Raw genomic sequence first — 225,025 nt, forward strand, 5'->3', positions numbered from 1 at the left:
GAAGACGTCGCTGGTGAGCCCCTCTTCCACGACCTGGCCCGAACGCATCACGATGGCGTAGTCGGACAGCGCCTTCACCACGGACAGATCGTGGCTGATGAAGATGAAGGACAGGTTGTGGCTTTCCTGGATACGCCTGAGCAGGGTGATGATCTGCTTCTGCACCGAACGGTCAAGCGCCGAGGTCGGTTCGTCCAGCACGATCACGGTGGGCTTGAGGATCACCGCGCGGGCGATGGCGATGCGCTGGCGCTGACCGCCCGAAAACTCGTGCGGGAAGCGGTTGCGCATGGACGGGTCGAGCCCGACTTCCTCCAGCGCCTGAATGGCCCGTTTGTCGCGCTCGCGCGCGGACAGTTGCGGCTCATGAACGAGCAGCCCCTCGGTGATGATCTCGCCCACCGTCATGCGCGGGCTGAGCGAGCCATAGGGGTCCTGGAACACCATTTGCAGATTGCGCCGGAAGGGCCGCATGGCCGCCCGGTCAAACCCCTGAATGGACGTGCCCTGATAGACCACCCGCCCCTCGGACGGCAGAAGCTGCAGGAGCGCGCGGCCGAGCGTGGACTTGCCCGACCCCGATTCGCCGACAATGCCGATGGTCTGGCCGGCGCGCAGCGTCAGCCCGACATTCTGCACGGCCTTCACCTCGTAGCCCGGACCGGACAGGAAGCCGCCCTTCACGACGAAGGTCACGCAGACATCCTTCGCATCGAGCAGGATGGGCTGGTCGTTGCCGACCGGAGGCTTGTGCCCTTCCGGCTCCGCCGCCAGCAGCATTCTGGTGTAGTCCTCCTGCGGCCGCTCGAAAATGTCTGCAGTCTCGCCCGTCTCCACCACGAGCCCCTTCTGCATCACATAGACCCGGTCGGCAAAAGCTTCGACGATGCCGAGATCATGCGTGATGAAGAGAATGGCCATGCCGAGCTTTTTCTGCAGTTCGGCCAGCAGGCCGAGGATCTCGGCCTGAATGGTCACGTCGAGCGCCGTCGTCGGTTCATCGGCGATCAACAGGTCCGGATCGTTGGCGAGCGCCATGGCGATCATCACGCGCTGACGCTGGCCACCGGACATTTCGTGCGGATAGGATTTCATCCGTCGCTCGGGATCGGGAATGTGGACGAGCTTGAGAAGCTCCAGCGCGCGCTTGCGCGCCGCCCCGGCCGAAAGCCCGCCATGAACCCGGATCGGCTCACAGATCTGCCGCTCGATCGTGTAGAGCGGATCAAGCGAGGTCATCGGCTCCTGGAAGATCATGGTGACCTTCGCGCCGCGGATCTTGTTGAGCTTCGCGCGCGGCAGGCCGATGAGTTCCTGCCCGCGATAGCTGACGGAACCGGAGACGGAGCCGTTGGACGCCAGAAGCCCCATCGACGCCATCATGATCTGGCTCTTGCCGGACCCCGATTCGCCCACGACGGCGACCGTTTCGCCGGCGTTCACATGCATGTCCACACCACGCACCGCCTCGACTGCGCCATCGGGCGTGTCGAAGGTGACGCGAATGTCGCTTATGTCGAAGATGCGTTCCTCGTTCTGCTGCTTCATGTCAGCGGTCCTTCGGATCGAGCGCATCGCGCAGGCCATCGCCCAGGAAGTTGAGCGCAAACAGGAGCGCGGTCAGCGCCAGCGACGGATAGAGCAGCATGTAGGCCGCCCCGCGCATGTTGCGCGCGCCCTCGGAGATCAGCACGCCCAGACTGGTCAGCGGCTCCTGCACGCCCAGGCCGAGGAAGGAGAGGAAGCTCTCCAGAAGAATGACCTTGGGCACCAGCAGCGTCATGTAGATGATCACCGGGCCGAGCGTGTTGGGGATGATGTGCCGCTTCAGGATGCCGCTTGAGCCGACACCCAGCGCCTCGGCCGCCTGCACGAACTCACGCCTTCTCAACGCGATGGTCTGGCCACGCACGATACGCGCCATGTCCAGCCACTCGACCGCGCCGACGGCAATGAACATCAGCACCACGTTTCGCCCGAAGAACACCACCAGAAGGATGGCGAAGAAGGTGAAGGGCAGCGAGTACAGTATGTCGACGATGCGCATCATCACGTTGTCGATGCGCCCGCCCAGGAAGCCGGCGGTGGCTCCGTAGATCACGCCGATCAACAGCGCCACGCCCGTGGCGAGCGCGCCGATCATCAACGAAATGCGGATCGAGATCAGCACGCGTGCAAACAGGTCGCGCCCGTTTGCATCCGTGCCGAATATGAAACGCAGACGCTGGACGTCTGCCTCCATGATGATCGACTTGTTGTCGCCGGCCTGCTCGACCACACGGGCGTTCGAGAACAGATCCGAGCGGTCGAGATAGCGCGTCACGCGCGGATCGATCTCGCGGCTGGATGTTGCTTCGATCCGCACCCTGTCGCCATCAAGCTCGATGGAACTGGTTTCAAGCCGCGCCCGCGACAGGGCGGACTCGGCCAGCGGCACGATTTCTGCCTGACGCGGATAGGGCTCGAGGCTCGCTGGCACCTTCACGAAGTCCGAATAGACGCGCGCATAGGGATGCGGCGCCAGCATCGGCCCGAAGATGCCCGCGAAAACGAACAGGATCAGAACGAACAGGCTGGCCATGGCTGCGCGGTTCTTGCGCAGCCGCATGAAAGCCGTCTCCCAGGCCGAACGGCTCTTGGTGGTCGGCAGCTCGCCCTCTGGCGGCATTGGGCCGGTGGCGATGTCAGTCATAACGCACTCTCGGATCCAGCGCCGCATAGAGGAGGTCGACGATCAGGTTGAAGACCACCACGAAGACGGCGATGATGATGACGGTGCCCATGACCAGCGTGTAATCGCGGTTCAGGGCGCCCTGGACGAAGTAACGGCCGATGCCCGGCAGGCCGAAAATGGTTTCCACCACCACGGACCCTGTCAGCAGCGCGGCAGCCGCAGGCCCGAGATAGGAAATCACCGGCAGACAGGCCGCCCGCAACGCATGCACGACCACGATCATGCGCGTCGGCAGGCCATAGGCCCGCGCCGTGCGCACATGGTCGGAACGCAACGCCTCGATCATGGAGCCGCGTATCAGGCGGGCGATGATCGCCACCTGCGGCAGGGCGAGCGTGATGACGGGCAGCACCATGGATTCAGGACTGCTCCAGCCGCCGGCCGGCAACAGGCTGAGCCAGACACCGAAAATCAGCGACAGAAGCGGGGCGACGACGAAGTTCGGCACGGTGATGCCGAAAGTGGCGACCGCAATAACCGAATAGTCGACCCAGGAATTCTGGCGCAGCGCGGCAATACTGCCGAGCACGCTACCGATCAGCAGCGCAACAAGCAGGGCCATGCCACCGAGCTGGATGGACACGGGCAGACCATTGCCGATCAATTGCTGAACGGAGAAATCCCGATAGATGAAACTCGGACCCAGATCGCCACGGGCGAGGTTGCCGAGATAATAGAAATACTGTTCCCAAAGCGGCTTATCGAGGTGGAAAACGCGGTTGAGGTTTTCCAGGACCTTGGCCTCCAGCGTGCGCTCGCGGTCGAAGGGACCGCCCGGCGCCACCCGCATGAGGAAGAAGGCGAAGGTGACAATGAGGAACAGGGTCGGAATAGCGCCAAGAAGACGGCGCACGGCATAACCGAGCATCGCTACCAACTCTCATATGTGTTCGAAACCGCCCGGCCCACGAAGGGGCCGGGCGGAAAGATCGAACGCTGTTGTTACTCGCTGATGCTCATGAAGCGCGTCCCATGGACGTTCTGGATGTTGTCTTCCCAGCCATTGAGCTTGGGCGACACCAGAGACAGGGACGAGTAGAACAGAAGCGGGATGTAGGGCATGTCTGCCATGAACGTCGCTTCTGCCTCGCGCAGGATCTCGGCGCGCTTGACCAGATCGGTCTCGGCAGCGGCCTTGTCCATCAGTGCGTCATAGTCCGGGTTCTCATACTGGGCGTAGTTGAAGCCGGTGTTGTCGCTCTCGACCAGGAACAGGAAGTTCTGCGGGTCGGAGTAGTCGCCGATCCAGCCGGCGCGCGCCACGTCGAAATCCTTCTGGTCGCGCAGGTTCGCATAGTGAGCGGACAGGTCGCGGACATTGAATTCGACATTGACGCCGAGCGGCTTCCACATGTCGGCAATCGCAGTTGCCGTGTTCTTGTGGTTCTCGGAGTTGTTGTAGGCAAGCTCGACCGTGACCGGATTGTCCGGACCGTAGCCGGCTTCCGTCATCAGCTCGATGGCCTTGTCTTCGCGATCGAGCAGGGACATGTCGGCCCACTCGGCCGGCGAACCGCCGCCTTCATAATTGCCGATGCCGGGCGGAACCAGCGAATAGGCGGGCAGCATCGCGCCGGCCCAGATCTCGTCGCCCAGGAACTCACGGTCGATGACCATGGCGAGCGCCTGCCGCACCTTCGGGTCCGACATGACATCGCGCTTCATGTTAAGCGAGTAATAGTAGGTGCCGAGATAGGGCGAAATGCGAACCTGATCGCCCAGACGCTCCTTCATGGACTTGATCTGCTCGGTCGGAAGATCGGAGCAGCTTTGAACCTCGCCGGCCTCGAAGCGGCGCACGCAGGTCGCGCGGTCTTCGAACGGAATGTACTCGATCGTGTCGATCTGGACATTGTCGGCGTCATGGAAGTTCTCGTTCTTCTCCATGACGATCTTGTCGCCCGGCGTGAAGGAAACGAGCTTGTAGGCGCCGTTGGTGACGATGTTTTCGGGCTGCACGAAATCCGTGCCATGCGCCTCGACGGCCTTCGGGTTCACCGGCAGGCCGGTCTGGTGCGTGAGAAGCTCCAGGAAGAACGGGGTCGGCTGCTCGAGCGTAATCTCAAGCGTGCGATCATCGACGGCTTTCACGCCCATCTGATCGGCTTCCATCTCACCCTTGTTGATCGCCTCGGCGTTCTTGATCGGGTAGAGGATGTTGGCGTATTTCGCGCCCGTGTCGGGCATCATGATACGGCGCAGCGAGAACACAAAATCCTCAGCCACCACCGGGTCGCCATTCGACCATTTTGCATCGTCGCGCAGGTTGAAGGTGTAGACGGTGCCATCATCGGACACGCTCCACTCCTCGGCCACACCCGGAATGATCTTGGCGTTGGCGTCATAGACGACCAGGCCTTCATAGAGATCGCGCATCAGGTGGGCTTCGGCAACAAGCGACGTCTTGTGCTGGTCCAGCGTTTCCGGATCGCCGTCATTGCCGCGTACATAGGTCACGGCGGACGCTGCCATCGCCGTCGAGACCAGAATCGTACCCGCGAGCAGCGGCCGTACCAGGGATTTCAACATTTTCCCTCACTCCCATTTTGCTTTCATATCATCCGACGAACGGATGAGAGACGCGGCATTTGGCAACGAATTTCCGTATACGTCAAACGCTTTCGGGGAGGATTTCCTAAGGTTGCAAGAAATTCGCAGCAAACACCGATGGGATGCATTACCGCTGAGCGGAACACTGCGAGAGGCTCGACGGCTTTCGGGCAGAGGGCAAAAGATGCGTTTGGTGAGCAAGGCGTCTGGGCCTGAACTCACGCTGGGGCCGGGCCTCTGCCTGCGACATTTCATGCAGCCCGACGGACGGCTGTGACGGCCTGTGCGTCCACATCGCTCAAGGCCATATGTCGCAACACGCAACCGGATTGACTGTGCAAAAGCCGCGGAAGAAGAAGAAACTTCGGCTTGACCGGTTCTGTGTGTCTGAGATCAGAGAAAATTTGGTGGAGCCAAGGTCCGCATAACTAGCGTACCGCTACATCCCTATATGAACTTTTACCCAATAAAATCAGATATTTTCTAAGAAGTCTCATGCTTCATCGTCCCGCAGAAGCCCGCGACATCCCTTGACAGCCCCTAAATATTAGGGGCAGATTAGGGGCATTCAGACATACAGGTCCGGCGGTCCGAGGCAATCAGATCGCGGACCCGCAGCAGGATTCACCTTCATGAACAGTTCACGCCCCACCACAATCTCCGCTCCGACATGGAACAACCTCACCGAGATCGTGAGCACGGTCATGGCTAATCTGGGTGAGGGGTTCCGTGCCCGCCATGTGCGATACGGGCATGGTGGGAACGGCTGGCCGACGGTCCAATTCGCTCTCGAACGCATCACCCGGCATTGAGAGCGCGGCCATGGCAGACAAATTGCTCACGCCACTAGAGGTCAAGAATGCCGCCCCCGGAACCACCCTCAAAGATGGAGGTGGCCTCTTCTATCGCGCCACCGCGAAGGGCAATGGACGATGGGCGTTCCGGTTCACGTCCAAGGACCCCGGATATCTGGCCGCGCAGGCCGCGAAGGGCAGCAAGAGCCGCCAACGCGAAATGGGCCTTGGAGGTTTCCCGGACGTCAAGCTCGCCACAGCACGCGAAAAAGCACAGCATGCGAGGGAGTGCGTTACCCGTGGGCTAGACCCGATTGAGGAAGCCGAGCGGGAAGCACGGGCCGCGCGGTTGGCCGCCGAAACCGCTGCTTCTGCCGCGACGTTCGGCACCTATGCCGACGAAACATTCATTCCGTGGAAGATTAAGAGCTTTCACAACCAAAAGCACATCTACCAGTGGAAACACACCTTTACGCATCACGCCAAGGACCTGCGAAGCATGAAGCTGGCGGACATTACACGAGAGGACATTCTGTCCGTTTTGGAGCCGATTTGGGAGGATAAGCACGTCACCGCTGCACGTGTACGCGGGCGGCTGGAAGCGCTGTTTGACCACGCTATCCAGAACAGCAAGTACCGCCAAGACAACCCGGCAAGGTGGGAGTTGTTCAACGCAACACTGAAACCGCCGCAGAAGCTTACCAATGGACATCTATCCGCAATGCCGTGGTCGGAGGTTCCTACCTTTGTTGCCGCACTGCGCCAGCGGGCGGGGAGCGGGGCGCTAGCCTTGGAATTTGCCATCCTGTCAGCGTCGCGGTCCGGCGAGGTCCGGCTTGCCCGTTGGGACGAATTTAATTTCGAGCAGAAGCGTTGGACCATCCCGGCAAGGCGCATGAAAACGCGGCGCGACACGAAGCGCCGCGATCATATCGTGCCTTTGACTGACCGCATGATTGCCATACTAGAGGTGGCGCGAGCGCATTGTATCAACGCACCCACAGGAAACGACTACGTATTTCCGGGCGGGAAGCGGGGCGAGCCAATGAGCGACATGACGCTCCGGGCTGTCATGCGCCGGATGGGGATTAAGGATCATGTTCCCCACGGCTTCCGAAGCTCGTTCCGGGACTGGATCAGCGAGGAAACGGACTATGATCCAGCGCTGGCCGAGGAAGCATTGGCGCACCAACTAAGCGAGGTACAAGCTGCATACAAGCGTGGACAAGCCGTTGAGCGCCGCCGGGTGATGATGGAAGCTTGGGGCGCTTACTGCGACGGGCGCGTTGGGCAAGGCAAGGCTATCAACGTGGTCCCCATGTGGGCAGCGAATGGAGAATAGGCATGGCACGCGAAACGCTCGCTGATATTCTCTCCGGTGCTCCTGCGCCGGTTCCACGAACCGAGTTGGAGAGAGCTTTCAAAGCCCTGCTTGATGAAGCTGATACCCGTGACGGGCAACTAGACCCGGGTCAATTTTGGGAACTCGTGGCAGGTCTCGCACGGGGACGGGGCATTGCCGACGAATTGGAAGAAATCGCCACCAATATGTTGGGCGAGAGTGACACTGGGCCCAACGATCCGCCACGCTATCATTGGTCCGTGCTGTTCCACCTGCTTGAACGCTTGGGGCAGTTCGGTAGCGGTGTGCTCCCCAAAAAATTCTCGCCAACAGCCTTCATGCTAGCTGCCGATGACAGGGTTCGTGGGCGGCGGCAGCACGTTGACATGCTTGGGTTAAACCCGAGTGGCCGAAACCAAAGGGCGCTCGCCCGGGCAGCGCAAGCCCTGCTTGTCCTCGCCGTCCTACACCGTAAAGCGTTCGATGGCATCACAGAAGCGGAAGCACGGAGGCGGGTGTTGCCGCCGGAAGGGCACCCCACCGACGAAGACATCAACAATGTAGGCTTCACACGCACTTGGCTCGACTGGAAACGGCGTACAGCTGAAGTGTTAGGCGTTTCGCTGAACCAATTGCGCGAAGACGCCGAAGCCGCCGCGCGGGGGGAGGGAAACTTTGTAGACTTTTATGCGCCGAGTGCTTCCACTGTTAAGGAGCTCTGGCGCTTGGCCTATGCCCCCCGGTGAGATAATCCAGAAACCACCACCCTCCCGCCACGCACGCTGACGTCCTACAATCGTTGGGTCAATTCACGAACGTTTGAGGAACCAAGATGTCAGTTGAGCCGCAAAGGCCAGAACGTTTCCTGCCCCTCCCTGTCGTCAAAGACCTCACAAGTATGGGGCGGAATACGATCTACGAGCATATCCGGCAGGGGAGGTTCCCCGCACCCGTCAAGGTAGGGCGCAGGTCCGCTTGGCCGGAGAGTGAAATCGCGCGCTGGATCGAAGCGCGCAAGGCTGCGCGGAGCACAGCCTGACCCAATGAAAACGGCCGGCGCATGAACGCCGACCGTGAAAAGATTTCCTGACAATATCACCCCGCGCTCGCCAACGCGGACGCCTGCTCGGGAACAGGCAATAATCTTCAACCCCTTGAAAGATAGAGGGGATTATACCTCCAATGACAAGCGAAAGCCAAGTACACGATAACGTGTGCGCACCCGAATTCTGCCCAAATTCCGGCCCTACCCCCGACCTTGAAACCGAACCCCGTGCACCGTCGGACCACCATTGGCTCGGCATTCTGGAAAGCGCCGTTGAGCACGCCTTGACAGACCCGGACGACGCATCTGCCCTGCAAGTACAAATGGCTGTTGACTTGGTGCCCCCCGGCAAGATGCAAGAGAAAGTCGCTGCGCTCTTGGCTAGCGGAGCGGCCCCAGACGCAGCGCTGGACTGCATTGCACGGGCGTTCAACGACGGTGACGTAATCGAACTGCGGGCGGTATGCCCGAACGGCGGCGGCGCGTGGTCCCTCTGCGGGCGGCTCTCTCTGCCGGAAGAACACGACAGGATGCTTGGTTTCATCCGCAAGCACGTCGGGCGGGACAATCTCTATTTCGGAATCAACCCCCGCAAGCCCGAAATGGCCGGGACTGATCGGTCCGGCAGGGCTAATGACATCGTGGCGCGGCGTATGGCCGTTCTGGACCTGGACCTGAAAGATGCGCCGGACGCGGACCCGAATTGGACCCGGACATGCGAAGCTTTGCGGGCGCTGAACCCGATTCTGGAAATCAACAGCGGCAACGGCTTTCACTTCTGGTTTCTGATTGAGGGCGTGGACAGCGCGAACCTGCCGGCCTCCGTCGGACCTCTGGCGGAAGCCATGGCGCGGCTCGGCGCAGACAACATGTCAGACCTGCCCCGTATCGCCCGTCTTCCGTACACCGTGAACCTTCCCACTAAAACGAAGCGCCAACGCGGGGCAGTAGTCCGGCTGGCTGTGCCTGTTCAGGAGTAAAGATCATGCAGGCAACAAAAGCACAAAGCAAACCCGTGTCCGTGGACGTTCTCTGCGCGAATCTGAACGACATTGTGGGCCGGCTTAACTTGCCCGGCAGGGGCACCCCCTCTCCCACCTCGCTGGCAGCAAACAGCAACAATAACGTGAAAACGCCTTGGGCTGCGCCGTCGCTGGAAGCATATCGGGCGTTCTTCGAGGAACTGCCTAACGATCAGGGGCACTTCGACTGTCGCGATGACTTCACAAAGCTGCTCCATGCCGCGAAAGGTGCAGCCGTGGGCTTCACGGACGAGGGAAAGACCATTGCCCTTGAATGGGCGGCAAAATGGAACGGTGGCGTTGACGCTGCCCACGATGAAGCCTTGTGGAACGGCATCCGCGATCCTCACGTGGGTTGGGGCACCCTCATGCAGACACTGGAACGCATAAACCCGGCAGGAGCCCAGCGGGTCAGGGATGAGGCCGCGAAGCAAGCGTTCGCTCAACAGACGATCCAAACCCAGCAGATGTTCACGGCTGCACAGATCGGCCCCGTCCAACCTTTCAAGCCGAGCCAAATCCCACCCCGCCCGTGGCTCTACGGTCGGGTGATGCTCGCCGGATACATCTCCGGGCTTGTCTCCACAGGCGGCGTCGGCAAATCCCTTATCCTCATGGCGCGTGCGGTGGCGCTTGCAACCGGACGGGAACTGATCGTCGGGGAAAAGCCACTCTGCGCGATGCCAGTCTGGTACCACAACGCGGAAGATGACGATGCCGAGGCGTTGCGCCGGCTCTATGCCGTTTTGGAACACCACGGCATCAAGCATGCCGACCTGCGGGACAACCTCATCCTTACATCCGGGCGGAACTTGCCCTTGCGCTTCGCGCGCATGGGCAGGGACGGACCGGAAGTCGTTCCCGGTATGGTGGACAAGATTGTGGACACGGCCAAGCGGTTCAACGTGAAGGTCATCATGTTCGATCCACAGGGGGCGATGCACGGCCTGCCTGAGAATTCAAATGAGGCCATGAACTTTCTGGCGGGTGTCCTGCGTGAGATCGCAGACAGGACCAATGCCGCCATCGTCATCGCACACCACACTGGCAAGGTTGCAGCGCAGGATATGGACAGCGCCGGTGCGCATGCCTACCGTGGCGCATCCGCCGGTACAGACGCATTTCGGGTGGTCGAACAAGTCCGGGGCATGACTGCCAAGGAAGGTGCCACCTTCGGCGTGGCCGAGAGCGAGCGGCACAATTTCGTTCGGATCGACAATGGCAAGGCCAACTTCGCCCCTGCTAACGGGGCACGCTGGCTCCGCCGCACATCGATCAAGCTGCGCAATGGCAATGCAACATACCCATCCGGCGATGAGGCTCCGACCGTCGAGAGTTGGACCCCACCCACGGCAATGCCCGCCACAGCGTCCGACCTAGCACTGGTCCAGAATGCCATCGCTGCCGCTCCCACTTTGCCCCGGCTGGACACCCGGTCGCCAGAGTATATTGGGTGGCTTGTCGCAGACACCCTTGGACTGGATGCCGGCGGTCCCGACCTTCCCGCCAAGGAGCGCAACCCCGGACAAGCTGCCACCTACGCCCGCATCCGCGCAATGCTGGATGGCTGGTTGAGCGATGGCAGCCTCGTCAGGCGTGAAGAGCGCGACCCACACAGTCGCAGGCCCCGCCCCTGTGTCGGGATCGGAACACCTGCCATCGTCGCAGAGCCTGAACCGAGCGAAGGGCCGGCATGACGCCCCCCGGCACCGACTACTTTTCAGCATCGGGCTGGGGTCTGCGACTGGCGCACTACTGGCGCACTACTGGCGCACACTGGCGCGGCAAAGGTAAATACTGGCAGGGGGCGTCGGGGTGTAAAGGGGCCTCTCAAAAGGCCCTTTACCCCTGCGCCGCTCCAGTCATTTACTTAAGGGGATTTTACTGGCGCACCTTGGAAAACACGGCTTTTCGGGGTGTGCCCTGCCGGCTCCCTAAACTCTCCTGCGCGCACTGGCGCGCCGGTCGGTGCGACGCCGACACTGGCGCATTACTGGCGCAGACGGTGGGGCGCTCTGGTGTGCTTTCAGCGAACCGCCCCCTGCCGGACACAAGCAATCTCTCCGCGATCATTCCCGGTCGCGCGGACCTAACCACAGAACCAACCTCTTTCTTTGGAGCAAACCCAATGTTGGACAGCTGCAACAACAATAAACGCAACCGCCGTCGTGGTCGGCCTCACAAGCTCATCACGATCACCGTTAATGGTGACCCTCTCGCCAGTGGCACTCGGAATCGCACTGCCGAGTTTGACCGCGCATCGGCCTTCTTTGCGGCGAACCCTAGCCGCAATTTCTACTGGGCGAGCGCCACACACGCACAGGTCCGCGCCATGGCTCGCACCGGGGTGGTATTCGCCGCCCACTTCGACTATGGGCGCTATCCGGTCCAGCAGCATGCTGCCGAGGTTCGGGGACCGGGACCGCACGCACTCTTGTTCCGGCATGACTGGCACGCCCGGAGCCTTTTGCAGGGAAACCTGATCGTGCCGCCCGGATGCTTGATCCTGCCCAACTTCGCCCCCGACCACTGGGGGCATACCGATGAAGAACAGGAGTTGTCGGGGCATGCGTTGTGGTTTGGCTGGGAATCGGCAGAGGCCCCGACACCGTGGCCCGAATTCGACCACACCTCGGATAATGAGTGCTCCCCGCGCTCAGAGGCCATAGACGTTGTCCACCTGCGGGGAAACGAGATGTGGCGCTCTAAGATTGGGCATCTCGCAACCGGGTGGTAACAGCGCGGAAAGAAGCCCCCTGCCAAATGCTCGGCAGGGGGCTTACACGGGAATTGCGTAGGCACGGGAACATCAGATGGAAACCGCGAAAACTGGCTCATGGCCTTCCCGATGGCGATTAGGGGCTAGCTAGCCCACGCCTAGGGTGCTCACGATCCGCACCCAGCGTTCACGGGCAGCGCTGTCGTTCGGATCAAGGGTGTAGTCATGAAGCGCCGCCACAATTTCCGCCTGCTCACCCAACCGGCACCGTGCAAACATTGGGCCCAAGACATCCCTGTGCTGATGGATGAATGTACCAAGGTCCAGTTTGTTGGCCCGGTCCCCGCCCATGCCCGCGCTCCCATCATCTCCAGCCCCTATCTCGTTTCGCTTGTCGGGACCGTCAAACAACACATCCAAGTCATTCGGACGCCTTCTCCGTCCTCGCCCCCAAAGCGACCTCGGCTTAACCCTTGGCGGAACTTTTGGCGAACACATCTGCGAACGCTTGGAGAACGGTTCAGGTTTCCCAACACGCCACGGCATTGAAGCTGAACCCCACTCTTGCTCCTGCCGGGCTATAGTGTCAGTCGGCGCGGGGCCGGCAGCACTCAGACGCTTCGGCAGTTCGTCCTGCAAGACACGTAGCCATTCGTCATCCCGCTTCCTGTCGATTTGGAGCCGGCGATAACGCCACCGGAGCCAGTCCATCACTGCCGGAGGCACAGGGGTGGTTGCGTTTCGGGAAAAGAGACCGCTCCTTTGCTGGAACGCCTGCTCATATTCGCCAAGGTCGATTGTACTGCCCGGCTCCCACGGGTCGCGCTTCCACTTCTCGCGCAAACGATTTGCTGCGCGCTTCGCCTCGGCGCGGGTCCAGTCTGTCCACGACAACCTACCGGACAAGAATTGCTCTTTCTGGCGCTCGCGGTATTCATTCGCAGCCTTGGGTCCGGCATGGCGCAGGCAACGACGCGAACCTTTCAAGGGTGCCATTTGGCATACGGAGCCTGTCCGGGTCCGCGCCCCGCAAATCTCTGCGTCTGGTCCGCCACGCCGGACCCGCTGATTAGCTGCCCGAAAGTTTTGTTCGTGTTCTTCTGTGTAGAACCCTGACCTAAGCACGGGTTACTTTCCGGCGGCATAGGGCTGGGGTTGGTTGTTCCGAGCACGGGCCTCGCCCATCCTATATGTGAGGGCAGCAGCCAAGGCTCCGGGGTTGCGTACAGAAAGCGCCATGTCCGGGAGCGAAACAACGCCAGCCTCCGCTACGAACGGTACCGTATTGCGCCACGGGTCTGCCTTCACATCCTGCCATGTGGTGCGGGGCACGTAGCCGAAATCCATATCCGTAAAGACGTCCTTCACCCCCATCGCGGTCCGGTGGAAGTCACTGTTCGCGGCGATACTCTCCGGGGTGTGCGAGACATGGCGAATGCCGTTCGGACCGAACTCAATCTTCCCGAGAGGAAAACTCCGCTCAAGGCTGTCGCCCAGCGCCTCCCCCGCGACGCCAAGGAACCCGGCAGTGTTCCCCACAAGGTCCGTGGCGACCTTGCCTACGCCGCGCGCAGCGTTCAAAGCCCAACTTGGGGGGCTTGAATCTGCCATCTGCATCAAGATTTCATCCGCGGACGCTTGGCGAGCTTCGTTTTCCTGTTCGGCACGCGTGATATACAGCTCAACAAGACGGATTGCCTCCGCTCGGGCAGCCAAGGCAGCCCCTTGCGCATCCGCCTGCCCCCTCGGGCCCCTTGCCGGGGCCATCTCGACCGCTGCGATGTCGGCGTCGATGATTGGGCGCGGCGTGGGCGTCGGGATTTGGGCCGGATAAATCATGCCTGAGTTCATGATGTTGCGCCTCTCTTTTACGGACAGCTTAGCCACTGCCGCGCTATTTTCCATGGGTAGGTATTATAATACCTCCACCAGTGACAACAACGGTAGATGCTGACAGTTGGGGGCAGCAAAGAGTCCTGCATGGCAGGTAGCCAGACACCATCCATGAAAACATGGACTTCAGCGAAAAAGGCCGCGCGCAACCAAACGTTTCGCCGGTCCATCGCAGCCCGGGCCGTAGACACGCTAAACGCGCATGCCAATCTGCGGGGTCTGCGTTACCGCTAGACACTGTGGCTTAGCGCGTCAGATCAAATGCCCGCGAAACCCCCTAAGTCATCGAGGGCGACCAAGCAAATTTTGCATGTCAGTGACGCGATCCGCGCAGCAATCGGCCCAAAGCTGCCGCTCGCAAAGCGATGACGTAATTACCGCTTCGCGCCCCAAGTCGGTCGTTCGACTAACACTTGTGACTTCCCGAAAGCCGACTTTGCTTATGGCGTCGCGAGCGCTAGCCGAGTACCTCTGCATATCCTTCTTGCTCCGCCAGACACCGCCGATTGCCGCACAAATGACCCAGTCATATCTATTGTTGTCAAATAGATATGGCCTTTCTGAGCAGTCGCCCTTCGGACTGGGGTTCGCGCGCGCCTTATCATGTAAGATAGCCCTTCGTCACAACCGCCGGTCATACGCCATAGCCCGCTTCGCTTCTGCTCAGGCATGACCGGATTGGTTCCGCTTGCCATCTTTTGGGCTTCTCCGCTAGAAAAGCTGCCGCTGATCCCTGCTGCCCTACACCGGCGATTGTCTAGGCTAGGTATAACAGTTACACATAGCAGTAAAGTTACACATAGCAGTAAGATGTATTGAGATTCCGGGGGGGGGGAGGGGTAGAATGGCAATTAAAGAGAATGCACTGAACGCGTTCTTTCGGACCCGACACGAGCAGGAGTCACTTGCGGCGGCGCTCGACGAGGTGTTCGACGTAACATACGGCTCGTATCAGTTCGGGCAGGCGTTCTGGCTTTGCCAGCCGAAACCGTTCGCGGCCGAAAGATTCGGCCTTCAGCGCGAGGTTATCGCAGTTTATTCGCCGCATGCGCGGGCTGACGCACGGCTGCTGACGGCGCTTGAGAACATCTCTCGTGCACCGGAGTTTCGACATCGGGTGGAAAACGTAGTCGCACTGGTCATCTACGAGGGCGACAAGGCGTCGATCGAGAGCTTGGCAGCCCAGAGCAAGGACTGGGTGATCGTTCCCCTGTCGGCGACGGAACTGAAAAATAGAGGCGCACAGACCTTCCTCATCCGATTGAGGATGGCGGCAACGATTGGCCGCTTCGATCTCTTCGGGATGTCTTCGCCAATCAAGCACGACAAGTACTTCTATGGGCGGGATGCAATCGTCCAAGAACTGGTGCAGCGAGCGTTAATCCGCAAGGAGCAGTCCGGACTCTTCGGGCTCCGTAAGACTGGCAAGACGTCCGTACTGTTTGCGGTCCAGCGACGGCTTTCCGAGAAGGGTGCCATTGCCGAATACGTAGACTGTCAAAGTCCCGGCATCTACGGTAGCCGTTGGTGGGCGGTACTCGAGGAACTCTGCCGCCGAATGCTGGAGGCTGCGGAGAAGAGCGGGTGTCCTGCTCCTGCGGAATTCTCTTTCGACGCGGGTTGCGCAGCGAACTCGTTTATCCGAACGGTGAAGTGGATACAAAACAAGTCTACGGTGATGCAGATCGCACTCCTCCTAGATGAGGTTGAGTTCATCACTCCGGGTATCGCCAATAATCTCGGCCAGCATTGGGACAGCGACCACCTGCCATTGTGGCAGACGATCCGATCCGCATCGCAAGAGACGAAGGGCTTTCTTACCTTCTGCGTGGCTGGGGTGAACCCATCTAGCGTGGAGCAGTCGCACTTCGATCAGATTCCCAATCCGATCTTCCAGTTGGCGGTGCCGTTCTACCTAGACCCACTGACGCGTCCCAACGTGCGCGAGATGGTTCGGGCTATCGCTAAATATTCCGGTGCCGCGCTCGACGAGGACTGCTTTGATCTACTGAACGCGGAATACGGCGGACATCCCTATTTGATCCGGCTCGCATGCAGCGAGGTTCTGCGTTCGCTTGGCGAACTGCCAGTCGACAAAAAGATAAGAGTTTCGAAGTCCAACTTCGAAACGGCCAGGGATAAGATTGCTGTCCGCATAGCTCAGCCGATTAAGGATATCATGTTGTCCCTAGTGTGGTGGTATCCAGACGAATATGAACTGCTGTGCCTTTTGGCAGACGGCGATACTGCGTTCGTCCAAGATTTTTTGGCTGCCGAGCCCGAGAAGGCGTCTCGCTTCGCGCGCTACGGCTTGCTGGAAGCCGACAATGGCTCATTCGCCATCAAGGAGCTTCGATCCTTCCTCGTCAATTCTGGACTAGAATACAAGAAGGCGATTTCGCCGTTCACTCGTGGCGACCTTCCCTTAGAGTACCTGCCCGAGGAGCCGAATATCGCTGATCTCGCCGCGCTTTTCGAACGTAGGACTGAAGTCGAATATGCACTACGCAAGCTGCTGATAACTGTTTTGGAGTATCGATTCGCATTCGATGAGGCAAAGGTAGCAAACGCGATCAGCGGGGCGTTACCGAAAGGCAACGGCGACAGGGCGCAGCTTTTTGTCGGAAGGTTACCAAAGAACGCCGTCAACGAACTCTATCTGAGCGATTTGAAGCCTGTCTTCGTTAAAAACTGGGACAATTTTTCTGCTTACTTTGGAGCAAAACCCTCCAGATTCGAGATGAACCTCGATACAATTAACCTCGCCCGACGATACGAAGCTCATACCAAGCCAGTTAGCGCAAAGGACTTTGAGGACTTTCAAAATAGCTATTCTTGGATGAAGACACGGCTTCATAAGGTGCCAGGGCTCATTCCGGAGCCAGTGGAATAAAATTCCTAAACATGCGCCACCTTCAATCCAAGCACTTAAGATGAGGTGGCGTTGCTATCATCCGCGCTCCTCTTCCCGCGACGCTAGATAACTGCCTGCATCCGGTTTCAAGGAGCGCTCGATGATCATTTAGGGGCAGGAATGACGCGCGAAGCTGGCATCCCTACTTAGGAGGGGTATAGAGGGCAATGGAGTAGATATAGCTCTCATCGCTATCCCGCATGTCCCGCCAGATGAGATTCGAACCGATATCGAATGTCCGCTTTATCGGTCGTGATCGTCGGAACCGGACTGAAAGCTTCCGCCCCCTCCGATCATTCGTGCCGGCCGCAGCAAACGTCTGCTCTCCGCCCAATGCGGCCATCGCCGCTCGCTCGTTTATGAGCACACTCACCAGCTCACTTCTGTCCGGAGCCGACGGGCTCAGCGGCCAATCATTCGGCTGAACATCGCGCAGGCGAGGGCCATGCCGGGAATTCCCGGCAGGCGGATCAAGGCGTTTTCCGCGAAGAAGAGCAGGGCAGTTTCCACGCCGCAAGTCTCGGATGCGGGCGGGAAAATAGCGCCGTCGTTTCGTTTGTCTATTCTGTCAAAAAGTTGAAAATGCGCGCGTTTATGGCGCGTGGGATAGAAGAGATTTCCGGCGCGCGCCGGGGTAGGCCGGGGGGTGGGGTCCGGCTCCGGTCCGGTCCGGTCCGCCGGGTCCGTGGACCTGCCCACGGCGAGGCATGTTTATTAGTTCAACTGTGGGCAGGTACGCCACTGCTGAAAACGCGCTCATCGTCTCACAGTCTACCGCTGCCAAACGATTCGGGGTATCGGCATACCTGTATCTCCCGTCGTCGCTCAGGAACAAAGCGCAGTTCATGACGCGCCTAGCAAGCCTGTTTTAGGGGCAGATTAGGGGCTAGAAACCCCACTTGGCGAGCAACTTGTTGATTTCACTAGATGAACTGGTGGAGCCAAGGGGAGTCGAACCCCTGACCTCTTGAATGCCATTCAAGCGCTCTCCCAACTGAGCTATGGCCCCACACTCCGGCGATTTGGCCGGTCGCCGTCTCCGGCGAAGAGGTCCGGCCGGCCCGCTGGGCCAACCGTGTGGGCGGCTTCTAAACCCGCCCGGCGGGAAGATCAAGCCCCGTTTTTCGCCTGTGCGTCGATTTTAACGCTGGCTGGGGTTTTTCTTCCCGCAGGTGCTGAAAAATCAGCTTTCGTCTTCGTCGTCGCCAACGCCGATAATGTCTTTCATATCGTCGTCGTCGTCATCATCGTCCTCGTCGAGGAACGTGTCGTCATCATCGTCGCCGAGATCGACATCATCGTCGTCGTCATCGTCGTCGAGATCCGGGATTTCCGACTTCTTGCTGGAGGTCGCCTCATCATCGGCATCCTCGAGCGAAACCACTTCGGGGCCTTCGCCCTCGCCATCCACTTCCTTCTCTTCCACTTCCTCTTCTTCTTCCACGGAAGTGTCGGAGACAGCTTCAAAGAAGCTGCGCGGATAGGTCTGCCCCGTATAGGGCGACACGATCGGATCCTTGTTCAGATCGTAGAATTTACGGCCCGTCTCCGGGCAGATGCGTTTTGTTCCGAGTTCCGGTTTAGCCACCTTGCTGCCTCATCGTCTTGCGGTCGGCCCAGCCTGCGACGGCTCCATCGCGGCCGGCACCGGAAGCGCTTCCTGCCTACTTGAAAATTTTGGTCCCCATAACGGCAAGTCGAGCACCTGTCAAAGCTTAATGCGAACCCTGGATTATGCCTCTCCTGCGAAGGCGCACTCTCTTTACAACCCCGTCAGGGGCCATCCGTCAACCGGGGGATGACCAGCTATCGCCATCATGCTAGAGCCAGCTGTGAAAATCCTCGAATAATCTGCCGCCCGGCAGCATGCATATCGCCAAGGACCACGCAATGCACGATCATGAACCGCGCCCCATGAGCGCCAGCAAATCCGACGCCCTTTCCGGCCGGGCCCGGGTGCCCGGCGACAAGTCGATCTCGCACAGGGCGCTGATGTTTGGCGGCCTGGCTGCGGGCGAGACGCGCATCACCGGCCTTCTGGAAGGCGAAGACGTTCTGCGCACCGGCGAGGCCATGAAGGCCATGGGCGCGAAAATCGAAAAGCGCGGCGATGAATGGATCGCCATCGGCACGGGCAACGGCGCGCTGCTGGAACCCAAAGAGCCGCTCGACTTCGGCAATGCCGGCACCGGCGTGCGCCTGACCATGGGCCTTGTCGGCTCCTACGACATGACCACGCGCTTCATCGGCGACGCCTCGCTTTCCAAGCGCCCAATGGGCCGCGTGCTCGATCCGCTGAAGGAAATGGGTCTGCAGGTCGTTTCCGCCGAGCCGGGCGACCGCCTGCCGATCACGCTGCGCGGCCCCAAGCACGCTGCCCCCATCAGCTACCGGGTGCCGATGCCGTCTGCACAGGTGAAATCCGCCGTGCTTCTGGCCGCGCTGAACACGCCCGGCGTGACCACGGTGATCGAACCCGTTGCGACCCGCGACCACACCGAAAAGATGCTGGCCGGCTTCGGCGCATCACTGGAAGTGGAGACCGACGCCGACGGCGTGCGCCACATCCGCATCGAAGGCCAGCCGACGCTGACGGGCCAGACCATCGCCGTTCCGGGCGACCCGTCCTCGGCCGCTTTCCCGCTGGTGGCGGCGCTGATCGTGCCGGGCTCAGACGTGGTCATCGAAAACATGTTGATGAACCCGACCCGCACCGGCCTCGTGACCACGCTGATCGAGATGGGCGCGAATATCGAGATTCTCGACCGCCGCAATGAGGGCGGCGAAGACGTGGCGGATCTGCGCGTGCGCGGCTCCGAACTGAAGGGCGTGACCGTGCCCGAAGACCGCGCGCCGTCGATGATTGATGAATACCCGGTGCTCGCCGTGGCAGCCTGCTTTGCCGAGGGCGACACGCTGATGCAGGGGCTGGAAGAGCTGCGCGTCAAGGAATCCGACCGGCTTTCCGCCGTTGCCGACGGCCTCAAGGCCAATGGCGTCGACTGCGAAGAAGGCGAAGCAACCCTGCGCGTGACGGGCCGCCCCGGCGGCAAGGGCCTTGGCGGCGGAACGGTCAAGACGCATCTCGACCACCGCATCGCCATGAGCTTCCTCGTGATGGGCCTGGCGAGCGAGAAGCCGGTGACCATCGACGACCAGGCGATGATCGCAACCAGCTTCCCCGACTTCACCGCCCTGATGACGCGACTGGGTGCAAAGCTGGACTGACACGAAAAACCTGCACGGGAGGAAACGGCATGAGCACCGGGAAAACAGCCATGATTGTCGGCGGCGGCAGCGGCATGGGCGCTGCTGCAGCCCGCAAGCTGGCCGAAAACGGCTATCAGGTCGCCGTCATGTCGTCCTCCGGCAAGGGTGAGGCGCTGGGCAGGGAACTGGGCGGGCTGGGCTTCACCGGCTCCAACCTTTCCACGGATGACCTCAAGCGCTTCACCGATGCGACGATGGAGCGCTTCGGCCGCATCGATGCGCTGGTGAATGGCGCTGGCCACGGCCCCAAGGGCGACGTGCTGGCGCTTTCGGACGGGGACTGGCACACGGGCATGGATTTCTACCTGCTCAACGTGGTGCGCGCGACACGGCTCGTCACCCCGATCATGCAGGCGCAGAAATCGGGCTCGATCGTCAACATCTCCACCTACGCCACGTTCGAGCCGGAAGCCGCATTCCCCACATCGGGCGTGTTCCGGGCAGGGCTGGCGGCCTTCACCAAGCTCTTTTGCGACAAATATGCCGAAGACAATCTGCGCATGAACAACGTGCTGCCGGGTTTCATCGACTCGCTGCCCGAGAAGGAAGAACGGCGCTCGCGCATCCCCATGGGCCGCTACGGCTCCGCAGAAGAAGTTGCCGAACTCATCGCCTTCCTGGCCGGCGAGAAGTCGGGATACATCACCGGCCAGAACATACGCATCGACGGAGGCATAACGCGCTCGGTATGACGGGAATGCCAGACAAGTTCACCATCGCCATCGACGGCCCCGCCGCTTCCGGCAAGGGCACGCTCGCACGCCGGCTGGCCAGCCAGTATGGCCTGCACCATCTCGACACCGGCCTCACCTATCGCGGTGTGGCCAAGGCGCTGATCGACGCGGGCGAACCGCTGGACGATATTGCGATTGCCGAACGCGCGGCGCGCGCGCTCGATCTGGGCGCGCTCGATCGGGCGGTGCTTTCCGCCCACGGCATTGGCGAGGCCGCCTCGAAAGTGGCTGTGATGACGCCGGTGCGCACGGCGCTGGTGGACAAGCAGCGCGCCTTCGCCGCAACCCCGCCGGGCGCGGTGCTCGACGGCCGCGATATCGGCACGGTGGTATGCCCTGAAGCCGATGTGAAGCTCTATGTTATCGCGAGCCCCGAGGTGCGCGCGACCCGACGCTGGCGTGAAATCGGGGCCGGCGGTGGCACTGCCGACTATGCCCGGATCCTGGCCGATATCGAGCGGCGGGACGCCCGCGACATGGGTCGCGAGGACAGTCCGCTGAGGCCCGCGAACGATGCGCACTTGCTCGATACGAGCGAAATGGATATAGAGACGGCGTTTCAGGCTGCCTGCAAACTGGTGGATGCCAGGCTGGCGGCTCGAAAAGAAGACTGAGAAAAATCGTCTGCCACGCATTCTTTGCGCCGGATCTGCCGCTCAGGCGGCCATAGAGCGATCCGCTCGGATGCGTGGCTGGACAAACGCAACACGAACCACCGGCGCTTTGCCCCGTTTTGAAAAACAGGGCGTTTCAGGAGCATCAATGTCAGAATTCAATCCGTCTCGCGATGATTTCGCGAGCCTTCTCGAAGAATCCTTCAACGAACGCGACGCCGCTGAAGGCTCCGTCGTAAAGGGCATCGTCACCGCCATCGAAAAAGACATGGCGATCGTCGATGTCGGCCTCAAGGTCGAGGGCCGTGTCCCGCTGAAGGAATTCGGCGCGAAGGGCAAGGAATCGGACCTCAAGGTCGGCGACGAAGTTGAAGTCTATGTCGAGCGCATCGAGAACGCGCTTGGCGAGGCAATGCTGAGCCGCGAGAAAGCACGCCGCGAGGAAAGCTGGGTCAAGCTGGAAGCGAAGTTCAACGCCGGCGAGCGCGTCGAGGGCTTCATCTTCAACCAGGTCAAGGGCGGCTTCACCGTCGATCTGGACGGCGCCGTGGCCTTCCTGCCGCGTTCGCAGGTCGACATTCGTCCGATCCGCGACGTCACCCCGCTGATGCACACCCCGCAGCCCTTCGAAATCCTCAAGATGGACAAGCGCCGCGGCAACATCGTCGTGTCCCGCCGCACGGTTCTCGAAGAGAGCCGCGCAGAGCAGCGCTCCGAGATCGTCCAGAACCTCGAAGAGGGTCAGGTGGTCGAAGGCGTGGTCAAGAACATCACCGACTACGGTGCGTTCGTTGACCTGGGCGGCATCGACGGCCTGCTGCACGTCACCGACATGGCATGGCGTCGTGTCAACCATCCGACCGAGATCCTCAACATCGGTCAGACGGTCAAGGTGCAGATCATCCGCATCAACCAGGAAACCCACCGCATCTCGCTGGGCATGAAGCAGCTCGAAGCCGATCCGTGGGACGGCATCGGCGGCAAGTACCCGCTTGGCAAGAAGGTTCTGGGTCGCGTCACCAACATCACCGACTACGGTGCGTTTGTGGAGCTGGAGCCGGGCATCGAAGGCCTGATCCACGTTTCGGAAATGTCCTGGACGAAGAAGAACGTTCATCCGGGCAAGATCCTTTCCACCACGCAGGAAGTCGAAGTCGTTGTGCTGGAAGTGGATCCGGTGAAGCGCCGCATCTCGCTGGGCCTCAAGCAGACGCTCGAGAACCCGTGGGAGGCATTCGCCCGCAACCACACCGTCGGCTCCGTTGTCGAGGGCGAGGTCAAGAACAAGACCGAGTTCGGTCTGTTCATCGGCCTGGACGGCGACGTGGACGGCATGGTCCACCTTTCCGATCTCGACTGGAACCGTCCGGGCGAGCAGGTGATCGAAGAGTACAACCGCGGCGACGTGGTGAAGGCGCAGGTTCTCGACGTGGACGTCGACAAGGAGCGCATCTCTCTCGGCATCAAGCAGCTTGGTCATGACTCCATCGGCGAAGCCGCTGCTTCCGGCGAACTGCGCAAGGGCGCGGTTGTGACCTGTGAAGTGACCGGCGTGAAAGACGGCGGCCTCGAGGTTCTGCTGGTCGATCACGACGTCGAGAGCTTCATCAAGCGCTCCGACCTGTCGCGTGACCGTGCAGAGCAGCGCCCCGAGCGCTTCTCCGTCGGCCAGAAGGTGGACGCCCGCGTCACCGTCTTCGACAAGAAGACCCGTCGCATCAACGTCTCGATCAAGGCGCTGGAAATCGCCGAAGAGAAGGAAGCTGTCGCACAGTTCGGTTCCACCGACTCCGGCGCTTCGCTCGGCGACATTCTGGGCGCAGCCCTGAAGAAGCAGGGCGGCGACGAGTAATCGTCAGCCGATCAGGCCTGAAAACAAAGACCCCGCCGGAGCGATCCGGCGGGGTTTTTTAATGCCTGTCTTTTTGAGATGAAGCAGGTTTCCTCAAAATCAAATACAGAACATAACGCAATCTATTTATTCGAAATACCAAGTTGACCAAATGGAAATTCGCATTATTTTAAAGAGCGCCGCTAATTGCCTAGTAAAAATTAGAATTTTTCAAATCTATTATGAAAAATATGCTTAGCTTCTTACCTTTGGCATCCGAAACCTCATAACCCCACGACCACAAACGCAAACTACTCCTGCGCCTCAGACGCCGCCGGAGCTGCATTTGATACAGCCTTCGCCATCTGGCGACGCCTTCTTCTATGCAAATCAACGGGATCGCCGACGAATGGCAATATAGTTTTTATTCAAGAGAGAAAATTATGATAAAAGCGATTCAGTTTGCCTTCGCATTGATTACAATTGCCGTTGCAAATTTTATAATCTACGAAGCGCTCCAGGATAAATGCGTTCTGCCCATCGTTCTAGGCGTGTCAAACGCCCTTGTGATAACGCACTTATCCCACCTTCAAGAGAAAATGAAATTCTTTACTTATAAATAGAAGCCGTGAACCGGCCATAATACCAGGAAACGCCCGATAACCTCCCTGCGCCATTCATGCAGGTCCTCGACAGGCTTGCGAGCGGATGGCCGCGGCCCTGAGCACCGCCGAACGCCCTTCCCTGGAATCCGGGCTGCACAGGGCGCCCGGACTGCCCGCCACCTTTGTGGCTACCGCGTAAAAGCGAAAAGCCCTCATCAGTGTGGCGGCTCGCCACAGGCGCGTCGCCGGCCGTTTTCTCATCCAGTTCCATGAATTGTTCCCAGAGGCGTTCAAAGCGTTCGAGCCCATCTAAGGCGCCTCCTTCACGCGCCACTGGCTGGCGTGTCCCGCCGAAGGCTCTTCGACGGGCCTCTCGTTGCCGTCTCTCAGGGCAGCCGCCACGGGACTTCACCATCCCTTCAGGGCTCTTGCAAATTAAGTTACCATAAGTATATAGCGATTGCACAACACGCGGCATGCCGCAAACCGTGGACAGGATCATGCAGTTCGTAAACCAGGCCGCTGACCGGCACACGCGGGCCTCAGCACCCGCCCGCCCCCGCTGCACCCATTGCCCTCCCGCGATGGGATAGATCGCGGGTTGACGGCCAGGCTTACACGCACCGTCTCTCTTCCGGTCTTACACATACGAACCCCAACGCAGGCTCAAGCGCCCGCGCGTTGAACTTCGACCCAATTCCTCCCCATTCCCAAATCCCCCCCCATTCCCGAATCCCCCATGGAGAACCCCATGCTGAAAATGACCCCGGTCACCATCGAAACGGCCGATGAAGCCGCCACCCCGACCCTCGAAGGCTTCAAAGCCCAGTACGGCATGGTGCCGAACTTCTTCGGCGCGCTCGGCATCGATGGCGCGACGCTCAATGGCTATCTGGCCTTTCAGGAAGCCGTGGAGGCAGCCAGCCATCTGTCCGTCCGCGAGCGTGAGATGATCTCGCTCGCCGTGGCCAACAGCAATGGCTGCCATTACTGCGTCAGCGGACACACTTTCTCGGGCAAGAAAGCCGGCATGAGCGCCGAGGAATGCGTCGCCGCACAGCGCGGCGAGGCGGATGACGCCTGCGAACAGGCGGTCATCGACCTGGCGCTCCGCCTGATTGCACAGCGCGGCAATCTGGAAACGCATGATTTCGAACGCGCCGCACAGGCCGGCATTTCGGAGAAAAAGCTGATCCAGATCTGCGCATGGACAGCGATGAACAGCTTCAGCAACTGGGTCAACAACATCGTGCAGCCGAAAATCGACTTCCCGAAAGTGCCGCTCCAGAACCGCGACTGACATGCAGACCGGCGGGCGGTCACCGCGCCGCCCGCTGGCCCGCATGATCGCGATTGTCTATAAGGCAAGCCATGTCAGGCCAGCAAAATCAGGATAGCGCCACCCCGCGCAAGCGCCTCAAACGCGAAGACCGCCGCAACCTCCTTCTCGACCTTGCGGCGGACATTCTGGCCACCAGGGGTTCCGATGCGCTAACGCTCCAGACGCTGGCCGAGGCCGCAGGCGTCACCAAACCTGTCACCTATAGCCAGTTCGGCACCCGCATGGGGCTGCTGCTCGCGCTCTATCGGCGCTATGATCAGCGGCTCTTTGCCGATCTCGAAGCCGGCATGGCCCACCGCCCGCCCACGCCCCGCGATGCTGCAAACATGTTCGCCGACAGCTATATCGCCTGCATCACACGGCACGGGCGGGTTTACGAAGCGACCATCGCCGCCCTGCGTTCCTACCCCGAGCACGGCACGATCGGCACGGAAATCCGCACCGCTTTCTGCGATATGCTGACACGGCTTCTCGCCCCCTGCTTTCCGGCAGGCGACATGCCCGCGCAGGCCCGGATGATCGCGCTGTTCGGGGCCGTGGAAGAACTGGCGCGCGCGCTGCTCGACGGGCAGATATCCGAACACGCCGCCCGCACCGAGATGCGCCGGGCTTTCGAGGCGCTGGTGACACCGGAAGCGTGAGCCCGCGTGGAACAGCCCGTGAAAATGGCAAGGGTGACACCCCTCACCAGTGCGGCGGCTTCGTCACCGGCACGTCGCCCGCCGTCTGCTCTTCCAGTTCCATGAAGCGCTCGGACAGGCGCTGGAGTTTTTTCTTCAGCGCCTCCATCTCGCGCCACTGGCGGGTGAGTTCCGTCGAAAGCTCTTCGATGGTCTTTTCCTGCTCGGCGGCCAGGATTTCGAGCAGGGTGATCCGGTCTTCCGTCATGGCACGCTTCTTTCTGCGGTTTCGGTGCATTCTCGCGCCGGGAAATTGACAAGCAAGGCCCGATTTGTCGAGAGTGCCCCAAGGGACGTTTCGTTGCTGCCGCGCAGCGCGCGGTTGGCAGGTGGCGGAACGCCGTGATACTGCATTTGACCAATTGATAAAAACGGGGAAGTGGGTCGCCGATGGCTGACACGGCAATCGAGCTCAAGGGCATCAGCAAGAGCTTTGGGGCGGTTCACGCAAACCGCAACATCGATCTGAAGATCACCGCCGGAACGATCCATGGCATCATTGGCGAGAATGGGGCCGGCAAATCGACACTGATGTCGATCCTCTACGGCTTCTACCAGGCCGACAGAGGGCGCATCGAGGTGGCCGGCAGGAAGGCGACCATCAACACGCCGAGCGACGCCATCGCGCTGGGCATCGGCATGGTGCATCAGCACTTCATGCTTGTGGAGAATTTCTCCGTTCTGGAAAACGTCATTCTGGGGGCCGAGGGCGAAGCGCTGCTCAACACCTCCATCGCCAAGGCCCGTTCGGAGCTTGAGCGGCTGGAGCGCGACTACGGGCTGGAAGTGGACCCCGATGCGATCATTGAGGATCTGCCGGTGGGCCTGCAGCAGCGCGTGGAGATCCTGAAGGCGCTTTATCGCGGCGCTGACATTCTGATCCTCGACGAGCCGACCGGCGTTCTGACGCCTGCCGAGGCGGACCATCTGTTCCGCATTCTGGAGCAGCTAAAGGATGAGGGAAAGACCATCATCCTCATCACGCACAAGCTGCGCGAGATCATGGCCATCACCGACAATGTGTCGGTCATGCGCCAGGGCACGATGGTGGCCACTCGCAAGACCTCCGAGACCAATGTGGAAGAACTGGCCGAGCTCATGGTGGGCCGGCGCGTTCTGCTGCAGGTGGAAAAGGGCGAGGCGACGCCGGGTGACGTTCTTCTTTCGGTCAAGGGACTGACGGTCAAGGATTCGCGCGGCGTCACCATGGTCGACAACCTGTCGCTGGATGTGCGCGCGGGCGAGATCGTCGGCATTGCGGGCGTGGCCGGCAACGGCCAGTCGCAGCTTCTCGACGCCATCACCGGCGTGCAGAAGGCGGTTTCGGGAACGGTGACGCTGGATGGCGAACCGGTGGACCTGACGGGTGCGGCCGACCCTGCCGACCTGCGCGAACGCGGCATGGCCCATGTGCCGGAAGACCGCCACCATGTCGGTCTCGTGCTGCCTTTCGAGGAAAACGAAAACGCCATGCTGGGCTATCACCGGCAGGCAAAATATCTGAACGGCCCTTTCCTCAACATTGAGGCGATCCGCGCCGATGCGCGCGAGAAGATCGAGAAATACGATATCCGCCCGCCGGACTGCCGGCTGAAGACGGCCAATTTCTCCGGCGGCAACCAGCAGAAGATCGTGCTGGCCCGAGAGATCGAACAGGACCCGAAAGTGCTGATCGTCGGCCAGCCGACGCGCGGCGTGGATGTGGGCGCGATCGAGTTCATCCACAAACGGCTGATCGACATGCGCGACCAGGGCAAGGCCGTTCTTCTGGTCTCTGTGGAGCTGGATGAAATCCGCTCGCTGTCCGACCGCATTCTGGTGATGTTCGCCGGCCGTGTCGTCGGCGAGCGCGGACCCGAAGCAAGCGAAAGCGAACTTGGCCTGCTCATGGCCGGCGTCGAGGAAAAGGAGGCGGCGGAATGAGCGCGCCCTATGCGAAACTGCCCGCCTGGGCCGATTACGGGCTGATCCCGCTGATCAACCTCGCCGTGGCCTTTCTGGTGGCCGGCCTGGTGGTGATGCTGGTTGGCGAAAACCCGATCCGTGCTGCGGTCATCCTGGTGGATGGCGCGCTCGGACGCGGGCAGAACATCGCCTACACGCTCTATTACGCGACGAGCTTCATCTTCACCGGCCTTGCGGTGGCGGTGGCCTTTCACTGCAGCCTTTTCAACATCGGTGGCGAGGGACAGGCCTATGTGGGCGGGCTCGGCGTGGCCCTGGTCTGCCTCGCCTTCGACAGTATTCTGCCCTGGTGGCTCGTGTTTCCGCTGGCCATTGTCGGCGCGGCGCTGTTCGGCGCGGCGTGGGCCTTCATTCCCGCCTATTTCCAGGCAAAGCGCGGCTCGCACATCGTCATCACGACGATCATGTTCAACTTCATCGCCGCCAGCCTGATGGTCTATCTTCTGGTGAACGTGCTGAAGCCGGCCGGCGCGCAGGCCCCGCAGACCCGCAACTTCCTTGAAGGCGGGCAGCTGCCCAAGCTCAACTGGATGCTTGAGGCCATGGGCTTCACCATCCGCTCCGCGCCCTTCAACCTGTCGTTCCTGCTGGCGCTGGCTGCGGCGTTCTTCGTCTGGGTGCTGATCTGGCGCACACGGCTCGGCTATGAGATCCGCATGCGCGGCTACAGCCCCAAGGCGGCCCGCTATGCCGGTGTGAGCGAGACGAAAATCATCATCATCACCATGCTCATCTCCGGCGCGCTCGCCGGCATGATGGCGCTCAACCCGGTGATGGGCGACCAGAACCGGCTGCAGATCGACTTCGTTACCGGGGCCGGTTTCGTCGGCATCGCGGTGGCGTTGATGGGCCGGTCGCATCCGGCCGGCATCGTGCCGGCGGCGATCCTGTTCGGCATGCTCTATCAGGGCGGTGCGGAACTCGCCTTCGAGATGCCCAACATCTCGCGCGACATGATCGTCATCATCCAGGGCCTCGTGATCCTGTTTGCCGGTGCGCTGGAGCATATGTTCAGACCGTCCATTCAGGCCCTTTTCGCAAGCCTTGGCTCGCGTTCGACAGGCCTTGAGGCGCAGCAGGGAGAGGGTAGCTGACATGGACTTCTTTCACGCCCTGATCCTCGTTCTCGATTCGACCGTGCGGCTTTCGGTGCCGCTTTTGCTGGCCGCACTTGCCGGGCTTTATTCGGAGCGCTCCGGCGTCTTCGACATCGGCCTTGAAGGCAAGATGCTGGCGGGCGCATTCGCGGCCGGCGCAGCCGCCGCCGTCACCGGTTCCGCCTGGGCCGGTCTCGGCGCTGCGATGCTGATCTCCATCTTTCTCGCGCTGGTGCATGGCTTTGCCTCCATCACCCATCGCGGCAACCAGATCGTTTCGGGCGTCGCCATCAACTTCATCGCCGCCGGCTCCACCATCATTCTGGGGCAGGCCTGGTTCCGGCAGGGCGGGCGCACGCCATCGCTGCCGGGCGAGGCGCGTTTCGGTGCGATCGAGTTACCTTTTGCCGAAGCCGTGCGCGATGTGCCGATCCTTGGCGACGTCTATTCCGAGCTGATTTCCGGCCACTCGCTTCTGACCTATGCGGCCTTTCTTCTGGTGCCCTTCACCTGGTGGGTTCTGTTCCGCACCCGCTTCGGCCTCCGGCTGCGCGCGGTGGGCGAAAACCCGGCTGCGGTCGACACGGCGGGCATCTCCGTTTCGTGGCTACGCTACCGGGCCGTGATCTGCACCGGCATTCTCACCGGCATGGCCGGCGCCTATCTCTCCATGGCGCAGAATGCCGGCTTCGTGAAAGACATGACGGCAGGACGCGGCTTCATCGCGCTCGCCGCGCTGATCTTCGCCAAGTGGAAGCCTGTGCCGGTGATGTTCGCCTGCCTGCTGTTCGGCTTTCTCGATGCCTTCGCGATCCGCATTCAGGGCACGCCCCTGCCCCTCATCGGCCAGGTGCCGGTGCAGTTCATGCAGGCCCTGCCCTACATTCTGACCGTGGTGCTTCTGGCCGGCTTCATCGGCAAGGCCATTCCCCCGCGCGCCGGCGGCGTGCCCTATGTGAAGGAGCGGTGATGAGCGCCGAAGACCTGTTTGCAGCCGCCAGCGCGGCGATGCAGAACGCCTACGCCCCCTATTCGCGCTTTCCCGTGGGGGCTGCGGTGAAGACCGAGGCCGGCGCAATCCACGCAGGCTGCAACATCGAGAACGCGTCTTACCCGGAAGGCTGGTGCGCCGAGACCACCGCGCTTGGCCATCTCATCATGGCGGGCGGTGGACGTGTGACGGAGATCGCCGTGGTGGCGGAAAAGATGCCGAAGATCATGCCCTGCGGCGGTTGCCGCCAGCGGCTGGCGGAGTTCGTTACCGACGATGCCCGCCTGCATCTCTGCGACACCAACGGGGTGCTTGAAACGGTTCCCTTCTCGGCCGTGTTCCCGCGCGGCTTCAGCTTCGAGGATGGCAAATGAAAGAAGCGGTGGACCTTCTCACCGAACGACTGAACGGCCTCGCCCCGCAGCTTGCGCTGGTGCTTGGCTCCGGGCTCGGCGGTCTTGTGAACGACGTCGAAAACCCGGTGCGGATCTCCTATTCCGAATTACCCGGTTTTCCGCAAAGCGGCGTGACCGGCCATGCGGGCGAGATTGTCGCCGGACGGCTTTCGGGCACGCCCGTGCTGATGCTTGCCGGTCGCGCGCACTATTATGAACATGGCGATGCGGCGGCCATGCGCCCGGCGCTGGAAACCCTGTGGGGCATCGGCATCACCCAGATGATCCTGACCAATGCTGCGGGATCGCTGAGGCAGGACATGCCGCCCGGCTCGGTGATGCTGATCGAGGATCACATCAATTTCTCCGGCATGAACCCGCTGATAGGCGAGGGCAGAGACCGGCGCTTCGTCGGCATGAGCGAGGCCTATGATGCGGGCCTGCGCGCCAGCCTCGAAGCCGCGGCTGAAAAGAGCGGCGTCGCGCTGCACAAGGGCGTCTACATGTGGTTCTCCGGCCCGTCCTTCGAGACGCCGGCGGAAATTCGCATGGCGCGCACGCTGGGCGCGGACGCGGTGGGCATGTCGACCGTGCCGGAAGTGATCCTCGCGCGCTATTTCGGCCTTCGGGTCGCGGCCTGCTCGGTCATCACCAATCTGGGGGCGGGCATGAGCGCGGGCGAGCTGTCGCATCAGGAAACCAAGGACATGGCTCCCATTGGCGGCCAGCGTCTCGCAACGGTTCTCGGCCAGCTCTGCGCCGACGGCCTGCCAACAGGCTGAGGTTACCCATGCTGCCGCAGGAGATCATCCGCAGGAAGCGCGACCGTCAGGCGCTCACCGGTGAAGAGATCGCAGATTTCGCTCACGGGCTCACCCATGGCACGTGGAGCGAAGGGCAGATCGCGGCGCTGGCCATGGCAATTTTCCTGAACGGCATGACGGCTGAGGAAGGCGCTGCGCTGACCATCGCCATGCGCGATTCCGGCAGTGTTCTCGACTGGTCGGACCTGCCCGGCCCGGTGACCGACAAACACTCCACCGGCGGGGTGGGCGACAATGTCTCGCTGATGCTCGCCCCCATCGTGGCGGCCTGCGGTGCTTTTGTGCCGATGATCTCCGGACGCGGGCTTGGCCATACGGGCGGCACGCTCGACAAGATGGATTCCATTCCCGGCTATACGAGCCAGCCGGACGAAAAACTGTTCGCCAGAACCGTGCGCGATGTGGGTTGCGCGATCATCGGCCAGACCGCCGATCTCGCTCCCGCCGACAAGCGTTTTTATGCCGTGCGCGATGTGACCGGCACGGTGGAATCGATCCCGCTCATCACGGCGTCGATCCTTTCCAAGAAACTGGCCGCCGGCCTTTCGTCGCTGGTGCTCGATGTGAAATCGGGCAATGGCGCGTTCATGGATGACGCCCGTGCGGCGCGCAAGCTGGCTGACAATCTGGTGCGCGTGGCGGGCGAAGCCGGGCTTCCGGCCACCGCGCTTGTGACCGACATGAACCAGCCGCTTGCCTCTGCTGCCGGCAATGCCGTGGAAGTCGTCAACGCCGTCGATTTTCTGACGGGCAGGAAACGCGACCGGCGGCTTCTCGACGTGACGCTGGCGCTCGCCGGCGAGATGCTTCTTTCCTCCGGCGTGGCAGCCACCACGCGCGAGGCCTTCGACTGGGCGCATGACGCGCTGGAAAGCGGACGGGCAGCGGAACTGTTCGGCAGGATGGTACACACGCTCGGCGGGCCGGCGGACTTCGTCGAGGCTGCCGACAGGCACCTGCCGAAGGCGAAGGTGATCAAGCCCGTGCTCGCGGAAGAGGACGGTTTTGTCGGCGCAATCGACTCGCGCGCCGTGGGCATCTGCGTGATCGAACTGGGCGGCGGACGACGCACGCCCGAAGACGCCATCGACCACTCGGTCGGCCTGACGGAGCTTCTGCCCGTGGGCGCGGAGTTGAAGCGCGGAGAGCCGGTCTGCATGGTGCATGCCGCATCCGACGACGACGCGGAACGGGCGCGCAGGGCGGTTATGAAAGCCTATTCGGTCGTGGATGCGAAACCGCGCACGAAGAAAACCATCCTGCGCCGGGTGACAGCGGAAGTCTGAGAACTGCCCTACTGCTCCAGAATCAGCGCGCGATCTTCCACCCGATAGCGCGCGAGACGCTCTAGGAAGCTCATGCCAATGAGCACACTGTCGAGCGCGCGATCCTCAAGCACCAGCGCTTCGACATTCTCGATATAGATGCGACCGATCTGAAGGTTTTCGATAACGGCGGCAGCAGCACTGGCCTTGCCATTGGCCGTGCTGACTTCATATTTGAAATCGCTCGCGGTGAGATTCAGGCCGATCCGGCGCGCGGTGCTCCTGTTGATCGCCACATAGGTCGCGCCCGTATCGATCATGGCCTTCGTGTGACGGCCATTGAGCTTGAAGCGTCCGACGAAATGGCCGGACCTGTCGGCCGCGATGCTGACCCGCTTGCCGAGAAGCACGGAGGTCTTGCCGCGCTCCGGCGCGGGCGCGCGAACCATCGCGACCTGCTGAACCTCCTCCACAGGCGTCTCTTCAAGCGCGCTGCCAAGAAGGCTCCGATAGAAATCCGGATTGCTCTGGTAAAGCGCGGGGATTGCCCCCGCAGCTCCGATAACGATACCGAGCATGACCACCTTGCGAACCATATGCGCCTTCCACCCCTTCAATCGGGAAGACCCTATGCCGCAACGGCAACCATTTTTTTAACGGCGCGGACAACCGCGCCGCTTGGTTAAACGAGCGTTATTTCGTTCCGTACATCCGGTCGCCGGCATCGCCCAGACCCGGCACGATGTAGCCCTTCTCGTTCAGGCATTCATCGATGGACGCGGTGAAGACCGGCACGTCAGGGTGCGACTTGCGGAAGTTCTCGACGCCTTCGGGCGCCGCCAGAAGGCAGAGGAAGCGCAGATTGGTCGCGCCGCGCTCCTTGAGCTTGTCGACGGCGGCGATGGCGGAGTTGGCCGTGGCCAGCATCGGGTCAACGACAATCACCAGGCGGTCGCCCAGATTGCTCGGAGCCTTGAAGAAATACTCGACCGCCTCAAGCGTTTCGTGGTCGCGATACATGCCCACATGCGCCACGCGTGCGGCGGGAACGAGATCCAGCATGCCGTCCAGCAGGCCGTTGCCGGCGCGCAGAACCGAGGCGAAGACGAGCTTCTTGCCTTCGAGCGTGGGCGAGTCGATCGGCTGAAGCGGCGTTTCGATGCGCCGTGTCGTCAGCTCCAGATCGCGCGTGACCTCATAGCAGAGCAGCAGCGAAATTTCGCGCAGCAGACGCCTGAAGCTGGCGGTCGAAGTCTCCTTGTCGCGCATGATGGTGAGCTTGTGCTGGACAAGCGGATGGTCGACGACGGTCACGCCCTGCATGTGCTGTTCCCCGAATGCTTGAAATCCTGTCGATATTAACGGCACGTGGCCGCGCAGGATACCATAAGGCTCACTGAGCCACAGTTTTATGGCCCAGCGCTGCAAGCAGGCGCGTGCGGGTGGCCTCATCGACAAACGCGGCTTCGATGGCCGTTTGCGTGATGCCGCGAAGCGCCGTGTCATCGAGCCCGAAATGCGCCTTCGCCACCGCATATTCATGCGCGAGCGACGTGTGGAAATGCGGCGGGTCATCGGAGTTGAGCGTCACGCGACAGCCGGCGGCCATCAATTGCGGCAGAGGATGGCTGGCGTAGTCGGGAAAGACCTTCAGCACGATGTTTGAAACCGGGCAGACCTCCAGCACCACCCCCTCATCCACCAGACGGCGCACCAGATCCGGGTTCTCGATGGCGCGCACGCCATGACCGATGCGTGTGGGGCGAAGATGGTTCAGCGCCGCCTCGACGCTCTCCCAGCCGGCCAGCTCGCCTGCATGAACCGTGATGCCCAGCCCCGCCTCGCGTGCAATGTCGAACGCGGTCTCATAATCGCGCACATTGCCGAAACGCTCTTCGCCCGCCATGCCGAAACCGGTGACAAGCGGATGCTCGCAGGCAACCGCGAAGCGCGCTGCATCTTCCACCGACACTGCCCCGAAATGGCGCACGCCGGTCACGATGATGCGCCCCTCTATGCCGGTTGCGGCGCGCGCGCGCTCGATGCCCTCGCCAAGCGCGTTGGTGTAGGCCATGCGCGAAAGCCCGGCGCGTTCTGCATGATCGGGCGAGATGAATATCTCCGAATAGATCGCGCCGTCTTTCGCCAGGCTGGTCAGATAATCCTCAGCGAGAAGCGCATAGTCTTCTTCGGTTCGAAACAGGCTGGCGGCCTCGTCATAAGCGGCGAGAAAGCTGGTGAAATCATACCAGTGATAGGCCCCGTCGCGCAGGAAGTTCGATGTGTCGACGCCGTATTTGCGCGCCTGGGCAAGGACGAGATCGGGGGAAGCGGCTCCCTCGATATGGCAGTGAAGCTCGGCTTTTGCGACCATGTGTGCTCCATTTTAACCAGTCCGCTGGCGCGGCTGTTCATCGCGGTTTTGACAATAGCGCCGCGAACGGCAATGGGCTATGGTCCCGGCGATTTCGAAAGGGTGAAGATGTCCGATCAGCGCACCACCGCCGAAGGCGGCATGGAGACGGCCTATGGTTTTCGCACGGTAGACGAAACCGAAAAGCAGGGCCTGGTCAACACGGTATTCCACCGCGTCGCCAAACGGTATGACGTGATGAACGACCTTATGTCGGCGGGTCTGCACCGGGTCTGGAAGGACGCCATGATCTCCTGGCTCGCGCCTTCCAAGCGACCGGGCTATCGCGCACTGGACGTGGCCGGCGGCACGGGCGACATCGCGTTCCGCATCGTCGAGGCCTCGCGCCGGATGGCTGACGTCACCGTTCTGGACATCAATGGCTCGATGCTCGAAGTCGGCCGTGAGCGCGCCGAGAAGAAGGGCATCGCCGACAATCTGACCTTCGTTGAGGCGAACGCCGAGGAGCTGCCCTTCGAGGACAACAGTTTCGACGCCTACACGATTGCCTTCGGTATTCGCAACGTGCCGCATATCGACCGCGCGCTTTCCGAAGCCTTCCGCGTGCTCCGGCCCGGCGGGCGTTTTCTCTGCCTCGAATTTTCCGAGGTGGACATGCCGATCCTCGACAAGGTCTATGAGAACTGGTCGTTCCACGCCATTCCGCGCATCGGCCAGGCCGTGACCGGCGATGGCGAGCCCTATCGCTATCTGATCGAATCCATCCGCAAATTCCCCAACCAGCAGAATTTCGGCGCGATGATCACCAATGCGGGCTTCTCCCGCGTGACCTGGCGCAATTACTCCGGCGGCATCGCCACCCTGCACTCCGGCTGGAAGATTTGACGGCGTAAAAATGAGCACTGTCGGCGCATATCTTCGGCTGGCCCGCGCGGGCTGGATTCTTGTTCGTGAGGGCGTTGTGGCGGCCATGCCCGGCGACCAGCTGGAAGGCATGCCGCTGTTCGGCTGGAAGGTGGCCAAAGTCTTGTCGCGGCGTCGCTCCAAGCGGCGCGACCGGCCCGAACGCCTTGCCCAGGCCGTGAACCGGCTCGGGCCGTCCTATGTGAAACTCGGGCAGTTTCTGGCGACGCGGCCGGATGTTGTGGGCCATGAGATGGCGCATGATCTCGCCAGCCTTCAGGATCGCATGAACACGTTTCCCGAGGCGCAGGCGCGCGCGGCCATCGAAGGCTCGCTCGGCCAGCCGGTCGAGGCGCTTTACGCAGAATTCGACGGCCCCGTGGCCGCGGCCTCGATCGCGCAGGTGCATGAGGCGCGCGTCGCCACCGACACGGGTCTCAAGCGCGTTGCGGTGAAGGTGATCCGCCCCGGCGTGCGCCGGCGCTTCCAGAACGATCTGGAAAGCTATTTCCTCGCAGCCCATCTGCAGGAGCGCTTTATCCCGTCCACCCGTCGCCTGAAGCCGGTCAAAGTGGCCGAAACGCTGGCGCAGGTGACCAGGATCGAGATGGATCTGCGCCTTGAGGCGGCGGCCATTTCCGAGATCCACGAGAACACGCTGAACGATCCCGGCTTCCGGGTGCCCAATGTCGACTGGCAGCGCACCGGCCGCGATGTGGTGACGCTGGAATGGGTCGACGGCACCAAGATGTCGAACATCGAGGCCCTGCGCGAAGCGGGTCACGATCTCGAAGCGCTGGCGCAGACGCTCATTCAGTCCTTCCTGCGCCACACGCTGCGCGACGGCTTCTTTCACGCCGACATGCATCCGGGAAACCTGTTCGTTGAAGACGATGGAACCATCGTCGCGGTGGATTTCGGCATTACGGGGCGTATCGGCCGCAAGGAACGGCACTTCCTCGCCGAGATCCTGTACGGTTTCATCACCCGCGATTTCCGCAGGGTGGCGGAAGTGCATTTCGAGGCAGGATATGTGCCGGGGCACCACGATGTGGCGGCCTTCGCACAGGCGCTGCGCGCCATTGGCGAACCGATCCACGGCCAGTCGGCCGAAACCATCTCCATGGCGCGGCTTCTAACGCTTCTCTTTGAAGTGACCGAGCTGTTCGACATGCAGACGCGGCCCGAACTGCTGCTCCTGCAGAAGACCATGGTCGTGGTGGAAGGCGTTGCGCGCACGCTCGATCCGCATTTCAACATGTGGAAAGCGGCCGAACCGGTCGTTTCCGACTGGATTGCCGGCAATCTCGGGCCGCGCGGCATGCTGAACGACGCCCGCGAAGGCGTCGGCGCTCTCGTCTCGCTCGTTCGTCAGGCGCCGGATCTCGCCGCACGCACGGAGCGGCTCTCACGCGAAATCGACACGATGGCGCAGAAGGGACTGCGCTTCGATCCGGAAACGGCGGAAGCCATCGGCAAGGCCGAGGCGCGCCATTCCCGTGGTGGGCGCGTTGCGCTCTGGGTCATCGCCGCAGCCCTCGCGGTCATCGCCTGGCAGATTTCCTGATCCCCGATCCATGCTGATGGCGCATTTGCGCCATCCTTCCTCACATTCGGAACATTGCAGCACGGGTTAGCTGGCTAATCCTGCGACGACGCATTGCGCCTGCAATGACAGCATTGCTAGCAAACATCACCTAAGCCACAGATTCGCCTTGCGTTTCCGCATGCGAAGAAGTGTGAATAATGCATTGCCGGCAATGACATCCCCACAATCTATAGAGTAAGAGAATCATAATACGCTGCACGAGCGAAGGGGGCACCTTCCAGGCAATCGAGACCGCGCGGGGCGCAAACCGGCAAGAATGACAGCAATGCTGTCAAAAACCCGGCAAACGCAGTCAAAGACAAAAATGCAGTCATTGCTTTCAAGTCTGCGTTTTACAAATCTGTCCATTCAGATTTGCCGGCTCATTTTTTGGACTTATCGATGGCGACACTAACGATACGAAATGTCGATGAGAAAGTTCGGCGCGCGCTACGCAGACGCGCAGCCGAAAATGACGTCTCGATGGAAGAAGAGGTCAGACGCATTCTGGCCCGCAGCGTGCAGCTGGCAGACGACCCGGCCCAGCATCAGAGCAAGGCGCGGCGCGCAGAAACGCTCAACACGGTCTCCATGCGCCCGATTGGAGAATTCGACCTCAAGGCAATCAGCGACGAGATCTGGAATGGCCGTACGTTGTGAGCCCAAATTCGTGGTCGATACGTCGGCCCTTATCGCCGTCCTGAACGACGATCCCGACGCGGATACGTTCCGCCAGGCGCTTCAGGATGCAGAGCAGATCCTCATCAGCAGTACCACGACGTTTGAAGCGCAGTATGTGGCCAAGCACATCTCGCTGATCGACGGCACCGAACGGCTCAACACGCTTCTTGGCGCGCTTTCCCCCGAAACCATCGATTTCGATGAGCGGCAGCTGACCATCGCCCGTAAGGCCTATGCGATTTACGGTCAGGCGACCGGCCACCCGGCAGCGCTGAACATCGGCGACTGCTTTGCTTACGCGCTGGCCAGAACCGCTAACCTGCCGCTCCTTTTCAAAGGTTCGGATTTCGTCCATACGGATATAGAGCCCGCAATAAAGCCGTCCTGAGAGAGCCTTCATCCATGACAGCCCCGCAGCAGACGCTTACCAAAGCCCGTATCCTGCTTATCATCGGGGGCGGCATCGCAGCCTATAAATGCCTCGACCTGATCCGCCGCCTGCGCGAACGCGGGGCGAGCGTGCGCTGTGTGATGACGAAAGCCGCACAGGAATTCATCACGCCGCTCTCCGTCGGCGCGCTTTCCGCAGACCATGTGTTCACCGAGCTGTTCGACCGGCAGGACGAGCATGATGTCGGGCATATCCGCCTGTCGCGTGAGGCAGACCTTCTGGTCGTTGCGCCGGGCACGGCCGACCTGATGGCGAAGCTTGCCAATGGCCATGCCAACGACCTCGCGTCCACGGTTCTCATCGCAACCGACAAGCCGGTTCTCATCGCACCCGCCATGAACCCGCGCATGTGGGAGCATCCGGCCACGCAGCGCAACCTTGCGACACTGCGAGAGGACGGCGTGAATTTCGTCGGCCCCAACCGGGGCGAGATGGCTGAAAGCGGGGAAGCCGGCGAGGGCCGCATGGCCGAGCCGATGGAGATTGTCGCCGCGGTTGAAGCGCTGATCGGCAATCACGAAAAGCCGCTCGCCGGGCGCAAGGTGATCGTCACCTCCGGCCCGACGCACGAAATCATCGATCCGGTGCGCTACATCGCCAACCGCTCTTCGGGCAAGCAGGGGCACGCCATCGCCGCCGCGCTCGCCCGGCTGGGCGCATCGGTGCACCTCGTTTCCGGACCGGTCTCCATTCCCGACCCGCACGGCGTGACGACCACCCATGTGGAAACGGCCCGCCAGATGCGCGAGGCCGTGGAGGCTTCGCTGCCGGCGGATGCGGGCGTGTTCGTGGCCGCTGTTGCCGACTGGCGGCCCGCCGTCGAAATCTCGGAAAAGATCAAGAAGAAGCCCGGCGAAGGCGCGCCCACGCTGGAGCTTACCGAAAACCCGGACATTCTGGCCGGCATCGGACATCACAAGAAACGCCCCGCGCTCGTGATCGGCTTTGCCGCCGAAACGCAGGACCTCTTCAAGAACGCCCGCACCAAGCTCAACAAGAAGGGCGCTGACTTCATCGTTGCCAATGACGTCTCGCATGACAGCGGCGTCGGCCCCGGCGGCGTAATGGGCGGCGACCGCAACAGCGTCGTCATCGTCGGCCATGAAGGGCATGACGAGTGGCCCGAAATGAGCAAGGAAGAGGTTGCGGAGCGACTGGCGCAACTCATCGCAGACCGTCTCGGACCCACTCAATGACATCAACGACACCGGTTCTGGAAACAGAACGCCTCACGCTGCGGGCGCACAACTTCAGCGATCTCGACGCTTTCGCGCGCCTCTGGTCGCTGCCCGAGGCGACACGCTTTACCACGGGCCGCGCCCTGTCGCGCGAAGAAGCGTGGCGGCGCATGGCCATGCACCGGGGCATGTGGGACCTGATGGGCTTTGGCTATTTCGCCGTCATCGAGAAGTCCACCGGCGCGTTTCTCGGCGATGCGGGCGTGCAGGAATGCCGGCGCGAACTCTCGCCCTCGATCGAGGGAACGATGGAGGCCGGCTGGGTCTTCCTGCCGGAAGCGCACGGCAAGGGCTATGCGCGCGAAGCGATGGAAGCCGTGTTCAAATGGTGCGCCAGCGCGCAGCCGGACATGGAGATCACCTGCATCATTGATGAGGAAAACACGCCTTCGCAGAAGCTCGCAGCGCGCCTCGGCTTTGCGGAACGCGCGCGCACGGACTTCAACGAACGGCCGGCAATCATCTACTGGCGCGGGTAAAATCCGGAAGCATCATTCCCGAAAGACTGTTCACAATCTGTAGACAGCCCGTTTCCGTGAGCGCCGGTGCCATGCGGGGCTGCACTCTCTATGTTTGGTGCAAGATCGCCGTGCGTCCATCCGGACGCACAAAAGGACGATCCAAGTTACTGACAGGGCATTGGAATGGCCCGAAAACCGGATTCCGTTTTTCGGTCCAATGCTCTGGCAACAGATGGAGAGACGATCATGTCCATTCGTCCCGTAAGGCAGATTTCGCAGGCGCAGCCCACCATTGAGGGCGCTGGCGTTCGTCTGGACCGCGCTTTCGGTTTCACCGATCCGAAGCTGGCCGATCCCTTCCTGCTTCTCGACGATTTCCGCAATGAGCGGCCGGAAGACTATCAGGCCGGGTTCCCCTGGCATCCGCATCGCGGCATCGAGACGATCACCTATGTGCTGGCCGGCAGCGTGGATCACGCCGACAGTCTGGGCAATTCCGGTTCGCTCGGCGCGGGAGACGTGCAGTGGATGACGGCGGGCAGCGGCATTCTCCATCAGGAAATGCCGCATGGCGACAAGACCGGGCGCATGCATGGCTTCCAGCTCTGGGCCAACCTGCCTTCGAGCGAGAGGATGACCACGCCGCGCTATCAGGATGTGAAAGCCGGTGAAATTCCCGAAGTGATCGACGATGACGGCACGCGGGTGCGTGTGGTGGTCGGCGAGTTCTGGGGCAAGCGCGGACCGGTCGACGGCATTGCCGCCGATCCGCAATATCTCGATGTCTGGGTGCCGCCGGGCAAGCGCAAGGTGCTGCCGGTCGACACCTATCGCAGCGCGTTTGCCTATATCTTCGAGGGCTCCGGCACGTTCCGCGATGCGTCGCGCCCGTTCGGTGTTCTGGTGGAGAAGGAAGTCGCCGGCGAGGAAGTGCATCTGCGCGACATGAGCGGCGACCGCACGCTTGTGGTGTTCGACACGGGCGATGAAGTTGTCGTTCAGGCCGGCGAACGCGGCATCCGCTTCCTTCTTGTGTCCGGCAAGCCTATCCAGGAGCCGGTAGCCTGGCACGGACCCATCGTGATGAACACGCGCCAGGAACTCATGCAGGCCTTCAACGAGCTGAATGCCGGCACTTTCATCCGCGAAGGCGCGAAGTCCTGACGAAACCCGCGATGAGGCGGCGCAATACGCGCCGCCTCATCCGGCCTCATAAATCTGGATGAGGTTGCCGCAGCCATCCTCGAAGAGCGCGATGGTCGGTTGCCCCTCTGCCTGTGTTGGCTCCACACGAAATGTCACGCCTTTTCCTGTGAGGCGCGCATGTTCCGCATGCACATCGTCCGAGGCGAAGGTGACGGCGGGCAGCCCCGCGTCGCGCAGAGCCTTTTGATAGGCGCGCGCAAAATCATATCCCATTGGTTCGAGAAGAAGCTCCGTTCCACCCTCCGTACCGGGCGAAACGACGGTCAGCCAGCGCGCCTTGCCAACCGGGAAATCCTGTTTCTTCGTGAAACCCAGCACCTGCGTGTAGAAGGTCTCGGCCTTGTCCTGATCATCGACCAGAACGCTCATCAGCGCGATTTTCAGCATGGCTTCCTCCTGAATGCGGGCTACCAGGCACCGGATTTGTGATCGACCAGATGGATGATCTGGGCCGGGCTCGATATCCAGAAACCGTCGAAGTTTTCGCCCAGTGGTTCGATAGCGTCGCAGCGGGCGATGCCCTCCGCCGCCATCAGCTCCGCAACCGCCTTCGTGTCGTCGGTGACGATCTCCAGCCAGAGCTCGGCCTGGCTCATGCCGGGCGTCTGGTCGAGCCAAAGCTGGTTGGCCCCGAAGCGGAAGCCGATGGCCGGGAGAAGCTCTTCGATCTGCTCCATGCCAAGCACATCGCGGTAAAACCGGACGGTCTCTTCATATTGATGCACTGGCACCTTCATGGCGATGTTGCGCCCGCCGGCCAGATGCGGCCTTGGCGCAGCCTCACCGGGGCCAACGCCTTCCATGCACCGGTCGAGGTGATCGAGGATCAGCGGCCAGAGCGCTTCGTGTTTCGCCGCGCTCTCCTGACTGGGAAACCCTTTATGCACGAGCTTCAGGCGGCTGCCTCGGCTGCGCTTCGAGAACTCCATGGTCACGATGGTCTCCGCCCCTTCGGTGCCGCTTGATCCGGTGACCCAGCTCATCTCGATCAGCCTGCCCGGCTCAAGCCTGAGGAAGCGCCCGTAACAGGGCCTGCGTTCGGCGGGCTTATCCTCATCAAAACCATGCACTGTTTCAAAGAAGAAGGGGGATCCGACGCGCGGCTCCATATGCACCGAGGCGCGGGACGCGAACCAGTGGTCGAGCTGCTCGGTCCAGGCGCGATAGAGCGTGTCGGGATCCGCACTCATCGACCGGGACAGTGCGCATTCATGGGGACGACCGGAAACATCCGGCATGACGGCAATGTTCATGACGTTTCTTCCTTCTCTCGTCGTTGGACGATCAGTGATTTATGTCTTCGAGAAGCGCTGTTCGTATTCGGCTTCCAGCGCGGTGATGCGCGCCCAGAAGGGCGGCACGGGCCTGCCCGAAAGAACCGCGTCGAGCACCGCCAGATGCGCGTGCCAGCCGCCGGACACGTTTACCATCTCGCCACGACCGGCAAGGCGGCTATGCGTCACCACCAGAAGAACCCTGTCGCCTTCCGGATAAAGCTCGAAACGCACTTCGCTGCCTTCACCCTCACCCGGCCAGGTCATGGCGAGAACGCGCGGCCGATCCCATTCGAGTATCCGGCCTTCAGACACGAAGCCGTTTTCGTTCATCTCGCGATATTGGTCAGGCGGCGTTTCGTCGGTGAAATCGGCGTGACGGAACACGAGCTGCGCGGCCCCGCCGACGCGCTCTTCCATCGCGCCGCCGGCAAGCCACTGGCAGCGCTTGTCGGCCTCGGTCAGATAAGACCAGATGCGCTCGGCCGGGCCGGGCAAAAGGCGCTCGAAACGCACCACATTCGGCGCTTCGACAACGCCATAGGCATCCATATCGGCATGTTTCATCGTCTCTCTCCCATTGAGGAAACAGCGTCGGCGCGCGCTCAGCCCTTTTCTGCTGGCGGTTTCTGCCGATCCTCGGCTTCCAGAATGTTCTGAAGCGCATCGAGCCGGTCGCTCCAGAAGCGCTCATAGTAGCGGAACCAGGCCTGTGCTTCGGCGAGGCGCGCAGCCTCCAGCCGGCAATAATGGGTGCGCCCTTCGACATGCCGGCTCACAAGGCCGGCTGCCTCCAGCACCTTCACATGTTTGGATGCGCCGGCAAGCGACATGTCGAACGGCTCCGCCAGTTGCGACACGCTGTGCTTTCCGGCTGAAAGCCTGTGCAGCATGGCCCGCCGGGTCGGGTCCGACAGGGCATGGAAAACGGCATCCAGATGGGGCGACTGATATTCAACCATATGGTTTAGATATCAGTCGCCAGCCCAATGGTCAACCGAATGGTTTAACTTTATGGAGAGAGACCGGGATCAGTCCTTGGCGGTGCAGGAAACCGGGTCTGCGTCCTCGCCCTTCATCAGGTCATAGAGATCCGCATTGTCGCCCTTGGTCCACCAGATGTAGGGGCCGCCTGCGTATTTTGCGCCGGAAGCCGCAAGCACATTGCTCATCACGACGGGGTTGCCATCGATGGTGACGACGGCGAGCGAATTGCCGTCAGCGCTGTAATAGGTGGCGTCGATGTCGCCGTCAGGGCAGGCATAGGTCACTGCGGTGGTTTCCACGCTCTCCACATCGGGCAGATCGATCTCCAGCGTCGCGGCAAAGGCGGACGAACCCAGTGCAAGCGTGGAAACGAGCGCAAGAATGGAACGGCGCATGATGAAACTCCTGAATCATTATCAAACCAGATCATCACACCGTGGCAGCGTGTCGAATTAAAGACAATGGCCGCAGATATTTACCGAAGCAGATACTTGCCGAAAAAGAAAAACCCCGGAAGCAACAGCGCTTCCGGGGCCGATATTCTTGATACCTGTCCTGCGAAGGGATCAGCCGGTCGGCTGCTTGGTCTTGCGCAGATAGGGCAGGATCGTCTCGAACGAACCAAAACGCTTCTCGGCTTCTTCGTTGGAAACGGCCGGCGTGATGATCACATCCTCGCCATTCTGCCAGTTGGCAGGCGTCGCCACCTGATGCCTGGCGGTGAGCTGGATGGAATCGATGGCGCGCAGGATCTCCGCAAAATTGCGGCCCGTCGTCATCGGGTAGGTCAGCACCAGCTTGATCTTCTTGTCGGGACCGACAACGTAGACCGAGCGAACGGTCTGGTTGTCCGCAGCCGTGCGACCGTCGGAGCTGTCGCCCGCATCGGCCGGCAGCATGCCGTAGAGCTTGGCGACCTTCAGGTCGCTGTCGCCGATCATCGGATACTCGACAGCCTGGCCGGTGGCCTTCTTGATGTCTTCCTTCCAGCGCACATGGTCCTCGACCGGATCGACGGAGATGCCGATGATCTTGGTGTTGCGCTTCTTGAACTCATCCTCGAGGCCAGCCATCGTGCCGAGCTCGGTCGTGCAGACGGGCGTGAAATCCTTGGGGTGGCTGAAGAGCACGGCCCAGCCGTCGCCGACCCAGTCATGGAAATTGATCGTGCCGTGGGTGGTCTCGGCGCTGAAATCCGGCGCCGCGTCATTGATGCGAAGGCTCATCGTTCTCTCCTCCTGAGGTGAGATATAGCGTTGGGTGTTCCTGCCGCAGCAGGATAGCAACCCAAACACAGGTTGATGAACCTCATCTAGGTGTAAATTGACGCAGTTGCTTGGAATCTCATTCCCAAAATGAGCACGAGCGGGAAATTTACATCCCCCGCTCGCATTACCCGGCGAATTCCTTCGCTCAGGCGGCCTTTCGGGTCTGGTAATCCTTCACGGCGGTGAAGCGCACAGCCTTCCAGCGGTCGGCCTCGTAGTTCAGACCGAATTCATGCGGCGCGAGGAAAACCGGATCGTCGTCGAGATCACGCGCAATGTCGCCGCGATGGCTGGCAATGAAACGGTCCACTTCGCCCGCCTCGTCGGAGGTGATCCAGCGGCAAACGCTGAAGCGCGCCATCTCGAAATCCACCGGCAGCGAATACTCGATCTTCAGACGCTCTTTCAGAACGTCGAGCTGAAGCGCGCCGACCACGCCGACAATAGCGGGCGAGCCATCTTCGGGCGTGAAGAGCTGCACGACGCCCTCTTCGGCCATCTGCTGCAGGGCTTCCTTCAGCTTCTTGGCCTTCATGGCGTCACCAAGGCGCACGCGGCGCAGGATTTCCGGCGCGAAATTGGGCACGCCGCGGAACAGAAGCTCCTCGCCCTCGGTCAGCGTGTCGCCGATGCGCAGCGTGCCGTGGTTGGGAATGCCCACCACGTCGCCGGCGAACGCTTCGTCAGCGGTGATGCGGCTCTTGGCGAAGAAGAACTGCGGCGCTGACAGGCTGATCGGCTTGCCGGTGCGCACCAGCTTGGCTTTCATGCCGCGCTGCAGCCTGCCCGAGCACACGCGCACAAACGCGATGCGGTCGCGGTGGTTGGGGTCCATGTTGGCCTGGATCTTGAAGACGAAGGAGGTCATTTTCTCCTCATTCGCCTCGACCTTGCGCGCATCCGCTTCCTGTGCGCGCGGTTCGGGACCGAATGCACCAAGCGCCTCGATCAGGTCGCGCACACCGAAATTGCGCAGCGCCGAGCCGAAATAGACCGGCGTGAGATGCCCTTCGCGGAACGCCTGCATGTCGAAGGGACGGCAGGCTTCCTTGCCCAGCATCATCTCCTCGACCAGCATGTCGCGCTCGTTTTCCGGCAGGAGACCGGCCACGGCCTCGGAATCGGGCCCATCGACGGCAATCGGCTCCACATCGTCATCCGAGCGGCGCATCGTGTCGTTGGCGAGATTGTAGGTGCCGACAAAGCTCTTGCCCCGGCCGATGGGCCAGGTGACGGGTGCAGTGTCCAGCGCCAGCTTCTGCTCGATCTCGTCAAGGATTTCGAACGGGTCGCGGCTTTCGCGGTCGAGCTTGTTGACGAAGGTGACGATCGGGATGTCGCGCAGGCGGCACACTTCGAACAGCTTCAGCGTGCGCGGCTCAATGCCCTTGGCCGCGTCGATGACCATGATGGCGCTGTCGACCGCTGTCAGCGTGCGATAGGTGTCGTCAGCGAAGTCTTCGTGGCCCGGCGTATCGAGCAGGTTGAAGACGTGGTCTCCGAATTCGAACGTCATCACGGAGGTGACGACGGAAATGCCGCGCTCGCGCTCGATGTTCATCCAGTCCGAACGGGTCTGGACGCGGTTCTTCTTCGCTTTCACCTCACCGGCGAGCTGGATCGCGCCGCCGAACAGAAGCAGCTTCTCGGTCAGCGTGGTCTTACCGGCGTCCGGGTGCGAAATGATTGCGAAGGTGCGGCGGCGGGCCACCGCATCGGCGATTTTGTCGGTCATCTGTATCTGGTTTTCCTGAAGCCCGGGGCTTTTAACAAGCGGCGCTGCGCCTGTCGAACGGAAAGTGGACGCGCGCAAAAGCCACATAGCGGTGAAGAGATGGCTCTGGCTGACGGCCAGCTGTTGAATTCGCCGGCGAAACGGGCCAGACGGAATGAGTCGTGATCGTCGTCCCCCGGATTGCAGCGCACAGGATAAGCACCATGTCCAACACCGTTTCCTCCATGCCCGTCATTGGCCCCACCGTCGGCATCGTTCGTCTGCCGCACAGCGAGGGGCTGCCGCTGCCCGCCTATGAGAGCGAGGCCGCAGCGGGAATGGATCTGCGCGCCGCAGTGCCCGAAGACCGCCGCATCGTTCTCCTGCCCGGCCGCCGCGCGCTGGTGCCCACCGGCTTCGTCCTGGAACTGCCCGAGGGTTTCGAAGGACAGGTGCGCCCGCGCTCCGGCCTCGCGCTGAAGCACGGCATCACCTGCCTGAACGCGCCCGGCACCATCGACGCCGACTATCGCGGCGAGGTTCAGGTGCTGCTGATCAACCATGGCGAGGATGATTTCGCCATCACCCGCGGCCTGCGCATCGCCCAGCTGGTGATTGCACCGGTCAGCCAGGCGCGGCTTGAAGAACGCACCCATGTGGGCGGCACCGCCCGTGGCGCAGGCGGTTTCGGCTCCACCGGCGTCGCCTGACTATGGGGCAGCCGCTGGGGCTGCCGCAACGACACTATACTTTGGTATAAGACCTCAGGCCGTTATTGCGGCGGCTTGGGGCTTGCGCCGCTTTTTCCCTCCGATTATCGGCTTTGACAGGCCGTTTTTCCCTTTGCCTGCCGCTTTCCGGTTGGCAAGGGCGTGCGGTTGTCTACAGTCAGGCATGGCGCAGGCCGCCATGCCTGCCGAACTGTTAAACAGCGGAGGAGACAAGATGTTATCAGCAAGCAGGAAGTATCTCGCAGCCGGCGCGGTTGCGCTTTCGCTGGGCCTCGCGCCCGCAGGCGCCATGGCCCAGGAATTCATCAACGTGCTGACCGGCGGCACTTCGGGCGTCTACTATCCGCTCGGCTCCCAGCTTTCCAAGATCTACGGCGAAAAGATCGACGGCGTGCGCACTCAGGTGCAGTCGACCAAGGCTTCGGTCGAAAACCTGAACCTGCTGCAGCAGGGCCGTGGCGAGATCGCCTTCGCGCTCGGCGATTCCGTGAAGTCGGCCTGGGAAGGCGACGCGGAAGCCGGCTTCAACCAGAAGCTCGACAAGCTGCGCGCCATCGCCGCGATCTACCCCAACTACATCCAGATCGTTGCTTCGCAGGAATCCGGCATCAAGGAATTCGGCGACCTGAAGGGCAAGGGCCTTTCCGTCGGCGCACCGAAGTCCGGCACCGAGCTCAACGCCCAGCGCATCTTCGGCGCGATGGACATGAGCTATGACGATCTCGGCAAGACCGAGTATCTGCCGTTCGGCGAATCCGTCGAGCTGATCAAGAACCGCCAGCTCGACGCCACGCTGCAGTCGGCCGGTCTGGGCGTTGCCTCCATCAAGGATCTGGCGCTGTCGCTGCCGGTGACCCTCGTATCGGTGCCCAACAGCGTTGCCGAAACGCTGGGCGCGCCGTTCATCGCGGCAACCATTCCCGCCGGCACCTATGAGGGCCAGAGCGAGGATGTGCCGACGCTGGCCATCACCAACATTCTCGTATCGCATTCGGATGTCTCCGACGAGGTTGCTTACGAGATGACCAAGCAGCTCTTCGAGAACCTCGACGACATGGTGGCCGCTCATGCCGCTGCCAAGGCGATCTCCGCCGAGAACGGCCCCAAGGGCCTGCCGCTGCCGCTGCACCCCGGCGCTGAGCGCTACTACAAGGAAAAGGGCCTGCTCTAGAGCATTTCCCGTTCGGATTGATTCAATCCGAACGAAAAGGAATTGCTCGACATACTGAATCTGGAGCCATTTCTTATCGATCAGGTGGTTCCACCTGATCGGAAAAGGCTCTAGGCCAGTGAGGCGAGGCCCCGTCCTGCGACGGGGCCTTCCTGTCACGCTCCGGCGCGGAGTGTGACAGGAAGGCCCGAACAAGAGCATGGGGAAGCGGAGCACCCAATGAGCAAGAGTGAAACCGGCCAGACGACAGGCGCGGACCAGGCAGACCTGCACGATCACGCCCATGGCGAGTTCGGCACCGACCGCATCGGGCGGTTTCTTTTCTGGATCGCTGTGATCTTCTCGCTCTACCAGATCGCCACCGCCGCCCATGTGCTGAACCTGCCGAGCCAGGTGGTGCGCGCGTTCCATGTGGGCTTTCTGACGCTTCTGGTCTTTCCGCTGGTGGTCCAGGCCCGCGGCAGCGCGCCGGCCATCAAGGCGCTGGCCTGGGGACTGGCGCTCGCCGGCGTGGCCGTGGCGCTCTATCAGTATGTCGAATACAAGCCGCTGCTGCTGCGGGCCGGCGATCCGTTACCCATCGACATCGTGTTCGGCGTCATTGCGTTGGTCACTGTTTTCGCCGCCGCCTATGTGCTGATGGGCCCGGCCCTGCCGATCATCTCCGGCGCGTTTCTCGCCTACTGCCTGTTCGGGCAATACCTGCCCTCACCGTTGAACCATCGCGGCTATGATTTCAGCCAGGTCATCGACCACATGGCCTATGGCACGGAAGGCATTTACGGCATCCCGATCTACGTATCGGCCACCTACATCTTCCTGTTCATCCTGTTCGGCTCGTTCCTCGAACGCGCCGGCATGATCAAGCTCTTCACCGATGTGTCGCTCGGCCTTGTGGGCCATGCGCGCGGCGGCGCGGCCAAGGTGTCGGTCATCTCGTCCGGCCTGATGGGCACGATCTCCGGCTCGGGCGTCGCCAATGTGGTGACCACCGGCCAGTTCACCATCCCGCTGATGAAGCGCTTCGGCTACCGCGCGGCCTTTGCCGGCGGTGTCGAATCCACGGCCTCCATGGGCGGGCAGATCATGCCGCCGGTGATGGGCGCCGTGGCCTTTATCATGGCCGAGACACTGGGGATCGAATATTACGAGGTGGTCAAGGCGGCGATCATTCCCGCCGTGCTCTACTTCGCCTCCGCCTTCTGGATGGTGCATCTGGAAGCCGGCAAATATGGCCTGCATGGCCTGCCGCGCTCGGAGCTGCCTTCTCCCCGCAAGGCGCTGCGCAAGGGCTGGTATCTCATCCTGCCGCTGGCCGTGCTCGTCTACCTCCTCTTCTCCGGTTACACGCCGCTCTTCGCCGGCACGATCGGCCTGTCCCTGACGGTTCTGCTGATCCTCGGCGGCTCGGTGGCGCTCGGTCTTCCCGGCCAGGTGCTGCGGGTCATCTTCTGGGTCGGTCTCGGCCTCGTTGCGGCAAGCTTCTTCGGCTACGGCATCACGGCGATCCTGATCGCCGCCCTTGTGCTGATCGTCGCGAACCTGTTCGTCGATGGCGGGCGCAAGACGCTGGCCGTCTGCCGCGACTCGCTTGCCGAGGGCGCGAAGACGGCGCTGCCGGTGGGCGTGGCCTGTGCCGTGGTCGGCATCATCATCGGAACCATGACCCTGACCGGCGTCGCCAACACGTTCGGCCAGTTCATCGTCTCGGTGGGTGAGAAGAGCCTGTTCCTCTCGCTCGTGCTCACCATGATCACCTGCATCATTCTGGGCATGGGCATTCCGACCATCCCCAACTACATCATCACCTCGTCGATTGCCGGCCCGGCGCTTCTGGCGCTCGGCGTGCCGCTGATCGTCAGCCACATGTTCGTGTTCTATTTCGGCATTCTGGCCGATCTGACGCCACCTGTTGCGCTTGCCTGTTTCGCCGCCGGCCCCATTGCCAAGGAAAACGGCCTCAAGATTTCCATGGAAGCGATCAAGGTGGCCGCCGCCGGCTTCGTGATACCCTTTATGGCGGTCTACACACCGGCGCTGATGCTTCAGGATGGCGGTCCGCTGGCCGAGGCCTGGGGTTATTATCCGGCGGTCGCCTACATCGTCTTCAAGGCGCTGCTGGCCATTGCGCTGTGGGGGGCTGCGGTGATCGGCTTCCTGCGCTCGAAACTTGCCATCTGGGAGCGCGTCCTTGCAGCGGTCGCGGCCTTCACCCTGATCGCGGCTCTTCCTGTTACCGATGAACTCGGCTTCGCGCTTGCGGCCCTGTTCCTCGGTCAGCACTGGTATCGCACCCGCATTGCGCACGCGCCTCAGGAAAAGCGGTCCGGCGAATGAGCATATGCGTTCTGGCAGGCGGAAAGGCGCTGACCCTCGGGGCGGCGCTTTTCACCCTGTCATGGACGCATTCGGTCGAGAAGATCCGCTGGGAAGAAGACTGGCGGGCAGGCCCTGCCGGGCTCGAACTTGTCGAGGCGCGCGTTCAGGGATCGGGCGCGGGCATGGAACCGCCGCCCGAAGCGCGCTTTGAAAATGGCTGGTGGACCTACCGCCCGACCCTGCCGCCACAGGGCGAACTTGCCCTTGCGGCGTCGGGCGCAACAGGCTCCGGCTGGCAATTGTGCACGGCAGATGAATGCCACGAACTGGGCGCGGCAGCCGGAAAGCCGGTGATCGTCAGATATTGTGAGTGAGCGCTGCCGTCAGGCTGCCGTGGCCGAACCGCTGCCACGCTTCTGGCAGGCAGGGCCGGGTCCGCGCATATAGTGGCGCTCCGGATGGTAGCGCGGCGCGATGAACTCACGAAGGGCGGCAATACAACGTACAAAAAGTGCCATGGGTCTCGTCCAACCGGTGGCGGCTCCTCCAAAACCGCCTGTTACAACTGTCTCAAGCTTTACATTCACAAGGTGAACGCTCTGTGAATGCCGGTCGGATTTCGCCCCGGTTTGTGCCCGTTTGAAGGCAGAAAACGGCTGCGCGTTCAGCGAGTTTTACGGTGTGGCCGCCGCGCCACAGTTCTGCGCGGCGCGGCGGCGCTTCAGTCTCAGTTTTCGCCCAGATAGGCAACGATGATGTCGAGTGCGGCCTGAAGGTCGTTGCGGTCGATCATCTCGGTCACGGTGTGGATGTAGCGCGTGCCCACCACGATGCCCACGGCGCGCGCACCGGCGGCGGCCTGCTGGGCTGCCGCGCCATCCTGGCCGCCACGGGCCAGAATGGTGCGCTGGTAGGGGATCGCCTTCTTCTTGGCGAGCTGTTCGACTTCACGCACCAGCGCCTGATCGGCAATGAAGGACGAGTCCTTCACGTGCAGGCCAAAGCCCTGCCCCTGTTTCGTCACCGCTTCATGCTCGCCAATGCCCGGCGTGTCGCAGGCAAGCGTGGTGTCGATGCCGAGACCGATATCCGGCTTGACCGCATAGGCAGCCGTGCGCGCGCCGCGCAGGCCAACCTCTTCCTGCGCCGTGAAGGCCACATGGATCTCGCAATCATGCTTCGTGCCGGCTTCCTCCAGCGCGCGGATAACCTCGATGCCAAGCCAGCAGGCGACGCGGTTGTCGAGCGCCTTGGAGACGAACTTGTCCCCCATTTCGAGGAAAGGCTCGTCCATCACCACGAAGTCGCCGACCTGCACCAGATCGCGCGCCTTTTCGCCAAGCCCCATGTCGACGATGAAATCGCCCGGCTCCGGCACCTTCTTGCGCTCTTCCGCACTCTGAATGTGGATCGGCTTGCCGGCGGGGTTCATCACGCCCTTGTAGTCGCCGCTCTCGGTGCAGATCAGCACACGGCGGGAAAACAGGTTGCGCGGATCAAAGCCGCCCACCGGATCGAGATGCAGGAAGCCCTTCTCGGTCACATGGGTCACGAGAAAGGCGATCTCGTCCATGTGGCACAGAAGCATGATCTTGAGTGGATCGCCCTTGGTCTTCTTGCGCGGCTTGCGCACACACAGGAGCGAGCCCATCGGATCGGTCCGCACATCGTCGAACAGTCCCTCGATCTCTTTTTCGATGAGCGCGCGGACGCGCGTTTCATGGCCCGGCGCGCCCGGCGTTTCGCAGAGCCTGCGCAGCAGTTCGGTGTTCATCATTATCCCCGGCAGAGCTTTGTTGGAATCATTGGTGAGGGGCGACCATGGCGCAAAGCCGCGCGGAAGGAAACGGCCACGCCTGCGTTTCGCGCTGGCTCAGGCCTCGCGCAGCAGCTTGTCGAAGGCCGTGCGCCCCGGCGGTGTGAAGCGGATGATGCGGCTGTCCTTCTTCCGCCGCACCCAGTTCAGCGCGATGAAGCGGTCGAGCATGCCCGCGCCGAGACTGCCTGCCAGATGCGAACGCCGCACGCTCCAGTCCAGACAGGAGCGACACATCGGCCGCCGCTTCCTGCGCATCGCCTCAATGTCGAGCCCGAAATCGCAGAAGAAGCCAGCGCCCTTTTCCGTCAGGCTCACATCGTCTCCATCGATGGTCAGAAAACCACGTCCGGCGAACGCATCGAACATGGCGACGCCCGCCTCGCCCGCCAGATGGTCGTAGCAGATGCGCGCTTCGCGCATGGCCGTGTCGCGCGGACCGGGCAACACTTTTCGCGGCCCCAGCGCCGCCGCGACCCCCATGATGGATTCCAGCATGCCCGCCACCTGATGATCGGACAGCGCGTAATAGCGATGACGGCCCTGCCGCGCCATGCGCAAAAGGCCGCCCTCGGTCAGCCTGGAAAGATGGGCGCTCGCCGTCGGCAGGGTGACGCCGGCCTCGACCGCCAGTTCGCTGGCCGTCAAAGCCGTGCCGCCCATCAGCGCAGCCAGCATGTTGGCGCGCGCCGGATCTCCGACGAGGCTGGCAATCTGTGCGAGGTCCGTTCCTGCTTTCATAGTTCGATGCTAATCAAAGTGTGAATGTGCAGCAAGCGCTATTCTCTCCTTGTCGAACCAGGGAGAAAGCGATGCGCCCCTATGGAAAACCATTGACGCCACCTTCGATGGGGGACGCACGCCGCCCCCTGTCGATCACCGTCATGCTGCAGCGCTTCGCAGCGCGCCTTGCGCTGGCCTCGGAACGCTATCGGCAGAGGCGCACGCTAACAGACCTGACCGACGAACAGTTGCGCGATGTGGGCCTGACCCGCCGCGACGTGCAGCGTGAATGCGCAAAACCCTTCTGGGACATCTGACACAGAAAGCCCGAAAATGCTTCGATACGCATCGAAGCATGTCGGCAGGAGACAACCACCCCCATGACCATCACTTGCTTCATCCGCTACGAGATCGATCCCTTCAAGCGGGACGCCTTCGAGGAGTATTCCCGCAACTGGGGTCAGGCGATCCCGCGCGCAGGCGTGGACCTGATCGGCTATTTCGCACCACATGAGGGCTCCACGACCACCGCCTATGGCGTTTACAATCTGGACAGTCTCGCAGCTTACGAAGAGTACCGGGCGCGGCTTGCCGCAAGCCCCGAAGGCCGCGCGAATTATGAATTCGCAAAGCGCGAACGTTTCATCCTGAAGGAGGACCGCATGTTTCTGAAACTTGCCTCCGCTCCCCATGCGAAATGGGTGCAGCCATGATCGCGGTGATCTTCGAAGTGGAGCCGGCGGCAGGAAAGCGCGATGCCTATCTTGGCATCGCCGCAGACCTGCGACCGATGCTCGACGGCGTGGATGGCTTCATTTCCATCGAGAGGTTTCAGAGCCTCAATGACGGGAACCGGGTGCTCTCGCTCTCGTTCTGGCGCGATGAGGAAGCGGTGAAAGCCTGGCGCAACACGGAGGAACACAGGCAGGCGCAGCGCGCCGGGCGGAACGGCATATTTGCCGGCTACCGGTTACGCATCGCCCATGTCCTGCGCGATTACGGGATGACGGAGCGGGCCGAAGCACCCGCCGACAGCCGCGCCATGCATGACGCGGCCCGTCGGTCGGTTTAGCCCGGTCAGGCGTTGCCTATGAGCATGCCTGCGGCAAACACCAGCGCGCCACCGAGCACCACCTGGAAGGTAGCGCGGCTCCACGGGGTTTCCATGTAGCGGTTCTGGATCCAGGCGATTGCCCAAAGCTCGATGAACACGATGATGAAGGCGATGATCGTCGCGGTCCAGAAATGCGGGATCAGATAGGGCAGCGCGTGGCCGAGACCGCCCACCGTGGTCATGATGCCGGTGGTTATGCCGCGCTTGATCGGCGAGCCGCGACCCGAGATCACGCCATCGTCCGACGCCACTTCGGTGAAGCCCATGGAGATGCCTGCGCCGATGGAGGCGGCGAGACCGACCAGGAAGGTCTGCCAGGTGTCGCCGGTGGCGAAGGCGGCGGCGAAGATGGGCGCCAGCGTGGAGACGGAGCCGTCCATCAGGCCGGCAAGGCCCGGCTGGACATAGGTCAGAACGAACTGTTTGTGCTCTGTCTGGTCTTCCTCGGCGCGCTCGTCTGCGCCCAGATGTTTTTCCGAAAGCCGGTGCGCCAGCGATTCATGCGCCTTTTCTGCAGCGGCAAGGTCGCCAAGCAGCTTGCGGATGCCCGCATCCTCCGTGCGCTTGGCCGCTTCCACATAGAAGCGGTGCGCCTGGTCTTCCATCTGCTCGGCCTGCGCGCGCACCTTCTCCAGTCCCAGCGGACGCACCAGCCAGTCGGGTTTGCGCTCGTAATAGCCGCGCACATGCTCACGACGGATCAGCGGAATGCGCTCGCCGAACCGTGCGCGGTGCGCCTCGATCAGCGCGGCGCGATGTCCGTCCTCTTCCTTCGCCATTTCCTCGAACACGGCGGCAGAATGCGGAAAGTCCTCGCGCAGACCGTCCGCATAGGCGCGGTAGATGCGCGCATCATCTTCTTCCGACGAGATGGCGAGAGCGAGAATTTCCTGTTCAGTCAGCGATGAGAAGGAGCGGCGGGAGGAACCTAAGAAGCGAGAGAGCATTGTCCGGGCAATCCATTGTTTAGAATTATTCTAATTTAAGAACCAAGTGCGCCCGCGTCAACGCTCATGGCTTATTCAGTCATAACCATTCGCTTGGCACAGAGCATCGGACCGAAAAACGGGAACCGGTTTTCGGATGAATCCGATGCTCAATCATAAGTGTGGATCGTCCTTTGTTCGTCCAAACGGACGCACGGCGATCCAGAGCATCGGACCGAAAAGTGGAAACCGGTTTTCGGATGAATCCGATGCTCCAGAATAATCCCAGATCAATCCAGCGTCCGGCGGAAGCGCAACAGCGCAAACCCGGCATAGATGAAGATGAACAGCACCAGAATGCCTGTCTCGAAAGCGATGGCCGGCAGGTCTGCTCCCTTCAGCATCACTGCGCGGATCACGCGCAGAAAATGAGTGAGCGGGAAGATCTCGCCAAGCCACTGCGCCCAGTCCGGCATGCCGCGAAACGGGAACATAAAACCGGAGAGAAGGAGCGATGGCAGGAAGAAGAAGAAGGTGAGCTGCATGGCCTGCATCTGCGTGCGCGCCACGGTGGAGATCGTGTAACCGAGCAGAACCAGCGACAGCACGAAGATCAGCACCGCCACCAGAAGCAGCCACAGGCTGCCCACGAAGGGCACGCCGAACAGCAGCTTCGCCGCCCCCAGAATAACGGCCACCTGCACGGCGCCCACGACGAGATAGGGCAGCACCTTGCCCAGCATGATCTCCAGCGGGCTGGCGGGCATGGCGAGCAGGTTTTCCATCGTGCCGCGTTCGCGCTCGCGCGTCAGCGCGATGGAGGTCATCATCACCATGGTCATCTGCAGGATAACGCCCAGAAGACCGGGCACGATGTTGTACTGCGAGAGCCCTTCGGGATTGTAGCGGCGATGCACGATGACCTCGAGCCGGTCGGCGGGCTTTGCCTCGGAGGCGGGCACGCCACGCTCGCGCAGAAGCGCCTCTGCAGCGACCGTGCCCAACGTGGAAATGGCCCCGGAGGCAACCGATGGATCGGTGGCATCGGCCTCAATGAGGATTTGCGGGCGCTGCCCCCGGTCGACCCGGCGCGCAAAGTCCGACGGGATGGTGACGACAAACACCACCTCACCGCTCGCCATCAGATGCTCGGCCTCTTCCGCGCTGCCCACCACATGGTCGAAGCGGTAATAGTCCGTATTCTCCAGCGCAGAGACCATGGCCCGGCTGTAGTGATCCTGGCTCAGCGAAACGAGCGCCGCCGGCAGGGCCTTCGGATCGCTGTTGATCGCATAGCCGAACAGCACGAGCTGCATGAGCGGAACGCCGAGCATCATCCCGAAGGTGATGCGGTCGCGCCGCATCTGGATGAACTCCTTGATGAGCAGCGCCATGAGACGGCCAAGGGAGAAGATGCGGTTCATTGCATGTTGTCCGTCGAATTGGCCATGAACTGGATGAAGACATCCTCAAGACTGGTCTCGCCGCGCGAAACGGTCACGCCGTCGCGCCCTTCAAGGTCGGCCAGCGCAGCCTTGAGCGCAGCTTCGTCCGAGCCCACCACGTGCAGGCTCGCGCCGAAGGGCGCAACCTGCTCGACGCCCGGCCGCTGCCGCAGCTCGGCGGCGAGCTGTTCGAGTTTCGGCCCATCCACCAGATAGGTGACAAGCCCGGCATCCCGCACCACGTCCGCCACCGTTCCGGTGGCCAGAAGCGTGCCGTAGGAAATGTAGGAGATGCGGTGGCAGCGCTCGGCCTCGTCCATGTAGTGGGTCGAGACGAGAACGGTCAGACCGTCGGCGGCAAGCCGGTGGATCTCGTCCCAGAACTCGCGGCGCGCCTTGGGGTCGACACCCGCTGTCGGCTCATCGAGAAGCAGAAGCTTGGGCTGATGCATGATGCAGGCGGCCAGCGCCAGCCGCTGTTTCCAGCCGCCGGAAAGCGTTCCGGCAAGCTGGTTGCGGCGCGAGGTGAGGCCCAGATCCTCCAGCGTGCGATCCACATGCGCACCGACCGGCTTCAGATCGTAAAGCCGCGCGACGAAGGCCAGGTTCTCGGCAATGGTGAGGTCTTCATAGAAGGAGAAGCGCTGCGTCATGTAGCCGACCTCGCGCTTGATCCTGAGCCCCTCGCTCCGCAGATCGTAGCCGAGCACCGTGCCCTCGCCCTCATCCGGGGTCAGAAGCCCGCACATGATGCGGATCGTCGTTGTCTTGCCCGAACCGTTCGGCCCGAGAAAGCCAACAATTTCCCCTCTGGCGACCTGCATGGACACCTGGTTCACGACGGTCTTGTCGCCGAACCGCTTGACGAGACCGTGGACGTCGATGGCGTTCATTGCGCGTCTGCCTTGAGGCGCACATCGACGATCTGCCCCGGCTGAAGACTGCGGGCGTCCCCCTCCGGTCGCGCCTCAATGAGGTAGACGAGTTTCTGCCGCGTCTCGAGCGAATAGATCACCGGCGGCGTGAACTCCGGCTCGGGCGAGATATAGGAAATGCGTGCGGTCAGCCCCGGTGCACAGCCATCGCAATTGACCGCCAGCAACGCGTCCGGCTGCACGCTGGAGAACGCGGCTTCCGGCACATAGACCTTGAGCTTCACCTCGCCATCCGGCAACAGCGAAACCACCGGCGCGGAGGGGCCGGCCACATCTCCGGCATTGCGGATCACGTCATCGATGCGGCCAGCGGCTGGGGCCTTGATGGCGCGTTCGGAAAGACGCCATTGCGCCTGTTCCAGCGCCGCTTCCATCTGATCGCGGCGCTTGGCTGCGGCCTTGATCGCCTCGGCGCGGGCCGGCAGGCGGGCAACGGCCAGATTGGCCTCGGCCTGGCCTATGCGCGTGTCCGCCAGCTCCTTGGCCGTCTTCGCCTTGTCGAGCTCGGCCTGCGCGGCAATGCCCCGGCGAAACAGGTCCTGCGTGCGCGAGAGCACGCGCCCGGCTTCCGCCGCCTCGGCATTGGCGGACGAAAGCGCAGCTTCCAGAACGGCGATCTCTTCCGGGCGCTTCGCCTCCTGAAGGTCGGCGAGATGCGCCTCCGCTTCGGCCAGCCCCGCCTCGGCCTGACGCACGGCGATCCGCGCATCCGTCTCATCCATCATGGCGACGGTCGCGCCCGCCTCAACGATTGCGCCGCGCCGCACGGGCACCGCGCTCAACTGCCCGACCTCGGTGGGCGCAAGCAACACATAATCGCCTTCCACATAGCCGACGGCCAGCGGGGCCTCGCCACTGCAGCCGGACAGGAAACCTGCCAGAATAGGAATTGCGCAAAGCATGCTCATGACTTTGTGTCCTTGTCGCGCGTCTGCGCGGTCAGAATGGCTTCCAGATTGCTGCTGGCGATGGCTGTGATGGCTGCGGCCTCACGGCTGCCGATATCGCTCCACCCCATGCGCCGCTGCACAGCCTCGCTGGCGATGCGGAAATAGACGAGCTGCCCGATCAGCGTGAAAACGGTGAGCTTGGTCTCGTCACTCTCCGCCGGCCGGCCGGTGGCCGCTTCCCACACCTGGCAGAGGCGTGTGTGCACCGGCGCGAAAACACCGTCATAGATGCGGTCGAGCGCAACGGTGGGATGGGCCAGTTCCCGAAGAACGAATTTGACGATCAGGCCCGCTTCGGGCCGCGCGGCGATGAAGCCCGTCATGGTTTCGAGAACCCGCATCAGGATGGCGCGCGCTGCGGCCGGATCGAGCTGCCCCGTCGCCTCGGGCGGCACATCGAGAGCGCTGCCCGCGATGCCGCCGACCAGCTCGACGATGTGATCCGCACAGGCCGCGCGCAGCCCCTCCTTGCCGCCGAAATGGTAGGAGATCGACCCGATATTGGCCCCGGCCGCGCTCGCGATTTCCCGCGTCGTTGTGCCGTCATAGCCCTTCTCGCCAAACAGCTTCAGCCCGGCCTGAATGAGCGAAAGCCGCGTGTGCTCTGCCGAAGAAAGACGCGCGCCAGCGCCCGATAGATCATGATTGCCCTGTTTCATGCATCACATTTAATCAAACGATTGAATAAAGTCAAATTGTTGCTGCACCGTCGAAAGAGGAAACCACGACGCCCGCCCTGCACGAGAACACCACCCGATCGCCACGCATCTGTTCCGGCGAGAAAGGACGGCCAAGCAATTGACGGAGCATGGGAAGAACAGAGAACCGGATTCCACTTTTCGGTTTGATGCTCTAGGGTCAGGACCCATTAATATGGCCGCAATGGCGATCGATAGACCAAGAGATGCTAGGAAAAGCCCGCAGAGCGGGGTCTTTCCCCGGTCAAGGGGTTTGACGCGGCAGGTCGCCGGTCAATCGATCGTCCTTCGGATCGGCCTGATTTGCACGGGCGACTTTGTCGCAAGCCCTTGAAAGACGTGAAGTCTTCCTGCGGCCTTGCTTCGCGTATCCGCACAAATCAGGCCGACCATTGTGGCCATATTAACGGGACCTGACCCTAGGGTCTGCAACGTCGAATGGTTCGCCCCATGAGCGAACCGGATAATGCTGCTTGATTGGCGGACGGGAGCGCATGAGCGAACAATCCAGCACCCTGCTCGACCGGCTCGGCCGGTTTCTGGCGCGGCGACTGCAGAGCGAATCCTCAGGCTATCAGCCCTACACCCCGTCCGACCCGGAAACCCTGCACCGCACCCTGCAGCCCGGTGACATTCTTCTGATCGAGGGCAACCAGCGCATCTCGGCAGCGATCAAATATCTCACCCAGTCCACCTGGAGCCATGCCGCGCTCTATGTCGGCGACGCGCTGCCCGAGCCGGAAGACGGCTCCGAGCGGCCACGCCTCGTGGAGGTCATTCTCGGTGATGGCTGCATCGCGGCGCCGCTTTCAAAGTACAAAACCTACAACACCCGCATCTGTCGGGCGAGCGGCCTCACTCCGGATGACCGGAACGCCATCATTGACTTCATGGTCGGCAAGCTCGGGCTGCGCTACGACATGCGCAACATCTTCGATCTGCTGCGCTATTTCATGCCCACGCCACCCGTGCCGGTGCGCTGGCGGCGGCGCATGATCGCGCTTGGCTCAGGCGATCCCACCCGCGCCATCTGCTCCTCGCTCATCGCCCAGGCCTTTCAGGGCGTGCGCTACCCGATCCTGCCGGAAACGGTGAAAGCCAAGGGGCATGCCTCGGCGGAGTCGGCCTATTCACGGCGCGAGATCCTGCACATCCGCCATCACAGCCTGTTCACGCCACGCGATTTCGACCTTTCGCCCTACTTTGCCATCGTCAAGCCGACGCTCACTTTCGGCTTCGACTACAAGACGCTCAACTGGGCCGAACGCAAGGACGACCAGACGTCTGAAGAGAACGGAAACAGCTGATGGAGCTTCACGCAGCGCTGGCGCTTCTGTTCCTCTGCTTCACCGCCTATTCACTGGTCTCACGCAGGCTCGAAGCCTCGGTCCTTTCCGGCCCGATGCTTTTCACCGCGCTGGGCTACGGCTTCTTCGAAGCAGACAGCAACCTCACCGCCGCGCTCGGCAATTCCATTGTCGAGTTCCTCGCCACGGCAACGCTGGCGATCATCCTGTTTCGCGATGCGGCCAATATCCGAATTTCCGGCGTCATGGCGGAGCGCGCCACCGCGCTTCTGTCTGCGCGGCTTCTGTTCATCGGCATTCCGCTCACCATCCTTGCCGGCACGCTGGCCGGCATGGCGCTGTTCCCCACGCTCGGCTTGTTCGGCGCGCTGGTTCTGGCCATCGTTCTGACCCCCACCGATGCAGCACTGGCGCAGCCCGTTTTCGGCAATGACGGATTGCCGGAAGTGGAACGCGAGGCGCTCGATGTGGAGAGCGGGCTGAATGACGGGCTGTGCCTGCCGCTGCTTCTGATCGCACTTGCTCTTGCGGCCGACACAGGCAGCGGTCAGGGCATGGCGGGGCATGCGACCTTCTTCGTCAAGCAGGTGGTGTTCGGGCCGCTGGTCGGTCTGGCGGTCGGCTATCTGGGTGCGGCCGCCAGCGAGTTTGCGCTGCTGCGACGCCTTTCCAACCCGGCAGGACGCACCCCGATCATGGTCGCGCTGGCGGGCCTTGCCTATCTCGCAGCGGAGCTGACCGGCGGCAATGGCTTCCTCGCCGCCTTCTCGGCCGGCCTTGCCTTTGGCTGGCGCCTGCCCGCGCACACGGTCGCCGGCATGAGCAATTTCGCCATGACGGAAGGATCGATCCTCACCAATCTCTCCTTCCTCCTGTTCGGTGCGGCGCTGCTGCCGCAGGCCTTCGAGACACCGCTTCTGCCCGGTCTCATCTACGCAGCCCTCAGCCTCACCGTTATCCGCATGGTTCCCGTTCTGCTGGCCATGCTGGGAACCGACACGACGCTGCGCGCGCGCCTCTTTGTCGGATGGTTCGGCCCGCGCGGGCTTGCCTCCGTGCTCTACCTCATCCTCGTCGTCGACCAGTCCGGTTTCGACGCCGCCAGCGCCATCACCGACATCGCGGTTTTCGCCATCCTTCTGTCGGTCGTGCTGCATGGCGCGAGCGCGCCCTTCGCCAAACGGGTGTTCTTCCCGAAAACCGACTGACCGCGTTCAACCCGCGCTCCGCAAGATGTGACCGGCCCGCGCCTCGCCGTAAGGCAGCACGGGGCCTATACTCCCCGCCATGCTGTCGCCGGGCTGCGGCCTGCAACCCGGCCAATCCGGGAGGTCAGAAAATGACTGGTTTTCACGTCATGGCCGGAACCGACAAGACACTCACATTGCCGGCCGTTCGAAAGATCACCACGTCGGATGTGATCGACGCGCTTGGACGCGGGCTCGACGACTTCTGGCAGAAGCCATCGCACTATGGGTTTCTCTGCCTCATCTATCCGCTGGTCGGTGTGGTTCTCATCTACTGGGCGTCGGGCGCAAATACGCTGCCGCTCCTGTTCCCGCTCGTCTCGGGCTTTGCCCTGCTTGGCCCGTTTGCGGCACTCGGCCTCTATGAGATCAGCCGGCGGCGCGAAGCCGGGCTCGATACATCCTGGCGGCATGCATTCGACGTGCGCAGATCACCGGCCATCCCGTCCATTGGGGCGGTCGGCGCGATGCTCTTTGCGATGTTCATAGCGTGGCTTCTCGTCGCGCAGGGGCTTTACACGCGCCTGCTCGGTCCCGAACCGCCGACATCGATGACGCATTTCCTCGAAACCCTGTTCACGACAGATGCGGGCTTCATGCTTCTGCTGCTTGGCAATGCCATCGGCTTCATCTCCGCCCTGGTGGTGCTGATCACCACGTCCATTGCGTTTCCGATGCTGCTTGATCGCGATTGCGGCGCCGTGGCCGCCATCATCACATCCGTGCGGGCGGCGAGCACCAATCCGGTGCCCATCGCACTCTGGGGCCTGCTCGTTGCAGGCGCACTGTTTGTGGGATCGCTGCCGCTCTTCGCAGGCCTTGCCGTGGTCATGCCGATCCTCGGCCACGCGACATGGCATCTCTATCGCAAACTGGTTGCGGAGTGAGAGACGCGCTTACGGGCAGGCGGTCTGCCCGTTGCCGCCGGACACCGTGGCGCATAGATTGGCGGCCATCTTGTTGAGCGCGCCAACCAGAACCCTGCGCTCGTCCTCGGCCATATCAAGAAGTGCTTCGTCATAGACAGACGTGCTGATCTGCCGAATGCTGTCGCAGGCTTCACGCGCTTTCTGGGTGATGTGGATCATGCGAACGCGCCGGTCCATTCTGCCCGCGCGCCGCACCACCCAGCCATTCTCGGCCATGCGGTCGACCATGCGCGAAACGCTGATCGGCTCCACTTCCAGAAACTCGGCCAGCCGCGCCTGCGGCACGCCGTCTTCTTTCATCAACCGGAACAGAAGTCCCCACTGAGCGGATGAAAGTCCGTACTCGTTGCCCTTCTCCTGAAAGCGCCGGCGCATCAATCGCGCGACGTCATGGATCAGGAGGCCGAGTTTGTGTCTGTCTGGATTGCTCATCCCGAGCATATATGGTGGGCGCGCCGTCGGTACAATAAGAGGCCTCATTTTCCGAAAAGCGCACTCTGCCGCTGCATACGCTGCAATCTGCCATCGCAATATGCTTGTCGAAAATGAGGCCGCCTGCTAGAGCCTGCGACATGACGAACACGCCACTTTCCCATATCCGCAACTTTTCCATCGTCGCGCATATCGACCATGGCAAGTCGACCCTTGCCGACCGGCTGATCCAGATGACGGGTTCGCTGGCCGATCGCGAGATGAAGGATCAGATCCTCGACTCGATGGACATCGAGCGTGAACGCGGCATCACCATCAAGGCCCAGACCGTGCGCCTCGAATATGATGCGCGAAACGGCGAGCACTATGTGCTGAACCTGATCGACACGCCCGGCCACGTGGACTTCGCCTATGAAGTCTCGCGTTCGCTTTCGGCGTGCGAGGGTTCGCTTCTCGTGGTCGACGCCAGCCAGGGCGTCGAAGCGCAGACGCTGGCCAATGTCTATCAGGCCATCGACAACGATCATGAGATCGTCACCGTTCTCAACAAAGTGGATCTGCCCGCAGCCGACACCGAGCGCGTGAAAGAGCAGATCGAAGAGGTGATCGGCCTCGACGCCTCCGACGCGATCCCGATTTCGGCGAAGACCGGCGTGGGCATCGACGATGTTCTGGAAGCCATCGTCACCCGCCTCCCCGCCCCCGAAGGCGGCGACCGGGAAGCCCCGCTCAAGGCGCTGCTGGTCGACAGCTGGTACGACGCCTATCTCGGCGTGATCGTGCTGGTGCGCGTGATCGACGGCAAGCTCAAGAAGGGCCAGACCATCCGCATGATGGGCACCGACGCCAAATATCCGGTGGACCGGGTTGGCGTGATGACCCCGAAGATGGTGATGGTGGACGAACTTGGCCCCGGCGAGATCGGCTTTATCACGGCTTCGATCAAGGAAGTGGCCGACACCCGCGTCGGTGATACGATCACCGAAGACAAGCGCCAGACCACATCGCCCCTGCCGGGCTTCAAGCCGGCGCAGCCGGTGGTGTTCTGTGGCCTGTTCCCGGTCGATGCCGCCGACTTCGAAGACCTGCGCGCCGCCATGGGCAAGCTGCGCCTCAACGACGCTTCGTTCTCGTTCGAGATGGAAACCTCTGCGGCGCTCGGCTTCGGCTTCCGCTGCGGCTTCCTCGGCCTTCTGCATCTGGAGATCATTCAGGAGCGGCTTGAGCGCGAGTTCAATCTCGACCTGATCGCCACCGCGCCTTCCGTGGTCTACCGCATGAACCTCACCTCCGGTGACCAGGTGGAGCTGCACAACCCCGCCGACATGCCGGACATTGTGCGCATCGACACGATCGAGGAGCCGTGGATCAAGGCGACGATCCTGACGCCGGACGATTATCTCGGCCCGATCCTCAAACTCTGCCAGGACCGTCGCGGCATCCAGACCGACCTCTCCTATGTCGGCAAGCGCGCCATGGTGACCTACGAGCTGCCGCTCAACGAAGTCGTGTTCGACTTCTATGACCGGCTCAAATCCATCACCAAGGGCTATGCCAGCTTCGACTACCAGATCATCGGATATCGCGAAGGCGATCTGGTGAAGATGTCGGTTCTCGTCAATGAAGAGCCGGTCGACGCGCTCTCCATGCTGGTGCACCGGCAGGCTGCCGAAAAGCGCGGCCGCGCCATGTGTGAGAAGCTCAAGGAGCTGATCCCCCGCCACATGTTCAAGATCCCGATCCAGGCCGCCATTGGCGGCAAGGTGGTCGCGCGCGAAACCATTTCGGCCATGCGCAAGGACGTGACGGCGAAGTGTTACGGCGGCGACGTGACCCGCAAGCGCAAGCTGCTCGAGAAGCAGAAAGAGGGCAAGAAGCGCATGCGCCAGTTCGGCAAGGTGGAGATTCCGCAGGAAGCCTTCATTCAGGCGCTGAAGATGAGCGACTAGATCGCCGTGCGTCCATCAGGACGCTTAAAGGACGAACCTGGGTCAGGCCAGACGGAAACGCCTGACACCGGAAAAGCAATGAGACCCGCTGGCGAAAGCCTGCGGGTCTCACGCTTGATGCCACCTGTGCGGGCTGCCCCGCCACCCGTACCCGGCGGCACCGTCCGGGTGTTGGTGATCAGAGGGTGGCGCTTCACCGCGCCTTGAGCCGGAAGCCCCCGCCATTGCATTCCACGATCTGCTTGCCGGCCATCTGGTAGGCCGAGTCCCAGGAAACCTGCACCTGCTTCGGACAGCCATTGTAGGACTTGTTGACCAGGTTCACGCTGCCCTGCGGCGTGTTGGCGGTGATCTTCACCAGCTTCAGCCCCTTGGCGCTGCTGATCGTACAGACCACATGATTGGGAATGGAGCAGTTCATGGCGGGACCGGCCATCTGCGGGGCCAGTGCAAACTGGCCGGCGACGCTTGCCGTCGGCAGACCGGTTGCGGTGATCATGGCAAGCGATGCGGCGACCATGGCGAAGCGACGTGCGTTGAACGAATAGGACATTTTGTTTCTCCAGTAGCGTTTTTCAGAAGGGGCATTCGCGCCCCGGATCGCCGTGCGTCCATACGGACGCACAAGGACGACCTAAGCTCTTGATGGAGCAACGGAATTATCCGAAAACCGGTTTCCACTTTTCGGTCCGATGCTCCAGCATTCGTCAGTCGCTGCACGCTGGAGAAAGGTTCATAAAAAAAATCAGGCTGCACCCAAGGCCACTTCGCTATCGCCGTTCAAGCTCCGGGTTCCTGTGATAGCCCGGACCGATCGTGAGCGGCTTTTCCGGAACAACCGTATCGGCAATCTGGCTCGCATAGCTGTGCTCTTCCTGCCAGAGCAGGGTGGTCTTCGTACGATCATAGACCCGGATCTCGACGCGATAGGGCTTCTTCGCTTCAACCCCGCGAACGGGCGGAGTGCGCAATGCGTAGCGATCCGTCATCGTGCTCACGCGCTCGGAAACCACCAGCGGCGCACCACCCGCCGGATCCTCGAACGTCGCTTCGATGATCGACCCGCTGGCGAGCGGGCGCACCACCTGTGCCGTGAAACCGTAGAAGATTTCGGCCTCGCGATAGTTGAACATGAACCCGCCGCCGAGGATTTTAAGGTAGGGCGCGTCGGCAGGGTCCTCACGCGTGAACCAGCCCACCGCGAACAGCACCGCACACAGCGCCAGCGCCGCGATGATGATGTTCCTGAAGGAAAAGGCTCGCATCGCCAGCCTCCGTTCTGGCCCCGATTTGCCCCGACTGGCCGATCATCCCGCGAAACAGCGCGCGTGTCGACAAGTGCGATCCGGGCCGGCGACTGCTTCCTCGCAGCACAAAAGAAAAACGGCGCGGATCTCTCCGCGCCGTTTCAAAAGCGTTCTTCTCGCAAAGCGGTCAGATGTCGAGATTGGCCACCGAAAGCGCATTGTCCTGAATGAACTCGCGGCGGGGCTCCACCTCGTCGCCCATCAGGCGCGAGAAGAGCGAATCCGCGTCGGTGGCGTCCGTCACCTTCACCTGCAGCAGCGAACGCGCATCCGGGTCGAGCGTCGTCTCCCAGAGCTGCTCGGCATTCATCTCGCCCAGCCCTTTGTAGCGCTGCATGGTGAGGCCCTTGCGCCCCGTGGCGAACACGGCGTCGAGCAACGCCATCGGCCCGCTGATGACTTCGGACTTGTCCTTGCGGCGCAGCATCGGAGACTTGGTGTAAATCTCCTGCAGGCGCTCGGTGTAGCGATCAATGGCGCGCGCATCAGCCGACGCAACAAGCGCCGAATCCAGCACCACCACTTCGCGCACGCCGCGCACGGTGCGCTCAAAAAGATATCCGCCAGCGCCCTCATTGGAGGGGTTCACCCGACCTTCCCAGCCGCGCTCGATGTCTTCGGAGATCATGTCCAGACGTTCGGCCACCTTCTGTGCGGCCTCGGCTGCCCTGCCCGGATCGGCCAGCACCGCCGCATTGAGCGCACCGGCAATGGCCGCCTGCTCGACTACGGAACGGCTGTAGCGTGTGTGCAGGCCATTGATGAGCTGGCGCACGCCGCGTGCATCGTCGATGACCTGCTTGAGGTCCTGCCCGCCACGCACTTCGCCATTGGACAGTTCGAGCGTTGCTTCCTCAAGACCGGAATTGATCAGGAACTCCTCGAACGCCGCTTCGTCCTTGATGTACTGGACGGACTTGCCACGCGTCACCTTGTAGAGCGGCGGCTGGGCGATATAGAGGTTTCCACGCTCGATCAGCTCCGGCATCTGCCGGAAGAAGAAGGTCAGGAGCAGCGTGCGAATGTGGGCGCCGTCGACGTCGGCGTCCGTCATGATGATGATCTTGTGATAGCGCAGCTTGTCGGCGTTGAACTCGTCCTTGCCGATGCCGGTGCCGAGCGCCGTGATCAGCGTGCCGATCATGTCGGACGACAGCATGCGGTCGAAGCGGGCGCGCTCCACATTGAGGATCTTGCCGCGCAGCGGCAGGATCGCCTGGTTCTTGCGCGACCGGCCGGATTTGGCCGAGCCGCCAGCGGAGTCACCCTCGACGATGAAGATTTCGGACTTCGCCGGATCGCGTTCCTGGCAATCGGCCAGCTTGCCCGGCAGCGAGGTGATGTCGAGCACGCCCTTGCGGCGCGTCAGCTCGCGCGCCTTGCGGGCTGCCTCACGCGCAGAGGCCGCTTCCACCACCTTGCCGATCAGCGTCTTGGCTTCCGTCGGATGCTCTTCGAACCATGTGCCAAGCGCCTCGTTGACGAGGCTTTCCACCACGGGGCGCACTTCCGAGGACACGAGCTTGTCCTTGGTCTGTGACGAGAACTTCGGGTCCGGCACCTTGACCGAGAGAACGGCCGTCAGGCCTTCACGGCAGTCATCGCCCGTGAGCGAGACCTTTTCCTTCTTGGTCAGGCCGGAACTGTCTGCATAGCCGGTCACCTGGCGCGTCAGCGCGCCACGGAAGCCGGCCATATGCGTGCCGCCATCGCGCTGCGGGATGTTGTTGGTGAAGCACAGCACGTTCTCGTGGTAGGAATCGTTCCACCACATCGCCACTTCCACCGTGATCCCGTCCTTCTCACCGCCAATGGCGATGGGGGCTTCGATCAGCGGCTTCTTGGCGCGGTCGAGATATTTCACGAACTCCACGATGCCGCCGTCGAACAGGAATTCCTGGCTCTTCTCGTCGGCATGACGCTTGTCCGTCAGCAGGATGCGCACACCGGAGTTCAGGAACGCGAGCTCGCGCAGGCGGTGCTCCAGCGTGTCGTAGTTGAACTCCGTCATGGTGAAGGTCTCGGGCGAAGGCATGAAGCTCACTTCCGTGCCCGTCTCACTGCCCGCATCGCCCGTAACGGCCAGCGGCGCATCGGCAACGCCATGCGAGAAGCTCATCTCGTGGATCTGGCCCTTGCGGCGGATCTTGAGCTTCAGCTTGGTGGAAAGCGCGTTCACCACGGACACGCCCACGCCGTGCAGACCGCCAGACACCTTGTAGGAGTTCTGGTCGAACTTACCGCCCGCGTGCAGCTGCGTCATAATGACCTCGGCCGCCGAGACCCCCTCTTCCGCATGCATGTCGGTGGGAATGCCGCGGCCATTGTCCGTGACGGTGACGAAGCCGTCAGCGGTGAGCGTCACGGTCACCAGCGTGGCGTGACCGGCAAGCGCCTCATCAATGGCGTTGTCGACCACCTCATAGACCATGTGATGCAGGCCGGAGCCGTCATCCGTGTCGCCGATATACATGCCGGGGCGCTTGCGAACAGCGTCCAGCCCCTTCAATACCTTGATGGATTCCGCGCCGTATTCGGCCTGTTCGCCTGGGAGAGTTTCGGGCGTGTCGCTCATCAAATTCTTTCACTCAGGAGCCCGGAGGGAACCCCCTGTAGGGCATGGGAAAAACGCGCTGCGAATCAGTCAGCGCTCACTGACCAAGATATAGGCGTTTCATGGCTTTTTTCCAAGTTTTCGGGCCATTTCGGGCTGGGGATGACGGCTTGCGCCGCGACATGTTCATCTTGTTGCCCCATCGCCCTTTGCCTTTGGCGCGAAACCGACTATGTAGCCCCTGAGAAATCGGAGACCGAGGCAAATGGCAACGATCAGCCAGAACCCTAAGCTCATCACCATTTTTGGCGGCTCAGGCTTTGTCGGCCGTCATCTGGTGCAGGCGCTCACCAAGCGCGGGCATCGTGTGCGCGTTGCCTGCCGCAACCCCAATTCGGCGATCCACCTGCAGCCGCTTGGCAATGTGGGACAGGTGCAGGCCGTGCAGGCAAACCTGCGCAACCGCGCCTCCATCGACCGGGCCGTTGAAGGGGCAGACCATGTGATCAACCTGGTCGGCATCCTCTATGAATCCGGCCGTCAGTCCTTCGACGCCGTGCAGAATTTCGGCGCGCGCGCCGTCGCGGAGGCCGCCCGTGCAGCCGGCGCGAAGCTGACGCATGGCTCCGCCATCGGCGCCGACCTGAATTCCGACTCCGACTACGCCCGCACCAAGGCGCTGGGCGAGCAGGCGGTTCTGGAGACCGTGAAGGATGCGGTGATCATTCGCCCGTCCATCGTGTTCGGTCCGGAAGACGACTTCTTCAACCGCTTCGCCAATCTGGCGCGTTTCTCGCCCTTCCTGCCGCTCATCGGCGGTGGCGAGACGAAGTTCCAGCCTGTCTATGTGGGCGACGTGGCCGAAGCCTATGCCCGCTCCGTGGACGGCGATCTGGAAGGCGGCCAGATCTATGAGCTGGGCGGCCCGGAAGTGCTTTCGTTCCGCGAATGCCTCGAAGAGATGCTGGAAGCCACCTACCGCAAACGCTGGTTCGTTTCCCTGCCCTGGTTCGTGGCGCGCATTCAGGCCCGCATTCTCGGCCTTCTGCCCAAGCCGATGCTGACGCTCGACCAGGTGAAGCTTCTGAAGTCCGACAATGTCGTTTCCGAGGAGGCGAAAGCCGCCGGCCGCACGCTCGACGGGCTCGGCATCCAGAAGCATTCGCTTGCAGCCATCCTGCCCACCTATCTGTGGCGTTATCGCCCGGCAGGCCAGTTCACCCGCAAGCAGTTCCTCTAGAGCATCGGTTATTCCGATGCTCCATCAGGGAAATGGATTGTCCTTTGTGCGCCCGAATGGGCGCACGGTGATCTAGGACCTGTTGTTGGGCGGCTGGGAGACATTTCTGCCTGACACGCTGGGAGCGCTCCCGGCGCTTCTCCTTATCATCGCCAGCTTCTTCACTTCGGCGCTGACAGCCGCTTTCGGCGTCGGCGGCGGGGTGGCCATGCTGGCGCTGCTCGGCCTCTTCATTCCGGTCGCAGCACTCATCCCCGTGCATGGAGCCGTCCAGCTCGGCTCCAACACCGGGCGCGCCTGGCGCCAGCGCGCGCATATCCGCTTTTCCATCGCCGCACCGTTCATTCTCGGCAGCCTGATCGGCGCCGCCGTCGGGGCGTATTTCGTCGTGCAGCTGCCCGACGCGCTGCTGAAGCTCGTTCTGGGCGTGTTCGTCATCGCGGTTACCTGGACAAAGATCCCCGGTGCGGCCCGCCTCGGCCATGCCGGCCTTGCCTTCGGCAGCGCCGTTCTGGCGCTCGCAACCATGTTTGTCGGCGCGACGGGACCACTCCTGTCCGCCTTCTTCGCGCAGATCATTCCCGATGATCGCAAGGCGCTGGTCGCCACCCACGCCGCCGGCATGACCGTGCAGCACGCACTGAAGGCCGTCGTGTTTGCCGTTGCGGGGTTCGCCTTCTGGCACTGGCTGCCCTTCATCGCCCTGATGATCGCCTCGGGCTATCTTGGAACCCTCTATGGCAGCCGTCTTCTGGAAAAAATGCCGGAAGAGACGTTCCGGCGCTGGTTCAGGATCGGCCTGACCTTGCTCGCACTGGACCTCATCCGACGCGGCCTGATGGGGATGGTGTAAGGGGTTATCCATTTGGCTGGCCGGGTGGCGCCCCGGTGCCTTTCTCCGGTGAGGCTTGCGCCATACACCTCCCCACCTCGTCATCCTATGGCTTGAACCTAGGATCCATGCCATTGCCGCCCCCCGGCACCGGCACAGAAAACGATGCACGATCTTCAAAGGCTGCGGGTGGTCCCAAACGTTCCGGCATGGATCCTCGGATCAAGTCCGAGGATGACGAAGGAGCGGAGGGGGGAGGAGCCGGGCGTGGATGTCGGGCTTCCCCCAACCGGACTAACGCGGCGGCGTGCCGTTCTCGGCCAGAACCTCACCGATCAGGTAGAGCGAACCGCAAATGAGAATGCGTGGCGGCGGCTCGGTGCCGTCGCGACCGGCATCAAGCGTGTCATGCAGGAGCTTCAGCGCATTGGCCACCGAGTGCACCGGCTCGGCGGAAAGCCCCGCCTCCATCGCCCGGGCAGCCAGTTCGGCATTCGGCACGCCGGCATCACTTGCCGCCACCGGAACCGTGTAGACATGGCGGGCCATGCCCTCGAAAGCGCGGAAATATGCCGTCTGATCCTTGGTGTTGATCATGCCGGCAATCAGGAAAAGCGGGCGCGGCGAGCGATCCTCTTCAGACGCGAGCGCTTCGGCAATCGCCTCACCCGCGCCGGGATTGTGACCGCCATCAATCCAGATTTCTGAGCCCTCGGGGGCCAGATCTGCCAGCGGGCCGGCCTCGAGCCGCTGCAAACGGCCAGGCCACACAACGCGTTCCATGGCCGTTTCCGCCGCACGCAGATCGACGGGGAAACCCGCTGCCTTGACCGCCGCGATGGCGGCGGCGGCGTTGGCGATCTGATGCCGTCCGGTGAGCCGGGGCAATGACATGTCAAACAGACCGTCATTGTCCTGATAGATCATGCGGCCATTCTCTTCGAAAGCGAGGAAGTCCTCGCCATAGACGGTCAGCGGACAGGTGAGCCGCTCAGCCGTATCGACGAGCACTTCGCGCGCGGCGTCGAAGGGCTGCTGTCCGACCACGACAGGACAGCCGCGTTTGATGATCCCGGCCTTCTCGGCCGCGATCAGCTCCACCCGGTCGCCCAGATAAGCCTCGTGATCAAGCGAAATCGGCATGATGAGGCTGGCCGCAGGGCGGGGAATGACATTGGTGGCGTCGAAACGCCCGCCCAGACCGACTTCGACAATGGCCACATCCGCCGGATGCTCGGAAAAGAGCACGAACATCACCGCCGTGAGGATTTCAAAGACGGTGATCGCCTCGCCGCCATTGGCCTCGGCGACCCGCGCCACGGCATCGGCCAGAACCGCGTCTTCGACAAGCCTGCCGCCGCCTTCTGCCCCGATCCGGTAACGCTCGTGCCAGTTGACCAGATGCGGCGAGGTGTGGACGTGAACCACCCGCCCCGACGCCTCCAGAACGGCGCGCGAAAAGGCCGTTGCCGAGCCCTTGCCATTGGTGCCCGCCACATGAATGACGGGCGGCATGTTGAGGTGCGGGTTGCCCAGCCGCTCGAGCAGGCGCGTGACGCGCTCGAGCGACAGGTCGAAGCCCTTGGGATGGAGCGAAAGCAGACGCTCGATTTCCCGCTCGGCAGAAAGAGTGGTCATTGCAGTCCTGTCCGAAGAAGGATGGGGTCTCGGCCGGCGACAGCCAGTCTGGCTCAGGCCTTGGGCTGCTCGGCTTCTGCCTCGGGCGCAGCGTCCGAAACGGCCTCGGCCTCTTCAACCACCACCTCTTCGACGATTTCCGGCTTGGCCTCGACCTTCTCCTTCAGGAGAATTTTCAGGAGCCGCGCAATGGTCTCACGCATTTCCAGACGCGAAACCACCATGTCGACCATGCCGTGGTCGCGCAGATATTCAGCCCGCTGGAAGCCTTCCGGCAGCTTCTCGCGGATGGTCTGCTCGATCACGCGGGGGCCGGCAAAGCCGATCAGCGCGCCCGGCTCTGCGATGTGAACATCGCCCAGCATGGCGTAGGACGCCGTCACGCCGCCGGTGGTCGGGTTGGTCAGCACGACGATGTAAGGCAGGCCCGCTTCCTTCAGCCGGTCCAGCGCAACCGTGGTGCGCGGAAGCTGCATCAGCGAAAGAATACCTTCCTGCATGCGCGCGCCACCCGAAGCAGCATAAAGCACCAGCGGAAGCTTGCGCTCCACAGCCGTCTCGAAGGCGCGGACGATCGCTTCACCGGCAGCCATGCCGAGCGAGCCGCCCATGAAGGCGAAGTCCTGAACGGTTGCCACCAGCTCCAGACCTTCCACGCGGCCAACACCGCTCAGCACGGCGTCTTCCATGCTGGTCTTGGCCTTGGCGTCGCGCAGGCGGTCGGTGTAGCGGCGCTCATCGCGGAATTTCAGCGGGTCGATCACGACCTTCGGATTTTCCAGAACCGCGTATTCGCCATCGTCAAAGAAGGACTTCAACCGCTCGCGAGCGGAAATCTTCATGTGATGACCGGAGGAGGGAATGACCCAGAGATTGTCTTCCAGATCCTTGTGGAAGACCATTTCGCCACTCTCGGGATCCTTGATCCAGAGGTTCTCCGGCATTTCCCGACGACCGAGCATCGAGTTGATCTTCGGCCTCACATAGCTGGTGATCCAGTTCATTCCATTTGCCTTCTTTTCTTCTGGATACTGAGAATGCGCCGTCTATCGGGCAACAGCAAGGCGCGCTTCCCGCACACCGTCCGCAAGCCCTTTGACGAGGGTCGCAACGGCCTCGGCGGGGTCTTCGATCCTGTTGCCATCGGCGTCGTAACACTGCGCGATGGTCGCCACGATGGCGCTGCCGACAACAACACCGTCCGCGACCTCGCCAATCGCCCGCGCCTGGCGCGCCGTCTTCACCCCGAACCCGACGCAGATCGGCAGGTCCGTGTGTTCCTTGATGCGCGAAACCGCAGCCGAAACATTGTTCGTGTCCGGCAGGGCCGAACCCGTCACACCCGTCATCGACACGTAATAGACGAAGCCCGACGTGTTCTCCAGCACCTTCGGCAGGCGCTCTTCGTCGGTCGTCGGCGTGGCAAGACGAATGAAGTTCAGCCCCGCTTTGATGGCCGGAACGCAAAGCTCCTGATCCATCTCCGGCGGCAGGTCGACGATGATCAGACCGTCAATGCCCGCTTCCTTCGCATCGGAGAGGAAGCGGTCCACACCATAGATGTAGATCGGGTTGTAATAGCCCATCATCACGATGGGTGTGTCGTCGTCGTCTTCCCGAAAATCCCGCGCCATCCGGAGCGTCCTGGAAAGCGTCTGCCCGCCTTTGAGCGCGCGCAGGCCGGCGGCCTGAATGGCCGGGCCGTCGGCCATCGGGTCGGAGAAGGGCATGCCCAGCTCGATCACGTCGCTGCCCGCCGCAGGCAGCGCCTTCATGATCGACAGCGCGGTCTCATAGTCCGGGTCGCCGCCCATGAAATAGGTCACGAGCGCAGGACGGTTCTCTTCCTTCAGCCGCGCAAAGCGGCGGTCAATGCGGGTGGTCATGTCAGTCTCTGGTCCTCGTACATCCAGCGCGGCGCCCCCACGCCGTCTTGCATTCCTTGCGGTTGCAGCGGCCTCGGCGCTCGATCACGAACGCGGCAACACCATGCAAACAGATCATCCCTCAGCGTGTTCGCGGATATCGATGGTCACGGCGAAAGCATAGAACCCATCGCGCTCGATCCGGCTTTTAGCCTCATCGGGATCGAACGCGATGCGCGGTTCGCCGTCATCGGCCACATGGGTCAGGAAAGCAAGGTTCTGGCTTTCCCGGATCCCCTGCGGGTTTTCCCTATCGTCGTCCTGGCGGATGGCCACATAGTGGTGCCGGTTTTGCTTGGAGCGATAGATTTCGAACATGTTCAGATCTCCATGCCGAGCATCTTTCCAACGGTATGCACGTCCTTGTCTCCGCGACCGGAGAAATTGACGATCATGATCTGGTCCTTGCCCATGGTCGGCGCAAGCTTGATCGCATGGGCAATCGCATGGGCCGATTCCAGCGCCGGGATGATGCCCTCAAGACGCGTCGTCATCTGGAACGCCTCGATCGCCTCATCGTCCAGAATGGGCGAATAGATCACACGACCTGAATCCTTCAGCCAGCTGTGCTCCGGCCCGACGCCGGGATAGTCCAGCCCCGCAGACACCGAATGCCCGTCGAGGATCTGCCCGTCATCGTTCTGCAACAGATAGGTGCGGTTGCCATGCAGCACGCCCGGACGGCCAGCCGTCATGGAAGCGCAGTGCTCGTCGCCCTCCAGCCCGTGTCCGCCGGCCTCCACGCCGTGGATCTCCACCTGACGGTCATCGAGGAAGGGATGGAACAGGCCGATGGCGTTCGAACCGCCGCCCACCGCCGCCACGATGGCGTCGGGCAGCCGGCCCTCCAGCTCCTGGATCTGTTCGCGCGCTTCCGTGCCGATCACCGACTGAAGATCGCGCACCAGCTCGGGATAGGGATGCGGGCCTGCGGCCGTGCCGATCAGGTAATAGGTGTCCTCGACATTGGTCACCCAGTCGCGCAGCGCCTCGTTCATGGCGTCTTTCAGCGTGCCATGCCCTGAAGAGACCGGCTTCACCTCGGCGCCCAGAAGATGCATGCGGAAGACATTCGGCTTCTGCCGCTCCACATCGGTCGCGCCCATATAGACCACGCAGGGCAGGCCGAAGCGGGCCGACACGGTGGCCGAGGCCACGCCATGCTGACCGGCCCCGGTCTCGGCGATGATGCGGGTCTTGCCCATGCGCTTGGCGAGCAGGATCTGGCCGAGGCAATTGTTGATCTTGTGCGAACCGGTGTGGTTCAAATCCTCGCGCTTGAAGTAGATCTTCGCGCCGCCCAGATGCTCGGTCAGGCGTTCTGCGAAATAGAGCGGCGAGGGACGGCCCGTATAGTGACGCCCGAGATATTCGAGTTCGGCCCGAAACGCCGGATCGTCCTTGGCCTCGTTCCAGTGTTTTTCCAGATCGAGGATCAGCGGCATCAGCGTTTCGGCAACGAACCGGCCGCCGAAAATGCCGAACATGCCGTCATCATCCGGGCCAATCCGGAAGGAATTGGGTTCTGCCGGTTTGTTCAAGGTGTTCTCCTCATGCCAGAACCGCATCGCCTTCACGCGCCGCCCGGACGGCGCGGAAGAAATTGCGTATCAGATCCGGATCTTTCTCACCGGGCGCACGTTCCACGCCTGACGAAATGTCAATTGCGCGGGGCGACGCGGCATTCAGCGCCGCGCCGATATTGGCCGCGTTCAGCCCACCGGAAAGCATGTAATCCACGCCATCGTCAAGGGCCGCAAGCAGCTCCCAGTCGAAGGATACACCATTGCCGCCGGGAAGGTCAGATCCCTTCGGCGGCTTGGCGTCGAACAGGAAACGGTCGGCGATGCCACGATAGGGCGCGATCTTCTCGAGATCTGCTGCCTCGCGGATCGCAAAAGCCTTCATCACCGGCAGCCCGTACCGTGCCTTCACCTCGGCCACGCGCTCCGGGCTCTCGGCCCCGTGGAGCTGCAGGATATCGGGCTTTGCCGCCGCGACAATGGCGTCGAGCGCCGCGTCATCGGCGTTGACCGTGACGGCCACCACATCCGCGCGACCGCGCGCAGCCTCACGCAGGCGTCCGGCCTGATCCGGCTCCACATGGCGCGGGCTCTTTTCAAAGAAGATGAAGCCGATATGGCTCGCTCCGCCGTCCAGCGCGGCAGCCAGCGCTTCCTCGGTCTTCAGACCGCAGATCTTTACGTCGAGTGTCATGTCAGGGAAGTCGCACGAAAAGGCGGCGGAGTCGAGGCACAACGCGATTGAGCCAGCGGGCTGGAGGCGAGGATATGCGGGGCGTCAGGCGGCCAACCGGGGGGAGGTGGCGGCGCCGAGCGCCCTCGCCCTCGCCCTTCGACAGGCTCAGGATGAGGGCTGTTGAGATGCCGGCATTGCGTGGGCGCTGTGCGAGGGCATCGCGTGTTCGCCTGTCAACTACCCGTCCCACGAGGATGTCACAGGCTGTGAACACACAGTAGCCCTCATCCTGAGCTTCTTGAGCTTGCCGAAAGGCGAAGGGCGAGGGCGCCAGGCACCGCCATCTCAACAGCACAGCGAACCTCCTGCTCCAGAAAGCGCACAGCCCAACACAACCGTCACTCGAAGCCGATGGCCTGCAATGCGGTTCCGTTGCGCTTGAGCCAGTCCTTGCAGCGATCCGTTTCCGGCGACAGCTCCTTGCAGAGCTTCCAGAAGCGGGGACCGTGGTTCATTTCGCGCAGATGCGCGACCTCGTGCGCGACCAGATAGTCGATCACCAGCGGCGGGGCCATCATGATGCGCCAGGAGAAGGAGAGAACGCCGTCGGAGGTGCAGGAACCCCAGCGGCTTTTGGTGTCGCGGAAGCGGATCGCGCGGGCGCGCTTGTCGATCGTGGCCGTATGCCGGGCGACCAGTGCCTCGATATCGCGCTTTGCCTCGCGCTTCAGGAAATCGGCGACACGGCGGGGCAGGTGCTCCGGGTCGCCATAGACGACCAGCACCGGCGCGCCATCACGCGTGGCGACATGTGCGGCCCCGCGACGGCCGGTCTCATGCACGATCAGATGCGGCTCACCACGCACCGGGATCTTGATGCCCGCGCGCACCACAGGGCGCTCGGGCAGCTTTTTCAGCTTTTCCTCGAGCCAGCCCGTGTGGCGGTCCAGAAACGCCTCCACCTCACGCGACCGGGAGAGCCCCGGCGGCACGGTGATGCGAAGACCTCTCCCGCCCGGCTCAATGCGCAGGGTCAGGCGCTTGGCGCGCGCATTCTCCACGATGCGCAAAGGCAGCTCGCGCCCGGCCACCCGGTGCGTGCGTTCGGTCGGCGGTGCGGCGACCTTAAGCCCGATCATTTTGTTGAGAAATCCAAGCGCCATGGTGAAAGTTTAAGCGATTCGTGAGCGAAAATGCGCAAAGAAAACGGCACCTCAAAGAGATGCCGTTCCAGTCATATGCCTGCCGTTTTGGAAAATCAGTCCTCGTCGGTCACGTCCGGCACGGACTTGCCACGGCCTGATTTGCGGCCCTTGTTGCGCTCGTTCATGAAATGATCGAACTCGTCCTGATCCTTGGCGCGGCGCAGTTCGCGCATGTATTCGTCGAACTCGTCACGCGCCTCGTCGAGCTTGCGGCGCTCTTCGGCGAGCCGGTCGAGTTCCTTGTTGCGCCAGTCGTCAAAGGCAACGTTGCCGGTAAACGACTGGCTCCGCGAGGCGCGGCGGCAGCCGGCGAAGACTTCATCAGTCTTGCGGTTGACGTCCTTCTTGAACTCCCCGAGGCGATCACCCCACAGAATGTAAGCGAGCATGGCGAGGCCGAGCGGCCAGAAAACCATGAAACCCACCACCATCAGAGCAATCGTCGCTGGCGTCCAGGCAGGACGGATAAGTGCAGAATTTGTCATGATCACCCGTTCCTTTCCTTGAGCATGCAACCCCCGGGAAGTTGCATGAATTCGAGATGGGGGCTGTTTTTCAGGTTTCAAGGAAATGGTAAACGAGAAACAGGCAAGCCTCTGTTTTTCCTATATTTATTTCCACACTCACCGGCCATTTTCAACAATTGGCCTAAACCGGACGCTCGATCAAACCTTCCAGCGACCGCAAGATCAACGCGATATCCCGGGGTCTGGAAAGCCGGTGATCGCCATCGCCGATCAGCGAGATGGTGACATCGTCTGCCGGCAGATGCTCGGCCAGCCGCATGGCATGGGCGAAAGGCACATCGGGATCTGCCTTGCCCTGCAGGATATGCACCGGGCAATGGGTGTCGATGACGCCGTCGAGCACCAGGTTCTTCCTGCCGTCCTCGAAAAGCGCACGCGTGTAAACATAGGGCTCGTCGGAATATTCGGACGGCTCTTCCATATAGCCCTTCTCTTCCAGATCCCGCCGGTTGGCGTCCGAAAGCTTCGGCTCGACCAGCACGCTGGTGAAATCGGGCGCGGGCGCAAGAAGAAGAAGGCCGGCCAGCCGGTCGCCCTCGCCCGCCCTGTTGAGTTCCTGCGCCATGCGCAGTGCGATCCATGCGCCCATGGACGAGCCGACGAGGATCTGCGGGCCTTCGGTCATGGCGCGAAACACACCGAGGCTCTGCTCGAGCCAAAGGGATATGGTGCCATCGCGGAAGGCGCCGCCGGACTCGCCATGGCCCGAGTAATCATGCCGCAGGAAGGCGTGTCCCGCCTCGCCGGCCCACGCATCAAGCGCCTCGGCCTTGGTGCCCAGCATGTCGGACTTGTAGCCGCCCAGCCAGACAACGCCCGGCGCTCTGCCGGTCCGGTGGCGATAAGCGATGTCCGTATCGCCGATCTTCAGGAAGCTGGGGGTGGCGTCCGTCATGGTTTGGCTCCTTATTTACCCGGATAAATTCTTTCAACCGCACCGTTTCCGGCATAATCAAAAGGTGCGACGTGATTCTTTTGACCTTATATGCTATTGACACTTCGCCTGCCGAGACGACATACGCCTCGGCTAAACAGTGCCGAAACCCAGTGATTTAACAATTCGAGGAGATCACGACCATTCGCAGACCATTCAAAGCGCCGCCTCAGAAAGTAGAAGGCCCGCGCGCAAACCGCGACATCCGGGTTCCCCAGATTCAGCTCATCGACGACGAAGGCAACAACCGCGGCGTGCTCGCCACGGAAGATGCCCTGCGTCTTGCAGAAGAGGCCGGACTTGACCTGGTTGAGGTGGCAGCGAACGCCAAGCCGCCCGTGTGCAAGATCACCGATCTCGGCAGGATGAAATATCAGACTCAGAAGAAGGCTGCCGAGGCGCGCAAGAAGCAGAAGACCATCGAGATCAAAGAGATCAAGATGCGTCCGAACATCGACTCTCATGATTATGAGGTGAAGATGAAGGCTGTGCGCCGTTTCTTCGAGGCTGGCGACAAGGTCAAGCTGACGCTCCGTTTCCGTGGCCGCGAAATGGCCCATATGGAACTCGGCATGAAGCTCCTCAACCGCGTCAAGGAAGAGGTCGAGCCGATTGCCAAGGTGGAAGCCGAGCCCAAGCTCGAAGGCCGCCAGATGATGATGGTTCTGGCGCCCCGCACCACGTAACAGGCCTGCGCCCGCAAGGGCCGGGGCCGTTCGACGCGATAAAGCCGGAACTTTGTCCGGCTCTTCCCCCACAAAATGCCACATTCCCTCCCTAGCAAAACCATAAACATGGTTTGCTAGGGGGTTTTCGCGTGTCCATTCACCAGATTGCGCTTGGACAGTTCCAGCGCCTGCGCATCGCCAGTTTCTGGCTGATTGCCTCTCTGCTGTGCGGCTTCGTTCTCTTTTTCCATTCCGGCTGGGCGCATTACCAGCCACTCGGCATTGATGTTGAGGAGATCATCGAGATCGCCGGCCTCGGCCTGATCGGCATCGCCATCGTGGGCAGGCTCTGGTGCACGCTCTATATCGGCGGGCGCAAGGCGGCGGAGCTGGTGCAGGACGACCCCTACTCGATCACACGCAATCCGCTCTATGTCTTTTCCACCATCGGCGCGATGGGTGTGGGCGCGCAGACCGGCAGCATCATCGCGGCGCTGATCTGCGGCGCTCTGGCCGCTTTCATTCTCAGCATCACCGCGCGTCGCGAAGAACACCACCTGCGCGACACCTTCGGCGACGCCTATGACGCCTACGCGGCGCGCGTGCCTTCATTCCTCCCGAACCCAAAGCTCTTTCACGATCCCAAGACGCTGACCATCCTGCCGGAGCGGCTTTACGGAACGCTGCGGGACGGCCTGATCTTCTTTCTCGCCATGCCGGCCTTCGAACTGGTCGAATATGTCCAGGATCTCGGGCTGCTGCCCACTCTGTTCCGTCTCTACTGATCCGGCCCCGCAACCCCGCCCCGCAACGCGGCCAAATCAGGAGTTGCGCAATCTTTCGCCCCCCGCTATAAGGCCGCGTTCCTGGACCGGCCGGCAGGGCATGCCGTGGCGGTCCTTAATGCTGAAAAGCACACGCAGGGAACCGAGCAGACGAAATGCGGCTCAGGCCGCCGCTGGATTTCCGGCGCTCCTTGCGGAGCCGTTTGCACCGACACACCGGCGTGAGCCAAGAACGGAGAAGCAAAATGCCCAAGATGAAGACGAAGTCTTCTGTCAAGAAGCGGTTCAAGGTAACCGCCACCGGCAAGGTGAAAGTCGCAGCTGCTGGCAAGCGCCACGGCATGATCAAGCGTTCCAACAAGTTCATCCGCGATGCCCGCGGCACGATGGTTCTTTCCGATCCCGATACGAAGATCGTGAAGAAGTTCATGCCCTACGGCCTGTAATCGCAGGAACCCGGAACACATTTAAGGAGATCATGTCATGGCACGCGTAAAGAGGGGCGTTACCGCCCACGCCAAGCACAAGAAGGTCATGAAAGCCGCCAAGGGTTTCTACGGCCGTCGCAAGAACACCATTCGCATCGCCAAGCAGGCGGTCGAAAAGTCGATGCAGTACGCCTACCGCGATCGCAAGGCTCGCAAGCGCAATTTCCGCGCTCTGTGGATCCAGCGCATCAACGCCGGCGCACGCGAACACGGCCTGACCTATGGCCGCTTCATCGACGGCCTCAACAAGGCCGGCATCGAGATCGATCGCAAGGTGCTGGCCGACATGGCCGTGCATGAGCCGCAGGCATTCGCCGCTCTGGTGAAGAAGTCCAAGGAAGCGCTCGTGTACCTCAAGGACACCACCCCGAATGCTTTTGAAAGCGCTGTCGCCTAAGGCCAGCGCTTCCCGAAGCAATCAGGTTTAGTTCGGGAAACCCGCGCTGGCAGGGCTGGCGCGGGTTTTTCTTTGTGATGAAGACCATGAACGACGAGACGAGACACGAGCAGGACGTTCTTTCGCCGGAAGCGACGGCGACACTGCTGCGCATGCTCATCACCGGTGAGCGCGAGCGCGTCTCCTCGGCCGTGCTCGACGGACAGACCGTCTGGATCAAGCGTTACGATGTGGAGCGGGTGCCGGTGGCCAAATGGCTGCACACGGCGCTGACGCCGCTGATGCCCTCCGCCTTCCTGCGCGCGTCACCTAAAACGAACAGGGCAAGCGCCATCGACCGTGAAGCGCGCAAGCTCGAAGCCTTCCGCGCCGCAGGGCTGCCAACGGCGAAACTGCTCTTCCGCAACGACAGGGTGCTCGTTCTGTCGAATGTGGCTCCCATCGCCCAGAACGAGCTGGCCATGCTGGCGCAGCACGGCGAAGACGCCGCCCATGACAGGCTCCTCGTTGACGCGGCGCGGGCCCTGCACGACGCGCACAGGCGCGGATTGTGTCACGGCCGTCCTCACCCGCGCGACATGTTCATCACCAGCGATGAACGCTGGGGCTTCGTCGACTTCGAGGAAGAACCGGAAGCCTCCATGCCGCTTGCCACGGCGCAGGCGCGTGACGTCTGGCTTCTGTTTCTGCAGATCTGCATGCAGGCGAAGCAGCCCGAAACGCCGCAGGCGGCGTTCGACGCCTATTTCGCCACCCCGCCTTCCGGAGTGCGCGACGCACTGCGGCGGATCGTCCGATTTCTCTCGCCGCTCATCCCCTTTCTCGGCGCAATCGAGCACAGGGGGCTTGGCAGCGACGGCAAGCGCGTGTTGAAAGCGACACGGTTTCTCAAAACGGCTCTCGGCAACGCGGCGGCCAGCCCCGCCGAAATGAGCCAGCACGACATCAAACCCAAAAAGGGCTACGAGGCATGAGCGAACTCGAAGAACTGGAAAAGACCATCGCCGGGCAGATCGCCACGGCCGCCGACGAGCAGGAGATCGAGGCGGTGCGCGTTGCGACGCTCGGCAAAAAGGGCTCGGTCTCGCAGATGCTGAAGACGCTCGGCTCCATGTCGCCGGAAGAGCGGCAGGTGATGGGCCCGGCGATCAACGGTCTCAAGACGCGCGTCACCGAAGCGCTGACCACAAGGCGCACCGAGCTGCGCGAAGCTGCCATCGACGCCCGGCTGGAGCGTGAGAAGGTCGATGTGACCCTGCCCGTGCGCCGCCCGCCGGCCGAGCGCGGCCGCATCCACCCGATCAGCCAGGTGATCGACGAGATCACGGCCATCTTCGCCGATATGGGCTTCGCCATCGCCGAAGGTCCGGACATCGAGACCGACTATTACAACTTCACGGCGCTTAACTTCCCCGAAGGCCATCCGGCCCGCGAGATGCACGACACCTTCTTCTTCCCGCCGGATGAGAAGGGTGAGCGCAAGCTCCTGCGCACGCACACCTCGCCGGTTCAGATCCACACGATGGAAGCCCAGGAACCGCCGATCCGCATCGTCATTCCGGGCAAGACCTACCGTCAGGATTCGGATGCCACGCATTCGCCCATGTTCCACCAGCTCGAAGGGCTGGTGATCGACAAGACGGCCAATGTCGCCAACATGAAGTGGGTTCTGCAGGAATTCTGCAAATCCTTCTTCGAGGTGCCGCAGCTGAACATGCGCTTCCGCCCGTCCTTCTTCCCCTTCACCGAGCCAAGCCTGGAAGTGGACATCCAGTGCGACCGCTCGCAGCCGGGCGAAGTGCGCTTCGGCGAGGGCAATGACTGGATGGAGATCCTCGGCTGCGGAATGGTGCACCCCAATGTGCTGCGCGCCTGCGGTCTCGATCCGGACGAGTATCAGGGCTTTGCCTGGGGCATGGGCATCGACCGTATCGCCACGCTGAAATACGGCATGCCTGACCTGCGCGATTACTTCGACGCGGATGTGCGCTGGCTGGAGCATTACGGCTTCCGCCCGCTCGACCTGCCGACGCTTTTCGGCGGATTGAGCGCCTGATGACTTTGTCTCAAGGCCATGGCGAGACGATCCGTTTCGCGTTCGGCGACAGCCCGGCGCTGGCAGATGAACTGCTGGAGCTGGTGCTTGCCGGACGCAAGACGGCGACCTGCGGGGCCTTGAGCGACTTCGAGGCCGGCGGCGAGCCAATGCCGCAGGTTGGGCGGCAGGATATCGTCCTTGACGGCAAGGGACGCCCTGCTGCCGTAATCGAGACGGTAGAGGTCACCATTCGCGCCTTTAGCGAAGTGGACGAAGATTTTGCACGCGCCGAAGGCGAGGGAGACCTCTCGCTGACATGCTGGCGTGAGGGACATGAGGCCTATTTCCAGAGAAATGGCGGCTTCAGCCCCGATATGAAACTGGTTTGCGAGCGGTTCCGGCTGGTGAAAATCCTGGAACGGCAAGACCCGAAGGAATGATGCCATGAAATTCACGCTCTCCTGGCTCAAGGAGCACCTTGAGACCGACGCCACGCTCGACGAGATCGTCGAGAAGCTCACCATGATCGGCCTTGAGGTCGAAGAGGTGGACGACAAGGCGTCGCTGAAGCCGTTCGTGATCGCGAAAATTCTGACAGCCGAGCAGCATCCCGATGCCGACCGGCTGCGGGTTCTTTCCGTCGACACGGGCGACGGCAAGCCGGTTCAGGTGGTCTGCGGCGCGCCCAATGCGCGTGCGGGCCTTGTCGGCGCGTTCGCGGCGCCCGGCGCTTATGTGCCCGGCATCGACGTGACGCTCTCCGTCGGCAAGATCCGCGGCGTGGAAAGCCACGGCATGATGTGCTCGGAACGCGAGCTGCAGATGTCGGACGAGCACAACGGCATCATCGACCTGCCCGAAGACGCCCCCGTCGGCACTTCATTCGCAAGCTGGGCGAACCTTGACGACCCGGTGATCGAGATCGGTCTGACGCCGAACCGTCCCGACTGCACCGGCGTGCATGGCATTGCCCGCGATCTGGCGGCTGCCGGCCTTGGCACGCTCAGGGATGCGCCCATTACGCCGGTTGCCGGCAAGGGCGCGTGCCCTGTCGAGCTGACCATCGAAGCACCGGAGCTTTGCCCCGGCTTCGCGCTGCGTCTCGTGCGCGGTGTGAAGAACGGCCCCTCGCCCAAATGGATGCAGCAGCGTCTGACGGCGATTGGCCTGCGCCCGATCAACGCGCTGGTCGACATCACCAACTACGTGACCTTCGATCTTGGCCGCCCGCTCCACGTCTTCGACGCCGCCAAGGTGAGGGGCGACCTCACCGTGCGCCGGGCCAAAGAAGGCGAGACGGTTCTGGCGCTTGACGAGCGCACGTACAAACTCACCCCGGAGATGTGCGTCATCGCCGATGGCAATGGCGTCGAGTCGATTGCCGGCATCATGGGCGGCGAGCACTCGGGCTGCGATGAGAACACCACGGACGTGCTGATCGAATCCGCCCTCTGGGACGCGATGAACATCGCCCGCACCGGCCGCGATCTCGGCATCATCACCGATGCGCGCTACCGCTTCGAGCGCGGCGCGGACCCGGAGATGATGGAGCCCGGTCTTGAAGTCGCCACCCGGCTCGTTCTGGACCTGTGCGGCGGCGAGCCGAGCGAAAGCCGCGTGGTCGGCTATCAGGGCTACGAGCCGCGCAGCATCACCTTCCCGGTGAGCGAGGTGAAGCGCCTGACCGGTCTCGATGTGTCGACCGCCGAGAGCAAGGACATTCTCCAGCGTCTCGGCTTCGCCTCCACGGGCGAGGGCGACGTGCTTGAGGTTTCCGTGCCGTCCTGGCGGCCGGACATCGACGGCAAGGCCGATCTGGTGGAAGAGGTGATGCGCATTCACGGCGTGAACGAGATCGCGCCCGAGCCCCTCTCCTCCCACGGCGCGGTCAACAGCCAGATCCTCACCGTCCTGCAGAACCGCACCCGCAATGCGCGGCGCGCTCTTGCCGTGCGCGGCATGATGGAAGCCGTGACCTGGACCTTCATCGATGAAGCGCAGGCGAAGCTCTTCGGTGGTGGCGATGCATCGCTCAAGCTCTCCAACCCGATTGCCGCAGCCATGTCGGACATGCGCCCCTCGCTGCTGCCGGGCCTGATCGCAGCCGCCCAGCGCAATGCAGCGCGCGGCTTTGCCGATGTGGCTCTGTTCGAGGTGTCGAGCACCTATGAGAATGACAGCTATGCCGGCCAGCGCCGGGTTGCCGGCGGCATCCGCCGCGGCACGGCAAAGATGGACGGCTCCGGGCGTCACTGGTCAGGCAACAGCGAAGCGGTCGGCGTGTTCGACGCCAAGGCCGATGCGCTGGCCGCTCTCGAGGCAGCGGGTGCGCCTGTCGACAAGCTGCAGATCGTGGCCGGTGGTCCGGACTGGTATCACCCGGGCCGCTCCGGCACGATCCGTCTTGGACCCAAGATCGTGCTCGCCACGTTCGGTGAGATTCACCCGCGCACGCTGGAGGCGCTGGACGCCGAAGGACCGATCTGCGGTTTCGAGGTGTTCATCGACACGATCCCCGAGCCCAAGGCGAAGGCAACGCGCACCAAGCCGCGCCTGGAGCTTTCGCCCTTCCAGCTCGTGCGCCGCGATTTCGCCTTTGTGGTCGACAAATCGGTCGAGGCGGCAACCATCGAGCGGGCAGCTGCGGCAGCCGACAAGAAGCTCGTGACCGCCGTGCGCGTGTTCGACATCTTCGAGGGCGCATCGCTCGGCGAAGACAAGAAGTCGGTCGCCATCGAAGTCTCGATCCAGCCGCGTGAAAAGACGCTGACGGACGAGGAACTCGAAGCCATCGCCGGCCGCATCGTGGCCAATGTCGGCAAGCAGACCGGCGGCACGCTGCGCGGTTAGATCACATATCAGCGGCGCCCTTTGGGGAGCCGCTTGGCTTCGCGGACGAGTGCAGAAATGTGCTCGTCCGCTTTCTTATGGCGTTCAATTTTGAGCTGTTCGGAATACCGTGTGTATTCGCTGCGCGCATGTTCTTTTGCAGCCTCCGCGCTAACGCTGCCACCTGAACGCAGAACGGTTCGTCCAAGTCCGACCAGCTGCGCCTCCAAAAGACGGGTCGCATCGTCCATCACCACCAGACGGCCAAGATCCGCCTGATCTTCGAATATGTCGAGGAGGATCGTGGTCAGGCGATTGAGTTCGCGGAGCTCCGCTTCGGCCAGATAGTTCTTGGAAACAGTCACATCCCGTTTTCGGATTGCGTCGCCGGGCCAGCTTTGCAAGCCCATATTCTCGAACTGGTGGTTGGCGCGCGCCTGCACCAGTTCTGATGGCGTCTGCGAAACGACGGCATAAATCAGCTTTGCCTGCGTCTGCTGAAAGAAGCTCTGCGCGCTTGCTGAACGCCCGTCATAGTCCTGGCACAGGGCGCAGATTCGCTGCAGTTCCCGATAAACATTCGCTTCATCGGAACGAATGTCCCGGATGATCTCCCGCAGTTCCGCAATGCGATCCCGGTTGCTTTCCTGCTTCAGGCGCACGGCATCCACAACGAAGCCCTTGCGCGCGAACTGAACCAGAATCCCGGTGGCCCAGCGGCGGAACAGGGTGGCCTGCGCGGACGAGACCCGGTAGCCAACAGAGATGATCATATCGAGGCTGTAGAGTACGGCTGGACGTCCTCGAGTTGTTTGCATTTTTTGCAAAGAACTCTCTTCGTCCAACTCTCCTTCGGCAATCACATTCGTTACATGCCGGGATATGACGGAGACGTCACGTCCGAAAAGCCGGGCGATCTGCTCCTGCGTCATCCAGAGCGTTTCAGCTTCATAACGGATATCGAGCCGCAGCCCCTTTTCACCGTCGTAGATCAGAAAGCGATCTCCGGTTTCTCCATCTTCCACCAGGTGAACCGGCTCATCTGCAGGCATGGGTGTCTCCAAGACTGTTTGCGGAACATTAGCAGAACAAAAAGAGTCGGAAAACCTTATCGGTTTTCTTTCCCCGAACTATGTGATTGCCTGCGCCAAATTCAGGAGGAGAATCCATGTTCCGTTGGGGCGTTCTTTCGACGGCCAAGATCGGTCGCGAGCAGGTTATTCCGCAGATCCAGGATGCCGAAAACGGCGTGGTGACGGCGATTGCCAGCCGCGATGAGGCCAAAGCGCAGGCGCTGGCTGCGCGCTTCGGCGTTCCGCACACCTTCTCGTCCTACGACGCGCTTCTCGCCTCGCCGGATGTGGACGGCGTCTACATCCCGCTGCCGACCTCCGATCATGTGGACTGGGCCATCAGGGCGGCCGACGCCGGCAAGCACGTGCTGGTCGAGAAGCCGCTGGCGCTCGATGCAAAGGACATTGCCCGCGTCATCGAGGCGCGCGACCGGAACAATGTCGTCGTCTCGGAAGCTTTCATGGTCACCTACCACCCGCAATGGCACAAGGTGCGTGACCTGATCGCCGAAGGCGCCATCGGCCGGCTGCGGCATGTGCAGGGCGTGTTCTGCTATCACAATGTCGACCCCGACAACATGCGCAACAAGCCGGAGCTTGGCGGTGGCGGCCTGCCCGACATTGGCGTCTACCCCACGGTCACCACCCGCTTTGCAACCGGCAGCGAGCCGCAGCGCGTGCAGGCGATGGTGGAGCGCGACCCGAATTTCGGCACCGACATCTACGCCAGCGCCAAGGCCGATTTCGGCAACTTCGAACTGACCTTCTACGTCTCGACGCAGATGGCGCTCAGACAGTCGATGGTGTTCCATGGCGACAAGGGGTTCATCGAGGTCAACGCCCCCTTCAACACCCCGGACTATGGCGATACCCGCGTTACCGTGTTCAGCGCCGATCACAACAGCGCCAGCGTCCACCGTTTTCCCCGCGCCCGGCAGTACCGTCTGCAGGCGGAAGCCATCGCGCGGGCGGCGCGGGGCGAAGAGGCGGCGATCTTCACGCTCGAGGATTCGGTGAAGAACCAGAAACTCATAGACGCCATCTATCGCGCCGCCACCCATGATGGCTGGGAGACAGTCTAGCAGAAGCCGCTGCCGCAGGGTGCGGCGGCACTTTCAGACTCCGTCGGCGGACCGGGGCGACAGGAAGATGTGTCGCCCGATCTGGCCATGCCTGTGCATCTGTTTAGCCCATTTGGGGCTGACATAATTGGCATAGTAATGCGTGGCGTCGACGGCCAGATAGTTGGTTTTGTCGACCAGCGTGTAATTGTTGCATTCGGGTGCGCAGGAGTATCGGGCCTTGGCGATCCTGAATGCGAGCTGCCAGGCTTCGGCATCTTTCGGCACCAGTGAAATGCCTGTGCAGGCGAATGAAAACTGGCAGCGATTGCGCCAGCGCGCATTTTGAAAGACCACGCCACAAATGCTGGGCGGATATGCAGGCGACCTGCTTCTGTTGAAGATCACCATCGCGACGGCCTTCTGCCCGCTCACCGTTTCTCCCCGCGCCTCGTAATAGATGGCGGTGGCCAGACAGGTGCGCTCCGCAAGGCGATTGATTGCCACAAGGGCGTCCTCCACGGCGGCGGGCTTCTGCGCCGCCCTGAGCGCCATGGCGACCGGCAGCCTGATCGGTGCTCTCTTCGCGCCAGCCTTCTTTTCTTCGTTCTCCCAGATACAGCCTGCCTGGAGCAGGAACGACACAACGAGCCCCCAGAACACGAATCTTCGGACCATTATTTTCCCGGATGTCAGTTTGATCGGCGGTTATCGCCTGAGCCAAATCCCCCCTCGGCGACCCGCTCTCACATCAGCGGCAGCCGATCAAATTGACTTTTCCTCAAAGTCCGAAGCGTTCCGTTTCATCATCAACGCCGCGCGGGGCAAGCGTCAGAGCGCCGGTCGCGGCCTCCGAACCCCGCTTTCGAAGCCAAATCGGGGCAAATCCCGCCTTGCGCTTGAAAAATCCCATTCTTATATACGCCACGAAGCCGTTTGGCGCGTTTCGTCCTGAGGCGCTGCTGCGGCAATTTCGTATGAACAGGGGCTGTCATCTGGAACGCCGGAATGGGTCCTGACAGTCTGCTTTGCGGAGAGAAGATATGGCAAAAGTAATCGGTATCGACCTCGGAACGACCAATTCCTGCGTCGCCGTCATGGATGGCAAGGACGCGAAGGTTATTGAGAACGCGGAAGGTGCACGCACCACCCCGTCCATCGTGGCATTCACGGATTCGGGCGAGCGTCTCGTCGGCCAGCCGGCCAAGCGTCAGGCTGTCACCAACCCGGAAAACACCCTTTTCGCGATCAAGCGCCTGATCGGCCGTCGCTTCTCCGACCCCACGGTCGAGAAGGACAAGAAGCTGGTCCCCTACAAGATCGTCAAGGCTGACAATGGCGATGCATGGGTTGAGGCCCATGGCGAAACCTATTCGCCTTCGCAGATCTCGGCGATGACCCTTCAGAAGATGAAGGAAACGGCTGAGTCCTATCTCGGCGAGAAGGTCGAGCAGGCCGTCATCACCGTGCCCGCATACTTCAACGACGCCCAGCGTCAGGCCACCAAGGACGCCGGCAAGATCGCCGGTCTTGAAGTCCTGCGCATCATCAACGAGCCGACTGCAGCAGCGCTTGCCTATGGTCTCGACAAGAAAGACGGCAAGACCATCGCCGTTTACGACCTTGGCGGCGGCACGTTCGACGTTTCGATCCTCGAGATCGGCGACGGCGTGTTCGAGGTGAAGTCTACCAATGGCGACACCTTCCTCGGCGGTGAAGACTTCGACATGCGTCTGGTCGAGTACCTGGCGGCTGAGTTCAAGAAAGAGCAGGGCATCGACCTGCAGCAGGACAAGCTTGCCCTGCAGCGCCTGAAGGAAGCTGCCGAGAAGGCCAAGATCGAGCTGTCGTCCGCTTCGCAGACCGAAATCAACCTGCCCTTCATCACGGCCGACCAGTCGGGTCCGAAGCACCTGACCATGAAGCTGACCCGCGCCAAGTTCGAGAGCCTCGTCGAGGATCTCGTGAAGCGCACGGTCGAGCCCTGTAAGGCCGCTCTGAAGGATGCCGGCCTCAACGCTGGCGAGATCGACGAAGTGGTTCTGGTCGGCGGCATGACCCGCATGCCGAAGGTTCAGGAGACCGTGAAGGCCTTCTTCGGCAAGGACCCGCACAAGGGTGTGAACCCGGACGAAGTGGTCGCCATGGGCGCCGCCATTCAGGCCGGTGTTCTGCAGGGTGACGTGAAGGACGTCCTGCTGCTCGACGTGACCCCGCTTTCGCTGGGCATCGAGACGCTCGGTGGCGTGTTCACGCGCCTGATCGACCGCAACACGACGATCCCGACCAAGAAGAGCCAGGTCTTCTCGACCGCCGAGGACAATCAGAATGCCGTGACCATCAACGTGTTCCAGGGTGAACGCGAAATGGCTGCGGACAACAAGAGCCTTGGCCGCTTCGACCTGACCGGTCTTCCGCCCGCACCGCGCGGCGTGCCGCAGATCGAGGTCACGTTCGACATCGACGCCAACGGCATCGTGAACGTGTCCGCGAAGGACAAGGGCACCGGCAAGGAGCAGGCGATCCGCATTCAGGCTTCCGGCGGTCTCAGCGACGATGAGATCGACAACATGGTGAAGGACGCCGAGTCCAACGCCGAGGCCGACAAGAAGCGCCGCGAGGCGGTCGAAGCCAAGAACCAGGCCGAGGCCCTCATCCACTCCACGGAGAAGTCGCTTGGCGAATATGGCGACAAGGTCTCCGAGGAAGAGAAGAAGGCCATCGAAGACGCACTCGCCGACCTGAAGACGGCCGTCGAGGGCGACGACGCCGAGGACATCAAGGCGAAGACCAACACCCTCGCCGAAGCTTCCATGAAGCTTGGTCAGGCCATGTACGAGGCCAGCCAGACCGAAGCTGCCGAGGCAGACGCAGCGGCTGACGCCAAGGCTTCCGGCGACGATGTCGTTGACGCCGATTTCGAAGAGATCGACGAAGACGACAAGAAGTCGGCCTGATCGTCAGGCAGTGAATCTGAAAAGCCCGGGGTTTTCGCCCCGGGCTTTTTTTCATGCCTTTTAAAGAATCCCCCCGATAAGATTGCCGGCAAACTAGAGCGCGGGACCGAAAATCGGCATCCGGTTTTCGGGTTATTCCGATGCTCGATCAATAACTTGGATCGCCCTTTATGCGTCCGAACGGACACAGGGCGCTCGAGAATATCTGTTGGATTGGCCGGGGGGCTCATGATCCGCTATCGACTTTATGAGATCTGGCGCTTTGCGGCAGCGCTTCTGATCATGCTTTACCACTTCGGCCACTTCGCGCCCGGCGAAGGGCTTCAGGTGAAAAACGAGCTGGAAGCGCTGCGGCCACTGCTCGACATGTTTTTCATCATATCGGGCTTTCTCATCTTCTCGCGCTATGGCGATCAGGTGCGCGATGCCCGGAGCTACGGCGTCTATCTATACAAGCGGCTGATACGCCTCTACCCGCTTCATCTGGCGACGCTGTCCTACTTCGTCTTTATCGGCCTTCTGGTTTCGCTCGGCGTTCTCCGCACCGGTGGCGAAGCCGCCCTTTTCGACTGGAGCGCCCTTCCCGCCAACCTGCTGCTGATCCAGGCCTGGGGCGTGGAAAACCATCTCACCTTCAATTTCGTCTCCTGGTCTCTCTCGGCGGAGTGGTTTGCCTATCTTCTCCTGCCCGTCATCATCATGGCCTATCGCCGTGGCGGGCTCACGGGCCTGTTCGGCCTCCTGTTCGCCTGCTACGCCATTCTGGAAGTAATGGTGCGCACGGGCGTCATGCCCTTCGAGAGCTGGGTTCAGGCAGACACATGGGGCGCTTACCGCACCTTTGCTGATTTCGTACTGGGCGCGCTTCTTGCCGTGCTCGTGAGGCGCTCCGCGCTGACCGTGTCGGCCCGCTGGCCTGCCTGGGTCGCAATCCTGCTCGCCTGCACCTCCATGGCGCTCCGGCTCGACATCTATGTGACGCTTCTGCTCCTGGCGATTGCCGTGTTTCTGGCTGGCGTCGTGGAGCGCAACAATCCCGATGGCTACACCTATCCCGCCTTCCTGCGCCCGGCAGCGGCCGTTTCCTTCGGCGTCTATCTGTGGCACCCGGTAACGGAGAGCATTTTCTTCTCCTTCATCTGGGGGCACTACATCCAGTCGCCCTCGGTCGCTCTGTTTTTCGCCTATACGGGCGCGGTGATGCTTCTGACGATTTTCGTCGCCATGGCGTCGTTCCGCTTCTTCGAAAATGTGCTTTCCGGATATCTGCTGAATGCTGCCGGCCTCGGTCGGCAGAAGCCGCGCACGAACGTGGCTGCAGCCTGACGGAGTTCCGGATGCCTGCGCGCATGGCGTGTGACGCCCCGTGCCGCTGGCAATCTGCCGCAAACTATGGCATTCGCTGTCGCGAATACCTAAATAACGGGCACTGATCGGGGGAACAGTGTTCGCTCCAAACAGATTATGCGGGACTCTCATTGATGAAGGCAGATTTTTACGAGACGCTCAGCGTGTCGAGAAACGCCGACGAGAAGGAACTTAAAAGCGCCTTTCGCAAACTCGCCATGCGGTACCATCCGGACCGCAACCCTGGCGATGGCGAGGCGGAAGAGAAGTTCAAGGAAGTCAACGAAGCCTACGAAACGCTGCGTGATCCGCAGAAGCGTGCGGCTTACGATCAGTTCGGCCACGCTGCTTTTGAAAATGGCGGCATGGGTGGACGCGGTGGCTTCGGCGGCGGTGGCGGCGGTTTCGCCGATATCTTCGAAGACATTTTCGGCGACATGATGGGCGGCGGGCGTCGCCGTGGCGGTCGCCAGCATGGCGCAGACCTGCGCTTCAACATGGAAATCACGCTGGAAGAGGCGTTCGCCGGCAAGACCGGGCAGATCCGCGTGCCAACCGCCGTGGCCTGTGACGACTGCGCCGGCACCGGCGCAAAGCCCGGCACGTCTCCGACCCAGTGTCAGATGTGCCATGGCTCGGGCCGTGTGCGCGCGGCACAGGGCTTCTTCTCCGTCGAACGCACCTGCCCGCAGTGTCAGGGGCGTGGCGAAACCATTTCCGACCCCTGCCAGAAGTGCTCCGGACAGGGCCGCGTGGCCGAAGAGCGCTCGCTCTCGGTCAACATCCCGGCCGGCATCGAAGACGGCACGCGCATTCGCCTTGCCGGCGAGGGCGAGGCCGGTCTGCGCGGCGGACCGCCCGGCGACCTCTACATCTTCCTGTCGGTCAAACCACACGAGTTTTTCCAGCGCGACGGCGCCGACCTTTACTGCAAGGTGCCCATCTCGATGACCACGGCAGCACTCGGCGGCTCTTTCGAGGTCACCACGCTGGATGGAACACAGGCCCGTGTCAAAGTGCCCGAAGGCACCCAGAACGGCCGCCAGTTCCGCCTCAGCGGCAAGGGCATGCCCGTGCTGCGACAGACCAAGGTTGGCGATCTTTACATTCAGGTGGCCGTAGAAACGCCGCAAAACCTCACGAAAAAACAGCGTGAGCTTCTTGAAGAGTTCGAGAAAATTTCTTCAAAGGAAAATAGCCCGCAGTCGGCAGGCTTCTTTTCACGTATGAAGGACTTCTTCGAATCCTTCGGAGAATAGCCGCACGGTGCAATTGGACTGCATTGGGCTATTGGGACTGGATCGGGCTGTTCGGCCCGATCTACGGAATGGCGGGATACTTCCCGCAATAAAAATGATTTTATAACGGGGTTTTGAAGGAGGATGGCGGTACGATGAGCAAAGGGCAAGGTGTGCGCAAAGCGATCGCAGACCGTTTTGGGGAAGAACTGCGCTTCTTTCGCGGCTGGATTGACCAGCCCAAGGCTGTCGGCGCCATCATGCCCACAAGCAGTGTCACCGCCCGGCGGATGGCATCGGTCATCGACACCAAATCCGGGTTACCGGTTCTCGAGGCAGGCCCCGGGACCGGCGTCATCACCAAGGCGATCCTCGCCCATGGCGTCGACCCGCAGAACCTTTACGCCGTTGAGTACTCCCCGGATTTCGTGACCCATCTGCGCGAGACCTATCCGGGCGTGAACGTGATCGAGGGCAACGCCTTCGATATCCGCAACACGCTGGAAAAGGCGCTGGGCGAAAAGACGCCCAAACTGTTCGACAGTGTGGTGTCCGGCGTTCCGCTGCTCAACTTCCCCGTTGAAGAGCGCGTTGCCTATATGGATTCCCTTCTCGACCTCATTCCCGAGGGACGTCCGGTGGTGCAACTCACCTACGGCCCCAAATCCCCGATCCCGGCGGGCCAGGGCAATTACACGGTCGAGCATTTCGATTTCGTGCTGCGCAACATCCCCCCGACACAGCTCTGGGTCTATCGCCGGGGAAAGCACTAGATCGAGCCCCGGATTGAACGGGCCTGTGAACCACCAGCAAAAACGTCTTCAGGAGCCGCTTGTCGGCTCCTTTTCACATCTGCCGCCGGTGGCGGTCTTCCACACGCATATTCCATTGATTGAAAAGTTCATTGCTTATACGGCTCTTCGCAAACAGAGGAGCATTCGCCGATGACCCCCAAAATCCTTGTCTTTGCAGGATCGATCCGCACGGGCGCCTATAGCGGCCAGACCGCCGACGCAGCCATGAAGGAACTCGCGCAGCAGGGTGCGGAGGTCACGCGCATATCGCTGGTGGATTATCCGCTGCCGATCATGGACGAGGATCTGGAGCGGGAGAAAGGCATTCCCGAGAATGTGTACCGGCTCGGCCGGCTGATCGCCGCGCATGACGCAGTGCTGATCGCCAGCCCCGAATACAACGCTTCCATTCCGCCTCTGCTCAAGAACACGATCGACTGGGTAAGCCGCCTTTCCAAGGACAATGGCAAGCCCCTGCGCCCCTGGGCCGGCAAGCCCATCGCGCTCTGCTCTTCTTCCGACGGCAATTTCGCCGGCATTCGCGGGCTCTATCACCTGCGCGCCGTGCTGATGAACTGCAAGGCCGACATCATCACCCCTCAATGCTCCGTTGCCCGCGCACAGGATGCCTTCGACACCGATGGCAGCTTCAGGGACGAGCGCACACGGGGCATGATGGAAGCCGTCTGTCGCGGACTGATCGAACGTGCCAAACTGACCTCAACCCGTGTGGGAGCCTGACCATGACCAACGATATTCGCGACCGCCTGATCGTGGGCCTCGATGTACCGACCCTGACCGAGGCGGACCGCGTGGTCGCCGCGCTGGGCGACACGGTGTCCTTCTACAAGATCGGGCATCAGCTCGCCTTTGCCGGCGGCCTGAGCTTCGCGCGTGAGCTGGCCGGCTCCGGCAAGAAGATCTTCCTCGACATGAAACTGCTCGACATCGACAACACGGTGGCCAAGGGCGTCGAGAACATCGCGCGGATGGGCATGACCATGCTCACCATCCACGCCTACCCCAAGGCGATGCGCGCTGCGGTCAAGGCAGCCGAAGGCTCCGGCCTGACCCTGCTCGGCGTGACCGTTCTCACCTCCATGGACGATGCCGACCTGAACGATGCGGGCTATGCGCTTGCCGCCCGTGAACTGGTGGCAAAGCGCGTTGCCCAGGCCCGCGAGGCCGGCATGGGCGGCATTGTCTGCGCCCCGACCGAGGTGGAGGAAATGCGCGGCGTGGCCGGCCCTGACATGGCGCTGGTGACGCCCGGCATCCGGCCGGCCGGCAGCGACCATGGCGACCAGAAACGCGTCATGACGCCAGGCGACGCCATCCGCGCCGGCAGCACGCATCTGGTGGTTGCGCGCCCCATCGTGGCGGCACAAGATCCAAAGGCTGCGGCAGAAGCCATTCTCAACGAGATGGCGGCAGCCTGACAGAACAGGCACGAACCAAGCAAGGGAGGAGGAACCATGCCCAACGAGCCCAAGGAGCCCAAGGGATACTGGATTGCCCATGTCGATGTGCGCGACCCAGAGCGCTACAAGGACTATGTGGCCACGGCCAAGCCGGCCTTCGAGAAGTTCGGCGCGCGCTTTCTGGCGCGCGGCGGCGAATGGGAAGGACTGGAAGGCACCGGACGCGGACGCAATGTGGTGATCGAGTTTCCCTCGCTGCAGGCCGCACATGATTGCTACAACTCGCCCGAATACCAGGCGGCGAAAGCCATCCGCAACACGGTGGCCGATGCCGACATGGTGCTTGTCGAGGGCGCGGAATAATCCCCGAAACCGCGAGGACAGGCCCACGGCAACCGCAGTTCAGGACTATGTGATCCGCCCTTACCGGCCGGCCGATGCGCAGCATCTACCGGCCGTTGAGGTGCGCGCTGCGCAGCTTTTTACCGAACACGGGCACGCGGATCTCGCCGCCACACCGGCGATGGAAGCAGACGCCTTTGACAGGCTCGCCGCGCAGCGCCGCACATTCGTGGCGGTTCATGTGGCAGACGGCCCGGTGGGCTTTGTCATCACCAGCCCCATCGACGCATTTCTCCATGTCGAAGAGCTCTCCGTTGCGCCCGAACACGGACGCCGTGGGCTTGGCGGGCGGCTGCTTCGGACCGTGATCGGTGAGAGCCGGGCGCTCGGTCTGGAAGGCGTGTCGCTCAGCACGTTTCGGGACGTGCCCTTCAACGCGCCATTCTATGAGCGCCACGGCTTTGCCGAATGGCCTCTGGATGCGGCGCCCGAAGCACTGAAAGAGCGCTTTCTGATCGAAATTCCGCCCGATGTTTCGCCGGAAAGCCGCCTTCTAATGCTGCGCCGCAACAGCAACGCTTGACGTTCAATCTTATTTTCTATTTTAGAATCATATAGTTGATGAAACGCCCCCTCTCCGAAAAATCGGAAACGCGCGCTTCTATTGCAACGCAGCAAAAGTCGTTTACTCTGATTGGCATGCAAACGACCAAGGCTTCGCCGTCACATATCCACTTCCCCTGGCGGCCTGGCCATAGCGAAGGTCCTCCCAGGAAACCTAGCAATGTATTATCAGCTTTATGAATTCAACCACGCCGCGCTGCAGCCGGCGCGGGCCTATGCCGACGCCGTTCGGCTTTTTTACAGCAACCCCATGAACCCGGTCGCCAAGACCTATTTCGGACGCAGCGTCGCCGCCGCTGCCGAGGTCTTCGAGCGCAGCACACGCCGCTACACCAAGCCTGAATTCGGCTTGAAGGAAACCAGCGTCAACGGCGTGAAAGTGGCCGTCAACGAGCAGATCGTCTGGTCGCGCCCGTTCTGTGACGTCATCCGCTTCAAGCGTGACCTGCCCGAAGGCGCGCATGCCGGCCCGAAGATCCTGATGGTCGCGCCCATGTCCGGCCACTACGCCACGCTGCTGCGCGGCACGGTGGAGACCATGCTGCCCTATGCCGATGTCTACATCACCGACTGGTCGGACGCGCGCATGGTGCCGCTGGCCGACGGTTCTTTCGATCTCGACGACTATATCGACTATCTGATCGACATCTTTGAGCAGATGGGTCCGGACACGCATGTGATGGCCGTGTGCCAGCCCTCGGTGCCGGTGCTTGCCGCCATCGCCATCATGGAGGCGCGCGGCGCAAAGACCGTGCCCGCCAGCATGACCCTGATGGGCGGCCCCATCGACACCCGCAAGAACCCGACCGCCGTGAACGAGCTGGCCGAGGAGAAGGACATTTCGTGGTTCCGCGACAATGTCATCATGCCGGTTCCGTGGCCCAATCCGGGCTTCATGCGTCAGGTCTATCCGGGCTTCCTGCAGCTTTCCGGCTTCATGAGCATGAACCTTGATCGCCACATCACGGCGCACAAGGACTTCTTCATGCATCTGGTGAAGAACGATGGCGATTCCGCGGAGAAGCACCGCGACTTCTATGACGAATATCTGGCGGTGATGGACCTGACGGCCGAGTTCTACCTGCAGACCGTGGAGACCGTGTTCATCCGGCACGACCTGCCGCGCGGCCAGATGCGCCATCGCGGCGAACTGGTCGACCCTTCCGCAATCAAGCGCGTGGCGCTTCTGACGGTGGAAGGCGAGAATGACGATATTTCCGGCGTCGGCCAGACGAAGGCCGCGCATGATCTGTGCGTCAACATTCCCGACGACATGCGTCATCACTACATGCAGCCCGCCGTTGGCCATTACGGCGTCTTCAACGGCTCGCGTTTCCGCTCTGAAATCGCGCCGCGCATTCTCGACTTTATGCGCAGCAACCCGGCCGGCGGATTGAAGACCGCAAAGCCGGCAGCAGCCGAAGCCGCACCGGCGAAACCACGCGCCGGGACGGCGAAAAAGCCGGCCGCCCGCAGCCGCAAGCCGTCCACAGGCTCCAACAGCGCGTCCTGACCTGCCAGTCTCGGCCCACCAGTCTCGACCCGCCAGCCATGACAGTTATCGCCCGACGCTGAAAAGCTTCAGTGTCGGGCGCAGATCATCCCCTGCGGCAATGGCATTTGCGCAACAGGAAGCGCCAAAGCCGGTGGCCAGAAGCACCGCTGGTAACCATAGCTGGTAAGATTGCCGCTCTGCTGATTGACACCGACACCCCATCATCCTTAACGTTTCGTTAACGATTGAAACGAGCGGGGAGCGCCATGATGGCTGCTTTGCGGGGGGGATTCCGCAGTGGGGTTCTTGCGAGCCTTTTTCTGGCAGGGGGCATGATTGCGCCGGCCGGAGCGATGAATCTGATGGAAACCGGCGGACTGACCTCTCAGCCCATCGGTCATTACGAGTTCTGCAAGGCCAACCCGGTCGAATGCTCGATCCGCATGCGCGATCAGGGGCCGGTGCATATGACCAAAACGCTCTGGAAAACCCTGACCGAGATCAACACCGCGGTGAACAACGCCATCGAGCCGATGAACGACATCGACATCTATGGCCAGGAAGAAGTGTGGACCTACCCTTCCACCGGCGTTGGCGACTGCGAGGACTATGTGCTCGAGAAGCGCCGCGCGCTGAAACGGGCCGGCATTTCGCTCTCCAACCTTCTGATCACCGTGGTGCGCAAGCCCAATGGCGAAGGCCATGCGGTCTTGACCGTGCGCACGGATCGCGGGGACTTCGTTCTCGACAACCTCAACAACAGCGTGAAGCTGTGGAGCGCCACCGGCTATAGCTATCTGAAGCGTCAGGCCAGCACGCATACCGGCCGTTGGGTGAGCCTGCGCGAAAGCAACAACCCGGTTGTCGGCGCAGTGAGCGAATAGCCGCACCGGCGCACTCCAAACTTCGTCACAATTGATGGACTAAGGTCTTTCCCGACCAGCAGATCGGGAGACCTCAATGAATGTATTGCGCGCACAATCCGGCCGGCGGTTTCTCCGCCTCGTGGCAGCAGCCCTGATGGCCACCGCCTTTCAAACCGGCGCCTTTGCACAAACGCCCCTCATCACCGCTGCCGAAAGTGGCGACATCGCTGCGCTGGAGAGCGCGCTTCAAAACGGCGCTGCCGTCGATGAGCGTGACGCGCGCAAGAGAACGGCCCTCATGGCCGCCGTGCAGGCAAACCAGGGGGAGGCCGCGCGCCTTCTGATCGAGGCGGGTGCTGACGTCAATGCGAAGGACGGGATCGAGGACAGCCCCTATCTGCTGGCTGGCGCACGCGGCTATCAGGATATTCTGCGCCTGACGCTCGACAACGGCGCAGACCTTGAAAGCACCAACCGCTTCGGTGGAACAGCGCTCATCCCGGCAGCCGACCGCGGCCATGTGGAGACCGTACGCACGCTGATCGAGGCCGGGGTTGATCTCGACCATGTGAACAAGCTCGGCTGGACGGCGCTGCTGGAAGCCGTGATCCTGGGCGATGGCGGGCCGAACCATACGGCGATCGTGAAACTGCTGGTCGACGCCGGCGCAGACACCGACATTGCCGACCGCGAAGGCGTGACCCCATTGCAGCACGCAAAACGCAGCGGCTACACGGAGATGATCGAAATTCTGGAAGGCGCAGGGGCAAAATGAGCGACACGAAACGTTTTCTGGACGAAGCCATCGCGCTTGCCTTCGACAATGTCGATGAGGGTGGCCGGCCATTCGGCGCCGTGGTGGTGAAGGACGGCGCGGTGGTTGCGCGCGGTGCCAATCGTATGGCGGTGGACTGCGATCCCACCGCCCATGCCGAGCTGCTTGCACTGCGCGCCGCCGGCAAGGCGCTGGGCGCGCCCCGCCTCGACGGTTGCGCGGTCTATGCCAGCGGCCAGCCCTGCCCCATGTGCTTCGCCGCCATGCGCATGTGCGGTATCGACCGGGTCTTCTTCGCCTATTCCAATGACGAGGCCGAACCCTATGGCCTGTCGACAGCCTCCATCGCCGCCGAGCTTGCCCGCCCCGTCGATGAGCAGGAAGGCATTGAAGCAGCGCACATCCCGCAGGCGCAGGGCGCGCGCGGGCATCTCTACGAAACATGGCTCCAGAGAAACAGCCTGAAGAGATCCGACGGGGCTTAACTCCGCCTCTCCGCGCTCCCGGGATCGCGACTGGTGCGTTCGCGCCGGTTCCGGCCACCGGGCCTTGAGACATTGAAGCGATTGTGGTCCGCAGGACGCTCCAGCCTGTTCTCAGATTCGGAGTGCCCATGCCCCAGACATCCCTCGCCGATCCCTCCGGTTCCCTGGTCGAGCGCCTCGACCTCGCGCCCCATGCCTCCGGCCCGCTTGATGGGCTGACCTTCACCGTGAAGGACAATATCGACCTGGCAGGGCTTAAGACCTCCTATGGCAGCCCGGCATGGCGGGACGCCCATGCGGCCCCGGTTCACAACGCCCTGTGTGTCGACCAGGTGCTCGCCGCAGGAGCGCGCTGCGTCGGAAAGGTGGTGGCTGACGAGTTCACCTACAGCCTCGACGGCGAGAGCCATTTCTTCGGAACGCCGCGCAACGGCAATGCGCCGGAGCGCATTCCCGGCGGCTCCTCCAGCGGTTCGGCCTCGTCCGTTTCCAATGGGCTCGCAGACTTTTCGCTCGGCACGGATTCGGGCGGCTCGATCCGCGTCCCGGCAAGCCTGTGCGGCCTGTGGGGCCTGCGCCCCTCGCTGCACCGCGTTTCGGAGGCCGGCGTCCTGCCCTTCATGCCGAGCGTCAGCACGGTGGGCGTGGTGGCCAACAGCCTTGCAACGCTCGACAGCGCCGCGCGCGTGCTCCTGCGCAGCGGCAAGGCGAAACCACAAAAGCTGGAGCGCATCATTGTCCTGACGGATGCGGTGGAAATCGCCGACGAGGCCGTGCAGCAGCAGGTGAAGGCGGCGCTGGAGGCGATTGCCGTGAAAACGGGCATTGCGCCGGAGCCCATGCGCTTTGCGGAACTGATCGGCGCAGTTGCCCCCCTGAGCGACTGCAATCTGAAGGCGCTTCGCGACCTGCAGACGGCGGAGTTCCAGAGCACGGTTGCGAACTGGATCGAGACCGAAAAGCCGGAACTCGGCTTCACCTTCTCGATGGCCTACGGCAATGTAGCCGCCTTCGATCGCATCCCCGCGCTCGAGAGCATCACCCATTGTGAACGCCTGTTCGAGGCGATCAACGCGGCCCTCACCCCGGGCACGGTGGTCTGCTTTCCCACGACGCCGGTGATCGCGCCGCTGAAGGGCTCCCTGACGACAATGGAAGCGGTGATCGATTTCTACGACCGGACCATGACCCTCACCGCATTCTCCGGCGTGGCGCGGCTTCCCGAAATCTCGGCCCCGATCATGACGGTCGATGACTGTCCGGTGGGGCTTTCCTTTGCTGGCGCGCATTATCAGGATGAATTCCTGCTCGATGCGGTGAGGCAGATGGCCGGCTGACACACAGCACAGCCCCGACATTGACAAATCCATAACTACAGGGTTATTCATTAAACAATAACCCTGTAGTTATGTGTAACGATGCAGCCGACCCGCGATACCCTCTTCCGAACATTGGCCGACCCCACACGCCGCACCATCTTCGAGCGGCTGTGCCGGGATGGCGATCTGACGGTCACCGCCCTCACCGCCGGGGCCGGGGTGTCGCAGCCTGCCGTTTCCAAGCATCTTGGCGTGTTGAAGCGCGCCGGGCTGGTGCATGATCGGCAAAGCGGCCGACAGACCTTTTACAGCGCCGACCCGGTTGCGCTGGCCCCGCTCCTCGACTGGACGCGTGAGATGGCCGGCTTCTGGGAGAACCGGTTCGATGATCTGGAAGATCTTCTCGACAGGATGGATCAATGAACGACGCAACAGCCGAAACGCTCTGTGTGGTGGTGGAGCGCGCGCTTTCGCATCCGCCGGAAAAGGTCTGGCGGGCGCTCACCCAGCCGCACCTGATCGCCGAATGGCTGATGAAGAACGATTTCGCACCCCGCGTCGGACACCGCTTCAGCCTGACCGCAGACTGGGGTGGCGTTGACTGCGTGGTGAAAGAGATCGAACCGCACCGAACGCTCTCCTACGCCTGGGACACAAAGGACCTGTGCAGCACTGTCACATGGACGCTGACACCGACGGCCGGCGGCACATTGCTGCGCATGGAGCAGGAGGGCTTTCTGCCAGAACAGAAGCCCTACCATCGCGGCGCAAGCGCTGCATGGCCGCGCTTCATCGCGGAGCTCGAAAGGGTTCTTGAACGCCTCGACTGAGCATCGAAAGCAGTCACACGCAAAAGAACAATCGGAGATCGCCCCATGAGCGCAACCGACACCGGCAAAACCCCGTCAGAACAGATCGATGCACGCATTGCGGAACTGAATGACTGGCGCGGCGAAACCCTCGCCCACCTTCGGCAACTGGTCCAGGAGGCCCTGCCGCAAGTGACGGAAGAATGGAAATGGCGTGGCGTTCCCGTCTGGTATCAGGACGGCATGCTGTGCACCGGAGAGACCTACAAGAAGGCCGTGAAAATGACCTTCGCCAAAGGCGCGAAGCTGGACGACCCGTCCGGCCTTTTCAACGCCAGCCTCGAAGGCAACACCCGCCGCGCCATCGACTTTCACGAAGGCGATGCGATTGATGAAGACGCGCTCAAGGCCCTTCTGAAGGCCGCAGCCGAACTGAATGCATCGACAGGCCACAAGAAGAACGCCGGCTAACCGCCTCGCCCTCTCTTGGGACCGCGGGGGCATACGTACTCACACCTACGATACAGCGCCAGTCAAGACAATTACCCGGCAAACCACCGGCCACCACGTGCCTCCGCACCGCCTCATTGAACACCCGACAGGCAAACGAAACGGCAGAGCGTCACGCCGCCTCTGCGCGCACCGTGCCGGCCACGCGATAGGAGATTGCCTCGGCCAGATGGGTTCGCGTCACATCGCCGGCGCCATCCAGATCGGCCAGCGTGCGCGCGACCTTGAGAACCCGGTGATACGCGCGCGCGGAAAAGCCGAGCTTCTCGCTGGCCTCCCGAATGAGCGCCGTGCATGGCGCATCAAGCGTCACCACATCCTCGATCATTGCGGCCGAGCAGGAGGCATTGGTCGTCCACGCAGGCAGGCCCAGCGCCGTATATCGCTCCTGTTGCATGGCGCGTGCCCGGCTGACGCGCTCCGCAACCACCGCACTGGGCTCCGAACGCCCGCCCCCGCCGATAAGATCGCTCGCGGAGACGGCGGGAACATCGACCCGAAGATCGATACGGTCGAGCAGCGGCCCCGAAATGCGCGCCTGATAGTCCGTCTGGCAGCGCGGGCCGCGCCGGCAGCGATGCCCCGGCTCCCCGGCCATGCCGCAACGGCACGGATTCATGGCCGCAACAAGCTGGATACGGGCCGGATAGCTGACCCGGTGATTTGCGCGCGCGATCACGCATTCGGCGGTTTCCAGCGGCTGGCGCAGCGAATCCAGAACCTGCGGTGAAAACTCCGGCAACTCGTCCAGAAACAGAACCCCGTGATGCGCCAGCGAAGCCTCGCCGGGACGCGCCTTCAATCCGCCGCCCACGATGGCTGCCATGGAGGCCGAGTGATGCGGCGCGCGAAACGGACGCTGATCAGTGAGCTTGCCCTCCGCCAGTTCCCCGGCAATGGAAGCGATCATGGAGACTTCCAGCAATTCGCGCGGAGACAGGGGCGGCAGAATGGATGGCAGGCGCTGCGCCAGCATCGACTTGCCTGCCCCGGGCGGACCATTCATCAGCAAGGTATAGCCCAGAAAGTTCTCACGTGCTATTGGGCAGCCTCTTGGTTCAAATGGAGGCTTCCCGATGCCGCCCCGCGCGTACTCCTACGTTCGATTCTCCACCCCCGAACAGATGAAAAGTGACAGCTTCCGCAGACAGGTCGAAGCAGCGGAGAAATACGCCGCGAAACATGGTCTTGAGATGGACACGCAGTTCACTTTCCATGACCTCGGGGTCTCCGCCTTCAAGGGTCGAAACAAAGCGGAGGGTATGTTGGGTGAGTTCCTCGCTTACGTGCGTTCGGGGGACGTCCCGCAAGGTTCCTATCTCCTCGTTGAGAACCTCGACCGCGTTTCCCGTGACTATGCCTTAGACGCCCTCGACACCCTGAAGGACATCGCGAAGGCGGGCATCACCGTGGTTACGTTGAATGATGGCAAGGCATACACACATGAGAGCCTGAGACAGAACCCCATCGACTTGCTGGTTGCAGTCATGATGTTCATGAGGGCGAACGAGGAAAGCGCCACCAAAGGCAAGCGGGTGGGCGATGCCTGGGCGAACAAACGCCGCATAGCTCGCCAAGAAGGCCGACCAATGACGCGGTTGTGTCCCGGCTGGATGAGACTACGGGACGACCGCTCGGGCTATGACCTGATTGAGGATCGGGCTGATGTTGTGCGCCGTATCTTTAAGTTGACGATTGAAGGGCGAGGACAGCACTGGATCGCCGACACGCTCAATCGTGAAGGAATACCCGTATTTGGCAGGGGGAAGATGTGGCATCGCTCTTATATCAAGAAGATGCTGCACGACAGGGCGACCATAGGCACCTACACGCCGCACCGAAAGGTTGACGGGGAACGAATACCTGATGGCGAACCAATCGAAGAATACTTCCCTGCGGTTATCGACCGGGATGTGTTTGATCGTGTGGAGGAGTTGCGGCGAGAACGCGCACAGTCTCCAACCCCTCGGAACACTTCCGTGGTGCCGGGAAGGATTACGCATATGCTTGCAGGACTGGCGACGTGCCCGCGTTGCAGAGCAACGATGACAAGGGTGGCGAAAGGCAACAGGTCGAAGCCGAAATACGTATGTGTGAAGGCAAAGGCGGGGGCGGGTTGTCAGTATCGAAGCGTACCGGTTGCGGACGTCGAGGAAGCCATCACAGCGCAGGCCTACAGGTTTGAGGCCGAGATGCCTTCGGCGGACGACAGCTTGCAAATTGAGCGGGAAAGCTTGGAGACCGCGTTAGGCGGCATCGGAGACTGGATAGACAACACCTTGGACGCCATCGGGCGCTCCCCCGCTTCGCAAGCGCTACTCGACAGGCTCACTGAATTGGAAGCCGAGAGAGCAGCCACACGAGAGCGCTTGGAGGCTGTCGAGTTAGATATAGCGACAACCTCGACAAACCGCCTTCAGAACACCGTGGGTCGGCTGTGCGAGGCCTTAGAGGAGGGCGACATGCTGGAGGCAAATGCGCAACTTCGGAGTTTATTCTCCGGTGTAACGATAGATTGGCCCGAGGGGGCGGTGAGATTTCACTGGAAGCATGTCGAAGGCGCAGAGACGAGCATCACGTATGCATGGGAAGATCGCACATCTGCTGACTGAACGCCTCCTCTACCGGCCAGAACTTAGCCCTCAGAGTTCCACTCCCGAGCGCGGCATTATGAGACTACTCGCCCCCCTCATCCGCCGGTGGCGGCATTGTAAATTCAATTGAGATCCCCCACGGAAAGCCAACGGTGAACCCCGACACCTGCACATACGGGTTCCCTGTTAGAAATGCGCGTATCTCCTCAGCCTGTTGCAAGGCACTCTGAATTTTACTCTCCAAAGCGGTATAGACACCAGATTTAAAGTCTAAAGAGCCTTCGCCCCAAGCCTGCTGATATTCGTGCCTGATCTGCGCGGAATTGACCTCCAATTCTGCAAGCTTCTCACTCAGTATATTAAATGTCTCTTCACGTGATATATTATCATCCGCAATACCATTGCCGGAACTTGCAATTAAAATAAAAGCAACAAGAAGCACCCTCTTCATAATAACATCCCTTTCCTTCTTAAACGAAGGAGACCACTTATCACTCAAGGAGACAAGTCAGAAAAATCTGCTGAGAATTTCTGAGCGCCCCATCCGATACTCAGTACCCGCGAAATCCCCCGTGGCCCCCTTCGGTTTCAACGCACGACGGGACCATACCACCCACACTAGCAGGACGAAGCACTTCCCATACCACCCACACTAGCAGGACCGAGCGCTTGAACGCAGGGTCCACTCCCGCTTAGATCATAGGGACCGGGGGTGCTGCATTGACCTCCCTGCATGAGAACCGTTGGTTTTAAAGGGGTTGCCCATAGGGGCCACACTAGCAAGACCGGGGTGATGCATTGACCTCCCTCCACGGGGCCCCTCAAGGAGACCGTTGGTTTTAAAGGGGTTGCCCATACCCCCCACACTAGCAGGGCCCTCCTGGGTTCCTCCCTTAGGGTACACCTCAGCACACTGGTCACATAAGGTATGTCTTTGGTACCAGCTTAAGGCACCCCGGAAACCAAGGCCTTGAGAGGCGCTTGACAGGGGACCTGTGGTAACATATCTTAATTCCACATTGTGTTACCAACAGGATTTCCTATCATGTCCTTCGTTCGCGCCTACCTGAGAGCCTCGACTAAGGAGCAGGACGCCAGCCGAGCCCGCCACGCCCTTGACGCCTTCGTACAGGAGCGGGGACTGAGGATCGCCAGCTACTACGTCGAGAACGAGAGCGGCGCTTCGCTGGAACGACCAGAGCTGAACCGGCTTCTGGACGATGCGCAGAGCGGAGACGTGATATTGGTCGAGCAGGTGGACCGCCTCAGCCGCCTGAAGAAAGGCGAATGGGAGCAGCTTCGGATGAGACTGAAGGCGAAGAACCTTCGCGTCGTCGCGCTCGACCTTCCGACCTCATGGCAGTTCCTCGCCCCCGCCACAGACGCCACGTCATGGATGATGGACGCCATCAACAGCATGATGCTGGATATGCTCGCAGCGATGGCCCGGAAGGACTACGAGGACCGGCGCAGGAGACAGGCTGAAGGGATCGCCAAGCGGCAAGCCGAGGGGAAGGCACTCGGAAGACCACAGAACGAAGCCAAGCGGCGAGCCATTGAGGCCGCGCTAAGAGACGGCCAGTCTTGGAACCAGATCGCAGATGCTGTCGGCGTGTCGAGGATGACTGTGGCGAGAGCCGCGAAGCGCCTGAAGACCCTGTAGCAAGATATGCTGCCCCGCGCTCCGCCAACGGTGAGCCCGCACCTCATCGCATCTCGGCCAAACCTGCCCCACCAGCAATACGGAGCGCTTTCCAGCGCCGAGCAACCGGATTTGACGGGACTGAACTTAGAGGCGTTCGCCTGCCCATCAATGTAAAGATGAGAACTTCATGCTGAAAGGACTGCACCCCCAATGACTACAGATAGCGGCCCTCCCCAAGGACCTCGCAGACCGGGCTTGGTCGTCAACATGCTGCCGTGGGGAACACCCTCCCCGCAGTGGCTTTCCGAACAGGAAGCAAGCAGGAAGAAGGGCCCGCGCTGGACATCCCCACTCTACAAGAAGGCGCTGGACGCAGATCGCGAACGTGACCCCGACTTCCACCATCAGGCCACCCTCATCCTCGCCGAGAAGGGCTACTCAGGGCCAGCCACAGCACAGATTCTAGGCATCTCTCTCCGGTCTGTGCGTTCATTCCTCGCCAAGCCGCCGAGCACCCTACTTGAGGAGCGCGAGGAGATTACACAGCGCAAGCATATTGAACACTACAATCGCACCAGATGGGGAAAGGCCCCGTTTGACATGCGGGCATATCTGGTGAGCCACCGGCTTGTCACGAAAGCCGACGCAGATTGGATCGATTATGAACCCTTCAAGAAGCTGACGAAGCGGCAGCGTATGCAATGTCTTCTCGCGGATGGCTTACTCTCCCACCGTCAGATTGCAAAGCGTGTTGGGATCACCCGTCAGGCCGTCGATAAGGCAGCCAAAGCCGATCACTAGGCAAGCCACTGGGATCAAACGATTTATCCTAGATAATAAGTCTTCCTTACCAATGGTGCAACTACGGGAAAGACGACACGCTTTTAAACCCGAATTAATGTATATTTTCAATCGCTTAGACGAAATTCAGGGTGGCAACTCCCCTATATAACTAAAGGTACACCCTAAGTCTGGCCTATCGTTTCTAGCCGGAGTTGACAGCCCTCCCCGACACAATCAGAAACAACCCTCCGAGGGGATAACCATAGCTTGACCTTGAAGGACCCCTGCTAAGCAGGTCCTACCTCAAGCAGCCGGCTATGCGGTCGCTGCGCTCCGGAAAGACACAGATTCATGAGGTCTTGTCAGGAGCTGGACAGCCTCAGTTCAACTTCGCTCACATGATTACCCGCATCTTCGTCTGCCCCGACTTCGCGGTTCTTCCCGAAGGTCGGTTTAATGGTCCAGTCGAAGTAGGCGCTCCGCGTTAGCCACACGTCAGCCAGTCGCCTTGGCTCGGCCTTCGAGAGTTCAATCAACGAAGTTGGCTCAGCCGAAGATGCCCCAAGGCTATCGCTGACCACCCCTGAAGCTTCTCCCCCACGACATGAAATCTCTTTGTGTCTTCCGGGAGCGGAGCGACCCCCAAACATCCGCATTGAATGGACCTTGGACAACGCATCTTCGATGCCACTCCCAAGGCTACCTCAATGGTCCCACCAGAAAGGAAATCACCGCGATGACCACCGACGCGGCACCCGATGCCGTTACCGACAACCGTACAGACGACACCGCCCGGCGTCAGCGTTGGCGCGAAGCTCAAGCCCGGTACTACGCCCGTCGCCGAGAGCAGAAACTGGAGATGATCGAACATTACCGCCGAGAGCATCCAGACCGCTACCGCACCTCCCGCAACCAGTCCCTGAAGCGCACCCGACGCGGCATTCAGCGGGCATACAGAAAGACTTCACCATGACCGACCAGCCCCTCACCCCCGCCCAGAAAGCAGCGGCCACACGCGCCCGAAAGAAAGCCGAGGCAATTGCCAAGGCCGCAGCTTCAGCACGTCAACAGCGAAGGCGTGAGCGGTATCAGGAATGGGCCAACCAGTTCCCTGAGACGGCACACCAGCGGCTTATACAGGAGGAGCGGGCAGAACAACGGAACGCCGTCCCTGCACATCACCTGATCGCCGCTCCAAGGCTCAAACCGGTAGAGCGCCGGATATGGGAGTAGACCCGCTTCACGGCTACAGGGACAGCCTGGGCAACCCCTCATCAGAGTTCCCAGCCCGCAGCCTCGTGGCCGCACTGCTGGACGCCCTGAGCGATCCTACGGTGTATTCGTGGAGCGCCATTGAGGAGCGGCTCGGCATACCCGAGGCATACCTCACGGCGGAGCGGTCTTTCATGGCCTACGGGTTCCCGGAACTTTCCCCAAACGCCCTCGCGGAATGGACGACTGAGGCTAGCTTCCGCCGACCTGAGAACGCCCCCACACGGCAACCCGCCCAACATCCACCCGTCAAAGCGCCCGACCACCGATACGGCTTCAACCGCCCAACGCACGACGCCACCAGCCCAACACTCCCACAACAGGAAACTTCAGAATGACGCATTACGTAGACGACCCAAGCAAATACATCCCGGACACTATTCTGGCCATTCAGGCCGAACAACGGGCCGAAGAAGCCCGGCAGGCAGACCGGCAGGCGCAGGCCGAACTAACAGCAGCGAAGGCGAGACAGGAGCAAGCCGAGCGAGAACACGCGGAGGCCGTGGAAAGGTCCCTTGCCGGTAACCAGCAGCAGCTTGCACAGCAATACGGCATGAACAGCCGAATACAGATAGCGGGCGGGAAGACCACCCAGGTCGAGAACCGTTATTATTCGAGCAGAGACCTCGAGATGGTTGCGCCGAAAGCGGTTATCGAAACAACGCCAATCTTTCTCGGCGGTATTCAGGTTGGGCCTCAGCAGGCCATTGAATTGATCGAACAGGGCATCTTCTCAAAGGCCGAGTATGACGCCGGTCTTACCGAAGCTCTGGCAGCGAAAGGCTACAAGCGCCCTTTTGAGGAAGCCCCGGCCTGCTCGACCGGGGACCAAGCAAAGACTGACATTCGTGAGATCGACCGCCTCCCAGACGACGAACTGACCGACGACGAGCTGAAGGAGCGGCGGGAGAAGGAACACGCGGCGAGAATTGCCGAGGTTGATCAGCACCTCGACGAATGGCGCTCGACCACCCCCGAGGAGCAACAGCAGTCCACCGCAGATGCCTTCATAGAGACCGGCGAGATTGACCACGAACTTGCAGGCGTTCCTGCCGAGGTCATGGCAAAGGTGGAAGCTGGGTTCATTGCCCAGACAGAGAAGATGGCGCTTTCGGAGTTCGGTCTATCCCACGAGCAGTGGATGGAACACGTGGCAGACGAGGACCTTCCCACATTCCGCCGCGCAGCCCTCAAGGGCGATTGGAAGGTGTTCCGCGATCACGCCCAGCAGTGCGCGACGATGCGCATGGAGATGGGCCTGAACACATAGAAAGAACCGCCCCACACCTTCGGGGAAATACAGGCGGCTGGGAGCGCGTTTGCCTGCGGAGAGACATTCTATCCTCCCTACACCTCAAGGCGCTCCCACACGGTCCTACGGCTGAATCTGAGCCACTACACAACAGACAGGAAAGGACGACTTTGACCCAAACCCGACGACAGACCAAACAGCGCCCCATGTGTGAGGACAGTGACGATTATCGCCACGAAATCCTGCGGTGGACCTTTAGCGGAACCAAGGCGACCCGAATTGCCGAATGCGGAGATCACATCCAGTGGCTGATCCAGTATCGGCAGCCCAGCGGGCGATGGCGAACCCGCTCCTTCTGTCGCACCCGTGCGGCGCTAGAGCGACTGCTGCCGGGGATGGCCGAGGAAATCCGGGCCAAGCTTCCCGACACACTGCCGAGTCATGCAGCCTTACACCCGTGCAATGAATTTCTGCCGGTTGTCGATGAAGACGCAAACAGCGTAACTGGCTGCGTTACCAACAAATGGAGACGTGACCAATGCTTATCAAAACACCCCACTTTGAGATCGAGGTCCACCGTGGCAGCCTCTATGTCCGGTTTGGAAGCCGCGACAGGTTCTACGAATGGTCTTAAGGCGCGGACCAATCCGATGGTACCCAGTCGCATCAGCGCCTGATATTGAATTGAAGAAAGAATGGGTCTTTCTGGACCTTATCATCAGAAGATTGTGGCCGCCAGCGGCCGCCACCTCCAGAACCCGCTTGGCCCCCTCCTGCCCTTTGATGTCGGCAAGATCCGGCAATCTGACCGGCGGCGGCCCGAGAGCCGGCTCCGGGCGGCTCATCACCTGGCTACCCTTGAAATGATTGGCGAGCGCGATGAGGCTGCGCGGCGCGAGAATGTCGAGATCCGCGCTGGCCCACGCGGCCTCCGCGCCGCAGGCATGCGGGCAGATCAGGCCGCGCCCCATCGCATTCGCCCCGATGGCCGCCGGCAGAACACCGTTCACCGCCGCCACCGTGCCATCGAGAGAAAGTTCTCCTAGCACGACATAGCCAGCTAATGAATCGCCGGGAATCGCGCCGAGAGCGGCCATGAGACCCAGCGCAATCGGCAAATCGTAATGGCTGCCCTCTTTGGGCAGGTCCGCAGGTGCGAGGTTGATCGTCACCTTCTTGGGCGGCATGGAAAGGCCCGACGCATGAAGCGCAGCCTGCACCCGCTCCCGGCTTTCCGCGACGGCCTTGTCGGCCAGCCCGACGATCTGCATCCCCATCTTGCCGGGAGCCACCATCACCTGCACCTCGACAGGCACAGCCTCCACGCCCTGAAATGCCACAGTGCTCACATGCGAAACCATGTGCTCTCCCCCTGCGCACGCCCGGCATTGCAGCCAGAACACGAGTTCCAATCCCCTTGCAACCGTATTGAAGCAGCTTCAGGCGATCAGATCAAGAACATTGAGAGAACAACCTAGCGCAAAGGTTGTCGGCAGGTTGCAGAGAGTTGTGCCGGGAGAACAGATCGGGGCGAGCGCAAACGCAGCCCGCCCCTTAAACCTGATGCATGATGCAGCGGTCAGACTGCGGCGCAGCGCGCCTCGACGGCATCCCAGAACAGCGCGGCGATATCCGCGCCGCCGAATTTCTTGACCTCGCGGAGGCCCGTCGGAGAGGTCACATTGATCTCCGTCAGCCAGTCACCGATGACATCGATGCCAACCAGCGTGAAACCGCGCTCGCGCAGCGACGGCCCGATGCGCTCGCAGATCTCGCGCTCGCGATCCGTCAGTTCCGCATGTTCGGCGCGGCCGCCCACATGCATGTTGGAGCGCGAATCGTGCTCGGCCGGCACACGGTTGATGGCGCCAACCGGCTCACCCTCAATGAGGATGATGCGCTTGTCGCCGCCACGCACCTCTTTCAGGTAGCGCTGCACGATGAAGGGCTCGCGGAACGCTTCCATGAACATTTCCAGAAGCGAGGCCAGATTGCGGTCTCCCTCCTTGAGGTGGAAGATGCCAGCGCCGCCATTGCCGTAGAGCGGCTTGACGATGATGTCGCCATGCTTCCTGCGGAAATCATCGACCTCGCGCGGATCGCGGGTGATCAGCGTTTCCGGCATCAGGTCGGCGAATTCCGTTACGAAGATCTTTTCCGGGCTGTTGCGCACCCAGGCCGGATCATTGACCACGAGCGTCTTCGGGTGAATGCGCTCGAGAATATGCGTCGTGGTGATGTAATTCATGTCGAACGGCGGATCCTGGCGCAGAAGCACCACATCCAGCTCCGAAAGGTCCGTGCGCTGCGGCTCGCCGAGCGTGAAGTGGTTGCCCTCCTCATCGCGCACCTCAAGCGTCTCGGCCCAGGCGATGACCTTGCCATCGGCCATGGAGAGACGATCCGGCGTGTAGTGCCAGAGCGCATGGCCCCGCCTCTGCGCTTCCAGAGCGAGCGCGAAGCTGGTGTCGCCGGCAATCGAAATGGTGGAGATATGGTCCATCTGGACCGCGACTTTCAGGGACATGGAAAGAGCTCCGGAGGGGACTGTTGTGCGGCAGATGACGGCCCGCGCATGCTTCTGTCAAGCTGTGGATGCCGCACAGACGTCACGCCGCGCCGTCGATGAACAAAAGACTGTTCACGATAACGTTATATTGGATACGATTCATAAACACTTTGCGTCCACTGTTCGGCGCATCGAGAACAAGATCGCCCGCATAACGGAGTTTCGATGCAGCCGGCGCCCGCACAAGCACGGACGATAACGGCGGACCAGTCCGACTTTGCCTTCACCGATGCGTTGACGGGCCTCGGAAACATGCGCCGATTCTTCGACAAGATCGACCGGCTGATCGAGGAACGCGCGGACGACCCCGCTCCTTTCGCCATCGGCGTTCTGGATCTCGATGGCTTCAAGCCGATCAACGACCTTTTTGGCCGCGCCGCGGGCGATGAAATCCTGCAGCAGGTGGCCATGCGGCTGCGCGCCGCGATGGATACGCACTCCACGGTCACCCGCATCGGCGCAGACGAATTCGCCTTTCTGTTTCCGCTGGTCTTCAGCGAAGAGGCCGCGCGCGAGAAGACACGGCTTCTGATCGAAATTCTCTCCGCCCCCTATGATGTCGGCCACCGCACCGCGCGGCTTTCGGCGTCTGCCGGCTGTTCCCTCTATTATTCCGAGGAAGAGACAGGCGAGGTATTGCTCAACAAGGCGGAAACCGCGCTCTATCAGGCCAAGCGCACGGGGCGCGGCGCAGTCGTGGTCTACACCCGCGAGATGGAAGAGGCCGCCAAGCGCGTAACCCATATCGAGCAGGCCCTGCGCCGGGCGGTCGCCGCCGGCGAGGTGGAGCCGCATTTCCAGCCGATCGTCGATCTGGAAACCCGCCGCACGGTGGGCTTCGAGACGCTGGCGCGCTGGACCGACCGGGATCTGGGACCGGTTTCGCCGGGCATCTTCATTCCCATCGCCGAGGAACGCGGCATCATCGGCCCGTTATCGCAGTTGGTGTTGCGCAAGGCCACGGAAGCCGCGCGCGACTGGCCGGAGGATCTGTTCCTCTCGTTCAACCTGTCGCCGTCTCAACTGGTCGATCACAATACCGGCCTGCAGATTCTCTCCATTCTCGAGCAGACGGGCTTCGATCCGCGCCGGCTGGAGATCGAGATCACCGAAACGGGCCTGATGAACGATCCGGCCTCCGCACAGCGCATCGTTGAAGATCTGCGGCGGGTTGGCATTCGCGTTTCGCTGGATGATTTCGGCACCGGCCAGTCGAGCCTTGGCCGGCTGCGCGAGTTCCATTTCGACAAGCTCAAGATCGACCGCGCCTTCGTCGCCTCGATCCTGGAAGACCGGCCGTCCGAACACATCATCCGCGCCATTCTCGCCATGTGTGAGGGGCTTGGCATGGAAGTGGTTGCCGAAGGCATCGAAGCCGAGGCGCAGGCCGAGCGCCTCACGCAGTTTGGCTGTGCGGGCGGGCAGGGCTATCTCTTCGGGCGTCCCTGCAATGCCGACGCCACGCTTGGCTATCTCCACCATACGGGCGAACAGAAAACACTGCAGCGCGCGAGCAGCTAACCCGCCTTCCGGCTCGCTTGCCAGCTTGGGGCCTGACCCTAGCGCTTTTCCAGACAGACCCTGGTGTGGCCGGCGCGAATGAAGCCGAGCTTCGCTGCAGCAGCCTTTGACAGATCGAGAATGCGGCCACGCGCAAAGGGGCCGCGATCATTGATCCGCACGACCACGCTGCGGCCATTGCGCTCGTTGGTTACACGCAGTTTCGTGCCGAAGGGCAGGGTGCGGTGCGCTGCGGTCATCGCAGCCGGGTTCATCCGCTCGCCTGAAGCCGTCTTCGACGTAAGCGCGTACCATGACGCGCTGCCGCACTGTGCTGACGCCGGTGCGGACAACACCGCAACGAACAAAGCGGCTGCCGGCGCGATCATCGCGCCGCGGGAAAGTCGCCTATGCATTATCAGTTTCCTGGAGTTGACGTAGCGGCCGCATAGCGGCGAAATGAGGCGACGTAGCGGCAGCGGCCGCCACGGCATGAAATTGCGACGCAGGATGGGCCGTTCTCGGGCTTTTCTGCTTTGCCTATGCCCTTGAGGGAGGCTTCCTTGACCGACACGCCGCGCACTCTTCGCTCCACCCGCAGGCTCGTCGGCCTTACAGGGCTTGCCGGCCTGCTCCTGGCCTCCACGCCGCTTGCAGCACAGGAAACCGGTCCAGGGGCAGACGCCGTGCAGAAGATCGCGCTCGACGCCTTCGACGCCATGAAGCTCAACGCGCTTCTTCTGGAGGTGCGGATTGATGGCGAGCCGCTCATCACGCTTGCCCATGGCGAAGCGATGCCGGGCGTGCCGCTCACGACGGACGGACACTTTCGCAATGGCGCGGTTGCGCTCACCTATGTTGCGGCAGTGGCGCTGCGGCTTGCGGAGGAGGGGCGCTTCGACCTCGACCGCCCCATTGCAGAATGGATGCCCGACCTGCCCGCCGCCGACACGGCGACGCCCCGCATGCTGCTTAACATGACGGCGGGCTATCCCGATCACGTGGCGAACGAGAAGGGATTTCTCGAGCCCTTCTATGCCGATCCTTTTCGACAGTGGACCCCGGAAGAGCTGATCGATGTCAGCCTGTCCACCCCCCGTCGCTTTGCGCCCGGAGAGAACTGGGACTATTCCCATTCAGGCTATGTCATCCTCGGGCGCGTGATGGAGACGGCCACGGGCGAAAAGCTCGCCGCACTGATGCAGCGCTACGTGCTCGATCCGCTCAATCTCTCGCAGACGCAGGGCCATGACACGCCGTTTGTCCCGGAACCGGTGGTGCACTCCTACACCGCCGAGCGCGGCGTCTGGGAGGACGCCACCCACTGGAATCCTTCCTGGACACTGGCGCAGGGCTCGGTTCAAACGACGGGCATTTCCGACATGGCCCGCAGCTTTGACACGATCACCGGCATCGACGGGTTCCTGCAGCCGCAATCCCGCAAGGCCATGATCGAGCCGCGCCTGATCGGCTTTGGAGGTCCGCTTGAGGGCTGCCCCAACTGCCACACGCTGGACAGCGCCTTCAGCTACGGCCTTGGCGCGATGCTGCGCGGGGACTGGGTCATGCAGACGCCATCCTTTGCCGGCAATGCATCGGCTGTCGCCACGCTGCCGCAGGGCCATTCACCCGAAGGCCGCGTGACCATTGCCGTCGCCGTGACCTACAGGGAAGAGGCGTTCGATGACTGGCAAGGCAATGTGCCCAACCGCGCCACTGACATTGTTCAGAAAATTGCTGAGGAGCTGGTCCCCGATAACCCGCCCGGACCGCGCCCGAAGCGCTGATACGCAGGCAGCAGCAAGCGCTGCTGACAAAACCGGATTCATTTGTCGGGAAGGGGATGGTGCCCAGGAGAGGACTCGAACCTCCACGCCTCGCGGCACACGGACCTGAACCGTGCGCGTCTACCAATTCCGCCACCTGGGCAGGTGTGCGATGCCGATGTAGGGGGCAAACCCTTCCGTGTCAACGCGGATTTTGATGTTTGTAAAGAAAATGACATGGGGCGTTCCGCCGCATGGGTTTGCGGGGGCCCCAAAACGTGAAAAGGGCGCCCGAAGGCGCCCTGAAACAGATCAATCCTCGAGAACTTCCTTCGAGGCCACCGTCGAATCAGCGTTGAGCTTGTAGACGATGGGAACGCCGGTCGCGATTTCCACCTTCAGGATCTCTTCGCCGGAGAGGCCGTCGAGCGCCATCACCAGCGCGCGCAGCGAATTGCCATGCGCCGCCACCAGAACCGTCTCGCCACGCAGCACATGCGGCAGGATCTCGTGCAGGAAATAGGGCCACACGCGCGCGCCCGTGTCCTTCAGGCTTTCGCCGCCGGGAGGAGGGGTGTCGTAGGAACGGCGCCAGACATGCACCTGCTCCTCACCCCATTTCGCGCGGGCGTCGTCCTTGTTGAGACCCGACAGATCGCCATAGTCGCGCTCGTTGAGCGCCTGATCGCGAATGGTCTCCAGCCCCTCCATCCCCAGCTCGCTGAGGATGTGATCATTGGTGACCTGTGCGCGCGACAGAACGGAGGTGTAGGCGATGTCCGGCTTGAAGCCGCGCGCCTTCAGCCGGCGGCCGGCGTCCTTCGCCTCTTCATGCCCCTTTTCGGTCAGGCCCGGGTCGCGCCAGCCGGTGAACAGGTTCTTCAGGTTCCATTCGCTCTGGCCGTGACGAACGAGAATAAGGGTACCGGACATGATGGGTTCCTTGTTGCTTCGTAATGGAAGATTCAGTTGAGCCCGAGCACGTCGAGCATGGAATAGAGGCCGGGCTTGCGGCCATGCGCCCAGAGGGCGGCCTTGGCCGCGCCATGGGCGAAGATGCCGCGATCTTCAGCCTGATGCGAAAGGGTGATGCGTTCGCCGGTCCCGGCGAGAATGACGGAGTGCTCGCCAACGACGGAACCGCCGCGCAGCGTGGCAAAGCCGATCGTGCCTTCCTCGCGCGGCCCGGTCTGGCCGTCGCGCACGCGCACGCTCTTTTCCGCCAGCGCGATCTCGCGGCCCCGCGCCGCCGCCTCGCCGAGCAGAAGCGCCGTGCCGGAGGGCGCGTCCACCTTGTGCCGGTGGTGCATCTCCAGAACCTCGATATCGAAATCCGAAGCCTCCAGCGCGCGGGCGGCTTTCTCGACCAGAACCGCAAGCAGGTTCACACCAAGGCTCATATTGCCCGACTTCACGATGGTGGCGTGGTGCGACGCTGCCTTGATCTTCGCTTCGTGCTCCGGCTCGAAACCGGTCGTGCCGATCACATGAACGATATGGGCCTGCGCTGCATAGCCGGCAAATTCAACGCTGGAATCCGGCGAGGTGAAGTCCAGAACGCCATCGGCCTTGGCGAAGGCCGCCAGCGGATCGTCGCTGATCGGAACATTGATGATGCCGAGGCCGGCCAGCTCACCCGCGTCCTTGCCGAGAAAAGACGAGCCGGGACGCTCGACAGCGGCGGCGACGCGCACCCCATCCATGGCGTGAACGGTGCGGATCAGCGTCTGGCCCATGCGGCCTGCCGCTCCCACGATCACCAGCCCCATATCCGTCATGCTAGTTCTCCTGCGGCGCAGCCGCGCCATTGTCTGCTGTCGTGTTGGCGAGAAGATCCTCGCTCTTCTGGCTCTGCATGCGATGGAAGCGTGCATAGATGCCGTGCGGTTGGCGCACAAGGCTCTCATGCGTTCCCTCTTCCACCAGATGCCCTTCTTCGAGCACCACGATGCGGTCGGAATTGACCACGGTGGAAAGCCGGTGCGCGATCACAAGTGTCGTGCGCGTTTCCATGATGCTCTCCAGCGCCTGCTGCACCCGCGCTTCAGACTCATTGTCGAGCGCGGAGGTCGCCTCGTCGAGAAGCAGGATCGGCGCGTCGCGCACGATGGCGCGGGCAATCGAGATGCGCTGGCGCTGGCCACCGGAAAGGTTTGCGCCATTCTCGCCCACCAGCGTGTCATAGCCCTGAACCTGCTGGCGGATGAAATCGTCGGCGAAGGCCAGCTTTGCCGCTTCTTCCACCTCTGCGTCCGTCGCATCGGGACGGCCATAGCGGATGTTGTCGCGGATCGTGCCCTCGAACAGATAGGGCTGCTGCGAAACATAGGCGATGGCGCTGCGCAGCGAGCTCTTGGTAACGGTGGAGATGTCCTGCCCGTCGATCTCGATGCTGCCGCCATCCAGATCGTAGAAGCGCTGCAACAGGGCGAAGAGGGTCGACTTGCCCGCACCCGACGGGCCGACAATGGCCGTGGTCTCGCCCGCCTTCGCGACAAAGCTGATGCCATGCAGCACCGGCAGATCGTCGCCATAGGAGAACGCCACCCTGTCGAAGGTGACCGTGCCCTTTTCCACCGCGAGCGTGCCGGCCCCCGGCGCATCGCGCTGCTGCGGCTCGGTGTCGAGGATCTCGTAGATCATGCGCGCATTGACCAGCGCGCGCTCGAGATTGACCTGCACGCGCGCCAGCTTGCGCACCGGATCATAGGCCAGAAGCAAGGCGGTGATGAAGGCAAACACGGAGCCCGGCGGCTGCGCGCTGACGGAAGCCCGCCAGGCCGCGTAACCGATCACGCCGGCAATCGCCAGACCGGCCAGAAGCTCGGTGATCGGCCCGAGGCGTTCGGAAACGCGGGCGATCTTGTTGGAGCGGTCCTCGGCATAGGCGATCAGCCCGGACATCTTGTCCGAGAGCTGCTGCTCCATGGTGAAAGCCTTGATGATGGCGATGCCCTGCACCGATTCCTGCATTGCGCCCAGCAGGCGGGAGTTCACATCCACCGCCTCGCGCGTGACGCGGCGCAGCCGGCGCATCAGATAGTTCACCGAATAGATGAGCGGCGGACCGATCACCAGCGCGATGACCGAGAGCAGGGGATCCTGCATCACCATCACCGCGACAAGCGCGATCAGCGTGACCATGTCGCGCGCGATGGAGGCCACCGTCATGTTGAGCAGATCGCGGATGCCCGTCACGTTCTGGCTGATCTGGGCGGCGAGCTGGCCGGAGCGGGTGGTCGTGAAATAGTCGATGCCAAGCCGCATCAGATGGTCGAACATGCGCTGCTGATAGCGTGCAACGATGTTGTTGCCGATCTTCGCGAGCATGACCGACTGGCCGTAGGTCGCGAAGCCGCGGATCGCAAAGGCAGCGACGATTGCGCCACAGATCCAGCCGACCAGCTCCCAGCGCTGTCGATAGAACACCTCATCGATGATGTCGCGCATGATCCAGGCGCTGAAGGCCGTGGTGCCGGCAATGGCCAGCATGCAGGCAATCGCGATCAGGTAATGTCCGATGTAATCGCGGCCGTTCTCCGCGAAAATGCGGCGAATGACGGGAAGGACCTCACCGACATCCGTCTTGTTTTTTCCAAGCTTCAAAACGTCCGTTCCTGTTCAACCGGGCTTTCGATCGTCCTTTGTGCGTCCAAACGGACACACGGCGATCCAAAGCGTGGGAGCGTTTTCAGGCGTCCATACGGGCGCTTGGCGCTCCAGTGCAGCTTTGCCAACAGGCTATGCCCGTTCGCTCTCGCTCATGCAACGGTGAATCCGGTCGAGGGCGGCGTCTTTTCAGTCTGCTTTCCAGCGCCGGCCCTGGGTTTCGACCCCGAAACGCACCGGTGTGCGGGCATAGGCGGCAAGGCCCACAAGTGCTGCCATCGGGTGCGTGATCACATAGACGGGGATCTCTTTCACCAGTGCGCTATGGGGCGCCTTGTCCTCAAAGGCCCTGCGGAAATTGCCGTTCTTGAGCGTCGGTACGATCTTCTGGGCGATGCCGCCGCTCAGATAAACCCCGCCCCGCGCCATGAAGATCAGCGCCATGTCGCCGGCAAGCCGGCCAAGATAGGTGACGAAGAGATCGAGCGTCTCAACGGCGACCGGGTCCGATCCATCGAGCCCCGCGCTGCTGATCTCGGCCGGCGTTTCATGAACGGGCTGCTTGCCATCGGCGGCGCTGATCGCCCGGTAAAGGTTGACCATGCCGCGCCCGCAAAGGATCTGCTCGGCTGCGACACGTCCCTCGATGCGCTCCAGATGCGGGAAGATCTCGAGATCGCGCTCGCTGCGCGGCCCCAGATCCACATGCCCGCCTTCGCCCGGCACCGGAAACCAGGTGTGCTGCGCATGAACCAGCCCGGCCATGCCAAGCCCCGTTCCCGGCCCCAGAACAACGCGGCTGCCCGTCGGGTCCGCCTCGCCCGGGCACACCATTTCCAGATGCTCGTCGTCGAGCGCCACAACGGCCAGCGCCTGCGCCTCGAAATCATTGATGACGATGATGTCGCCCAGCCCCATCTTCTCCATCATCTGGCGGGGGCGCACGACCCAGTCGCAATTGGTGAGATCAATCTCGTCACCATCGACGGGTCCGGCCACGGCCAGCACGGCAGACTGTGGTAAAATGGAGGTGCGGTCGAGGATGGCGCTCTGGATCGCCTCATCGATGGTTTCATAATCCGCGGTCTGCACCACCGGAAAGGTTTTCGGCTCGGCGTTGGAATCCACCAGAATGGCAAACCGTGCATTGGTGCCGCCGATATCGCCGATCAGGATGGGAAATCGAAGCGCAGTATCGTTTTCGTTCTTGAAATGCATGACATAGACTCAGGTTTCAGGCGCGGCCGAACGCGGCGCGCCTGTCAGTCTTTGCCCCATTCTCGATGACGCGCCGATGAATGTTTCCGGCGACGGGACGTTGCGCTGACGGCGCTAGCTCTGCTCCCCGCATGGTTCCCGGACCCGCCGTGCGGCGCACCCAGCATGCTTATGGTCATGGAACCGCCAATCGCGTTGCCCCACAACCCTTTTATTGCCAGCGCATCGCAGAACAGACGCAGATATGCCGCTCTGAAACACGCCTTTAGAGCGCAATTAAATCGGTTGAAGACAGAAGGCAAGCGCGCCGACGCCAAAAAACCGGCGCGCCTGGTCCTGTCCGGCGCTGATAATCTACTGGAATGCCGGCCTGTTGCTCGGGCGCGGCACGCTGGCCGACGGCATGGCAGACAGGATACTGGCCGGGCTTTCTGCCTGATAGCCGAGCACGGGCAGTTCAGCCGTCGCCGCCTGCGGAACGCCGCCGGCGCCCGTCACGGTCACGGCAACCTCGGATACCGGGTCGGGTGCGGCAAGCACGGCGCGACAGGCCGAGGGCAGGGCGGCCATGGTCATGACATCGCGCGCCTTCGGCTTGGCAGGTCCCTTGGCCGGCTTCCACGGCTCGTCGGTGAACCACCAGGCCAGCGTGTCATCACACCCCTCACTGCGTGGTGGCGGATTCTGCGGCTCGCAGCCCGGCGACCCGGCGGGACAGCCGATGCGAACGTGGAAATGATAGTGATGGCCCCAGAAGGGGCGAACCTTGTTCAGCCACGAACGGTCGCCACGCACCGTGTCGCACAGCTTCTTCTTGATGCCGGGATGCACCAGAAGGCGCTCGACTTCCGGATAGCTCGCCGCGCGGCGCAACACGGCCTCATGTCCCTTCGTCCACTTTTTGTCGTCAACGTAGAGCGAGCCCTTCTTGAGCATGGAGATGGCACTGATGCGCTCACGGTCCGCCACCGTCATCCGCTTCGCCGGCATTTCGGTGAACCAGATATCGGCGTCGAGCCCGAGCTGATGCGAGGCATGGCCGGTGAGCATGGGGCCACCCCGCGGCTGCGAGATGTCGCCAACGAGCAGACCACGCCAGCCATCCTGCGCCGCCTCGCGCGAGAGCTTTTCCAGCACCGAGATCATGACCGGGTGCCCCCAGCGGCGGTTGCGCGAAAGGCGCATGGCCTGCCAGTTCGGCCCATCGGGCGCAATGGCCACGCCGCCTGCGAAACAACCCTTTGAGTAAAACCCGTGCACGGCGGGACGGGTGGCGGCGGGAAGTGTTTTCGCGCCGAAAAGCTGCTTGGCCAGCGGCTCGGCCTCAGCCGATGCAAGCGTGGCGGAAAAGCCCAGAAAGGCCGTGGCCGCCAGTTTCAGAATCCGTTGGAATCGCATCGTTTCCTCGTTTTCGACCCGCCCGTGCGATCATCAAAGCATAGCACAGCTTGTGATTCGCTTACGGTCGCGGTTTACGAATTTTCCGTCCGCCAGTTCCCGTCGGCCCACATGGCCTCGAGCGCCGCGCGATAATCGGGATGGCGCATCCGGTAGCCGGTGGCTTTCAGCCGCGCATTGCTCACCCGCTTGCACTCGCCATAGAAGGACCGCCCCATGGGGCTGAGATCGGCATCTTCGAAGGCGATGTCCGGCGGCGTTTCCTGCCCCATCAGCACGGAAGCATGGGCCACCACATCCTGCGGCGGCGAGGGGGCGTCATCCGTGACGTTGAAAATTCCGGTCTCGAACCGGCGGGCGAGATGCGCCGTGGCCCCGGCAATATCGTCCACATGGATGCGGTTGAAGACCTGGCCCGGCTTGACGATCCGCCGCGCCTTGCCCGCCTCCAGATTGCGAAAGGCGTTGCGGCCCGGCCCGTAAATGCCCGACAGCCGGATGATCGCCACCGGCAGACCCGTTTCCACCCCGAGCTGCGCCCATTCCGCTTCGGCAACGAGCCGCTGCTTCGAGCGCTCGGAGACGGGATCGCATTTGGCCGTTTCATCCACCCAGTCGCCATCGTGATCGCCATAGACTCCCACCGTCGACAGATAGCCGATCCATTTCAGCGCCGGCATGGCCCTGGAAATCGTCTCACGCGCGACCGCAAGCACCGGGTCACCCGACGCGTCGGGCGCAATGCTGACGATGAGGTGCGTGGTTTCGGCCAGCGCCTTTTCCAGATCCGGCGAAAGCGCGGCCCCGCCCTGAAAAACATGTGGCGCGATGCCTGCCTCTTTCAGGCGTTCGGCATTCTCCGCGCTGCGCGTGGTGCCGGCAATGGACGCCGCTTCACCGGCAAGCTCGCGCGCAATCGCGCGGCCGGAATAACCCGCGCCGAAGATGAAGAAGCTCTTGGTCATGATCGCCCATCCCATTCGGCTTGCACGTCTGCATCGTTTTCCCGCGGACGCAGCTGCGTTTCAAGTAAAGCAAATGCCTTATTGTCCATAAGCCGCGACAGCGCCCACACGGCTGCGCCGCGCACAAGCGGCGCTTCGTCTTCCGCCAGACGCCTGCAAGGATCGATCAGGCCGGCTTCGCCGGAATTTCCCGCCGCGATCAGCACATTGCGGATGAAGCGGTTGCGTCCGATGCGCTTGACCGGCGAACCGGAAAAGAAGGCGCGGAACCCCGCATCGTCCAGTTCGAGAAGCCCGGAAAGCGGCGGCTCCTTCAGATCCTCGCGCGCCTGAAGCTTCGCCTCGGCCGCATCCTGCGCGAACTTGTTCCACGGGCATGCGGCAAGGCAATCGTCGCAGCCATAGATGCGGTTGCCCATGGGAATGCGGAACTCGCGCGGGATCGGCCCCTTGTTCTCGATGGTGAGATAGGAAATGCAGCGCCGCGCATCGATCTGGTAAGGCGCGGGAAACGCCTTTGTCGGGCAGATGTCGAGACAGGCGCGGCACGAGCCGCAATGGTCGCGCTCCGGCGCATCGGCAGGCAGGGACGCGGTGGTGAAGATCGAGCCGAGAAACAGCCAGGAGCCAAATTCGCGGCTCACCAGATTGGTGTGTTTGCCCTGCCAGCCAAGCCCCGCCTCGCGGGCGAGCGGCTTTTCCATCACCGGCGCGGTGTCGACAAACACCTTCACATCCTCGCCGGTTCGCGCGGCAAGTTTGCCGGCAAGCTGTTTCAGCCGCCCCTTGATGACGTCATGATAATCGCGATTGCGCGCATAGACCGAGATCGCCGCCCGGTCCCGGCGCTTGAGGATTTCGAGCGGGTTTTCATCCGGCCCGTAATTCATCCCCAGCATGATGACCGAGCGCACCTCCGGCCACAGGCCCTGCGGATGGGCGCGTCGGTCCGCCGTCTCCTCCATCCACTGCATGCTGCCGTGGCGGCCTTCTTTCAGGAAATGCCCAAGCTCGGCCGCACGCGACGGCGCAGCCTCGGCAGACGCCACCGCGACGGCGTCAAAGCCCAGCGCATGCGCCTCTTTCTCGACGAACGCGCGAAGCCGGTCGGCCTGCGCGCCGGACATCAAAAGTCCAGATCCGCGTAGTGGGAAACGGGGGAGAGCCCGCGCACGCGGTCAGCAAGAATGGAACGGAAGCAGGGACGCGACTTCATGCGCGAATACCAGTCGCGCGCGGCCGGATATTCCTGCCAGTCGACCTCGCCCAGATAATCCAGCACCGAAAGCGTGGATGCAGCGGCCAGATCGGCATAGGAGAGCCGCTTGCCGGCCATCCAGTCGCGCGTCCCGGCGAGCCAGTTGGTGTATTTGAGGTGCTGGCGCACATTGGCGCGGGCCGCGCGAATGGCCGCCGAATCCGGCGAGCCGCCGCCTTCCGCGCTGGACATCTGCGGCTTCAGCGCCCGCTCCCGTACCAGATGGCGGGTCACATCGGCATCGGCCTTGATCAGATACCAGTCCACCAGACGGCGGATCTCTGCCCTCTGAACCGGATCTTCGGCCATCAGCCGCTTGTCGCGCTTGAGCGCGCCACGGGTCTCGTCCAGATATTCGGCGATCACGGTCGGGCCGACAATCGGATGATCCCCCTCGGCAAGAAGCACAGGAATCGTGCCGGCCGGATTGAGCGTCAGAAACTCCTCGCGACGAATCCAGGGGCGTTCTTCGATCAAGGCGAGTTCCTCGCCATATTCGCCAAAGGAAAGCCGCACGAAGCGGCAGGAAGCATAGAGTGGATGATGAAACAGCGTCAGCATTTGTCGGCTTCTAAAGGAAGGCTCTGGCCATTTCATGGCCGTGGCGGTAATCCTTCGATTACCTGATTCTGCGATTTGGTCCTCTCAGCTATAGGGGGAGACTGGCAGACTGACAAGCAAGCCCTGATTGAGGAACGGACATGACGGATCAGACCATCGTGGGGGCCCTTCTCCTTGGCATCCTCGAAGGACTGACGGAGTTCATACCCGTCTCGTCGACCGGCCATATCCTTCTGGCCGGCCATTTCCTCGGCTTCGAATCCACCGGCAAGGCCTTTGAGGTCCTGATCCAGCTCGGCGCGATCCTGGCGATCCTCAGCGTCTATGCTGGACGTCTGTGGAAAATGCTTGTCGACCTGCCGCGCGATCCCGCAACACAGCGTTTCGTGATCGGCATACTCCTCGCCTTCCTGCCTGCGGCGGTGATCGGCGTTCTCGCCTACAAAATCATCAAGACCGTGCTCTTCGAAACGCCTCTGCTGATCTGCGTCATGCTCATTCTCGGCGGTTTCGTGCTGCTCTGGGTCGACCGCTGGGCGACCAAGCCGCGCTATAGCGACATCACGAAATTTCCCATGCCCATGTATCTCGGCATCGGCCTGTTCCAGTGCCTGTCGATGATCCCCGGCACCTCGCGCTCCGGCGCGACCATTGTCGGCGGCCTTCTCATGGGGGCGGACAAGCGCTCGGCAGCCGAGTTCTCCTTCTTCCTCGCCATGCCGACCATGACCGGCGCTTTCGCCTACGACCTCTACAAAAATTACGACCAGCTCACCGCCGCCGATGTGCAAATCATCGCGATAGGCTTCATCGCAGCCTTCTTCGCAGCGCTTCTGGTGGTGCGCTGGCTGCTCGGCTACGTGTCGCGGCGCGGCTATGCGCTGTTCGGCTGGTGGCGTCTCATCGTCGGCACCGCCGGCCTGATCGGCCTGCTCGTCTGGGGCTGACAGGGCAGGGGCTGAAGCGCGGAAACCAGTTTTCGAGTTGTCCCGGCTCGATATCGTGGCATCAATGCAATGGGGCGGCACATCCTCACAAACGAACGCTGACCCAGCCAACAAAAAACCCGGCGCAAGGCCGGGTTTTTCATGTCACGTATATCGTCTGTGATTAGCCGGCAGCGCCGCTGATCCAGGACGAAAGAGCCGTCTTCGGTGCAGCGCCGACCTTCATGTCAGCCACTTCACCGCCCTTGAACATGATGAGCGTGGGGATGGAGCGCACGCCATACTGAGCGGCGAGCTCCGGGTTCTCATCAATGTTGACCTTGGCGATCTTCACCTTGCCGCCGAGCTCGGCAGCGATCTCGTCGAGAGCCGGCGCGATCATCTTGCAGGGGCCGCACCACTCGGCCCAGAAGTCGACAACCACGGGCTCGGAAGCCTGCAGAACGTCGGCCTGGAAATTGTTCTTGTCCGCCTTCACGGTGGCCATGGGGATTCTCCTTATCGGCAAAACGTGTTGTACAACATGTGGGGGTGGCGCTTCGCTGCGTCAAGCGCTCTTGTGTCACGCCGGGGCAAGACGTTCAAGCGCAGCCGCCAGCTCCCCCTCCGGAACAGGCAGCAGAACCGGCGCTTCCGTGAAGAGCAGCGCAGCCTCGATCCGGCGACCCGGATAGAGCGGTTTGAGAAGCTCCGCATAAAGCGCCAGCTGCGCCACATAAGCGCCGGGCGCTTCGGCCAGCGTCTCCGGCGTGGGGCGGTTCGTCTTGTAATCGACGATCAGCACCGCTTCGTCGGTGACCGCAAGGCGATCGATCTTGCCGGAAACGGCATGACGCCGCTCACCGAGCGTCAATTCGCCCATCACGGAAATCTCTGCCCGCGAGCCGGGCGCGAAAATCGCACTGAAACGCGCATCCTCGAGAATGGCCTGAACAGACCGCCGGACGCTCTCCCGCTCCTGCGCGGTCCAGCCACTGCCGACACGGTCGAGATAGCGCTGCGCAGCCGCCTCGCGCGCATCCTCCCGGCAGTCGGGCAGCAATTGCAGAAGCCTGTGCACGGCAATACCGCGCTGGATCGCAAAGCCCGGCTTCCGCTCTCCGTCGAGCACCGGCGAACGCGGCGAAGGCACGGGCTCGTAATCGGTCTCGATCAACGCACCCGCCCGCGATGGCGAAAGCGGGCGCGGCAGGTCTGTCGGCATCGGCGGCGGCGTCAGCAAAGTCTCCGGCAGCGCTGTTTCAGGCGCGGCTTCGGCCACTGGCGCCACCTCTTCCTCGACCGGTGGCGCTTCGCTCACACGGTAGCGATAGACCGGCGCACAGGCTGCGGGACGGTCCAGCTCCACGGCGACCTCCGCACCTGAAAGCGCCTGCCGCACCGTGTTCTGCCAGGTCAGGTCCTGCGGTTCGCGCGCACCGTGATACCCGCACACGATCAGCCGGTCCTCGGCCCGCGTCATGCCCACATAGAGAAGCCGGCGGTATTCTTCCTCCGCCTTGACCTTTGCATTCGCCTCGAAGCCTGCCGCCACCGAATTGGAGACATCCTTGCCGGCGCGCCAGAGGAAGCCCTTGCCCTGCCAGCCCTCGCCACGCGGCGCAAACGGCATCAGCTTTGGCAGATGCTGCGCCACGAAGGGCGCGCTGCCCGGATCGACGAGAAACACCACCGGCGCTTCCAGCCCCTTGGCGGCATGCACCGTCATGATGCGCAGCTCGTCGCGCGTCTGATCCATCTCGCGCTTGATCTCCGGGGCCTGCCCGTCAAGCGCCGAGAGCAGCGCTTCAAGACCGTTGAGCCCGGCCCGCTCGCCGGCCAGCGCGAATGACAGGAACTCGTCGAGAATGTCATTCGCCTCATGACCGAGCCGCGCGACAAACAGCCGGCGCGCGCCTTCCCGGTCCCGGCTGCCCGAAAGCAGCCCGGCATAGAATTCAAAGGCCGGCTTGAACGCCGCCTCGTTCTGCCAGCGTTGCAGCGTCTCGACCATGCCGGCCACCGCCGGGTCCGACAGCGCCTGCGCCCGCATGGCGTCAAACAGTGGAACCGCCCGGCCACGGTTCCAGGCAAGCCGGAACAGGCGCTCCTCATCCATGCCGAACAGCGGGCTTTTCAGCACCGCAGCCAGCGAAAGGTCGTCATGCGGCTGCAGAAGAAAGCGGCCAAGCGCGATCAGGTCCTGCACGGCAATATGCGCCGTCAGTCGCAGGCGGTCCGCACCGGCCACATCGATGTGGCGGTTCTTGAGGCTGCGCGACAGTGCATGCACGAAGCGGTCGCGCTTGCGCACCAGAACCAGCACATCGCCCGCCGTCAGGCGCTTGCCAGTGCCTTCGATGATCTCGCCATTCCGGATCCAGTCCTCGACGGTCTGGGCAATGGTTTCGGCCAGTCGCACCGCCGGAGCCGACGCGTGGTCGATGGCTTCCGTCCAGTCGTCCGGCTCCTCCACCACTTCCGGCGCGATGGGCGACCACACTTCCACATAGCCGGGCTGGCCCGCGCGCACCGCCAGATGCTCGATCGGCTCGGGATCATGGGTCAGCCCCTGCGCCGCCTCTTCCCTTGAGAACACCAGGTCGGCCGCTTTCAGAACATCCTCGGTTGAGCGGAAGGAATAGCGCAGGCGCAGGCGCTCGAAACGGCGCTCCGCCGCCCGCACCTTCTTTTCGAAGGCCCGTCCGCTTTCGCCGAATGCCGCCGGCTCCGCCCCCTGGAAGGAGTAGATCGACTGTTTCTCGTCGCCCACCGCAAAGATGGTGCGCTGCAATCCCTCGCGCGCACTTTCGCCGGCAAAAAACTCTTCGGCAAGCAGTCGCACGATCTGCCATTGCTCGGGGCTCGTATCCTGCGCTTCGTCGATCAGAACGTGGTCGATGCCCTTGTCGAGCTTGTACTGCACCCACGGTCCGGCATCGGCGCGCGCCAGAAGCCGGATCGTGCGCGTGATGAGATCGTTGAAATCGAGAAAACCGCGTGCCCGCTTCAGCCGTTCGTAGCGCGCAATCATGCCGTCGGCGATCACCAGCGCCGAACGCGTGGCCTCCAGCATGCGGAACAACGCCACACGGTCGACCGCAGTGCGGATCACCTCCGCCGCTTCGACATAGCGCTCCACGATATCGGGCAGGGCGGCGCGCAGCGCCTTCTTGAACGTGCTCTCGCCATAAACGCCGCCATCGGCCTTGAGAAAACCCTTCCGCAGATGCTCCAGCCGGCGCAGCGGGTCGCGCTCCTCGAAGGCCAGCGTCGCCTCTGGCACGATGCCCTTCAGCACCGTCTTGGCGTCCACCGCCTCCGCCTCGGCCACAAGCGCGCGAAACGCGCTGGCGTCGAAACCGGGAAGCGGCCAGATCGAAGCGGCAATCGCCTCGGCGTCCTCACCCGGCGCAAAACCGAATTCCTCGAACAGCGCGCTGTAGGGAACCGGGTCGTTGGCAATCTCGTCGATGAAGGCGCGCAGCCCGTCGCGACGGGAGACGATTTCCGACAGGAGATCCTGAAGACCGCTTTCGCCACCGCGCTCCAGCACTTCGGCGAAGGCGTCCGACAGCACCGCGTCCTCGCCGGCAGCGCCCGACAGAAGATCGCGCCGCGCCTCGGCCAGCAGCGCCTCTTCCATCTGCGAATCCAGCAGCTCGAAATGGCCGGCAATGTTCGCCTCGAGCGGGAACTGATGCAGGATCGCCTCGCAGAAGGCGTGGATCGTCTGGATCTTCAGCCCGCCCGGCGTTTCCAGCGCACGGGCGAAAAGCCGCCGCGCGCGGGCGAGCGTTTCCCGGCCTGGCCTGCCGCCCTCAAGCTTGGCAATGACCTCCGACAGCGCATCGTCGGACATCAGGCTCCAGCCCGCGAGATCGCGAAACACGCGGTTGGCCATGTTGGCTGCGGCGGCGCGCGTATAGGTCAGGCAGAGAATCTTCGACGGATCGGCCCCCTGAAGCAGAAGGCGGATCACGCGCTGGGCGAGCACATGTGTCTTGCCCGACCCGGCATTGGCCGACACCCAGGCGGAGTTGGCCGGATCGGCGGCCAGCGCCTGCGCCCGGATCGTGTCTTCGGGGATAAAGGGCAGCTTCTTCATTCGCCCTCTCCGCCATCGCCCGTATCGCCACCGGCCGACCATTCGAGCACACGCGCCAGATGATCGTAGTCGCCGCCCACATCGCCTTCGCGGAATGGCAGGACGCGTGAGCGGTAGCCGGTCTCGGCCTTGTGGTAATGCGCGAGAAGCTGCGACAGCCGCTCCCACGCTTCCTCGGCCATGCCGGGCGCTGTCTTGTCGCTGTTCTTGATCTTGAGAATGGACTCGGAAAACACCTCGCCATTCGCCTTGAGCCGCACATAGGCAAGTTCGTTCGGCTGCGCAGCCCCCACATCGGCAAACGCGCCGCGCTGAAGAAGTGCGGCCTCAAGCGCCAGCTGCGGCGAGATGAGCGTATGCGCCTGACGCCGCGAGGGCGTCGCGCCCGTCTTGTAGTCGAGAATGTCGGCGCTGCCATCGTCACGAATGTCGATGCGGTCGGCGCGGCCGGAAAGGGTGAGGCCGAGCTTCGCCACCTCGATGGCCGATGCGCGGATTTCCGCATGACGCCTGGCGATGCCTTCCGCGCGCCCGCGCTCCCATTCGATGACGGCCGCGGCCGTGCGCTCGAAACGCGGCCACCAGACGGTCGCCACATCCTGCGGCAGCCCTGCCTCGGCAAAGAGCCGTCGCCCGATGGCGATCAGACACTCGAGCGCCTCATGCCCGGACGGATCGTCCACCTCCTTGATGAAGTGCTCGAGAATGTCGTGGAAGAGATTGCCGCGCTCGGCAGCCCCCGGATCGCGGATCAGAGGGTCGAGGGCAACCAGCTCCAGAATGCGCTTCGCATAGACCGCATAGGGGTCGCGCCGCAGCGTCTCGATCTCCGTGACCGAGAAGCGCGTCGGCCGCGCTTCCACCGCCGGGGCCGGTTCGGGTCGCGGAGCGAAATCTTCGTCCGGTCTGTCGTCCAGAAGGCGCGCCCAGCCGATCAGCCTGCGGCCCCGCACGCGCATCGCCTCGGTCGCTTCTTTGCCGGCAAATGCAGTGATGCGCTGCAGCCAGCGCGAGGCAACCGCTGGGGCATCGCCGGCGCGCGCAGCGCGGGTCAGCACCACATTCTCCGATCCCATCGCCATCATGAAGTCATGCGCCGCCTGACCGATACGCCGCTCCGGCGGCTCCAGCGAAAGCTCGGCCTTCATCAGCCGCGACATGAAGCGGTCGGAGGAAGGGATGCTTGGCCAGGTGCCCTCGTTCATGCCGCCCAGCACCAGCGTGTCGACGCTGAGAAGCCGCGCCTCAAGCGCACCCCAGATCGCCACGCGCTTGTCTGCGCCCATGGTCGGCTTCACCACTTCGGTGGCGATCAGCGCCGCAAAGACCGGCGGCCATTCGCTGGCGTCGAAGGGCAGCGTCGTGTCGGAGCCGACCAGTCCGCGCAGGAAGGCGGCCATGGCCTGCCCCCGCTCGCCCTCATAGTAATTGGTGAGGCTGCCATCCTCGGAGCGCCCAAGCGCCTCCAGCACCTCCACGGTAAAGCGCGCCATGTCCGGCACGCCGACACCGCGCACGCCGCGCATTTCGACCAGCGGCGTAAGCGCCGCGCGCAGCGCCTCCAGCACGGCGCGTGCTTCGGCCAGGGCTGCATCGTTGACGCGCACGAACCAGAAGGGCTTGCGCGTGCTGCTCTCGATGCCCGCCCAGCGCGTCTCGAACAGCGTGTCGAGCGTTGCGATATCGGGCCTTCCCGTGCCACCGCGCAGCGCCACCAGTTCAATGGTCTCCGCCGCCCGTCGCACTCTGGCGCGTTTCAGCCCGAGCCGCAGGAGCGGATGTTTGAGCAGGGCCACCATGGCAATGGGCTCGCCGGGGCGAAACACCGTTTCCAGAAGGAGCCGCGCCAGCGTCGCCGGCGGACTGTCGGCCAGTGGCGTGCCGCCGGAATCGTCCGCCTCGATGCCGAAGCGCCGCAGCTCCACGGCCACCCGCCGCGCCAGCCCGCGATCCGGCGTCACCAGCGCCGCCGTGGCCCTGTCGCTGGTCAGCGCGAGGCGCAGCGCAACGGCAATCGAAAGCGCCTCGTCGCGCTCGTTGGCCGTTTCCACCAGCGTGACGCCGGCCAGCGCACCGCCTTCCGTTGCATCGTCCGCCAGCGCCCGGTTTTCAAGCCAGGCATCGGTGGTTTCCGCCGGGCGCAGCGTTTCGCTCACCAGCGCGCGCCGCAGCGCAAGCGCCGGCGAGGGCGCGCCGATCTCCACCACATCCGCCCGCTCCATGCCCATTGCGGCAAGCAGCTTCTTCAAGCCCGCCTGCGGGTGCCCGAAGGCGGATGGCTCGGACGCATCGCCCACCGCGTCCCAGGCGCGCGCATCGAGCCGCTTGTCCAGCCCCGGCAACACCACCGCGCCATTGTCCAGCCCGGCAATTGTCGCCAGAAGCCGCGCCGTCGCCGGAATGGTGCCGGTCGAGCCTGCCGCGATAACCGGGCCCCTGTGGGCCTGCGTCCTGAGCCGCGCCGTCTCGGCGGCCAGCATGGCGTTCCGATGCGCCGCCGGGTTGGAGCGGTCAAGCGCGTCAAGCAGGTTGGGCCAGTGCGCCGTGACGATCTGCAGGAATTCGAGCGTCACCTGCCACCAGTGCGCCAGCGCGTCGGGCGCAAGACCGGCAAGCTTCGTCCAGTCCGCTTCCTCGGTTTCGATCTCGTCCATCAGCGCGGCCAGATCCCGAGCGAGCCAGATGGAATCCGACGCCGAGGCCGGCACCACCACGCCTTCCTCGAAGAGCGCGGCCACATGGCCGGGCAGGCGCGCCTTCCACGCCTGCACCATCGGCGCCAGAAGCAGGATGCGGTCCAGCGCCTCGATGGGCGGCGCGAGATCGAGTGCGGAAGCACCCTCCGTGTCGAACAGCGCCGCCTCCTCGTCGAACTCACCCAGCGGGCGAATGACAGGCAGGATGGCCGACTGGCCGCTCAGCTTTTCAAGCAGCACATCGCGCAGCGCGCGTGCGGCGCGGCGGGTCGGCAGATAGATCGTGACATCTGCCAGCGCCAGCGGATCGCCATCATGGCGAAAACCGGGAACAAGCCGCCCGTCAAGCAGCGCTTCTGCAAGCGTCTCCAGGAAGTGGACGCCGGGGGGAATGGAATAGACGCGCGGCGGATGCTTAGCCGGCATCGCACTGCTCACCGTGCGCGGCCACCACCGCTTCGGCGGGCGCGATCGCATCCGGCGTGCCGACGGTGATCCACGCGCCGTCCATCTTCATGCCGAACAGCCGACCCTTGCGCTCCGCTGCATCGAAATAGGTGTTCAGTGACTGCGGCTCATCGCCGGCCCCGTCGAAGATACGCGGATTGAGCACAATCGCCCCCGCATAGATGACGCCACCCGCCACGCCCCGGTCGCGGGCAAGGCGGCAATCCGCATCCATTCGGTAATCGGTCGAGCCGGAATGACCCGTCGCCTGTTCGGTATCCGCAACCATGAGGAGAATATCCATGGTCGCGTCGTCCCAGGCAAGGGCCAGCCGCTCCAGATTGGATGTCTCACCCTCGAGCCAGAACGTGTCGGCGTTGAGAATGAAGAATGGCGCATCGCCCAGATGCGGCAGCGCGCGGATGACGCCGCCAGCCGAATCCATAAGGCGGTCGCGCTCATCGGAGATGATGACATGCGGCGTAACGCGGTCAGTTAGATGCGCCTCCATCTGGTCGGCCAGATAATGCACATTCACCACCGCCGTGCCGACGCCGGCATGCTCCAGCATGTCCAGCGCACGGTCGATCAGCGTGCGGCCTGCAACCTGGACCAGCGGCTTGGGCAGCGTGTCGGTGATGGGCCGCATACGCTTGCCCAGCCCCGCCGCCAGCACCATCGCCGTATCAGGCATATTGTCGGGTCTCGACCCGCTCATTCTTCATCTCCGCCGAGGAAACCCGCCTCTTCGTAGAAGCCGCGCAGCTCATCCAGCGCGGGGTGGCGCATCGCCCGGCGCAGATAGGTGCGGATGCGCGGCAGATGCTTGATGTAGAACGGCTTGTGATCGCGCTGTTCCAGCCGCACGAAGGTGCCAAGCAGTTTCGAATTGCGCTGCGTTCCGCAAATCGCATAGGCCTCGTCGAACGCCGCGCGGTCGAATGGTCCCTGCTCGGCGCGGGCGGCGCAATAGGCCTCCACCACGGCGCGCTCCAGCTCTTCCGGCATCGTCACGCGCGCATCAAGCGCCAGCGAGGCAACGTCATAGGCCGCCGGTCCGCACACAGCGTCCTGCAGGTCGATCAGCCCCAGCCGGTCAAACCCTTCGCGCTCGCCGCGCCAGATCAGGTTGGGCGAATGGAAGTCGCGCAGCACCAGGTTCTTTTCGAAATCTTCAAGGCGCGCGAAAAGCCGGTCCCAGCATTCCATATAGCCCGCGCGTTCTTCATCGCTTGCCGGACGGCCCGCCATGAACGGCATGTACCAGTCGGTGAGCAGGCTCACCTCGATGCCCAGCGCCTCGCGGTCATAGGGCGGCAGTTCATGCACATGCCCTTCATCCACCGGCATCTCGGTCGGCCAGGCATCGCGGTGCAGTGCTGCCAGCAGGCGCGCCGCTTCCACATAACGCTCGGCCACCGGCTCGCCCTCGGGCGAAAGAAACGGCGTCACGCCCAGATGCTCGGTCAGAAGCAGCCCGGTTTCCAGATCCTGCGCATAGACCTCATAGGCCGCGAACCCACGCGCGCGAATGGTGTTCGCCATCGCCACGGATGCCGCGACCGACTGCGCCAGATGCGCGATCCGGCTATAGGGCCGCCCGCATGCCAGAAGCGGCTCGTCGCGCCGTTCCGGCGCATTCATCAGGATGCGTCGCGCGCCAAGCCGCGTGGTCACGGTCTCATAGGCGCGCAGCGAGGCGTCACCCAGAAGAAACGCGCGATGCGCCCGCTTTTCACCGGCCTTGTTCAGAAAATCGCGAATGGCGAAGCTGCGCTCCAGCCGAAGCATGGCGTCGTCCGGTCCGCTGATCACCGCCAGCCGGCCTTCGCCCTCGTCATGCAGTTCGAGCCGGATCGCATCCTTAAACGCGTCACCGGCGCGCTCCGGCCATTCGACCAGCGCAACGCCGTCTTCCGCCGCTTCGAACAGGCCGAGTTCTTCCAGCTCGTCCGGCTCGCCCAGCCGGTAGAGATCAAAATGATGCACGGGAATGCGCGCATCATAGCTCTGCACCAGCGTGAAGGTCGGGCTCGGCACATCCATGTCCGGGTCTTCGGCCAGCGCGCGAACGATGGAACGGGCCAGCGTCGTCTTGCCGGCGCCGAGATCTCCCTTCAGGGCAAGCACATCGCCGGCGCGCAGCGCCACGGCGATGTCTTCGCCGAACAGCGTCGTTGCGTCTTCATCCGGCAGGAAGCGTTCCAGAACGCGCGCGGTCATAGGGTGTGGCTACTCTGCGGCGACCCGCGCCTGTGTCGGCGCGGAGGGGAAACGGCAGGTTACCGTGGTTCCACGCCCTTCGCCCGTGTCGATGTGAACAGAGCCGCCATGCAGCTCGACGAAACTCTTGACGATGGAGAGGCCCAGCCCCGCGCCGCGACGGCGACCGCCATTCACATGCGGTTCGAAGCGCCGGAAAATCGTCTCCAGCACGTCGGGCGCCATGCCCGGACCGTCATCATGCACGCTGAATTCGACCGCGTCGTCATACTGCCGCGCCACAAGCCGGATAATGCTGTGCTCCGGCGCATAATTGGCCGCGTTGGAGAGCAGGTTGAACAGCACCTGCCGCACCCGGTTCTCATCCGCATGGAAGACCAGCGCCGCATCGTCCATCTGCACGTCGAGGCGGATCTGGTGCTCGCGCAGCCGCTCGGAGATGAGCCCGGCCGCAGCCTCGACCATGTCGCCAACCCGCACTTCGCCGATCTCCAGCTCCATGATGCCGGCATCGACCGTGGCAAGATCGAGAATGTCGTTCACCACTGTGAGAAGCACCGAAGACGACGAACCGATATGGTCCACATATTCGCGCTGCCTCTGGTTCAGCGATCCGGTGTCCTGAATGTTCAGAAGCTCGGTGAAACCGATGATGTTGGTCAGCGGCGAGCGCAGCTCGTAGGAGACGTGCTGAACGAAATCGTTCTTCAGTTTGTCCGCCTTCTGCAGCGCGTCGTTCTTTTCCTTCAGCGCACGTTCCACGTTCACGCTGTCGGTCATGTCGACAAACGTGATCATCACCTGCCCGTTGGGCAGCGGGATCGTCGCGTGGCTCAGCACCGAGCCATTGCTTAATTCCACCTGTCCGTGCTGGCTGCGGCGCTCGTCATCGAAACCGGTGACCGAGGCAACGAAGCTGCGCCAGGGGCTTTCCTTCGCCAGCGGGTCGCAGACCGTGCGGATATCGGCGATGTGCGCACCCGAAGCGATCAGCGTATCGGGCAGGCTCCAGAGCCGCTGGAAGGCCGGGTTGGAAAGGCGCAGGCGACCATCGGGGCCGAACACGGCCACACCTTCGGTCAGATTGTCGAGCGTTTCGCCCTGCACCCGCATGGCCGCATTGTAGCGGCTTTCCAGGTCGAACTTTTCCGTCAGGTTTTCGAAAACCCACGTCACGCCGCCCTTGGGCTGCGGATTGGCGATGACACGGATCGTGCGCCCGTCGGGCAGATGCCACCAGTGTTCTTCCGGCTTCATGCTGCGATAGGCGGAAAGAAGCTCCTGCTTCCAGCGACGCCATTCGGGCTGCTCGGCAAGCGTGCCTTCGCTGCGCAGACGGTCGAGCAAAAGCGCATTGTCCGGCGCGCTCTCCAGGAAGGGCGTGTCCAGATCCCAGAGCTTCTGGAAAGACTGGTTGAAGAAGCGCAGCTTCTGGTTCTCGTCAAAAATGGCGACAGCCGTGGTGAGCTGGTCGAGCGTGTCGGAATGACTCTGCACCGTGCTTTCGAACTCACGGCGGATCGTCTCCACCTCGCTGACATCGCTGGCGATGCCGGCAGAACCATGCGCACCCGCATAATCGGTTATCGCAAACACCCGGCGCTCGCCGCGCACAACGGCGGAGAGCGACTGCCTGAACACCTCATTGGCCTCGCGGTGGCGGCTGGTGATCTCTTCACGCGCCGACATGGGCAGGAATTCAAGCTGCTCGCGCAGCACCGCATCACCGCTCGGCGCGTCGACAGCACCGGTGAACGCGCGGTTCACCCAGGCAAGCTGGCCTGCCTTGTCACGCAGCCAGAACGGCATGTCGAGGGAATCGAGCAGTCCCAGAACGGTCCTGCGCTCGGAAAGCAGGTTCTCCTGCTCCACCTGCATCCGCGCATGTTCTTCGCGCACGCCGGCAAGCGAGATGAAACGCAGCACGATGTGCTGCGCCGATTTGCGCCCCTGCGCCTCAAGCAGCGTGCCCGAGCGCGTCTCGATGGTCAGATCGAAGTTTTCGCCTTCATCGCGCAGGTTCGCCAGCGCCCGGTCCAGCGCAGACGCCGCGCGCGGCATCATCCAGCGGCCGAATGCCAGAAACGCCGAACGCTCATCCGGCGCGCCGCAGCCCGGCGGCAGATCGCCGACGATGGCCGGCTTGTCCGCTCCGCCGCCCCACACGACAGCGCGTTGATCCTTGAGATTGAGAAGGGCTTCCGAACGCCCCAGTGCGCCGCTCAGTTCAGCGACACGGGCGCGAAGCTCCAGATTTTCAGCAGCGATGCGCGCGCGTTGGCGGATCAACCAGATGGCCGACAGAAACGCCGCGCCCATGATGCCGGCGAACACCGCGACTTCAATGACATCGGAAGCAGCAAAGGACACGCCTGGCGCAACCTGCGCGCTCGTCTGCGCGGCCGCCGTGAATGGCATGACCACGCTCGTCGTCAGCGTCAGAAACCGCATCAATCCCCGTGTGATGCCTGTTTTGCGCTGTCGGCCCCTAGGGCCCATAGATCCGCCGTTCAGCGGGTCCAGCCCCGGCATGTCTTGATCCTTCTTCGCCGCATGGTGTGGCAAGACCGCCCCTTCCTTTCGCCAGGCCCACAGCCCGGAAGGTCAGCCGCCTCGCGAATCACAGCACTGTACCGCGTGAGCGAATCGTCGTGAAGAAGGACGGGCGACAAAAATAATCCCGGACCAAAAGTCAATGGTCCGGGATCAATATGTTGTGCTTTGGTTAACGCCGCTTAATAGCGGTAGTGCTCCGGCTTGAAGGGACCCTGCGGCGTCACACCGATGTAATCGGCCTGCTCATCCGACAGCGTGGTCAGCGAAGCGCCAAGCTTGTCGAGGTGCAGACGGGCAACCTTCTCGTCGAGATGCTTGGGCAGAACGTAGACTTCGTTCTTGTACTCCTCGCCGCGCACGAAGAGCTCGATCTGCGCCAGCACCTGGTTGGTGAAGGATGCCGACATCACGAAGCTCGGGTGACCCGTAGCATTGCCGAGGTTCAACAGACGGCCTTCCGACAGCAGGATCATCCGCTTGTCATCCGGGAAGGTGATCATGTCGACCTGCGGCTTGATGTTCGTCCATTTGAGATTGCGCAGTGCTGCGATCTGAATCTCATTGTCGAAATGGCCGATATTGCCGACGATCGCCATGTCCTTCAGCTTGCGCATGTGATCGAGGGTGATGACGTCCTTGTTGCCGGTCGTGGTGATCACGATGTCGGCGGTCGGCGCGGCTTCGTCCAGCGTGACGACCTCGAAGCCGTCCATGGCGGCCTGCAGCGCGCAGATCGGGTCGACTTCCGTCACCTTCACGCGTGCGCCGGCGCCCGAAAGCGACTGCGCGGAGCCCTTGCCCACGTCACCATAGCCGCAGACCACGGCCACCTTGCCGGCCATCATCACGTCGGTTGCGCGGCGAATGCCGTCGACCAGCGATTCCTTGCAGCCATACTTGTTGTCGAACTTCGACTTGGTCACGGAATCGTTGACGTTGATTGCCGGGAAGGGAAGGAGGCCCTTCTTCTGTAGCTGGTAGAGACGGTTCACACCGGTGGTCGTCTCTTCGGTCACGCCCTTGATGGCTTCCTTCTGGCGCGTAAAGAAGCCCGGCGTTGCCGCCATGCGCTTCTTGATCTGCGCGAACAGAACTTCCTCTTCCTCGCTGCCCGGGTTGGACAGAACGTCCTCGCCGGCCTCGGCGCGCGCGCCGATGAGGATGTACATGGTGGCGTCGCCGCCATCATCGAGGATCATGTTGGAGGGCTCGCCATCCGTCCACTGGAAGATCTGGTCCGTGTAGGTCCAGTACTCTTCAAGCGTCTCGCCCTTGATGGCGAAGACCGGCGTGCCGCCTTCGGCGATGGCCGCAGCGGCGTGATCCTGGGTCGAGAAGATGTTGCACGATGCCCAGCGCACATCCGCGCCAAGCGCCTTCAGCGTCTCGATCAGAACAGCGGTCTGGATCGTCATGTGCAGCGAGCCGGAGATGCGCGCGCCCTTCAGCGGCTTTTCCTTGCCGAACTCTTCGCGGCAGGCCATCAGGCCCGGCATTTCCGTTTCGGCGATCTCGATTTCCTTGCGGCCCCAGTCGGCCAGCGAAATGTCGGCGACCACATAGTCCTTGTCAGCGCTCATTGGCGTACTCTCCGATTGTGATGAATCCGGGCGCCACAGGCGAACGGCCGGGCGCGAATGCTGGCTTTTGACTACCAGAACAATGCGGCGCTCACAATGGATATAAAGAAATCTTTATTCGTGCATGTCGACTGATAAGGCGCGGTCTCAGCATTCCTCGCCGAAACGGTCGGCGATCAGAGCCTCGAGCGCATCGAGAAGCGCTTCGGCTTCGGGACCACTGGCGCTGACCCGGATGCTGCAGCCGGGGCTGGCCGCCAGCATCATCAGGCCCATGATCGAGGTTCCGCCGACGGTGATCCCGTCCTTCTCGACCTCGACATCGGCATCGTGGGCTTCCACCGTCTGCACGAACTTGGCGGAAGCACGCGCATGCAGACCACGCTGATTGACGATGGTGAACTCGCGCCTGAGTTCCTCGGCGGCCGGTGCGCGAACCGGCATGTCGTTCGTCTGCGGCTCGCTCATTTTCCGCTCAGGACCTGGCTTGCGACATTGATGTATTTCCGCCCTGCGGTCTGCGCCTCTTCAAGCGCCTGCGCCATGTCGTCATTGGCGCGTGCGGAGGAAAGCTTGATCAGCATCGGAAGGTTCATGCCGGCAATCACCTCAACGCGGCCCGCATCCATGACCGAGATGGCCAGGTTCGACGGCGTTCCACCGAACATGTCGGTGAGGATGATCACGCCCGAGCCCGTATCGGCCCGCGCCACGGCGTCAACGATGTCGCGCCGCCGCTGCTCCATATCGTCTTCAGCGCCGATGGAGACTGTTTCAAGGTTTTCCTGATGACCCACCACATGCTCAACGGCGTGGCGGAATTCTTCGGCCAATTGGCCATGCGTCACCAATACGAGCCCAATCATCGGCACATCATCCGATTTCCTGGTTTGGCTTTCAAGGCTGCGCTCGAGGCTGTCACGCGTTCACTCCATCCAGCTGACTTTGCGGGCCTGCCCGCATATCCGGTTATTCTCATTTAGGCCTCGGTCCGCGATGGTCGACCCCTGAAGGCCCATCTCTGAAGACCAGACCCCAGACTGCCTCACGACAAGAGCGCTATCTTGTCAACGCACAGGCCGTTGACAAGCCCAAAACTGCGGCGAGTCGCCTAAATAAAGTTCAAACGGTGACTTGAGAGGGGCCAAAAGGCGGCAATTGAAGGGTTGCCGCGATGGCGTGAACGGCCCTTCGTGCCTGTCGTTGCGGCAATTCCACGCACGGAAGCGCGATGCCTTCATGGACCATTTGCTGCCCTTCGGAAAATCGCGGCGCGTCCTGTTCGTCGACAAGACGCACCACGAGATCCATCACGGCGGCCGGCATGTGCGCAAGCTTTGCAGGCCCGAGCCCGCGCGCTTCCGCCAGCCCGGCAATGGGTGCGGGCGTGCGCACGATCAGCCGGCCATTGCGGGCGGAGAGAAAAACCTGATCGTCTGAAATGAAGCAGGCAAACAGGCCCGCCGCCTTGAAAAAGGCCAGCGCCTCGAAGGCCAGCATGGTCTTGCCGCTGCCCGACGCGCCTTCGATCAGAATGCCGTGACCGGCGACGACGATGGCGGTGGCGTGGCGGTTGTGCATGGCGGATCAGGTCTCGGCAGGCAGCGCGACGATGAACCGTGCGCCCTGAATGTCGCCCGGTTTTGCGCCGGCAATGTTTTCCGCCGTCAGCGTGCCGCCATGGGCCTCCACGATCTGCCGGCTGATGGAAAGGCCAAGGCCGGAATTCTGGCCGAAAGCCTCGCCGGCTGGCCGATCCGTGTAGAACCGCTCGAAAATGCGGTCGATGTTCTCGACGCGAATGCCCGGCCCGTTGTCTTCAATGGAAAGGATGATGCGCTTGCCGACGCGCGCCAGGCGCACATCGATCCGCCCCGTTTTTTCCGGCACGAAGGAACGGGCGTTCTCGATCAGATTGGTGATGACCTGACCAAGCCGCAGATCGTGGCCCTGAATGTAATAGGTCGCGTCCGCGCCATCCCGCTCCTCGGTGGCGAAGGTAATCTCGACCGGCTTCTTGCTGGACCCGGCTTCACGGATCGCGCTCACCAGATCGCCGACGAACTGTTTCAGCTCCACCCGGCTCGCATCTTCGCGCGAGAGTTCCGCATCGAGCCGCGATGCATCCGAAATGTCGCTGATCAGCCGGTCGAGGCGGCGCACATCGTGCTGGATGATTTCCAGAAGACGCTCGCGCGAACGCTCATCCTTGGCGAGCGGCAGCGTTTCCACCGCGCTGCCGAGCGAAGTCAGCGGGTTTTTCAGCTCATGCGCCACATCGGCGGCAAAGCTCTCGATGGCGTCAATGCGCGCATAAAGCGCCTTGGTCATGTCGCGGAGCGCCGCGGAAAGATTGCCGATCTCATCCTGCCGATGCGAGAAATCCGGGATTTCCTCGCGCGACCGCGCGCCCCGGCGCACCCGCACCGCCGCTGCCGAAAGCCGGCGCAGCGGATTGGCGATGGTCGATGCCAGAAGCAGCGAGAGGATGGCCGTCACCAGCGCGGCAACGGCGAACACGCGCAGGATCGCCTTGCGCTCGGCTGCAACGATCTTGTCGATGTCGCCGCCCTGCGTCGACAGAAGAAGCACGCCGAGAACCGCCCGGAACCGCTGCACGGGCACGGCGACGGAAACGATCTGCTCGCCCTGTTCGCTGATCCGCACCACGTAATTGGTGGTGCCCGTCAGCGCCTTCATGACCTCCGGATAGGCAACGCCGCTGCCGCCGGGCTGCTCGCGATAGACCGGCAGGTCGCGGCGACGGAAGATCTCGCGCAGCCGCTGCCAGATGCTTTCGAACACGCCCGAGGGCTCGTCATCCACCGGCGGCAGCTCATACCGCAGCACCTGGCCAAGATATTGGGAATCGAGCAGCAGGTTCGCATCCGGGTCATAAATGCGCGCACGGGTGCGGGTCTGCGGAATGAGCCTTCGCAGGAGAGGGGCCACCCGCTCCGGATTGATCGGGAAGTCGAGGCTTTCCAGCTGATCGGCGCGCAGGGGCAGGCTCTGTCCGGCCTGCAGCTCAAGCAGCTTGTCGGGATCGACAAGGATCGAATCCGTTTCCACCTCTGCGGAACTTGCAATGGCGCCGGCGATGATCTCGCCCTGCGTCATCAGGCTTTCGACGCGCGCGCTGATCAGTTCCTCGCGGAACTCGTTCAGATAAAGAACGCCAACGACCAGAACGCCGAGGCCCGCCAGGTTGAGAAACAGAATGCGCCGGGTAAGACTGGAAAAGACATAGTGCCCGAAAAGACGGCGCAACGGCACGGCGAGCCGGCCAAGAAAGGCCGGGCCCGTCGGTCGCGCGGCCCTTGAAGGCCGCTGCTCCGTCTTTTCCGTCTTTACACTCATCGCCACTGTCTTGTCCGGGCGCACGCCACGCAGCCGAACTGGTGTTCAGCCTAAATCTCGCGGAAGCGGTAGCCCACGCCATACAGCGTTTCGATCATGTCGAACTCGCCGTCAACTGCCTTGAACTTCTTGCGAAGCCGCTTGATGTGGCTGTCGATCGTGCGGTCATCCACATAGACCTGCTCGTCATAGGCGGAATCCATCAGCGCATCGCGGCTTTTCACGACACCAGGCCGCTGCGCCAGCGAATGCAGAATCAGGAATTCCGTCACGGTCAGCGTCACCGGCTGCCCCTTCCAGGTGCAGGTGTGGCGCTCCTGGTCCATGACTAGCTGGCCACGCTCCAGCGATTCCGACTGCTTGCCGGGCGTCTTGGCCGCCGTTTCCCGCGTGCTGGCGCGGCGCAGGACAGCGCGCACCCGCTCCACCAGAAGACGCTGCGAAAACGGTTTGCGCACGAAATCGTCGGCCCCCATCTTCAGGCCGAAGAGCTCATCGATCTCGTCGTCCTTGGAGGTGAGGAAGATAACCGGCACGTCGCTCTTCTGGCGCAGGCGCCGCAGAAGCTCCATACCGTCCATGCGCGGCATCTTGATGTCGAGGATCGCAAGGTTCGGCGGACGCGCACCCAGCCCCTCAAGCGCCGAAACGCCATCGGTGTAGGTCTCCACACGGTATCCCTCAGACTCCAGCGCTATGGAGACGGATGTGAGAATGTTGCGATCGTCATCGACAAGCGCGATTGTTGCCATGTCTAGCGGCTCCCTCATGGGCATATCGTCCCTATCTGCATCAATCGGCTGCGCAGATGCAGGACAAATTGGGTACAAAATGTGGCATATAAAGAAGTCTGTGTCACACCGACACGGCTATGCGCCATCACACTCCCCTTCGGAACTGTGCATATATCGGTCGAATCACGCGGTTTTTAAACGATTTAAACGATTTTAAAATCTTTAAATCGATTAATGGTTTGAAATCCCTCGATTATTTGTGTTTTCAGCTTGGATCGCCTGCGGAGACAGGCATCTCAAGGGATTTTTGGTGGTTACGATGAACGAAACCGGCACGCGCAACCCGGCTTGCGGGATTGAGAGCAATGGTCTGAAAACGACGGGAAACGTCTATTACAACTTTCAGGCCGCTGCCCTCTATGAGGAGGCGCTGCGTCGCGGTGAGGCACGGCTTTCCGCCGATGGCGCGCTCGTTGCCGAGACCGGCCAGCACACCGGCCGTTCCGCCAAGGACAAGTTCGTCGTTCGCACCGCCGACACCGAAGACGCCGTGTGGTGGGACAACAACAAGCCCATCTCGCCGGAGCATTTCGAAGCGCTCTATGCCGATTTCGTGAAGCAGGCGGCCGACCGCGACCTGTTCGTGCAGGATCTCGTCGGCGGCGCCGACCCGGAAAACAGCCTGCCGGTGCGCGTTGTTACGGAATATGCATGGCATTCCATGTTTATCCGTAACCTGCTCCTGCGTCCGGAAGTCGAGGCGCTCGACGCTTTCGTTCCGCAGATGACGATCATCGACCTGCCGTCCTTCCGCGCCGATCCCGAGCGCCATGGCTGCCGCACCGAGACGGTCATCGCCGTGGATCTGACCCGCAACATCGTTCTGATCGGCGGCACCTCCTATGCCGGCGAGATGAAGAAGTCGGTCTTCACCGCGCTCAACTACATCCTGCCCGCCAAGGGCGTGATGCCGATGCACTGCTCGGCCAATGTCGGCCCCGATGGCGACGCCGCCGTCTTCTTCGGCCTGTCGGGCACCGGCAAGACCACGCTTTCGGCTGATCCGTCGCGCACGCTTATCGGCGACGACGAGCATGGCTGGGGCGAGACCGGTCTCTTCAACTTCGAAGGCGGCTGCTACGCCAAGACGATCCGTCTGTCGGAAGAGGCCGAGCCGGAAATCTTCGCCACCACCCGCCGTTTCGGCACGGTGCTGGAGAACGTTGTCCTCGATGACCAGCGCCGCCCCGACTTCGACGATGGCAGCCTGACCGAGAACACGCGCTGCGCCTATCCGCTGCACTTCATCCCGAATGCCAGCGAAACGGGCCGCAGCGGCCATCCCAACAACATCATCATGCTGACGGCGGATGCCTTCGGCGTGCTGCCGCCCATTGCCAAGCTGACCCCGGCGCAGGCCATGTACCACTTCCTGTCCGGTTACACCGCAAAGGTGGCCGGCACGGAAAAGGGCGTTACCGAACCGGAAGCAACCTTCTCCACCTGCTTCGGCGCTCCCTTCATGCCGCGCCATCCTTCGGAATACGGCAACCTGCTGCGCGATCTGATCGCCCGTCACGGTGTGGATTGCTGGCTGGTCAACACCGGCTGGACCGGCGGTGCCTACGGCGTCGGCAACCGCATGCCCATCAAGGTCACGCGCGGCCTGCTCAATGCAGCGCTCAGCGGCAAGCTGAACGATGCCGAGTTCCGCACCGATCCGCATTTCGGCTTCGCTGTGCCGGTCGACGTGCCGGGCATCGATTCCAGCCTGCTCGACCCCCGCTCGACCTGGGCCGACAAGGCAGCCTATGACGCGCAGGCCCGTCGTCTCGTTGGCATGTTCATCGACAATTTCGAGAAATTCGAAACCCATGTCGACGCCAGCGTGCGCGAGGCCGCACCGCATCCGGCGGAAGCCGCCGAGTAACGCGCAGACTTGCATCCCAGGACCTGAACGCGCATTTTCAGGGCCCGGCCATTTGGTCGGGCCCTTTGTTTTGATGCAAGAAAACACAACCGGACTGGCGCAATGGCCGAGGGCGACCTCAACATCAGAAATGGCGTAACCGTCTTCGAGGACGAATTGCAGGAACAGTTCATCCGTTCCTCCGGTCCCGGCGGTCAGAACGTCAACAAGGTGGCGACCGCCGTGCAGCTGCGCTTCAACGCGAGGAACGCGCGCGGCCTGCCGCAGCGCATTCGCGAAAAGGTTCTGGAGCTGGCGGGAAGCCGCGCCACGAAGGAAGGCGAGATCGTCATCGAGGCCGGACGCTACCGCACCCAGGAGATGAACCGCGCCGATGCGCGCGACCGGCTGACCGAACTTCTTACCCGCGCCGCCGAGCCACCGCCACGGCCGCGCAAGAAGACAAAGCCCACCCGCTCCGCCATCGAACGCCGCCTGAAAGCCAAGGCTGGCCGCTCCTCCATCAAGAAGATGCGCGGCAAGGTCAGCCACGACTAGAAGTTGCTGAAGATTCCGGGGCAAAATCGCCGCTTATTACCATTCAGTGTTTTACAGTTGAAATCTACAACCGTTACACGTCAAATATCCGCCAACTCAAACTGGAGACGTATCCATGGGCATTTTCGATTTCGTCAAATCCGTCGGCAAGAAGCTCGGCGTGGTGGACGAGGAGCCGCCGGCAGCAGACGAACTGAAGAAGGAACTCGATTCCCATAGCCTCGGCACCGACAAGGTCGACGTGGTCGTGGAAGGGGACAAGGTCGTTCTGAAGGGCGAGGTCGCAGACCAGTCGGCCTTCGAAAAGGCCGTCGTGGCCGTCGGCAACACGCTCGGCATTTCCAAGGTGGAAGCAGGCGAGCTCAAGGTTGCTGCCGCCGAAGCCAAGGCCCCGGTCTTCTACACGGTCCAGAAGGGCGACAATCTCTGGAAGATCGCCGAAGCCAATTACGGCAAGGGCAAGGGTGCGAAATACACCATGATCTTCGAGGCCAACAAGCCGATGCTCGATGACCCGGACAAGATCTACCCCGGCCAGGTTCTGCGCATTCCCGACCTCGCCGAGGCATAAGCGCCCCCGGCACGATCTGACAGGAACGGCGGCTTTCGGGTCGCCGTTTTCTTTTGTGTGGGTGTAAGTTTCCCGGGTGAGATTGCACGGGTACATGCCGTGTTCGGGCATGTGGCGCAAGCGTAGTGCGTGGTTCGACAAGCTCACCATGAGGGATGCAGTGCCTTGCAGAAAGGTCTGGTTTCGCGGCATCGCAAATGGGTTTTGCAGGCCTATACCCACCCTCATGGTGAGCTTGTCGAACCACGCACTACATCAATGCAGCGGCTCACCATGCACCGTGCTCGAGATGTAAGGAGACCCAATTGCCAACCCTCACCGAAGGCGTGCGCCATCTGCCGGGTTATCTCGACCGCACCGCCCAGGAAGCGCTTGTTGAAGACATTCGCGCCGTGGTGCGCGAGGCCCCGCTTTTCGTCCCGGTCATGCCGCGAACCGGCAGGGAAATGAGCGTGCGCATGACCAATTGCGGCCCGCTTGGCTGGGTCACCGACCGGGAGCGCGGCTATCGCTATCAGGAAACGCACCCCGTGACCGGAAAACCATGGCCGCCGATACCCGCGCGACTGCTCGCCCTGTGGGAGGAGGTGGCGGATTTCCCGGCTCCGCCGGAGGCCTGCCTCGTCAATCACTATGCCGAAACCGCGAAAATGGGCCTGCATCAGGATCGTGACGAACAGGAATTCGCCGCGCCCGTGGTCTCGGTTTCACTCGGTGATGCATGCCTCTTTCGCGTCGGCGGCGCAAAGCGCGGCGACAAGACCGTTTCGGTCAAGCTGCAAAGCGGCGATGTGGTGGTGCTGGGCGGGGCAGGGCGGCTCGCCTTTCACGGCGTCGACCGCATCTATCCCGGCACCTCGACGCTGCTCAGCGCACCGGGCCGCATCAACCTGACCCTGCGCCGCGTCACAGCTTCCTGAGCGCCACTTCGTCCGTCAGATGATCCGCACCCTTGCGCAGGATCAGATCGGCGCGCGGCCGCGTCGGCAGAATGTTCTCGCGCAGGTTCTTCAGGTTGATCGTCTCCCAGAGCTGCTCGGCAATGGCCAGCGCCGCGCTCGGCTTGAGCGCCGCATAGCGGTGGAAGAAGGATTCCGGGTTCTGGAAGGCCGTTTCGCGCAGCCGCATGAAGCGGTCCACATACCATTGATGGATCAGGTCTTCCGGCGCATCGATATAGATCGAGAAGTCGAAGAAGTCCGAAACCACCGGGATCGCGGTGCCATCCTGCGGCAAATCGCGGGTCTGCAGAACGTTGATGCCCTCGAAGATCAGGATGTCCGGGCGGTCAATCGTGCGGAACTCGCCGGGCAGCACGTCATAGGTAAGGTGCGAATAGAGCGGCGCCGGAACATTCGGCACACCGGCCTTGATCGCCGAGAGAAAGCGCAGAACCGCGCCAACATCGTAGCTTTCGGGAAAGCCCTTGCGCTCCATCAGGTTCTCGCGCCGCAGGACCTCGTTGGGATAGAGAAACCCGTCCGTTGTCACCAGGTCGACCTTCGGGCTCGACGGCCAGCGGGTCAGAAGCTCCTGGAGAACGCGCGCCGTGGTCGATTTTCCAACGGCCACCGAGCCGGCAATGCCGATGATGAAGGGGGATTTGACCACGTCTTCGGAGTTGAAGAAGACCTGCCTCTGGCGAAACAGAAGCTGGGTGGCCTCCACATGCGCCGAAAGGAGCCGCGACATGGACAGGTAGATCCGCCGCACCTCTTCCAGATCGACTGGATCGTTCAGCGAGCGCAGGCGCTGCACCTCGTCCTCGGTCAGCGTCAACGGCGTGTCGGCGCGGAACTTCGCCCACTTCTCGGCGGTGAAAATGCGATAGGGGGAGTAGTTCTCCCCAGAGACAAGCTGGTCCATGAAGTCCGCGGCCCCCTTCCTTGCCGCCATGGTTGTCTTATCGGTGTCGCCATCCATCATGCGATGGATGATGCCACCCAGGGCGGAAACGATCTATCCCTTTCGGGATGCCTTTTCCTCAATTCCGGTGCGCGCGGTGCGGCGCTCCAGTTCCGCCATCACCTCATCAACCGAAACGCCCTCCAGCGCCAGCACGACGAGCCAATGATAAAGGAGATCGGCGCTTTCGGAAATCAGGTCTTCGCGATCATGCGAAACGGCGGCGATCACCGCTTCCACGGCTTCTTCGCCAAGCTTCTGCGCAGCCTTCGGTGTACCCTTGGCAAACAGCTTTGCGGTCCACGAGTTCTCATCGCCCGAACGCGCGCGCTCGGCGATGATGGCTTCCAGACGGGTGAGGTCGAACTGGCTCATGCCTGCTCCGGGGTCTGCGCGGGATCGAGCCGCATGGGAATGCCGGCAGCCGCCATATGCGCCTTGGCCTCGCCGATCGTGTAAGTGCCGAAATGGAAGATCGACGCGGCCAGAACGGCGGTCGCATGTCCGTCGCGAACGCCTTCCACCAGATGATCCAGCGTGCCCACGCCACCGGATGCAATCACCGGCGCGCGCACGGCGTCGGCCACGGCGCGGGTCAGCGGAATGTTGTAGCCCGCCTTGGTGCCGTCGCGATCCATCGAGGTGAGCAGGATTTCACCGGCGCCGAGATCCACCACCTTGCGGGCGAACTCGACGGCGTCGATGCCCGTTTCCCTGCGCCCGCCATGGGTGAAGATTTCCCAGCGCAGCGGCTCGCCTTCGCCGGAAACCTGTTTGGCGTCGATGGCAACGACAATGCACTGATTGCCGAACTTGTCGGCGGCGCGCGCCACCAATTCGGGATCGTTCACCGCCGCCGTGTTGATCGACACCTTGTCCGCGCCGGCAAGCAGCAGCTTGCGGATGTCAGACACCTCGCGCACGCCACCGCCCACGGTGAGCGGCATGAAGCACTGCTCGGCCGTGCGCGCCACCACGTCGAAGATCGTTTCGCGGTTGTCGCTGGAAGCGGTGATGTCGAGGAAGCAGAGTTCGTCAGCACCGGCGGCGTCATAGGCCTTCGCGGCTTCCACCGGGTCGCCGGCGTCGATCAGGTCGACGAAGTTGACACCCTTGACGACGCGGCCGTCCTTCACATCGAGACAGGGGATGACGCGGGCTTTGAGTGTCATGCGAGGTTCGCCTTCTTGCGGGCCCGGATCACGGCGATCATCAACGCCACTGTCCAGGCGATTAGCGCGGCCATGCCGAAGGGCAGGCTTATCAGCCCCAGCCAGCCCATCACGAACATGGAATATAGCATGTCGCCCCGGTCTTCACCGGCGATCATGCAGGGATTGCTGTAGCCCTCGTGAACCGTGCAGCCATAAGTGCTGGCAAGGATGCTGGAGGCGACAACCGAAAGAACGGGCAGCGCCGCCAGAACGAGGATCACCACCAGAAGAACGATGAAGGTTCTCTTGGTGCCCCGGCTCAGGCGACCGTCAGCGCTCACGCAGCCTCTCCCTTAAGCACCTTCAGCGCCTCGGCGGGATCGATGCGGCCGTCATAGAGCGCGCGACCGGAGATCGCGCCTTCCAGCTTCGCCGCATCGGGCATGGTCATGCGCACTATGTCGGCAATGGAGGCAAGACCGCCCGAAGCGATCACGGGAATGGAAACGGCGTCGGCCAGTTCAATGGTCGATTCCCAGTTGATGCCGGTCAGAACGCCGTCACGGTCGATGTCCGTGTAGATGATGGCGGCCACGCCAGCGCCCTCGAAGCGACGCGCAAGCTCGATTGCCGAAAGATCCGAGGTCTCCGCCCAGCCTTCCACCGCAACCTTGCCGCCGCGCGCATCGATGCCGACGGCAATCTTGCCCGGAAACGCCTTGCAGGCCTCGATCACCAGAGCCGGATCGCGCACCGCAACCGTGCCGAGGATTACCCGCGACAGGCCCTTGTCGAGCCACGCCTCGATATGCTCCAGCGTGCGGATGCCGCCGCCCAGCTGCACCGGGTTCTTCGTCGCCTTGAGGATCGCCTCGACCGCATCGCCATTCACGCTTGCGCCGGCGAATGCGCCATTCAGATCGACCACATGCAGCCACGCGAAACCCTGTTCCTCAAAGGAGCGGGCCTGCGCGGCGGGATCGGTGTTGTAGACCGTCGCCTCGTCCATGTCGCCCAGCTTGAGCCGCACGCACTGGCCGTCTTTCAGGTCGATGGCGGGAAAAAGTATCATGTGTCAGACGCCCTCGATAATGCTGAGCTTCGCCGTTGAATAATCCCGCCGGATGCCCAGCGCGTGCTGGTATTCCGGCGAGTTGTAGCAGGCAAGCGCCTGCTCATAGGAACTGAATTCGATGATCACCTGCCGGTCGCCGGCAGGGCCTTCGGGCGCGGTATGCTGCCCGCCACGGGCGAGGAACTTCGCACCGTATTTCTCAAAAGCCTTCGCATTGGCTTCGATATACTTCTTGTACCCTTCCGGATCGGCGATATCGACCATCGCGATCCAGTAGCCTTTTTTGGTCGAAACCGTCATCAGGGCCTCCAGCGCAGGAAGTTTGCGATCAGGGCCAGGCCAAGCGCCTGGCTCTTTTCAGGGTGGAACTGCGTGCCCACCAGATTGTCCCGCGCAACGGCCGCCGTGATCGTCCCGCCATAGTCGGTGGTGGCCAGAATCTCGGCCTCATTGCGCGCCGCGAAATGATAGGAATGCACGAAATAGGCGTGCAAACCGTCCTCTCCGGTGGGGATTCCATCGAACAGGGGATGCGAATGTTTCACGTGAATCGTGTTCCATCCGATCTGCGGAATCTTCAATTCCGGGTCGGACGGGGTCATTTCCACCACGTCTCCGGCGATCCAGCCGAGCCCCTCGGTCACCGTCTTTTCAAGACCGCGCTCGCTCATCAGCTGCATACCGACACAGATGCCGAGGAACGGACGACCCTTTTCGAGCGCCACATCCGTGATCGCCTCGACCATGCCGGGCACCGCGCCGAGACCCTGCCGGCAATCGGCATAAGCGCCGACGCCTGGAAGCACGATCCGGTCTGCGGCGCGCACCGCATCCGCATCCGCCGTAACTGAAATCTCGGCCCCGATGCCGCTTTCGCGCGCGGCGCGCTCGAAGGCTTTCGCGGCCGAGCGCAGATTGCCCGAGCCGTAATCGATAATCGCAACCTTCATGGTCAGCGCGCTCCAGGATAGGAAAAGAGACCGAGCGCCGGCTCGCTGCCACGGCCGAAGCCCTTGGCCGGTGCGGGCCTGTCGGTGAGGGCAGGGGATGGCGTTTCCTGCCGCGCTTCATCGTCGGCAAACACCAGTTCCGCCATGAAACGGGTTTCCGCCTCGTCGCGATTGTCGGCGTCGACAACGCCCCATTCATGCCAGCCGCGCCGCTTCAGCATGGAGACCCGCAGATTGCGCGCCTCCAGCCCGAAGAACAGCGACAGGCAGAGCGAGGCCACCGTTGCCGCAACCGACCAGCCCTCCAGCGTGCCAAGCGCGCCGAGCAGCAGCGCGGCGGCAACCGCAGCCAGCGCTTCCAGCCACATGCGATGCCACAGGAACCAGAGGAACGGCGCAATGAACGCCAGGATCGCAAAGCCGTCGCGCACCAGAACCGCCTGTTCCGGATTGCGTTCGGGCGGCTCCATCACAACATAGCTTGCCATCGGCTTATCCCTTCAGGCTGCCCTTGGTGGAGGGGACTGCATCAAGCTGGCGCGGATCGGCTTCGCAGGCCGTACGCAGCACCCGCGCCACCGCCTTGAAGCAGGTCTCGGCAATGTGGTGGCTGTTTGCGCCGTAATGATTGGTCACATGCAGGGTGATGCCGGCATTCTGGGAAAGCGCTTGGAAGAACTCGCGCACCAGTTCGGTGTCGAACGTGCCGATCTTCTGCGTCGGAAACTCAACATCCCAGACGAGGAAGGGACGGCCCGAAACATCGATCGCCGCGCGCGTCAGGCATTCGTCCATGGCGAGATCAAGCGAGGCGTAACGCGTGATGCCGCGCCGGTCGCCCAGCGCCTCCGAAATGGCCTTGCCGAGCGCGATGCCGCAATCCTCGACCGTGTGGTGATCGTCGATGTGCAGATCGCCATCGGCCTTCACCGTCATGTCGATCAGCGAATGGCGGGAAAGCTGCTCCAGCATATGGTCGAGAAAGCCCACGCCGGTAGCCATGTCGTAACGGCCTTCGCCATCGATTTCGACCCGAACGGCAATGGCCGTTTCATTGGTCTTGCGGCTGATTTCGGCGGTGCGCGTTGTGCTGGAAGCCATGGTCTGTCCCTTTGCGCTGCATGAAGGCCAGCCTTCTAGCAGCATGTTCCGCCAAAGACCAGAACCGTTGCCGCCCAGACGGTACGCCAAGACCGGCAGATCCTGATTTCAAACTCCGCCCGCAATACCCATCATCGCCACATCTGCAAAGTGCTCAACACCCCGCCAGGCACCCTCGTGGTTCGCCTTTCAGCAAGCTCAAGAGGCTCACCATGAGGATTGATGTGACGGATGGTGACGCGACGTAGCGATGTGCTGCCATGTTCACCCCCATATTCAAACCCTCAAGGGACCCGCCGCACAACGCAACAACAGCCCTCATCCTGAGCTTGTCGAAGGGCGAGGGCGCCTGGCACCGACATGGCAAATCCATCTGCGCGTTTGCATTCCACAATGATCAACTTACATATTCGATCTGACGGCGCCGTGCCTCTTCGGGCGGCGCGAAAAGGAGTGTGCGATGAGCGAAGAAAAATCCATGCACGCCACGACAATCGTCACTGTGCGCAAGGGCGACAAAGTGGTGATTGCCGGTGACGGGCAGGTCAGCCTTGGCAACACCGTGATGAAGGGCAATGCGCGCAAGGTGCGGCGCATCGGCAAGGGCAATGTGATCGCCGGCTTCGCCGGGGCTACCGCCGACGCCTTCACCCTTCTGGAGCGGCTGGAAGCCAAGCTGGAGCAGTATCCCGAGCAGTTGATGCGCGCCTGCGTCGAGCTTGCCAAGGACTGGCGGACCGACCGCTATCTGCGCCGGCTCGAAGCGATGATGCTCGTGGCCGACAAGAGCGTCACCCTGGCGCTTACCGGCAATGGCGATGTGCTGGAGCCCGAGCAGGGCATCATGGCCATCGGCTCCGGTGGCAATTATGCGCTTGCTGCCGCGCGTGCGCTCGCCGACACCGACAAGGACGCCGAGGAAATCGCCCGCAAGGCGATGGAGATCGCCGCGTCCATCTGCATCTACACCAATGACAATGTGGTGGTGGAAACCCTTGACGCCGAATGAGGCAGACCGGGTTGCCCTTTCTCCGGTAACCGCAGATCATTTCCCGCTGCTCCTCGACTGGCTCCGCCAGCCGCACATACGCGAATGGTGGGGCGAGCCCGAAATCGAGCTGGGCCAGATCCGCGACATGATCGAGGGACGCGACACGACGCGCCCCTTCATGATCGAACTGGAAGGGCGGCCGGTCGGCTACATTCAGTACTGGTTTCTGGCGAACAATCCCGACGGGATCGACCAGTGGGTGGACGACCTTCCGGCGGATACCGTCGGCGTCGACCTGATCATCGGCGCGAAAGACCTGCTCTCGAAAGGGATCGGAAGCACCGCAGTGAGGCTGATGGTGCGCCATCTTCTGGAGACGGGACGCAGAAACATCATCATCGATCCGGACCCCAAGAACACGCGTGCGGTCCGCGCCTATGAAAAGGCCGGCTTCCAGCCGGTGCCTCATCTGGCCGGACGCACAGGGGACTACCTGATCATGCAATACGACACGAACAACGAGACGGACACATGACCACATTTTCCCCGCGCGAGATCGTCTCCGAACTCGACCGCTACATCATCGGCCAGAATGACGCCAAGCGCGCCGTGGCGATTGCGCTGCGCAACCGCTGGCGTCGCCAGCAGCTCGAGCCGGAGCTGCGCGAAGAGGTGATGCCGAAGAACATCCTCATGATCGGACCCACCGGCGTCGGCAAGACCGAGATCTCGCGTCGCCTGGCAAAGCTCGCCGGCGCGCCCTTCATCAAGGTCGAGGCCACCAAGTTCACCGAGGTCGGCTATGTCGGCCGCGATGTGGAGCAGATCATCCGCGATCTGGTGGAGGTCTCCATCGGTCTCGTGCGTGAAAAGATGCGCGAGAACGTGAAGGCCCGCGCCCACATGAACGCCGAAGAGCGCGTTCTTGAAGCGCTGGTCGGGAAGACCGCCAGCCCCGCCACCAAGGACAGTTTCCGCCAGAAGCTGCGCAATGGCGAGCTGGACGACAAGGAAATCGAAGTGGAAGTCTCCGATTCCGGCGGCGGCATGCCCGGTTTTGAAATGCCCGGCATGCCTGGCGCGAATATCGGCGTTCTGAACATCAACGACATGCTCCAGAAGGCCATGGGCGGCAAGCCGACCAAGCTGCGCAAGACGACCGTGAAGGAGTCCTACGAACTTCTGATCGCCGACGAGTCCGACAAGCTTCTCGATGAGGAAGAAGTCACCCAGCGGGCCCTGGAATCGGCGCAGAATGACGGCATCGTCTTCCTCGACGAAATCGACAAGATCGCCAACCGTGAGAACGGTGCGGGCGCCGGCGTTTCGCGCGAAGGCGTGCAGCGCGACCTGCTTCCACTCGTGGAAGGCACGACGGTTGCGACCAAATACGGTCCGGTCAAAACCGACCACATCCTGTTCATCGCCTCCGGCGCGTTCCACGTCTCCAAGCCTTCGGACCTTCTGCCGGAGCTTCAGGGCCGCCTGCCGATCCGCGTCGAGCTGCGCGCGCTGGAAAAAGACGATTTCCGCCGCATCCTGACGGAAACCGAGGCGAGCCTCATCAAGCAGTATGTGGCGCTGATGGAAACCGAAGGCGTTTCGCTGAACTTCACCGACGACGCCATCGACCGTCTGGCGGCCATTGCCGTCGATCTGAACGCCAGCGTCGAGAACATCGGCGCACGCCGGCTGCAGACGGTGATGGAACGCGTGCTCGACGAGATCTCGTTCAACGCACCGGATCGTTCGGGAACCGAGCTTTCCATCGACGCGGCCTATGTCGACAAGAATGTCGGCGACCTCGCCAGAAACACGGATTTGTCGCGCTTCATCCTCTGAAGCCCCCGCACAGAACCGAAATCTGCCCATTCCCCGTCCCATGCCCTGCCGGTGCCGAGCCGGCGGGGCATGGCGTATAAGAGGGGCGCATAAGAGGCCCGCATATAAGCAAGTGTGACATCTCTGCCGCGGTCGGGGCGTGATGATTGTCGGGCTGCGAATGCCTCTCGACTTGGTCGGTAGCTTTGCCTAATTTGCCGATAATCCAAAAAAGTCAGAACCACGCAGGGGGCGCAAGCAGCGCGACATGGCACCACGGGCACGACTGGTTATAGGCATTTGCCTCGGCTTCTTCTGCGTCGGAACACTTCCCGTTTCCGCGGCCAAACTCGTTCCCGAAGGAAACCGGAACGCAAAGCAGCCCCCGGTGCCCGGTGTTTCGGCCAAGCGCACGAAGTCGGCCCAGACCACCTATGAAGCCAAATATGGCAAGGTCTACCAGCTTCTGAAAACGGATGGCGGGCTCGTTTCCAAGATCCGCTCCATTTCATCCCGATACAACATCGATCCCGTTCACATGGTCGGCGCCATCGTCGGTGAGCACACCTACAATGTGGACGCCTATGACCGCCTGCAGACCTATTATGTGAAGGCGGTCTCTTATCTGAAAAGCGATTTCTCCTTCTCCTATGGCGGTGAGACGGTCGGCCAGTTCGTGGAACGGCCCGAATTCGCCGACTGCGAAAAGGAAAAGGGCAGCTACGACATCTGGTCGTGCCGCGAAGCCGTCTGGGACAAATCGTTCCGCGGCAAATCCGTCGACGGCAAGAAATGGCCGAACGACCGGTTCGGGGCCGTTTTCTTCCAGCCTTTCTATGCAGGCCAGACCTTCGGCATCGGTCAGCTCAATCCGCTGACCGCCCTCAAGATGACCGACACGGTGAACAGGGTTTCCGGCTTCCGCCAGATCAGCCACACCAACCCGCAGGAAGTCTACCAGACGATCATGGACCCGGATAAATCGCTCGCCTATGTGGCCGCGACGGTGAAGAAGTCCATCGCCGCCTACAGGCAGATTGCCGATTTCGACATTTCGAAGAATCCGGGCATCACCGCCACGCTCTACAATCTCGGCAATCCGGAAGCACGCGCCGCGCGTCTGGCAGCGGAAAACCGCGTCCGCCGGGCCAAAGGCCAGCGGGTCAAGCTTCCGGAAGAGAACTATTATGGCTGGCTGGTGAACGAGAAGCTGGATGAGCTGAAGGCGCTTTTCCAGGATTCTTGAACCAGGATTCCTGAACCATCAGGTTCTTATGTCCCGTCCGTCGCCCGGTCGCCGGTGACGGCTTTCAACTGCTTCAGAAGCACCTTGATCTCGCCATCCTTCAGAGAAGCGATATGCGCCGCCAGAAGGTTTGCGAGTTCCGTTGCACAGGGCGAAAGATGCGCCGTGTCCACCACGACGCGCGGGTGTGAAAGCTCGGCGATCCGCTGCAGCTCGTCCGCCTCATCCCAGATCACGTTGAAAAAACCGATGATCTTCTGAACCATCGCCCAGTTGGGCGGGCTGGCGCGACCGTGCTCCAGAGAAGAAAGATAGGCCGCGCTGACGCCGATGGCCGCCGCCATTTCCTTCTGGCTCACCCCGCGCTCACGCCGCAGCTCGCGGATTTTCTCGCCAAGCGGGGTCACATGCCGCTCCTGTGCCTGCGCTTCAGGCGGATATAGAACGCGCCGCCGCCGCCATGACGCCGGCTTGCCTCGTCGATCCCGCTCACCAGGCCGGAGAAGGGCGGTGTTGCAAGCCAGCGCGGCAGGGCGCGGCGCAGCACGCCATCACTGCCGAACGATGCGCCCTTGCCGGTAATCACCAGAACATGGCGCATGCCCTCAGCATGGGCGCGGTTCAGGAAGGAGAGAAGCAGGCTGTGCGCTTCCGACTGGGTCAGCCCGTGAAGATCCACGCGCCCCTCCAGAACAAGCCGGCCACGGGCAATCTTGGTATGGGTGGGCTTGTCGATCGGCCGGGTCGGATGCGCCTTGACCGGAGCGGGCGAAGCCTTGCCGGAACTGCTGGATGTCGCAGCAGGCCGCGATGTGTCCTGCGCCACCAGGCGCGAAAGCTCGGCCATCGTGTCGTCATCGGGCTCTGCCGTTTCTTCAAGAAACTTGCCCTTGAGCGGTTCCGTGGTCCGCGCCACGCGGTTCCACAGAATGCGGTCTTCCATACTCAGACGTTTCGGCGTGTGGCTGGTCATTGCTCAGCCTTCCACAAGCGCTCTGGGAACCAGCGCATAAAAATCCGCTCTGTGGCGGATCACACCGGCGATCTCGCCCGCCGCAGAACCGCTGCCGATGAAGAGATCGGCCCGCGCCTGTCCGGTGATCGCCGAGCCCGTATCCTGCGCGATCATCAGGCGACGGAATGGCCCGCCATCGACCACATCGAGTTCCGGCGCATTAATAAAGAACGGGGTTCCGAATGTGTGCAACAGCCGGTCGACGGCGATCGAGCGCCCCGGCGCGAGCTGCACCTTGGCGGCTGCCACGGGACCAAGTTCCGGCGCTCCCGCATCGGTTTCGCGGAAAAAGATGAAAGAGCGGTTTTGCCAGAGAATTTCGTCAATTCGCTCCGGATTTTCCGAAAACCAGCCCCGAATGCTCTGCATTGTGACCGTTTCCGGAGAAAGCGCGCCGCGCTCGATGAGCACCTTTCCGGCGCCCGTAAAATAGTGACCCGACTTCGCGGCATAGGTGACGCGCATGACGGATCCATCCTCAAACCGCAGCCTTGCCGCACCCTGAACATGGATGAAATAGGCATCGACCCTGTTGTCGAGCCAGACGAGTTCCAGACCACGCCCGTCCAGCGCGCCACGGTCAATTGCGCCGCGGTCGTGATACTCCACAAGGCCGTGGTCCGTTTTCCGGGCAAACGCAAAATAGGGATCGAGCCCGGCGGGGCGGTTCTCATCATCCACATCGACCAGATCGTCGGGACGCCGGTAGAGCGGCACGCAGAAGCGCTCGGTCCTTTCGCGCGAGGCCTCAACCTCCGGCTCGTAATAGCCGGTCACAAAACCGGAACCGCCGTCTTCAGCGCGGATATGGCAGGGAATGAAATGTTCTTCGAAGAATGCCCGGGCCGATGCTTCATCGGCGTCGGGCATGGCCAGTGCCGCTTTGTGAGCGGGAGCGAAGGCGGAAAGCGCGATGCCCAGAGCGCCCGTGCGATAGGGCTTTACGGCAACGCGCTTGGCGGAACGGGCAAATGCACGAAAGGCGGAAAGAACCTTGTCCTCCCGCCAGCCTGGCATGTCGCTGAACGAAACCCTCTCAAGGGATGGCGAAAGCGCCGCAGACTGCGCGGCCATGCACGACGCTCCGCCCGGCAAGGATCAATCCTCGGCTTCGGTGGCGACGAGCTTCCAGTTGGGGTCGCGGGAACGGCTGTCGCGCGCGAAGGTCCACACATCCTTGACTTCGGCCACGGTCTCGGGATCGCCGTCGATCACCTCGCCGGACCCGTCACGGGTAGCGGAAATGAGCTCGCTGACGATGCGCAGCGTGACATGGGCTTCCGAACCCTTCATCTCGGCGGCGACGATGTCCATGCTGTCGATGCCGACAAACGAGGATTCGATCTTCTCGTTGCGCTTCTCACGCTCGTCGATTGCAGCGACGAAACCTTCATAAACCTCGCGCGAAAGCAGGTTCTTGAGGGTCCGGCGGTCGCCATCGGCATAGGCCATGACGATCATCTCATAGGCCATCTTCGCGCCTTCGACGAAGCTCTTGGGCGCGAACGAAGCGTCGGCGTCGCGAATGGCGCGCATGCCCTTGTTCAATTCGCTGCCCGGCTTGGCGGCCTTGTCGATATCGGCATAGGTCTGGTCGGGTTCCGGAGCGCCCTTGCGGCGCGGCAGGGAGACCACGTTTTCGCCGTCGCCGGACTTTTCTTCGCTGGAAGACCTGCGCCCTGCGGTGTAGGGATCAAAAGGCGGACGTTCATTGCCCGTACGCCGGCCGAGCACATTGCGCAGCTGAAAGAAGATCACCACAGCGGCAATCAGAAAGAAAATCGTGCCGAAATCGAAGAATTCCATAACGTCCAGCCAAACGAGCCACTGTGTTCCGCAGCACCTGCCGGCTCAGGCCAGGTGCAGAGGCGACGGCACCCCGTCCTTACCGGAAATCATATAGAACGCAGACCGCCATCATTCAAATTTTCGGTCAGAATACCTATGTTTTCCCCACTGGCCAGCATGGAACGGTCAGAATCCGCTTAAACAGGCAACAAGGCTAACAAGTTCGTGCGATTTTCGATTGTTCCCTTCCTCCTTCTCGCCATCCCGTTGGGCGAGATCGCCATGTTCGTCGTTGTCGGCAGCCAGATCGGCGTGTTCCCCACGCTGGCGCTGGTTCTGATAACAGCCGTGACAGGCTCCATCCTTCTGCGAATTCAGGGGTTTGGGGTCGTTCGCCGCATTCAGGAAACGATGAATGAGGGCGGCGTGCCCGGCCGCGATCTCGTGCATGGCATGATGATCATGGTGGCCGGCGTGCTTCTTCTCACGCCCGGTTTCATCACCGATACGCTCGGTTTCCTCCTGTTCATTCCGGCAATCCGCGACATCGGCTGGAAATTCCTGCGCAGCCGCATCGTCGTCATGGGCGGGGCGGCAGGCGCCGGCGCACAGCGCCAAAACCCCTATCGACGCGACACCGGGCCGCAGACAATTGATCTTTCGGCAGACGATTACAGCGACGAACCGAACGATAAATCGCCCTGGCGCGGACCCGATCGCGACTAAAGCGGACCGTCCCGCGACCCCGCCGCGCCTTGTCATGCGCCAAAGCCCATGCTAGCGAGCAAACAATTATTTTCGGGGAGCCGCGCGGCTGCCAACCACGCTTGAGGAAGAACACGCATGGCCAAGAAACCAGAAGAAAACACTGCAGGCGCGAACGAAGCGGCAAAGGCCGGCAACGGCGCACAGCCCGCACTGAACGTTCTGACCCAGTATGTGAAGGATCTTTCCTTCGAAAGCCCGGGTGCTCCGCAGTCTCTGCGCGGTCGTTCGGAAGCTCCGGCAATCAACATCAACGTCAATGTCAACGCCAACCCGCTTGGCGAGACCGACTATGACGTCGTGCTGACGCTCAACGCCAAGGCAGAAGCCGAAGGCAAGGTGCTGTTCAACGTAGAGCTGGTTTATGGCGGTGTCTTCCGCGTTGCCGGTTTCCCGCAGGAGCACATGCTGCCGGTTCTCTTCATCGAGTGCCCGCGTCTGCTCTTCCCGTTCGCACGTCAGGTCATCGCCGACGCAACCCGCGCCGGTGGCTTCCCGCCGCTGATGATCGACCCGATCGACTTTGCCCGCATGTTCCAGCAGCGCGTTGCCGAGGAACAGGCAAAGGGCCAGGTTCAGGTTTCCTGATCCAGCCAGATTTTCTAAGTTTTTTCGGGGTGGCGCTTTCGGGCGCCGCCCCGAATCACTTCTGGCGCATCATTTCTGGCGCAGGATTCTTCGATTTTCAGAGAAAGCCGGGATTTTCCGGAAAACTGCCCGACTTCAGGCGCGCAGATTGTGCCAGAGCGATTTTTCGCCGAGCTTTTCGACCAGCGCCTCATGAGCGGCGCGCTCTTCCTCGCTGATGCGCGGGGGAAGGGGGGTCGGTCGCGCCGACAGGGTGACCGAAGCGGCCAGTGCACTTTCGCCCGCATTGTCGCCGCCGCCTGAAATCTCCAGACCAAGAGCGGCCTGCTTGCCGCCGATCAGCTCGATATAGACTTCGGCGAGAAGTTCGGCGTCGAGGAGAGCGCCGTGCTTGGTGCGGCGGCTGTTGTCGATGCCATAACGACGGCACAGCGCATCGAGCGAATTCGGCCCCATCGGGTGTTTGCGCCGGGCGATGGCCAGCGTATCGACCACAAGCGAGGGCTCCACCGGGGGAACGCCCAGCCGGTCGAATTCGGCATTGATGAAGCCGATATCGAAGTTCGCATTGTGAGCGACCAGCTTTGCGCCGTCGATGAATTCCAGAAATTCTTGCAGAACCGCGCCAAACGCCGGCTTATCGGCGAGATCGGCATCGGAAATTCCGTGAACCGCCTGTGCTTCCGGGTGAACCGAACGGCCCTGCGCATTGATGTAATGATGCAGGAAACGCCCCGTGGGAAAACGATTGTCCAGCTCGACACAGCCAATCTCGATCACCCGATCCAGATTGTTGTCGAGACCCGTAGTTTCCGTATCGAAAACGATTTCGCGCATTCATTCGCTCCAGAGCGCCAGTTCGTGAGCAACATGCGCACCCGATGCGGGTGACGCAAGCATGGCCTTATGGGGATGGTGTTTCGGCTGGGGAAAGTGCTGCGATCACCGATTTCACGGCATCGCGCGCCGCTTCCATTCCATTGCCCGTGTCGATGATGAAGTCGGCGCGCGCGCGCTTTTCCGCATCCGGCACCTGACGGGCAAGGATCGCGGCGAACTTTTCTTCCGTCATGCCGGGGCGTGACAGAACCCGGCTGCGCTGCTCTTCAGCCGGCGCAGTGACGACAACAATGCGATCAACACGATCCTCACCGCCCGTTTCGAACAGGAGCGGAATGTCGAGCACGACAATGGGCGTTCCCTTTTGCCTGTTTTCGGCAACGAACGCGTCTGCATCCTGACGCACCAGTGGATGGATGATCTCTTCCAGCGCCTTGAAGGCTTCGGGTTTCCCCAAAACGGCCCTGGCCAGTCGTTCACGATCCACCGCGCCGTCAACAACGGTTCCGGGGAAACGCGCCTCGATGAGCGGTGCAGCCGCACCCGCATAGAGCCTGTGAACCGCTGCATCGGAATCGTGCACCGGCACGCCTTCTTCCACAAACATGCGGCCGGTTGTGGATTTCCCCATGCCGATGGAGCCGGTGAGGCCGAGAATGACTGTCACACCTGTTCTCCATCGGACAGAACATGCGTGCGCAGGGCCCCGGTGACCTCTGGCCGCATGCCGAACCAGCGCTCGAAACCGGGCACGGCCTGATGCAGCAGCATGCCCAGCCCGTCGACCGGCGTGAGCCCGCGCGCCTCGGCGGCGGCAAGCAGGTCCGTCTTGAGCGGCGCATAGACAATGTCGCTGACGACCGCGCCTTCAGGCATTGGATCGAGCGAAATCTCCAGCGGCGGTTTCCCGGTCATGCCGAGCGCGCTCGTGTTCACCAGAAGATGCGCATCCGACAGAAGTGCCGGAAGCGCGTCCCAGCCATGGGCGCTGACGCCCGTTCCGAAACGCTGCGCCAGCTCCTCGGCCCGCTCAATGGTGCGATTGACCACGCGAATCTTGCGGTAGCCGGCCTTCTGGATGGCGTGGATGATGGCGCGCGCCGCACCGCCTGCACCCAGCACCACGGCGGTCTCGCCAGACGTCCAGCCGGGAGCAATGGCGCTCAGATTTGCAGAAAAACCATAGGCGTCCGTGTTTCCGCCGATGAGTTTTCCACCCTCGAACCACAGCGTGTTGACGGCGCCGATCATCTCGGCCGCCTCGTCGCGCTGATCGACACCCTGAAAGGCTGCTTCTTTGTGGGGCAGGGTGACGTTGCCACCGGCATATACGGAAGATGACAGGCCAGCGAGAAACGCCGGAAAATCGAGCGGTGCGACATCCAGCTTTTCATAGCTGCCGGCGATGCCGTGCTGATGAAGCCAGTAGCCATGAATGAGCGGCGAGCGGGAATGCGCGATGGGATGCCCGCAGACGAAGGCGTGAATATCAGCCATCGATCGCCCCCAGCGTGCGCAGCTCGGCCAGAAGCGGCAGGAGCGGCAGGCCGACAATCGTGAAGGTGTCGCCTTCGATCTTTTCGAAAAGCTGAATGCCTTCACCTTCGATCTGATAAGCGCCTACGCTGTGCAGGGCATTTTCACCCACACTGGAAAGATGCCGACCGATGAAAGCGGGATCGAGATCGCGCATGGTGAGGCGCGCAATGCCCACATGCCGCCAGATCACCTCGCCATCGCGCGCGATGACGACGGCGCTGTTGAGCTGATGGGTGCGGCCCGAAAGTTTCAGAAGATGCCGGCGCGCGCCTTCCATGTCTGCTGGCTTGTGGAAGACTTCATCACCGAGCGACAGGGTCTGGTCCGCACCGATGACAAGCGCGCCGGGGGAGCGCTCGGAAACGTCCACGGCCTTGGCTTCGGCAAGCACCTGGGCGACGGTTTCAGGATCCGCGCCGCTTCCTTCCAGCGTGTTTTCCACAGCGCGCTCGTCGATCTCGGACCGTTCGACGCGAAAATCGACGCCGGCATCGCGCAGCATTTTCTGACGAAAGGCGCTTCCCGACGCCAGGATGATGGCGGGCTTGTCTGTCATGGTGTCACCCTCTGTTTTCTCGTGACTTCGCATACAATGCGAGAATGGCGGCTGCCGTTTCTTCAATGGACCGGCGCGAAACGTCGATCACCGGCCAGCCATGCCGGCTGCAAAGCTGCCGCGCATAGGCAATCTCGCGCGAGATTGTTGCGCGGTCCGTGTAGGGATTGAAGGCTGTTTCATCCACAGAGCCCAGAATGCGGTTCTGGCGGATCTGTGAAATGCGTTCGGCGGAAGCAACGAGGCCGACGATCAGCGGCCGCCTGGCCTCTGCCAGCGCTTCGGGAAGCTTCATGTCCAGAACGATTGGAACATTGGCGGTCTTCACACCGCGGTTCGCCAGATAGATGCTGGTGGGCGTCTTGGATGTGCGGGAGATACCCACAAGCACAACGTCCGCATCTTCAATGTTCAGCGGAAGCTGCCCGTCATCATGCTCCATGGTGAAATTGAGCGCTTCGATGCGGTGGAAATACTGCGCATCCAGCACATGCTGCGCGCCCATGCGCCGTCCGGCGGGTGTTCCCAGATAGGACTGGAAAACCATCAGCACCGGTTCGAGCACGGAAACGCAGGGCAGGCCGAGCGCGGCACAGCTTTCATCCACCTGCCGGGCGAGTTTCTGATCCACCACTGTGTAGAGAACAATGCCCGGCTCGCGCTCCACTTCATCGAGCACGCGGGCCAGCTGCTTCTCATTTCGAATCAGCGGGTAGATGTGCTCGATCGCCCGCGCATCCTTGTATTGCGCGGCTGCGGCGCGTCCAGCGGCCAGAAGAGTCTCTCCGGTCGCATCAGAAATCATGTGAAGATGGAAGAAGCGTTGCGGCTGTTGCACGGTTTTCTGCCCCGCCATGTGGATGATTGTTGATAACGCGGGCTCAAAAAAATGGCGAGGCCGCGCCTCTGGATAAGTCCATAGAGTCTTCCACAGATCAGCCCGGTGTGAATTGTGATCCGCCCATGTGGAGAACAATCGACAATCCCCGAACCTTCCTTCATTGTCCACCACACGCGGGAAAATGAAATTGGCTCAGCCTATTGAATCTGCGTGCTGAATCCGCATTATCCCCGTTCTTCTGAAGATGTGCATTGCCATGGGGCGCGGCAATAAGACCGAAGGGGCGATGCGCGAAACCGTGGACAGATTTGAATCCACATTACAAACAGAGTCTAAGAATCAGAAGAATCTTCAGATCTGTAATTATCTTTTGAATCCTGACTGTGGAGCATCCTGATGGGGCAGCGAAAAATCCTCGACGTGCTTAGAGGCGAGACGGTGTTTCCGCCTCCCGTATGGATGATGCGCCAGGCAGGGCGGTATCTGCCGGAATACCGGGAAACCCGGAAACACGCCGGTGGGTTCCTGGATCTCTGCTACAATCCCGATCTGGCCGTGGAAGTGACCCTACAGCCGATCCGGCGTTTCAACTTCGACGCTTCGATCCTGTTTTCCGACATTCTCGTCGTGCCTCATGCCCTCGGACGCGATCTGCGCTTCGAGGAAGGGCGCGGTCCGCTCCTGACGCCAATCGACGCCGGCGGCATCGCCAGGCTGGAAACCGACGGTTTTCATGATCATCTGGCGCCGGTCTACGAGACGGTGCGGCGGCTTCGGAAAGAACTTCCAGACGAAACGACGCTGCTCGGCTTCTGTGGCGCGCCGTGGACTGTGGCGACTTACATGATCGCCGGGCATGGAACGCCGGACCAGGCGCCGGCCCGCATGTTCGCTCTGGAACAGCCGGAGGCCTTTTCCGCGCTGATCGACTGTCTTGCGGACTGTTCGGCCGAATATCTGATCCGCCAGATCGATGCGGGCGCGGATGCGGTTCAGATCTTTGATTCCTGGGCCGGTGTCCTCGATGAGCTCTCTTTCGAGCGCTGGTGCGTGAAGCCGATGGCCCGGATCGTGGCGAAAGTGCGCGAAAAGCACCCCGATGTGCCGATCATCGGCTTTCCCAAGGGCGCGGGCGCGCATTATGCGGGCTATCGCCGGGAGACGGGCGTGACGGCGCTGGGCCTCGACTGGACCGTTCCGTTGGGCACAGCGCGCCGCCTGCAGGCCGAGGGAGCCGTTCAGGGCAATCTGGACCCCCTGAGGCTGATTGCGGGCGGAGAGGCGCTCCACGAGGGCGTGGCGGCCATTCTGGACGCCCTGAGACATGGACCCTTCATCTTCAACCTCGGCCACGGCATCACGCCCAAGACGCCGGTTGAGCATGTGGAAGCCATGCTGAAACAGATCAGGGAGGCCGAGTGATGGCTGCGAGTGACACGGGCGGCAAAAAAGCTGCGGGCAGGGCCTTCACGGCGCTGGCGATTTTCATCGGCCTGACGGCGCTTCTGTTTTTCTACAATCCGTCCGGTTTCTATCTCTGGGCGAAGGCCATCCATGTGATCGCCGTGATTGCCTGGATGGCAGGCATGCTCTACCTGCCGCGGCTGTTCGTCTATCACGCGGATGCCGAGCCGGGTTCGGAGAAATCCGAGACCTTCAAGGTGATGGAGCAGCGTCTGTTACGGCTGATCATCAACCCGGCCATGATTGTGACCTGGGTTTTCGGCCTGTGGCTGGCCTGGGACGGTTTCGGCTTTTCGGGCGGCTGGCTGCACGCAAAGATCGCGCTTGTTATCGCCATGTCGGGCGTGCACGGCTATTTCTCGGCCTCCGTTCGCCGCTTTGCGGCCGATCAGAACACCAAGCCCGCCCGTCATTGGCGTATAATGAACGAAGCGCCGACGCTTCTGATGATCGTTATTGTCGTGCTTGTTATCGTCAAACCCTTCTGATACGGGTTTGACAGACTGCCTTTGATGCGGAACCGGCGATGCCGTCTTGCCCTTTGAACAAGACGGCGCTAAGAGTCGGTTCCTTCCTTTTTGTCCGGTTCCACGCACATCTTCCGTTCCGAGTGAAACCGGCTGGCTTCAAATACGCCTACCCCCATCTTTTTGTTTGCCTTTCCAGAGTCCGCACATGCAGGAAATGAAACTCCAAGAGCTGAAAAGCAAATCGCCGACCGATCTCATTGCGTTCGCAGAATCGCTTGAGGTCGAGAACGCCAGCATCATGCGCAAGCAGGAGCTGATGTTCGCGATTTTGAAGAAGCTCTCCACGCAGGATATCGAGATCATCGGCGAAGGCGTCGTGGAAGTGTTGCAGGATGGCTTCGGCTTCCTCCGCTCCGCAACCGCCAACTATCTGCCGGGTCCGGACGATATCTACATCTCCCCCTCCCAGATCCGCCGCTTCTCGCTGAAGACGGGCGATACGGTTGAGGGTCCGATCCGCAGCCCCAAGGAAGGCGAGCGCTATTTCGCCCTTCTCAAGGTCAACACGATCAATTTTGAGGATCCGGAGAAGATCCGCCACAAGATCCACTTTGATAACCTGACACCGCTCTATCCCGACGAGCGGCTGAACATGGAAATCGAGGATCCGACGAAGAAAGACCTGTCGGCGCGCGTGATCGACCTGGTGGCGCCGCTCGGCAAGGGCCAGCGTGGCCTGATCGTCGCGCCGCCGCGCACGGGTAAGACAGTTCTTCTGCAGAACATCGCCCATTCGATCACCTCGAATCACCCGGAATGCTTCCTGATCGTTCTTCTGATCGACGAACGTCCCGAAGAAGTGACCGACATGCAGCGCTCGGTGAATGGCGAGGTCATCTCCTCGACCTTCGACGAGCCGGCCTCGCGCCACGTGCAGGTTGCCGAAATGGTCATCGAGAAGGCGAAGCGTCTGGTCGAGCATGGCCGCGACGTGGTCATTCTGCTCGATTCGATCACCCGTCTTGGCCGCGCCTACAACACGGTCGTGCCGTCTTCCGGCAAGGTTCTGACCGGTGGTGTGGACGCCAACGCCCTGCAGCGCCCCAAGCGCTTCTTCGGCGCGGCGCGCAACATCGAAGAGGGCGGTTCGCTGACGATCATCGCCACGGCGCTCATCGATACGGGCAGCCGCATGGACGAAGTGATCTTTGAAGAGTTCAAGGGCACGGGCAACTCGGAAATCGTTCTGGACCGCAAGGTTGCCGACAAGCGCATCTTCCCGGCCATCGACATTCTCAAGTCCGGTACGCGTAAGGAAGACCTCCTCATCGCGCGTCAGGATCTCCAGAAGATCTTCGTTCTGCGCCGCATCCTGGCTCCGATGGGCACCACGGACGCGATTGAGTTCCTTAACGACAAGCTCAAGCAGACCAAGACCAATTCGGAATTCTTCGATTCGATGAACACCTGATGGTGGTTTGACGAAATCTGCCGTTCTGGCAGCAATGAAAAGGCGGCGTCACGGGAAATCGCGACGCCGCCTTAATCTTTTGTTCAGCATAAAATCCTGCTCAGTGCCTTCTGCGCAACGCCTCTTCCAGTGCATTGGCGGTGTCGAATGGGGGCAGGCAGGTCTGGCCGACGCACAGATAGGCCGCTTTCCGTTTCGGATCGACGGTGACGCCGCCGGGCAGTTCCATCGCTTCTTTCGCTCCAGAGAGAACGATGTCGAAACGGCGTGGATCCAGATGTCGATTCGCTACCGGAACAAAAACCTGTTCCGCATCCGGTTCGACCATGACCAGCTTCATGGGTTCTTCCGCCAGAGCCGCAGCATAGACAGTGCCCGCCTGGCCATAGGTCTGGCTCGCAGCGCGCCCGAGCGCCTTTTCAACGACATGGCCCAGATGGGCGCCGAGAGCGCCGTTGTGGAGCACGGAGAGGGCAAGGAGCGCTTCTATGCACTGGCTGGTGGCCGACGGGATGGCCTCATCCACATCACCGCGAATGCGCATCGGCACGTCGCCGGCGTCTGAAGCGGTCAGAAAATAGCCTGTCGCATCAGCATCCGCGTGCCATTCATCCAACACGGTGCGCCAGGCATCTGCCTGTGCGAGCAGTGTTGCATCGCCTGTCGCCTGATAAAGCGCCGCTGCAGCGGAAATCATGCAGGCATAATCGCTGGTGAGCCCGGGGAAGACGCTGTTCCCGCCGCGGATGCTGTGGGGCAGGCGGCCGTGATCCATCGATTCGCATACGAAACGAAAAGCCGTTTGTGCAGCTTCAATCCAGTCCCTGCGCCCAAGGGTGCGACCGGCTTCGGAGAGAGCTGTGATGGTGAGGCCGTTCCAGTCGACGAGAATCTTGTCGTCACGCCCCGGTTGGGGACGGGTGTTGCGGGCTTCAAGCAGTCTGTCGAGCATGTCGCGCAGCGCGGTTTCGGTCTCACGCCCCTGAGACTCCGGCGTCGAACGACGATGCAGGATGGGCGCGCCCTCCCAGCCTTCCGGTTGAGCGAGCGAGAAGACTTCCAGAAAGCGATTTGCGTCCGCACCCAGGATGGAATTGAGCTCTTCTTCCGTCCAGAGATAGGTTTGCCCCTCAACGCCTTCAGTATCCGCGTCCAGACTGGATATGAACGCGCCATTCACGTCCCGCATCTCGCGGAGCAGCCAGCCGGCGGTTTCTTCGATTCGATACCGAAACAATTCATTCTGGGTTTCACCATACGCCCAGCACAGCATGCGAAGGAGCTGTGCGTTGTCGTAGAGCATCTTCTCGAAATGCGGGACGATCCAGTGATCGTCTGTCGCATAACGCGCGAGGCCACCGCCTACATGATCGTAAATGCCGCCCGAAAGCATGGATTTGAGGCTGAACAGAACCGCTTCTTTGGAAGAAACATCGCCGGATTGAAGCGCCTGAAGCCAGAGTATGCGCATGAACGGGACATTGGGGAATTTTGGGGCACCGCGAAGGCCGCCCAGTTCCATGTCGATCATGCGCAGAATTTTCGGCGCAAGATCATCCAGCAGCGCAGAAGGGGAGGCGGAGTGACTGGAAGCGGGGGAGAGCCGACTCTCGACATGCGATTTCAACGCCGTGGCACTCTTCAGGAGGTCGGTGCGCTTGTTCTTCCAAGCTGCATTGACCGCTTCCAGAACCTGCGGGAAGCCGGGGCGGCCGTAGCGCTGTTCAGGTGGAAAGTAGGTACCGCCCCAGAACGGGTTTCCGTCCGAATCGAGAAACATGGTCAGCGGCCAGCCGCCTTGCTCGCCGGTCGCAGACAGGGCCGCCATATAGATCTGATCGATCTCAGGCCGCTCTTCCCGATCCACCTTGATATTGACGAAGTGCCGGTTCATGGCCTCCGCAACTTTTGGATTCTCGAATGACTCATGAGCCATCACGTGACACCAATGGCACGCGGCGTATCCAACGGAGAGAAGAATGGGACGGTCCGTCTCCCGGGCTTCCTGCAGGGCCGCCGCAGACCAGGGGCGCCAATGGACCGGATTATCCTTGTGCTGCAACAGATAGGGACTGGTTTCGTTGGAAAGCAGATTTTTTGCTGGCAGAGCCATCAGGATTCCTTGCACATCGCATCGTTATGGAAAATATCTACCGGCACGGTAGGGCGCTTTGGACGTAAGGGCAATTCAGATGCGGGCAACGATATTCGCACTTTCCAGCGGTGGACTGCCATCGGGGGTCGCCGTGGTGCGGCTTTCAGGCGAAGGCACCCGTCAGGCCCTTGAGCAAATGGCGGGCGCCTTGCCTGTAGCGCGACAGGCTGCGTTGCGCGGGATCCACAATCGTGACGGCGTGCTTCTCGATCGGGGGCTTGTTCTCTTCTTTCCGGGTCCGCACAGTTTCACAGGTGAGGATTGTGCGGAGCTGCATCTGCATGGTGGCCGCGCCGTGGTTCAGGCAGTGCTTGACGCGCTGGCCGGCTTTGCAGGGTTTCGTCTGGCAGAAGCCGGAGAGTTTACCCGACGCGCCTTCTTGAACGGAAAATTCGACCTCACGGAAGCAGAAGCGCTCTCCGACCTGATTGCCGCAGAAACAGAAGCGCAGCGCCGCTTTGCGCTGGCCAATTCAGAGACACGGCACCGCGCACTCTACGATGGCTGGCGCAGGACACTTATTCAGGCCCGCGCCATGATCGAGGCGGAGCTTGATTTCTCGGATGAGGAAGACGTTCCGGGTTCGGTTGCGGAGCAGGTCTGGAACGATGTCACTGCGCTGCACCGATCCTTGCGGACACATGCCGCCGGATATCGGAATGCCGAGATCATCAGAGAGGGATACCGCGTCGTGATTCTCGGTGCGCCCAATGCCGGAAAATCCAGTCTTCTCAATGCGCTTGCCCAACGCGATATCGCCATCGTGACGGATGAGCCAGGAACCACGCGCGATGCGCTGGAGACCGCACTCGATATAGACGGCGCGAAAGTGATCCTGACGGATACGGCTGGCATTCGGGAGAACCCCGGCCGTGTTGAAGCACTCGGGATCGAACGCGCGATCAGCAGAGCGAAAGACGCGGATCTGATCCTTGTTCTCGAAGACATGTCTGCTGAAGACACTGTGGAAGCACCGGCCGATGCACCTTCTCTACGGGTCGGAAACAAGGCTGATCTTCCGGCCAAAGATCGAAATCAGCGGGACTACGACTTTGAGATCTCGGTCAAATCCGGTGAAGGGATCGATGCTCTTCTGGCAGAGCTACGCAAGCGGGTGGGGGATGCGACCCGGAACGCGACCGAGATCCTGCCGTTCAGGCAGCGTCACGTACAACTGATTGAAGAAGCCGCACGTCATGCGAAGACAGCAATCGCGTCCGAGGACACACCACTCGAACTACGCGCGGAAGAGCTGCGACTTTCTGCAGATGCGCTGGGACGCATCTCTGGAAGCATTGATGTCGAGGACCTCCTCGACACGATTTTCTCGCAGTTCTGTATTGGCAAATGACTCACGTGAAACATGCACGATAAATCGTGACTCACGTGAAACAGTGTTGATTGATTTAGCGATGACTCACGTGAAACACGGGATAGGAGATTGAACAGTCTTGACTCATTGTTTCACGTGAAACCCATCCAACTCAAATCTCTTGACTGATGGGTTGGAAAAGGACATGTCATCCAACGTCCCAATGCCAATGTCCTTAAATCCAGCCAGCTTTCTTCTCTGGTCGAGACGTTTGCGCAGCGCAGATGGATATGAATAATGACGAATGAAACCTTTGATGTGATTGTGATCGGTGGCGGGCACGCCGGCGCTGAAGCGGCATCCGCCTCTGCGCGCAGCGGTGCAAAGACCGCGCTGGTTACACTTCGCTTCGACACCATCGGCGCGATGTCCTGCAACCCGGCAATCGGTGGGCTTGGCAAGGGGCACCTTGTTCGGGAAGTCGATGCGCTGGACGGCATTATGGGACGTGCGGCAGACGCCGCTGGCATTCAGTTTCGTTTACTCAATCGCCGCAAGGGTCCGGCAGTTCGCGGCCCGCGTACACAGGCAGATCGCAAGCTCTATCGGGCTGCGGTGCAGGAGGCGATCCGTTCTCAAGAGCATCTCGAAGTGATCGAAGGCGAGGCGCTGGAACTGGTCATTGATGCGGGGCGGGTCACGGGTGTTGTTGTGTCCGGAGAGCGTCATCTCAACTGTGGCTCTGTTGTGTTGACCACTGGTACGTTTCTGCGCGGCCTCATCCACATCGGTGAAAAGACGATACCGGCGGGGCGCATGAATGAGCAGGCTGCCGAGCGCCTGTCGCTCTCTATGGAAGCGGCGGGCTTCAGGCTCGGGCGTTTGAAGACGGGGACCCCGCCCAGGCTGGACGGTCGTACGATTGACTGGGCATCGCTCGACATGCAGCCAGCGGACGACGATCCGACGCCATTCTCCCTGCTGACAGACGGGATTGTGAATCGGCAGATAGAGTGCGGCATCACGCGAACGAGACCGGAAACCCATCAGTTGATCCGGGACAATCTGCATCGCTCGGCCATGTACTCCGGCGCGATTGACGGAATCGGACCGCGCTATTGTCCGTCCATTGAAGACAAGATCGTCAAGTTTGGCGACAGGGAAGGGCATCAGATATTCCTGGAGCCGGAAGGTCTCGATGACCACACGGTTTATCCGAACGGTATTTCGACTTCGCTGCCTGAAGATGCGCAGGTCGCGCTTCTCAAAACCATTCCCGGCTTGGCTGAGACCGTGGTGCTTCAGCCGGGATATGCGATTGAATATGACCATGTGGATCCGCGAGATCTCGAACCGACGCTTGAAACCCGGCGAGTGAAGGGGCTGTTCCTGGCTGGACAGATCAACGGCACGACCGGTTATGAAGAGGCTGCAGCCCAAGGCATTCTTGCCGGCATCAATGCAGCGCGGTCGGCGTCCGGCTCCGGCATGATCACCCTCGGCCGGGCGGATGCCTATATCGGCGTGATGATCGACGATCTGGTGACGCGCGGTGTGAGCGAACCCTATCGCATGTTCACCTCGCGCGCGGAATATCGCCTGTCGCTGCGGGCAGACAATGCGGATATGCGCCTGACGCCTCTGGCCATGGAACTGGGCATTGCGTCGTCAGAACGGCGGAAGCGCTTCAGCGAGATGCAGACGGCGCTGGACAATGCGCGAGCGCTGATCAAGAGCCGTGACCTGAGTCCGAATGAAGCCGAGCGTCATGGCATAGCGCTGAACAAGGACGGTGTCCGGCGCTCCGCCTACGATCTCTTGTCCTATCCAAATATCGATATGAGCCGACTTACTACCATCTGGAATGACTTCTCCTCTATCCCTCCGAAGCTCGCGGAGCTCGTCGAGACGGAGGCGCGATACGCCGTCTATCTCGAACGGCAGGGAAGTGACGCCGCGATGCTGCGGCGAGAAGAAGCACGGCTCATACCGGATGATATGACGTTCGATACGATTGTGGGATTGTCCAATGAACTCAAGCAGAAGCTTGCGGCCCGGCGGCCGCGGAGCATTGCAGACGCCCAGCGGATCGATGGGATGACACCGGCAGCTCTGGCACTGATCATCGCCACGCTACGCCAGTTTGAGACCGAGCGGGGCGCTGCATAATGGCGACATCGCGTTTCGATCAGCTTGTGGAAATCGCTGGTCCAGTTTCACGTGAAACATTTGATCGTCTGGTTGCGTTTGAGGAAGTTTTCCGACGCTGGTCGAGACGAATCAATCTGGCCGCTCCGTCAACGCTTGAGACCTTGTGGGAGCGTCATATCCTGGATAGCGCGCAGCTTTTGCGACTCGCACCGGATGCGCGGAAATGGCTCGATGTCGGGTCGGGCGGCGGTTTTCCCGGCGCGGTAATGGCAATCCTTCTTGCTGAAAAGCCGGGCGCTGAAGTCCATCTGGTTGAAAGCAACCGCAAGAAAGCAGCCTTTCTTGTCTCGTCGCTCAACGAGGTCGGGGTTCGGCCAAAGGTTCATGCAAAGCGAATCGAAGACTGCTACAGCCTCATCGAGGCCCCGGAGATCGTTACGGCACGGGCTTTGGCTCCGCTTTCGCTGCTTCTCGAGCTGACAGAGCCCTGGTTGAGCCAGGGTGCGCGTGCGCTCTTTCACAAAGGCCGGGATTACCGGAGGGAAGTGGAAGAAAGCGGTAACGCGTGGCGGTTCGATCTGGTAGAACACAAAGACAAGGTCGATGCGGCAGCCATCATTCTCGAAGTGAAGAATCCTGTTCGGCTTTAGCCGGGGTCGTCGCGGAACCTTTCAGTCGAGTCTATTCGAGGTAGCAGCAGCGATGAATAGCGGTACGCGAATCATCACAGTCGCAAACCAGAAGGGCGGGGTTGGCAAGACAACCACAGCCATAAATTTGGCAACCGCGCTTGCCGCGATTGGCGAAAACGTTCTGGTCGTCGATCTTGATCCGCAAGGCAATGCCAGTACCGGGCTGGGCATTGACCGTCAGAAGCGTCTCGTTTCGTCCTATGATGTGTTGACCGGTGGGGCAGGCATCATGGAAGCGGCTATGGAAACCGCTGTTCCCGGTCTCTCGATCGTGGCTTCGACGCTCGATCTTCTGGGCATTGAAATGGAAATTTCGAGCGCGCCTGACCGTGTTCTGAAACTGCGCAACGCATTGAATCAGGACGGAATTCCTTATTCGTACGTTCTGGTGGATTGCCCGCCATCCCTGAACCTTCTGACGCTGAATGCAATGGCGGCAGCCGATTCCATTCTGGTTCCGCTGCAATGCGAGTTCTTTGCGCTGGAGGGGCTGAGCCAGCTTCTTGAGACGGTTGAGCAGGTGCGTGCCTCGATCAATCCGCATCTGGGCATTCAGGGCATTGTCCTGACCATGTTCGACCAGCGCAACAATCTCGCCAACCAGGTGGTGGCGGATGTGCGGGCGCATATGGGCGAGACCGTCTACGACACGGTTATTCCGCGCAATGTGCGTGTTTCCGAGGCGCCGTCCTATGGGAAGCCTGCGTTGCTCTACGATCTGAAATGCAGCGGTAGCCAGGCTTATCTACAGCTGGCTTCTGAAGTGATCCGTCGTGAACGGCGGTTGCAGGCTGCCTGAGTTCGATTTCATCGGGCGGGCGGTTAAACGAGTTTTGTGGCTGATGGTGTTTTGACATGAACGAAGATCCTTCACGCAAGCGTCTGGGGCGCGGTCTGGCCGCTCTGATCGGGGAGATGGACAAGCCGGATACCGAGCAGAAGGAAGCGGTGCGCGCGGATCGCTCCGTGCCGATCGAGTTCATTTCGCCAAACCCGCGCAACCCGCGCCGTCTGTTTGCCGAGGGTGATCTGGGTGATCTCGCCCAGTCGATCCGTGAGCATGGCATCGTGCAGCCGGTGGTGGTTCGTTCCGGCGATGCGCCGGGCCGGTTTGAGATCATTGCGGGTGAACGTCGCTGGCGCGCCGCGCAGCGGGCGGGTCTGACCGAGGTTCCGGTCATTCTGCGCGAGGTGGATGACAAGGCCGCGCTAGAGCTGGCCATCATCGAGAACGTGCAGCGCGCGGATCTGAACGCGATCGAAGAAGCGCGTGGCTATCAGCAGCTGATCGATGAGCACAGCTATACGCAGGCGGATCTCGGCCAGGTGATCGGCAAGAGCCGCAGCCATGTGGCGAACACGCTTCGTCTGCTCAAACTGCCGGAAGCCGTGGCGGATCTCATTGTCGATGGATCGCTGTCCGCTGGCCATGCGCGGACGCTGGTAACGGCGCAGGACCCGGTTGCGCTTGCTCTGCGTATCATTGAGGACGGGCTTTCCGTCCGCCAGGCAGAGGCTCTGGCCGCAGCGCCGGCGGAGGAAGGCAAGGCCGAGCGTGAGCCGAAGAAGGAAAAGGACGCGGACACGCTGGCCCTCCAGAAGCTTCTGAGCGATCAGACAGGGCTCAAGGTCGTGATCAATCACAAGCAGCGTGGCGGCGAAATGCGGATTGCCTATCGCTCGCTGGAACAGCTCGACGAGCTTTGCCGTCTCCTGAAGCAGTAGCCAAGGGCCTGTTTGCAGAACTGGATTGCCGTGCGTCCATGAGGACGCAGGAGGGCTGATCCGCGCTATTGGTGAGCATCGGCATGACCCGAGACCGGGGTTCGGTTGCCGGTCTTCTGCTCTGGAAATACCAATGATTTGAGTGATATGCGGCCGGTTAGCGCCGGCCGCGCGCGCCTTCGACCGTGAGGGCGAGAAGGGCCTGTCGCGCCAGAGGAACGGCAAGGGCTGGCTTTTGCCGTGTGCGCAGGATGGCTGCCTGCAGGCGGTCGGCGGCGTTCTTCAATGCGGTGCTGTTCCAGCGGCCAAGCGCTGTCTCCACCGTCTTGCGACGCGAGAAGAAGACCGGCGGTCTTGCGCCGGCAACGGCGGAACTGGCCGAGACGCCCTGGCTGTCCATTGCCTGACGCATGATCTGCAGGGCGTGCACCTGCCGCAATGTGGCGGAGAGCACGAGGAAGGGCGGGTTTCCAGCGGCAACAAAGCGCCGGAAGGCGCTGTCGAATGCCTGAAAACGCCCGGAAATGATCGCATCAACCGCTTCATCCGTACTCAGTCCGGCCACGTCGCCGATGAGTGAACGTATGTCTTCCGGCGTGACTTCCGTTGCACCCTTGCAGTAAAGCGCAAGCTTCTCCAGTTCACCACGGGTGGCGAGCCGGTCTCCGCCGAGATTGGCTTTGAGGAGCTGGCGCGCTTCAAGCGAGATTTTCAGCCCCGCCGCGCCGAGCGCTTCATCAATGACGGCGTCGACGCCGCGCCCATCGTCTGCATAGCAGGGAAGGGCCATTGCACTTGCGCCGCGTTCGGCAGCCGAGCGCAGGGACGAGCCTTTTTTAAGGTCGCCGGCCTCGATCAGGATGGTGCAATCGGTCGGGGGATTGCTGTTCAGCGCGGTGACGTCGGCCACAAATGCCTTGTGATTGCCTGCGCCCTTCACCCAGATCAGGCGTTGATCGGAGAACATGGGAACCGTCTGCGCCTCATCGGCAAGCCGGCCCGGCTGCTGCTCCACTTCGCTGGCTTCAAGGCGAACGACGGTGAAGGGATCGTCCAGCGGCAATCCCGTTCCGGTCGCATAACGCTTCGCCCGTTCGCTGACCAGGCCACGATCGGGCCCGTAGATCAGGACGATACGGTAGGTCTGCTCGGGGCGAGCAAGCCAGCGGTCGACTTCATGCGCTTTCTTCTGTGCCATGTCGGCTGAATATCACAGCAAGGCCGGCCGGGCACCCAGAGAAAGTTGAAAGACGCAGATTGCTCACCGTCCAGTTTGTGTGTGCCGCGCGAAGAAGCCTGGCAGTGCTGGTCGAAGAGATAACCGACGGAGAATTCCAGTATGGGTGGCGTGTCGCGAACCGGATCTGCGAAGGGGCAGGGCGTGTTTCCCGACCCAATTCAGATGCATGTTTCATGTGAAACCATGCTCGGCTGAAGCAGGCTTCTCCGAAGAGGCTGATTTCGGGCCTTGATCGTCTTTCTGACTGCGAATCAGCTTTGAAGATGCGTGTCATCACATGCATTTGTGCTTTTGATGCAAGACGCTCGCCCATTTCAAGGGTTTCTTCGGCCTCAAGATATTTGCAAATGCATTCTTTTTGGTCTAGGTCAGAAGAGAGCACAGGGAGGATGTCTGTGCTCTTACATATCTCTGGGAGGAGAAACATGAGCAAGTCCGTCATTGGTGAGCTTGCGAGCCAATTGCTTTCCGGCGAGGTGGAGGTCGTTGACCTGGCCGCCGTACTTGGCCCGAAAACCCCGCTTCTAAAGCTTCCGCCAGAGCTTGCGGTCGATACGCCCAAAATCGAGATCCACAAGATCTCGGCCTATGATGACAATGGCCCTTGGTGGGCATGGAACTGGCTGAAACTCGGTGAGCATTCGGGCACGCATTTTGATGCGCCGACCCACTGGATCACCGGGCGGGATCATCCCAATGCAACAACGGACACGATTGAACCGCAGAATTTTGTTGCGCCGGTCAATGTCATCGACTGTTCCGCCGAGGCCGCGGAGAACAATGATTTCCTGCTGACGGTGGATCACATCAAGGCATGGGAAGCCGAGCACGGCGACATTCGCCCCGGTGAGTGGGTGGTGCTGCGCAGCGACTGGTACAAGCGCAACGGCTCGGAAGAGGCGTTTCTCAATGCGGACGAGACTGGCCCGCATTCGCCGGGCCCGACTGCAGAAGCCATCGAATATCTTCTTGAGAAGGGGATTGTTGGCTGGGGCAGCGAGACCATCGGAACCGATGCCGGGCAGGCCGGTGGCATGGAGCCGCCATTTCCCGCGCACAATCTGCTTCACAAGGCAAACCGCTATGGGCTGGCCAGCCTTGCCAATCTCGACAGGCTTCCGCCCAAGGGGGCGATCCTGATCGCCGCGCCGCTCAAGATCGAGCGGGGCACCGGCAGCCCGTGCCGTGTTCTGGCGCTGGTCTCCAGGAACTGAGCCGGAGCTTCCGATGAGCGGACCCGAAACACACTTCCATGGCAGCGTCGTAAAGGCGCTTCACGCGACCGTATATCCGTGCGGTCGCGCCTGGGTGTCGCGCCGCCATTCCAGGGCGTGCTGCCATGTGACGGGTGATAAGGCTGGAAAGCCGAAGGGTCCGACCAACGGGGAATGGACAGACGCACAGCGCGAGGCCTATGCAGGCCGCGTTGAAGCAATTTCGAACCGGCATATCGGCAGTTCATCAAACACGATCATCGACCACGGCGCATCTGTGCCGGCAGACCTCGAAGCGATGGGCTCTTTTGCAGCCCGTGCTGCGTCCTCTCGGTGGCGTGGGCTTCTCAGGTCTGGTCGTGATCGGCGGATATCCATTGGCGGGTCCATCCGGCAGGGTGCGGGGCTGAGCGGAAAGCCGGCTGGCGGTTCGGAGCATCTGTTGGCGGAGAAGCTCTGATGGACGAACGGCAGGACGGCAAGACCCCGAGGATCGCAACGCTGGGCCAGATGGGGCTTCAGCACTTTGCGCCCTATCTGATGAACCGGATCATGGGGCGTTACAACGCGACGCTGCGCCATGATTTACGGGAGCAGGGGCTGACCGTTCCGCAGGCGCGCGCACTGGCGGTTCTGATGGTTGGCGACGGGATGTCGATCAACGAATTGTCGGTCTACACCGTCATCGAACAGTCGACCATGAGCCGGACGCTCGACGCGCTTGAAACGCAGGGGCTGGTGCGGCGCGAAGCCTGTCAGGATGACAGCCGCACGCGACACATCTTTCTGACCGACAAGGGGCGTGAGGAGTTCAACCGTGCATGGCCGGCCATGCATGACGCCTTTGCCGAGATGTTCAACGACATCGACGAGGCGGAGTATTCCGCCTTCATCGCCACGCTTCAGAAAATACTGGGCAACATCCGACAACACGAATTCTAGCAGATTGCGCTTGAGGGCGATCAGCCCCGGCGCATGAGACGGGAGAATGCACCATGGCAGAACGTTCGTTCGTGAAGGAGGTTCAGAAGCTTCGCCTCGGGGCCGGTGAGACCTTTCACGGCGAGGGCATTCTGGCCATTACCAAGGCGCTCCTGCAGTGTGGCGTGGGTTATGTCGGTGGCTATCAGGGCGCGCCGATCAGCCATTTGATGGACGTGCTTGCCGACGCGCAGGACATTCTGGGCGAGCTTGGCGTGCATTTCGAGGCAAGCGCCTCCGAGGCGACGGCGACCGCCATGCTCGCCGCTTCGGTTCACTATCCCATTCGCGGCGCATGCACCTTCAAATCGTCGGTCGGCCTGAACGTCGCCTCCGATGCACTCGCCAACCTCGCCTCCGGCGGCGTGACGGGCGGTGCGCTCATCATCGTCGGTGAGGACTATGGCGAAGGCTCCTCGATCATGCAGGAGCGCAGCCACCCCTTCGCCATGAAGAGTCAGGTCTGGCTGCTCGACCCGCGGCCCAACCTGCCGTCCATCGTGAAGGCGGTCGAAGACGGGTTCGAGCTTTCCGAGGCGTCCAACACACCGGTCATGCTGATGGTGCGCATCCGCAGCTGCCATGTGACCGGCAGTTTCGAGACCAAGGAAAACAAACGGCCCGGGATGACCGTGGCCGACGCGCTGGAGAACCCGCGCCGCGACACCAACCGCATCGTGCTGCCGCCGGCCTCCTTCCTGCATGAGAAGGAGAAGGTGGAAAAGCGCATGCCGGCGGCGGTCGATTTCATCCGCTCGCGCAGGATCAACGAGTTCTTCGGTCCCGACCGGGGCAAGGCCGGGATCATCCTGCAGGGCGGCATGTACAACAGCGTCATTCGTGCGCTGCAGCGCATCGGTCTTGCCGATGTCTACGGCGAAACGGATGTGCCGCTCTATGTGCTCAATGCGGTTTATCCGCTGATCGACGATGAAGTGATCGACTTTTGCGCCGACAAGGATTCGATCCTGATCGTGGAGGAGGGGCAGCCCAACTATCTCGAGCAGGCGATTGCCTCGCTGATGCACAGGAAGGGGCTCGACACGCGCATCCTCGGCAAGGACATTCTGCCGATGGCCGGCGAATACACCGGGCAGGTGATGCTGGACGGCATCAGCGCCTATCTGCGCGCCAACGCGCCGGAGCTTCTGGCCGCGCAGGTGCTGGCGCCCAATGCGTCGGGAGAGAACACGCTGGCGGCGGATCTCGCCAAGGTGGTGCCGGGGCGTCCGCCGGGCTTTTGCACCGGCTGCCCGGAACGGCCGATCTTCGCCGCGACGAAGCTGATCGAAAAGGAACTCGGACCGCACCACATCTCGTCGGATATTGGCTGCCATCTGTTTTCGATCATGCCGCCCTTCGAGCTGGGGGCGACGACCATGGGCTATGGTCTCGGTCCGGCCTCCGCCTCGGCCTTCAATTCGCCTGACGCCAAGCGCCGCTCCATCTCCTTTGTGGGCGATGGTGGCTTCTGGCACAACGGTCTGACCTCCTCCATTGGCAATGCCGTGTTCAACCAGAATGACGGCGTGATCGTTGTGGTGGACAATTTCTATTCGGCGGCCACGGGCGGGCAGGACGTGCTTTCCTCGCGCGCCGACAATCCCACCAAGTCGACCCAGCATCCGATCACCGATGCGGTGAAGGGCATGGGCGTGAAATGGGTTCGGCATATCGATCGCACCTATGACGTGACCAAGGTGCGCGCCGCGCTGCGCGAGGCGCTGACGACGGAGGAGAAGGGACCGAAGGTCATCGTCGCGTCGTCCGAATGCATGCTCAACAGGCAGCGTCGCGAAAAGCCGCAGACCGCCAAGGCGATCTCCGGCGGCGAGCGTGTGGTGAAGCCGCGCTTCGGCGTGGACGAGGATGTGTGCACCGGCGATCACGCCTGCATGCGGCTGTCGGGCTGTCCGTCGCTCTCGGTCAAGAAGCTGGATGACCCGCTGCGAGATGATCCGGTGGCGTCCATTGACCACACCTGTGTCGGTTGCGGCAATTGCGGCGAAGTGGCCGACGCGGCGGTGCTGTGTCCCTCCTTCTACCGCGCCGATGTGGTGCACAATCCCGGCTCGTGGGACCGGTTTGCCGACAGGCTGCGTCGCCGCGTGACGGGCTTCCTGCAAACACGCCGTGAGAAGCGGCGTCTGACATTCGGAGAGGCTTGAGACCCATGGCCAAACGGATGAAAGCAAACGAAGACCAGAAGATCATCAAGCTCGCCATTCTCGCCGTTGGCGGGCAGGGCGGCGGTGTGCTGACCAATTGGATCACCGATGTTGCCGAGCGCAACGGATATCTCGCCCAGGCAACCTCCGTTGCCGGCGTGGCCCAGCGCACCGGCGCGACGATCTACTATGTCGAGATGTGTCCCGACACCGGCCGCCGTCCGGTCTTTTCGCTGGCTCCGGCGCAGGGCGACATAGATATCCTGATTGCCGCCGAGCTGATGGAGGCGGGCCGTGCTGTGATGCGCGGTTTCGTGACGCCCGACCGCACGACGCTGATCGCCTCGGCGCACCGTATCGCTGCCGTGTCGGAGAAGATCGAGCCGGGTGACGGCCGCGCAGACTCGCCCACCGTTCACAAAAATGCGCGTGAGGCGGCCAGCCGCTACATCTGCTTCGACATGGAGAAGGTGGCTGTCGAGGCAGGGTCGGTGATCTCGTCGAGCCTGTTCGGCGCGCTGGCCGGTTCCGGCGCATTGCCGTTTGCGCGCGAGAGCTATGAAGAGACCATCGAGGCTTCCGGACGCGGTGTGAAGGCCAGCCTGGCTGCCTTCGGCAAGGCGTTCGAGCGCACGGTTGCCGGTGAAGATGCTTCTGCGGTTGTTCAGGATGCGCCGCCGGCCGGGCAGGGGATCGCCGTTGCCGGGCCGGAGCGGCTGGTTGCCGCGTGGAACGCGCTGGCAGCGCGCGCCGATGCCTATCCCGAACCGGTGAGGGCGATGGCGCTCGCCGGGCTGCGCAAGGTGGTCGACTATCAGGATCTCACCTATGGCGCGGAGTATCTGGACAGGCTCGATCAGGCGCTGGCGCTGGACAGTGCCGGGAAGGACCACGCGCTGGGCGAGGCTGCTGCTAAGCATGTGGCGAACGCCATGTGCTATGACGACATTTTGCGCGTGGCGGATCTGAAGACGCGCACGGCGCGGGCCGAGCGCATCCGAAAGGAAATGAAGGTCGGCGAGGCCAATGTGCTGCAGGTGACCGAGTTCTTCCATCCGCGCGTCGAAGAGTTCTGCGGCACGCTGCCCACGGGGCTGGGGCGTTTCATCGAAAACCGGCCGGGTCTTTCGAAATGGGTCGACCGCCGCATCAATCGCGGCCGGCGCATCCGTACAGACAGCCTGTTCGGCTTCGGGGCGCTGTGGGTGATTGGAACGCTGCGGCCCTGGCGTCGGTCGCTCCTGCGCCATCAGGTCGAGAAGGAGCATCTTGACCGCTGGTATGCGCTGGCGCTTGATACGGCGCGACGCGATTATGGGCTGGCGGTGGAGATTCTCAACTGCCGCAGGCTCATCAAGGGCTATAGCGACACGCATGTGCGCGGGCATTCCAAGTTCGACCGGGTTCTGTCCGGATTGACGCTTCTGGAGGGCCGTGAGGACGCGGCCGACTGGCTGCGCCGGCTGCGTGAAGCGGCGCTCAAGGACGAAAAGGGCGAGATGCTGGATGGCGCGCTGAAAACGGTGGCGACGCTGGAAGCGGCCTGAGGATTGCGCGGGAATGAGTATCGGGAGGCCATGCCGGTGACGGTGTGGCCTCTCTCATTTGCGGGGTCTGGCCTTGCCCACGCCGTCATTCCTGATATTAGTCGCCTCGACCCTGGAGGCTCCGAAGTGCGGAGCCGGCCGGCCATGCCGAACTTCTCTTACCGGGAAAGACCATGACGAAACTCAAAGACGTTAAAAAGGTCGTGCTTGCCTATTCGGGCGGTCTCGACACCTCGATCATCCTCAAATGGCTCCAGACCGAACTGGGCGCCGAAGTGGTGACCTTCACCGCCGATCTCGGCCAGGGCGACGAGCTGGAGCCGGCGCGCAGAAAAGCCGAGATGATGGGGATCAAGGAGATCTACATCGAGGATCTCCGCGAGGAGTTCGTGCGCGACTTCGTGTTCCCGATGTTCCGCGCCAATGCGGTCTATGAAGGCATCTACCTGCTGGGCACCTCCATTGCCCGCCCGCTGATCTCCAAGCGGCTGGTCGAGATCGCTGCCGAGACCGGCGCTGACGCCGTTGCGCATGGCGCGACCGGCAAGGGCAACGATCAGGTGCGCTTCGAGCTTTCGGCCTATGCGCTGAACCCCGACATCAAGGTGATCGCGCCGTGGCGTGACTGGACCTACAAGTCCCGCACCGACCTGCTCGAGTTCGCCCAGGCGCACCAGATCCCGGTGCCGAAGGACAAGCAGGGCGAGGCTCCGTTCTCCGTTGACGCGAACCTTCTGCACTCCTCCTCCGAGGGCAAGGTGCTTGAAGATCCGTGGGTCGAGCCGCCGGAATATGTTCACCAGCGCAGCGTTTCGCCGATGGATGCGCCGGACGAGCCGACCGAGATCACCATCTCCTTCAAGGCGGGCGACGCCGTTGCCATCAATGGCGAGGCAATGTCGCCGGCAACGCTGCTGCAGGCGCTGAACGATCTGGGCCGCGACAATGGCATTGGCCGCATCGATCTGGTCGAGAACCGCTTCGTTGGCATGAAGTCGCGCGGCGTTTATGAAACGCCGGGCGGCACGATCCTGCTTGCCGCGCACCGCGCGATGGAGTCGCTGACGCTTGATCGTGGCGCTGCCCACCTCAAGGACGAGCTGATGCCGCGTTATGCAGAGCTCATCTACAACGGTCTCTGGTTCTCGCCGGAGCGCGAGATGCTGCAGGCGGCCATCGACAAGAGCCAGGAAGACGTGGAAGGCGAAGTGCGCCTGAAGCTCTACAAGGGCAATGTCATCGTGACCGGCCGCAAGTCCGACAAGTCGCTCTATTCCGATGCGCTGGTGACCTTCGAGGACGACCAGGGCGCATACGACCAGAAGGACGCTGCAGGCTTCATCAAGCTCAACGCACTGCGCCTGCGCACGCTGGCGGCCCGCAAGCGCGGCAGCTGATCAGCCGGGCGCAACGCCTGATAAAGAAAAAGCCGGCAGTGATGCCGGCTTTTTTGTGCGCTGAGCTGGGAGACTGATTTGGGCGCCTGCCGGCCCTTCGCTATGGCTTCGGGCGTTCGTCGCTCAAAAAGCCAAATCATTGGCTTTTTGTCCGCTACGCGGAACGCTCTGCCGGCCCCGCGCCTGTTGCCTTCGGCAACTCCCTGGCGTTCACAGCCTGTGCTCATGCCACTGGCATGAGCACTCCGCTTTAGCGGATCGGCTGTTCACCCATCGATTTCCTTGGCCATGATGGCGATGGCCTGCTGGTAGACGCTTGCTGCGTTCCAGCCCTGAATGGCGCGGAAATTCGGCTGTCCCGGCTGGTAGCTGGCGCCGCGCTGCCAGCCATGGGCGCGCAGGAAGTTTGCGGTCGAGGCGAGGGCGTCGGCCTGCGAACGGATCATGTCGACGCGGCCGTTTCCGTCACCGTCCACGCCGTATTTCAGCGCGTTGCCGGGAAGGAACTGTGTCTGGCCGATCTCGCCATGGGCAGCGCCTTTGGCGTTGGGATCGAGCATGCCGCGATCCACCATGGTGAGTGCGCCATAGAGATGGCCGGTGAAGAACTCCGAACGGCGGCAGTCATAGGCGAGCGTGGCCACGGCGGAGACAATGTTCTGGTTGCCGAGGAAGCCGCCAAAGCCGGTTTCCATGCCCCAGATGGCGATCAGCGGGCCGGCGGGTACGCCGTAACGCTGTTCGATATTGGCAAAGAGACGCGCATATTTCTTCTTCATGCCCTTGCCGCGGGAAACGATGGCGTTCGAGCCGCGCTTCTGCATGAAGGATTTGAGGGTGAGCTTGAAGCTCTTCTGACCGCGGTCGGCGGCGATGGTCTTGGTGGCGTAACGCGTGTTTGCCAGTGCGTTCAGGCCGCGCTGCCCGATACCACGGGAGGCTGCTTCGCGGCTGAACTGAGCCTTCCAGTTCTCGAAGCCGCCGGCATTGTTTCCGCATTGAGCAGCGGAGGCATGTCCCGCCGTGAGAAGTGAGGCACAAAACGAAGCGGCCAGCAGAGCCGCTCTTCCCGCGAAAGCCATATCGCTCTCCTTAAAATTAAAGATGGCTATATAAAGTGATGTTGCCAGCGATTACACAACGCTGCACCGGCCGCAACCGCCAGTTTCTATAGCATGGCGGTCATTACCGAACCCTTTCCGGCGGAATTACGGCAGATCTGCGCGATTGCACAAGTTTTCAATTCATTGTTTAGTTGGCTAATTAACCAGCAGGAGAGAACCGATGAATGGCAAGTTTGCAAATTCCGCAGTGATTGCAGTTTCGCTCTTTGGTTTGTCCGCAAGTCTGATGACTGGGGCGCAGGCTGAAGGTGGAACCAAACTGGACCTTTTGAAGACCGGGGTGCTTCCGCTGCCTGTTGACACTGCCCAGGCGGAGCTGAGCCAGACGGTGCTGAAAGACGTGCCGGACCTCTTCAAGGACCCGGCTTCCATGACGGAAGAGCTTGGCATGCAAGCCGCTACGGTGACATCCAGTCTCGAGAAGCAGTGGGGTCCCTGCCAGTATCTGCCGGGGCCTCTCGGATCATTCTGCACCCGGCTCTTCGCGCCACCCGGCGCGGTCTACTAAAACGGGTTTTGTGGCTCTGGACCTTGTTCAGCACTTGCAGGCCGTCATCGCGACGGCCTGCTTCATGTCTGCGCACATATCCGACGACGACATGGTTGCACTGCGTCGAAAGACGGAAGTGTCCGCGCCAGCGTCTGGGTGACTGGGATGGAGGAGGAGAGACAATGTTTCTGAAAGCTGCCGCCAGTATCGCGCTACTGCTTGTACTTCATGGCGGTTTCACCGTCACAATGCTCCCCCCGGATGACGGGAGGCGGATTGCATCCATGCAGCAACAGACAGGCCAGATGCCGTTGGGGTTGCCTTTCCATATGCCAAGGGGGGATCGGGAGCTGTTTGCTCGACAGCGTGCAGATGTTTCACTTGAAGAGGCCTATCGTCATTGTGAGCGGCTGATGCCTCAATTGTTCGGATGGTGCGAACGACGGATCGCAAAGATGAAGAAGCGGGCTGTCAAGTCCCTGATACGCAGACCAACCGGCGTACTGGATGTCCTGCGCCGGAGCACTGTCCGTCAGGCGATATACGCCGCTATATAAAGATGCATCCGCTCCCGGTAAAATAATATATGAAAAACAAAGTGATGCATGCTCTCGCATGATTTCGGGAGCGGCGAAATCGGTTCATTTCAGCGCATTAGGCGCGCGCATTGAACCTTCCTGGTCCGCCCTGTCCAATAACGACGTTGCCTTCACCATATAAGTAACATTTAGTTGGCTAATTGTTATGAAGGAGAAGATCAATGATACGGATAGCTCCCTTCCTGGGCGTCTTCGCAGTCGCATTCATCTGGATGTCCGCAGGTTCCGGCGTCGCGCAGACCAAGGCGCGAAAGCATCACGACGAGGAGGCGCATCCCCTGATAAAGGAAATGGCTCCGCAGAAAATAGCGGACGTCACCAAAGAGATGGACGGGAAGTCCCTCTCTCCCGGTGGCGTTGACCTCATCGTTCAGTCACGCTCGCTTACAGAAGGCCTCGAGTTCGAGCGCAAGGAGCCCCTGGATGACACGTTCATGTGTCAGTGGCTTTTGGGAACCTTCAACAAGAGATGTCGCAGATCGAGTGTGATGCCGTTCTTCTGAGGCGCGGCTGTCTTGGCGCTCGTCACAAATGACAACGCACTCAGGCCACTGCACTGGTGGCCTGCTTCATTAAACGGGCAATCATGAACGTTCGCCAGATAAAGTGATGAACGCTGCAGAGGTCATCTGCCCGGGAAGATAAGTACGGTATTTCAGTAGGTTGCACGCACGCTCATTGATTTCGCTGTCCAAGTGCCAGCGCAAATTGCGGAACTTCTCATCGTCATTGCCGTTTGCAGCCCCAGTCGAAACGGATTGGAGACAAGCCATGACGAAACTGCTTCTCAAGAGTGCAACCGCAGCGGCAGTGCTGTTCGCCGTTGCGGGCATCGCCAACGCGGAGATGCTTGCAAGGGCGACAGCGGATCTGAACATCAGGTCCGGGCCCGGCCCGCACTATCCGGTTGTTGGCGTGATCGGCGTCAATGAGGACGCTTCCATCAATGGATGCAGGGAAGGCAGCAAATGGTGCGCCGTCTCCCATGCCGGCATCAATGGCTGGGCGTATTCGGACTATCTGACCGCGCCCTTCGGAGGCGGCGATGACTATGTGGTCGTAACGGAACGTCCGGCCGATGCGCTGCCGCCCGTATCCTACGAGGTCACCTCAAGCGTCGAGGCGGAAGTTGTACGCGGCGAACTGATTGGCCGCAAGACGGCGCTCGGAACGATCGAGCCGATCTCTGCGCCTCCGGTGGAGGTCAGAACCTATGTGGAGACCAACACCGTCGAGCCGGTCTATCTGGACGGTGAGGTGGTGGTCGGCGCGGCTCTGCCGGAAACCGTCGAGGTGCGGGAGATCCCCGATTATGACTACCGGTATGTCTATGTAAATGAGCAACCGGTTCTGGTGGAGCCCGAAACACGTCGTATTGTCTACGTGCTCCGCTAAGAGAGCCTCACAATCGTAGAAGCGTCAGACGCGGCGACAGTTCAAGGCCGGTCTGGGCCCGTTCCAGGATGATCATGAGGAGCCGCGATGAACAGTGTCCGTCGCGGCTTTTTTTGCGTCATGTTGAAAACAGATGCGCTTGAGGATAGATAATCCATATTATATAATTAGTCGACTAATAATAAGGGGAATTTCAAATGTTTACGTATGACCCAAAATCAAATGTGGGCACGATGTTTGCCCTGACGGCGCTTGCCTATGCGGTATTTGCATTTGACGGGGCTGCGGCCGCCGAGCAGCAGGGAGATGCGGGGCCTGCCATCATTGAGCCTGTAGGCGAAGAGGTTGTGCCTCGGAAACACGAAAGCGTGGCGAGCTTTTGCGAAGGCGTTCATTCGGCGCGCATATCGCCATGTATCGAGCCTGAGCGCGGCAGCGCTGCCGGAGTGCGCAGGACGGTATCCAAGGCTGTTGTGTGGACATTGGCGCGGGTTTCGCGGTCTTTCTGCCGGCATCATGCAAGCCGGCTAATGGACATGTGCGTGGCTGGCTCTGATCAGCACATCACGGCGATGCGCTAGCGTACGGCGCCAGAGGGCGGGAACCGGAGGCCTCAAGTGAGAACAGAGCAGACAGGTTTTGCAGTGACGGCGGCTGTCTGGCTGCTGGTCACGGGCGGCATTATCGTTGGTGTTGTATCCCCGGTTTGGGCAGGTCGGCACTTCCATGGTGGTGTGCGGCTTGCAGCCAGCGAGAGCAGCTACATGGTGCCGACAGCGTGCCAGGATCAGGGTACAGATTGTCCGCCGGGTACAGCCACCCAAACCAATGCTGAAGACTTCAGCCTTCGCACGGCATCGACATGGGGTCTCATGTGGGTGGTCGCGCGTGTTTATCCCAGCGTGTGCCAGGAGGTCCCCACCCGTATGCTGGGTGTGTGCAGCAAGGATGTGCGCGAGGCGGAGATGGACCGGCGTGGCCTGTCCGCCGCTCAGAGGCGGCGGCTGTGACCGGCTTTCCGTCGCCCGCATGAAATTGCGGGCGGCGCTGCGTTCCTGACACGCGCACTTCTTGACTCTTGGCGCGTTTTCCTGTCTACAGGCCCGGAATTTCCGCGACGAGTGACAACTCCGAGCAGCCGACCAGGGCGCCTTTCAGCGGAAAGTGACGATCCTGGAGGTCAACACCCGGCAGCGCGATGCGCCCCCGGGTGCTTTTCGGCTTTGCTTGGCGTTTGAAGCCCGGGCGCGGATGCATTACCTCTCGCAGCACAAGCAATCGATGCGAGAAATGAGGAACGCGGATGTTTGAATCGCTTCAGGAACGCCTTGGTTCCATCCTGAACGGCCTGACCGGTCGCGGTGCGCTGTCGGAGGCGGATGTCGCTGCCGCGCTGCGCGAGGTCCGTCGTGCGCTGATCGAGGCCGATGTGGCGCTCGACGTGGTGCGTTCCTTCACTGACCGCGTGCGCGAAAAGGCTGTCGGCGCCGAAGTCCTCAAATCGATCAAGCCCGGCCAGATGGTCGTCAAGATCGTCCATGACGAGCTTATCGAGATGCTCGGCACGGAAGGCGAGACGATTGATCTCAACGCGCCGGCGCCCGTTGTCATCATGATGGTCGGTCTGCAGGGCTCTGGTAAGACCACCACGACCGGCAAGATCGCCAAGCGCCTGACCGAGAAGCAGGGCAAGAAGGTGCTGATGGCGTCGCTGGATACGCGTCGCCCCGCCGCCCAGGAACAGCTCAAGCAGATCGGCGAGCAGACCGGTGTTGCAACGCTGCCGATCATTGCCGGCCAGACGCCGGTCGAGATCGCCAAGCGCGCCACGCAGGCGGCTCGTCTCGGCGGCCACGATGTGGTGATCCTCGATACGGCAGGCCGTACGCATATCGACGAGCCGCTGATGGTCGAGATGTCGGACATCAAGAGCGCGTCGAACCCGCACGAGATCCTGCTCGTGGCCGACTCGCTCACCGGTCAGGACGCCGTCAATCTCGCCAACAACTTCAACGACCGCGTCGGCATTACCGGCCTCGTTCTGACCCGTATGGACGGTGACGGGCGTGGCGGTGCGGCGCTCTCCATGCGCGCTGTCACCGGCAAGCCGATCAAGCTGATCGGCGTTGGCGAAAAGATGGACGCGCTCGAGGAGTTCTATCCCAAGCGCATCGCCGACCGCATTCTGGGCATGGGCGATATCGTTTCGCTGGTCGAGAAGGCTGCCGAAACCATCGATGCGGAAAAAGCCGCGGCGATGGCCAAGAAGATGCAGGCCGGCAAGTTCGACCTGAACGACCTCGCCGATCAGCTGCGCCAGATGCAGAACATGGGTGGCATGGGCGGCATCATGGGCATGATGCCGGGCATGGGCAAGATGAAGGACCAGATGGCTGCCGCCGGCCTCGACGACAAGATGTTCGGTCGCCAGATCGCCATCATCCAGTCGATGACGCCGAAGGAGCGCGCCAATCCGGAGCTGCTCAAGCACAGCCGCAAGAAGCGCATCGCGGCGGGCTCCGGTACGGACTCGGCGCAGATCAACAAGCTCCTGAAGATGCACCGCCAGATGGGCGACATGATGAAGGCCATGGGCGGCAAGGGCCGCAAGGGCGGCATGATGCGCGGCCTCATGGGCGGCATGGCGCAGAAGATGGGCCTTGGCGGGATGCCGGGTGGCCTTGGGGGCGGCATGGGGGGCGGCATGCCGGATCTTTCCAAGATGGACCCGAAGCAGCTCGAGGCACTGCAGAAACAGGCCGAGGCCGCAGGGCTCGGCGGTGCTGGCGGGCTTCCCAAGGGTGGTTTGCCCAAGGGCCTTCCGGGAATGCCGGGTGGTGGTTTGCCGGATCTGCCCGGCGGGCTGCCCGGTCTGCCGAAGAAAAAGTAGGGGGACGGGATGAGCGGCAATACGGATGCAGCGATGGCGAAGCTTCTTGAGCTTCGTGCTTCCATCGACAACATTGATGCGGCGCTGGTGCATATGCTGGCGGAGCGTTTCCGCTGCACGAAGGCCGTTGGGCATCTCAAGGCCGTTCACGATCTGCCGCCGGCTGATCCTGCGCGCGAGGAGCGTCAGATTGCGCGCCTGCGCCGTCTTGCCAACGATGCAAATCTCGATCCGGATTTCGCCGAGAAGTTCCTGAACTTCATCATTCACGAGGTGATCCGTCACCACGAGGCCATTGCCGAGGAGCACGGCAATGGCGCGGCCAGGAACGGGGACGCCTGAAGATGACGCCGGTTCTCGAAAGCGAGCGCCTCATCCTGCGCGGCTGGCAGCGGGAAGACTTTCCCGCTTATGCAGCCTTTTGCGCGGATGCGAAGCGCACGCTTCATACCGGCGGACCGAAGGACGCATTTCAGGCATGGACCGCTTTCTCGTCCATGGTCGGCGCATGGGCGCTCAATGGCTACGGCATGTTCGCCGTGCAGCCGAAAGACGCCGATGCTGTTGCTGGTTTCGTTGGTCTCTGGCATCCGCCGGCGATTGATGAGCCGGAGCTTGCCTGGAGCCTCTATGAGGGCTTCGAGGGCAAGGGTTATGCGGTGGAGGCAGCACGCCGCGTGCAGGTCTGGGCAGCCGAAGACCTGAAATTGCCGCCGCTTATGAGCTTCGTCCACCCGGACAATCTGGCCTCACAGGCCGTTGCAAGGAGACTGGGTGCCGAACCCATGTCTTCGACTGAACTGCGCGGTGAACCGCGCCTGAGATTCCGGCACGCCCTGCCGGCTTGAACGCCATTATCGAAAGGAACATCCCATGGCACTGAAAATTCGTCTGGCCCGTGCGGGCTCCAAGAAGCGCCCCTACTACCACGTCGTCATCGCCGACGTGCGCAGCCCGCGCGACGGCCGCTTCATCGAGAAGGTCGGCTCCTGGAACCCGATGCTGGCCAAGGACGGCGAGCGCGTTGTTCTGAACGAAGAGCGCATCAAGTACTGGATCGAGAACGGCGCACTGCCGACCGACCGTGTTCTGCGCTTCCTCGACCAGGCTGGCATTGCAAAGCGCGACGAGCGCAGCAACCCGAAGAAGGGTCTGCCGGGCAAGAAGGCGCAGGAGCGCATCGACGCTGCCAAGCAGGCTGAGGAAGAGGCAAAGGCTGCTGCAGCTGAAGCCGCTGCTGCTGCCGAGGCTCCGGCTGAAGAGGCTGCAAGCGAGTAAGCTTTGCATCCTTCGGGCTCTTGCGGCCCGGAAATTGAGAATGGCGGGTCGAAAGGCCCGCCATTTTTGTTTGGGGTGTGGTGTGACGCTACCCGTGATGGCGCTTGACCCTCACCCTTACCCTCTCCCCGCGCGCGGGGAGAGGGAGGCATCCACGTTGCGGCCATCTTCCTTCTCCCCGTATACGGGGAGAAGGTGCCGGCAGGCGGATGAGGGGCGAGCGCCGGCCTCAACGAACAACCACGGCGTAAAAGAAAAAGCGGACCCAAAGGCCCGCTTTTCTCGTTCTTCCATCAAAGAACCCGCCTGAGATCAGGCAGCTTCCTTCTTCGGCTGGATCAGGCCGCGCGCCACGAGAAGCTCGGCGATCTGCACCGTGTTGAGGGCAGCGCCCTTGCGCAGATTGTCGGCGACGACCCACAGAGCCAGACCATTGTCGACCGTCGGGTCTTCACGCAGGCGGCTGATATAGGTGGCGTCTTCGCCGGCGCTCTCGTAAGGCGTCACGTAGCCGCCGTCCTCGCGCTTGTCGATGACCTGGCAGCCCGGCGCTTCGCGCAGGATCTCGCGCGCCTCGTCGGCCGTGATCGGCTTCTCGAACTCCAGGTTCACGGCTTCCGCATGACCGATGAACACCGGCACGCGCACACAGGTGGCCGTGAGCTTGATCTTCGGGTCGAGCATCTTCTTGGTCTCGGCGACCATCTTCCACTCTTCCTTGGTAAAGCCGTCTTCCATGAAGACGTCGATATGGGGAATGCAGTTGAAGGCGATGCGTTTGGTGAACTTGTTGGTCGAGATCGGATCGGCGACGAAAACGGCGCGCGTCTGCTCGAACAGCTCGTCCATGCCTTCCTTGCCCGCGCCGGAAACCGACTGGTAGGTGGACACGACCACGCGCTTGATCGTCGCTGCCTCATGGAGAGGCTTCAGCGCGACCACGAGCTGCGCCGTGGAGCAGTTCGGATTGGCGATGATGTTCTTCTTGGTGAAACCCTCGATCGCTTCGGGGTTCACTTCAGGAACGATCAGCGGCACGTCCTGATCGTAGCGCCAGGCCGACGAATTGTCGATCACGACGCAGCCCTGCTTTCCGATCTTCGGAGAATACTCCTTGGAGATCGAACCGCCGGCCGACATCAGGCAGATATCGGTGTCGGAAAAGTCGTAGGACTCGAGTGCCTTAACCTTCAGCGTCTTGTCGCCGTAGGAAACCTCGGTGCCGACCGAACGGCGTGAAGCAAGCGGGACAATCTCGTCTGCCGGGAAGCCGCGCTCTTCGAGGATATTGAGCATTTCGCGGCCGACATTCCCCGTGGCGCCGGCGACAGCTATCTTGAAACCCATGTGGTTTTTAACTCCTGTCTCTCTCCGCTTGGCTTTGATTTGAAGGCCTGCAGCCAGCAGGCATCTTCTCCCCGGCTAGGCCCGGGGAGAGAACGAGCAGCCGAGGTGTCAGACCGTTTTGGTCGTCGTTTTGGCTGTCGTTTTGGTAAAGCAGAGACCGACGCTGCCGTTCCCGGCTGCGTTCAAAAAACTTTGTGCAAATGGCGCTTCGTGATGCGCGCGCATGGCAAAGGGGTCTCCGTTTCCGGGCGTTGTTTTACGCTGAATCGGTCGCAAGTCAACGCAATAGCGTAAATGAACGGGCCTGAGCGGCCCGTTCGGCATTTTGTGGCCCGGCCTTCATGGGGCCATGACGGGCACAGACGATCAGGCGAGCGCCTTGTACTTGGCGACAATGGCGTCGCCCATGGCGGTGGTGCCGACTTCGGTCATGCCTTCAGACATGAGGTCACGGGTGCGCAGGCCGTCTTCCAGAACCGCAGCGATCGCCTTCTCCAGACGGTCCGCCTCTTCAACCATGTTGAAGGAGTAGCGCAGGCACATGGCGAAGGAAGCGATCATGGCGATCGGGTTTGCGATGCCCTGGCCGGCGATGTCCGGTGCGGAACCGTGCACGGGCTCGTAAAGCGCCTTGCGCGAGCCGGTCTTCTCGTCCGGCGCGCCAAGCGAAGCCGAAGGCAGCATGCCAAGCGAACCGGTGAGCATGGCGGCAACGTCAGACAGCATGTCGCCGAACAGATTGTCGGTGACGATGACGTCGAACTGCTTGGGCCAGCGCACGAGCTGCATGCCGCCGGCGTCGGCCAGCATGTGCGTCAGCTCGACGTCGGAATACTTCGCCTTGTGCGTGTTGGCGACGACCTCTTTCCAGAGCACGCCCGACTTCATGACGTTGTGCTTTTCCATGGAGCAGACCTTGTTGCTCCGCGTGCGCGCCAGCTCGAAAGCGACGCCGGAAATGCGCTCGATCTCGTAGGTGTCGTAAACCTGTGTGTCGATGCCGCGCTTCTGGCCATTGCCCAGATCGATGATCTCCTTGGGCTCGCCGAAATAAACGCCGCCGGTCAGCTCGCGCAGGATGAGGATGTCGAGGCCCTCGACAACTTCAGGCTTGAGGGAGGACGTGGCGGCCAGCGCCGGGTAGCAGATGGCCGGACGCAGATTGGCGAACAGCTCCATCTCCTTGCGCAGGCGCAGGAGGCCGGCTTCCGGACGAACCTCGTAGGGAACGCCGTCCCACTTGGGACCGCCGACCGCGCCGAACAGAACGGCGTCCGCCGCCATGGCCTTGTCCATGTCGGCATCGGAGATCGACTGGCCACACGCGTCATAGGCGCAGCCGCCCACGAGGCCTTCCTCGGTCTCGAAACCGGCATTGAAGTCGGCGTTCATCATGTCGATGAGCTTTTTGACCTCGGCCATTGCCTCTGGGCCGATGCCGTCGCCGGGGAGAAGAAGGAGTTTGCGCGTTGCCATGGAATGCCTCTCGAACTGGTAATTCGAGGGACTTGCTAATCCGCTCTGCCGGATTGCGCAAGGCTGCTGCCGTACGAAGCGGTACGGTTGCGCTTGAGGGCGGTCACCTCGATCTCGATTTTCATCTCCGGTTCGTTCAGCTCGCAGACAATCATCGTCGCTGCGGGTCGAATATCGCCGAAGGCTTCTCCGAGGATCGGAAAGACACGGGACACATAAGAGCGGCTGGTCACGTAATAATGCGCGCGCACCACATCGGCGAGCTCGAAGCCGCCCTCGGTCAGCGCTGCGCGAATGGTGGAAAGGCAGTTGCGTGTCTGCTCTTCCACACTGTCGGGCATGGCCATGCTTGCATAGTCATAGCCCGTGGTACCGGAAACGAAGCACCAGTCTCCGTCAACGACCGCGCGGCTGTAGCCTGCGGTCTTTTCGAAGGGAGACCCCGTGGAGATGAGGCGGCGCGGGCCGCCTCTATCATCTTGGGTTAAGCCCACGGATGGCTTTCCGTGTACTTGTTCTCGAAGGTCTCGATGGCCGGAGCCTTCTCCATGGTGAGGCCGATGTCGTCGAGGCCGTTCAGCAGGCAGTGCCGCTTGAAGGCGTCGATCTCGAACTTCACCACGCCGCCGTCGGGGCCGTGGATTTCCTGCGTTTCCAGGTCGACCGTCAGCGTTGCGTTGGAGCCGCGCTGGGCGTCGTCCATCAGCATGTCCAGCTCTTCCTGGCTCACCTTGATGGGCAGGATGCCGTTCTTGAAGCAGTTGCTGTAGAAGATGTCGGCGAAGCTGGTGGAAATCACGCAGCGAATGCCGAAATCGAGCAGCGCCCACGGGGCATGCTCACGGCTCGAGCCGCAGCCGAAATTGTCGCCGGCAACGAGAATGCTGGCATTCCGGTAGGCAGGCTTGTTGAGCACGAAGTCCGGGTTCTCGGAACCGTCTTCGTTGAAGCGCATTTCGGCGAAAAGTCCGGCGCCGAGACCGGTGCGCTTGATCGTCTTCAGATAATCCTTGGGGATGATCATGTCGGTGTCGACATTGACGATCGGCATGGGCGCGGCGACGCCCGTCAGCTTGGTGAACTTGTCCATAAATCCTGGTCCGTTGTCTGAGCGGCCATTTTATCTGCCGCACCTCCATACACAAGCCGGCTCCGCAAAGCAAAGCTCTCTTGCTTCGGATGCGGTACTGGGCCATGAAACGGGCATGCAGCACCATCCCGCACGTCTTCGCCGTTCCGTTCTCTACGCGCCCGCCAGCAATGAAAAGGCGCTGCTCAAAAGCACGTCTCTGGCCTGCGACGTGGTGATCTACGATCTCGAAGACGCGGTGGGGCCGGAGGAAAAACTGGCGGCGCGCGAGCGGCTGCGGGACTTCCTGAACGGTGGCGACCGGCCGCGCTGCGAGATCGTCGTGCGCATCAATGCGCTTTCGAGCATCTGGGGCACGGAAGACTTTCTGGCAGCCCGCGCCATGCGGCCCGACGCCATTCTTCTGCCCAAGGTCGACCGGCCACGCGACATTCTCGATGTGGACGCGATGCTGGACGAGACCGATGCGCCGCGCAGTCTGAAGCTCTGGGCGATGATCGAGACGCCGCGCGGCGTTCTCAATCTCGGGCCCATCGCAGAGCTCGGGCGCGATCCGGCTGCGCGTCTTTCCTGCTTGGTTGCCGGCACGAACGATCTGGCCAAGGAAACCGGCATCGAGCTGACCGCTGACCGGCGCTACCTGTCGCCCTTCCTGTTCCAGCTTGTCATGGCCGCGCGGGCCGGTGGCCTGTCGGTGCTTGATGGCGTCTCCAATGATTTCCGCGATCTGGAGGCGTTCGAGGCAAGCTGCCTTGAGGCGCGCTCCATGGGGTTCGATGGCAAGACGCTCATCCATCCCGCGCAGATCGGGCCGGCCAATGCGGTTTTCGCGCCCTCTTCCGAGGCGATCGCCGAAGCCGAGGCCATTGTCACGGCCTTTGCTGATCCGAAGAACGCCGGGCGCGGCGTGATTTCGCTCAATGGACGCATGGTGGAGCGCCTGCATCTGGAAATGGCGCAGACATTGCTGGCGCGCGCCGATGCGATCAGAGAGAAAGACAACAGGGAGACGGCCCCATGAGGCTCTATCGTTTTTTGACCGGTCCGGACGATTCCAGCTTCTGCCACAAGGTGACGGCGGCGCTCAACAAGGGGTGGGTCCTGCAGGGCTCGCCCACCTATGCCTATGACGCGGAGACCAAAACGATGCGCTGCGGTCAGGCGGTCTGCAAGGAAATCGACGGGCTTGAATACACCCCGGACATGAAGCTCGGGGACTATTGATCCACGTGATCAACGCGATCTGCGGCTGGTGTTGTCAGGCTACCGACTCTTCGATGCGCGCCATATCATCGTCGGAAAGGCCGAAATGGTGGCCCACTTCATGGATGAGGACGTGGTTGATGATGTCGCCCAGCGTTTCTTCGTTCTCGGCCCAGTAATCAAGGATCGCGCGCCGATAAAGCGTGATGCGGTTGGGACCTTCCCCCGTGGCCGGGTTCCAGCGTTCGGCGATGCCGCGCCCCTCAAACAGGCCAAGCAGATCGAACGGCGTTTCCAGCGCCAGATCGTCCATGATCTCTTCCGTCGGAAACTCAGCGACCTGAATGATGATCTCACCGGTCAGCTTGCGGAACTCTTCCGGGAAGTTCGCATAGGATTCTAGCGCCAGAAGCTCCATTTCCTGGAGCGACGGCGAAAGCTGGCTTTCCCATGCGCGTGTTTGATAAATGCGTGCCATTCCTTGTCCTTTGAGGCGCCATATAGCGGTTTCTGCGTCCGCTTACGAGGGCGAAAAGCGCCATGCTGTCGAGCAACGGATGGCTGAAATCAAAATTTGGCCGAAGTCTCACGCCCTGATAAAGAGCAAATGGGGCAGTGAACAGCCCCGTTATCTATTGCGAAAGCGAGATTGGAATGTTTTTGCGAACGGTTGTGGGCGGCGTTCTTGCGCTGCCATTTCTCATGGCGGGGTCGGCGTTTGCTTTCGGTCCCGCGACAATGCCCGAAATGGGCTCGGCTGAACGGAACTCCGGGCATGTCATTTTTGCCCAGGCTGGCGATCCGCGCGTTGGCGCTCTGGAAGAGCAGCTTCGGCAGCTCAATGGGCGCGTGGAAGAGCTGAACTTCCAGATTCTGCAGATGCAGGATCAAATGCGCCGCATGCAGCAGGACAATGAGTTCCGCTTTCAGGAGCTGGAAAAGAACGGTGGCTCGGGTGCTGCGCCGGCTGGCGGAATGCCCGATCAGCGAACCGAGCAGGCCCCCCTGCCCGGTGGCGCCGCTGACGGTACACAGAGCGCGTCGCGGGACGCGCCAACCGTCGGCGCGCCGCCACGTTCGCTCGGCAGCGTGCGGTTCGACCAGAATGGCAACATCATCGGTGGCGAGGTCGGCGAGCCTGTTGATCTGACCCAGGCGGGCGAAATCGGCCAGCTTGGCCCCATTGGCCAGAACGGCGCCGGTCAAAACGGTGTCGGTCAAAACGGTCTTGGCCAAAACGATCAGGTGGCGGCGCTGCCTTCGGCCGACAATCCCGACGAGCTTTACAGAAACTCCTACGAATTCATCCTGTCGGGCGACTACAAGACGGCGGAAGCCGGTTTCCGTCAGCACATCGAGCGCTTCCCGGGCGATGCGCGCACCTCCGACGCTCATTTCTGGCTTGGTGAATCTCTGCTCGGTCAGGATCGCTACCGCGATGCCGCAGAGATCTTTCTGCGCGCCAGCCGCGACTACCCCAGTGCGGACAAGGCTCCCGATATGCTCTTGAAGCTCGGTATCTCGCTGGCAGCGATGAACCAGCGCGATGTGGCCTGTGTTACCTACAATGAAATCGGCCAGAAATACCCCGACATTTCCAGCGCGCTGCGTGAGCGTGTCAAACAGGAAAAGGCCCTTGCGGGTTGCTGAACCCGGTGGTTCTTCCTGATCCCGGAGCGCTTTTCGGCGATTACGCATTTGCCAAACAGAGCAGCGTGATTGCGGCAGTTTCCGGCGGTGGCGATTCTCTCGCCCTTCTGTTTCTTCTCAAGGATTTTCTCGACACGCAGGCTGATGCGCCGGCTTTGACAGCCGTGACGGTTGATCATGCCCTGCGGCCGGAATCGGCAGATGAGGCGCGCTTTGTCGCTGCCCTGTGCCGGAGCCACGGCATTGCGCACAAAACAATGGTCTGGCGCGGCGAAAAGCCGGCGACGGGCGTTTCGGCTTCTGCCCGCACGGCGCGGCTCGATCTTTTGGCGCAGGCCGCCCGTGATGCGGGCGCTGGCCTGATTTTCACCGGTCACACGCAGGACGATCAGGCCGAGACCGTTTCGATGCGCGCCGACCGTGGCGCGGGGCGCGGCGGCGCCGGCATTGCGCCCGCCACGCTTCACGATGGTTCAGTCTGGTTTGCCCGCCCCCTTCTGGGGCTTCACCGTGCGGTGCTGCGCGACTATCTCGTTTCGCGCGACCTGCGCTGGATCGACGATCCGACCAATGACAATCCGGCTTATGAGCGTGTGCGTGTGCGCAAGGCGCTTGATGCGGAAACCGCCCGAATGCTGGTTCTCGAGGCGGCGGATGCGGCGGCCGAGCGCATGGCGCTGGGCGCGCGCGCGGCGTGTCTGATCGATGCGCATTGGCGCTGTGTTGCGCCGGGGCTTTATCGCGCCGAAACCGGGTTTCTGGAAGTGGATGATGAGGCTGCGCTGCTCTACGCGCTGCGCGTTCTGGCGGCGATGGCCGGTGGCGCTGCGCAATTGCCGGCGATCGAGCCCTCCGGACGCGTCCTGCTGCGGTTGCGTGACGGTTTTTGCGCCACATTGTCGCGGGCGGTCTTAGACCTTCGTTCAAGTGGTCTTTATCTGCATCGCGAGCGGCGCAATCTGCCGGCCATGGACCGTGCGGCCCAGCCGCTCCTGTGGGATGGGCGCTACCGTCTTGGCGCGGATGCCGGGGTGATGATCGCGCCGTTTGGCGTTCTGGCGCGCGACTGCCTGCCGGAAACGGCGTCTGTGACCCCTCAGGACGTTCTATTTGCTGCGCAATTTGCCGAACCGGCGTTCTGGGAGGGGGAAACCTGCCTGGGCCCCGCGCGAAACCGCATGAAGGATGGCGGTTTGCGGGTTCCCGCCCCATGGGCGCATCTTCTTCCCTCCTTCGATATGGTGCTGGCGCAGGCGCTGATCCGGCTGACCGGTGCCAAAACTGTTATCGCGTCGCCATCAGCGGACCACATTCAGCGAAGAGGCTTAACCTAAAGGCGAGCTGATGCCGTGGCTTGGCTTGGCAAGAAAGCACTGGCTCCCTATGTTATTTCAGACCACGAAAAACGGACGATCGCCGGCAACCGGCGAGTTTGCGGGACTTATATGAATCCGAATTACAGAAACTTTGCGCTCTGGGCGATCATCGCCGTCTTGCTGATTGCGCTCTTCAACCTGTTCCAGGCGCCGCAGCAGCGCGGCGCGACGCGCGACATCGCGTATTCGCAGTTTCTTGAGGAGCTTTCTTCGGGCAGCGTCGAGTCGGTGACGATCACCGGCGAGCGGATTACCGGCACCTATACCGGCAATGGCACGACCTTCCAGACCTATTCTCCTGGCGATCCGTCGCTGGTGCAGCGTCTGGAGGATCGCGGCGTCACGATCAACGCCCGGCCTGAAACCGACAGCTCCAACTCCTTCCTTGGCTACCTGATCTCTTGGCTGCCGATGATCCTGATTCTCGGCGTGTGGATTTTCTTCATGCGCCAGATGCAGTCGGGCTCCGGTCGCGCCATGGGATTTGGCAAGTCCAAGGCCAAGCTGCTTACCGAGGCGCATGGCCGCGTGACCTTCCAGGACGTGGCGGGTGTCGACGAAGCCAAGGAGGATCTCGAGGAGATCGTTGAATTCCTGCGCGATCCGCAGAAATTCCAGCGGCTGGGCGGCAAGATCCCGCGCGGCGTGCTGCTAGTTGGCCCTCCCGGTACCGGTAAAACGCTTCTGGCCCGCTCCGTGGCCGGTGAAGCGAATGTGCCCTTCTTCACGATTTCCGGTTCTGACTTCGTTGAAATGTTCGTTGGTGTCGGCGCTTCCCGCGTGCGCGACATGTTCGAGCAGGCCAAGAAGAACGCGCCCTGCATCATCTTCATCGACGAAATCGATGCGGTTGGCCGTCATCGCGGCGCCGGTCTCGGCGGCGGCAATGACGAGCGCGAGCAGACGCTGAACCAGCTTCTGGTCGAGATGGACGGCTTCGAGGCCAATGAAGGCATCATCCTGATCGCCGCGACCAACCGTCCGGACGTTCTCGACCCCGCGCTTCTGCGTCCCGGCCGTTTCGACCGTCAGGTCGTGGTGCCGAACCCGGATGTGGCTGGCCGCGAGAAGATCCTGAAAGTGCATGTGCGCAACGTGCCGATGGCGCCGAATGTCGACCTCAAGGTCGTCGCGCGTGGCACGCCGGGCTTCTCCGGTGCGGACCTCGCCAACCTCGTCAACGAGGCTGCCCTCATGGCGGCGCGCCGCAACAAGCGTCTCGTCACCATGCAGGAATTCGAGGACGCGAAGGACAAGGTCATGATGGGCGCCGAGCGCCGCTCGCACGCCATGACCCAGGAAGAGAAGGAACTGACCGCCTATCACGAGGCCGGCCACGCCATGGTCGCGCTCCACGTGCCGAAGGCGGATCCGCTCCACAAGGCGACCATCATTCCGCGCGGCCGTGCATTGGGCATGGTCATGCAGCTTCCCGAGGGCGACCGCTACTCGATGAGCTACAAGTGGATGGTGTCGCGTCTCGCCATCATGATGGGCGGCCGCGTTGCCGAAGAACTGAAGTTCGGCAAGGAGAACATCACCTCCGGCGCGTCTTCCGACATTGAGCAGGCCACCAAGCTTGCCCGCGCCATGGTGACCCAGTGGGGCTTCTCGGACGAACTCGGCCAGGTGGCTTACGGCGAGAACCAGGAAGAGGTCTTCCTCGGCCATTCCGTTGCACGCCAGCAGAACATGTCGCAGGAAACGCAGCAGAAGATCGACAGCGAAGTTCGCCGTCTGATCGATGAGGCCTATGCGACGGCGCGTGAGATCCTGACCACGAAGAACGATGGCTGGATCGCCATTGCCGAAGGCCTGCTCGAATATGAGACCCTGTCGGGTGATGAGATCAAGGCGCTGCTGCGTGGTGAGAAGCCCTCGCGCGATGCCGGTGACGACACGCCCCCTTCCCGCGGCTCCGCCGTGCCGAAAACCGGTACGCGCTCCCAGGGCCAGAAGAAGGATGGCGACGAACCGGAAGGCGGTATGGAACCTCAGCCGCAGGGCTAGGCAGATCTCAAAACGCCAATTGCCGTAACAAATGAAAACGCCGTGAACTCAGTTTCACGGCGTTTTTGGTTTCTTGATAATGTTACCAAAATCGCGCAAAAGGCGAAATCACGAGTATTTATGTGCCTTTTAACGTGTTGTTAATCATAATTCGCAAGCAGACGTTTATTGGCAAAGCGTTACACTGGCTCACAGAATTTGATGCGAACGAGTGTTGCTCCTGTGGCAAAAAGTGAGTGAGGGACGCCGCTTTGACACGCAAACCAGACAAAGTGCGCCGTAGGGGCAGTAAGGAAAAAATGGCAAAGAAGTATTTTGGCACGGACGGTATCCGTGGGCGCGCCAACCGTTTTCCGATGACCGGCGAGATTGCCATGAAGGTGGGCATGGCGGCTGGCCTGGCATTCAAGAATGGCAGCCACCGTCATCGCGTCGTTCTTGGCAAGGATACGCGGCTTTCCGGCTACATGATCGAGAACGCGCTGGTTTCCGGTTTCTGCGCGGCGGGAATGGATGTTTTCCTGCTCGGCCCGATACCGACGCCGGCTGTCGCCATGCTCGTGCGCTCGCTGCGCGCCGATATCGGCGTGATGATCTCCGCGTCGCACAATCCCTATTACGATAACGGCATCAAGCTGTTCGGCCCGGATGGCTACAAGCTCTCGGACAAGATCGAGGGCCGCATCGAGGCCATGCTCGACAAGGAAGTCGAGCTGGCGCTGGCCGATAATGGCGCGCTGGGCCGCGCGACGCGCGTCGATGGCGTGCATGACCGCTACATCGAGTTCGCCAAACGGACGCTGCCGCGCTCCATGTCGCTTTCGGGTCTGCGCATTGTTCTCGACTGCGCCAATGGCGCTGCCTACAAGGTGGCGCCCGCAGTTCTCTGGGAGCTTGGCGCAGAGGTTATCGCGATCAATGACGAGCCGAATGGCGTCAACATCAACGATGATTGCGGTTCCACCCATCCGCTGGGGCTCGCCAAGAAGGTGCACGAAGTGCGCGCCGATATCGGCATCGCGCTTGATGGTGACGCCGACCGCGTTGTGATCGTCGATGAGAACGGCACGGTGATCGATGGCGACCAGATCATGGCGTTGATCGCGCAGTTCTGGCACAAGGCCGGCAAGCTCCAGGGCGGCGGCGTTGTTGCGACGATCATGTCCAATCTCGGTCTCGAGCGCTTCATGCACGACCTGAAGCTCGACCTTCACCGCGTGAAGGTGGGCGACCGTTATGTGGTCGAGCGCATGCGCGCCGACGGTCTGAACATCGGCGGCGAGCAGTCGGGCCATGTGGTCCTGTCCGACTTCACGACCACGGGTGACGGGCTGGTGGCCGCCCTGCAGGTTCTGGCCTGCATCAAGCGCGAGGATCGCCCGGCCAGTGAAGTGTGCAAACAGTTCGAGCCGGTGCCGCAGCTGCTCAAGAATGTGCGCATCAGCGGCGGCAAGCCGCTGGAGGCTGCGCCGGTCAAATCGGCCATCGCCGACGCAGAGGCCCGCCTGGGCGACAAGGGCCGTCTCGTGATCCGTCCCTCCGGCACCGAACCGCTGATCCGCGTGATGGCCGAGGCCGATGATCCCGCACTCGTGGAAAGCGTGGTCGATGACGTGATTGGCGCGATCGCGGATTCAAAGAGCGCCGCCTGAGCCAGGCCCTGATGGGCACTGTCGAAAAAGCATTCTGAAAAGCCGGCATTCGTGCTGGCTTTTTGTATTTTTGGCTTTGATTTTGCGCCTTTGCGCGTCAGGCGTGTATTCGCGTCGTGGTTAAGGCTTAAGGTTAAGTCGTATTTAACTTTTTTGGTCGAATACTCCCGTCGAGTTGCAATTTGCCGGTGTGCCCAGGGGGGCGCGGCAACGCCAAGGATGGGAACATATGTTGAAGTCTACGAAGGTCTTCGGGGCGGCCTTGCTGCTTTTTGCTCCGACCGCAGGCTATGCCGCCGATCTCTATGAACCGCCGATCATCGAAGCGCCCGAACCACTGCCGCCGATCATCGAGCCCGCCGCACCGGAATTTGGCGGATGGTACATTCGCGGCGATGTCGACTATCACTGGTCGAAGCTGCGCGGCACCGAATACATCACCTATGGTCCGGGGGCCGGCGGCCTTCGCGGAGGAACGGCCTCCTTCGACACGACGGACCTGAAGGGCGCCATGTCGCTGGGCGCCGGTGTCGGTTACCAGATCAATCGCTACCTTCGCGCTGATCTGACGGCGGACTACTGGTTCAAGTCCGATTTCAACGGCTCCACGTCGGGCACGTGCTCGGGCGGTGTGCCTTGCGTTTCCACGGATACCTCGGCCTATAGCGCCTGGCTGCTGATGGCCAACGCTTATATCGACCTTGGCACCTATCACGGCGTCACGCCTTATGTCGGTGCGGGTATCGGTGGCGCTCACATCAAGTGGGACGACCTGACGAACACCACGCCCGATGGCACGACGGTTCACGAGGGTTCCAGCAACTGGCGCTTCGCCTACTCGCTGATGGCCGGTGCTTCCTACTGCCTTACCGAGAATCTGAACCTCGACATGGGCTATCGCTTCACGCGTGTGAACGGCGGTCGCATGTTTGAGTATGCTTCGGGCGTTGCTCCGGGCTTCGACAAGGGCTTCAACGTTCACGAGGCCCGCGCGGGTCTGCGCTATCAGTTCGGTGGCAACACCAACTGCGCCGCGCCTCAGGTGGTCACCTACGATCCGCCGCCCTTCGAGCCGCCGGTCTACAAGTAAGACCTACGCGTAAGATAGTCTGCATTTTTCAAAACCGCCCGGCCCAGATTGCCGGGCGGTTTTCTTTTGCGCAGTCGTTATCGTAAACGCCTGCGATAACCATGCGTTAGCCTTAACCGCCGCTTAACCCGAATTGTTAATTATGGGGAGATAAAGCGGCGGGGGCACCCTTAATCCGTCGCGTCTCGCGGAGTTCGGATTATGAGCACTATCACCCGTCTGCTTGTCTCTTCGGTTTCTCTGACGCTGGTTTCCATCGGCGCAGTGCAGGCCGCTGACTATGACCCACCGATCATTATTGAAGAAGCGCCTGACGTGGTGCCGGTGGAGATTGGCAGCGGCTGGTATCTGCGCGGCGACATTGGCTATTCGCTGAAAACCAGCGCCAAGGACCCCTTTACCTATCGCACCTTCGATGGCGTGAACTACGGTTCCGCCGCATTCGACAGCGTCTCCCTTTCGAAGGATTTCAGCTTCGGTCTGGGTTTTGGTTATTCCTTCACCGACTGGTTCCGCGCCGACGCGACGCTTGATCGCTTTACCGCCGGTTTCAACGGGACGACCTCGAGCGCGGTTCCCTGTCCGGGCGCTCCTGCTGGAACGACCTGTCGTTCCGAGGACGGCTCGGAAGTTACCGGGTATTCCGCGCTGTTAAACGCCTATGTCGATCTTGGCACCTATGTGGGCTTCACGCCTTATGTGGGCGCGGGCATTGGCTACACCTATATGCGCTGGGATGAACTCGCCAACAGCGCCTACTGCGTGGGTGGCGGCTGCGGCGGCACCAGCTTTGCGGGCACGTCCAGGCATTCGGGCGAGTCGGACTGGCGCTTCACCTACGCGCTCATGGCGGGCATGTCCTACGACTTCTCCAACAACATGAAGGTGGACCTCGGCTACCGCTATCGTCATGTGGATGGCGGCAACATGTTCGCCTGGGATGCCGCGACGGCCGCAGCCGGTGCGACGGGCGTGCAGGGCCACGACAGCGATCTTGCCACGCACGAGATCCGCGTTGGTCTGCGCTACGAATTATGGTGAGAGCCGGTTCTGGCCACCTCCATACAGAAAACGCCGTCGTCGCAGCCAGCCCCTAACCTGCATGCGGGCGTATGGTAAAAGAACAAGCCGAGCCCCTTGGTCCAGCAGAACCTTGGGGTTCGGATATGCTTCATAAATCTGCAACAAGTAAGAAACGGCGACTTCCCGCCCTGTGCTGGCATGAACGGATACCGCCCGCTTCGCGCCCGCAAACTGGTCATTCACCAGCGCTCGACCTTGCCCTGAAAGCCGCCGTTCGTTGCCCGGAAACCGGGCATTCGCCGCGGCATGAGCGGACGGCAGCAATGCGGACGAAACGGTCGGTCAGGACGAGCGAAGCGCTCGAAGCCAAACATGCCCGGGGTGGAACCGCTCCAGCCACCGACAAAGGTCTAGCCTTTCGCCCGCCTCCAGGTGGGAGAGTGCTGTCTGAAAATCGGCATCATCTTTCTCGCGTGCATGCTTCGCTTTGAACAGCAGGACGAGATGGGGGGCGAGATATCTCATACCGGAGGCGGTGGCGCGAATGGCTTCTGCTCTCGGCAGGGACAGCGCAGGATCGCGCTTGTAGGTCCAGCGATCAGGCGCCCCCCGATCAACCATCATGTCGATGCGCCAGCGCCCTTCCGAGATGTCTGCACCCCATTGCTGCCAGACATCTTCGGGCAATTGTTGCGCTGGGGAAAGGTGAGAAAGACTGCCATCCTTTGCAGAGAAGAACTCCAGATCCGATAAGATGTGGCGATAGTGCAGTGCCTGATCGGCAGGCACTGCGAATTCCAGATCGTCATGATCGCGCGTCTGTGCTCCGTGCCAAAGGTCCAGTGCCCAGCCCCCCACAACATACCATTCACTGGCTGATGCGCCCAAACGGCTGAATAGCTGTTCCGGGGACCATGCGTCCCAAGCATCATCAGTGGGCGGCAACATCGCGCAATACTCCTAGCTGGCTCCACGCAAATACCCACATTTGGCAATCGTCCTCAATGTCCGCAAAGGGCCGGAAGCGACTATGCGCCTACCTGACGCGAATGTCAGCTTCGCTAAACGCCGGAGCCGATTCAAGTGCAGCCGCACTCAGGTTAGCGGCTGGCTGCTTCGCAGCGGGGTTTTTCTGGACGTTCAGTGACCTAGCGCGCCGTTGACCAGCCGAACCAGAGCGCGACGAGTGCGAGAAGGGCGGAGAGCGTGCGTCGGGCGATCCGCTCGCGACGCGCATCGGTCAGAAATGGCTGCAGCGTGCTTGCCAGCACCACGATCATGCCGTGGATCAGTGTCGCCACGCCCACATAGATCGAGGTGAGGAGAATGGTCTGCGGCGTCAGTGGCTGCGTGGGGTCCACGAAGGTCGGTAAAACGGCGATGTAAAAAACCGCCGCCTTGGGATTGAGCAGATTTGTCACGAGACCGCGCATGAAATGCGCGCCGTCTGGCTTGTCTCCTGCCGCAGAGACGTCGCCGCCATCGCGCCAGCCATCCCAGGCCAGAAAGAGCAGGAAGAGCACACCCGCCCAGCGCAGCCCCTCATAGAGCAGGTCGGAGGCCTGAATGACCTGTGCCACGCCGAGCGCGGCAATGATGCCGACAATGCTGAGCCCGAGCGCCACGCCAGCAACCGTCGCGAAGCCGGGGCGGCGGCCTTCCGAGGCGGAGATCAGGGCCAGATAGGCCATGTTCGGTCCGGGCGTAAGCTCGATCAGCGTCGATGCCAGAGCGAATGAAGCGACAACGGTCAGATCGAGCCCGAAGACAGTCATGGCGTCAGTGCGCCTCGTTCCAGTTGTCGGCGGCGCGCGCTTCAACCTGAAGCGGGACGGAGAGGGAGCGGGCCGGCAGGGCGGCGTTTTCCATCACGTCGCAGATCAGCGGGATGACCGCGTCGACCTTGCTTTCGGGCGCTTCGAAGATCAGTTCGTCATGCACCTGCAAAAGCATTTTCACCTCGCCGAATCCGGCGTCCGCAAGCGCTTCGTCCATGCGCACCATGGCGCGGCGGATGATGTCCGCCGCCGAACCCTGGATCGGCGCGTTGATCGCGGCGCGCTCGTTGAAGGCGCGCAATTGCGGATTGGACGAACGGATCTCCGGGTAGTGTGCCCGGCGGCCAAAGATCGTCTCGACATAGCCGAGTTCCTTGGCCTTGGCCTTGGTGGCGTCCATGTAGTCCTTGATGCCGGGGAAGCGCTCGAAATAGCGCTTGATATAGGCGCTGGCTTCCTCGCGCGGAATGGCGAGCTGGTTGGCAAGACCGAAGGCGGAAATGCCGTAGATGATGCCGAAATTGATCGCCTTGGCGCGCCGGCGCACCTCCGATGGCATGCCTTCCACCGGCACGTCGAACATTTCCGACGCCGTCATGGCGTGAATGTCGAGCCCGTCGGCAAACGCTTTTTTCAGTTCCGCAATGTCGGCCACATGGGCAAGCACGCGAAGCTCGATCTGGCTGTAGTCGGCAGAGATCAGCTTTGCGCCTTCCGGCGCCACGAAGGCGGTGCGGATCTTGCGGCCTTCCGGCGTGCGAACCGGGATGTTCTGCAGGTTCGGCTCGGAGGAGGAGAGGCGGCCCGTCGTCGTGGAGGCGAGGGCGTAGGAGGTGTGAACGCGCTTCGTCTCGGGATTGATGTAGCCCGGCAGCGCATCCGTGTAGGTGGATTTGAGCTTCGTCACCTGCCGCCAGTCGACAATCTTGCGCGGCAGTTCGTGCCCTGCGCCAGCCAGGTCCTCCAGCACCTGCGCCGAGGTCGACCACTGGCCGGTCTTGGTCTTGCTGCCGCCCGGCAGACCCATCTTGCCGAACAGGATTTCGCCAAGCTGCTTGGGCGAGCCGATGGTGAAGCGCTCGCCGGCCAGCGTGTAGATTTCGTCTTCGATGCCGGCGGCCGTCTGGGCGAAGTCACCCGACATGCGCGACAGGATCTGGCGGTCGACGGAAATGCCGCGATGCTCCATCCGGCCGATCACCGGGATCATGGGGCGCTCGAGCCGCTCATAGACGGAGACCAGCCCTGCGGCGGCGAGCCGGGGCTTCAGCACCTGCCACAGCCGCAGCGTGATGTCGGCATCCTCGGCGGCATAGGCGGTGGCGCGCTCCAGATCCACCATGTCGAAGGTGATCTGCTTGCGACCGGTGCCGGTCAGTTCCTTGTAGGGGATGGGTTTGTGGCCGAGCCAGCGCTCGGAAAGCGCGTCCATGCCGTGGCCCACCGTGCCGTGGCTGCCGGTGCCGGCATCGAGCACATAGGAGATCAGCATGGTGTCGTCGCAGCCGACGATCTCCACGCCAAGCCGATACATGATCAGCCAGTCATATTTCAGGTTCTGCCCGATCTTGAGAACGGCGGGATCGGCCATCATGGCGCGGATCGCCTCCAGCGCCTCTTCCTGCGAAAGCTGGTTCTCGATCAGCCCGCCGCCCAGAAGGTCGCCACTGCCGCTCTTGTGCGCGATCGGCACATAGGCTGCGCGGCCGGGTTTGGTCGCAAGCGAAAAGCCGCACAGCTCCGCCTGCATCGGATCAAGCGAGGTGGTCTCGGTGTCGAAAGCGAGGATGCCTGCCTCATAGGCTTCCGCGACCCACTTTTTCAGTGTGTCGAGATCGCGGATGCATTCATAGCCGGCGTGATCGAAAGTCTGTGCCGAGCCTGCTTCTGCGATCCTGTTGGCGAGCTTCGACGGTGTGTCCGCATCGCCCGTGTCTTCGGCCGGCGTGAGGTCGGGGCCATGCGCGTCCGCGCCGGCTTCGACCTCCACATGGGCGGCCTCGATCTCGGCCACTTCGGCTCCGGTGGCCTCGGCCACACGGCGCGTCAGCGTGGTGAACTCCATTGCTTTCAGGAAGCCGATCAGCTTCGGCCCGTCCGGCGGGGCGAGCTCGAACGTGTCGATGGCGTGCTCCACCGGAACATCGATCCTGAGCTTGACCAGCTCGCGCGAAATGCGCGCCTTGTCGGCGAATTCGATCAGGTTCTCGCGGCGTTTCTTCTGCTTGATCTCCTCGGCGCGGGAGAGCAGCGTGTCGAGATCGCCATATTCTTCCAGAAGCTGGGCCGCCGTCTTGGGGCCGATGCCCGGCACGCCGGGAACATTGTCGACGGAATCGCCCGTGAGCGCCTGCAGGTCGATCATCTTCTCGGGCGGCACGCCCCATTTCTCGATCACCTCGGGAATGTTGATCTCCCGGTCCTTCATCGGATCATACATCGAGACGTTTTCGGTCACGAGCTGCATCAGATCCTTGTCGGAGGAGATGATCGTGGTGTCGCCGCCGGCCTCGCTTGCGAGCCGCGCATAGGTGGCGATCAGGTCGTCGGCCTCGAAGCCGGCCAGCTCGATGCAGGGCAGGTCGAAGGCCTGCGTCGCCTCGCGGATGAGCCCGAACTGCGGCACCAGATCCTCCGGCGGCTCCGAGCGGTTGGCCTTGTATTCCGGGTAAAGATCGTTGCGGAACGTCTTCGAGGAATGGTCGAAGATGACCGCGAAATGGGTCGGGGTGACGCCCACCTCCGTATCGCGCGCATTCTGCAGAAGCTTCCAGAGCATGTTGCAGAAGCCGGCGACGGCGCCCACCGGCAGGCCGTCGGATTTGCGGGTCAGCGGGGGCAGCGCGTGATAGGCGCGAAAGATGTAGCCCGAACCGTCAACGAGGAAGAGATGATCGCCTTTTTTCATGGCTGCTACGGGTAGCGCGGCGGGGTGCGCCTGTCCATGGAAAAGGGGGGCTGTCCGCGCCTTTCGGACAGGTGTCCTGACAAGGTGGAACGGGGCCTACCGCTTTCTATCACGCGTTTGTTACGAAGTTGTAATGTCCCGTGCCCTTGAATAGCCACGTTCAAGCACAAAATAACACACAGCGGCATTTTTCGCCGTGGTCCGCAAAAGGCTCGTCCCCCGCCTTTACCGGACGAAATAGCGGCAGCCTCATCCCCCCTCTCCGGGCTGCCGCGGTGTTTCAAGCATGGCCGCCGTGGTTTCCCCTCCACCACGGCGGCTCTTGCGTTCAGGGGTCAGGTTTTCCTGCGTTTCCTGCCGTAAAGCTCCAGCCGATGGTGCACGATGTCGTAGCCGAGCGAGCGGGCGATCTCTTCCTGAAGCTTCTCGATCCGGTCCGAGTGAAACTCGATCACGTCACCCGTATCCATGTCGATCAGGTGGTCGTGATGTTCACCGTCGGCCTGCTCGAAGCGTGCGCGTCCGCCCTCGAAGGCATGGCGGTGGATCGCGCCCATTTCTTCAAGAAGTTTCATGGTCCGGTAGACGGTTGAAAGCGAGATGCTGGGGTCGATGATCGTCGCGCGCTGGAAGATTTCCATCGCGTCGGGATGATCGTCCGTTTCCGTCAGAATGCGAAGAATGATCTTGCGCGGCCTGGTGATGCGAACACCGGCGCGGCGCAGTTCCTTCTCGTAATCCGGCTTGTGGGCGGGGTGCTGATTCATCGGCAGACTATGCGCCAGATGACAATCAGTTGCAAAGATTCGATCTTCACTTGCCGGTGCTTCTCCTCAGGAAAGCCCGCATTCCCGGCATTCTTTGCTTTTTTATTGCAAACGATTTGCAATTGCATTGACGGGCGGCGGAATTCACCATAACTATGAAGCGTTGCAGCAGTTTCGATGTGTTTCAGGGGATTCTCATGCCATCAGCCAAGCGATTGGCCACTTTCGTCATTGCAATGCTTGCCGCGTCCTCCGCCTTTGCGCAGGACGAACGTTTCAAGGCGGTCACCACATTCACCGTCATCGCGGACATGGCGCGCAATGTCGCCGGCGATGCTGCGGTGGTCGAGTCGATCACCAAGCCCAATGCCGAAATCCATAATTACCAGCCGACGCCCGGGGACATCCTGCGGGCGCAGGACGCCGAGCTGATACTCTGGAACGGGCTCAATCTCGAACTCTGGTTCGAGCGCTTCTTCCGCAATCTGAAGGATGTGCCGAGTGTCGTCGTTTCGGAAGGCGTGGAGCCGATGAGCATCGGTGACGGACCCTATACCGGCAAGCCAAACCCGCATGCCTGGATGTCACCCAGCGATGCGCTGATCTATGTCGACAATATCCGGGACGCGTTCTCGCAATATGATCCGGAGAATGCCGGGATCTATGCGAAGAACGCGGAGGCTTACAAGGCCGAGATCCAGTCCGTTGTCGATCCGATCCGTGAGCGGCTGGCGGCCATTCCCGAAGATCACCGGGTGCTTGTCACCAGTGAAGGCGCGTTCAGCTATCTGGCGCGTGATTTCGGGCTGAAGGAGCTTTACATCTGGCCGATCAATGCCGACCAGCAGGGCACGCCGCAGCAGGTGCGTCACGTGATCGACCAGATCCGCGAAACCAATGCGCCGGCCGTCTTCAGCGAAAGCACCGTCTCGCCCAACCCCGCAAAGCAGGTGGCGCGCGAGACGGGGGCGGCCTATGGCGGTGTTCTCTACGTGGACTCGCTCAGCGACGACAACGGCCCGGTTCCCACCTATCTGGATCTCTTAAGGGTCACCAGTGAGACCATTGCCGAAGGATTGACCGGGCAATGAACGCACCCGTTGTGAACATGAAGAAGAAGCCGGCGGCGCAGTCCGCCGGCATTGACGTTCGTGATGTCACCGTCACCTACCGCAATGGCCACACGGCGCTGCGCGATGCGAGCTTCTCCATCCCCACCGGAACCATTGCGGCCCTTGTCGGCGTGAATGGCAGCGGCAAGTCCACCCTGTTCAAGGGGATCATGGGGTTTGTTCCGCTGGCAAAGGGCGATGTCTCCATCCTGGGCGAGCCGGCCGGTCGGGCGCTCAAGCGCAATGTCGTGGCCTATGTCCCGCAGGCCGAGGAAGTCGACTGGAACTTCCCGGTTCTGGTCGAGGATGTGGTGATGATGGGCCGCTATGGCCACATGAATTTCATGCGCTGGGCGCGCCGGCAGGACCATGAAATGGTCGAGGCCGCGCTTGAGCGCGTCGGCATGGCCGATTTCCGCAAACGTCAGATCGGCGAATTGTCGGGCGGCCAGAAAAAGCGCGTCTTCCTGGCCCGCGCGCTGGCGCAGGAGGGCAGGGTGATCCTGCTCGACGAGCCCTTCACCGGCGTCGATGTGCGGACCGAAGAATCCATCATCGCGCTGCTCAAGGCGCTGCGCGAAGAAGGCCATGTCATGCTGGTCTCGACGCATAATCTGGGCAGCGTCCCGCGTTTCTGCGACCGCACGATCCTGATCAACCGCACGGTACTGGCAGCCGGTCCCACCGAGGATGTGTTCACGCGCGCCAATCTGGAAAAGGCGTTTGGCGGCGTCCTGCGCCAGTTCACGCTCGGCGGCGCGGAGCTGCATGAAGATGCCGAGGAAGATTCCCGGCAGGTCACCGTTCTGACCGACGATGAGCGGCCCTTCGTCATCTATGGCGATGAGAAGAACGGACGCCCGGACGAGGGCAAGCGCAAATGAGCGCCTATCTGCTCGAACCCTTCTCCTATGGCTACATGGTCAACGCCATGTGGGTGAGCGCGCTGGTGGGCGGGGTCTGCGCCTTCCTGTCGGCCTATCTCATGCTCAAGGGCTGGTCGCTGATCGGCGATGCGCTTTCGCATTCCATCGTGCCCGGCGTCGCCGGCGCTTACATGCTTGGCCTGCCATTCTCCATCGGTGCGTTCTTCGCCGGTGGTCTGGCGGCGGGCGCGATGTTCTTCCTCAACCAGCGCACAAGGCTGCGGGAGGATGCGATCATCGGTCTGATCTTCACGTCCTTCTTCGGCCTCGGTCTGTTCATGATCTCGCTGTCGCCGGCCTCGGTGAATATCCAGACCATCGTTCTGGGCAACATCCTCGCCATCACGCCGTCCGACACGCTGCAGCTCGTCATCATTTCCGGCGTCACGCTGGCCGTGCTCGCGGTTAAGTGGAAAGACCTGATGGTCGCCTTCTTCGATGAGAACCACGCCCGCTCCATCGGTCTCAATCCGGGTTTTCTGCGGCTGATCTTCTTCACGCTTCTGAGCGCCTGCACGGTTGCCGCCATGCAGACGGTCGGCGCGTTTCTCGTCATCGCCATGGTGGTGACGCCGGGCGCGACGGCCTATCTCCTGACGGACCGTTTTCCGCGTCTGGTCGCCATCGCGGTGGCCATCGGGGCGGTGTCGAGTTTTGTCGGCGCCTATGCCAGCTACTTCCTTGATGGCGCGACGGGCGGGATCATCGTTGTGCTGCAAACGCTGACCTTCCTCACCGCCTTCGTCTTTGCGCCAAAGCACGGCATGCTGGCCGCGCGCCGACGCGCCCGTGAGGCGCTGGAACAGTCGATGCAGGAGGCGGGCGCATGAGCGGCTTTCTCGACATGGCGCTGATGCCTTTCGCCTTTCCGTTCATGCAGCAGGCGTTCATCATCTCGGTGCTGATCGCCGCGCCCATGGCGCTGCTTTCCTGCTTTCTGATCCTGAAGGGCTGGTCGTTGATGGGTGACGCCGTCAGCCATGCCGTTCTGCCGGGCGTGGTCATCGCCTATATCATCGGCATCCCCTTCGCCATCGGCGCATTCGTGGCTGGCATGACCTGCGTGGTGGGCATCGGCTATCTGAAGGAAAACAGCCGGGTGAAGGAAGACACCATCATGGGCGTCGTCTTCTCCGGCATGTTCGGGCTCGGCCTGCTGCTCTACACCAAGATCCAGACCGAGGTGCATCTCGACCACATCCTGTTCGGCGACATGCTGGGCGTGACCTGGGGCGACATCACGCAGACGGGCATCATTGCGCTGTTTGTGTGCGCGGCCATTCTTCTGTTCCGCCGCGACCTGCTTCTCAATGCGTTTGACCCGCAGCACGCCAAGGCAATCGGCCTGCCGGTGCGGGTGTTGCATTACGGGCTTCTGGCTATCCTGTCGCTGACCATCGTGGCGGCTCTGACGGCGGTGGGCATCATTCTGGCGATTGCGCTTCTGATCGGGCCGGGCGCGGTGGCGTTCCTGCTCGTCCGGCGCTTCGACCGCATGTTGCTTGTCAGCCTGGCGGTGGCGCTGTTCGCCTCGTTCTTTGGCGTCTATCTGAGCTTCTTCATCGACAGCGCGCCGGCCCCGACCATCGTGCTTCTGATGACGGGCATGTTCCTTGTGGCCTTCGTTTACACACTGCGCCGCAATGCGCGGGAAGATGCCGAGCGGGAGGTGGACACACGCGAACTGGGCGTGGGGCGATGAGCCTTCGCGGTGTGGAGCCCAAGCGCCCTCGCCCTTCGACAGGCTCAGGATGAGGGCTACTTACCCCGCTCAGAAAAGCCGTAGCGCCACGCACGGCATATGCTCCTGCGTCCGCGTTCCACGTTGGAAAGAAGCACGGCGTTTCCACTAGCCCTCATCCTGAGCCTGTCGAAGGGCGAGGGCGCTTGGCACCGCAGCAAAGTGATAGCGCCGGGCGTCGTTCTCTGATGCCCGGCGCTTGAGCCACGTTCGGCTAGTCCGGCAGAACGGCCGTGGCTTCGATCTCGACCTTCGCCTCGTCTTCGATCAGCGCCACCACCTGCACGACGCTCATGGGCGGGAAGTTACGGCCCATGGCGGAACGATAGGCTTCGCCCAGCTCGCGCAGACGGCTGCCATAGGCTTCCTTGTCGGTGATGAACCAGGTCAGGCGCACCACGTGCTCCGGCCCGGCACCCGCTTCCTTGAGAAGCGTGACAATGTTCTCAAGCGCCTGACGCACCTGGCCGATGAAGTCGTCGGTCTCGAAGACCTGATTGCTGTTCCAGCCGATCTGACCCCCAAGGAAGACGGTGCGCCCCCTTGCAACAACACCATTGGAATACCCCTTGGCAGGAACCCAGTCGGCTGGCTGGAGAATCTGGTGAAGCGGGACAGTCATGCTATTTCCTTCATGCTTGGGAACGAAAGGCGTGATCACACGCCGAGGAAGCGCTGCTGGATTTCATCGGTGAGCGCCAGGGGCGCACCGGTCCATGCGGTGCGGCCTTTTTCGAGAATGACGCAGCGGTCTGCCACGGGCAGTAACTCGCTCAGCGTCTTGTCGACGATCAGGATCGACTGGCCCTCCGCCCGGATGGCGCGGATGGCGCGCCAGATGTCCTGCCGGATCACCGGGGCAAGCCCTTCGGTCGCCTCGTCGAGAATGAGCAGGCGTGGATTGGTAGCCAGCGCCCTGCCGATGGCAAGCATCTGCTGCTCGCCGCCCGAAAGCGTGCTCGCATACTGATCGCGCCGCTCCGCCAGTCGCGGGAACAGCGTGTTCACGCCATCGAGCGTCCATTTGCCGGGACGTGCGGCGGCGAGGATGTTTTCCTCCACCGTCAGGTTCGGGAAGCAGCGCCGGCCTTCCGGCACCAGTCCCACGCCGAGCCGCGCGATCCGGTGCGGCTTCATCCGCGTGATGTCCTTGCCGGCAAAGGCAATGCTGCCGGATTGCTGTGGCGTCAGGTGGCAGACGGAGCGGATCGTGGTCGTCTTGCCCATGCCGTTGCGGCCCATCAGCGCCACGGCCTCTCCTTCTTCGACCGAAAGGTCGACGCCGAAAAGCGCCTGTGACTTTCCATAGAAGGTTTTGAGATCCTGGATGTCGAGCAGCTTCATGCGCCGTCTCCCAGATAGGCTTCGCGCACGGCGGGATGGTTGCGAATGTCGTCGACCGAGCCGGTGGCGATGATCCGCCCGTAGACGAGAACGGAGATGCGGTCGGCCAGTGCGAAGACGGCGTCCATGTCGTGCTCGATCAGAAGGATCGGCGCTTCGTCGCGCAGACGATCGAGAAACCCGGTCAGCGCCTGCGAGCCTTCCGGCCCCATGCCCGCCATCGGCTCATCAAGCAGAAACGCCTTTGCGCCGAGCGCCAGTGCGATGGCGATCTCGAGCTGCCGCCGCTCGCCATGCGAAAGCTCGGCCGCCGGCACATCGGCGCGGTCGGCAAGACCCACGCGCGTGAGCGCTTCCCGGGCGGGTTCGGTGAGGCTCCGGTCGCGCATGACGGGTTTGAAGAAATGGAAGCTGGAGCCCTGACACGCCTGCACCGCCAGCATCACATTGCGCAGCGCCGAGAACTCGGGCGCGAGCGAGGACACCTGGAATGTGCGCCCCATGCCGAGCCTTGCGCGGGCCGCCACATCGAGCGGCTTCACATCCCGGCCCTCGAAGCGGATCTCGCCGCTGTCGGGCGTGAGTGAGCCGGCGATCTGGTGGATCAGAGTCGACTTGCCGGCGCCGTTCGGGCCTATCAGCGCGTGGATCTCTCCCGGTCTGAGGTCGAGGCTGACGCCATCGGTCGCCTTCAGCGCGCCGAAGCTTTTTCTCAGGTCGCGAATGTCGAGGATCGGTTCAGCCATGACGCGCCCTCCCGGCCAGAAGTCCCATCACGCCGCCGCGGGCAAACAGCACCACGGCCAGCAGGATCAGGCCGAGGAAGAACTGCCAGTGCTCGGTGATGCCGCCCAGCGCGAACTCGAAAAGCACATAGACAATGGCCCCGGCAAGCGGCCCGGCAAGCCGGCCGACACCGCCAAGAATGATGAGAACGATCAGCTCGCCCGACATGTGCCAGGAGAACATGGAGGGGCTGACGAAGCGGTTGAGATCGGCAAAGAGCGCGCCGGCAAGCGCGGTCATCATGGCCGAGATCACGAAGGCCGTGAGCCGCACCCGGAACGGGCCGATGCCGACGGCTGCAAGCCGGGTCTCGTTCTGTCGCCCCGCCTGCAGCGCTGCGCCAAAGCGCGAGTCGCGAAGCATGGCGAAGACGATGAGGCCCAGCGCCAGTAGCCCGAAGCAGATGAGGAAGAAGCTCATCGGCGCGAGCGTGTTCATGCCCGGAAAGGCGTTGCGCACATAGATCGACAGACCGTCCTCGCCGCCATAGGCGGGCCAGGAAATCGCGAAATAGTAGATCATCTGCGCGAAGGCGAGGGTGATCATGATGAAGTAGACGCCGGAGGTCCTGAGCGAAATCATGCCGATCAGAACGGCAACGAGCCCGGCGGCAATCGCGCCCGTGATCCAGATGACGATCATCTGGTTGGTGCCGGGCAGACCGAGGAGAAGCGGCTCACTGTTGAATGCATGAGTGGCGAGAATGCCGGCCGCATAACCGCCAATGCCGAAGAAGGCGGCATGGCCGAACGACACCAGACCACCAAGGCCGAGCGCGATGTTGAGTCCGGTGGCGGCAAGGCCGAGGATCGCCATGCGGGTCGCCAGCGTGATGTAGAAGGTCTCGCCCATCGCCTGTGCAATGAAGGCGGCGGCAAGCAGGCCGGCAATGATCAGGATGCTGATGGTTGTTTCGCGTGTCATGGCCGGTCCCTCACGCATTCGCCGCGAACAGGCCCTGGGGCCTGAAGGCAAGGATGAGGGCCATGACGATGTAGATCAGCATGGAGGCAAGAGCCGCGCCAATCGTGGCGGCTTCCGAATTGGGCATGAAGAGGCCGAAGAAATGCGGCAGCAGGAAGCGGCCCAGCGTCTCTGTCAGCCCCACCAGAATGGAGCCGATCAGCGCGCCCTTGATGGAGCCGATGCCGCCGATGACGATAACCACGAAGGCAAGGATCAGCACCGGTTCGCCCATGCCCACCTGCACCGACTGAAGCGCGCCCACCATTGCGCCAGCCAGACCGGCAAGGGCTGCGCCCAGCGCAAAGACGAGCGTGTAGAGCGTGCCGATGTCGATGCCGAGCGCGCCGATCATCTCGCGGTCGGATTCGCCAGCGCGAATGCGCATGCCCAGCCGTGTCTTGCCGATCAGGAGATAGAGCCCGATGGCGACCGCGATGCCGACGCCGATCACGGCCAGCCGGTAGATCGGATATTGCGCGCCACCGGGCAGATGCACCGCGCCCGAGAGAAGCTGCGGAATATCGAGATAGAGCGGAAAGGAGCCGAACACCCAGCGCGTGCCCTCGGAGAAGATGAGGATCAGCGCAAAGGTGGCGAGCACCTGGTCGAGATGGTCGCGTTCGTAGAGCCGTCTGATGACGAGGATCTCGACGAGCGCGCCGGCGGCGGCTGCGGCGGCAAGGCTGGCGACAAGCCCCAGCCAGAAGGAGCCGGTGGCTGCGGCCACGGTCGCGCAGGCAAATGCGCCGACCATGAAGAGCGAACCATGCGCAAGGTTGATGAGCCCCATGACGCCGAAGATCAGCGTCAGGCCGGCGGCCATCAGGAACAGCATCACGCCGAACTGCAGGCCATTCAGGATCTGCTCTATGAAAAGGGTCAGGGACACGGGGAGCTTTCGCCGTCTGGTTTTGAGGTGGAGCGCTGCGTGGACGTCTCCCTCTCCCTGTTCACCGGGAGAGGGTGAGGGTGAGGGGCTGCGCCATGATCCGCAAAGACTGGCGCAGGCCCCTCATCCGCCTGCCGGCACCTTCTCCCCGCCAGCGGGGAGAAGGAGGCTGTCCTACATCTTGCACTCGGCCGCGTAGGCGTCCTGGTGGTCGGTGAACGCCGTGGAAACGATCTTGTTGGTCAGCGTGTCACCGTCCTTCACCACCTCGCGGACATAGAAGTCCTGGATCGGGTGGTTGTTGCTGTTGAACGAGAACTTGCCGCGAACCGAATCGAAATCCGCTTCCTTCAGTGCTGCGCGGAACGCATCCTTGTCCTTCACGCTTGCCTTGCCGGCGGCGGAGAGGATCAGGTTCGCCGTGTCATAGGCCTGCGCCGCGTAGACGGAGGGCAGGCGGCCATAGGCTTCCTTGAAGCCCTCGACGAAGGTCTTGTTGGCTTCATTGTCGAGGTCATAGGCCCACGATGCCGAGTTCTTCACGCCAAGCGCCGCGTCGCCGATTGCCGGCAGAACGTCCTGGCTGAACGAGAAGGCCGGCCCCATCAGCGGCAGGTCGACGCCCGACTGCGCATACTGCTTGGTGAAGGCGACGCCCATGCCGCCCGGCAGGAAGATGAACACCGAGTCTGCATCCGATGCGCGGATCTGCGCGATCTCGGCGGCATAGTCCGTCTGTCCGAGCTTGGTGTAGACCTCGCCGGCGAGCTCACCCTTGTAGAAGCGCTTGAAGCCGGTGAGCGAGTCCTTGCCGGCCGGGTAGTTGGGGGCCATGATGAAGGTCTTCTTGAAGTCCTTGTTGGCGGCCTCGCCCATCGCTTCGTGGAAATTGTCGTTCTGGTAGGCGACGTTGAAATAGTTCGGGCTGCAGCCTGCGCCGGCAAGAGCCGAGGGGCCGGCATTGACCGACAGGTAGATCACATCCTGCGCCGTTGCCGACGGCACGACGGCCATGGCCAGGTTCGACCAGATGATGCCCGTCATCAGGTCGACCTTGTCGCTCTGGATCATCTTGTCCGCAATCTGCACGGCAAGTTCCGGCTTGCGCGCATCATCTTCGGTGATGACCTCGATGTCCTTGTTGCCGGACTGTTCGATCGCCAGCATGAAGCCGTCGCGGGCGTCGATGCCCAGTCCTGCGCCGCCGCCGGAAAGCGTGGTGATCATGCCGATCTTGACCGGCTCGGCAAAGGCGTTGCCGGCAACGCTTGCCGACAGGGCAAACAGGCTCGCTGCAATAAGCTTTTTCATGAAGTGTCTCCCAATGGTTCCCAGGTTATTAGTTGCCGTTATTTTCGGCTTTGTCACCCGTTTCTCAGGTTACATGTCCGTGCGGACACGCCAGAGCTCGGGGAATAGTTCCACATCCAGCATCTTGCGCAAATAGGAAACGCCGGACGTGCCGCCCGTGCCGCGCTTCAGGCCGATGATGCGTTCCACCGTCGTCACATGGTTGAAGCGCCAGCGGCGGAAATAGTCCTCGAAGTCGATCAGTTTTTCGGCGAGTTCGTAAAGCGCCCAGTGCTCGTCGGGCTTTGAGTAGACGGCCTTCCAGGCCTTCTGCACCTGGTCGTTGGCCTCGCGCCTTGTGCGCCAGTCGGTGCGTCCGGCGTCAGCGCCGATGTCGAAGCCATTGCGCTCCAGAAGCCGCAGCGCCTCGTCGTAAAGGCTCGGCTCGGCAAGGATCTCCTCAAGACGCGCCGTGATCTGCGGCAGGTCCGAATGGGGTTTGAGCATCGCCAGGTTGCGGTTGCCGGCCAGGAACTCGATGGAGCGGTACTGCCACGACTGGAAGCCCGAGGACTGGCCAAGCGCATCGCGGAACATGGAGTATTCGCTCGGCGTCATGGTGCGCAGCACGTCCCATGCGCTGTTGAGCTGCTCGAAGATGCGGGCCACGCGGGTCAGCATCTTGAAGGCGGGGCGCAGCTGGTCATCGGCGATGGCGGCGCGCGCCGACCGGATCTCGGTGATGGCGAGCTTCATCCAGAGTTCGGATGTCTGGTGCTGGATGATGAAAAGCAGCTCGTCACGTGCCGGAGACAGAGGCTCCTGCGCATCGAGGATCTTCTCCAGATGCAGATAGTCGCTGTAGGACATGGGCGGCTTGATGTCCGCCGCGTTGTCGTCATCGAGTTCCGGTTGGCTGGCCATGGTTCAGTCTGTCTCTCTCAAGCGGAAACGCTGGATCTTGCCCGTCTCTGTTTTTGGCAGAGCATCGAGAAACCTGATCGAGCGCGGATATTTGTAGGGCGCGATCACCGCCTTCACGTGGTCCTGCAGGCGTTTCGCCGTTGCTTCGTCGCGGGCCACACCCTCGGCCAGCACCACATGCGCTTCGACGATCTGCCCGCGTTCTTCGTTCGGCGCGCCGATCACGGCGCATTCCAGCACCTCGGCATGGGCGAGCAATGCCGCTTCAACCTCGGGGCCGGCGATGTTGTAGCCGGAGGAAAGGATCATGTCATCGGAGCGGGCGGCGAAATGGAAGCGGCCCTCCTCATCCTGATAGAAGCTGTCGCCCGTCAGGTTCCAGCCGGCGCGCACATACTCTTTCTGCCGTTCGTCGGCGAGATAGCGGCAGCCGGTCGGGCCACGCACGGCCAGCCGGCCGGTTTCGCCGCGCGGCAGCTCGTTCATGTCCTCGTCCACGATCCGCGCTTCATATCCGGTCACCGGGCGACCCGTGGTTGCCGGGTGCCGGTCGTCGAAACGGTTGGAGATGAAGATGTGCAGCATCTCGGTTGCGCCGATGCCATCGAGGATCGGCTTGCCGGTCTTCTCCGTCCATGCCTCGAACACCGGTCCCGGCAGGGTCTCGCCTGCCGAAACGGCAACGCGCAGCGAGGAAAGGTCCGCCCCTTCGTCCATCGCCGCCATCATGGCGCGGTAGGCGGTGGGCGCGGTGAAGCTCACCGTCGCGCGGTACTTCTCGATGATCTCGATCATGTTGGGCGGGGTGGCGCTTTCAAGAAGCGTCGCCGTTGCGCCGAAACGCAGCGGGAAGATCGCCAGACCACCAAGCCCGAAGGTGAAGGCAAGCGGGGGCGAACCGACAAACACGTCGTCCGGCGTGACCTGAAGCACTTCCTTCGCATAGGCGTCGGCGATGATCAGCAGATCGCGGTGGAAGTGCATGGTGGCCTTGGGGATGCCGGTGGTGCCGGAGGTGAAACCCAGAAGCGCGACATCGTCACGGCCCGTCTTCACCGCGTCGAAGGTGACCGGCTTGTCGAGCGCGATGCGATCCAGCTCGGCATCGAAATTGGCCGTGCCGTCAAAGCCCACCACCTTCTTGAGGAAGCGGCTTTCCTTGGCGCAGGCCACCAGCTCGTCCTTGATGCGCGTGTCGCACAGCGCCAGCTCGATCTCGGCCTTGTCGACGATCTTGGCCAGCTCGCCCGCGCGCAGCATCGGCATGGTGTTGACCACAACCGCGCCCGCCTTGGTGGCGGCGAGCCAGCAGGCCACCATGGCCGGATTGTTGGCCGAGCGGATCAGGATGCGATTGCCCGGCTTGACGCCGTAATCCTCGACCAGCGCATTGGCAAGGCGGCTCGTCCAGTCCGCCAGTTCCTTGTAGGTGCGGCGGCGTCCATTGCCGATCAGCGCCACATGATCGCCGAAACCGCGCTCGACCAGGCGGTCGGTCAGCTCGACGCCGGCGTTCAGATATTCGGGGTAGTCAAA

At 62.0% G+C, this 225,025-nt stretch carries 216 protein-coding genes, 2 tRNA genes and 5 pseudogenes (2 of these 223 cut by a window edge); 117 read left to right on the forward strand and 106 right to left on the reverse strand.

Features of this window, described 5'->3' with window-relative positions:
• From AC4PTT_RS00540 to AC4PTT_RS00555, 4 genes are all read right to left on the reverse strand, one after another.
• On the reverse strand, window positions 1-1,548 hold the 5' portion of the coding sequence (locus AC4PTT_RS00540; protein ID WP_113153751.1) for an ABC transporter ATP-binding protein. 93 nt of this gene lie to the left of the window's left edge; the window shows 1,548 of its 1,641 coding nt (coding positions 1-1,548); the start codon lies at window positions 1,546-1,548; its stop codon lies beyond the left edge, outside the window.
• Between the two features lies 1 nt (window position 1,549).
• Window positions 1,550-2,692, reverse strand: a complete 1,143-nt coding sequence (locus AC4PTT_RS00545) for an ABC transporter permease (RefSeq protein WP_206546553.1) — start codon at window positions 2,690-2,692, stop codon at window positions 1,550-1,552.
• A complete protein-coding gene (oppB, locus tag AC4PTT_RS00550; protein WP_113153749.1) occupies window positions 2,685-3,602 on the reverse strand; it encodes an oligopeptide ABC transporter permease OppB in 918 nt (305 codons plus the stop codon). The genes AC4PTT_RS00545 and oppB overlap by 8 nt, the downstream gene beginning before the upstream one ends.
• A 74-nt stretch (window positions 3,603-3,676) precedes the next feature.
• Window positions 3,677-5,263: a peptide ABC transporter substrate-binding protein gene (locus tag AC4PTT_RS00555; RefSeq protein WP_113153748.1), complete on the reverse strand. Its 1,587-nt coding sequence runs from the start codon at window positions 5,261-5,263 to the stop codon at window positions 3,677-3,679.
• 653 nt (window positions 5,264-5,916) lie between these two features.
• Between AC4PTT_RS00555 and AC4PTT_RS00560 the strand changes: the two genes are divergently transcribed.
• The 6 genes from AC4PTT_RS00560 to AC4PTT_RS00585 all read left to right on the forward strand — a co-directional run bounded on the left by AC4PTT_RS00560 (window position 5,917) and on the right by AC4PTT_RS00585 (window position 11,184).
• On the forward strand, window positions 5,917-6,096 hold the full coding sequence (locus AC4PTT_RS00560; RefSeq protein WP_492161915.1) for a hypothetical protein: 180 nt from the start codon (window positions 5,917-5,919) through the stop codon (window positions 6,094-6,096).
• A 10-nt stretch (window positions 6,097-6,106) separates the two neighbouring features.
• The gene (locus AC4PTT_RS00565; RefSeq protein ID WP_492161916.1) at window positions 6,107-7,420 is read left to right on the forward strand and encodes a tyrosine-type recombinase/integrase; all 1,314 of its coding nucleotides are present in this window, start codon (window positions 6,107-6,109) and stop codon (window positions 7,418-7,420) included.
• Between the two features lie 2 nt (window positions 7,421-7,422).
• On the forward strand, window positions 7,423-8,166 hold the full coding sequence (locus tag AC4PTT_RS00570; RefSeq protein WP_492161917.1) for a hypothetical protein: 744 nt from the start codon (window positions 7,423-7,425) through the stop codon (window positions 8,164-8,166).
• Window positions 8,167-8,318: 152 nt separating this feature from the next.
• A complete protein-coding gene (locus AC4PTT_RS00575; RefSeq protein WP_492162578.1) occupies window positions 8,319-8,459 on the forward strand; it encodes a helix-turn-helix transcriptional regulator in 141 nt (46 codons plus the stop codon).
• 143 nt (window positions 8,460-8,602) lie between these two features.
• Window positions 8,603-9,445: a hypothetical protein gene (locus AC4PTT_RS00580; RefSeq protein ID WP_492161918.1), complete on the forward strand. Its 843-nt coding sequence runs from the start codon at window positions 8,603-8,605 to the stop codon at window positions 9,443-9,445.
• A 5-nt stretch (window positions 9,446-9,450) separates the two neighbouring features.
• A complete protein-coding gene (locus AC4PTT_RS00585) occupies window positions 9,451-11,184 on the forward strand; it encodes an AAA family ATPase (protein ID WP_492161919.1) in 1,734 nt (577 codons plus the stop codon).
• Between the two features lie 2,150 nt (window positions 11,185-13,334).
• Here AC4PTT_RS00585 and AC4PTT_RS00590 read toward each other — a convergent pair.
• A complete protein-coding gene (locus AC4PTT_RS00590; RefSeq protein ID WP_492161920.1) occupies window positions 13,335-14,093 on the reverse strand; it encodes a hypothetical protein in 759 nt (252 codons plus the stop codon).
• 850 nt (window positions 14,094-14,943) lie between these two features.
• On the opposite strand from AC4PTT_RS00590, the gene AC4PTT_RS00595 reads away from it, so the two are divergent.
• Window positions 14,944-16,992, forward strand: a complete 2,049-nt coding sequence (locus AC4PTT_RS00595; RefSeq protein WP_492161921.1) for an ATP-binding protein — start codon at window positions 14,944-14,946, stop codon at window positions 16,990-16,992.
• A gap of 954 nt (window positions 16,993-17,946) precedes the next feature.
• Here the strand turns inward: AC4PTT_RS00595 and AC4PTT_RS00600 are convergent.
• Both AC4PTT_RS00600 and AC4PTT_RS00605 read right to left on the reverse strand, forming a co-directional pair.
• A tRNA-Ala gene (locus tag AC4PTT_RS00600) sits at window positions 17,947-18,022 on the reverse strand.
• 174 nt (window positions 18,023-18,196) lie between these two features.
• Complete coding sequence (locus AC4PTT_RS00605) at window positions 18,197-18,601, reverse strand: TIGR02300 family protein (RefSeq protein ID WP_113153747.1); 405 nt, start codon at window positions 18,599-18,601, stop codon at window positions 18,197-18,199.
• A gap of 302 nt (window positions 18,602-18,903) precedes the next feature.
• Here AC4PTT_RS00605 and aroA point away from each other — a divergent pair, with 302 nt between their 5' ends.
• The 6 genes from aroA to AC4PTT_RS00635 all read left to right on the forward strand — a co-directional run bounded on the left by aroA (window position 18,904) and on the right by AC4PTT_RS00635 (window position 26,050).
• Window positions 18,904-20,241, forward strand: a complete 1,338-nt coding sequence (gene aroA / locus AC4PTT_RS00610) for a 3-phosphoshikimate 1-carboxyvinyltransferase (protein ID WP_113156111.1) — start codon at window positions 18,904-18,906, stop codon at window positions 20,239-20,241.
• A 29-nt stretch (window positions 20,242-20,270) separates the two neighbouring features.
• Window positions 20,271-20,975 carry an SDR family oxidoreductase gene (locus AC4PTT_RS00615; RefSeq protein WP_113153746.1) on the forward strand — a complete coding sequence of 235 codons (705 nt, stop codon included), beginning with the start codon at window positions 20,271-20,273 and terminating at the stop codon, window positions 20,973-20,975.
• Window positions 20,972-21,631, forward strand: coding sequence for a (d)CMP kinase (gene cmk, locus AC4PTT_RS00620; RefSeq protein ID WP_492161922.1), 660 nt, complete (start codon window positions 20,972-20,974; stop codon window positions 21,629-21,631). The genes AC4PTT_RS00615 and cmk overlap by 4 nt, the downstream gene beginning before the upstream one ends.
• 148 nt (window positions 21,632-21,779) lie before the next feature.
• On the forward strand, window positions 21,780-23,483 hold the full coding sequence (gene rpsA / locus AC4PTT_RS00625) for a 30S ribosomal protein S1 (protein WP_113153744.1): 1,704 nt from the start codon (window positions 21,780-21,782) through the stop codon (window positions 23,481-23,483).
• Window positions 23,484-24,818: 1,335 nt separating this feature from the next.
• Window positions 24,819-25,367: a carboxymuconolactone decarboxylase family protein gene (locus AC4PTT_RS00630; protein WP_162742217.1), complete on the forward strand. Its 549-nt coding sequence runs from the start codon at window positions 24,819-24,821 to the stop codon at window positions 25,365-25,367.
• Between the two features lie 71 nt (window positions 25,368-25,438).
• A complete protein-coding gene (locus tag AC4PTT_RS00635) occupies window positions 25,439-26,050 on the forward strand; it encodes a TetR/AcrR family transcriptional regulator (protein WP_492161923.1) in 612 nt (203 codons plus the stop codon).
• 43 nt (window positions 26,051-26,093) lie between these two features.
• Here the strand turns inward: AC4PTT_RS00635 and AC4PTT_RS00640 are convergent, their stop codons facing one another.
• Window positions 26,094-26,297 carry a SlyX family protein gene (locus AC4PTT_RS00640; protein ID WP_492161924.1) on the reverse strand — a complete coding sequence of 68 codons (204 nt, stop codon included), beginning with the start codon at window positions 26,295-26,297 and terminating at the stop codon, window positions 26,094-26,096.
• A 182-nt stretch (window positions 26,298-26,479) separates the two neighbouring features.
• Here AC4PTT_RS00640 and AC4PTT_RS00645 point away from each other — a divergent pair, with 182 nt between their 5' ends.
• From AC4PTT_RS00645 to deoA, 6 genes are read left to right on the forward strand one after another with little or no spacing between them, the layout of a single operon-like run.
• Window positions 26,480-28,012: an ABC transporter ATP-binding protein gene (locus AC4PTT_RS00645; protein WP_113153739.1), complete on the forward strand. Its 1,533-nt coding sequence runs from the start codon at window positions 26,480-26,482 to the stop codon at window positions 28,010-28,012.
• Window positions 28,009-29,148: an ABC transporter permease gene (locus tag AC4PTT_RS00650; RefSeq protein WP_475084902.1), complete on the forward strand. Its 1,140-nt coding sequence runs from the start codon at window positions 28,009-28,011 to the stop codon at window positions 29,146-29,148. Before AC4PTT_RS00645 ends, AC4PTT_RS00650 begins: the two co-directional genes overlap by 4 nt.
• 1 nt (window position 29,149) lies before the next feature.
• Entirely contained in the window at window positions 29,150-30,121 is a 972-nt protein-coding gene (locus AC4PTT_RS00655; protein ID WP_113153737.1) for an ABC transporter permease, read from the forward strand.
• On the forward strand, window positions 30,121-30,516 hold the full coding sequence (locus AC4PTT_RS00660) for a cytidine deaminase (RefSeq protein ID WP_113153736.1): 396 nt from the start codon (window positions 30,121-30,123) through the stop codon (window positions 30,514-30,516). The genes AC4PTT_RS00655 and AC4PTT_RS00660 overlap by 1 nt, the downstream gene beginning before the upstream one ends.
• Complete coding sequence (locus AC4PTT_RS00665) at window positions 30,513-31,319, forward strand: purine-nucleoside phosphorylase (RefSeq protein ID WP_492161925.1); 807 nt, start codon at window positions 30,513-30,515, stop codon at window positions 31,317-31,319. Before AC4PTT_RS00660 ends, AC4PTT_RS00665 begins: the two co-directional genes overlap by 4 nt.
• Window positions 31,320-31,327: 8 nt before the next feature.
• Window positions 31,328-32,647: a thymidine phosphorylase gene (deoA, locus tag AC4PTT_RS00670; protein WP_492161926.1), complete on the forward strand. Its 1,320-nt coding sequence runs from the start codon at window positions 31,328-31,330 to the stop codon at window positions 32,645-32,647.
• Window positions 32,648-32,655: 8 nt separating this feature from the next.
• Here deoA and AC4PTT_RS00675 read toward each other — a convergent pair whose 3' ends face one another.
• The 3 genes from AC4PTT_RS00675 to AC4PTT_RS00685 all read right to left on the reverse strand — a co-directional run bounded on the left by AC4PTT_RS00675 (window position 32,656) and on the right by AC4PTT_RS00685 (window position 35,000).
• Entirely contained in the window at window positions 32,656-33,222 is a 567-nt protein-coding gene (locus AC4PTT_RS00675; RefSeq protein ID WP_206546542.1) for a TIGR02281 family clan AA aspartic protease, read from the reverse strand.
• 97 nt (window positions 33,223-33,319) lie between these two features.
• Window positions 33,320-33,949 carry a uracil phosphoribosyltransferase gene (gene upp / locus AC4PTT_RS00680; protein ID WP_113153732.1) on the reverse strand — a complete coding sequence of 210 codons (630 nt, stop codon included), beginning with the start codon at window positions 33,947-33,949 and terminating at the stop codon, window positions 33,320-33,322.
• A 70-nt stretch (window positions 33,950-34,019) separates the two neighbouring features.
• On the reverse strand, window positions 34,020-35,000 hold the full coding sequence (locus tag AC4PTT_RS00685) for an adenosine deaminase (protein ID WP_492161927.1): 981 nt from the start codon (window positions 34,998-35,000) through the stop codon (window positions 34,020-34,022).
• Between the two features lie 108 nt (window positions 35,001-35,108).
• Between AC4PTT_RS00685 and ubiE the strand changes: the two genes are divergently transcribed.
• From ubiE to AC4PTT_RS00725, 8 genes and pseudogenes are all read left to right on the forward strand, one after another.
• Complete coding sequence (ubiE, locus tag AC4PTT_RS00690; protein ID WP_113156110.1) at window positions 35,109-35,885, forward strand: bifunctional demethylmenaquinone methyltransferase/2-methoxy-6-polyprenyl-1,4-benzoquinol methylase UbiE; 777 nt, start codon at window positions 35,109-35,111, stop codon at window positions 35,883-35,885.
• A 10-nt stretch (window positions 35,886-35,895) separates the two neighbouring features.
• A complete protein-coding gene (gene ubiB / locus AC4PTT_RS00695; protein ID WP_206546540.1) occupies window positions 35,896-37,470 on the forward strand; it encodes a 2-polyprenylphenol 6-hydroxylase in 1,575 nt (524 codons plus the stop codon).
• A gap of 423 nt (window positions 37,471-37,893) precedes the next feature.
• Window positions 37,894-37,959: pseudogene (locus tag AC4PTT_RS00700) on the forward strand (FitA-like ribbon-helix-helix domain-containing protein); the annotation flags it as partial.
• A 15-nt stretch (window positions 37,960-37,974) separates the two neighbouring features.
• Window positions 37,975-38,151 carry a hypothetical protein gene (locus tag AC4PTT_RS00705; RefSeq protein WP_222474305.1) on the forward strand — a complete coding sequence of 59 codons (177 nt, stop codon included), beginning with the start codon at window positions 37,975-37,977 and terminating at the stop codon, window positions 38,149-38,151.
• Window positions 38,135-38,560 (forward strand): type II toxin-antitoxin system VapC family toxin, encoded by a 426-nt coding sequence (locus tag AC4PTT_RS00710; protein ID WP_113153728.1) that lies wholly within the window; start codon window positions 38,135-38,137, stop codon window positions 38,558-38,560. The genes AC4PTT_RS00705 and AC4PTT_RS00710 overlap by 17 nt, the downstream gene beginning before the upstream one ends.
• A gap of 14 nt (window positions 38,561-38,574) precedes the next feature.
• Complete coding sequence (gene coaBC, locus AC4PTT_RS00715) at window positions 38,575-39,819, forward strand: bifunctional phosphopantothenoylcysteine decarboxylase/phosphopantothenate--cysteine ligase CoaBC (RefSeq protein ID WP_492161928.1); 1,245 nt, start codon at window positions 38,575-38,577, stop codon at window positions 39,817-39,819.
• A complete protein-coding gene (locus tag AC4PTT_RS00720; protein ID WP_206553352.1) occupies window positions 39,816-40,340 on the forward strand; it encodes a GNAT family N-acetyltransferase in 525 nt (174 codons plus the stop codon). Before coaBC ends, AC4PTT_RS00720 begins: the two co-directional genes overlap by 4 nt.
• Before the next feature lie 228 nt (window positions 40,341-40,568).
• Entirely contained in the window at window positions 40,569-41,486 is a 918-nt protein-coding gene (locus AC4PTT_RS00725; RefSeq protein WP_492161929.1) for a pirin family protein, read from the forward strand.
• A gap of 36 nt (window positions 41,487-41,522) precedes the next feature.
• Here the strand turns inward: AC4PTT_RS00725 and AC4PTT_RS00730 are convergent, their stop codons facing one another.
• The 8 genes and pseudogenes from AC4PTT_RS00730 to AC4PTT_RS00765 all read right to left on the reverse strand — a co-directional run bounded on the left by AC4PTT_RS00730 (window position 41,523) and on the right by AC4PTT_RS00765 (window position 46,792).
• Window positions 41,523-41,915: a VOC family protein gene (locus tag AC4PTT_RS00730; RefSeq protein WP_281431871.1), complete on the reverse strand. Its 393-nt coding sequence runs from the start codon at window positions 41,913-41,915 to the stop codon at window positions 41,523-41,525.
• A 20-nt stretch (window positions 41,916-41,935) separates the two neighbouring features.
• Window positions 41,936-42,331, reverse strand: a complete 396-nt coding sequence (locus AC4PTT_RS00735; protein WP_206546588.1) for a VOC family protein — start codon at window positions 42,329-42,331, stop codon at window positions 41,936-41,938.
• Between the two features lie 54 nt (window positions 42,332-42,385).
• Window positions 42,386-42,781 (reverse strand): annotated as a pseudogene (locus tag AC4PTT_RS00740) (SRPBCC family protein); the annotation flags it as partial.
• A gap of 39 nt (window positions 42,782-42,820) precedes the next feature.
• The gene (locus AC4PTT_RS00745; RefSeq protein WP_492161930.1) at window positions 42,821-43,369 is read right to left on the reverse strand and encodes an SRPBCC family protein; all 549 of its coding nucleotides are present in this window, start codon (window positions 43,367-43,369) and stop codon (window positions 42,821-42,823) included.
• 38 nt (window positions 43,370-43,407) lie between these two features.
• Window positions 43,408-43,764: an ArsR/SmtB family transcription factor gene (locus AC4PTT_RS00750; protein WP_113153720.1), complete on the reverse strand. Its 357-nt coding sequence runs from the start codon at window positions 43,762-43,764 to the stop codon at window positions 43,408-43,410.
• 69 nt (window positions 43,765-43,833) lie between these two features.
• A complete protein-coding gene (locus tag AC4PTT_RS00755; RefSeq protein ID WP_492161931.1) occupies window positions 43,834-44,184 on the reverse strand; it encodes an MliC family protein in 351 nt (116 codons plus the stop codon).
• A gap of 171 nt (window positions 44,185-44,355) precedes the next feature.
• Window positions 44,356-45,015, reverse strand: a complete 660-nt coding sequence (locus tag AC4PTT_RS00760) for a peroxiredoxin (RefSeq protein WP_113153718.1) — start codon at window positions 45,013-45,015, stop codon at window positions 44,356-44,358.
• A gap of 187 nt (window positions 45,016-45,202) precedes the next feature.
• The gene (locus AC4PTT_RS00765; RefSeq protein WP_492161932.1) at window positions 45,203-46,792 is read right to left on the reverse strand and encodes a peptide chain release factor 3; all 1,590 of its coding nucleotides are present in this window, start codon (window positions 46,790-46,792) and stop codon (window positions 45,203-45,205) included.
• A gap of 203 nt (window positions 46,793-46,995) precedes the next feature.
• Here AC4PTT_RS00765 and dut point away from each other — a divergent pair, with 203 nt between their 5' ends.
• From dut to AC4PTT_RS00785, 4 genes are all read left to right on the forward strand, one after another.
• The gene (gene dut, locus AC4PTT_RS00770) at window positions 46,996-47,481 is read left to right on the forward strand and encodes a dUTP diphosphatase (RefSeq protein ID WP_113153716.1); all 486 of its coding nucleotides are present in this window, start codon (window positions 46,996-46,998) and stop codon (window positions 47,479-47,481) included.
• Between the two features lie 235 nt (window positions 47,482-47,716).
• Window positions 47,717-48,673 (forward strand): TAXI family TRAP transporter solute-binding subunit, encoded by a 957-nt coding sequence (locus tag AC4PTT_RS00775; RefSeq protein WP_113156109.1) that lies wholly within the window; start codon window positions 47,717-47,719, stop codon window positions 48,671-48,673.
• A gap of 219 nt (window positions 48,674-48,892) precedes the next feature.
• Window positions 48,893-51,010 (forward strand): TRAP transporter permease, encoded by a 2,118-nt coding sequence (locus tag AC4PTT_RS00780; protein ID WP_492161933.1) that lies wholly within the window; start codon window positions 48,893-48,895, stop codon window positions 51,008-51,010.
• A complete protein-coding gene (locus AC4PTT_RS00785) occupies window positions 51,007-51,366 on the forward strand; it encodes a DUF1850 domain-containing protein (RefSeq protein WP_492161934.1) in 360 nt (119 codons plus the stop codon). Before AC4PTT_RS00780 ends, AC4PTT_RS00785 begins: the two co-directional genes overlap by 4 nt.
• 9 nt (window positions 51,367-51,375) lie before the next feature.
• Here AC4PTT_RS00785 and AC4PTT_RS00790 read toward each other — a convergent pair whose 3' ends face one another.
• The 3 genes from AC4PTT_RS00790 to AC4PTT_RS00800 form a co-directional block, all read right to left on the reverse strand.
• On the reverse strand, window positions 51,376-51,510 hold the full coding sequence (locus tag AC4PTT_RS00790; RefSeq protein WP_261397498.1) for a hypothetical protein: 135 nt from the start codon (window positions 51,508-51,510) through the stop codon (window positions 51,376-51,378).
• A gap of 209 nt (window positions 51,511-51,719) precedes the next feature.
• Window positions 51,720-52,766, reverse strand: a complete 1,047-nt coding sequence (locus AC4PTT_RS00795; protein ID WP_206546587.1) for a M42 family metallopeptidase — start codon at window positions 52,764-52,766, stop codon at window positions 51,720-51,722.
• A 99-nt stretch (window positions 52,767-52,865) separates the two neighbouring features.
• Entirely contained in the window at window positions 52,866-53,549 is a 684-nt protein-coding gene (locus tag AC4PTT_RS00800) for an ArsR/SmtB family transcription factor (RefSeq protein ID WP_492161935.1), read from the reverse strand.
• A 92-nt stretch (window positions 53,550-53,641) separates the two neighbouring features.
• Here AC4PTT_RS00800 and AC4PTT_RS00805 point away from each other — a divergent pair, with 92 nt between their 5' ends.
• The 3 genes from AC4PTT_RS00805 to AC4PTT_RS00815 all read left to right on the forward strand — a co-directional run bounded on the left by AC4PTT_RS00805 (window position 53,642) and on the right by AC4PTT_RS00815 (window position 54,603).
• Window positions 53,642-53,848, forward strand: coding sequence for a DUF1127 domain-containing protein (locus AC4PTT_RS00805; RefSeq protein ID WP_224873641.1), 207 nt, complete (start codon window positions 53,642-53,644; stop codon window positions 53,846-53,848).
• A gap of 63 nt (window positions 53,849-53,911) precedes the next feature.
• On the forward strand, window positions 53,912-54,244 hold the full coding sequence (locus tag AC4PTT_RS00810) for an NIPSNAP family protein (protein WP_113153712.1): 333 nt from the start codon (window positions 53,912-53,914) through the stop codon (window positions 54,242-54,244).
• Window positions 54,241-54,603, forward strand: coding sequence for an antibiotic biosynthesis monooxygenase family protein (locus tag AC4PTT_RS00815; protein WP_297560970.1), 363 nt, complete (start codon window positions 54,241-54,243; stop codon window positions 54,601-54,603). Before AC4PTT_RS00810 ends, AC4PTT_RS00815 begins: the two co-directional genes overlap by 4 nt.
• Window positions 54,604-54,608: 5 nt before the next feature.
• On the opposite strand, the gene mbfA is transcribed toward AC4PTT_RS00815, so the two are convergent.
• The 5 genes from mbfA to AC4PTT_RS00840 all read right to left on the reverse strand — a co-directional run bounded on the left by mbfA (window position 54,609) and on the right by AC4PTT_RS00840 (window position 59,560).
• Window positions 54,609-55,592: an iron exporter MbfA gene (gene mbfA, locus AC4PTT_RS00820; protein WP_297560968.1), complete on the reverse strand. Its 984-nt coding sequence runs from the start codon at window positions 55,590-55,592 to the stop codon at window positions 54,609-54,611.
• A 269-nt stretch (window positions 55,593-55,861) separates the two neighbouring features.
• A complete protein-coding gene (locus AC4PTT_RS00825) occupies window positions 55,862-56,995 on the reverse strand; it encodes an ABC transporter permease (protein ID WP_113153710.1) in 1,134 nt (377 codons plus the stop codon).
• On the reverse strand, window positions 56,992-57,909 hold the full coding sequence (locus tag AC4PTT_RS00830; RefSeq protein WP_475084960.1) for an ABC transporter ATP-binding protein: 918 nt from the start codon (window positions 57,907-57,909) through the stop codon (window positions 56,992-56,994). Before AC4PTT_RS00830 ends, AC4PTT_RS00825 begins: the two co-directional genes overlap by 4 nt.
• On the reverse strand, window positions 57,906-58,859 hold the full coding sequence (locus AC4PTT_RS00835) for an HlyD family secretion protein (RefSeq protein ID WP_283801121.1): 954 nt from the start codon (window positions 58,857-58,859) through the stop codon (window positions 57,906-57,908). The genes AC4PTT_RS00830 and AC4PTT_RS00835 overlap by 4 nt, the downstream gene beginning before the upstream one ends.
• A complete protein-coding gene (locus AC4PTT_RS00840; RefSeq protein ID WP_492161936.1) occupies window positions 58,856-59,560 on the reverse strand; it encodes a CerR family C-terminal domain-containing protein in 705 nt (234 codons plus the stop codon). Before AC4PTT_RS00840 ends, AC4PTT_RS00835 begins: the two co-directional genes overlap by 4 nt.
• 533 nt (window positions 59,561-60,093) lie before the next feature.
• On the opposite strand from AC4PTT_RS00840, the gene AC4PTT_RS00845 reads away from it, so the two are divergent.
• The 3 genes from AC4PTT_RS00845 (at window position 60,094) to AC4PTT_RS00855 (ending at window position 63,040) form a co-directional block, all read left to right on the forward strand.
• On the forward strand, window positions 60,094-60,906 hold the full coding sequence (locus AC4PTT_RS00845) for a YiiX/YebB-like N1pC/P60 family cysteine hydrolase (protein WP_492161937.1): 813 nt from the start codon (window positions 60,094-60,096) through the stop codon (window positions 60,904-60,906).
• Window positions 60,906-62,114, forward strand: coding sequence for a cation:proton antiporter (locus tag AC4PTT_RS00850; RefSeq protein WP_492161938.1), 1,209 nt, complete (start codon window positions 60,906-60,908; stop codon window positions 62,112-62,114). The genes AC4PTT_RS00845 and AC4PTT_RS00850 overlap by 1 nt, the downstream gene beginning before the upstream one ends.
• A 131-nt stretch (window positions 62,115-62,245) precedes the next feature.
• Window positions 62,246-63,040 (forward strand): DUF2189 domain-containing protein, encoded by a 795-nt coding sequence (locus tag AC4PTT_RS00855; RefSeq protein ID WP_492161939.1) that lies wholly within the window; start codon window positions 62,246-62,248, stop codon window positions 63,038-63,040.
• 9 nt (window positions 63,041-63,049) lie between these two features.
• Here the strand turns inward: AC4PTT_RS00855 and AC4PTT_RS00860 are convergent, their stop codons facing one another.
• Entirely contained in the window at window positions 63,050-63,523 is a 474-nt protein-coding gene (locus AC4PTT_RS00860; RefSeq protein ID WP_371685963.1) for a MarR family winged helix-turn-helix transcriptional regulator, read from the reverse strand.
• Between the two features lie 131 nt (window positions 63,524-63,654).
• On the opposite strand from AC4PTT_RS00860, the gene lepA reads away from it, so the two are divergent.
• Window positions 63,655-65,463: a translation elongation factor 4 gene (gene lepA, locus AC4PTT_RS00865; protein WP_113153702.1), complete on the forward strand. Its 1,809-nt coding sequence runs from the start codon at window positions 63,655-63,657 to the stop codon at window positions 65,461-65,463.
• A gap of 193 nt (window positions 65,464-65,656) precedes the next feature.
• Here lepA and AC4PTT_RS00870 read toward each other — a convergent pair whose 3' ends face one another.
• The 3 genes from AC4PTT_RS00870 to gyrB all read right to left on the reverse strand — a co-directional run bounded on the left by AC4PTT_RS00870 (window position 65,657) and on the right by gyrB (window position 69,345).
• Window positions 65,657-66,016 (reverse strand): hypothetical protein, encoded by a 360-nt coding sequence (locus tag AC4PTT_RS00870; RefSeq protein WP_492161940.1) that lies wholly within the window; start codon window positions 66,014-66,016, stop codon window positions 65,657-65,659.
• 217 nt (window positions 66,017-66,233) lie between these two features.
• The gene (locus AC4PTT_RS00875; protein WP_113153700.1) at window positions 66,234-66,728 is read right to left on the reverse strand and encodes a hypothetical protein; all 495 of its coding nucleotides are present in this window, start codon (window positions 66,726-66,728) and stop codon (window positions 66,234-66,236) included.
• Window positions 66,729-66,897: 169 nt separating this feature from the next.
• Window positions 66,898-69,345: a DNA topoisomerase (ATP-hydrolyzing) subunit B gene (gene gyrB, locus AC4PTT_RS00880; RefSeq protein ID WP_113153699.1), complete on the reverse strand. Its 2,448-nt coding sequence runs from the start codon at window positions 69,343-69,345 to the stop codon at window positions 66,898-66,900.
• Window positions 69,346-69,589: 244 nt separating this feature from the next.
• Between gyrB and AC4PTT_RS00885 the strand changes: the two genes are divergently transcribed.
• Together AC4PTT_RS00885 and AC4PTT_RS00890 are read left to right on the forward strand one after the other, a co-directional pair.
• Entirely contained in the window at window positions 69,590-70,564 is a 975-nt protein-coding gene (locus AC4PTT_RS00885; protein WP_113153698.1) for a complex I NDUFA9 subunit family protein, read from the forward strand.
• An 85-nt stretch (window positions 70,565-70,649) separates the two neighbouring features.
• The gene (locus tag AC4PTT_RS00890; protein ID WP_492161941.1) at window positions 70,650-71,417 is read left to right on the forward strand and encodes a sulfite exporter TauE/SafE family protein; all 768 of its coding nucleotides are present in this window, start codon (window positions 70,650-70,652) and stop codon (window positions 71,415-71,417) included.
• Between the two features lie 273 nt (window positions 71,418-71,690).
• Here the strand turns inward: AC4PTT_RS00890 and AC4PTT_RS00895 are convergent, their stop codons facing one another.
• The 9 genes from AC4PTT_RS00895 to AC4PTT_RS00935 form a co-directional block, all read right to left on the reverse strand.
• Window positions 71,691-73,034 carry a bifunctional folylpolyglutamate synthase/dihydrofolate synthase gene (locus AC4PTT_RS00895; RefSeq protein WP_206549103.1) on the reverse strand — a complete coding sequence of 448 codons (1,344 nt, stop codon included), beginning with the start codon at window positions 73,032-73,034 and terminating at the stop codon, window positions 71,691-71,693.
• Window positions 73,035-73,087: 53 nt separating this feature from the next.
• Entirely contained in the window at window positions 73,088-74,038 is a 951-nt protein-coding gene (accD, locus tag AC4PTT_RS00900) for an acetyl-CoA carboxylase, carboxyltransferase subunit beta (protein ID WP_206546516.1), read from the reverse strand.
• A gap of 42 nt (window positions 74,039-74,080) precedes the next feature.
• Window positions 74,081-74,920, reverse strand: coding sequence for a tryptophan synthase subunit alpha (gene trpA / locus AC4PTT_RS00905; RefSeq protein WP_317088521.1), 840 nt, complete (start codon window positions 74,918-74,920; stop codon window positions 74,081-74,083).
• A gap of 114 nt (window positions 74,921-75,034) precedes the next feature.
• Window positions 75,035-75,277 (reverse strand): hypothetical protein, encoded by a 243-nt coding sequence (locus tag AC4PTT_RS00910; RefSeq protein WP_113153693.1) that lies wholly within the window; start codon window positions 75,275-75,277, stop codon window positions 75,035-75,037.
• A 2-nt stretch (window positions 75,278-75,279) separates the two neighbouring features.
• Entirely contained in the window at window positions 75,280-76,500 is a 1,221-nt protein-coding gene (trpB, locus tag AC4PTT_RS00915; RefSeq protein WP_297563667.1) for a tryptophan synthase subunit beta, read from the reverse strand.
• A gap of 10 nt (window positions 76,501-76,510) precedes the next feature.
• Window positions 76,511-77,176 (reverse strand): phosphoribosylanthranilate isomerase, encoded by a 666-nt coding sequence (locus AC4PTT_RS00920; RefSeq protein ID WP_113153692.1) that lies wholly within the window; start codon window positions 77,174-77,176, stop codon window positions 76,511-76,513.
• A gap of 380 nt (window positions 77,177-77,556) precedes the next feature.
• Window positions 77,557-78,321 carry a M48 family metallopeptidase gene (locus AC4PTT_RS00925; protein ID WP_206545522.1) on the reverse strand — a complete coding sequence of 255 codons (765 nt, stop codon included), beginning with the start codon at window positions 78,319-78,321 and terminating at the stop codon, window positions 77,557-77,559.
• 95 nt (window positions 78,322-78,416) lie between these two features.
• Entirely contained in the window at window positions 78,417-78,848 is a 432-nt protein-coding gene (locus AC4PTT_RS00930; RefSeq protein ID WP_492161942.1) for a DUF2852 domain-containing protein, read from the reverse strand.
• Window positions 78,849-79,011: 163 nt separating this feature from the next.
• Window positions 79,012-79,785 carry an alpha/beta hydrolase gene (locus tag AC4PTT_RS00935; RefSeq protein WP_206553335.1) on the reverse strand — a complete coding sequence of 258 codons (774 nt, stop codon included), beginning with the start codon at window positions 79,783-79,785 and terminating at the stop codon, window positions 79,012-79,014.
• Between the two features lie 182 nt (window positions 79,786-79,967).
• Between AC4PTT_RS00935 and infC the strand changes: the two genes are divergently transcribed.
• From infC to pheT, 8 genes are all read left to right on the forward strand, one after another.
• Window positions 79,968-80,510, forward strand: a complete 543-nt coding sequence (gene infC / locus AC4PTT_RS00940; RefSeq protein ID WP_113153689.1) for a translation initiation factor IF-3 — start codon at window positions 79,968-79,970, stop codon at window positions 80,508-80,510.
• Window positions 80,511-80,641: 131 nt separating this feature from the next.
• The gene (locus tag AC4PTT_RS00945; RefSeq protein WP_492161943.1) at window positions 80,642-81,277 is read left to right on the forward strand and encodes a methyltransferase family protein; all 636 of its coding nucleotides are present in this window, start codon (window positions 80,642-80,644) and stop codon (window positions 81,275-81,277) included.
• Between the two features lie 245 nt (window positions 81,278-81,522).
• The gene (gene rpmI / locus AC4PTT_RS00950) at window positions 81,523-81,723 is read left to right on the forward strand and encodes a 50S ribosomal protein L35 (RefSeq protein WP_007009054.1); all 201 of its coding nucleotides are present in this window, start codon (window positions 81,523-81,525) and stop codon (window positions 81,721-81,723) included.
• Between the two features lie 37 nt (window positions 81,724-81,760).
• Window positions 81,761-82,162, forward strand: a complete 402-nt coding sequence (gene rplT, locus AC4PTT_RS00955) for a 50S ribosomal protein L20 (RefSeq protein ID WP_007009055.1) — start codon at window positions 81,761-81,763, stop codon at window positions 82,160-82,162.
• A gap of 86 nt (window positions 82,163-82,248) precedes the next feature.
• Complete coding sequence (locus AC4PTT_RS00960; protein WP_206995405.1) at window positions 82,249-83,136, forward strand: BUD32 family EKC/KEOPS complex subunit; 888 nt, start codon at window positions 82,249-82,251, stop codon at window positions 83,134-83,136.
• The gene (gene pheS, locus AC4PTT_RS00965; RefSeq protein ID WP_492161944.1) at window positions 83,133-84,218 is read left to right on the forward strand and encodes a phenylalanine--tRNA ligase subunit alpha; all 1,086 of its coding nucleotides are present in this window, start codon (window positions 83,133-83,135) and stop codon (window positions 84,216-84,218) included. Before AC4PTT_RS00960 ends, pheS begins: the two co-directional genes overlap by 4 nt.
• A complete protein-coding gene (locus AC4PTT_RS00970; protein WP_492161945.1) occupies window positions 84,218-84,640 on the forward strand; it encodes an ASCH domain-containing protein in 423 nt (140 codons plus the stop codon). Before pheS ends, AC4PTT_RS00970 begins: the two co-directional genes overlap by 1 nt.
• A 4-nt stretch (window positions 84,641-84,644) precedes the next feature.
• Complete coding sequence (gene pheT, locus AC4PTT_RS00975; RefSeq protein ID WP_492161946.1) at window positions 84,645-87,050, forward strand: phenylalanine--tRNA ligase subunit beta; 2,406 nt, start codon at window positions 84,645-84,647, stop codon at window positions 87,048-87,050.
• Between the two features lie 8 nt (window positions 87,051-87,058).
• On the opposite strand, the gene rhuM is transcribed toward pheT, so the two are convergent.
• On the reverse strand, window positions 87,059-88,081 hold the full coding sequence (gene rhuM / locus AC4PTT_RS00980) for a RhuM family protein (RefSeq protein ID WP_297563656.1): 1,023 nt from the start codon (window positions 88,079-88,081) through the stop codon (window positions 87,059-87,061).
• A gap of 116 nt (window positions 88,082-88,197) precedes the next feature.
• Between rhuM and AC4PTT_RS00985 the strand changes: the two genes are divergently transcribed.
• Complete coding sequence (locus tag AC4PTT_RS00985) at window positions 88,198-89,184, forward strand: Gfo/Idh/MocA family protein (protein ID WP_206553330.1); 987 nt, start codon at window positions 88,198-88,200, stop codon at window positions 89,182-89,184.
• 33 nt (window positions 89,185-89,217) lie between these two features.
• On the opposite strand, the pseudogene AC4PTT_RS00990 reads toward AC4PTT_RS00985, so the two are convergent.
• Window positions 89,218-89,652 (reverse strand): annotated as a pseudogene (locus tag AC4PTT_RS00990) (cell wall hydrolase); the annotation flags it as partial.
• 554 nt (window positions 89,653-90,206) lie between these two features.
• Here AC4PTT_RS00990 and dnaK point away from each other — a divergent pair.
• From dnaK to AC4PTT_RS01070, 16 genes are all read left to right on the forward strand, one after another.
• Entirely contained in the window at window positions 90,207-92,120 is a 1,914-nt protein-coding gene (gene dnaK, locus AC4PTT_RS00995; RefSeq protein ID WP_113153682.1) for a molecular chaperone DnaK, read from the forward strand.
• 228 nt (window positions 92,121-92,348) lie between these two features.
• On the forward strand, window positions 92,349-93,446 hold the full coding sequence (locus tag AC4PTT_RS01000; protein WP_492161947.1) for an acyltransferase family protein: 1,098 nt from the start codon (window positions 92,349-92,351) through the stop codon (window positions 93,444-93,446).
• Between the two features lie 155 nt (window positions 93,447-93,601).
• Window positions 93,602-94,726: a molecular chaperone DnaJ gene (gene dnaJ, locus AC4PTT_RS01005; RefSeq protein ID WP_113153680.1), complete on the forward strand. Its 1,125-nt coding sequence runs from the start codon at window positions 93,602-93,604 to the stop codon at window positions 94,724-94,726.
• A 134-nt stretch (window positions 94,727-94,860) separates the two neighbouring features.
• Window positions 94,861-95,478, forward strand: a complete 618-nt coding sequence (gene pmtA / locus AC4PTT_RS01010) for a phospholipid N-methyltransferase PmtA (protein ID WP_206545529.1) — start codon at window positions 94,861-94,863, stop codon at window positions 95,476-95,478.
• A 171-nt stretch (window positions 95,479-95,649) separates the two neighbouring features.
• Entirely contained in the window at window positions 95,650-96,240 is a 591-nt protein-coding gene (locus tag AC4PTT_RS01015) for an NADPH-dependent FMN reductase (RefSeq protein WP_113153678.1), read from the forward strand.
• A 2-nt stretch (window positions 96,241-96,242) separates the two neighbouring features.
• On the forward strand, window positions 96,243-96,938 hold the full coding sequence (gene pyrF, locus AC4PTT_RS01020) for an orotidine-5'-phosphate decarboxylase (RefSeq protein WP_492161948.1): 696 nt from the start codon (window positions 96,243-96,245) through the stop codon (window positions 96,936-96,938).
• 36 nt (window positions 96,939-96,974) lie between these two features.
• Window positions 96,975-97,283 carry a DUF1330 domain-containing protein gene (locus AC4PTT_RS01025; protein WP_206545531.1) on the forward strand — a complete coding sequence of 103 codons (309 nt, stop codon included), beginning with the start codon at window positions 96,975-96,977 and terminating at the stop codon, window positions 97,281-97,283.
• 49 nt (window positions 97,284-97,332) lie between these two features.
• The gene (locus tag AC4PTT_RS01030; RefSeq protein WP_317088516.1) at window positions 97,333-97,845 is read left to right on the forward strand and encodes a GNAT family N-acetyltransferase; all 513 of its coding nucleotides are present in this window, start codon (window positions 97,333-97,335) and stop codon (window positions 97,843-97,845) included.
• Window positions 97,846-98,046: 201 nt separating this feature from the next.
• Window positions 98,047-99,399, forward strand: coding sequence for a polyhydroxyalkanoate depolymerase (locus AC4PTT_RS01035; protein WP_420505369.1), 1,353 nt, complete (start codon window positions 98,047-98,049; stop codon window positions 99,397-99,399).
• Between the two features lie 314 nt (window positions 99,400-99,713).
• Window positions 99,714-100,265, forward strand: a complete 552-nt coding sequence (locus AC4PTT_RS01040; protein WP_222474331.1) for a transglutaminase-like cysteine peptidase — start codon at window positions 99,714-99,716, stop codon at window positions 100,263-100,265.
• 76 nt (window positions 100,266-100,341) lie between these two features.
• Window positions 100,342-101,022: an ankyrin repeat domain-containing protein gene (locus AC4PTT_RS01045; protein ID WP_432516441.1), complete on the forward strand. Its 681-nt coding sequence runs from the start codon at window positions 100,342-100,344 to the stop codon at window positions 101,020-101,022.
• On the forward strand, window positions 101,019-101,507 hold the full coding sequence (locus tag AC4PTT_RS01050; protein ID WP_492161949.1) for a nucleoside deaminase: 489 nt from the start codon (window positions 101,019-101,021) through the stop codon (window positions 101,505-101,507). Before AC4PTT_RS01045 ends, AC4PTT_RS01050 begins: the two co-directional genes overlap by 4 nt.
• Before the next feature lie 128 nt (window positions 101,508-101,635).
• The gene (locus AC4PTT_RS01055) at window positions 101,636-102,844 is read left to right on the forward strand and encodes an amidase family protein (protein ID WP_492161950.1); all 1,209 of its coding nucleotides are present in this window, start codon (window positions 101,636-101,638) and stop codon (window positions 102,842-102,844) included.
• A gap of 81 nt (window positions 102,845-102,925) precedes the next feature.
• Complete coding sequence (locus AC4PTT_RS01060; RefSeq protein ID WP_113153670.1) at window positions 102,926-103,249, forward strand: ArsR/SmtB family transcription factor; 324 nt, start codon at window positions 102,926-102,928, stop codon at window positions 103,247-103,249.
• The gene (locus AC4PTT_RS01065) at window positions 103,246-103,656 is read left to right on the forward strand and encodes an SRPBCC family protein (protein WP_492161951.1); all 411 of its coding nucleotides are present in this window, start codon (window positions 103,246-103,248) and stop codon (window positions 103,654-103,656) included. The genes AC4PTT_RS01060 and AC4PTT_RS01065 overlap by 4 nt, the downstream gene beginning before the upstream one ends.
• A gap of 45 nt (window positions 103,657-103,701) precedes the next feature.
• The gene (locus AC4PTT_RS01070) at window positions 103,702-104,106 is read left to right on the forward strand and encodes a DUF1801 domain-containing protein (protein ID WP_492161952.1); all 405 of its coding nucleotides are present in this window, start codon (window positions 103,702-103,704) and stop codon (window positions 104,104-104,106) included.
• 151 nt (window positions 104,107-104,257) lie between these two features.
• Here the strand turns inward: AC4PTT_RS01070 and AC4PTT_RS01075 are convergent.
• Window positions 104,258-105,163 (reverse strand): annotated as a pseudogene (locus tag AC4PTT_RS01075) (YifB family Mg chelatase-like AAA ATPase); the annotation flags it as partial.
• Between the two features lie 58 nt (window positions 105,164-105,221).
• On the opposite strand from AC4PTT_RS01075, the gene AC4PTT_RS01080 reads away from it, so the two are divergent.
• A complete protein-coding gene (locus AC4PTT_RS01080) occupies window positions 105,222-106,757 on the forward strand; it encodes a recombinase family protein (RefSeq protein WP_492161953.1) in 1,536 nt (511 codons plus the stop codon).
• A 64-nt stretch (window positions 106,758-106,821) separates the two neighbouring features.
• Here AC4PTT_RS01080 and AC4PTT_RS01085 read toward each other — a convergent pair whose 3' ends face one another.
• The gene (locus tag AC4PTT_RS01085; RefSeq protein WP_492161954.1) at window positions 106,822-107,190 is read right to left on the reverse strand and encodes a hypothetical protein; all 369 of its coding nucleotides are present in this window, start codon (window positions 107,188-107,190) and stop codon (window positions 106,822-106,824) included.
• 594 nt (window positions 107,191-107,784) lie between these two features.
• Here AC4PTT_RS01085 and AC4PTT_RS01090 point away from each other — a divergent pair.
• The 4 genes from AC4PTT_RS01090 to AC4PTT_RS01105 all read left to right on the forward strand — a co-directional run bounded on the left by AC4PTT_RS01090 (window position 107,785) and on the right by AC4PTT_RS01105 (window position 111,709).
• A complete protein-coding gene (locus AC4PTT_RS01090; protein WP_317088508.1) occupies window positions 107,785-108,402 on the forward strand; it encodes a recombinase family protein in 618 nt (205 codons plus the stop codon).
• A 237-nt stretch (window positions 108,403-108,639) separates the two neighbouring features.
• Window positions 108,640-109,185 (forward strand): hypothetical protein, encoded by a 546-nt coding sequence (locus AC4PTT_RS01095; RefSeq protein ID WP_492161955.1) that lies wholly within the window; start codon window positions 108,640-108,642, stop codon window positions 109,183-109,185.
• 718 nt (window positions 109,186-109,903) lie between these two features.
• A complete protein-coding gene (locus AC4PTT_RS01100; protein WP_492161956.1) occupies window positions 109,904-110,140 on the forward strand; it encodes a hypothetical protein in 237 nt (78 codons plus the stop codon).
• A gap of 633 nt (window positions 110,141-110,773) precedes the next feature.
• On the forward strand, window positions 110,774-111,709 hold the full coding sequence (locus tag AC4PTT_RS01105) for a hypothetical protein (RefSeq protein ID WP_492161957.1): 936 nt from the start codon (window positions 110,774-110,776) through the stop codon (window positions 111,707-111,709).
• A gap of 695 nt (window positions 111,710-112,404) precedes the next feature.
• Here the strand turns inward: AC4PTT_RS01105 and AC4PTT_RS01110 are convergent.
• Together AC4PTT_RS01110 and gshB are read right to left on the reverse strand one after the other, a co-directional pair.
• A pseudogene (locus AC4PTT_RS01110) lies at window positions 112,405-113,052 on the reverse strand (magnesium chelatase domain-containing protein); the annotation flags it as partial.
• A 218-nt stretch (window positions 113,053-113,270) separates the two neighbouring features.
• A complete protein-coding gene (gene gshB, locus AC4PTT_RS01115) occupies window positions 113,271-114,218 on the reverse strand; it encodes a glutathione synthase (protein ID WP_206549282.1) in 948 nt (315 codons plus the stop codon).
• Between the two features lie 207 nt (window positions 114,219-114,425).
• Between gshB and AC4PTT_RS01120 the strand changes: the two genes are divergently transcribed.
• Complete coding sequence (locus AC4PTT_RS01120) at window positions 114,426-115,781, forward strand: putative bifunctional diguanylate cyclase/phosphodiesterase (RefSeq protein WP_113153665.1); 1,356 nt, start codon at window positions 114,426-114,428, stop codon at window positions 115,779-115,781.
• Between the two features lie 38 nt (window positions 115,782-115,819).
• Here AC4PTT_RS01120 and AC4PTT_RS01125 read toward each other — a convergent pair whose 3' ends face one another.
• Window positions 115,820-116,176, reverse strand: a complete 357-nt coding sequence (locus AC4PTT_RS01125; RefSeq protein ID WP_206545541.1) for a septal ring lytic transglycosylase RlpA family protein — start codon at window positions 116,174-116,176, stop codon at window positions 115,820-115,822.
• 147 nt (window positions 116,177-116,323) lie between these two features.
• Between AC4PTT_RS01125 and AC4PTT_RS01130 the strand changes: the two genes are divergently transcribed.
• Window positions 116,324-117,547 carry a serine hydrolase domain-containing protein gene (locus tag AC4PTT_RS01130; RefSeq protein WP_492161958.1) on the forward strand — a complete coding sequence of 408 codons (1,224 nt, stop codon included), beginning with the start codon at window positions 116,324-116,326 and terminating at the stop codon, window positions 117,545-117,547.
• 57 nt (window positions 117,548-117,604) lie between these two features.
• Here the strand turns inward: AC4PTT_RS01130 and AC4PTT_RS01135 are convergent.
• The 9 genes from AC4PTT_RS01135 to AC4PTT_RS01175 all read right to left on the reverse strand — a co-directional run bounded on the left by AC4PTT_RS01135 (window position 117,605) and on the right by AC4PTT_RS01175 (window position 126,535).
• Window positions 117,605-117,689 (reverse strand) — tRNA-Leu (locus tag AC4PTT_RS01135).
• A gap of 149 nt (window positions 117,690-117,838) precedes the next feature.
• Complete coding sequence (locus AC4PTT_RS01140) at window positions 117,839-118,459, reverse strand: 2,3-bisphosphoglycerate-dependent phosphoglycerate mutase (RefSeq protein WP_113153662.1); 621 nt, start codon at window positions 118,457-118,459, stop codon at window positions 117,839-117,841.
• Window positions 118,460-118,491: 32 nt separating this feature from the next.
• Complete coding sequence (gene dapB / locus AC4PTT_RS01145) at window positions 118,492-119,304, reverse strand: 4-hydroxy-tetrahydrodipicolinate reductase (RefSeq protein WP_206545543.1); 813 nt, start codon at window positions 119,302-119,304, stop codon at window positions 118,492-118,494.
• Window position 119,305: 1 nt separating this feature from the next.
• Complete coding sequence (locus tag AC4PTT_RS01150) at window positions 119,306-121,132, reverse strand: ABC transporter ATP-binding protein (protein ID WP_317088487.1); 1,827 nt, start codon at window positions 121,130-121,132, stop codon at window positions 119,306-119,308.
• Window positions 121,133-121,324: 192 nt separating this feature from the next.
• Window positions 121,325-122,353: a glucokinase gene (locus AC4PTT_RS01155; protein WP_206545545.1), complete on the reverse strand. Its 1,029-nt coding sequence runs from the start codon at window positions 122,351-122,353 to the stop codon at window positions 121,325-121,327.
• 354 nt (window positions 122,354-122,707) lie between these two features.
• Window positions 122,708-123,751 carry a penicillin-insensitive murein endopeptidase gene (mepA, locus tag AC4PTT_RS01160; protein ID WP_206545546.1) on the reverse strand — a complete coding sequence of 348 codons (1,044 nt, stop codon included), beginning with the start codon at window positions 123,749-123,751 and terminating at the stop codon, window positions 122,708-122,710.
• A 74-nt stretch (window positions 123,752-123,825) separates the two neighbouring features.
• Window positions 123,826-124,716, reverse strand: coding sequence for an SDR family oxidoreductase (locus AC4PTT_RS01165; RefSeq protein WP_492161959.1), 891 nt, complete (start codon window positions 124,714-124,716; stop codon window positions 123,826-123,828).
• Window positions 124,713-125,843, reverse strand: coding sequence for a tRNA epoxyqueuosine(34) reductase QueG (gene queG / locus AC4PTT_RS01170; protein ID WP_206995433.1), 1,131 nt, complete (start codon window positions 125,841-125,843; stop codon window positions 124,713-124,715). The genes AC4PTT_RS01165 and queG overlap by 4 nt, the downstream gene beginning before the upstream one ends.
• On the reverse strand, window positions 125,843-126,535 hold the full coding sequence (locus AC4PTT_RS01175) for a glutathione S-transferase family protein (protein WP_206545549.1): 693 nt from the start codon (window positions 126,533-126,535) through the stop codon (window positions 125,843-125,845). Before AC4PTT_RS01175 ends, queG begins: the two co-directional genes overlap by 1 nt.
• 140 nt (window positions 126,536-126,675) lie before the next feature.
• Here AC4PTT_RS01175 and AC4PTT_RS01180 point away from each other — a divergent pair, with 140 nt between their 5' ends.
• Window positions 126,676-127,482, forward strand: a complete 807-nt coding sequence (locus AC4PTT_RS01180; RefSeq protein WP_206545550.1) for an undecaprenyl-diphosphate phosphatase — start codon at window positions 126,676-126,678, stop codon at window positions 127,480-127,482.
• A gap of 163 nt (window positions 127,483-127,645) precedes the next feature.
• On the opposite strand, the gene trxA is transcribed toward AC4PTT_RS01180, so the two are convergent.
• From trxA to AC4PTT_RS01240, 12 genes are all read right to left on the reverse strand, one after another.
• Window positions 127,646-127,969: a thioredoxin gene (gene trxA, locus AC4PTT_RS01185; protein WP_113153654.1), complete on the reverse strand. Its 324-nt coding sequence runs from the start codon at window positions 127,967-127,969 to the stop codon at window positions 127,646-127,648.
• A 75-nt stretch (window positions 127,970-128,044) separates the two neighbouring features.
• On the reverse strand, window positions 128,045-131,569 hold the full coding sequence (addA, locus tag AC4PTT_RS01190) for a double-strand break repair helicase AddA (RefSeq protein ID WP_492161960.1): 3,525 nt from the start codon (window positions 131,567-131,569) through the stop codon (window positions 128,045-128,047).
• Window positions 131,566-134,691, reverse strand: coding sequence for a double-strand break repair protein AddB (gene addB / locus AC4PTT_RS01195; RefSeq protein WP_492161961.1), 3,126 nt, complete (start codon window positions 134,689-134,691; stop codon window positions 131,566-131,568). The genes addA and addB overlap by 4 nt, the downstream gene beginning before the upstream one ends.
• On the reverse strand, window positions 134,681-135,430 hold the full coding sequence (locus AC4PTT_RS01200; protein WP_492161962.1) for a nucleotidyltransferase family protein: 750 nt from the start codon (window positions 135,428-135,430) through the stop codon (window positions 134,681-134,683). The genes addB and AC4PTT_RS01200 overlap by 11 nt, the downstream gene beginning before the upstream one ends.
• Window positions 135,427-136,935, reverse strand: coding sequence for a tRNA (adenosine(37)-N6)-threonylcarbamoyltransferase complex ATPase subunit type 1 TsaE (tsaE, locus tag AC4PTT_RS01205; protein ID WP_492161963.1), 1,509 nt, complete (start codon window positions 136,933-136,935; stop codon window positions 135,427-135,429). Before tsaE ends, AC4PTT_RS01200 begins: the two co-directional genes overlap by 4 nt.
• Window positions 136,936-136,944: 9 nt before the next feature.
• The gene (locus tag AC4PTT_RS01210; RefSeq protein ID WP_492161964.1) at window positions 136,945-139,467 is read right to left on the reverse strand and encodes a sensor histidine kinase; all 2,523 of its coding nucleotides are present in this window, start codon (window positions 139,465-139,467) and stop codon (window positions 136,945-136,947) included.
• Between the two features lie 203 nt (window positions 139,468-139,670).
• Complete coding sequence (ahcY, locus tag AC4PTT_RS01215) at window positions 139,671-141,071, reverse strand: adenosylhomocysteinase (RefSeq protein WP_206545555.1); 1,401 nt, start codon at window positions 141,069-141,071, stop codon at window positions 139,671-139,673.
• Window positions 141,072-141,218: 147 nt separating this feature from the next.
• A complete protein-coding gene (locus AC4PTT_RS01220; RefSeq protein WP_236042166.1) occupies window positions 141,219-141,539 on the reverse strand; it encodes an HPr family phosphocarrier protein in 321 nt (106 codons plus the stop codon).
• Window positions 141,536-141,937 carry a PTS sugar transporter subunit IIA gene (locus tag AC4PTT_RS01225; RefSeq protein ID WP_113153647.1) on the reverse strand — a complete coding sequence of 134 codons (402 nt, stop codon included), beginning with the start codon at window positions 141,935-141,937 and terminating at the stop codon, window positions 141,536-141,538. Before AC4PTT_RS01225 ends, AC4PTT_RS01220 begins: the two co-directional genes overlap by 4 nt.
• A 256-nt stretch (window positions 141,938-142,193) precedes the next feature.
• On the reverse strand, window positions 142,194-142,652 hold the full coding sequence (locus tag AC4PTT_RS01230; protein ID WP_492161965.1) for an HPr kinase/phosphorylase: 459 nt from the start codon (window positions 142,650-142,652) through the stop codon (window positions 142,194-142,196).
• Window positions 142,653-142,658: 6 nt separating this feature from the next.
• The gene (locus tag AC4PTT_RS01235; protein WP_492161966.1) at window positions 142,659-144,431 is read right to left on the reverse strand and encodes a stimulus-sensing domain-containing protein; all 1,773 of its coding nucleotides are present in this window, start codon (window positions 144,429-144,431) and stop codon (window positions 142,659-142,661) included.
• Between the two features lie 50 nt (window positions 144,432-144,481).
• Window positions 144,482-145,183 carry a response regulator transcription factor gene (locus AC4PTT_RS01240; protein WP_113153645.1) on the reverse strand — a complete coding sequence of 234 codons (702 nt, stop codon included), beginning with the start codon at window positions 145,181-145,183 and terminating at the stop codon, window positions 144,482-144,484.
• A 301-nt stretch (window positions 145,184-145,484) separates the two neighbouring features.
• On the opposite strand from AC4PTT_RS01240, the gene AC4PTT_RS01245 reads away from it, so the two are divergent.
• The 4 genes from AC4PTT_RS01245 (at window position 145,485) to AC4PTT_RS01260 (ending at window position 149,123) form a co-directional block, all read left to right on the forward strand.
• Window positions 145,485-147,095 (forward strand): phosphoenolpyruvate carboxykinase, encoded by a 1,611-nt coding sequence (locus AC4PTT_RS01245; RefSeq protein WP_113153644.1) that lies wholly within the window; start codon window positions 145,485-145,487, stop codon window positions 147,093-147,095.
• Between the two features lie 102 nt (window positions 147,096-147,197).
• Entirely contained in the window at window positions 147,198-147,632 is a 435-nt protein-coding gene (arfB, locus tag AC4PTT_RS01250; protein ID WP_113153643.1) for an alternative ribosome rescue aminoacyl-tRNA hydrolase ArfB, read from the forward strand.
• Window positions 147,633-147,747: 115 nt separating this feature from the next.
• Window positions 147,748-148,203 (forward strand): peptidoglycan-binding protein LysM, encoded by a 456-nt coding sequence (gene lysM / locus AC4PTT_RS01255; protein ID WP_206545557.1) that lies wholly within the window; start codon window positions 147,748-147,750, stop codon window positions 148,201-148,203.
• Window positions 148,204-148,508: 305 nt separating this feature from the next.
• Window positions 148,509-149,123, forward strand: coding sequence for an alpha-ketoglutarate-dependent dioxygenase AlkB family protein (locus AC4PTT_RS01260; protein ID WP_206553309.1), 615 nt, complete (start codon window positions 148,509-148,511; stop codon window positions 149,121-149,123).
• Here the strand turns inward: AC4PTT_RS01260 and coaA are convergent.
• From coaA to hisB, 9 genes are all read right to left on the reverse strand, one after another.
• Window positions 149,110-150,069, reverse strand: coding sequence for a type I pantothenate kinase (gene coaA, locus AC4PTT_RS01265; RefSeq protein WP_222510479.1), 960 nt, complete (start codon window positions 150,067-150,069; stop codon window positions 149,110-149,112). The two genes, AC4PTT_RS01260 and coaA, sit on opposite strands and share 14 nt — an antisense overlap.
• Window positions 150,070-150,162: 93 nt before the next feature.
• Window positions 150,163-150,483 carry a phosphoribosyl-ATP diphosphatase gene (locus AC4PTT_RS01270; protein WP_206545559.1) on the reverse strand — a complete coding sequence of 107 codons (321 nt, stop codon included), beginning with the start codon at window positions 150,481-150,483 and terminating at the stop codon, window positions 150,163-150,165.
• Window positions 150,480-151,280, reverse strand: coding sequence for an imidazole glycerol phosphate synthase subunit HisF (hisF, locus tag AC4PTT_RS01275; protein WP_206545560.1), 801 nt, complete (start codon window positions 151,278-151,280; stop codon window positions 150,480-150,482). The genes AC4PTT_RS01270 and hisF overlap by 4 nt, the downstream gene beginning before the upstream one ends.
• On the reverse strand, window positions 151,277-151,603 hold the full coding sequence (locus tag AC4PTT_RS01280) for a hypothetical protein (RefSeq protein WP_206545561.1): 327 nt from the start codon (window positions 151,601-151,603) through the stop codon (window positions 151,277-151,279). The genes hisF and AC4PTT_RS01280 overlap by 4 nt, the downstream gene beginning before the upstream one ends.
• Window positions 151,600-152,334: a 1-(5-phosphoribosyl)-5-[(5-phosphoribosylamino)methylideneamino]imidazole-4-carboxamide isomerase gene (gene hisA, locus AC4PTT_RS01285; protein ID WP_475085336.1), complete on the reverse strand. Its 735-nt coding sequence runs from the start codon at window positions 152,332-152,334 to the stop codon at window positions 151,600-151,602. Before hisA ends, AC4PTT_RS01280 begins: the two co-directional genes overlap by 4 nt.
• Before the next feature lie 3 nt (window positions 152,335-152,337).
• Window positions 152,338-152,637, reverse strand: coding sequence for a DUF1330 domain-containing protein (locus AC4PTT_RS01290; protein ID WP_206545563.1), 300 nt, complete (start codon window positions 152,635-152,637; stop codon window positions 152,338-152,340).
• Window positions 152,637-153,287, reverse strand: coding sequence for an imidazole glycerol phosphate synthase subunit HisH (gene hisH / locus AC4PTT_RS01295; RefSeq protein ID WP_206545564.1), 651 nt, complete (start codon window positions 153,285-153,287; stop codon window positions 152,637-152,639). Before hisH ends, AC4PTT_RS01290 begins: the two co-directional genes overlap by 1 nt.
• 2 nt (window positions 153,288-153,289) lie before the next feature.
• The gene (locus AC4PTT_RS01300) at window positions 153,290-153,775 is read right to left on the reverse strand and encodes a DUF2628 domain-containing protein (protein ID WP_492161967.1); all 486 of its coding nucleotides are present in this window, start codon (window positions 153,773-153,775) and stop codon (window positions 153,290-153,292) included.
• A gap of 4 nt (window positions 153,776-153,779) precedes the next feature.
• Entirely contained in the window at window positions 153,780-154,388 is a 609-nt protein-coding gene (gene hisB / locus AC4PTT_RS01305; protein ID WP_492161968.1) for an imidazoleglycerol-phosphate dehydratase HisB, read from the reverse strand.
• A 460-nt stretch (window positions 154,389-154,848) separates the two neighbouring features.
• On the opposite strand from hisB, the gene hslV reads away from it, so the two are divergent.
• The 4 genes from hslV (at window position 154,849) to AC4PTT_RS01325 (ending at window position 158,446) form a co-directional block, all read left to right on the forward strand.
• Window positions 154,849-155,397 carry an ATP-dependent protease subunit HslV gene (gene hslV, locus AC4PTT_RS01310; RefSeq protein WP_224924912.1) on the forward strand — a complete coding sequence of 183 codons (549 nt, stop codon included), beginning with the start codon at window positions 154,849-154,851 and terminating at the stop codon, window positions 155,395-155,397.
• Window positions 155,384-155,914: a GNAT family N-acetyltransferase gene (locus AC4PTT_RS01315; protein WP_492161969.1), complete on the forward strand. Its 531-nt coding sequence runs from the start codon at window positions 155,384-155,386 to the stop codon at window positions 155,912-155,914. The genes hslV and AC4PTT_RS01315 overlap by 14 nt, the downstream gene beginning before the upstream one ends.
• Window positions 155,911-157,221: an ATP-dependent protease ATPase subunit HslU gene (hslU, locus tag AC4PTT_RS01320; protein ID WP_206545566.1), complete on the forward strand. Its 1,311-nt coding sequence runs from the start codon at window positions 155,911-155,913 to the stop codon at window positions 157,219-157,221. The genes AC4PTT_RS01315 and hslU overlap by 4 nt, the downstream gene beginning before the upstream one ends.
• Before the next feature lie 247 nt (window positions 157,222-157,468).
• A complete protein-coding gene (locus AC4PTT_RS01325) occupies window positions 157,469-158,446 on the forward strand; it encodes a DUF1402 family protein (RefSeq protein WP_113153629.1) in 978 nt (325 codons plus the stop codon).
• A gap of 26 nt (window positions 158,447-158,472) precedes the next feature.
• Here the strand turns inward: AC4PTT_RS01325 and AC4PTT_RS01330 are convergent, their stop codons facing one another.
• Genes AC4PTT_RS01330 through AC4PTT_RS01345 form a run of 4 tightly spaced genes read right to left on the reverse strand, consistent with a single transcriptional unit; the run spans window position 158,473 to window position 161,267 of the window.
• Entirely contained in the window at window positions 158,473-158,853 is a 381-nt protein-coding gene (locus AC4PTT_RS01330; protein ID WP_113153628.1) for a helix-turn-helix domain-containing protein, read from the reverse strand.
• Window positions 158,850-159,419 (reverse strand): Smr/MutS family protein, encoded by a 570-nt coding sequence (locus tag AC4PTT_RS01335; protein ID WP_113153627.1) that lies wholly within the window; start codon window positions 159,417-159,419, stop codon window positions 158,850-158,852. The genes AC4PTT_RS01330 and AC4PTT_RS01335 overlap by 4 nt, the downstream gene beginning before the upstream one ends.
• A 3-nt stretch (window positions 159,420-159,422) precedes the next feature.
• Entirely contained in the window at window positions 159,423-160,535 is a 1,113-nt protein-coding gene (gene mltA, locus AC4PTT_RS01340) for a murein transglycosylase A (protein WP_492161970.1), read from the reverse strand.
• A 24-nt stretch (window positions 160,536-160,559) separates the two neighbouring features.
• Window positions 160,560-161,267 carry a Tim44/TimA family putative adaptor protein gene (locus tag AC4PTT_RS01345; protein ID WP_492161971.1) on the reverse strand — a complete coding sequence of 236 codons (708 nt, stop codon included), beginning with the start codon at window positions 161,265-161,267 and terminating at the stop codon, window positions 160,560-160,562.
• A gap of 207 nt (window positions 161,268-161,474) precedes the next feature.
• Between AC4PTT_RS01345 and AC4PTT_RS01350 the strand changes: the two genes are divergently transcribed.
• Complete coding sequence (locus AC4PTT_RS01350; RefSeq protein WP_317088471.1) at window positions 161,475-161,975, forward strand: FxsA family protein; 501 nt, start codon at window positions 161,475-161,477, stop codon at window positions 161,973-161,975.
• A 117-nt stretch (window positions 161,976-162,092) separates the two neighbouring features.
• Window positions 162,093-162,602 (forward strand): protein-export chaperone SecB, encoded by a 510-nt coding sequence (gene secB, locus AC4PTT_RS01355; protein ID WP_113153623.1) that lies wholly within the window; start codon window positions 162,093-162,095, stop codon window positions 162,600-162,602.
• 135 nt (window positions 162,603-162,737) lie between these two features.
• Here the strand turns inward: secB and dnaQ are convergent, their stop codons facing one another.
• The 5 genes from dnaQ to AC4PTT_RS01380 form a co-directional block, all read right to left on the reverse strand.
• The gene (dnaQ, locus tag AC4PTT_RS01360; RefSeq protein WP_297560851.1) at window positions 162,738-163,439 is read right to left on the reverse strand and encodes a DNA polymerase III subunit epsilon; all 702 of its coding nucleotides are present in this window, start codon (window positions 163,437-163,439) and stop codon (window positions 162,738-162,740) included.
• A 67-nt stretch (window positions 163,440-163,506) separates the two neighbouring features.
• Window positions 163,507-164,073 carry a dephospho-CoA kinase gene (gene coaE / locus AC4PTT_RS01365; RefSeq protein ID WP_210344009.1) on the reverse strand — a complete coding sequence of 189 codons (567 nt, stop codon included), beginning with the start codon at window positions 164,071-164,073 and terminating at the stop codon, window positions 163,507-163,509.
• A 32-nt stretch (window positions 164,074-164,105) separates the two neighbouring features.
• Window positions 164,106-164,939, reverse strand: a complete 834-nt coding sequence (locus tag AC4PTT_RS01370; protein ID WP_492161972.1) for a shikimate dehydrogenase — start codon at window positions 164,937-164,939, stop codon at window positions 164,106-164,108.
• Window positions 164,932-165,537, reverse strand: a complete 606-nt coding sequence (locus AC4PTT_RS01375) for a Maf-like protein (RefSeq protein ID WP_317088467.1) — start codon at window positions 165,535-165,537, stop codon at window positions 164,932-164,934. Before AC4PTT_RS01375 ends, AC4PTT_RS01370 begins: the two co-directional genes overlap by 8 nt.
• Window positions 165,538-165,541: 4 nt before the next feature.
• Window positions 165,542-166,375, reverse strand: a complete 834-nt coding sequence (locus AC4PTT_RS01380; RefSeq protein ID WP_206545572.1) for a pyruvate, water dikinase regulatory protein — start codon at window positions 166,373-166,375, stop codon at window positions 165,542-165,544.
• 399 nt (window positions 166,376-166,774) lie between these two features.
• On the opposite strand from AC4PTT_RS01380, the gene hemE reads away from it, so the two are divergent.
• From hemE to rho, 3 genes are all read left to right on the forward strand, one after another.
• Entirely contained in the window at window positions 166,775-167,800 is a 1,026-nt protein-coding gene (hemE, locus tag AC4PTT_RS01385; RefSeq protein WP_206545573.1) for a uroporphyrinogen decarboxylase, read from the forward strand.
• On the forward strand, window positions 167,800-168,330 hold the full coding sequence (hemJ, locus tag AC4PTT_RS01390; protein ID WP_113153617.1) for a protoporphyrinogen oxidase HemJ: 531 nt from the start codon (window positions 167,800-167,802) through the stop codon (window positions 168,328-168,330). The genes hemE and hemJ overlap by 1 nt, the downstream gene beginning before the upstream one ends.
• Window positions 168,331-168,517: 187 nt before the next feature.
• Window positions 168,518-169,783 (forward strand): transcription termination factor Rho, encoded by a 1,266-nt coding sequence (rho, locus tag AC4PTT_RS01395; RefSeq protein WP_113153616.1) that lies wholly within the window; start codon window positions 168,518-168,520, stop codon window positions 169,781-169,783.
• 100 nt (window positions 169,784-169,883) lie between these two features.
• Here the strand turns inward: rho and AC4PTT_RS01400 are convergent, their stop codons facing one another.
• Entirely contained in the window at window positions 169,884-171,896 is a 2,013-nt protein-coding gene (locus AC4PTT_RS01400; protein WP_492161973.1) for a thioredoxin domain-containing protein, read from the reverse strand.
• A gap of 79 nt (window positions 171,897-171,975) precedes the next feature.
• On the opposite strand from AC4PTT_RS01400, the gene mnmE reads away from it, so the two are divergent.
• The 5 genes from mnmE (at window position 171,976) to AC4PTT_RS01425 (ending at window position 177,818) form a co-directional block, all read left to right on the forward strand.
• A complete protein-coding gene (mnmE, locus tag AC4PTT_RS01405; RefSeq protein WP_492161974.1) occupies window positions 171,976-173,289 on the forward strand; it encodes a tRNA uridine-5-carboxymethylaminomethyl(34) synthesis GTPase MnmE in 1,314 nt (437 codons plus the stop codon).
• Window positions 173,290-173,547: 258 nt separating this feature from the next.
• Window positions 173,548-175,419 carry a tRNA uridine-5-carboxymethylaminomethyl(34) synthesis enzyme MnmG gene (gene mnmG, locus AC4PTT_RS01410; RefSeq protein WP_492161975.1) on the forward strand — a complete coding sequence of 624 codons (1,872 nt, stop codon included), beginning with the start codon at window positions 173,548-173,550 and terminating at the stop codon, window positions 175,417-175,419.
• Window positions 175,419-176,051, forward strand: coding sequence for a 16S rRNA (guanine(527)-N(7))-methyltransferase RsmG (gene rsmG / locus AC4PTT_RS01415; protein WP_206553300.1), 633 nt, complete (start codon window positions 175,419-175,421; stop codon window positions 176,049-176,051). The genes mnmG and rsmG overlap by 1 nt, the downstream gene beginning before the upstream one ends.
• Before the next feature lie 52 nt (window positions 176,052-176,103).
• Window positions 176,104-176,892 carry a ParA family protein gene (locus AC4PTT_RS01420; RefSeq protein WP_206545578.1) on the forward strand — a complete coding sequence of 263 codons (789 nt, stop codon included), beginning with the start codon at window positions 176,104-176,106 and terminating at the stop codon, window positions 176,890-176,892.
• 56 nt (window positions 176,893-176,948) lie between these two features.
• Window positions 176,949-177,818, forward strand: coding sequence for a ParB/RepB/Spo0J family partition protein (locus AC4PTT_RS01425; RefSeq protein ID WP_206545579.1), 870 nt, complete (start codon window positions 176,949-176,951; stop codon window positions 177,816-177,818).
• A gap of 157 nt (window positions 177,819-177,975) precedes the next feature.
• Here AC4PTT_RS01425 and holA read toward each other — a convergent pair whose 3' ends face one another.
• Entirely contained in the window at window positions 177,976-179,016 is a 1,041-nt protein-coding gene (gene holA / locus AC4PTT_RS01430) for a DNA polymerase III subunit delta (protein WP_206548077.1), read from the reverse strand.
• Between the two features lie 467 nt (window positions 179,017-179,483).
• On the opposite strand from holA, the gene AC4PTT_RS01435 reads away from it, so the two are divergent.
• The 6 genes from AC4PTT_RS01435 to AC4PTT_RS01460 all read left to right on the forward strand — a co-directional run bounded on the left by AC4PTT_RS01435 (window position 179,484) and on the right by AC4PTT_RS01460 (window position 186,365).
• Window positions 179,484-180,272: a cyclase family protein gene (locus AC4PTT_RS01435; protein ID WP_206553299.1), complete on the forward strand. Its 789-nt coding sequence runs from the start codon at window positions 179,484-179,486 to the stop codon at window positions 180,270-180,272.
• 13 nt (window positions 180,273-180,285) lie between these two features.
• On the forward strand, window positions 180,286-180,732 hold the full coding sequence (locus AC4PTT_RS01440) for a hypothetical protein (protein WP_492161976.1): 447 nt from the start codon (window positions 180,286-180,288) through the stop codon (window positions 180,730-180,732).
• Window positions 180,732-181,214, forward strand: coding sequence for a MarR family winged helix-turn-helix transcriptional regulator (locus tag AC4PTT_RS01445; protein WP_492161977.1), 483 nt, complete (start codon window positions 180,732-180,734; stop codon window positions 181,212-181,214). Before AC4PTT_RS01440 ends, AC4PTT_RS01445 begins: the two co-directional genes overlap by 1 nt.
• Before the next feature lie 53 nt (window positions 181,215-181,267).
• Window positions 181,268-183,421, forward strand: coding sequence for a thiamine pyrophosphate-dependent enzyme (locus tag AC4PTT_RS01450; RefSeq protein WP_492161978.1), 2,154 nt, complete (start codon window positions 181,268-181,270; stop codon window positions 183,419-183,421).
• 17 nt (window positions 183,422-183,438) lie between these two features.
• Window positions 183,439-184,968 (forward strand): indolepyruvate oxidoreductase subunit beta family protein, encoded by a 1,530-nt coding sequence (locus tag AC4PTT_RS01455; RefSeq protein ID WP_492161979.1) that lies wholly within the window; start codon window positions 183,439-183,441, stop codon window positions 184,966-184,968.
• A gap of 173 nt (window positions 184,969-185,141) precedes the next feature.
• Window positions 185,142-186,365 (forward strand): argininosuccinate synthase, encoded by a 1,224-nt coding sequence (locus AC4PTT_RS01460; RefSeq protein ID WP_113153605.1) that lies wholly within the window; start codon window positions 185,142-185,144, stop codon window positions 186,363-186,365.
• Window positions 186,366-186,631: 266 nt separating this feature from the next.
• On the opposite strand, the gene AC4PTT_RS01465 is transcribed toward AC4PTT_RS01460, so the two are convergent.
• Entirely contained in the window at window positions 186,632-187,447 is an 816-nt protein-coding gene (locus AC4PTT_RS01465; RefSeq protein WP_492161980.1) for a lytic murein transglycosylase, read from the reverse strand.
• 202 nt (window positions 187,448-187,649) lie between these two features.
• Here AC4PTT_RS01465 and AC4PTT_RS01470 point away from each other — a divergent pair, with 202 nt between their 5' ends.
• The 8 genes from AC4PTT_RS01470 to rpsP all read left to right on the forward strand — a co-directional run bounded on the left by AC4PTT_RS01470 (window position 187,650) and on the right by rpsP (window position 194,141).
• Complete coding sequence (locus tag AC4PTT_RS01470) at window positions 187,650-187,997, forward strand: hypothetical protein (protein WP_299939347.1); 348 nt, start codon at window positions 187,650-187,652, stop codon at window positions 187,995-187,997.
• Window positions 187,998-188,739: 742 nt separating this feature from the next.
• Window positions 188,740-189,081: a hypothetical protein gene (locus AC4PTT_RS01475; RefSeq protein WP_206545588.1), complete on the forward strand. Its 342-nt coding sequence runs from the start codon at window positions 188,740-188,742 to the stop codon at window positions 189,079-189,081.
• 268 nt (window positions 189,082-189,349) lie between these two features.
• On the forward strand, window positions 189,350-189,973 hold the full coding sequence (locus tag AC4PTT_RS01480) for a DUF1236 domain-containing protein (protein ID WP_492161981.1): 624 nt from the start codon (window positions 189,350-189,352) through the stop codon (window positions 189,971-189,973).
• Window positions 189,974-190,170: 197 nt separating this feature from the next.
• Window positions 190,171-190,554: a hypothetical protein gene (locus AC4PTT_RS01485; RefSeq protein ID WP_206548070.1), complete on the forward strand. Its 384-nt coding sequence runs from the start codon at window positions 190,171-190,173 to the stop codon at window positions 190,552-190,554.
• A gap of 722 nt (window positions 190,555-191,276) precedes the next feature.
• The gene (ffh, locus tag AC4PTT_RS01490; protein ID WP_492161982.1) at window positions 191,277-192,863 is read left to right on the forward strand and encodes a signal recognition particle protein; all 1,587 of its coding nucleotides are present in this window, start codon (window positions 191,277-191,279) and stop codon (window positions 192,861-192,863) included.
• A 9-nt stretch (window positions 192,864-192,872) separates the two neighbouring features.
• On the forward strand, window positions 192,873-193,205 hold the full coding sequence (locus tag AC4PTT_RS01495; protein ID WP_317088458.1) for a chorismate mutase: 333 nt from the start codon (window positions 192,873-192,875) through the stop codon (window positions 193,203-193,205).
• 2 nt (window positions 193,206-193,207) lie between these two features.
• A complete protein-coding gene (locus tag AC4PTT_RS01500; RefSeq protein WP_113153596.1) occupies window positions 193,208-193,711 on the forward strand; it encodes a GNAT family N-acetyltransferase in 504 nt (167 codons plus the stop codon).
• A gap of 25 nt (window positions 193,712-193,736) precedes the next feature.
• Window positions 193,737-194,141 (forward strand): 30S ribosomal protein S16, encoded by a 405-nt coding sequence (gene rpsP / locus AC4PTT_RS01505; RefSeq protein ID WP_113153595.1) that lies wholly within the window; start codon window positions 193,737-193,739, stop codon window positions 194,139-194,141.
• A 312-nt stretch (window positions 194,142-194,453) separates the two neighbouring features.
• On the opposite strand, the gene AC4PTT_RS01510 is transcribed toward rpsP, so the two are convergent.
• The 4 genes from AC4PTT_RS01510 to leuD all read right to left on the reverse strand — a co-directional run bounded on the left by AC4PTT_RS01510 (window position 194,454) and on the right by leuD (window position 198,054).
• The gene (locus AC4PTT_RS01510; protein WP_206545593.1) at window positions 194,454-195,488 is read right to left on the reverse strand and encodes an aspartate-semialdehyde dehydrogenase; all 1,035 of its coding nucleotides are present in this window, start codon (window positions 195,486-195,488) and stop codon (window positions 194,454-194,456) included.
• A gap of 366 nt (window positions 195,489-195,854) precedes the next feature.
• The gene (gene leuB / locus AC4PTT_RS01515) at window positions 195,855-196,964 is read right to left on the reverse strand and encodes a 3-isopropylmalate dehydrogenase (RefSeq protein ID WP_113153593.1); all 1,110 of its coding nucleotides are present in this window, start codon (window positions 196,962-196,964) and stop codon (window positions 195,855-195,857) included.
• 35 nt (window positions 196,965-196,999) lie between these two features.
• Entirely contained in the window at window positions 197,000-197,458 is a 459-nt protein-coding gene (locus tag AC4PTT_RS01520) for a RidA family protein (protein WP_492161983.1), read from the reverse strand.
• The gene (gene leuD / locus AC4PTT_RS01525) at window positions 197,449-198,054 is read right to left on the reverse strand and encodes a 3-isopropylmalate dehydratase small subunit (RefSeq protein WP_113153591.1); all 606 of its coding nucleotides are present in this window, start codon (window positions 198,052-198,054) and stop codon (window positions 197,449-197,451) included. The genes AC4PTT_RS01520 and leuD overlap by 10 nt, the downstream gene beginning before the upstream one ends.
• 115 nt (window positions 198,055-198,169) lie before the next feature.
• On the opposite strand from leuD, the gene AC4PTT_RS01530 reads away from it, so the two are divergent.
• Window positions 198,170-199,075, forward strand: coding sequence for an HpcH/HpaI aldolase/citrate lyase family protein (locus AC4PTT_RS01530; RefSeq protein WP_297560833.1), 906 nt, complete (start codon window positions 198,170-198,172; stop codon window positions 199,073-199,075).
• Window positions 199,072-199,278, forward strand: a complete 207-nt coding sequence (locus tag AC4PTT_RS01535) for a DUF1737 domain-containing protein (RefSeq protein WP_206545596.1) — start codon at window positions 199,072-199,074, stop codon at window positions 199,276-199,278. The genes AC4PTT_RS01530 and AC4PTT_RS01535 overlap by 4 nt, the downstream gene beginning before the upstream one ends.
• 34 nt (window positions 199,279-199,312) lie before the next feature.
• Here the strand turns inward: AC4PTT_RS01535 and AC4PTT_RS01540 are convergent, their stop codons facing one another.
• Window positions 199,313-199,735 (reverse strand): metallopeptidase family protein, encoded by a 423-nt coding sequence (locus AC4PTT_RS01540; protein ID WP_113153588.1) that lies wholly within the window; start codon window positions 199,733-199,735, stop codon window positions 199,313-199,315.
• A 176-nt stretch (window positions 199,736-199,911) separates the two neighbouring features.
• Here AC4PTT_RS01540 and ybgF point away from each other — a divergent pair, with 176 nt between their 5' ends.
• From ybgF to AC4PTT_RS01570, 6 genes are all read left to right on the forward strand, one after another.
• The gene (gene ybgF, locus AC4PTT_RS01545; RefSeq protein ID WP_492161984.1) at window positions 199,912-200,907 is read left to right on the forward strand and encodes a tol-pal system protein YbgF; all 996 of its coding nucleotides are present in this window, start codon (window positions 199,912-199,914) and stop codon (window positions 200,905-200,907) included.
• Window positions 200,908-200,912: 5 nt separating this feature from the next.
• On the forward strand, window positions 200,913-202,241 hold the full coding sequence (gene tilS, locus AC4PTT_RS01550) for a tRNA lysidine(34) synthetase TilS (protein ID WP_492161985.1): 1,329 nt from the start codon (window positions 200,913-200,915) through the stop codon (window positions 202,239-202,241).
• A gap of 111 nt (window positions 202,242-202,352) precedes the next feature.
• Complete coding sequence (ftsH, locus tag AC4PTT_RS01555; protein ID WP_206545599.1) at window positions 202,353-204,293, forward strand: ATP-dependent zinc metalloprotease FtsH; 1,941 nt, start codon at window positions 202,353-202,355, stop codon at window positions 204,291-204,293.
• A gap of 299 nt (window positions 204,294-204,592) precedes the next feature.
• On the forward strand, window positions 204,593-205,945 hold the full coding sequence (gene glmM, locus AC4PTT_RS01560) for a phosphoglucosamine mutase (protein WP_113153584.1): 1,353 nt from the start codon (window positions 204,593-204,595) through the stop codon (window positions 205,943-205,945).
• A 229-nt stretch (window positions 205,946-206,174) separates the two neighbouring features.
• Entirely contained in the window at window positions 206,175-207,035 is an 861-nt protein-coding gene (locus AC4PTT_RS01565) for an outer membrane protein (protein ID WP_206545600.1), read from the forward strand.
• 201 nt (window positions 207,036-207,236) lie between these two features.
• Window positions 207,237-208,076, forward strand: a complete 840-nt coding sequence (locus tag AC4PTT_RS01570) for an outer membrane protein (protein ID WP_206995487.1) — start codon at window positions 207,237-207,239, stop codon at window positions 208,074-208,076.
• A 324-nt stretch (window positions 208,077-208,400) separates the two neighbouring features.
• Here the strand turns inward: AC4PTT_RS01570 and AC4PTT_RS01575 are convergent, their stop codons facing one another.
• The 4 genes from AC4PTT_RS01575 to AC4PTT_RS01590 form a co-directional block, all read right to left on the reverse strand.
• Complete coding sequence (locus AC4PTT_RS01575) at window positions 208,401-209,006, reverse strand: nucleotidyltransferase domain-containing protein (RefSeq protein ID WP_475083616.1); 606 nt, start codon at window positions 209,004-209,006, stop codon at window positions 208,401-208,403.
• A gap of 200 nt (window positions 209,007-209,206) precedes the next feature.
• Window positions 209,207-209,833: a LysE family translocator gene (locus tag AC4PTT_RS01580; protein ID WP_204360854.1), complete on the reverse strand. Its 627-nt coding sequence runs from the start codon at window positions 209,831-209,833 to the stop codon at window positions 209,207-209,209.
• Window positions 209,834-209,837: 4 nt separating this feature from the next.
• On the reverse strand, window positions 209,838-212,744 hold the full coding sequence (polA, locus tag AC4PTT_RS01585; RefSeq protein ID WP_492161986.1) for a DNA polymerase I: 2,907 nt from the start codon (window positions 212,742-212,744) through the stop codon (window positions 209,838-209,840).
• A gap of 335 nt (window positions 212,745-213,079) precedes the next feature.
• A complete protein-coding gene (locus AC4PTT_RS01590; protein ID WP_113153578.1) occupies window positions 213,080-213,511 on the reverse strand; it encodes a Fur family transcriptional regulator in 432 nt (143 codons plus the stop codon).
• A 236-nt stretch (window positions 213,512-213,747) separates the two neighbouring features.
• Between AC4PTT_RS01590 and AC4PTT_RS01595 the strand changes: the two genes are divergently transcribed.
• The 4 genes from AC4PTT_RS01595 to AC4PTT_RS01610 are packed head-to-tail and all read left to right on the forward strand — an operon-like array spanning window position 213,748 to window position 217,251.
• A complete protein-coding gene (locus tag AC4PTT_RS01595) occupies window positions 213,748-214,602 on the forward strand; it encodes a metal ABC transporter substrate-binding protein (RefSeq protein WP_317560895.1) in 855 nt (284 codons plus the stop codon).
• Window positions 214,599-215,507 carry a manganese/iron ABC transporter ATP-binding protein gene (locus AC4PTT_RS01600; protein WP_390881234.1) on the forward strand — a complete coding sequence of 303 codons (909 nt, stop codon included), beginning with the start codon at window positions 214,599-214,601 and terminating at the stop codon, window positions 215,505-215,507. Before AC4PTT_RS01595 ends, AC4PTT_RS01600 begins: the two co-directional genes overlap by 4 nt.
• Complete coding sequence (locus AC4PTT_RS01605; RefSeq protein WP_206553286.1) at window positions 215,504-216,379, forward strand: metal ABC transporter permease; 876 nt, start codon at window positions 215,504-215,506, stop codon at window positions 216,377-216,379. The genes AC4PTT_RS01600 and AC4PTT_RS01605 overlap by 4 nt, the downstream gene beginning before the upstream one ends.
• Window positions 216,376-217,251 carry a metal ABC transporter permease gene (locus AC4PTT_RS01610; protein WP_317088451.1) on the forward strand — a complete coding sequence of 292 codons (876 nt, stop codon included), beginning with the start codon at window positions 216,376-216,378 and terminating at the stop codon, window positions 217,249-217,251. The genes AC4PTT_RS01605 and AC4PTT_RS01610 overlap by 4 nt, the downstream gene beginning before the upstream one ends.
• A gap of 253 nt (window positions 217,252-217,504) precedes the next feature.
• On the opposite strand, the gene AC4PTT_RS01615 is transcribed toward AC4PTT_RS01610, so the two are convergent.
• The 8 genes from AC4PTT_RS01615 to AC4PTT_RS01650 form a co-directional block, all read right to left on the reverse strand.
• Window positions 217,505-217,912, reverse strand: coding sequence for a RidA family protein (locus AC4PTT_RS01615; RefSeq protein ID WP_113156092.1), 408 nt, complete (start codon window positions 217,910-217,912; stop codon window positions 217,505-217,507).
• 35 nt (window positions 217,913-217,947) lie between these two features.
• On the reverse strand, window positions 217,948-218,634 hold the full coding sequence (locus tag AC4PTT_RS01620; RefSeq protein WP_492161987.1) for an ABC transporter ATP-binding protein: 687 nt from the start codon (window positions 218,632-218,634) through the stop codon (window positions 217,948-217,950).
• A complete protein-coding gene (locus AC4PTT_RS01625; protein WP_297560821.1) occupies window positions 218,631-219,380 on the reverse strand; it encodes an ABC transporter ATP-binding protein in 750 nt (249 codons plus the stop codon). The genes AC4PTT_RS01620 and AC4PTT_RS01625 overlap by 4 nt, the downstream gene beginning before the upstream one ends.
• Window positions 219,373-220,344 (reverse strand): branched-chain amino acid ABC transporter permease, encoded by a 972-nt coding sequence (locus AC4PTT_RS01630; RefSeq protein WP_492161988.1) that lies wholly within the window; start codon window positions 220,342-220,344, stop codon window positions 219,373-219,375. Before AC4PTT_RS01630 ends, AC4PTT_RS01625 begins: the two co-directional genes overlap by 8 nt.
• Window positions 220,345-220,354: 10 nt before the next feature.
• Complete coding sequence (locus AC4PTT_RS01635) at window positions 220,355-221,275, reverse strand: branched-chain amino acid ABC transporter permease (RefSeq protein ID WP_206545609.1); 921 nt, start codon at window positions 221,273-221,275, stop codon at window positions 220,355-220,357.
• Window positions 221,276-221,449: 174 nt separating this feature from the next.
• Complete coding sequence (locus AC4PTT_RS01640) at window positions 221,450-222,586, reverse strand: ABC transporter substrate-binding protein (RefSeq protein ID WP_206553283.1); 1,137 nt, start codon at window positions 222,584-222,586, stop codon at window positions 221,450-221,452.
• Between the two features lie 69 nt (window positions 222,587-222,655).
• On the reverse strand, window positions 222,656-223,489 hold the full coding sequence (gene kynA, locus AC4PTT_RS01645; protein WP_113153569.1) for a tryptophan 2,3-dioxygenase: 834 nt from the start codon (window positions 223,487-223,489) through the stop codon (window positions 222,656-222,658).
• 3 nt (window positions 223,490-223,492) lie between these two features.
• Window positions 223,493-225,025, reverse strand: the 3' portion of a protein-coding gene (locus AC4PTT_RS01650; protein ID WP_206545611.1) for an AMP-binding protein. 87 nt of this gene lie beyond the right edge of the window; the window shows 1,533 of its 1,620 coding nt (coding positions 88-1,620); the start codon falls outside the window, past its right edge; it ends in the stop codon at window positions 223,493-223,495.

It is taken from the genome of Nitratireductor sp. WH36-1, assembly GCF_058725515.1.

Bases quoted from the DNA above. Each gene is read 5' to 3' on its own strand.
- AC4PTT_RS00545 (WP_206546553.1), bottom strand. From the start codon at position 2,692: ATGACTGACATCGCCACCGGCCCAATGCCGCCAGAGGGCGAGCTGCCG.
- oppB (WP_113153749.1), bottom strand. From the start codon at position 3,602: ATGCTCGGTTATGCCGTGCGCCGTCTTCTTGGCGCTATTCCGACCCTG.
- AC4PTT_RS00555 (WP_113153748.1), bottom strand. From the start codon at position 5,263: ATGTTGAAATCCCTGGTACGGCCGCTGCTCGCGGGTACGATTCTGGTC.
- AC4PTT_RS00560 (WP_492161915.1), top strand. From the start codon at position 5,917: ATGAACAGTTCACGCCCCACCACAATCTCCGCTCCGACATGGAACAAC.
- AC4PTT_RS00565 (WP_492161916.1), top strand. From the start codon at position 6,107: ATGGCAGACAAATTGCTCACGCCACTAGAGGTCAAGAATGCCGCCCCC.
- AC4PTT_RS00570 (WP_492161917.1), top strand. From the start codon at position 7,423: ATGGCACGCGAAACGCTCGCTGATATTCTCTCCGGTGCTCCTGCGCCG.
- AC4PTT_RS00575 (WP_492162578.1), top strand. From the start codon at position 8,319: ATGGGGCGGAATACGATCTACGAGCATATCCGGCAGGGGAGGTTCCCC.
- AC4PTT_RS00580 (WP_492161918.1), top strand. From the start codon at position 8,603: ATGACAAGCGAAAGCCAAGTACACGATAACGTGTGCGCACCCGAATTC.
- AC4PTT_RS00585 (WP_492161919.1), top strand. From the start codon at position 9,451: ATGCAGGCAACAAAAGCACAAAGCAAACCCGTGTCCGTGGACGTTCTC.
- AC4PTT_RS00595 (WP_492161921.1), top strand. From the start codon at position 14,944: ATGGCAATTAAAGAGAATGCACTGAACGCGTTCTTTCGGACCCGACAC.
- aroA (WP_113156111.1), top strand. From the start codon at position 18,904: ATGCACGATCATGAACCGCGCCCCATGAGCGCCAGCAAATCCGACGCC.
- AC4PTT_RS00615 (WP_113153746.1), top strand. From the start codon at position 20,271: ATGAGCACCGGGAAAACAGCCATGATTGTCGGCGGCGGCAGCGGCATG.
- cmk (WP_492161922.1), top strand. From the start codon at position 20,972: ATGACGGGAATGCCAGACAAGTTCACCATCGCCATCGACGGCCCCGCC.
- rpsA (WP_113153744.1), top strand. From the start codon at position 21,780: ATGTCAGAATTCAATCCGTCTCGCGATGATTTCGCGAGCCTTCTCGAA.
- AC4PTT_RS00630 (WP_162742217.1), top strand. From the start codon at position 24,819: ATGCTGAAAATGACCCCGGTCACCATCGAAACGGCCGATGAAGCCGCC.
- AC4PTT_RS00635 (WP_492161923.1), top strand. From the start codon at position 25,439: ATGTCAGGCCAGCAAAATCAGGATAGCGCCACCCCGCGCAAGCGCCTC.
- AC4PTT_RS00640 (WP_492161924.1), bottom strand. From the start codon at position 26,297: ATGACGGAAGACCGGATCACCCTGCTCGAAATCCTGGCCGCCGAGCAG.
- AC4PTT_RS00645 (WP_113153739.1), top strand. From the start codon at position 26,480: ATGGCTGACACGGCAATCGAGCTCAAGGGCATCAGCAAGAGCTTTGGG.
- AC4PTT_RS00650 (WP_475084902.1), top strand. From the start codon at position 28,009: ATGAGCGCGCCCTATGCGAAACTGCCCGCCTGGGCCGATTACGGGCTG.
- AC4PTT_RS00655 (WP_113153737.1), top strand. From the start codon at position 29,150: ATGGACTTCTTTCACGCCCTGATCCTCGTTCTCGATTCGACCGTGCGG.
- AC4PTT_RS00660 (WP_113153736.1), top strand. From the start codon at position 30,121: ATGAGCGCCGAAGACCTGTTTGCAGCCGCCAGCGCGGCGATGCAGAAC.
- AC4PTT_RS00665 (WP_492161925.1), top strand. From the start codon at position 30,513: ATGAAAGAAGCGGTGGACCTTCTCACCGAACGACTGAACGGCCTCGCC.
- deoA (WP_492161926.1), top strand. From the start codon at position 31,328: ATGCTGCCGCAGGAGATCATCCGCAGGAAGCGCGACCGTCAGGCGCTC.
- AC4PTT_RS00675 (WP_206546542.1), bottom strand. From the start codon at position 33,222: ATGGTTCGCAAGGTGGTCATGCTCGGTATCGTTATCGGAGCTGCGGGG.
- upp (WP_113153732.1), bottom strand. From the start codon at position 33,949: ATGCAGGGCGTGACCGTCGTCGACCATCCGCTTGTCCAGCACAAGCTC.
- AC4PTT_RS00685 (WP_492161927.1), bottom strand. From the start codon at position 35,000: ATGGTCGCAAAAGCCGAGCTTCACTGCCATATCGAGGGAGCCGCTTCC.
- ubiE (WP_113156110.1), top strand. From the start codon at position 35,109: ATGTCCGATCAGCGCACCACCGCCGAAGGCGGCATGGAGACGGCCTAT.
- ubiB (WP_206546540.1), top strand. From the start codon at position 35,896: ATGAGCACTGTCGGCGCATATCTTCGGCTGGCCCGCGCGGGCTGGATT.
- AC4PTT_RS00705 (WP_222474305.1), top strand. From the start codon at position 37,975: ATGGAAGAAGAGGTCAGACGCATTCTGGCCCGCAGCGTGCAGCTGGCA.
- AC4PTT_RS00710 (WP_113153728.1), top strand. From the start codon at position 38,135: ATGGCCGTACGTTGTGAGCCCAAATTCGTGGTCGATACGTCGGCCCTT.
- coaBC (WP_492161928.1), top strand. From the start codon at position 38,575: ATGACAGCCCCGCAGCAGACGCTTACCAAAGCCCGTATCCTGCTTATC.
- AC4PTT_RS00720 (WP_206553352.1), top strand. From the start codon at position 39,816: ATGACATCAACGACACCGGTTCTGGAAACAGAACGCCTCACGCTGCGG.
- AC4PTT_RS00725 (WP_492161929.1), top strand. From the start codon at position 40,569: ATGTCCATTCGTCCCGTAAGGCAGATTTCGCAGGCGCAGCCCACCATT.
- AC4PTT_RS00730 (WP_281431871.1), bottom strand. From the start codon at position 41,915: ATGCTGAAAATCGCGCTGATGAGCGTTCTGGTCGATGATCAGGACAAG.
- AC4PTT_RS00735 (WP_206546588.1), bottom strand. From the start codon at position 42,331: ATGGAAGGCGTTGGCCCCGGTGAGGCTGCGCCAAGGCCGCATCTGGCC.
- AC4PTT_RS00745 (WP_492161930.1), bottom strand. From the start codon at position 43,369: ATGAAACATGCCGATATGGATGCCTATGGCGTTGTCGAAGCGCCGAAT.
- AC4PTT_RS00750 (WP_113153720.1), bottom strand. From the start codon at position 43,764: ATGGTTGAATATCAGTCGCCCCATCTGGATGCCGTTTTCCATGCCCTG.
- AC4PTT_RS00755 (WP_492161931.1), bottom strand. From the start codon at position 44,184: ATGCGCCGTTCCATTCTTGCGCTCGTTTCCACGCTTGCACTGGGTTCG.
- AC4PTT_RS00760 (WP_113153718.1), bottom strand. From the start codon at position 45,015: ATGAGCCTTCGCATCAATGACGCGGCGCCGGATTTCAGCGCCGAGACC.
- AC4PTT_RS00765 (WP_492161932.1), bottom strand. From the start codon at position 46,792: ATGACCGACAAAATCGCCGATGCGGTGGCCCGCCGCCGCACCTTCGCA.
- dut (WP_113153716.1), top strand. From the start codon at position 46,996: ATGTCCAACACCGTTTCCTCCATGCCCGTCATTGGCCCCACCGTCGGC.
- AC4PTT_RS00775 (WP_113156109.1), top strand. From the start codon at position 47,717: ATGTTATCAGCAAGCAGGAAGTATCTCGCAGCCGGCGCGGTTGCGCTT.
- AC4PTT_RS00780 (WP_492161933.1), top strand. From the start codon at position 48,893: ATGAGCAAGAGTGAAACCGGCCAGACGACAGGCGCGGACCAGGCAGAC.
- AC4PTT_RS00785 (WP_492161934.1), top strand. From the start codon at position 51,007: ATGAGCATATGCGTTCTGGCAGGCGGAAAGGCGCTGACCCTCGGGGCG.
- AC4PTT_RS00790 (WP_261397498.1), bottom strand. From the start codon at position 51,510: ATGGCACTTTTTGTACGTTGTATTGCCGCCCTTCGTGAGTTCATCGCG.
- AC4PTT_RS00795 (WP_206546587.1), bottom strand. From the start codon at position 52,766: ATGAACACCGAACTGCTGCGCAGGCTCTGCGAAACGCCGGGCGCGCCG.
- AC4PTT_RS00800 (WP_492161935.1), bottom strand. From the start codon at position 53,549: ATGAAAGCAGGAACGGACCTCGCACAGATTGCCAGCCTCGTCGGAGAT.
- AC4PTT_RS00810 (WP_113153712.1), top strand. From the start codon at position 53,912: ATGACCATCACTTGCTTCATCCGCTACGAGATCGATCCCTTCAAGCGG.
- AC4PTT_RS00815 (WP_297560970.1), top strand. From the start codon at position 54,241: ATGATCGCGGTGATCTTCGAAGTGGAGCCGGCGGCAGGAAAGCGCGAT.
- mbfA (WP_297560968.1), bottom strand. From the start codon at position 55,592: ATGCTCTCTCGCTTCTTAGGTTCCTCCCGCCGCTCCTTCTCATCGCTG.
- AC4PTT_RS00825 (WP_113153710.1), bottom strand. From the start codon at position 56,995: ATGAACCGCATCTTCTCCCTTGGCCGTCTCATGGCGCTGCTCATCAAG.
- AC4PTT_RS00830 (WP_475084960.1), bottom strand. From the start codon at position 57,909: ATGAACGCCATCGACGTCCACGGTCTCGTCAAGCGGTTCGGCGACAAG.
- AC4PTT_RS00835 (WP_283801121.1), bottom strand. From the start codon at position 58,859: ATGAGCATGCTTTGCGCAATTCCTATTCTGGCAGGTTTCCTGTCCGGC.
- AC4PTT_RS00840 (WP_492161936.1), bottom strand. From the start codon at position 59,560: ATGAAACAGGGCAATCATGATCTATCGGGCGCTGGCGCGCGTCTTTCT.
- AC4PTT_RS00845 (WP_492161937.1), top strand. From the start codon at position 60,094: ATGAGCGAACAATCCAGCACCCTGCTCGACCGGCTCGGCCGGTTTCTG.
- AC4PTT_RS00850 (WP_492161938.1), top strand. From the start codon at position 60,906: ATGGAGCTTCACGCAGCGCTGGCGCTTCTGTTCCTCTGCTTCACCGCC.
- AC4PTT_RS00855 (WP_492161939.1), top strand. From the start codon at position 62,246: ATGACTGGTTTTCACGTCATGGCCGGAACCGACAAGACACTCACATTG.
- AC4PTT_RS00860 (WP_371685963.1), bottom strand. From the start codon at position 63,523: ATGCTCGGGATGAGCAATCCAGACAGACACAAACTCGGCCTCCTGATC.
- lepA (WP_113153702.1), top strand. From the start codon at position 63,655: ATGACGAACACGCCACTTTCCCATATCCGCAACTTTTCCATCGTCGCG.
- AC4PTT_RS00870 (WP_492161940.1), bottom strand. From the start codon at position 66,016: ATGTCCTATTCGTTCAACGCACGTCGCTTCGCCATGGTCGCCGCATCG.
- AC4PTT_RS00875 (WP_113153700.1), bottom strand. From the start codon at position 66,728: ATGCGAGCCTTTTCCTTCAGGAACATCATCATCGCGGCGCTGGCGCTG.
- gyrB (WP_113153699.1), bottom strand. From the start codon at position 69,345: ATGAGCGACACGCCCGAAACTCTCCCAGGCGAACAGGCCGAATACGGC.
- AC4PTT_RS00885 (WP_113153698.1), top strand. From the start codon at position 69,590: ATGGCAACGATCAGCCAGAACCCTAAGCTCATCACCATTTTTGGCGGC.
- AC4PTT_RS00895 (WP_206549103.1), bottom strand. From the start codon at position 73,034: ATGACCACTCTTTCTGCCGAGCGGGAAATCGAGCGTCTGCTTTCGCTC.
- accD (WP_206546516.1), bottom strand. From the start codon at position 74,038: ATGAACTGGATCACCAGCTATGTGAGGCCGAAGATCAACTCGATGCTC.
- trpA (WP_317088521.1), bottom strand. From the start codon at position 74,920: ATGACCACCCGCATTGACCGCCGCTTTGCGCGGCTGAAGGAAGAGAAC.
- AC4PTT_RS00910 (WP_113153693.1), bottom strand. From the start codon at position 75,277: ATGTTCGAAATCTATCGCTCCAAGCAAAACCGGCACCACTATGTGGCC.
- AC4PTT_RS00920 (WP_113153692.1), bottom strand. From the start codon at position 77,176: ATGACACTCGACGTAAAGATCTGCGGTCTGAAGACCGAGGAAGCGCTG.
- AC4PTT_RS00925 (WP_206545522.1), bottom strand. From the start codon at position 78,321: ATGGCGCTTGGATTTCTCAACAAAATGATCGGGCTTAAGGTCGCCGCA.
- AC4PTT_RS00930 (WP_492161942.1), bottom strand. From the start codon at position 78,848: ATGACAAATTCTGCACTTATCCGTCCTGCCTGGACGCCAGCGACGATT.
- AC4PTT_RS00935 (WP_206553335.1), bottom strand. From the start codon at position 79,785: ATGACGGACGCCACCCCCAGCTTCCTGAAGATCGGCGATACGGACATC.
- rpmI (WP_007009054.1), top strand. From the start codon at position 81,523: ATGCCCAAGATGAAGACGAAGTCTTCTGTCAAGAAGCGGTTCAAGGTA.
- rplT (WP_007009055.1), top strand. From the start codon at position 81,761: ATGGCACGCGTAAAGAGGGGCGTTACCGCCCACGCCAAGCACAAGAAG.
- AC4PTT_RS00960 (WP_206995405.1), top strand. From the start codon at position 82,249: ATGAACGACGAGACGAGACACGAGCAGGACGTTCTTTCGCCGGAAGCG.
- pheS (WP_492161944.1), top strand. From the start codon at position 83,133: ATGAGCGAACTCGAAGAACTGGAAAAGACCATCGCCGGGCAGATCGCC.
- AC4PTT_RS00970 (WP_492161945.1), top strand. From the start codon at position 84,218: ATGACTTTGTCTCAAGGCCATGGCGAGACGATCCGTTTCGCGTTCGGC.
- pheT (WP_492161946.1), top strand. From the start codon at position 84,645: ATGAAATTCACGCTCTCCTGGCTCAAGGAGCACCTTGAGACCGACGCC.
- rhuM (WP_297563656.1), bottom strand. From the start codon at position 88,081: ATGCCTGCAGATGAGCCGGTTCACCTGGTGGAAGATGGAGAAACCGGA.
- AC4PTT_RS00985 (WP_206553330.1), top strand. From the start codon at position 88,198: ATGTTCCGTTGGGGCGTTCTTTCGACGGCCAAGATCGGTCGCGAGCAG.
- dnaK (WP_113153682.1), top strand. From the start codon at position 90,207: ATGGCAAAAGTAATCGGTATCGACCTCGGAACGACCAATTCCTGCGTC.
- AC4PTT_RS01000 (WP_492161947.1), top strand. From the start codon at position 92,349: ATGATCCGCTATCGACTTTATGAGATCTGGCGCTTTGCGGCAGCGCTT.
- dnaJ (WP_113153680.1), top strand. From the start codon at position 93,602: ATGAAGGCAGATTTTTACGAGACGCTCAGCGTGTCGAGAAACGCCGAC.
- pmtA (WP_206545529.1), top strand. From the start codon at position 94,861: ATGAGCAAAGGGCAAGGTGTGCGCAAAGCGATCGCAGACCGTTTTGGG.
- AC4PTT_RS01015 (WP_113153678.1), top strand. From the start codon at position 95,650: ATGACCCCCAAAATCCTTGTCTTTGCAGGATCGATCCGCACGGGCGCC.
- pyrF (WP_492161948.1), top strand. From the start codon at position 96,243: ATGACCAACGATATTCGCGACCGCCTGATCGTGGGCCTCGATGTACCG.
- AC4PTT_RS01025 (WP_206545531.1), top strand. From the start codon at position 96,975: ATGCCCAACGAGCCCAAGGAGCCCAAGGGATACTGGATTGCCCATGTC.
- AC4PTT_RS01035 (WP_420505369.1), top strand. From the start codon at position 98,047: ATGTATTATCAGCTTTATGAATTCAACCACGCCGCGCTGCAGCCGGCG.
- AC4PTT_RS01040 (WP_222474331.1), top strand. From the start codon at position 99,714: ATGATTGCGCCGGCCGGAGCGATGAATCTGATGGAAACCGGCGGACTG.
- AC4PTT_RS01045 (WP_432516441.1), top strand. From the start codon at position 100,342: ATGAATGTATTGCGCGCACAATCCGGCCGGCGGTTTCTCCGCCTCGTG.
- AC4PTT_RS01050 (WP_492161949.1), top strand. From the start codon at position 101,019: ATGAGCGACACGAAACGTTTTCTGGACGAAGCCATCGCGCTTGCCTTC.
- AC4PTT_RS01055 (WP_492161950.1), top strand. From the start codon at position 101,636: ATGCCCCAGACATCCCTCGCCGATCCCTCCGGTTCCCTGGTCGAGCGC.
- AC4PTT_RS01060 (WP_113153670.1), top strand. From the start codon at position 102,926: ATGCAGCCGACCCGCGATACCCTCTTCCGAACATTGGCCGACCCCACA.
- AC4PTT_RS01065 (WP_492161951.1), top strand. From the start codon at position 103,246: ATGAACGACGCAACAGCCGAAACGCTCTGTGTGGTGGTGGAGCGCGCG.
- AC4PTT_RS01070 (WP_492161952.1), top strand. From the start codon at position 103,702: ATGAGCGCAACCGACACCGGCAAAACCCCGTCAGAACAGATCGATGCA.
- AC4PTT_RS01080 (WP_492161953.1), top strand. From the start codon at position 105,222: ATGCCGCCCCGCGCGTACTCCTACGTTCGATTCTCCACCCCCGAACAG.
- AC4PTT_RS01085 (WP_492161954.1), bottom strand. From the start codon at position 107,190: ATGAAGAGGGTGCTTCTTGTTGCTTTTATTTTAATTGCAAGTTCCGGC.
- AC4PTT_RS01090 (WP_317088508.1), top strand. From the start codon at position 107,785: ATGTCCTTCGTTCGCGCCTACCTGAGAGCCTCGACTAAGGAGCAGGAC.
- AC4PTT_RS01100 (WP_492161956.1), top strand. From the start codon at position 109,904: ATGACCACCGACGCGGCACCCGATGCCGTTACCGACAACCGTACAGAC.
- AC4PTT_RS01105 (WP_492161957.1), top strand. From the start codon at position 110,774: ATGACGCATTACGTAGACGACCCAAGCAAATACATCCCGGACACTATT.
- gshB (WP_206549282.1), bottom strand. From the start codon at position 114,218: ATGTCCCTGAAAGTCGCGGTCCAGATGGACCATATCTCCACCATTTCG.
- AC4PTT_RS01120 (WP_113153665.1), top strand. From the start codon at position 114,426: ATGCAGCCGGCGCCCGCACAAGCACGGACGATAACGGCGGACCAGTCC.
- AC4PTT_RS01125 (WP_206545541.1), bottom strand. From the start codon at position 116,176: ATGCATAGGCGACTTTCCCGCGGCGCGATGATCGCGCCGGCAGCCGCT.
- AC4PTT_RS01140 (WP_113153662.1), bottom strand. From the start codon at position 118,459: ATGTCCGGTACCCTTATTCTCGTTCGTCACGGCCAGAGCGAATGGAAC.
- dapB (WP_206545543.1), bottom strand. From the start codon at position 119,304: ATGACGGATATGGGGCTGGTGATCGTGGGAGCGGCAGGCCGCATGGGC.
- AC4PTT_RS01155 (WP_206545545.1), bottom strand. From the start codon at position 122,353: ATGCATTTCAAGAACGAAAACGATACTGCGCTTCGATTTCCCATCCTG.
- mepA (WP_206545546.1), bottom strand. From the start codon at position 123,751: ATGCGATTCCAACGGATTCTGAAACTGGCGGCCACGGCCTTTCTGGGC.
- AC4PTT_RS01165 (WP_492161959.1), bottom strand. From the start codon at position 124,716: ATGACCAAGAGCTTCTTCATCTTCGGCGCGGGTTATTCCGGCCGCGCG.
- queG (WP_206995433.1), bottom strand. From the start codon at position 125,843: ATGTCCGGCGCGCAGGCCGACCGGCTTCGCGCGTTCGTCGAGAAAGAG.
- AC4PTT_RS01175 (WP_206545549.1), bottom strand. From the start codon at position 126,535: ATGCTGACGCTGTTTCATCATCCACTCTATGCTTCCTGCCGCTTCGTG.
- AC4PTT_RS01180 (WP_206545550.1), top strand. From the start codon at position 126,676: ATGACGGATCAGACCATCGTGGGGGCCCTTCTCCTTGGCATCCTCGAA.
- trxA (WP_113153654.1), bottom strand. From the start codon at position 127,969: ATGGCCACCGTGAAGGCGGACAAGAACAATTTCCAGGCCGACGTTCTG.
- addA (WP_492161960.1), bottom strand. From the start codon at position 131,569: ATGAAGAAGCTGCCCTTTATCCCCGAAGACACGATCCGGGCGCAGGCG.
- addB (WP_492161961.1), bottom strand. From the start codon at position 134,691: ATGCCGGCTAAGCATCCGCCGCGCGTCTATTCCATTCCCCCCGGCGTC.
- AC4PTT_RS01200 (WP_492161962.1), bottom strand. From the start codon at position 135,430: ATGAGCGGGTCGAGACCCGACAATATGCCTGATACGGCGATGGTGCTG.
- tsaE (WP_492161963.1), bottom strand. From the start codon at position 136,935: ATGACCGCGCGCGTTCTGGAACGCTTCCTGCCGGATGAAGACGCAACG.
- AC4PTT_RS01210 (WP_492161964.1), bottom strand. From the start codon at position 139,467: ATGCCGGGGCTGGACCCGCTGAACGGCGGATCTATGGGCCCTAGGGGC.
- ahcY (WP_206545555.1), bottom strand. From the start codon at position 141,071: ATGAGCGCTGACAAGGACTATGTGGTCGCCGACATTTCGCTGGCCGAC.
- AC4PTT_RS01220 (WP_236042166.1), bottom strand. From the start codon at position 141,539: ATGAGCGAGCCGCAGACGAACGACATGCCGGTTCGCGCACCGGCCGCC.
- AC4PTT_RS01225 (WP_113153647.1), bottom strand. From the start codon at position 141,937: ATGATTGGGCTCGTATTGGTGACGCATGGCCAATTGGCCGAAGAATTC.
- AC4PTT_RS01230 (WP_492161965.1), bottom strand. From the start codon at position 142,652: ATGCACAACCGCCACGCCACCGCCATCGTCGTCGCCGGTCACGGCATT.
- AC4PTT_RS01235 (WP_492161966.1), bottom strand. From the start codon at position 144,431: ATGAGTGTAAAGACGGAAAAGACGGAGCAGCGGCCTTCAAGGGCCGCG.
- AC4PTT_RS01240 (WP_113153645.1), bottom strand. From the start codon at position 145,183: ATGGCAACAATCGCGCTTGTCGATGACGATCGCAACATTCTCACATCC.
- AC4PTT_RS01245 (WP_113153644.1), top strand. From the start codon at position 145,485: ATGAACGAAACCGGCACGCGCAACCCGGCTTGCGGGATTGAGAGCAAT.
- arfB (WP_113153643.1), top strand. From the start codon at position 147,198: ATGGCCGAGGGCGACCTCAACATCAGAAATGGCGTAACCGTCTTCGAG.
- lysM (WP_206545557.1), top strand. From the start codon at position 147,748: ATGGGCATTTTCGATTTCGTCAAATCCGTCGGCAAGAAGCTCGGCGTG.
- coaA (WP_222510479.1), bottom strand. From the start codon at position 150,069: ATGGACCAGCTTGTCTCTGGGGAGAACTACTCCCCCTATCGCATTTTC.
- AC4PTT_RS01270 (WP_206545559.1), bottom strand. From the start codon at position 150,483: ATGAGCCAGTTCGACCTCACCCGTCTGGAAGCCATCATCGCCGAGCGC.
- hisF (WP_206545560.1), bottom strand. From the start codon at position 151,280: ATGACACTCAAAGCCCGCGTCATCCCCTGTCTCGATGTGAAGGACGGC.
- hisA (WP_475085336.1), bottom strand. From the start codon at position 152,334: ATGATACTTTTTCCCGCCATCGACCTGAAAGACGGCCAGTGCGTGCGG.
- AC4PTT_RS01290 (WP_206545563.1), bottom strand. From the start codon at position 152,637: ATGACGGTTTCGACCAAAAAAGGCTACTGGATCGCGATGGTCGATATC.
- hisH (WP_206545564.1), bottom strand. From the start codon at position 153,287: ATGAAGGTTGCGATTATCGATTACGGCTCGGGCAATCTGCGCTCGGCC.
- AC4PTT_RS01300 (WP_492161967.1), bottom strand. From the start codon at position 153,775: ATGGCAAGCTATGTTGTGATGGAGCCGCCCGAACGCAATCCGGAACAG.
- hisB (WP_492161968.1), bottom strand. From the start codon at position 154,388: ATGGCTTCCAGCACAACGCGCACCGCCGAAATCAGCCGCAAGACCAAT.
- hslV (WP_224924912.1), top strand. From the start codon at position 154,849: ATGAGCGAAGAAAAATCCATGCACGCCACGACAATCGTCACTGTGCGC.
- hslU (WP_206545566.1), top strand. From the start codon at position 155,911: ATGACCACATTTTCCCCGCGCGAGATCGTCTCCGAACTCGACCGCTAC.
- AC4PTT_RS01325 (WP_113153629.1), top strand. From the start codon at position 157,469: ATGGCACCACGGGCACGACTGGTTATAGGCATTTGCCTCGGCTTCTTC.
- AC4PTT_RS01335 (WP_113153627.1), bottom strand. From the start codon at position 159,419: ATGACCAGCCACACGCCGAAACGTCTGAGTATGGAAGACCGCATTCTG.
- mltA (WP_492161970.1), bottom strand. From the start codon at position 160,535: ATGGCCGCGCAGTCTGCGGCGCTTTCGCCATCCCTTGAGAGGGTTTCG.
- AC4PTT_RS01345 (WP_492161971.1), bottom strand. From the start codon at position 161,267: ATGGAATTCTTCGATTTCGGCACGATTTTCTTTCTGATTGCCGCTGTG.
- secB (WP_113153623.1), top strand. From the start codon at position 162,093: ATGGCCAAGAAACCAGAAGAAAACACTGCAGGCGCGAACGAAGCGGCA.
- dnaQ (WP_297560851.1), bottom strand. From the start codon at position 163,439: ATGCGCGAAATCGTTTTCGATACGGAAACTACGGGTCTCGACAACAAT.
- coaE (WP_210344009.1), bottom strand. From the start codon at position 164,073: ATGGGGAAATCCACAACCGGCCGCATGTTTGTGGAAGAAGGCGTGCCG.
- AC4PTT_RS01370 (WP_492161972.1), bottom strand. From the start codon at position 164,939: ATGGCTGATATTCACGCCTTCGTCTGCGGGCATCCCATCGCGCATTCC.
- AC4PTT_RS01375 (WP_317088467.1), bottom strand. From the start codon at position 165,537: ATGACAGACAAGCCCGCCATCATCCTGGCGTCGGGAAGCGCCTTTCGT.
- hemE (WP_206545573.1), top strand. From the start codon at position 166,775: ATGGGGCAGCGAAAAATCCTCGACGTGCTTAGAGGCGAGACGGTGTTT.
- hemJ (WP_113153617.1), top strand. From the start codon at position 167,800: ATGGCTGCGAGTGACACGGGCGGCAAAAAAGCTGCGGGCAGGGCCTTC.
- rho (WP_113153616.1), top strand. From the start codon at position 168,518: ATGCAGGAAATGAAACTCCAAGAGCTGAAAAGCAAATCGCCGACCGAT.
- AC4PTT_RS01400 (WP_492161973.1), bottom strand. From the start codon at position 171,896: ATGGCTCTGCCAGCAAAAAATCTGCTTTCCAACGAAACCAGTCCCTAT.
- mnmE (WP_492161974.1), top strand. From the start codon at position 171,976: ATGCGGGCAACGATATTCGCACTTTCCAGCGGTGGACTGCCATCGGGG.
- mnmG (WP_492161975.1), top strand. From the start codon at position 173,548: ATGACGAATGAAACCTTTGATGTGATTGTGATCGGTGGCGGGCACGCC.
- rsmG (WP_206553300.1), top strand. From the start codon at position 175,419: ATGGCGACATCGCGTTTCGATCAGCTTGTGGAAATCGCTGGTCCAGTT.
- AC4PTT_RS01420 (WP_206545578.1), top strand. From the start codon at position 176,104: ATGAATAGCGGTACGCGAATCATCACAGTCGCAAACCAGAAGGGCGGG.
- AC4PTT_RS01425 (WP_206545579.1), top strand. From the start codon at position 176,949: ATGAACGAAGATCCTTCACGCAAGCGTCTGGGGCGCGGTCTGGCCGCT.
- holA (WP_206548077.1), bottom strand. From the start codon at position 179,016: ATGGCACAGAAGAAAGCGCATGAAGTCGACCGCTGGCTTGCTCGCCCC.
- AC4PTT_RS01435 (WP_206553299.1), top strand. From the start codon at position 179,484: ATGAGCAAGTCCGTCATTGGTGAGCTTGCGAGCCAATTGCTTTCCGGC.
- AC4PTT_RS01440 (WP_492161976.1), top strand. From the start codon at position 180,286: ATGAGCGGACCCGAAACACACTTCCATGGCAGCGTCGTAAAGGCGCTT.
- AC4PTT_RS01445 (WP_492161977.1), top strand. From the start codon at position 180,732: ATGGACGAACGGCAGGACGGCAAGACCCCGAGGATCGCAACGCTGGGC.
- AC4PTT_RS01450 (WP_492161978.1), top strand. From the start codon at position 181,268: ATGGCAGAACGTTCGTTCGTGAAGGAGGTTCAGAAGCTTCGCCTCGGG.
- AC4PTT_RS01455 (WP_492161979.1), top strand. From the start codon at position 183,439: ATGAAAGCAAACGAAGACCAGAAGATCATCAAGCTCGCCATTCTCGCC.
- AC4PTT_RS01460 (WP_113153605.1), top strand. From the start codon at position 185,142: ATGACGAAACTCAAAGACGTTAAAAAGGTCGTGCTTGCCTATTCGGGC.
- AC4PTT_RS01465 (WP_492161980.1), bottom strand. From the start codon at position 187,447: ATGGCTTTCGCGGGAAGAGCGGCTCTGCTGGCCGCTTCGTTTTGTGCC.
- AC4PTT_RS01470 (WP_299939347.1), top strand. From the start codon at position 187,650: ATGAATGGCAAGTTTGCAAATTCCGCAGTGATTGCAGTTTCGCTCTTT.
- AC4PTT_RS01475 (WP_206545588.1), top strand. From the start codon at position 188,740: ATGATACGGATAGCTCCCTTCCTGGGCGTCTTCGCAGTCGCATTCATC.
- AC4PTT_RS01480 (WP_492161981.1), top strand. From the start codon at position 189,350: ATGACGAAACTGCTTCTCAAGAGTGCAACCGCAGCGGCAGTGCTGTTC.
- AC4PTT_RS01485 (WP_206548070.1), top strand. From the start codon at position 190,171: ATGTTTACGTATGACCCAAAATCAAATGTGGGCACGATGTTTGCCCTG.
- ffh (WP_492161982.1), top strand. From the start codon at position 191,277: ATGTTTGAATCGCTTCAGGAACGCCTTGGTTCCATCCTGAACGGCCTG.
- AC4PTT_RS01495 (WP_317088458.1), top strand. From the start codon at position 192,873: ATGAGCGGCAATACGGATGCAGCGATGGCGAAGCTTCTTGAGCTTCGT.
- AC4PTT_RS01500 (WP_113153596.1), top strand. From the start codon at position 193,208: ATGACGCCGGTTCTCGAAAGCGAGCGCCTCATCCTGCGCGGCTGGCAG.
- rpsP (WP_113153595.1), top strand. From the start codon at position 193,737: ATGGCACTGAAAATTCGTCTGGCCCGTGCGGGCTCCAAGAAGCGCCCC.
- AC4PTT_RS01510 (WP_206545593.1), bottom strand. From the start codon at position 195,488: ATGGGTTTCAAGATAGCTGTCGCCGGCGCCACGGGGAATGTCGGCCGC.
- leuB (WP_113153593.1), bottom strand. From the start codon at position 196,964: ATGGCAACGCGCAAACTCCTTCTTCTCCCCGGCGACGGCATCGGCCCA.
- leuD (WP_113153591.1), bottom strand. From the start codon at position 198,054: ATGGACAAGTTCACCAAGCTGACGGGCGTCGCCGCGCCCATGCCGATC.
- AC4PTT_RS01530 (WP_297560833.1), top strand. From the start codon at position 198,170: ATGCAGCACCATCCCGCACGTCTTCGCCGTTCCGTTCTCTACGCGCCC.
- AC4PTT_RS01535 (WP_206545596.1), top strand. From the start codon at position 199,072: ATGAGGCTCTATCGTTTTTTGACCGGTCCGGACGATTCCAGCTTCTGC.
- AC4PTT_RS01540 (WP_113153588.1), bottom strand. From the start codon at position 199,735: ATGGCACGCATTTATCAAACACGCGCATGGGAAAGCCAGCTTTCGCCG.
- ybgF (WP_492161984.1), top strand. From the start codon at position 199,912: ATGTTTTTGCGAACGGTTGTGGGCGGCGTTCTTGCGCTGCCATTTCTC.
- ftsH (WP_206545599.1), top strand. From the start codon at position 202,353: ATGAATCCGAATTACAGAAACTTTGCGCTCTGGGCGATCATCGCCGTC.
- glmM (WP_113153584.1), top strand. From the start codon at position 204,593: ATGGCAAAGAAGTATTTTGGCACGGACGGTATCCGTGGGCGCGCCAAC.
- AC4PTT_RS01565 (WP_206545600.1), top strand. From the start codon at position 206,175: ATGTTGAAGTCTACGAAGGTCTTCGGGGCGGCCTTGCTGCTTTTTGCT.
- AC4PTT_RS01570 (WP_206995487.1), top strand. From the start codon at position 207,237: ATGAGCACTATCACCCGTCTGCTTGTCTCTTCGGTTTCTCTGACGCTG.
- AC4PTT_RS01575 (WP_475083616.1), bottom strand. From the start codon at position 209,006: ATGTTGCCGCCCACTGATGATGCTTGGGACGCATGGTCCCCGGAACAG.
- AC4PTT_RS01580 (WP_204360854.1), bottom strand. From the start codon at position 209,833: ATGACTGTCTTCGGGCTCGATCTGACCGTTGTCGCTTCATTCGCTCTG.
- polA (WP_492161986.1), bottom strand. From the start codon at position 212,744: ATGAAAAAAGGCGATCATCTCTTCCTCGTTGACGGTTCGGGCTACATC.
- AC4PTT_RS01590 (WP_113153578.1), bottom strand. From the start codon at position 213,511: ATGAATCAGCACCCCGCCCACAAGCCGGATTACGAGAAGGAACTGCGC.
- AC4PTT_RS01595 (WP_317560895.1), top strand. From the start codon at position 213,748: ATGCTTGCCGCGTCCTCCGCCTTTGCGCAGGACGAACGTTTCAAGGCG.
- AC4PTT_RS01600 (WP_390881234.1), top strand. From the start codon at position 214,599: ATGAACGCACCCGTTGTGAACATGAAGAAGAAGCCGGCGGCGCAGTCC.
- AC4PTT_RS01605 (WP_206553286.1), top strand. From the start codon at position 215,504: ATGAGCGCCTATCTGCTCGAACCCTTCTCCTATGGCTACATGGTCAAC.
- AC4PTT_RS01610 (WP_317088451.1), top strand. From the start codon at position 216,376: ATGAGCGGCTTTCTCGACATGGCGCTGATGCCTTTCGCCTTTCCGTTC.
- AC4PTT_RS01615 (WP_113156092.1), bottom strand. From the start codon at position 217,912: ATGACTGTCCCGCTTCACCAGATTCTCCAGCCAGCCGACTGGGTTCCT.
- AC4PTT_RS01620 (WP_492161987.1), bottom strand. From the start codon at position 218,634: ATGAAGCTGCTCGACATCCAGGATCTCAAAACCTTCTATGGAAAGTCA.
- AC4PTT_RS01625 (WP_297560821.1), bottom strand. From the start codon at position 219,380: ATGGCTGAACCGATCCTCGACATTCGCGACCTGAGAAAAAGCTTCGGC.
- AC4PTT_RS01630 (WP_492161988.1), bottom strand. From the start codon at position 220,344: ATGACACGCGAAACAACCATCAGCATCCTGATCATTGCCGGCCTGCTT.
- AC4PTT_RS01640 (WP_206553283.1), bottom strand. From the start codon at position 222,586: ATGAAAAAGCTTATTGCAGCGAGCCTGTTTGCCCTGTCGGCAAGCGTT.
- kynA (WP_113153569.1), bottom strand. From the start codon at position 223,489: ATGGCCAGCCAACCGGAACTCGATGACGACAACGCGGCGGACATCAAG.